Here is a 230686-nt window from a genome sequence, read left to right on the forward strand (position 1 = left end):
AGGCAATCAATGAATTTGCGGTGTTTGGCACGGTTGCGGTGGCTTCCCTGTCAGCCGGATCGATCTATGCGGGATCGGGTTGGGTGACGCTGCTATACAGTGCAGCAGTACCGGTGGGACTGGTGCTGGTGATTGTCGCCGGATATGCCATCCGGCGCAAAACCCAGACGGTGTGACGCACCGATCAATGACAAAAGGGCTGCGATTGCGGCCCTTTTTCGTGACGGGGTTTCTGCGACGAATTCGGTTGGGCTCAATGATGTCCGGTCAGAATTTCCAGCGCATGCGAGCGGAATTCGCGATTGTAAAGAACCAGCGTTACCCAGGTCGCACAAATGATGAAAGCAACCGGATGATAAAACCAGGCCAGGGCCGACAGGGCGAAAAAGTATGCGCGGATGCCACGGTTGAAATTGTGGGCAGACATCATGCTCATGCGTGATGCACGTGCGGCTGCACGCGCAGCATCCGGTTCGCTTGGGTCCGGGGCGGCACCAATCAGGATCGAACAATAGTTCGACAGTCGGAATGCCCAAGTGAACTTGAAAAAGGCATAGATGAAAATCACGATCAGCAACACCACCTTGCATTCCCAAACGCCAGGCGTGGTGATGGCGGCAAAGGGCAGGGCAGCGACCGTTTCGATCGCCTTGTCAGTATAGCCAAGCAACGCGACAAGACCGATCAGCACCAGAATGGTGGTTGATGAAAAGAAACTGATACCGGTAATCAGGTTGCCGGCGATCGATGTATCAACCATCCGGATATTGCGTTTAAGCATCTGTTCCATCCAGCGATGGCGATTGCGCGCCATATGGGCTGATATGGAATTGCGTCGACGCGGCCCGGCATCGGCAAAGATCGTGTAACCGATCCACCATGAAAGAGCCCAGCAAATTGCGACGATATCGATGACGTTGAATGCGGGCATTGAATGGTCCATGCGTGTTATGCCGAAGGTTCAAGCGGGTTTGGAATTGTTTTATATCCTACTGACATTGCGTTATTCTTCGCAATCCTCTTTCCATGGCCCTATATCGTCGAAATGTGGATCCTGCATAGCTGATCATCTTGTCGCCAGCGCGGGTTGAGTTTTCCATCAATCCAGAGTATCAGCAGCGCAAATTTTCATTGGAGACCGACATGAGCGATCTTGAAAACGATCTTGGCGAAGATATCGACTTCGAAGAATTCGAAGCCCACACCGAAAAATTGCTGGAAGAAGGTCGTACCAAAGACGATCTGTTCGAATTTGTTGGCTTCATGAATATCAATGAAGTCGGCACGCATATGATTGCGGCTGAAATGGTTCTGGACGAAGACGCCATCGACCAGATGAGCGAGAACCTGCGCAAGCTTGATATCGATCTGTCACCGCTGGGCGAGTTGACCGGCGGCCTTAAAGGCGGCGAAGACGTCAAACGTGCACTGGGTGCATTGTTCCTGGAACTGGTTGAGCTTTGCGAACTTGATGAAGATGACGAAGACGCCGGCGAGCTTTCCGAAGAAGCCCTTCTTCTGTTGAACTTCATCAAACGGTTCAATCCGCAGATGCGTCGCCTGACGGTTGCGCTGACCGATACCGACGATGATGATGTGTCGTGCGAGTATGAAGTGACCAACTGGTAAGCTGGTACTTGCCGATCAGGCAGATAATCATGTAGGCAAAAGGCGGGGAACCAACCCTGCCTTTTTCTTTTACGGAGCCATCATTGTGCCTGCCACCATGCCGATCAATGCGACCAAGCGATTGCAGACCTATCACGACCGTCATGCGCGCGGGCTTGAACCCTTTGAAGATGCCGCATTGTTGCGCGACTGGATTTCCGGTCATGGCGACCAGTTTCATTCTGTTGTGGAATGTGATCTGAAACGTTGCCCGAAGATCGTTTATGATTTTTCAGCAAACGGTGATGTGGTGATCGGCGGCACGAGCGACCCGGCACGTCAGACAGAAATCATGTGGCAACAACTGGCCGCGGCAGACGCGCCGGTCGGGATCGGCCGATATCGCGAAGACCGTGTCTGTTATCAATCCGAACAGTTCAAAAACGACGGTGAAGCCCGAAGCCAGCATCTGGGCATCGATCTGTTTGCAGCCGCCTATACGCCGGTATTTGCGCCCCTTGATGGCGTCGTGCACAGCTTTGCAGACAACAATTTGCATCTTGATTACGGGCCGACCATCATCTTGCAACATGAACCGGCGGGTGGCGTGCGCTTTTACACCCTGTATGGTCATCTGAGCAGACCGTCCCTTGAAGGACTTTATAAAGGCAAGGAAATCCGCGCCGGCGAGCTGTTTTGCCGGTTTGGCGATTTTCCGATCAATGGTGACTGGATTCCGCATCTGCATTTTCAGATCATTTTTGACATGCTGGGCCGGGAAGGGGACTATTTCGGGGCGGCAAAACCATCGGAATGGGATATCTGGACAAGCATTTGCCCGGACCCGAACCTGATGTTGCAGATGCCTGAAAATGTTGTCGCCAGCCGGGATGGCAAATAGATGCAGCCCCGTTTGAAAGCAGGACTTTGGGTTCGTGGCCAGATTGCCATTTGCCAGTCAAACCTGATCACGGCCATGGTGCTCCATAAGGGCAACGAGGATGCGGGGGCGGTTTTGTTGAAGCTGAATCGGTTCGATGCCGGGTGTTTCGTCTATTCCCGGGTTACGACACTGGACGGCGATCTTGGCTGGATGCTGGTTGCAGGCGGTCCAGATGGCGGGCGTGAAACCGAATTTGCCTGTGATACCTATTGGCGCAAGCAAATCGACTTTGACCGCGATGTCTGGGTTCTCGAAATCGAAGACCATAAAGGCCAATACGAACTTGATGCACCCGTCGTCGATTATTAGAGCGCGGATCGTCAGTTCCGGTAAAGGTGCGCCACAATACCGATTCACCAAAAGAAAAAGGCTGGCGCCAATGTGCCAGCCTTTGTTCTGATCGCAGCGCGGGATCAGGCGGTGCGCTGAAGCAGGTGGTAACCGAAATCGGTTTCAACCACGTCAGAGGTCGCACCGACATCCATGCTGAATGCAGCAGCATCGAATTCCGGAACCATCATGCCACGGCCAAAGAAGCCAAGATCGCCGCCCTGCTGGCCGGACGGGCAATCGGAATTAGCTTTTGCCAGTTCTGCAAAATCGGAACCGTTTGCGATCTGGTCTTTAAGGGCATTGATTTCGTTCAATGCTTCTTCTTTGGTGCGGGTGGCGGTCGAACGTGCCGAACCGGCATACATCAGAAGAATGTGCGACGCGCGAACTTGTTCACTCATAACTGGTCCTTTCTTCCGCCAAGGCTTGCGCCAGACGGATTTTCTGCAAGATTAGAAGTTTATGGATAAAGCCAAGGGTCCAAATCCATGCACAGTCGTATACACCTGTACATGGGCTTGGGCCCTAGACATTGTCCATGCCTTGTGGCTTGTTACGACAAATTGAACCGAGATGAAAGAGAAGAGGCAGATTGATGCTTGCTGTTGTGTCCCCGGCCAAGAAGCTGGATTTCGAAACGGACGTGCCGGAAATGGCCGTTTCCCAACCGGCGTTTCTCGATGACACGGAAGAATTGATTGAAGTTGCACGGAAAAAGAGCCGTGGCGATTTGATGAAGCTGATGGGGATCAGTGAAAACCTTGCGGATCTGAATTATCAGCGCTTCCAGCATTTTTCACGGCCTTTTGATCGCAGCAACGCAAAACCGGCGATCTTTGCCTTTCGTGGTGATACCTATGTCGGCCTTGATGCCGACACCATGAAGGATGCCGATATCGACTGGGCCGAGGACCATTTTCGGATGCTGTCGGGGCTTTATGGTCTGTTGAAGCCGCGTGATCTGATGCAGCCTTATCGCCTTGAAATGGGTACACGGCTTGAAAATCCGCGTGGCAAGGACCTTTATGCGTTTTGGGGTGACAAGATCGCCAAAGAGATCAACAAGCTTACCGAAGGTCACAAAGACCGCAGCCTGATCAATCTGGCATCCAACGAATATTTCAAGTCGGTCAAGACCAAGCTGCTTGATGGACCGGTCATCACACCGGTCTTTAAGGAAGTCAAAGGCGGTGCTGCCAAGGTTGTCGGCTTCTCAGCGAAGCGTGCGCGTGGCATGATGGCGCGTTACATGATCGACAATCGACTGGAAAACCCGCAAGACCTTAAGAAATTCAATGTTGACGGTTATTGCTACCAGGATGACCTGTCAAACGAGACGGAGTGGGTCTTTACCCGCGTCCATGACCAGTAACGACAATTTTTCGGTGAGTACGTATGACCGACGAGCATCTTGAACAGCTCGAGGAAGAAAATCATTTACCCGAATCTCATCCGTTTTCCGGGTATTTGAGAACGTTCTTTCGGGGGCCGGGCCGTTCACGCAGCCTGACGCGCGAAGAGGCATTTGATGCCTTTTCAATGATCCTGCGCGATGAGGTCGAGCCGATCCAGCTTGGCGCGTTTTTGCTTATGCTGCGCTATCGGGCGGAAACGCCGGAAGAACTCGCAGGCATGATCGAAGCCGTGCGCAAAGCCGCAAGGCTTGATGCGGATGATGGACAGGACGCCAACCCGGTGGGCCGCCCCATGCTTGATTGGCCGTCATATGCGGCGGGTCGAACACGTGGTCTTCCGTGGTTTGTATTGTCGGCACATTTGATATCGCAGAACGGTGTTCCGGTTCTGATGCACGGTTATAACTCGCATCTGGTCAATGGTCTTGGAACCGAGGCCGCAATCAAGGCGCTTAAGCTGCCGATCGCGATGTCGGCCGAAGAAGCCCGTTCGGATATTGCCGCAAAGGGGTTTGCTTATTTGCCGCTGCGCCATATGCATCCGAAATTGCAGGAACTGATCGGGCTGCGGTCGCTTTTGGGGCTGCGCAGCCCGGTGAATACCCTGTTGCGGTTGCTAAACCCGTTACAGGCACGGGCCGCGTTCCTGGGGGTGTTTCATCCGGCGTTTCTGGATGTGCATCGCGAAACCGGCAAGCTTCTTGAACTGCCGCGAATTGGTGTGATCAAGGGCGGGGGCGGCGAAGCAGAACGCACACCGTTCAAACATGTTGATCTTCGGATGCTTGATAACGGCGAGCTTTGTGACGTCCGGTGGCCGGCACTTTTGCCAAAAACCGAAAAAGAAATCGACGATCAAAGCCCGGTGACTCTCAAACACTTCCTTGCCGTTTGGCGCGGCGAGGTCGAGGATGCCCCGGCCGAAGCCAGGATCAAAGGCAGTGCAGCGATGGCGGCATTCCTTGCCGGTAAAGCCGATTATATGGACGAAGCCGAATCCCTGGTGCAGGGGTGGTGGGATAATCGCGATCGCGATATCGGTTGATATCGCGTTTTCGCATTGAATGATCTTATGAAAGCGGGACGGAATGCCGTCCCGTTTTTCGTTCTAGAATGACGAGCCGGGTTCTTTGAGAAACGCGATTTCTTCTGGCGTGGATGTCCGTCCAAGGATGTCATTGCGGTGCGGATAACGCCCGAACCGGTCGATGATTTTCTTGTGTTTGATTTCAAAGCCGTAATTGTGTTCAAGCCCGGGCTGATCAAACAGGGTCATGGCAATTTCATGGATCATTTCGGATTCTGAGTGCATGTAGGGCATGTACAGAAACGCCCGCTGTTCTGGTGATCCAAGTTCCTTGTCCTTACCCAACGATACGGCTTCCTGTGCGAGAACAAGCGCGATCGGATCGGCAGCAAATGATTGCGGTGTGTCGCGGTACATGTTGCGCGAAAACTGATCCAGAACGATGATTTCGGCAAGGCGCCCCGATGCGGTGTTGCGCCAGGTGAAAAGTTCACCGGCGAGGGCCGCGGCATGAATGTCGGAAAATCGTTCGGCAATGTGGGTATCAAGTGCAGTATCCTTGATAAACCATTGCTTTTGTTCGAGTTCCTTGAACCAGAAGTCCAGGACTGTTTCAGGAGCCATCATTTCCAACCCATTCCATGTAAGGCCAATCGCAAAAATGTGCGATGTGTTTGCTGATCTTTGCCGCGGGAAGGGCGAAGGTCAAGCAATGGCGCGAAAAGATAATCCGTTCGGATGCGGGCAAAGAGTTGACAGGTGTTTGCCGCCCATGGAATATGAACGCGTCTTGGGTGTTGATCCATTGGATCGGCTTAAAAGGGAACGTGGTGCGTTACGACAATGCCACGGCTGCCCCCGCAACTGTAAGTGGTCCGAGCATTACCTATGCCACTGGTGACAAACCGGGAAGGCGTAATGCTTTTGAAACCACGAGCCAGGAGACCTGCCTTTGACTGCCGGACACGGCTTGTCCGGTACTGAACTGTTGGACGCCGGGGTGAGCGTCAGGTTGCAGGGAAAAGGCGGTCTCGTCGTGAAACCGGTATCTTGCTTCCAGCCATCCTATCGTTCTTGATCCTAACTCTGTGCGTCGGGAAACTTTTCTGACGTGCATCGTTCGTGAAAAGAGACGATTACATGTTTAAAACTCTTGGCAAGCTTGCGATTGCAAGTGCCTGTTTCGCGTTCGCGTCACAAAGTGCGCACGCCCATTTTCAATTGGCCTATACACCGGAAGTCAATGTGACCGCCCCCGGCGAACTGCCGGTGAAACTGATATTCTGGCATCCGTTCGAAAACGGACATGTCATGGATATGAAAAAGCCGGTGGCGTTTTACGCAATCCATCGCGGTGATAAAATTGATTTATCTTCAACGCTTTCTGAGGTGACCTTCACAGGGAAGGAGAATACCGCCAAGGCGTATGACGGTACTTTGACCCTTAAGCGCAGTGGCGATTACGTGATGGTGGTGGTGCCCGAACCCTATTACGAAGAAAGCGAAGATATCTTCATTCAGCAGATCACCAAGTCCTATGTGAACCGCAACGAAATCCCGACCGACTGGATGGAGGCACAGGGACTTGTGACCGAAATTCTGCCGTTAAACCGGCCGACCAACATTGTCGCAGGTTCGACCTTTACCGGTCGTGTGCTGAGTAATGGTGAACCGGTATCCGGGGTCGAGGTTGAAATCGAATATATGGCAGCCGAACCCGATATGGACCGTAACGCGCCCAAGGAACCGACAGCAGGACCGATGCCCGGTGGGGCGATTGTCGCGATTACCGATGCCAACGGGTATTTTACGTTCGGGATCCCCAAGGCCGGATTTTGGGGTTTTGCGGCCCTTGGCAGTGGGCCGGACAAAGAATTTCAGGGAAAAGAGCTTTCACAGGATGCAGTCCTGTGGGTTCGCGCCTATGATGTGCAATAGGCTTGGGGACAAAATAGATGCATATTGTTGACGGGGCACTGGCCCCAGAGGTGCTGATTGGCGGTGGCGTGCTTGCAGTCGCGGGGCTTGGCCTTGGATTGCGCAAACTGCCAATCGATAAAATTCCGGCGACGGGGGTGTTGTCGGCGACGTTCTTCGTCGCCTCCCTGATCCACGTGCCGGTCGGTCCGTCGAGCGTGCATCTGATTATGAGTGGCCTGGCCGGGCTTGTGCTTGGCTGGACCGCATTCCCGGCACTTTTTGTCGGGCTTTTGTTGCAGGCCATCTTTTTCGGATTTGGCGGTTTGACTGTATTGGGGGTCAATACCGTCAATATTGCGTTTCCTGCGGTGATTGCCGGTTTCATGTTTCGCGGATTGGTGTCGCGAAGCAATCCAACCTTTGCGGCAATCTGGGGCGGGTGTGCCGGTGCGCTTTCAATTGCGCTGACCACCTTGTTCGTGGCCATTTCCCTTGGTCTGAGCGGGGAAGGGTTTGTACCGGCGGCCAAGCTTGTTTTCTTTGCTCATATTCCAATCATGGCGGTCGAAGGTCTGGTGTCTGCAGCAGCGGTTTATCTGATCATGAAGGTCAAGCCGGCCTTGCTGATGGCCGATGCCCGGATCAGCCGATATGACGCACAAAGCCCCGCGATCCTGGCCGAACAGGTGAACGAGGCCAACAATGGCTAAGCTTGCAACAGGAGTGTTTCTGGCAGGCCTTCTGTTCGGAATGCAGGCCGCCCAGGCCCATAAGGTGATTGCATCGGTTTTTCCGAGCGGCACAGCTGTCGAAGGGGAGATCGGGTTTTCCAATGGCGATATGGCTGCGGACACGCTGGTCGAAGTTTTCGACCGGCAGGGAAACAAGATCGATGAAATCAGAACGGATGCTGACGGTTTCTTTGTCTATACGCCAAGCCGGAAAGTTGACCTTGTCTTTCGGGCCGATCTGGGGGCAGGGCATGTTGCAGAAGCCAGTTTTGATATTGCCGACCTGACGGGAATTTCAGGGCCAGGCAGCATTGCCGCAGTTTCTTCGGATGATAGCGCTAACATCACTGTGGATGGGGCAGTTGTCGGGGATAATGCAACCAAAACTGCAATCACCCGCGAACAGGAAGAAGTCATTGCCGCGATCGTTCGTGATGAATTGCGGCCATTGCGTCGGGAAATTACCGCCTACAAGGAAAAGAACGATCTTCAATCGATTCTGGGCGGTATTGGTTATATATTCGGGTTCTTCGGGATTGCCTATTATCTGGCAGCAAGACGTTTGAGAGCCAAAGCAACCAAATCATGAGCCATCTTTTCGGGCATGACCAACCATTAAGCGTTCAGGGAGGCGGGCAACGACCGTCTTCCTTTGTCGGATCGTTTGATCCGCGTGTTCGGGTGGTGGCGGCCGGTCTGTTTTCGGTGATGGTCGTTTCCCTGCATCAGATCGAATTCGCGCTTGCTGCCTTTTTTGCGGCAGTGGCGACGATGTTCATGACTGATTTGCCATTGCGTCTGACCCTGAAACGTATGGCAGCAATGGACGGGTTCATCATCGTGATGCTGGTGATGTTGCCATTCACAACGCCGGGAACCGCCATGTTTACCGTCCTGGGTGCCGAGGCCAGCAAGGAAGGATTGCAACATGCGGTCCTGATCGGCATTCGCGCCAATGCGGTTGTTTTGATGATGCTTAGCCTGCTTGCCGGGTTAACGCCGGTGGGACTTGGGCATACATTATACCGGCTGCGTTGCCCAGCAGCCCTGGTGCATCTCATGATGTTTACGGTGCGCTATATTTCGGTTCTTCATGATGAATATCATCGACTGCGCATGGCCATGAAATTGCGTGGCTTCAAGGCGCGCAACAGCATTCATACCTATCGGTCGCTGGGGTATCTTTTCGGGATGTTGCTTGTCAGGTCCCTTGAACGTGCCGAACGGGTTCTTGAGGCCATGAAATGCCGCGGATTTAGTGGCCATTTCCCGATGATTGATCATCTTGTGTTCCGGCAACGTGATGCCCTTTTCGGGGTGGGGTTTCTGATGCTGGTTTCCGTGTTTGTTATTCTGGATCGTTTTTATGTCGTCGCTTATTGAACTAAACGATATTTCATACGGATACCGCGCCGGGCAAAATGTTCTGGACCGTGTCAGCCTGTCGCTTGAGGCCAATGAAAGATTGTTCATTACTGGTCCGAATGGGGCTGGCAAAAGCACGTTGTTGCGCATTCTGGTCGGTCTGATCAAACCGTTTGGCGGCGAAATCAGGGCGTTTGGAATACCGCGTGTAACGGACAAGGATTTCCATGATCTGCGCTGTCGGGTCGGGTTTATTGTCCAGGACCCCGATGATCAGCTGTTTTGTCCGACCGTGGTCGAAGATATCGCTTTTGGTCCGCTTAATCTTGGGGCCAGCCGCGAAGAGGCACTGGCGATTGTTGACGAGGTTCTTGATCAACTTCATCTCAGACATTTGCGCGAACGCATCACCCACGAGCTTTCAGGCGGGGAAAAGAGGCTGGTTTCTGTGGCGGCGGTTCTTGCCATGAAGCCCGATGTTCTTTTGCTTGATGAGCCGACGAACGCGCTGGACGAAGAAAACCTTCACCGGCTTGAGGAGATCTTGCTGGAACTGCCGCAAGCCATGATTCTGGTGTCGCATGACCCGCATTTCCGCCGGAAACTGGCTACCCGGACGCTGGAGTTGCGCGCCGGGAAAATGTCGCAGGCCAAGGAACTTGCACCAAAAAAATGTACCGCATCCGATCGCGCCCGGCAAAATGCCAAGGCCGATGATCATTCATTTGAAAGTCTTTGACGGTTTAAGATAGGGTGTAAGGCGACACACAGCCCGGATGCCCCAACATGTCGCCATTTTCCATTTCGGCCTTTCGACATCTTTTTGCTGCCCAGATCACGTCCCTGATCGGGACAGGATTAACCACGGTCGCCCTGTCACTTCTGGCGTTTGATCTGGCCGGGGCGGATGCGGGACGGGTATTGGGATCCATTCTGGTTTTGAAGATGGTCGCGTATCTGGTGATCGCCCCGATTGCCGGTGGGATGGCGCATTTGTTGCCGCGCCGGACATGGCTTGTCGGGCTTGATATCTTGCGTGCTGCAATTGTTCTGTGTTTGCCCTTTGTCGATCAGATCTGGCAGATTTTTGTTCTGGTCTTTGTTGTCAATGCCGCGTCAGCCGCGTTCACACCGGTCTTTCAGGCCATTATCCCGGAAATTCTCGAAGATGAGAAATCCTATACCAAGGGCCTTTCCTATGCCCGCTTGGCCTATGATCTGGAAAACCTGATCAGTCCGGCACTTGCAGCCGCCTTGTTGTTCGTCTGGTCGTTTGACAGTCTGTTTATCGTCAACAGCCTGACATTTGCACTTTCGGCCGCTCTGATTGTGACAACAACAGTGCCGCGCGCCGCCGCGACGGATCGCGAAGGCGGCATTTACGCCAATACGCGGTTTGGGGTGGTGGCATATCTTAAAACACCAAGGCTACGCGGACTTCTGGCCGTTCATTTTGCGGTTTCCTGCGTCGGGGCGATGATCATCGTCAATACGGTTGTTTTGACGCGGTCGATCCTTGGCGGGTCTGAAATCCTGACCACGGTGTTTCTTGCCTGTGCCGGTGGCGGATCAATGGTTGCGGCATTCGTCATGCCCAAGATCATTGATACAGTGGGTGAACGCCGATTGATGATGGCCGGAATTGTCGCCGCATCCCTGGCGATGGTGGCAGGTGCCGTGATCATGAGGGCGGGCATTCGCGATGTTGCCGCCTTTGCGCTGCTTTGGGTGTTTGCCGGGGCCGGAACCACATTTGCGCAGACGCCAGGTGGACGGTTGGTACAACGATCAGCCGGTGCAGGGGATCGTTCCGCATTCTTTGCCGCCAATTTTGCACTGTCGCATGGTGGATGGTTGATTGCATATGGGGTAATTGGATGGATTGGCAGTCTGGCCGATATTTCGGTAGCGTTCTGGGTGTCGGGCGGGCTTGCATTTTGCTGTGCTGTGATGGCGCGCGTTCTTTGGCCCAAACAAGACCAGCTTGAACTTCAGCACAGCCATCCCGGTTTCTGGCATGAACATCCCCACGATCATGCCGATGAACACCATGGACATGTCCATCCCGCCGAAGCAGCCGCGACGTCGTCGAACGATGCAAAGCATCATGATGACGGTCACCAGCACGCGGAAGAAGACCGGTCAAAGCACCGGCACCGCCATTATCATCCGCCGGTCAGCCACAAACATCGCTTCGTGATTGACAGTCACCATACCCGCTGGCCGGTGGAAAGTGGTGAAATGGTCTGATTGCGGTTGTTAGACAGATGTCTGTTTACGGGCGCGGACCCACGCCAAGATTCCGAAAATACCAATAATCACACCGATGCCGCCCATGATATCGGACATACGAACATCATTGCGATAGGCGTTTACTTCCTCGCGAAGCGGGCCGATCTGTCGTGCGACGGCATGATTGATCAAGCTGGTCAATTCGTCGCGCGTCAGGGCCTTTAGCCCGATTGGGGCGGTTGCCGATGATGACGGCGTGGTCATGGTCGGGGCGACCGCGGCATCGGGGGTGTTATCGGTCACAAAGCTTGCCGTGATGTCCGATGCATTTTTCGCGGGTGGAAGGTTTTCGGAAAACTCGTCCTCGGTCAGGGTGAATGTGGCGACATGACCATCGCCGGTATTGGCCTGAACGACATAGGGCGTCCGGTGGCTGACGCGGATAGCAAAGGCACCGTTTTGATCAGTGCGGGCCGCCGCCACTACCGCGCCATCATCGGCATGAAGTTCAATTTCAGCAGTACGGGCGCGCGTCCCGCCAGTGAAATAGACATATCCTTCAATAGTGTCGCCGGTGCTTATGGCAAAGACATTAAGGTTGTGGGCCTGTGCGGCAGAAACGCCAAAAGCACAGAAAAGCAAAATGAAAAGACCAAAGCTGCGCAAACGACTTGTCATGGGGGCAGGCCAATCGATTAAGGATGAATGCAATTTCAATAGCAGAACTTACGAACGGGTAAGTGGCCCGGACCACTTACCCGCTGGGTTCAGTTCATCTGATCGGTTTTGACCCACAGCACACCGCCGCGTTCGACCGGAACCTGGCTGCCGCTGTCAGGTGCGGTCATTGTGCCGTCTTCGATCAAGGCTGCAAACACCCACCAACCTTCCTTGGGCATTGCATAATGGAAGATGCCATTCGCATCAGCTTTGATGACCTGTGTGGCAAAAGTCGCATTGGGAAGGGTGATACTGCCGTCACTGGCATATTCAACTTCAACTTCGGCAAAGGGAACAGGATCGCCATTGTGGCGCACCATTCCGGAAAAGATATTGCCGGTCCAGATGCCGTACGGGCGCGTAAGGGGTTCTATTTCCACCGGGAATCCGACCATCTGGTCCCAGTCTTCACCGGAATCATAGGCATCAATGATGGTTTTGGTGTACTGGATAATGAACTTGCCTTCGGCCGGTTCAAAATACGGCACCGGTTCAAGATAGAAGGCATATCCACCCGGTGCCTTCAAGGTGACCTCGGCGTTGAAGGCCGATTTTCCATCCACTGTTTTGGCTTCAAGACTTTGGCGCAAATCGATCTTTTGGTCATTGTATTGCATGCCAAACTGAACTGGCGGTGCCATTTCCATTGCCGGACCATTGGTCATCGGATGGGTAAATGTCAGATCAAGCTTTACTGTGCGGCCGGTATTCTGATCGACCACATTGGTTGACGGAACCATCTTTTGGAAATGTGCCGATGCAGATGATGCGACGATTGATGTGAGAAGCAGTGACAATGATGCCTTTGAAAGCAACCGGGAGGCGAGGGACATTGCAAAGTCCTTTGTTGGAAAAATCAATATCGTCGTCAATCTGACGCATGGCGATGCACTGATTTAGAATATTTCATACGAAATTGCAAAAACGTATGACGTTTTATCTGCCACCTTCAGGCCTGCATCGCAGATCGCGGCCCCGAACCAGCGTCACGAACAGCCCTGTTCCCCGTCAATTCATCGATCCAAAACAGATACTTGGACAAATACGCTTTTAATGTATCGTTGAGCGACACAACAAAAAAACAGGGGCAAACGCATGGAAGTTATCTACGTATCGCACGATGGCGGGACGCACTGGATTGATGCAAAGCAGCGCGAAACCAAAACGCTTGAGGTCGCAATCAGTCAAAGTCAGCCCGGACATCTTATCCGGTTGATTGCCGGGACATACAATATAAGTCAGCCATTGCGTTTGCCGCGAAGTGGCACGGTCGATCAACCGATTGTTATTCGTGGCGATAGTGGTGTGGTCCTGGATGGCAACAGGGGCCCGGATGCGACCGTTTCGGCGACCAATCCGGGGGCGTCGCGGTTTGCAGTCTTCCAACTGATCGATGTTGATCATATCCGCATCGAAGAAATTGTGATCCGGCGTGCGTGGCCATCAGCTGTGTATATTGAAAACAGCTGTGACCTTTCATTTGCCGGACTTGATATTTCCGATGGGACCTATGCCTTTTATGCCAATGGTCCGCGCACCGAACGTATCCGTATCCGGGCCTGTCGATGGGTTCAGGATGTTGCGATCTGGCGCACCATTCGCTGGGACGAAATCCATGACGGCAAAGATGAAGACGGCAATGTGATCAAGGTGCCGTATCGGTATCTTAACGGCGCATTTTTCGGATCGGATGATATTGCAGGCGAAGTCGAGATTTCAAATAACGACATTCGCGACTGTTATAACGGCATCAGGATGGATGTGTCGGCGGACAATGTTGGTGCGCCAGTCGGCACGTTTAATCGCGATGTTCGCATTCTCGATAACCGGTTTAGCTATATACGTGATAATCCCGTGGAACCCGAAGCGATCGCCGTCGGGTGGTGGATTGGCCGAAACCGGTTCTTTAATTGCCACAAGCTGTTTTCCCAGGACGGGGTCAGGGGTGGTTTCTGGTATTACTTTGGCAATATTTGCTGGTTTGACAGCCGCCCGGGACCCGAGGGGGACGAATATAACGGCGGTGCAGTATTCAAGCTGGGCAAAGGTGGAAGCGTACCTCAGCCCGACTATGTTTCGGCCTGCTTGCACAACAGTTTCTTCCTGCGGCAGAAATACATCAAAAAGGGCACCACACGCGGCTTGATCAATGCGCGCAACGCGATTGACCATGCGGACCCAACCGCTTTGCCCGATCAGATGATGCCACTTGATCAGTCCTTTCTGGGCAAGCAGGAAGATATTCAATTGTCGGCAAGTCCACCATTGCCGGTGCGGTTCGAAGGTGATCTGGCCAACCATCCGACCTATCCAGCAGTATTCGATCCTTATGACGGGGTGCTTCATGATCCAAGACCAGCCGAAGGCCCGTTATTTGAAAACAGCTTGGCGGGGCAATTTGATTTGGCCGAATGTCATCGGGTTCCATATTCCTGCGGGTTGGAAATCCCGTTGCCGGATGGGACCACGTGGCATAGTCCGCGCGCGTATTGGCCCGGGGCGATTACAAACGGGCGTGTTATATTCGGGCCGGAATATGTGCCGGTGGATATTGAATATGTTCGATCCTTGCCGATCCCGGGATAACGCACGACGTCATCGTTATCATTGGAATGGCATGTTTCGAGTTTACGTATGCGTAAATATGTTGACTGGAATGTCGGAATGTTGCGATGTTGGCATATTGCAGTCAACAAACAAGAAAAACCATGAACGACAAGCTTTACAGCATTACAGAACTGGCCGAAGAGTTCGACATTACGCCACGCGCCATCCGGTTTTACGAAACCAAGAACCTGCTCGCACCGCAACGGGCCGGGGCGACGCGTGTCTATAATTATCGTGACCGGGCGCGGCTGATGCTTGTCCTTCGCGGCAAACGTCTTGGATTCTCGCTGGAAGATATCAAGGAATATATTGATCTCTATGATGCGGACCGCACCCGGACCGAGCAACTTGCACATTTGATGCTTGTCGGGCGGCGCAGGATTGCGGAACTCGAACAGCAACTTGAAGATGTTCAGACCACGCTTGCAGAGCTTCGCAAAATCGAAGGCGAGGCTGTCGAAAGCCTGCGTGAAAAGGGTATTGATCCGGAAAAGGCGGTCGCAGACATCAAGGCCAAACTGGTTGCCGAGGGCGCCTGACAAATCCAGTTATCGATGAAAAAAAAAGCCCGGCCATAAATGCCGGGCTTTTTTTGTTTGTGGTCAGATCATCATTCCGCATCACGCTGAAGTGGCAGGGTGACTTCAAATACATCCTCGTCAGGAATGTATTTTCGACTAAATCCAAGCTTTTCACAAAGTGTCAGCATGCGCCGGTTGCTTGGCAAAACCTGGCCGATAAAGGTTTCGGTTCCTTTGCGCCGGCAATAGGCGATCATTTGTTCCATCAGAACCCGCCCCAGTCCGCGACCCTTGATGTCGGAGCGGACCATGATGGCATATTCGGCATGTTCATTATTCGGATCGATCACGACCTGAACGATGCCATGTATTTGCCCCTGTTCAGGCCCGTCGGGCACCACAGCAAGGAAGGCCATGTCCCGGTCGTAATCAAGCTGGGTCTGACGGGCCATTTCGGAATGGGGAAGTTCACGCACAGAGCCAAAGAACCGGAAATGGATATCTTCAGGGGTCAGCCGTGACATGAACTCGTAGTGGGCCGGCTCGTCTTCGGGTTTGATCGGGCGCAGAAGATAGGTCGTGCCATCATCCATCACCAGTTCCTGTTTCAGGTGCCTTGGATAAGGATGAATGGCAAGGCGTTTGTCATCGCTGACGACTTTCGGGGTTACCTTGATACGGGCATCAAGGGCAATGACACCGTGCTGATCGGCAAGAAGCGGGTTCATATCAAGCTCAACCACTTCGCCAAGATGCACCACCAATTGCGATAGCCGCACCAGCGTCATGTAAAGGTCTTCCAGATTGACCGGCGGGACGTCCCGATAACCTTTTAGAAGCTTGTAGATGCGGGTGCCTTCGACCAATTCGCGGGCGAGCTTCATGTTCAGCGGGGGCAGGGCCATGGCACGGTCACGGACCACTTCGACCTCGACACCGCCATGACCAAACAGGATCACCGGACCGAAAATCGGATCGGTGGTCATGCCGACAATCAGTTCACGTGCCCCGGCACGGGTGACCATTTCCTGAATGGTAAAGCCGCGTAGTCGCGCCTTTGGGAACTTTTGGGCGATGGTGCGCTGCATCTTGGTCGCAGCGGCACGAACCTCGTCACTGCTGTCAAGATTAAGTACAACGCCGCCAACGTCTGACTTGTGGCTGATATCATCAGACAGAATCTTAAGAGCGATCGGATAACCTATATCATCGGCGGTACGAACGGCTTCTTCGACGTCACTTGCCGCAATCGTTTTGACCGTATTGATCCCATAGCATTCCAGAACGGCTTTTGCTTCCGGTTCGGTCAGCATGTCACGCCCGGCGTGAATGGCACTGTGAATGATGCTGCGTGCCTTGTCGGTTTGGGGCGTGTAATCGCGCGGAACGGATGGCGGCGTTTCCATCAGCAGGTCCTGCAATTTGCGATAATTGACCATATGCTGAAAAGCAGCGACCGCATTTTCCGGCGTGCGATAGGTTGGAATGCCTGCCGCATAGAACATGTTTCGGGCTTCTGCGACGGTGGCCTCGCCGACCCAGTTGGTCAGGATGTTCTTTTTGCTGTCCTTGATCTTGTCAATCACGCCGCGCGCGACTTCGACCGGATCGGTAATGGCGGTTGGTGCGTGCATGACAAGCAGACTGTCGATATTGCTGTCGGTCAGAACTGTTTCGATGGCCTTGGCATAACGTTCACCAGGGGCATCACCGATAATGTCCACGGGGTTGGCGCGTGACCATGTCGGGGGCAGGACCTTGTCGAGTTCGGCGATCGTGCTGTCGTCAAGTTGTGCCAGATGTCCCTGTCGTTCGATCAGGGCATCAACGGCAAGAACGCCGATACCGCCGCCATTGGTGACGATGCCAAGCTTGTCACCACGGAACGGACGCATGCGCGACAGGGTTTCCGCCGCCGAGAACATTTCACTGACGGTATAAACGCGCAGCACGCCAGCCCGTTTGATAGCGGCATCAAATACGTCATCGGCCCCGGCCAGCGCACCGGTATGCGATGCCGCAGCAGCCGCACCCTCGGCAAAGCGGCCGGACTTGATGCACAGGATCGGCTTGTTACGCGATGCTGCGCGGGCAGCCGAGATAAAGCTTCGGCGTTCATGGATGGATTCGATATAAAGCATGATCGCGCGGGTGTTGGGATCAGACCCGAGATAGTCGATCACATCCCCGAAATCGACATCATCACATTCGCCAAGCGATATAAAGTGCGAGAACCCGATTCCGCGTGCCGCAGCCCAATCGAGAACCGCCGTACATAACGCGCCGGATTGCGAGACAAAGGCAATTTTACCACTGCCGATATTCTGGTGGCTGAAACTGGCATTCAATCCGATGCCCGGCACCATCAACCCAAGACAGTTCGGTCCCAGAAGGCGCATCTTGCGTTGGGCGGCGATATCGAGCATCGCCTGTTTGACTGTGCGTTTGTCATCGTACTGTTCGGCACCAAGGCCCGCGGTCAGAACAATGGCCGCCAGGCAGCCTTTTTCCGCAAGGCATTCCATGACCGGGACAACTGCTTTGGGCGGAACGCAGATCACGGCCAGTTCGGGCACAACCGGAAGGCTGTTGACGTCAGGATAGGCAAGTACGCCGCCGATCGACTGGCTGCGCGGATTGACCGGCATGATCGGCCCGTCAAATCCCCCTGCAAGCAGGTTTCGCATCAGCACATGGCCAACCGAATGGGGTCGGTTGGATGCACCAATCACGGCGACCGATTTGGGTTTGAACAGATGATCCAGATTAATTGTGCTCATCGCCGGATTCCCGCGTTTTGATGTGGGCTTGTATGGTGGCAGCGTCATCGGTCCGCACATTGCCGTGCGGGCAGGGCAGTGAATAGCCACGCATGAAGTTGCGCGATGTTAAGTCAGCACTGATTATATTGATTTGCTGTGCATCAATAAAGCACTGAGGCCACGAAGTTTTTATGGCACGCGTGGCGCGCTTTTCCAGCATCGGTTCAAATTCGGGAAATCGGGGCCGGACGGGGCGTGATATTAATGAAGATGACCGTGGTGATCGTCATCGTCATAGCGTTCGGAATCTTCGATCCATTGTTCGACTTCGCCAGCCGATGTCATTGCCAGCGCAATTTCCAGATCATTCTGGACATGGGCGAGACTATCGAACATCGGGCACCAGCCAAATGCCTGAATGCGGGGGTCCGTGGTCGATGAAATGGTGAAAAGATCACCGTCAATCGGGTGCACCATACCGTGAATGACTTCATTTTCACCGGTGATCAGCCAGCCGCGTGTTTCGCCGGAAAGAGTGGCCAGCTTTACTTCGCGCAATTCAATTTTGACGGTTTTCATGATGCGGTGCCTCAATCTGCGACGTATCAAAAACAAAAGGGACCGAACATAATGTTCGGTCCCTTTTTAATTGGCTCCGGCAGCAGGACTCGAACCTGCGACCCAATGATTAACAGTCATTTGCTCTACCAACTGAGCTATGCCGGATCAGGCGTTGCGCTCCGTCCGAAGCGCGTGGAGGGTGTATAATCAAACGGCCCGAACGCCGCAAGACCTTTTTTACGAAAAAAAGACCAAAATTTCGTCTTTTTGGCATTGGAATGCCGTTGTGCGACTGTGGGTTAACCACCATGCGAAGTTAATCGCAAAAAGGTTGGTGCACGGTCACAAAAGGCGGTGACTGAATATGTGGAATTTCACATCAATACCGAGCAGGAAACCGCGTCCACCATCCATGGATAGTCAAACGGCGCTGGATGACCAAAGATCGTAATGGGCAGGTGGCGTGGTGCAGGAAGATCGGGAAGGGTACAAAGCAAAAACCCCCGGAACAGAGTTCCAGGGGTTTATGGCTCCGGCAGCAGGACTCGAACCTGCGACCCAATGATTAACAGTCATTTGCTCTACCAACTGAGCTATGCCGGATCAGTGGAGGCGCGAGCCGGAATCGAACCGGCGTGCAAGGATTTGCAGTCCTCTGCGTAACCACTCCGCCATCGCGCCTTCGCGTTGGCTGGAGCGGTGTATAGCCTCATAGAATACGACCCGTCAAGCACCCAATTTTACATTTTTTAAACAGCGGCTTGATTATCCGCCTGAAAGTAGACGAACCGCCCGAGAAATGATCCCGGGCGGTTTGATGTTCGTAAGCGACATACCTTGAAAGGGCACGTTATTCGGCGGTCTTCTTGCCAAATTTGCGTTCAATCCACGGGGCGATTTTTTCTTCGCGGATCTTGCTGGGCGCAAAATCAAGGTTGGCAATCGTATCAAGGACGTGTTCGACCTTGAACGGCAAGGTCGCATTCGGGCCTTCGATCATGATTTCACCGCTTGCACCTTCCGGGATCGGTTCTGCGAGCGATACTTTCACCCCGCCGACCGAAAGGTCGATGGTCTGTCCGCGGACCGATTTACCGCCGATTTTGACCGTGACAGCCAACTGGACATCATATCGCGGATCTTTGCGACGGTTGACTTCCGGGGTGGCTGTACGAACGATTCGAACAAGGCTGGCGCGGAGTTCGGCTATGCTTTCGTCGACTTCCTCGGCGATTTTGTTCATCTGTGCTGCACGTTCGAGGTTGTCTTGTGCCTCGGATGCGACATGGCCGATTTTTTCGGTCACCTCGTTTGAGGCCTCGGCTGTCTGAACGACGTTTCGGGCAATTTCCTGCGTTGCGTCATCCTGCTGGCGTACGTTGACGGCAACGTTGGACGCAACTTCGTCAACGCGGCGGATGCTTGCCGTCATTTGCTGAACTGTCGAGACGACAGAGCTGGTGACATTCTGGATTTCACCAAGCTGGCGCGAGATTTCCTCGGTCGATTTGGATGTCTGGTTTGCAAGGTTTTTGACTTCCTGTGCGACCACGGCAAAGCCTTTGCCTGCGTCACCGGCACGTGCGGCTTCGATCGTCGCGTTCAAAGCCAGCAGGTTGGTTTGGGCTGCGATGTCGCTGATAAGCTCGGCGACCTCGCCAATCTTGCTGACACTGTCCTGAAGCGAATTAACCGTGTGTTCGGCACTTTCACCGGCCTGGTTGGCTTCGGCGGTCAGTGTCGTGGCTTCTTCGATCTGACGGGTGATTTCGCGGATCGATGCGGCCAGTTCCTCGGATGCACCCGACACGGTTTCCGCGTTGGCCAGGGCCTCGTGTGCGGCTGCGGCCACACTTTCCGAGTTTTCGGAAACGCGTTCGGAGGATCCGGCCATCTCGCCGGCTGCCGAATTCAGGCGATGCGTCTGGTCAATGATGGACTGAACGACTTTCTGAAGTTCCTGTTCGACCGTTTCCGCCAATCCGCGCAGGGCGCCAACGCGTTGGGAATTCGCCTTTGCTTCGTTTTCTTCACGTTCGAGTTTCGCATAGCAGAGCCTTGCATGAAGGCCACGAAGCTGCTGAATCGCCGGTTTGAAGTCCGTCACCTTTGGCATGTTGATGACATAGCTGGTGTCGTTGGCTTCAATCGCGTTGAAATGGGTTTCCATCTGTTTAAGCGGTTGCGTCAGGCGACGTGTCATCCAGACGCCATAGGCAATGGTCAAGGCGACCGCGGCAATGAAAATGGCAATCTCGAAGATCACGGCCTTCAGGAAGGCGCCCTCGGCGCTGGCGATGCGTTGACTTGCGACTTCGTTCTGAACAACCGTCAGGGTGATGACCTGTTGCATCACCGGATCAAGATTTTGATAAAGCTCGTCGGTGACCAGTGCATCAAGTGCGGCCATGTCTTTGGCTACCATGGCCTGACGCAGGCGATCCATCACCCCGTTGGCAGCGGGGAGAAGTTTCTGGATTTCTTGCACAACCGGGGCCTCACGCGGGCCAAGCTCACGTTTTACATAGGTCTCAAGGTTTTCGTTGATTCGCGCTTTGGCTGTGTCGATGCTTTCAATGGCTTGCTGCCAGTCCATGCTGCCAGCGCGGACCTTGTGAGACGCATCAATCACCGACATGGAATAGTCTGATGAAATCTGTTTGAGCAAACGCAACGGTTTGACCCGGTTTTCATACAGGTTTTCCAGATTCTTTTCGGTCTGATATTCGGCGTACAATCCATACCCGCTAAGCAACATCATCAGCAGGATCATTGTCGCGAATGCCGCAGTCAGGCTGCCCCGGATGCTTGACATAAAGCCCGGTGTTTTTGCCTTGTGGGTGATCTCGCCATATTCAAGCGAGACATCCTTGGCCTTTCCGGCCCGCATATTGGTATAGACGCGCTCGGCTGTTTTCTTTTCTTCATCCGTCGGCTTTGTCCGGATAGAGATAAAACCGGCGATTTTGCCGTTTTCGACCGTTGGCGTGACATTGGCGCGTACCCAGTAATGGTCGCCGTTCTTTGCCCGGTTTTTGACAAGTCCCTGCCATGGCAAGCCGGCCTTGATCGTCTGCCACAGATTTGCAAAGGCCTCTTTGGGCATGTCGCTGTGACGGACAATATTATGGGGAGAGCCAAGCAGTTCTTCCTCGGTAAAGCCACTGATCTCGACGAAGGACTTGTTGGTAAAGGTAATTTTCCCGCCGGAATCGGTTTTTGAGACAAGGATATCCTTGTCCTTCATCAGAACTTCGCGGTTGGTTACCGGTCCATTGTCACGCATTGTATTCCCCTGGATGTCACAAGTAAGTTCAGTTGGGTCGTGTCCGACTGGAAATCGGGTTGCACTTGATCTGAGGGCAGGGGCAGCTCATCGGCGAAGTGGCGCTTTGAGGTTATCCTTGTCCCACTTTGGCATATGTTTACGTGCGATCTTTGCTTTTCAAGTAACGGTTGCGCATATTTTCGCGTAATTCGTACTGTAAAAATGCCGTGTAAATGTTTGAGATGCATCAAATAACAAGGTGACGCTTGCACTTTTGCCAGGTTTTGAACGGGCAAAATGCCGGTTTAAAATAGCGCCGGATTTTTGCATTTGACCGAACTGCGGGTGGATGACGGGTGGAAATGGTCAATCATTTAGCGCGGTCAATGCGTTAAAATCCAAGTCACACATTGATCCGATGTTGTCAGGTGCTTATGTGCTGACTATAAACAGGGCAATTACCGCAACCGTCTTTGGGGACAAAAAGGATTGTTGCGGTTTCTTTCTCGCGAGAATTTTCAGGTCAGATAATCATGGATTACCAAATCGCGCGCCATAACATGGTGGAAAATCAGGTTCGGACCAACAAGGTTACCGATCCGCTGGTCATCGCTGCGATGGAGGAAGTTCCGCGCGAACTGTTCCTGCCTGAAGGCAAACGCGGCATTGCATATGTTGATGAAGATATCCCGGTTGGCGATGGTCGCTTTGCCATGGAGCCGATGGTCATTGCCCGTTTGATGCAGAGCGCACAAATCGCGGAAACGGATGTGGCTCTCGTGATCGGGGCAGGTTTCGGATATGGCAGCGCACTGATTTCGCGCGTCGCAGAAACCGTGGTTGCCGTTGAAAGCAACAAGGAAATGTCCGCAGCAGCCGAAGCCGCGTTCCAGAAGGTCAACTATGACAACGTAATCGTCGTCGAAGGTGATCTTGCAGCAGGCTACGCCAAGCAGGCGCCGTATAACGTGATCATTTTCGATGGTGCTGTTAGCGAAGTGCCGGCAGGCATTCTTGACCAGGTTGCAGAAGGTGGTCGTCTTCTGGCGGTTGTCCGCGAAGCAGGCAAGGTCGGTGTCGCACGTCTGTATGAGCGCGAAAACGGCGTTATCGGTCATCGTGATCTGTTCGATGCAAACATTCCGTATCTTCCGGGCTTTGAGCCGGCGGAAAGCTTTGTATTCTGATTCTTGAAATTGCCCGGTTCATGCCGGGCATTTCTTTTTTTTAAGCACATAGAACATATCCAACTGATCAGGGTTTCATGGTTCAGGAGCTTTCATGCCGCGATTTGGCGGAACAACTCGATCAGAAGAAGCCAATTATACTTCTGGATGTGCGTGAAGACTGGGAAGTCGAAATCTGTATGATCGGGGACTCCTTGCATATTCCGTTGTCGGAATTGCCGGGGAGACGGGCGGAATTGCCTGATGATAAACCAATTGCGATCATCTGCCACCACGGGGTGCGCAGTCGCCATGCGGGAATTTTCCTTGAAGAATATGGATTTAAAGATGTTTTTAATGTTACTGGCGGTATAGATGTCTGGGCGCTTGAAATTGCGCCGGATATGACACGCTACGATTGATTGCCGTAACGACCGGAAAACGGGGCGAATACTTTTTTGGGTTCCAAATGCCTCTTTTCTTGGAAAATTTTGTTTCCGTCGTTACCATACGTGAAACTGCGCCGGGGTCGGGACTTGGTGTAGGATTTTACAAGGGTAGATAAATGATAAAACGGTTCTTGCTGACCTGCAGTATTCTGGCGACCGGCGGATTGGTCGCTGGTGGCGCATCTGCAGAAAGTCTTGAGGACGCTCTCATCAAGGCATATCAGAGCAACCCGACACTCGAAGCGGGTCGTGCGTCTTTGCGTTCGACCGACGAAGAGATTTCGGCAGCGCTGTCAAACTGGCGTCCGAGTGTTACGCTTTCTGGTGATGCCGGTTTCCGTGAATACAATACCGAAGTCAACGGATCGGAAACGGAAAACAGTCTGACACCCTATACTGTTGGTCTGAACGTTACCCAGCCGCTGTATCGTGGTGGTCGTACGACGGCCCAGACCGAACGCGCAGAAGCCCGTATCAAGGCAGCGCGTGCGGCACTTCGTTCTACCGAACAGGATGTGATGTTGCAGGTCGCGACAGCCTATTTCAACGTTCTGCGTGACACGGCCGTTGTCGAACTGAACCAGAACAACGTTCGCGTGCTTGAGCGTCAGCTTGAAGCAACCCGCGACCGTTTTGCTGTTGGTGAAGTAACCCGTACGGACGTCTCGCAGGCCGAGGCGCGCCTTGCCGGTGCGAAGGCCGATCTGATTTCAGCCCAGGGTGCACTTGCCAATACGCGTGCACAGTATGAGCGACTGGTCGGCAATCCGCCGACCGATCTTGAGATTCCGAACCCGCTTGCAGGTCTTCCGACCAGTGTGACCGATGTTCTGTCGATCGCACAGGGTCAGCATCCGGACGTATTGCAGGCACTTTATACCGAAGAAGCAGCCCAGTCGGACATACGTCTGAATGAAGGGTCGCTTTATCCGGAAGTAAACCTGTCGGCAGGTGTCGAACGTGCCCATGAAGGGTCGACCGAAGATTTCACTGCCGATAGCGCCGATATCATCGCATCGGTATCCGTGCCGCTTTATCAGAAGGGCGCTGTTTTCTCTGGCGTTCGTGCTGCCAAGCAGACCGCAGGTCAGGCGCGGATCCAGGTTGATGAAGCACGCCGTGCTGTGATTGAAAATGCAACCAGTGCCTGGGAAACCCTTGTGACGGCACGTGCAAGCATTGAGTCCCAGCAGGCGCAGGTATCTTCGGCGGAAGTCGCCCTGGACGGTGTTCAGCGTGAAGCATCTGTCGGTTCGCGTACTGTTCTTGATGTCCTTGATCAGGAACAGGAACTGTTGCAGGCACGTGTCGATCTTGTCGGGTCGCGCCGTGATGCGGCAGTCGCCGAATTCCAGGTCAAGGCCGCAATGGGCGCGCTTAATGCGCAGGTCCTCGGCCTGCCGGTCGAAGTTTACGACACTGAGTCCAACTACAATAAAGTCAAGGACCAGTGGTGGGGAACAGACTGACCTTTTGAATGTTCAGGGCAGGGTGGTCGTCATCCTGTCCTGAGCGCGCTTTCGGATCGGTCTGGTTAAATGACACTAGTGCGGAATTTTAATTATGAGTGACGGGCAACAAGAACCTTCAATGGAGGATATCCTCCAGTCCATCCGCAAGATTCTTGCAGATGAGGGGGACGAAGAAAAACAGGAAGCCGCTCCTGAACCCGAACCGACGCCAGAACCCGAGCCGGAACCTGAGCCCGAGCCAGAACCCGAGCCGGAACCGGAAGAAGAAATTGACGAACTCGTTCTTGACGATGAACCCGAAGAACTTGAGTTCGACGATGAACCGGAAGAGCTTGAACTCGACGAGCCTGAAGAAGAGCTCGAACTTGATGACATGCTCGATTTCGATGAGACTCCGCTTGAGGATGACCCGGAACCGTTAGAAGACGAATTCGACGAGCCGGAACCCGAACCCGAGCCTGAACCGGCGATGCCGGCACTTTATGACGATGATGATGACGAACCGCTGATTTCGAACATGACGGAATCCTCGGCGACCGGCACCATCTCGGAACTGGCGCAAGCTGTTGCAAAGAAACGCGCAGTTGCGCTTGGCATCAATGCAGGACATGCCACCCTTGAGGATCTGGTACGTGATATGTTGCGTCCGTTGCTTAAGGAATGGCTTGACGAAAACCTGCCCTATATGATCGAACGCCTTGTGAAGAAGGAAATCGAGCGGATTGTGAACCGCGCCGAAGACCTGTAGGCGAGCCGATAGTTGATTTGAAGCGGCGCGCCCGGGGTGCGCCGCTTTTTCTTTGTATGATTGATTAAACCCGCAGCGGATCAAAAGACCATGTTGGAGAAGACCTACAGCCCGGCCGAAGTGGAAGGCAGACTTTACGATAAATGGGAAAAATCGGGGGCCTTTGCCTGCGATACGGCGTCAAGCGCCAATCCCTATGTCATCATGATGCCGCCGCCCAACGTGACCGGCAGCCTCCATATGGGGCATGCGCTTACTTTCACGCTTCAGGATATCCTGATCCGGTACAACCGGATGAATGGCAAGGATACCCTTTGGCAGCCCGGCACCGACCATGCCGGTATCGCGACCCAGATGGTCGTTGAGCGCCAGTTGGGTGAACAGAATGTCACGCGCCATGACCTTGGCCGCGAAAAGTTCGTGGAAAAGGTGTGGGAGTGGAAAGAAAAGTCAGGCGGGACCATTACCAATCAGCTGCGTCGCCTTGGCGCATCCCCCGATTGGGACCGCGAACGGTTTACCATGGACGAAGGCCTTTCGGCAGCCGTACGCAAGGTGTTCGTTACCCTGCACAAGCAAGGTCTGATTTACCGTGACAAACGTCTGGTCAACTGGGACCCGAAACTGCTGACCGCAATTTCGGATCTTGAAGTTGTTCAGAAAGAGGTCAAAGGCCATTACTGGCACTTCAAATATCCGATCGAAGGCCGCGACGGCGAATTCATCACCGTTGCCACCACACGCCCGGAAACCATGCTTGGCGATACCGGTGTGGCAGTTCATCCCGATGATGAGCGTTACAAGGACCTGATCGGGCAGTATTGCATTCTGCCGATCGTCGGACGTCGCATCAAAATCGTGGCCGATGAATATGCCGATCCGGAAAAAGGGTCGGGTGCAGTGAAAATCACCCCGGCGCACGATTTCAATGACTTTGAAGTCGGTAAACGTGGTGGTCTTGATCAGATCAATATCATGGATGACCATGCGCGCATCAATGACAATGCGCCGGAAGAATACCGTGGTCTTGACCGGTTCGAAGCCCGCAAGCAGATCGTGGCCAAGATGGATGAACTGGGTCTTCTTGAGAAGATCGAAGATACCGTTCACATGGTTCCCTATGGTGATCGTTCCAACGTTGTGATCGAGCCGTATCTGACCGATCAATGGTTCGTGAATGCCGAAGTGCTGGCAAAACCGGCGACCGAGGCGGTCGAAGATGGCCGGATCCGCTTTGTTCCGAAAAACTGGGAAAACACCTATTTCGAGTGGATGCGCAACATCCAGCCATGGTGCATTTCCCGTCAGCTTTGGTGGGGGCATCGCATCCCGGCCTGGTTCGGTCCGGATGGCGAGATTTTCGTCGAGGAAACCGAAGAAGAAGCAATTGCCGCAGCCAAAGCACATTACGGCAAGGATGTTGAACTGACGCAGGAAACCGACGTTCTTGATACGTGGTTCTCATCTGCCTTGTGGCCGTTTTCGACCCTTGGATGGCCGGAAAAGACCCCGGAACTTGGCAAATATTATCCGGGTGATGTTCTGGTTACCGGGTTTGACATCATCTTCTTCTGGGTTGCCCGCATGATCATGATGGGCATGCATTTCATGGACGGTAAAATCCCGTTCAAGGATATTTATATCCATGCGCTGGTCCGTGATGAAAACGGGCAGAAGATGTCGAAATCCAAGGGCAATGTGATCGACCCGCTGGAAATCATCGACGAGTACGGCTGTGATGCGCTGCGCTTTACCCTGACCGCGCTTGCGGCACAGGGCCGTGACATCAAGCTTGCAGCATCACGCGTTGAAGGGTATCGCAACTTCGCGACCAAGCTTTGGAACGCGGCGCGCTTTGCGGAAATGAACGAATGCAAGCCGGTCGAAGGCTTTGACCCGGCATCGGTCAAATCCACCCTTGCGCGCTGGATTGTCGGAAAAACCGTCGAGGCCGCCAAGGCTGTCGGGACGGGGATCGAGACCTATCGCTTCAACGATGCGGCAAGCAGCGCCTACCAGTTCGTTTGGGGTTCATTCTGTGACTGGTATCTGGAACTGGCAAAGCCGGTTCTGATGGGACAGGACGAGGAAGCCAAAGCAGAAATCCGTGCCGTTACCGCATGGGTTCTTGATCAGATTCTTCTGATCTTGCATCCGGTAATGCCCTATATCACCGAGGAACTTTGGGAAAAGATTTCCGAGAACCGCAGCAAGATGCTGATTTCGGAAAGCTATCCGCAATTCGATGAATCCTTGATCGATCGTACGGCCGAAGCCGAGGTTGATCTTGCCATTCGTCTGATTGGTAACATTCGTGGTGTTCGTTCTGAAATGAATGTTCCGCCGGCCGCAGAAGTGCCGATCTATCTTGTTGATGCGACCGACGCGATGAAAGCGGCAGTCACCGCGCAGGAAGCACAGGTCAAACGTCTGGCACGTGTCGCCGATATTGCCTTTAAGGGGCAGGGCGATGTCGAAGCCATCGCCAAGGGCGCAATCCAGACCGTTGTCGACGGTGTTGCGGTCTTCGTTTCGGTTGCGGACTTTATCGATGTCGCGGCGGAAAAATCGCGTCTCGAAAAGGAAATGCAGGACAAAACGAAGTACATCAAGGCACAGGAAGGCAAACTGTCGAACGAGAAATTCGTCAGCCGCGCGCCGGAACATATCGTTGCGACCGAAAAGGCCAAACTTGAGGAAGCCCGCGATACTCTGGCAAAACTGACAGAGGCCTATGACCGGATTGCTTCGATGTAATCATGCGATTTTTTTGAATGTCAAAGGCCAGCCACAGCGGTTGGCCTTTTTCATTTTGACCCGCTGTTTAATCGAAGGTGACGCAAATTTTTCACCGGACGGGATGCGAATCGCGTAAATTTCCATTCCCTGCCGCGTGCCGGAATTGATGCCCGACCATTTGCCGGACATTGATCGTATTTCCCGAACGAATGCGTTTTGAATGCTGATTGAAGAATGCCCCTATATTGAGCCTGTCGATGCGTATGGTGCGTTTGCGCCTTATGCGGACAGTCATTTCCTTGATTCTGCCGATCGGGATCGCTTTTCCTATATCGTTGTGTCGCCGCTTCATAAGCTGACGGCGAAAAATGGTCAGGTCACCCTGGACGGGTTTCCGTTTCCCGGAAATCCGTTTGATGTGCTGGGGGATCTTCTGGCGCGTTATCCGCAAACCAGACGTGATGATTTGCCACCGTTTCAGGGTGGGGCCGTCGGATATTTTGGATATGAGCTGGCCCATCAGACCGAAACCCTGCCCAAGGCCGCCGATGACTGGCTGGGCATGCCTGATATGGCGATCGGAATCTATGATCTTGTGATTGCCTTTGATCAGGAAGATCGCAAGATGTGGCTGATTTCAACGGGTATGCCGGAACGTATCGGGGCGGCACGCGCGCAACGTGCAGAAGAACGCATGGGGTTGCTGCGCAAATATTTGCGTCTTGCCAGACCGCTACATGACAGCCCGGGTGTTCCGCATGCGCCAGCGATCCGGAAATGGACGTCAAATTTTGACCGCGCCGGGTTTGAAACCAGTGTGCAAAAGGTCATTGATTACATCTTTGCTGGCGACATTTTCCAGGCAAACCTGTCGCAAAGCATCCGGGCGGAATATCCGCGTGATGCCATCCCTGAACGGTTCGGGCTTTATCGGCGCCTGCGCGATATCAGTTCCGCGCCATTTGGGGCCTTTTTGAATTTTGGTGAATTTGCAGTTCTGTCGAACTCGCCGGAACGGTTCCTTAAAGTAGCCGAAGGACAGGTTGAAACCAAACCGATCAAGGGAACGCGACCACGCGGAGAAACCCCGCTCAGCGATGCGGAACTTGCACAGCAATTAATGCGATCCCCAAAGGACCGCGCAGAAAACATTATGATCGTTGATCTTTTGCGCAACGATCTGTCGAAGGTCTGCAAACCGCATTCCGTGCACACGCCAGCAATCTGTGCCTTGGAAAGTTATGCGAACGTGCATCACCTTGTTTCAACCGTCACCGGTGAATTGCGTGACGGCAAAACAGCAGTGGACCTTTTGAAGGCAAGTTTCCCGGGCGGCTCGATCACGGGTGCCCCGAAAATTCGGGCGATGGAAATTATCACCGAACTGGAACAGACAACGCGCGGGGCCTATTGCGGTGCGATCGGGTTTATCGGGTTTGATGGCAGCATGGATACAAATATCGCCATTCGTTCGCTATGTGTGAATGGCGGGCGCATGGCATTCAATGTTGGCGGCGGCATTGTTGCTGATAGTGATCCGGCGCTTGAATATGAAGAAACACTGGTCAAGGCGACCAAGATGTTCGAGCTGTTCGGGATCGATGGGCAGGATGTTGTGTCATGATCCTTCTGATTGATAATTACGATTCATTTGTTTTCAATCTGGCCCGCTATATCGAGGAACTCGGTCACAATGTCATTGTGGTTCGCAACGATGAAATTGGTCCAAACCAGGTCCGCAAACTGCATCCCGACGCCATCATCTTTTCGCCCGGTCCATGTGGGCCGGATGAAGCCGGTAACAGCCTGACACTGATTGATACCCTGAAATCGGAATATCCGATGTTGGGGGTTTGTCTTGGGCATCAGTCAATCGCCCAGGTTTTTGGCGGCAAGGTCAAACGTGCCAAGCGCCCCGTGCACGGAATGACATCTGAAATCCATCACAGTGGTACGGAATTGTTTTCGGGATTAAAGAATCCTTTGCAAGTAACGCGTTATCACTCCTTAATCGTTGAATTGCCTGAAGATGGAAGTCTGATTGAACTGGCCCGTGGCCCCGAAGGTGAAATCATGGCGTTTGCACATAAAGATTTTCCGTTGTTTGGTGTACAGTTCCATCCGGAAGCCGTATTGACCGAGCAAGGACATGATTTGTTGGCAAACTTCCTGAAGCGGGCTTCTTCATAAGGCACAAAAACAGAAGGGACGGCGTGATGCAGGTATGGATGAACGGGAGCTTTCGTGACCTTGACGAGGCATCTATCCCGGTAACGGATCGCGGATTTTTGCTGGGTGACGGCTTTTTTGAAACCATGCGTGCCCACGAAGGCAAGATCGCCTGGATCGATGCCCATATGGAGCGCCTGGACTATCACGCCGAACAAATCGAGTTTCCGGTTGATCTGTTGCCGGCAACCGATGAAGTGGCAAATGTGGTTTCCACCCTGTTTGAACAGATTCATCGCAAGGATGCGGTCGTGCGCCTGACGGTGTCGCGCGGTTCCGGGGAACGGGGGCTTTTGCCGCCAGCCGATCCGGATCCGACCATCCTGATTACCGTTTCACCGTTTGAACCCGTCGAACCGGCAGTCGGGATGAAGCTGTTTACATCCCAGAAAGTACGTCGGAACGCACATTCGGTTGCGGGCGGGATCAAAAGCATCAATTACCTTGATAACATTGCAGCCAAACAGGAAGCGCAATCATATGGCGGTGACGATGCCCTGATTTTGTCTTCGGACGGCAATGTTGCCGAGACCACGGTTGCCAATATTTTCGGGATCAAGGGTGAAACTCTTTGGACACCGGATGAGGATACCGGAATTCTGTGCGGGCTGGCGCGTGATTTCATTTTGGAATGGGCCGAAGAAACCGGCCGGGACGTTGAATTTGAAGCCAAAACACCCGATATGCTCAAAGAATTCGATGCTATTTTTACAGCGAATGCCCTTCAGGGATTGCGGGTTGTTGATATGGTGGACGGTCTTGTGATCGGTGTGCCGGCAATGACATTCTTTGCAGAACTTGCTCAAACGGTGGAAACATCGCTATGCGAAAGTATAGTTCTTTAGGGTAAATTAACCCTGCATCTGCATGATCATGGGCAATGACCTGTTACAGGATTGCCTATGACCGCCCAAACCACAAAACCCGCACTGACACTTAACCGGTTTATCGAAGGACTGCGCAAAAACGCGGCCAATGGTAAAACGCCGCATTTGGGTGTTCTGAACATCCCGCCAGACTTGCGTCTTGGGGCCGAAGATTATCAGGCAATCAGCCGTGATGCTTTTCATCACTTGCCCGAAAACACACAGATCCACCGTCTTGAAAACGGGATGGTGGCCTGTGTGCGCGGCACGAAATGGACCGAAGACGATTCCAGTTTTGTCGAGCATGTCCGCGAAACACTTGAAGAAGTGATCGAACGACAAGGCCTTGGCACGATTCCCAAAAATCTGTGGAGCCGTTTTCGTTGGCCCGAAGATGACGAACGACTTGGCCAGTTGCTTGGCATTCCGTTATCAGAACGGCTGATGGGGGATGGCTGGGCGCGTTTCGATATGTCAGAAATGCTGCGCGGCGCGATCACTATAGAAGCCGTGTTTGACTCCTGCCGACGTCAAGCGATCCTGAGTTTCGATGACACCCGTCGGCAGATCCTTGGTCATGAAATCTATTGTTCGCTTGATTATTTGCGCCAGCACCACCTTGCAAGCTTTTTGCTTGAAGGGCCGGGCGAACTTGAAATCCTGTCGCGGGTGCTTGACGAAAAAGTAATGGAAGTGACACGGACGATCGCGCCGTCGATCCTGCCCGACAAGCTGCATCTTAACATGCGGGTGCAAACTGTTTTGAGCGACACTTTTGCCGAATTCGTCAATCATGACGATGGCAAGCTGATCAAAAACATGGCGATCGAATTTTCGATGGAAAACGCCATTGCCAACTGGTGGGAATTTGAAGATGCCTGTGAGTTCCTGCATTCGTCGGGGATCGAAGTCGGTCTGGACCGGATCACATTGCCTGCGTTGGAGTTTCTTTCACCGCGCAAGATGAATGTCGATTTCATCAAGGTGATCTGGGATCAGAACATCATCGGATCGCGGCGTACAGAAGTCGCCGAACGTCTGCGTGAATTTGCGAGCCTGTTTGTCGAAAGAAGTCTTATTCTGACGCGATGTGATAGCCGGACGGCCTTGCGCATGGGACGAAGTCTTGGCGTTGAAGTGTTCCAGGGTAGCTATATTGATGCGATGCTGGGGTCCTATTTGCACCGGGAATGCAAATCAAAACGGCGGTCAACCGACAAACGTTGTGCGGTATGTCAGTGGGCGCCACGCGAGGCGCGCAAGAATGGCTGCAACTTCCATTTCCGAAGCGGAAAACGGCTAGCCGAGGTTTGAATCAACGATTTCCATCGCTTTTTAGATGTTTGACAACCGCGTGGCGCTTTCATAAAGTGCCCGCAGCTGATCAATCATGATTGGCTATGTCGTTAAAACACGGCGCTTATTCTCAGGGCAGGGTGTAAATCCCGACCGGCGGTAATCCAGATTTCTGGGAAGCCCGCGAGCGCCCGACGATCACACGATCTTCGGGGTCAGCAGATCCGGTGAAATTCCGGGGCCGACGGTAATAGTCCGGATGGGAGAGGATAAAGCGTGACGTACAAGGCAAGAACGCATTTGCGTGACTGTTTTGACGTCTGCCTGCGACCGCGATGTGGCAATTTGCCATAAAGCGGGCCTTTCTTTGTTGCCCTGGTTCGTAAGCCCCATCCGTAGAGGACGGTTATGAATCAGAGTATTGAACCACAATCAGGTCTTTCGATCTTTGGCGATCCGCATGAACGCATGGAACGTGCGCTTGCTGATTTGCGCGAAGGCAAGGGTGTTCTGGTTGTCGATGATGAAGATCGCGAAAATGAAGGCGATCTTATCTTTTCCGCAGAAAATCTGACCAACGAGCAGATGGCGATGCTTATTCGCGATTGCAGCGGCATTGTTTGCCTGTGCCTGACCGATGAAAAGGCAACGGCGCTTGATCTGCCACCGATGGTCGCGACCAATACATCAAGCATGGGAACGGGCTTCACCGTTACCATCGAAGCCAAAGTCGGGGTCACCACCGGTGTGTCTGCGGCTGATCGCGTGACCACGGTCAAGACCGCCATCGCCGATGATGCAAAGCCGTCTGATCTTGCGCGTCCGGGGCATGTTTTCCCGCTGCGTGCGCGTGCCGGTGGTGTTCTGGAACGGCGCGGCCATACCGAGGGAACGGTCGATCTGATGCGCCTGGCAGGTTTGAAGCCGGCCGGCGTTCTTTGCGAAGTCACCAATCCGGACGGCACCATGGCGCGTCTTCCTGAGCTGATCGAATATGCCCGGTCCCATGACCTGGTTGTGATCAGCATCGAAGACATTGTTGCCTATCGCGCCGCGATGCAGCAGGCCGCAGAATAAAACGACACAAAAGCCCGTTTTCGGGCTTAGAGCCAGATACAAAAAGGGCAGCGTGAAATACGCTGCCCTTTGATTTTTCGGGGGTATATTCCCTGCGATCAGTCATCAATCATGCACCAGACCGGGGTGTGGTCGGATGCCTTTTCCTTTCCGCGCGGGTCGCGATCAATATCGGACGCGCTCAGGCGATCAGCGGCAGCCGGGGTCAGCAACAGGTGGTCAATGCGAAGACCATTATCCTTGTTCCAGGCACCCGCACGGTAATCCCACCAGCTATATTGGTGTCCTTTCGGGTTGAATGTCCGGAAGGCGTCGGTAAAGCCCATATTCATCATCGTACGCAGCCGTTTGCGTTCAACAGTTGTGCACAGGACGGTTTCGCGCAATTTGATCGGATCGTAAACGTCGGCATCATCCGGTGCTATATTGTAGTCGCCCCCCATGACGGCGGCTTCGCCACTGGCGCGGATTTTTTCAAACCGCTTGATCAGTCGATCGAGGAAGTTGAGCTTGTAATCAAATTTCTCGTCCCCGACTGCGGTTCCCATCGGGACATAAATGGATGCCACCCGAACTGGGTGGGGCGCACAAACAGTGGCTTCGATATAGCGCGCCTGTTCGTCGTCATCATTGCCCGGAAGACCGCGTTCGACATCCTCGATCGGATATTTCGACAGAATGGCAACCCCGTTATAGGTCTTTTGGCCATGGATCGCGATGTTGTAACCAAGATCTTCGATCTCCATCGCCGGAAAGGCTTCATCAACTGTCTTGGTTTCCTGCAACAGAACAATGTCGGGTTTGGCGTCTTGCAACCACTCGATGATATTGGGCAAGCGAGCCTTGATTGAATTGACATTCCATGTGGCGATTTTCATGCGTGCCTCAGTTGTTTTTTTCTGCACCTTAAAGGCCCCGTTAACCGGGAGCCTTGAAGCATTTGGTCCAAACTATGTCAACCTTTGGCGACAATTCCTAGAACCGAATAGTCCCCATGACAGACGCATAACCGCTGATCTGGTCTTCAAAGTTGACGCGTGCCGTGCCTCCGTCTGCGCCGCTTGGTGTCCAGTAGCTGGCAACGCTGGAATCGTATTCAGCCCCGATATTAAAGTTTAAGGCCATCGAACCGGTATGAGCCGTTACGCCCAAGGCTATGCCGCTAAGCAGGGCAATCGTATGGTCTGAATCCGATACAGAGGTTCTCCAGCCTGAGCCGTCACAGACACCGAACAGGTCGGTCGAGAAACCATCGCCGCAATCAGAGGCGTTCAGTTTGGCCTTGCGATAGCTTGCCCCGACAAAACCGGAAAGTCCAAGGTCAAGCCAGGATGTTGCCGTGTAGTTAACGGCACTGCCTATGCGTGTTTTGAAGCCGTCAGTATCAAAATCAAAATTCTGGGTAACCAGATCGTTTCGCACAGGAATGAATTCCCGTGTATCGACTTCAGAGGAAGCATTTTCGTATCCGATAGCCAGCAGCGGCGTAATCGTAAGGCTTTCCGACAAAATGCGATCCGCCGCAACGATGATCTCGAAGGATCTGTCTTTCTGATCAACATCTATAAATGTATTGTGGATACGGTCTGCGAAGTTCTGATTGACGGCATTTGTGCCATTGACCGCAGATTGGCCTGTGTTGCCCGACGCAAAGGTCTTGCCAAATACGGTTTCAGAATCATCTCCGCTGAGATAATGTCCCTTGATCATGGCACGCGGATTTTGACCGATAATATCGGTAAGTCCGTTTTCGGGCAGATAAAATCCAGCCTCGATTTGTGGGCCGGTTAAAACCATCATCTCGTCATAGTCTATGTAATACTGGGAATCTGATGTCGGGCTGCTCTGTCCGGCAGACAGATTGGAATAGTTACCGTGATAATTTGGGGCGTTGTAAAACTTGCTGGTGGCTCCAACCGAACCGAAAAATAGTGAAGAGTTGTCGGGTTTTTGCAGAATGGATGAGCCGAGCAGGCTTGATTCCGCATAAGCGTGTGATGACAACGAAATAATTGCAGTTGCAACTGCAACGGTGACAGCGGGTTTCCAAGATTGCATTTTGACTGCTCATTAAAATCATAGCGTGTATGTATGGTGGCGGAAAGTTTGTAGTCGAGAAGCCAAAGTAATTGCAATTACAATACTTTGAAAATTTCTGACATTTTCTGTCATCGAAATAAAAAACGGGGCCTGCATGAAGCGGGCCCCGTCTAAGGGGTAAATTCAATCGCGGTTGAATCAAATCGAGAAACTTGATCCACACCCGCATGAAGAGGTTGCATTCGGATTGTTCACGCGAAAAGCCGAACCGACCATTTCACGCACGAAATCAATTTCCGCACCGCCCAGAAGGTCAAGCGATACTTCGTCAATTACCATTTTTGCACCGTAATTTTCGAAGATGCAGTCTTCGTCCGTGGTGTCAGAGTCCAGCGAGAACTCATACTGAAAACCACTGCAACCGCCGCCAGAAACCTGCAAGCGCAGCATGGTGTTTGCCGCACCTTCCGATGCGATCAGTTCCTGAATACGTTTCGCAGCACTTTCAGTCATTTGAACTTGCCGTGAAGCTTCGGTCATTCAACACTCCTTGGTCTTAGACCTGCCCGCAGACGGGCAGGAATAGTTCCGATCTTATGGCGTTATAATAGCACGGTCAGATCGCAGTATTTAAGTCACTATTTAGCGCGCATGGCTGAAATGTCAAAACCTGTAATCACTCTAATCAAGGGTGACTTGCGTTTTGGGGCGAAATGGCTCAAAACAGGCGCCAGTCAAAAGGCCCGCTGGGTCAAAACCAGAAAATGCAAAGTTCAAAGTCATGAATGTTTTCAGCCTGTTGAAAAGCGACATCGAGAACCAGCTTCTCGCCCTTGAAAAAGATGGTGTTCTTCCCGCCGGAAGCGACACTTCTCGTGTGACGGTGGAACCGCCGCGCGATGCGTCTCATGGGGATGCGGCCACCAATGCCGCCATGTTGCTGTCAAAGGCCGCTGGTATGAAACCGCGTGATCTTGCTGAAAAGCTTGCTGAAAAATTGCGCGAGATCGACCACATCGAAAATGTCGAAATCGCCGGGCCGGGCTTTATCAACCTGCGAATGGCGGACCGCTTCTGGCTGTCACAGGTTTCCAAGGTGCTCGAACTCGGGACCGCGTATGGTCAGAGTGATCTGGGCAAAGGTGAAAAGATCAATGTCGAATATGTTTCGGCAAACCCGACCGGGCCGATGCATGTTGGGCATTGCCGTGGCGCTGTTGTGGGTGACGTTCTGGCAAACCTGCTGGCCAAGGCCGGCTATGCAGTCACCAAGGAATATTACACCAACGATGCTGGCGCACAGGTTGACGTTCTTGCCCGGTCCCTGCATCTGCGTTACCGCGAGGCGCTTGGCGAAGATATCGGCGAAATCCCGCAAGGCCTGTATCCGGGCGACTACCTGGTTGAGCCGGGCCAGAAAATGGCAAAGCGTGACGGCGACAAGTGGGTAAATGCACCCGAAGAAGAATGGCTTGAGGAATTCCGTGCTTTTGCCATCGTCGAAATGATGGCCCTGATCAAGGAAGACCTGCGTCTTCTTGGCGTTTCTCATGACGTGTTCACATCCGAGGATGGGTTGGTTAAAGCCGGCAAGGTTCAAGCGGCTTTCGAACATCTTGAGAAAAAAGGCGACATCTATGTCGGTGTTCTTGAACCGCCGAAAGGCAAGAAACCCGACGATTGGGAACCGCGTCCGCAAACATTGTTCCGTGCGACCGATTTTGGGGATGATGTTGACCGTCCGCTTAAAAAGTCGGATGGCAGCTGGACCTATTTTGCATCTGACATTGCCTATCACTTTGACAAGTATGAGCGCGGCTTCAACCTGATGATCGACATTTTCGGTGCCGATCACGGTGGCTATGTCAAACGCATGAAGGCCGCAACCAAGGCGATCACCGGTGGCGGGGGCGACCTTGATGTCAAACTGTGTCAGTTGGTCAGTCTGTTTGACAATGGCGAGCCGGTAAAAATGTCAAAACGTGCCGGCACGTTTGTCACCCTGCGTGACGTTGTCGAACGCGTTGGCAAGGATGTCGTACGGTTCATCATGCTGACCCGTAAAAACGACGCTGCACTTGAGTTCGACTTTGCCAAGGTGACCGAGCAGTCAAAAGACAACCCGGTATTTTATGTGCAATATGCCCATGCGCGGGTGAATTCGGTGTTCCGTCAGGCTGCCGAAGCATTCCCGGATCAGGACTTCTCGCCGGAATCCTTGATCAATGCGGATCTTAGCCAGCTTTCGAGTGAAGAAGAAAAACTTCTGGTCCGTCGTATGGCGGAATGGCCGCGTATTGTTGAACAGGCTGCCGTCGCGCACGAGCCGCATCGAATTGCCTTTTTCCTGACAGAAATTGCAGCAGAATTCCATGCATTGTGGAACAAGGGACGTGACAACACGGCGCTGCGCTTCATCGTTGCGGATGATCTGGCAGCGACTCTGGCACGTCTTGCAATGATCCGTGCGGTTGCGACGGTGATCGCATCGGGTCTTGAGGTGCTTGGCGTTAAGCCTGTCGAGGAGATGTAAGATATGAACGAAGAACACGGCCGTGGCCTTCATGCAGAACGCGCAACCCACTATCGGGCTGAAAAGCCAGCGCGCAAAAGCATGCTAAAAGGGGCGATTACCGTGTTCTTCGGTCTGGCTGTGGTGGCAGGCGGGCTTGGCGGTGCAGGGTACTGGTTCTATCATCAGGGCCAGCCGATCCAGGATGATGGCAAATTGCCAATCCTTTTGCCTGACCCGTCGCCGATCAAAATCCGCCCCGATGATCCCGGGGGGATGGAAGTGCCACATCGCAACACCACGGTTTATGATCAACTCAATGACGTTGATCCCGATGCGAATGTGGTTTTGCAGGAACTTCCCGATATGCCGCGTGCACCCGAAGTCACGAGATCCCAGCCGGCGACCGCAGAGGCCGTTGAGGAGCCCGTCGCCGACAATGCGCAATCAGATGCGAGCGAGGGTGGCGATAGCCCGACTGTCGAAGGGAACGCAGTGTCTGCGTCCAAGGACGCAGCGCAAACAAATGATGCCCCCGCAGCAGAGCCAAGCGTAAGTGCGCCAGAAATTTCCGAGCCGGAATTGACAGATGCGCAAAAAGCAATCGCCGCAGCAACTGCGCGCGAAACCAAAGCAGCACCTGCCAAACCAGCGTCTGGCGACACGCCAGCATCGGCAAACGCGGTTTCGACGAATGATTTTCGCATTCAACTGGCTTCGGTGCGCGATGAAAATGGCGCGGCTGCCGAATGGAAAAGATTATCATCGAAAAACAAAGACTTGCTTGGTAGTCTTCAGATGTTCGTGCAGCGTACGGATCTTGGTGACAAGGGCGTATTCTATCGCTTGCAGGCAGGGCCATTGGCCGATGCAGCTGCGGCAGAAAAGCTGTGTGGTGATCTGAAACAACGCAATGTGGGGTGCCTCATTGTCCGGCCTTGAAGTCAAAAAACCGCGCGCCTGTATTCTGGGTGTTGCCGGGACCGAGTTAAGCAACTGGGAAAAGGGATTCTTCCGCGAAGCTGATCCCTATGGCTTTATTCTGTTTGCCCGCAATGTCGAAGATCGTAACCAGGTCCGTGCTTTGACGTCTGCATTGCGGGATACGGTTGGAAACAGCAATATTCCGATCTTTGTCGATCAGGAAGGCGGGCGCGTCATGCGTCTGAAACCGCCACATTGGCGCAAAATACCCGCGGCTGGCGTGTTTGGGGAACTGTTTGATCGAAACCCCGAAGACGCGCGCGAGGCGGCCTATATCAATGCACGTCTGATGGCAATGGATCTGCGTGAAGCGGGCTTTAACACAACCTGCGCACCGGTTCTTGATTTGCGGTTTCCTGGCATGAGTGACGTTGTCGGCGACCGTTCTTACGGCGCAGATGTCACAAAGGTGGTTACACTGGCCAGTGCGGTTGCGGCAGGCTTGCTTGACGGGGCAATCGCGCCCGTAATCAAACATATTCCCGGACATGGCCGGGCCGCTGTTGACAGCCACAAGGACCTGCCGGTCGTATCGGCATCGCACGACACCCTAAGCCAGCTTGATTTCGCGCCGTTCGTACAGATGAAAGATGTGTTGGCGGCCATGTCGGCGCATTTGCTGTTTACAGCGATCGACGATCAGCGACCGGGGACCGTTTCCCCGAAGGTCATCAATGATGTCATCAGAACCGAAATCGGGTTTGAAAATCTGTTGATCAGCGATGATTTGTCCATGGAGGCCCTTGGCGGGTCGATTGCCAGCCGCACCCATGAATGTCTGCATGCCGGATGTGATATTGCGCTTCATTGCAACGGCAAACGGACCGAGATGGAAGAAGTGGTTTCCATGGCACCGCTGCTGTCCGGTGCGGGATTGGTTCGCGCGCAAACATTTACCAACCAGATTGCCGCATTCAAACCCGACGTGCCGTCATCGACACAGGTGATGGATTGGCGGGTCCGGTTGGCGGACTTGCTTGCACCGGTTTGGCAGGCTGAGGACACAGCCAAGTGAACGACATTGTTGAATTGATTGTATCGGCATCTACTTGGGTCATTCCGGTTTTGCTGGCGGTGACGTTGCACGAGGCCGCACACGGGTTTGCCGCCAAGCTGTTCGGGGATGATACCGCGCAGCGGATGGGACGGCTTAGCCTGAACCCGATCCGCCATATTGATCCGGTCGGCACCATTTTGATCCCGGGGCTTTTGCTGATAACGGCCGCACCATTCCTGTTTGGCTATGCCAAGCCGGTTCCGGTGGCATTTCACCGCCTGCACCCACAACGGCTTGGCATCATTGGCGTGGCGGTTGCCGGTCCGGCAACGAATGTGTTGCTTGCCATTGTCTCGATCCTTCTTCTGGTGTGGTTGCCCGACTTTTCGCCATCAATCAATCAATGGCTTGGTACCACGCTTAACCAATCGATTTGGCTGAACTGCATTCTTGCGGTTTTTAATATGTTGCCGATCCCGCCGCTTGATGGCGGGCGGGTTCTGACGGCAATTTCCCCGATGCCGGTTGCACGGGTCTTGGCGCGTATGGAAAAAACCGGCATGATCATTTTGATCGGCTTGGTCTTTTTGCTGCCATACGTGACCAGCAAGCTTGGGATTGACCTGCCGATTTTTCAGTGGATGGTGCTTGAACCGGCCAATGCGCTGGTGCGGCTTCTGGCAAATATTTTCGCCTGATACAGGATCAGCGAAGGACAGGGGACAGTCAGGGACAGATGGCAGACCAATTCGAATTGGAAATCCCGGACGAGGTGTTTGACAAGAAGCCCGTCGATGAAGACGGGCCGAGCCTTGCCGAACGCCTGATCCTTGATCTTGATGGGTTTGAAGGCCCGCTTGATGTTCTGCTTGAACTTGCACGCGATCAGAAAGTCGACATCATCAAGATTTCGATCCTTGCGCTGGCCGAACAATATCTTGAATTTATCAGAACCGCACAGGGTTTGCGTCTTGAACTGGCGGCAGACTATCTGGTGATGGCGGCCTGGCTTGCCTATCTGAAATCGCGGTTGCTGCTGCCCAAGCAGGAAAATGATGACGAAGAGCTTAGTGCCGAAGAAATGGCAGAGCTCCTTGCCTTCCAGCTCAAACGGCTTGAGGCAATGAAGGCCGCGGGCGAAAAGTTGCTTGAACGTCCAAACCTTGGCCGTGACTTTTTCGCGCGCGGCGCCCCGGAAGAAGTGCGGGTCACCACGGCATCTGTCTATGACGCGTCGCTTTATGATCTGTTGAAGTCATATGCACGCATCATGCTGACATCCGAAAGCAAGACGCTGGAAATCGAGGCATTCGACCTTTATGCGATGGATGACGCCATTCAGCGCCTGCGTGATCTGTTTGGTCGACGCGTCGTGCCTACATGGACCAAATTGCTTGAATTCATGCCACGCGGCCTTGGATCGCCTTTGAAAGCGCGATCGGCACTGGCCGCGCATTTTGTCGCCAGCCTTGAAATGTGTCGCGATGGCGAACTTGAAATTTCACAAGAAGAAGTCTTCGGGCCGATTTTGTTGCGCTCGCCGCAAAAGCGCCGTGACGGGGATATGGACAGACCAATTGCGTCAGACGACGATTTGATTCGGGATTGAGGGGCAGGGATATTTGATGAGCAATGACGCACAGCTTGAAATCCAGGGTGTTGAAACAGCACCCGACATTGATTTCCAACATGTCCGTATTGTCGAGGCCGTCCTGTTTGCATCAGCCGACCCGGTCAGCGAACGCGTGATTGCCGCCCGACTGCCAGAAGGCACGGACGTATCGGCCATTCTGGCGACCTTGTCGGAAACCTATGCTGCGCGGGGGATTAACCTTAATCGTATCGGCGAAAAATGGGCATTCAGAACCGCCGTCGATCTTGCCGGTGACCTTCATATTGAAGTCGAAAAAGCCAAAAAAATGACGCGCGCGACACTCGAGACGCTGGCGATCATCGCCTATCACGAGCCGGTAACCCGTTCGGAAATCGAAGAAATTCGTGGCGTCGCCTTGTCCAAGGGCACGCTTGATATTTTGCTTGAAGCGCGCTGGATCCGTCCGCGGGGGCGTAAACGCGTGCCGGGCCGTCCGGTTCTGTGGGCGACAACTGATGATTTTCTTGATCATTTTGGTCTGGAAAGTCGCGATGATCTGCCGGGCCTTGCCGATCTCAAGGCTGCCGGATTGCTTGACAGTCGTCCGGGTATGGGACGTTACGGTGCAAGTTCAGATGACGATGTATTGCCAGATCTGGTCGATGATGGCGAAGTGACCGATGCGGTCGTTGAGGAGGCGCTTACGACGCGCAACCTCGAAGATCTTGATGAAACGATTTATTCCGACAATCCCAACCTGCTTGATGATGCGGAACGTTCAGCCACCAAGTCACCTGTTGATGATGTTGATTCGCCGGATGATGATCGGAATTGATCCATCTGCTTGCATCCTGCGGGCGGGGACCTTAAATTTCAGAAAGATTTCGCCAATCATTTGCATCTTTGGATGCATGGCCACTGCAACAAGAAGAGAATTTGAATGACCGACGGCCTTAAGATGTCGAACGTCTCGCACATGTTCGGGAAAAACCGGGTATTGCGGGATATCAGTTTCGATGTCGCCCCTGGGGAATTAGTCTGTCTGCTGGGACCGTCGGGCTGTGGGAAAACGACCGCACTTCGACTTGCCGCCGGACTTGAAAAATTACAGGTCGGCGAGATTTCGGTCAGTGATCAGGTGGTTGCACGCCCCGGTGAATATGTCGAACCCGAAAAGCGCGGGGTTGGCATGGTCTTTCAGGATTACGCCCTGTTTCCCCATTTGAATGTTGCGAAAAACATCGCCTTTGGTCTGCGTCATTTTTCCGAACAGGATCGGTCAACTGCTGTCAAAAGGGCGCTTGATCAGGTCGGTATGTCCGATTACGAACATGCCTTCCCGCATGAGTTGTCAGGCGGTCAACAGCAACGCATTGCGCTGGCGCGGGCATTGGCACCCACACCGCGTATCATGTTGCTTGATGAACCGTTTTCCGGACTCGACGTCGCGCGCCGTGCTGACTTGCGCGATACCACACTGCACGTTTTGAAAAATGCCGGCATTGCGACGGTGATGGTCACCCATGACCCGCAGGAAGCCATGTATATGGCGGACCGCATCATCATCATGAATGAAGGCCAGATCATGCAGGACGGAACGCCGGAAACCCTTTATTTCCGTCCTGAAAGCCGGTTTGTCGCGTCCTTCTTTGGTGAAGTGAACCATTTTCCGTCCGTTGTTGCCAATGGCAGTGTGAAAACCCCGGTCGGGGTGCTTGATGATGTCGGCCTTGCGGATGGCACGGATGTTGATGTGCTGATCCGGCCCGAAGGGCTTCATATCGGTGATGCGGTCAACGGTCATGACATTCTGGCCAATGTTGATGCCGTGCGCGCCCTGGGCGAGGTCAATCTGATGCACCTTACCCTTCATTCCGGCGGTCATATCCATGCTCGCGTGCCGCGGCGTTTTTCGACATTAAATCAGAAATCTGTCGCTATAACGCTTGATCCCGAGATGACCTTCGTGTTTCCTATGTCGTGATAAGACGAACTGCCGGGTTGACAAAAATCAAGGCAGGCTGTCGGATCAGGTATAATTAACAGGTGTATGTGATCACGGTTATTAACCCAACCGTCGCATTGCACAGTGGGGGGCTTTCTGCCATTATCCGAGCATATCGCCGGAAGGCAGAATGGATCTTTGGAGATTGAAGTTATGGGTATTGGCGTTTGGCAAATCGTTCTGATTCTTGCGATTGTCCTGATCATCTTCGGTGCTGGTAAATTGCCGAAAGTGATGGGTGACATGGGCAAAGGCATCAAGAGCTTCAAAGCGGGCATCAACGAAAAAGAAGAAGATGCAGCCGCATCGGCCAAGACCATTGAAAACACGACCTCTGCATCGGTTTCATCCGAGAGCAAAGACAAGGATTCCGTGAAATCCTGATCGTCTGTCGGATTTCCTTCAGATAGGCGTGTCAAATGTTTGATATCGGCTGGACCGAAATGGCTCTTGTGGCCGTCGTCGCGTTGTTCGTCGTCGGCCCCAAAGAGCTTCCTCATCTTCTTTACAAGTTGGCGGGCTACTGGAAAAAAGTGCGTGGCATGGCGCGCGAGTTCCAAAGTGGCATTGATGACATCATCCGCGAGGCCGAACTCGATGATCTGCGCAAGCAGGTCAGCAGTGCGCCGACCAGTGGATCCGACTTCCTGGAAAAAAGCATTGGCGCTCCCAAAGGCGACGAGAAGGCAAAAGACACCAAGGCAAAACCGGCCGATGCCAAGGCAGACACAAAGTCTGAACCCAAAGTGGAAGCCGAAAAGCCTGTTGCCAAATCTGCGGCTGGAGAGAGCAAAAAGAACGACCACCCGGAGAGCCAGGCGTGAACATGCAATCGCATGACAAACAGATGCCAATCATGGAGCATCTGATAGAGCTGCGGAACCGCCTGACCTGGGCGGTTCTGGCTTTGTTTATTACCTTTGCGGTTTGCTATTATTTCGTCGAGGACATTTATGGTTTCCTCGTCAGGCCACTGGCAAACGAGATGGGCCCGGATCGCCGCATGATCTATACGGCGCTGACAGAAGTGTTCTTCACCTATGTCAAAGTGTCCTTCTTTGCGGCCTGTTTTGTTTCTGCACCGGTATTTCTGGGGCAGTTGTGGGCCTTTGTCGCCCCGGGGCTTTATAAAAACGAACGGTCGGCATTTTTGCCGTTCCTGTTTGCGACCCCGGTTCTGTTCCTGATGGGCGGAGCGCTGGTTTATTACTTCATCATGCCGCTTGCCTGGAAATTCTTCCTGAGTTTCGAGCATGCGGGCGACGGATCGGGACTTGCCATTCAGCTTGAAGCCAAGGTGGGCGAGTATCTGTCGCTGGTCATGAAGCTGATTTTTGCGTTCGGACTTTGCTTTCAGTTGCCTGTTTTGCTTACGCTTATGGCACGCGCGGGCATTGTGACGGCCGACGGATTGGCACGGCGGCGCAAATATGCGGTTGTGATCGCGTTTGTGTTTGCGGCAATTTTGACGCCGCCTGATCTGATTTCCCAGGTTGGTCTCGGCATTCCGATCATTATTCTTTATGAAATTTCGATCGTCATGGCGCGGATTTCCGAGCGCAAGAAGCGTCAGGCGGCCGAAGATGACGACGACGATGAAGATGATTCGTCAGAAGATGAGACGTCCGAAAATGCGCAAGAAGGCACGGATGACAGTGTGGATGAGCAGGCGGCTGCCGCGGCATCTTATGATGACGGTCAGGCATCCTTGACAGACACGTCATCAGCAAAGCCTTCCTCCCAAATTGCGGGACCATCGCAACGTGATGATGGTGAAGACGATTTCAATAACGCGCGCTAGTTGGAATTGTGATCCCGAAACGTCTGATTTGGTGGGGTGGACCTTGTGTTCACCCCATCGTATAAAGCCACAAATATTTGACTGACAGGGTGCTGTTCAATGCACGACATTAAATGGATTCGGGAGAATCCCGAGGCTTTTGACGCAGCAATGGCTGCACGCAAACAGGAAATTACCGCGGAACGTCTGATGAATATCGACGTCGAGCGCCGCAAACTGATGACAGAACATCAGGAAATGCTGGCGCGCCGCAAGGCCATTTCCGGCGAGATCGGCATGCTTCGCAAGAAAGGCGAGAATGCTGACGACCTGATGGCCGAAATGGGCACGCTCAAAGACAAGATCAAGGAAGCCGAAGACGGGCAGGCCGCCCTGAACGAACAGCTTGATCTGTTGCTGTCATCTTTTGCCAATATTCTTGATCCGGGAGTGCCGGTTGGCGATGACGAAGATGACAATGTCGAAGTGAATCGCTGGGGCACACCGGCAGAATTCGATTTCAAGCCGCTTGAGCATTTCGAAATTGGCGAAAAGCTTGGCATGATGGACTTCGAAACCGCAGCAAAACTGTCGGGGTCGCGGTTTGTCATTTTGCGTGGCGGTCTGGCAAAGCTTGAACGTGCTTTGGCACAATTCATGATCGACCTTCACACCAGCGAACACGGTTACGAAGAAACCGTAACGCCGATGCTGGTGCGTGATGACGCCATGTTTGGCACCGGACAGTTGCCGAAATTCGCCGAGGATTCGTTTAAAACCACCAATGACTACTGGCTGATCCCGACATCGGAAGTCACCCTGACCAATCAGGTTGCCGGCGACATCATTGATCAGGCAAAATTGCCGCTGCGCTATACCGCGCTGACGCAATGCTTCCGTTCCGAAGCAGGGTCGGCTGGCCGTGATACGCGTGGCATGATCCGTCAGCATCAGTTCTCAAAGGTAGAAATGGTTTCGATCGTCGAGGCAGAAAAGTCTGACGAGGAACTGACCCGCAAGACACGCTGTGCGGAAACCGTCCTTGAACGCCTTGGTCTGCCGTACCGTACGGTTATCCTGTGCACCGGCGATATCGGGTTCTCGGCATGCAAGACCTATGACATCGAAGTCTGGTTGCCGGGGCAGGGACGTTATCGCGAAATTTCGTCATGTTCGAACACCCGTGACTTCCAGGCACGCCGCATGAATGCCCGCTACCGTGCCGCTGGTGACAAGAAAACCCAGTTTGTTCATACATTGAACGGTTCTGGGCTTGCGGTTGGACGTTGCCTGATTGCAGTGATGGAAAACTATCAGCAGGCAGACGGTTCGATCCGGGTTCCGGACGCGCTCAAGCCCTATATGGGCGGTCTCGAGGTTATTTCCCCGCGCTAAGGCAAAACCGGCATGATTGATCTGACCAACGCACGTATCCTGATCAGCAATGATGACGGCATTGATGCACCGGGGATCAAGCTGCTTGAACGTCTTGCGCGGGAATTCTCCGATGACGTCTGGGTCATCGCTCCGTCAATCGAACAAAGCGGCGCAGGTCATTCATTGACCCTGCGCCGTCCTTTGCGCATTCACAAGCGCGATGAACGCCATTTTGCCGTCGATGGCACGCCGACAGACTGCGTTCTTCTGGGCTTGCAGCAGGTAATGCGTGACAGCCCGCCAGACATTGTTCTTTCCGGTATTAACCGCGGCGGAAACCTTGGCGAAGACGTGACCTATTCCGGAACCGTCGCAGCCGCGATGGAAGCAACATTGCTGAATGTTCCGGCCATCGCATTTTCCCAGTATTTTTCCGGCGAGATGATCGACTGGACCATCGCGGAAAAATATCTGAAGGATGTTGCAGCAACACTGGTCAAAAATACCTGGCCCAAAGGTGTTCTGATCAACGTCAACTTCCCCGAGCACGAAGCACCCGGCGGTGCTTCTGTCAAGATTTCCAAGCAGGGACAGCGCAAGATCGGCGATCATATTGCCGAACGTCTTGATCCGCGTGGTGAACCATATTACTGGATCGGTGCCATCCGGTCGGAATTGCCTGAAGATCCGTCTGCTGATCTGCGCGTCATTGAACAGGGCAATATTTCGGTCACCCCGATCAGCCTTGATTTCACCCATTACGAGACTTTTGACAACCTGACGAAAGCTTTCCCGTGAACGAGCCGGTCATTACACGTGAATCAAAAATAGCCGATTTGCTTCAGACGCTTCGCCATGACGGCATTCATGACGAGGCAGTTTTGCGTGCATTGGCGGAAGTCCCGCGCGAGTCATTTGTTGCCGAGCCGTTTGTTGATCGTGCTTGGGAAAATGTTGCTCTTCCGATCAGCAAGGGCCAAACGATTTCGCAGCCCTATATCGTGGCACTGATGACCCAGGCGCTTGAGCTAAATGACCGTATGAAGGTTCTTGAGGTCGGCACCGGATCAGGATACCAGGCCGCCATTCTGGCCAAGCTGGCGCGCCGTGTTTATACGCTTGAACGGCACAAGCCGCTTTTGCGTCAGGCAGAAGAACAGTTCCGTGCGCTTGGCTTGCACACCATTTCTACCCTTCATGGTGACGGGGGACTTGGCTGGAAAAACCAGGCACCGTTTGATCGTATCATTGTCACGGCTGCGGCCCAGGATGTGCCGCCGGTATTGGTTGATCAGCTTGCAGTTGGCGGGATCATGGTGGTGCCGGTGGGCGAAGTGTCACATACGCAGCTGCTATTGCGTGTGTTGCGCACACCAAGCGGGGTTGAAGTCACCGAATTGATGCCGGTGCGCTTTGTTCCGATGTTGCCCGGCACAGAAGAATTCTAGAACAAATTCACCGAATATCGGGTCAAATCACAAGCTTGCTTACCGATTGTTAACGGCTGTTCGCAGACAATCGTTAACATGATGGAAAATTGTGTCAAATTTGCTGTTCATAGCGGAAAACGACTGCTGCTTGTCTGTGCGACAAGCGCGGCGCTGAGTGGCTGTTTGCTGAATTCCGTCCCTGTGCCGGTGGTTTATGGCGACGGGGCAAGCTACAGCCCCTATAGCATGCCCAAGCTCCAAAACGGAGAACGGGTGATTACTGTGGAACCCGGCGATACGGTATCCGAGCTGGCAACACGGTATCGTACGGACTTTACCCAGTTTGCTGCCCGCAACAACCTTAGAAAACCCTATGTCATTTATCCGGGCCAGCGGCTTGTATTGCCGCCATGGACGCCAGATTATGACAGTTCGCCGCCAACCAGCGTCGCAGCACGCACATCGACTTCGTCGCCGACGAAAACAGTAACGATTGGCGGTCAAAGACAGGTGGTCAGCATTCCGCTTGAAAAAGACACTTCGTCCTCAGCGTCACGATCGACTGTTCAAACACAGGTCGCCCGTGTCGCCCCGAGAGAAGGTGGAAATATTCCAACACCCGGGATCAAACCGCAAGACTTTGCCGCAGATGCACAGCGCGAAATCGCCTCCACACGCAGTTGGGTCACAGATACCCGACCGACACCGGTTGCCGGTGAAGGAAGCGACACCCGCAAGAATGTCGTGATTGCCGAGCCGGCCGATCGCAAAGGCTTCATCTGGCCGGTGCAAGGGAAGGTGGTCCTGAAATACGGGGCCGGTACGGGTGGCCTGTTTAATGACGGGATCAACATTCAGGCCAATCGCGGGACACCGATCCTTGCTGCCGAAAATGGTGTTGTAACCTATGTCGGGAACGAGTTGCGCGGTTTCGGGAACCTGATCCTGATCAAGCATGCTGACAATTTCGTCACGGCCTATGCCCATACCGAAAACCCGCTGGTGGCGCGCGGCGATGTTGTTGAACGTGGGCAGCGGATCTCAAGTGTCGGAACAACCGGCGCTGTGACATTCCCGCAGCTTCATTTTGAAGTCCGCAACGGGCGCAAGTCATCAGACCCGTTGAAATATCTGCCAAGTGTCATGGTTTCCAGATAGCAAAACACCCGGACAAAGATCCGGGTGTTTTTTTGATGTGGCACCAAAGCGCTTGTGCACCGGCTTAATCGAGCGACTTGCCAAGTTCACCGGCAATTTCCTGAATAAACTGCCAGGCCACGCGGCCCGAACGGCTGCCACGGGTAACGGTCCATTCCTTGGCCCGTGCGTGCAGTTCTTCAACCGGCATGTCGAGGTTGAATTCCTTTGCGTAGCCTTCGATGATTTCGAAATAGACGTCCTGGGAAATGTTGTGGAAGCCAAGCCACAGACCAAAGCGGTCCGACAGTGAAACCTTTTCCTCAACCGCTTCGGACGGGTTGATCGCGGTTGAACGTTCATTTTCAATCATGTCACGGGCCATAAGGTGACGGCGGTTTGACGTGGCATAGAAAATAACGTTCTTGGGACGGCCTTCAATTCCGCCTTCAAGCACTGCTTTCAGCGACTTGTAGCTTTCATCCTGCATATCGAATGACAGGTCATCACAAAACAGGATCGTGCGGCGGCCACTTTGTTCAAGAATGTGAAGCAAGTCGGGCAGGCTGGGAATGTCTTCACGGTGAATCTCCACCAGGGCCAAGGCGGCCGGACGTTCTGCGTTGATTTTAGCGTGCATCGCCTTGACGATGGAGCTTTTGCCCGTGCCGCGTGCGCCCCACAACAGGGCGTTGTTGGCTGGTAATCCGTCTGCAAAACGTTTCGTGTTGTTATACAGGATTTCCTTTTGCTGGCCGATGCCTTGCAGCAGCTCGATATCGATACGGTTGACGTTGCGCACCGGCTGCAAATAGCCGGTTTCGGCCTGCCATACAAAGGCGTCCGCCGCGCTCAGGTCATTTTCGGTTCGTGCTGGTGGGGCCATGCGTTCAAGTGCTGTTGCAATCCGTTCAAGCGTTGGCAGCAACTTATCGAAATCCGTACTCATCGAAGCCTCTTGGATGTTTGTTGTTTTTGGTGACATAAGGGACTGCGGAAAACCGGTTGCCGAAACGAATGACACGACACCAAGCCCGCACGTTATTTGGGCAGGTCGCACCATGGCCCGTTCAAAACGGGTGATCATTTCAGTCCTTGCATTAAATACAGACCCTGTTGGCGGGAAAACTAGCATACCGACTACCAAATGGAACAGCTTGTTACGGTCAGACCGGTTCGGGATCGAGGTGATCCAAACCACATGTTTTCCAATTTTCCGCCTTTATATCCGGTTCTTCCTTGCTTTGGCGTTGTACGCCGTTATATTCCGGCAGTTGATATTTTTTGTTCTGAGGAATTAGGAGTTCCTAATGTTTATTTCGACGGCTTACGCTCAGGCCGCTGGTGGTGCAGATGGTGCAGGCGCACTGATGCAGTTCGCACCGCTTATCCTGATTTTCGTTGTTTTCTATTTCCTGCTCATCCGTCCTCAGCAGAAAAAACAGAAAGAACATAAAGCAATGCTCGAGGCGATCCGCCGTGGCGACAAAATCGTCACCGCAGGTGGCCTGATCGGCACCGTTGCCAAAGTTGTTGGTGATGACGAGTTGTCCGTCGAGATTGCCGAAGGCGTAAAAGTCAAAGTGGCACGCGGCATGGTTTCGACAGTTCTGTCGAAAACCGAACCGGCCAAGAACGACGCCAAAGAAGAAGAAAAAGAAGAAGAGACCAAAAAAGACTGATCTCTTCGCGCTAAGTGAGGCGGGGCACATGGCTCCGCCTTCTTGCATTTTACCGGTGGCCTGAAGCGGTACAAAATACCCGTTGTTCCAAGAACCTTGGAACCAGACCAAGGTTGACCCAGACAGATCCGGTCAAAGAACACATGCTTTATTTTACCAAATGGAAAGCAGCACTGGTCCTTCTGGTGTGTGCTTTGGGCGTGATATACGCCGCGCCAAACTTCCTGCCGTCGGGAACATTCCCGACCGAGGCAAGCTATTTGCCCGGCAAGCAGATTAATCTTGGCCTCGACCTTCGTGGCGGCTCGCATATGCTGCTTGAAGTCGATACGGACAGTGTCCTGCGTGAACGTTATGACGCACTTGCCGATACGATCCGCACCGACCTGCGCCAGGAACAGATCCGCAACCGCCCGCGCGAAGCAACCGCGAACGGTGCCGAGATCACCATCCTCAAACCTGAAGATGTTGAAAAAGCCCGCGAGATCGCCCGCGCAGCAGAACCCAATACGGAGCTGAGCGGCGAGGGGAACAACATCCACGTTACCTATAACGCCGTTGCCCGCAAGGAATTGATCGACCGTGCCATTGCGCAGTCACTTGAAGTGGTGCGTCGCCGTGTTGACGAACTTGGCACGACGGAACCGTCGATCCAGCGTCAGGGCGAAAATCGCATTGTTGTTCAGGTGCCCGGTCTTGATGACCCGTCGCGTTTGCGTGCGATCCTTGGTCGTACCGCCAAGATGAACTTCCATCTTGTAAATAACGAGAAAACGGCCGCTGAAGCCCGTGCAACCGGTCTTCCGCCGGGAACCATGATCCTGCCGGCTGCTGATGCGTCGGACAAGGCTGCTGGCATCCGCGAATATCTGATTGATCGTCGTATTGTCGTATCCGGGGACAATCTTGTTGATTCCCAGCCGACCTTCAGTGACGGTCGTCCTGTTGTATCGTTCCGCTTTGATGCGGCCGGTGGCGCCCGTTTCGGCGATGTCACCAGCAAGAATGCCGGGCGTGGCCTGGCAATCGTTCTGGATGGTGAAGTGATTTCCGCGCCGCGGATCAATGAACCGATCCTGGGCGGCAACGGCATCATCACCGGACAATTCAGCGTGCAGGAAGCCAACGATCTTTCATTGCTGCTGCGCGCTGGTGCATTGCCGGCCCCAATGCAGATCCTTGAAGAACGTTCTGTCGGTCCAGGCCTTGGTCAGGATTCGGTTGAAGCTGGCGAAATCGCTGCTGTTCTTGGTCTGGTGTTTGTTATTGCCTTCATGGTGATCAGCTATGGACGTTTTGGCATCTATGCCGACATCGCCCTGATGATGAACCTGATCCTTGTTTTGGCGGTGATGTCTGTCTTGCAGGCAACACTGACGCTGCCGGGGATTGCAGGTATCGTTCTGACGGTCGGTATGGCTGTTGATGCCAACGTTCTGATCTTTGAACGCATTCGCGAAGAACGTCGTAACGGCCGAACGATCATCAATTCGATTGATGCGGGTTATCGCAGTGCCATGTCGACCATTCTTGATGCGAACATCACGACACTGATTGCGGCCCTGGTGCTGTTTAGCTTCGGCTCTGGCCCGATCAAGGGCTTTGCCGTGACGCTGGCCATCGGGATCATCACGTCGATGTTCTCGGCGATCTGGCTGACCCGTTTGATGATTTCCGTCTGGGTCAAGCGCAGCCGCCCGACGGAACTGGTACTTTGAGGAAGGGAACAGGGAAGATATGAAACCTTTGCATCTTATCCCGGATGACGTGAACATCCCGTTCCTCAAATTCCGGAAAATCTTTTACATCGTATCGATGGCGCTGGTTCTTGCATCGGCGGCACTGTTTGCGACCAAAGGCCTTAATTTCGGGATCGACTTCCGCGGGGGTATCCTTGTTGAGATCAAGACCGAAGGCCCGGCAGACATTAGCGGTTTGCGCGACAAGTTGGGCAGCCTTGGTCTTGGCGATGTCTCGATCCAGGAATTTGGGGCGGCTGACGATGTGTTGATCCAGCTCCAGCGTCAGGATGGTGACGAAAAGGCCCAGATGGCCGCATTGGCGAAAGTTACAGAAGCCCTTGGCGAAAATGTAACCATCCGTCGAAGCGAGCTCGTCGGCCCGAAAGTCGGTGATGAGCTCAAGGAAGCCGGATTCTATTCGGTTGTGATCTCGCTTCTGCTGATCATGATCTATATCTGGTTCCGGTTTGAATGGCAGTTTGCTGTGGCGTCCGTTGTTGCGCTTTTGCATGACGTCGTGATCACGGTTGGCTTCTTTGTGATCACTGGTGTGCAGTTTGATCTGGCAACGCTGGCAGCCGTTTTGACGGTTGCAGGTTATTCGATCAACGATACGGTCGTTGTGTTTGACCGCATCCGTGAATATCTGCGCAAGTTCCGCAAAATGGAAATCCCGGATCTGCTTGATCTTTCGATCAACTCGACACTGTCGCGTACGACCATGACGTCGTTCACGACCTTGTTGGCGCTGATTGCGTTGTTTGCCTTTGGCGGTGAGGCGATCCGCGGTTTCACCATGGCGCTGATCTTTGGCATCGTGATCGGGACCTATTCATCGATTTGTGTGGCATCGCCACTACTGATTGTGTTGCGTCTCAAACGGAAAATTCCGGAAGCCGAAGAAGGTCAGGAAGCAAAAGCCTGATCGCTGATCGGATGATCTAGAATTTGCAAGAAGGCCGGGGATGTGCGAAAACGCCCCGGCCTTTTTCTTTTGGCTTTCTGCCTGAACCGGGTGGAAAACTGCGCACCAGACCATATGAGGATTGCCATGTCACTTGAAGTCAGCCCACTTGTTGCCGAAGGTCGCAATCTGGTGTCGAGTTACGGTGACGGTCTGTTCCGCTTTGGCGAAGAAACCGTCAATGGATCGGTCCTGCTGTTTCCGGAATCGATCTATTCCTGGAATGTCAAATCCATGGACGATATCACGGTCGACTCATTCGCCCGGGTGATCGAAAAAGCAGACGAGATTGAAATTCTGCTGCTTGGTATGGGCAACCGCCTGATGCCGGTGCCATTGGCGTGGCGCCACGCATTGAAGGAACATGGCATTGTGATCGAACCGATGGATACCGGTGCGGCATGCCGGACCTACAACGTTCTTGTCGCCGAAGCACGCCGCGTCGCCGCAGCCTTGATTGCGGTTTGATAAGGCTAGCCGCGCAGATAGTGCTGCAACTGATGGCGGACCTGCTTTACGCTGGCAAAAATTGCAGCAGGGCCCGGTGCATAGCCGGCCGGGAATGATTCCCCGCACAGAAACAGGTTCTTCCACGGCAATCGCAAACGATCACGTAAAGCCGCATGGCCCGGGGTGAATTCCGGGAAGGGGGCCTCGGCATCAATGAAGCTGAATTTCGGATGGTCTATCCCGTCGGCATTGCGAGACCGTGCTTGCAGATCGACATTGAGATATTGATTGCATAACCAAAGACATCTCTGCCAGACCCGGGCAACAATCTGATCAGTGGTGCCGTCGGTCGGCATGTGAAAGCTGCTATTGAGGCTGACCTGCACGTGGCGGCGATGACAGTAGATTGCCCGGACAAGGTCGTCACTGACCAGAAGGCAACTTGGTTCGGCAAATGGCCGTCGCATTTCAAAGGCTACGGTCTGACGGCGGGCAGGGGCCGGTGGAATGCCGATATCAGGCACCGCATCGCAAAGCGGCCGTGGATGCAGCGCCAACACAACGGCGTCACCTGGCTTAAGAACCACCTGAATATCGTCATTAAACAGCAAGTCTGTTGCGAACTCCGATGTACTGTCAATGTCACCAAGTTTTGTGCGTGCCATCACTGTGCCACCCGCGGCAACAAATCGTTCGCGCAAGGTCGGAAGGGCAATGTCATTGAGGATGATCGGATCAATGGCCGAAAATACCGGTTCGTGTGACTTTGAAAACAATGCGGATATTTTCGGAACGAGAACACGTGCCAACAGGGCGCGCGAACACCGGTGTGCCGGGATAGAAAACAATGTTTCTGCCAACACCGCCAATGCATCGCGATGGTATGTGCCGGGCTGGTTGGCCTGTTCGTCACTATCGAAGTCACCCGAAGACAGAACGTTATCAACCCGGCTTTCTTCACTGGCAAAGCGTTGCCGCGACAAACCAAGGGCAGTATAGGCCCGCGCGACAAAGCCAAGTCGCCGGGCAACAAGCGCACGCGCGATACCGTGATCAAGTGAAATAACGGCTGGTTTGCGCCGGCCTCGTTTAAGTCCGATCACGCAATGGGCTGGTCGGATCAGCTTTTTGGGAATTTCCGGGAAACCGGCAAAATAATCGGCGACCAAGCCTTCGGGGTCATAGAAAATCTCGGGTTCAGCAGTTTTGTGGTTTTCAGGGGCGGTTTGCATGCCGCGCGTCCACCGGCTTTCAAACGGCTCGCCTTCGTCATAAAGGACGACTTCTGCACCATCTTCTGCCATCCGGGTTGCCAATGCCGCCCCGGCAAGGCCGCCGCCAACAACGTGAACTTTCCCAGACGTGAAGGATGCCATATGCCTGCGCCACTTTAATTGTTATACAAGGCCAGAATTAACTGGTTTGCACGTTATCGTGTCATTCGGTCTGACAAAATAACCTTAACAGCAGAACAGCTTACAAGCCATGGATGAAATTTCAAACGAACTGGACAGCCTGAACACCGAAGTCATCGACCAAATGAACAGTTGGGTCGATCTGCTTGGCGGCGGCGAAGTCGGACGGCTTGTTGGTGCGGTCTTGGTCCTGTTCGTATTCTTTGTGTTCAAGCGCGTTCTGGTGCGCGGGGTACTTGGCGTTTTGAGACGCATCGCGCATCAAACCGAACGCAGCATGATTGCAAATGTCCTTGATGCCTTTGCCTTGCCGCTTCAGGTGCTGGTGATGTTGCTGGGCGCGTATTTCGCCGTAGAGCTTCTGGACCTGCCGGTGGCGATTGATGCGCCCCTGATCGAGGCAATCCATATCGCAGCAATGTTTTGCGTGTTCTGGGCCCTGTTTCGGGCTGTCGAACCGGTTGCGGTGTCACTTAACAGCCTGATCGGGCGGTTTGGTGCCGGTCTTGGTGACGACTTGCGGCAATTCTTTATCCGCGGGGTCAAAACGCTGATCGTTGTGATCGGCTTTGTTATCTTCCTTGAAGGATGGGGAATTGATGTTTCGGCCTTTCTGGGTGGGCTTGGTCTTGCCGGGATGGCTGTGGCGCTGGCGGCCAAAGATTCGGTTGCCAACATCTTTGGCGGCCTGACGATCTTTGCGGACAATCTTTATAAGCGCGGTGACTGGATTGAAACGCCCCATTTCGAAGGAACGGTGGAGGAGGTGGGCCTGAGGGCGACCAAGGTCCGGACCTTTGCCAAGGCGCTTGTCACCATGCCGAATGCCCAGATTGTGGATTCACCCGTGATCAACTGGTCACGCATGACCCATCGTCGCATCAAGATGGTCATCGGACTGGAATACCGCACAACAGCCAAACAGATGGAACGGATTGTCGAAAAGCTGCGTGACTTTCTGAAAAATGACGACGACGTCGCACAGACGGATGTTGCGCAGATGGTTCATTTGTCCGATTTCGGTGCAAGCTCGATCAATATTGATCTGTATTACTTTACGAAGACCACCGACTGGGTTACATGGCGTGAAATTCGCAACCGCCACATCATCGCATTCAAGCGCATCGTCGAGGAAGAAGACGCTGCCTTTGCCTTCCCATCCCAATCGCTTTATGTCGAAAGCCTTCCTGATAACCTTGTCGACACCAAAAACGATCAGCGACCCGCACGTCAGATCGGATAAACAGAATGACTGATACGCCAAAATTATCACATTGCGCGGACTATACGCGCCGCCACGACCGCGACCGTTTTCTGTGTGCCCTGTTTGCGGCACCGGAAAAGCGCGAAGACCTATTCACCCTTTATGCCTTCAATCAGGAAGTTTCGAAAACCCGTGAAATGGTCAGTGAGATCATGCTGGGCCATATCCGCCTGCAATGGTGGCGCGATACGCTTTCGGAAATCGCCGAAGGCAAGGTCCGCCAGCATGAGGTCGTCGAACCACTGGCAGATCTGGTACAAACCGGGGCTTTGTCCGTCGACGATCTGGAAACGGTTGTGGCGGCACGTGAATTCGATCTAGAGGATCGCCAACCGGCAGATCAGGCGGAACTTGACAGATATATTGATCAAACATCGGGGCAGATGGCGGTTCTTGCAGCACGTATACTGGGTGTTACGGATGAAGCAGGTCAACAGGCCGTGCGCCTTGCCGGCAACGCATACGGCTTGGTCGGGATTATGCGCGCCATGGTGTTTCACGGGCGCGCCAAACGGCTTTATCTGCCCAAGGACCGGATGGAACACCACAATGTCGTACAAAGTGACATTTTCGAATTTCGAAAGAAGGATGAAGTTCGCAATCTGACCCGTGAACTGGCCGAACTTGCGCAAAGCCGCATCAAAGAAGCACGCAAACATCGCCGCGCTGTTCCGAAGGGCGCACATGCCGCAGTCCTGCCGATGGTGTTGGCCGATGGATATTTGCGCAAACTTGCCAAGGCGAAATTCGATCCGTTCTCGGCCGAATTTGGTTTGGCGCGCCCGGCCAGTGTCCGTCTGATGGTGAATGGTCTGTTGAAACGATATTAGGTTTCATCGGACAGACTGGATATTGCAAAAATATCATCTACATTAACGATAAAGGATAAGACAGGTTTGTTCTGTCCGTGCTAGCGTGATTAACGCGTTGATTTCGCGGCGTAACGTTCAGTAGCCACCCAGTATGAGGGCTCATATGGCATATCCGCATTCCAGACCCGGACGTGACTGGCTGACCAGGCTGATGCTGGCCGGGGTGATTTGCCTGATGGGATTTTTGCCATCAATGGGCCAGGCCGCCAGTATTGATCCGTTTGTCGGAGTCTATCACGGGGTGACCATTGAACATGCCGAAGGTGAGCTGCAGGCACGTGATCTTGACGTTACAATCGCCAAGACAGAACGCGGTTTCAACGTTGATTGGGCGACTGTCATCCACAAGGCCGATGGCCGTGAAAAGAACGTATCACTAAGCATCGAGTTTTATTCGACCGAACGTCCCGACATTTATGGCAGTGCCATGCGTTCGGGATTGTTCGGGAAACGCATTCCCAATGACCCGTTAAAGGGTGAGCCGTTCTTTTGGGCCCGTATCGTTGACAAGACCTTGACCATACACGCCCTTTATATCACGGACGAGGGCGGCTATGAGATGCAGGTCTATGAACGGAAACTTGACGAAGACGGCAATATGGATCTGATTTTCCGGCGGTTCCGCGATGGTGAGCAAATTCGCGATGTTACCGGAAAACTGACCCGTCAGAAGAAAAGCTACTAGTCGCGGATTGCACTGGTGCCAATGAAAAAGCCGCATCCGAAGATGCGGCTTTTGTCATATCAGGCGGCATTTATCGCACTTAGCCATTCATCAAACAGTGGAATGGCACGATCAGTATACAGCTTTTTGCGGTCGCGGCCCTTGACCCGTTTGGTCAGTTCCAGATCAGGGAACAGACCAAAATTGACATTCATCGGCTGGAAGGTGCTTTCATCAGCACCGCCGGTAATGTGGTTCAAAAGGGCGCCCATCGCGGTCGCCAGCGGCGGGGTGGGGATGGCAACACCGGCTTTTTCCGCAGCTGTGAACCGACCAACCATCAAACCGACCGCAGCACTTTCAACATAGCCTTCGCAACCGGTAATCTGACCGGCAAATCGCAGATCAGGACGGGCTTTAAGACGCAGTGTTGCATCAAGCAAACGCGGTGAATTCAGGAACGTATTGCGATGAATGCCGCCCAGTCGGGCAAACTCGGCATTTTCCAGCCCCGGAATGGTGCGGAAAACGTCGATCTGCGCACCGTATTTCAGTTTGGTCTGGAAACCGACCATATTGTAAAGCGTACCAAGGGCATTGTCCTGGCGAAGCTGAACAATCGCGCGTGGCTTTACAGTCGGGTTGTGCGGGTTGGTCAGTCCTACCGGCTTCATTGGCCCATGGCGCAAGGTTTCACGACCGCGTTCGGCCATGACTTCAATCGGAAGACAGCCGTCGAAATAGGGCGTGTCTTTTTCCCATTCCTTGAATTCGGTTTTCTCGCCTTCGATCAGGGCGTCGATAAAGCGGTTATATTCGTCCGCATCCATCGGGCAGTTGATGTAATCCTTGCCGTCGCCCTTGTCATATCGCGACTGGAACCAGGCCTTGTCGAAATCGATGCTTTCCTTATAGACAATCGGTGCAATCGCATCAAAGAAGGCCAGGCTTTCTTCGCCGGTAACCTTGCGGATGGCGTCGGCCAGCGCACCTGACGTCAAAGGACCGGTGGCAATGATGGTCTGTTCCCATTCCTCGGGGGGAAGACCATCAATCTCGCCGCGCTCCATTGTGATCAACGGATGGTTTTCTAGCGCTTCGGTGACCGCCTGCGAAAAACCTTCGCGATCAACGGCAAGGGCACCGCCAGCGGGGACTTTGTGCTGATCGGCACACCGCATGATGATCGAACCCGCACGGCGCATTTCGTCATGGATCAGGCCGACGGCATTATATTCCTTGTCATCGGACCGGAATGAGTTTGAACAGACGAGTTCGGCGCATTTGTCGGTATGGTGCGCGTCTGTCGGGCGAACCGGGCGCATTTCATGCAGAACCACCGGCACACCGGCCTCGGCCAGTTGCCAGGCGGCTTCACTGCCCGCCAGACCGGCGCCAATGATATGAACAGGTTTCACCGTATTCACGTGTGCGAACTCCTCGCGAAGAATGTGTTTGAATGCTTGGCACACACATAGCGGTGCATGGGGGAAGATTTCAAGTGATTTGCGCCATATTGCCCGTGGGCTTTGTGCATGCAGGCATGAATAATTCACAAAGCCACATCTTCCCCGTCATAAATGCCAGACCCGTTCTGTCAAACATATGTGAAACTGGGGCCAACATGAGCTACCCGCATCACCCATATGGATACGAACCCACACATTGCCCGGTTATCGGTCTGGTGCCACGGCGGCGCCCCGTCATCATTGATGACAAGGACAGATGCGACGCGCAGGACAATGAAAAGCCTGATAACAGTGAACGCAGGGTCGGTTTTCCATTCGGCGGCTTTAATGACGGCAATTTCACCGCCACCGACATCGAAAGCATGATCGAATATGTGGTTGCAACACGTCAGGGATGGCGCGCATCCCTTGTTACACGGGCGTTTTTGCGTTGGTGGCGCAATGAAGACGAAACCCTTGATGATCCCGGCCGGGAGCGCAAGCAGTCAGATGCGATTTTGATGCTTCTTGCACTTAACCAGGGCCGTGACGGGTTCGTTCATGGCTATTTGCATGATCTGCAGGACGAGGCCAAAGAACACCCGAAACCGTCATCACCGCAAACAACCCTGCGAACGGCATTCAACAAAAGTCTGCGTATTGCCGCACTGGCACTTGCCCTGTCGCCGATCGTATTGATTTTTGCGGTGCTGCTGTTTGTTCAGATTGACACCATCATCAGTACCGGAAACGGCAAGCTTTTCGGGTTCAGCTATGATCTTTTGTTCTTTGTTGGCAGCTTTGGCGCGATCGGGGCTCTGACCAGCATGATGATGCGGCTTGGCAAACAGACACCATGGGCCGAGATGGAGCCATCATCGGTCTTTTTCAATTTTCTGTTCCGTCCATGCATGGGATTTTGTTTCGCCCTGATTGTGCTTTTCGCGCTGCGGGCAGGGATGTTGCCCATTCCGCTTGACGATTTGCATAATCTTGACGACCTCGACCAGATCAGCAGTTCGTCACCGGCCGGACGGCAACTGTCAATCGTTCTGGTTTTTGCGTTTCTGTCCGGGTTTAGTGAACGACTAAGCACTGCACTTGTGCGGCGGGTCGAAAACCGGGTGGCAAGCAACAGTTAGGACAAAGATACCTGCTCATACAGGGTCCAAAAGAAAAGAGGCACGAACATCATAGAAAATGTTCGTGCCTCTCTTTGTATCGTGGCGGCTTTTGTAACGGCGGTTGGTGAAAGCAGCCCTTTGGTTATTCAAGCCCTAAATGCCGTTTAAGATAGCGCCCGGTATAGCTTCGCTCATTGGCCATGATGGCTTCGGGCGTGCCGGTGCCGACCAGTTGTCCACCACCGTCGCCCCCTTCGGGACCAATATCAATGATCCAGTCGGCAGTCTTGATGACATCAAGGTTGTGTTCGATCACAACGACGGTGTTGCCCTGGTCAACAAGGGTATGAAGGACCTCAAGCAATTTGCGGATATCATGGAAATGAAGACCGGTGGTCGGTTCATCCAGAATATAGATTGTCCGCCCGGTCGCCCGTTTTGACAGTTCCTTGGCAAGCTTCACGCGCTGCGCTTCACCGCCCGAAAGGGTTGTGGCCTGTTGGCCCAGATGGATATAGGACAGACCAACCTGTTTAAGGGTTTCCATCTTGTCACGGATCGATGGGACGGCCTTGAAGAAGTCCGCGCCTTCTTCCACCGTCATATCAAGAACATCAGATATCGATTTGCCTTTAAAAGATATTTCCAGCGTTTCGCGGTTGTATCTTTTGCCCTTGCACTGATCGCATGTGACATAAACGTCGGGCAGGAAGTGCATTTCGATTTTGATGACACCGTCACCCTGACAGGCTTCGCAACGACCACCTTTGACGTTGAATGAAAAACGTCCGGGCTTGTAACCGCGGGTCTTGGCTTCCGGCAGTTGGGCAAACCAGTCACGGATCGGGGTAAAGGCACCGGTATAGGTCACCGGGTTCGAACGCGGGGTTCGCCCGATCGGGCTTTGGTCGATATCAATGATCTTGTCGATCAGCTCGATCCCGGTAATTGCATCATGTGCCCCGGGATGATGGCGGGCATTATGCATCCGCTTTGCCAGCGCCTTATATAGCGTTTCGATGACAAGACTGGATTTCCCGCCACCTGACACGCCGGTAACACAGATGAACTTGCCCAGCGGGAAGTCGACATCAATGCCCTGAAGGTTGTTGGCTTTGGCCCCCTTGATCGTGATGGACTTGCCGTTGCCTTTGCGACGTTCCTTTGGAACGGCAATCTGTTCAACACCAACCAGATACTTGCCGGTCAGGCTTTCGGGGTTTTGCTGGATTTCTTCCGGGGTGCCCTGGGCAACGATGCGTCCGCCATGAATGCCGGCACCCGGGCCCATATCAATCACATAATCCGCCGCACGAATGGCGTCTTCATCATGTTCAACGACCAGAACCGTATTCCCGAGATCACGCAACCGCTTAAGGGTATCGAGCAGGCGATCGTTGTCGCGCTGATGCAGACCAATGGACGGTTCATCCAGTACATACAGAACACCGGTCAAACCCGAGCCGATTTGCGACGCCAGACGGATACGTTGGCTTTCACCGCCCGAAAGGGTGCCTGACGTGCGTGACATGGAAAGATAATCAAGCCCGACATCGCGCAGGAAGCGCAACCTGTCGTTAATTTCGCGCAGAATACGGCGCGCGATTTCGGTTTCCTTTTCGTTCAACTTGCCTTCAAGGGCGATGAACCAGTCACCGGCTTTGGCAATTGAAAGATCCGTCACCTGCGAGATGTCGCAACCATCGACTTTGACAGCCAGTGCTTCGGGCTTCAGGCGCTTGCCCGCACAGGTTGGGCAATGTGACACCATCTGATATTTGGCCAGTTCATCGCGGGCCCACTGACTGTCCGTCTCGCGCCAGCGCCGCGCCATGTTCGGAATGACACCTTCGAACGGGCGCGAAACCTTGTAACTGCGTGAACCATCGTCATAGGTGACAGTGACTTCTTCGTCACCGGACCCGTGCAGGATGATGTCCTGCGCCGTTTTGGGCAGCTTTTCCCAGGCAACATTGGTTTTAAAACCGAAATGCTTTGCGACTGATTTCAGGGTCTGCAGGTAATATTTCGACGTCGTGCTGGCCCATGGTGCGACCGCCCCATCTTCAAGCGTTTTGCTTTCATCAGGAACAACCAGCATCGGATCAAACTCCATCTGGGTTCCCAAACCGTCACAGGCCGGGCAGGCGCCAAACGGGTTGTTGAATGAAAACAGACGCGGTTCGATTTCCTCGATCGTGAAGCCGGAAACCGGGCAGGCGAACTTCGCCGAGAATACGGTTGTTTCGCCGGTTTTGGCATCTTCGGTAAGAACAATGCCGTCAGTCAGTTCAAGAGCGGTTTCAAAACTGTCGGCCAGGCGGGTTGCGATGCCGTCTTTCACGATCAACCGATCAACAACAACAGAAATGTCGTGCTTCAGCTTTTTGTTCAGTTCCGGCGCATCATCGATGTCATACATTTCGCCGTCAATTTTGACGCGCTGGAACCCGCGTGAGCGCAAATCACGCAGTTCTTTTTTGTATTCACCCTTACGACCACGGACGATCGGCGCCAAAAGATACAACCGTGTTCCTTCTTCCATTTCCATCACACGGTCGACCATCTGCGACACGGTCTGACTGACAATCGGAAGACCGGTCGCCGGCGAATACGGGATGCCGATACGCGCCCAAAGCAAGCGCATATAGTCATAAATCTCGGTCACGGTCCCCACGGTCGAACGCGGGTTACGCGACGTGGTTTTTTGTTCGATGGAAATGGCCGGCGACAGACCATCGATATATTCGACATCCGGCTTTTGCATCAGTTCAAGGAACTGACGGGCATATGCAGACAGGCTTTCGACATAGCGGCGCTGGCCTTCGGCATAGATCGTATCGAACGCAAGCGAACTTTTACCCGATCCCGACAGGCCGGTAATGACCACCAGTGAATCGCGGGGCAATTCAACATCAATGTTCTGAAGATTGTGTTCTTTCGCACCGCGAACCGAAATTTTCGTCAGCATGTCGGGCCTTTTGTTCCTGAATTGTTCGGAAAGTGTATAGAGGACGCAAACACTATACGCAAGCGCACCCCTGACAGTTCCTGTCAGTATTTGTCAGGAGACTGACATTACACAATCACTGCCCCCAAAAATGCATGAAAAAACCCGCCGAACAAGTCCGGCGGGTTTCATAAATCCTGTGACCCAACGGGTCAGACAAAGCAAAAGATGGCTTAGCCTTTGGTCACGGAACGACCGGTGGCACCGAGATCCTTGAAGGCTTCTTCGAGGCGCGCTGCCATCGACAGTTCAGCTTCGCGGATCCAGACACGCGGGTCGTAGTTTTTCTTGTAGGGTTTGTCCGTTTCCGGATCGACCTGGTATTTGAAAGCACGTGCATTTGCTTCAACATACTCACCGACCGGACGGGCATAGGCAAACTGGGTATCGGTGTCGATATTCATCTTGAAGACGCCATAGCCGACGGCTTCTTCGATTTTTTCTTTTTCCGAACCCGAACCGCCATGGAACACGAAGTCCAGCGGGCGGTCATCAAGACCATGCTTCTCGGCGACAAACTTCTGGCTTTCCAGAAGGATTTCCGGACGCAGTTTGACGTTGCCCGGCTTGTAGACGCCATGGACGTTGCCAAATGCAGCTGCGACCGAGAAATGGCCAAGCGGCGAAAGGCGACGATAGGCTTCTTCGACTTCTTCCGGACGGGTGTAAAGACGCGGGTCGATCTCGTCACTTGAAGTATCAAGTTCGTGACCGATGCCGTCTTCTTCGCCACCGGTTACACCCAGTTCGATTTCCAGGCTCATTTCGATGGCGGACATGCGTTTGAGGAAGGTCTCGCAAGTCGAAAGGTTGTCTTCAAGCGATTCTTCGGACAGATCAAGCATGTGGGAGCTGTAAAGCGCCTTGCCGGTTTCGGCATAGGCCTTTTCGCTCCATTTCAGCATTTCATCGACCCACGGAACGAACTTGCGGTTCGCGTGGTCGGTATGCATGACAACAGCAACACCATAATATTCAGCAAGAAGCTGCGCATGACGGGCAGCCGAAACTGCGCCCACGACACGGGCCGCATCGGCGTCCTTGATGCCCTTGCCAGCAAAGAACTGTGCGCCACCATTCGAAAGCTGAATGATGATGTCAGAACCGGCATTCGCAGCGGCTTCAAGGGCTGCGTTCATCGTGCTTGACGATGTAATATTCACAGCGGGAAGGGCGTAACCGTCCTGCTTGCAGGCAGCGACAAGGTCACGATAGGCAGCACCGGTAACAACACCGGGTTTAACGGAAGGCATGTGGGTACTCCTCCTGGGGGTCAGAGTAAAACAGGTGCCCCCGTGCGAACCGACTGATCCGCGGCAAGGGCAATCCGTAGAGAGCCCAATGCATCTTCCATATGCTGCGTCAGGTCAAGATTTTCTGTTATAGACTTTAGGAAAAATTGCTGTTCGCGCAGGCAAAGACCATCATGATCAGGTTCGTCATCGGTGCGGATAATCTCGTCTGTGCGGGTAAATTCACCGGCACTGTCTGTTTCCGCATGATGCAGGCGCAATGCATTTGTCTTGGTATGCGTATCGATGTCGGCCGATCCAGCACCTTTTTCTTCGACATCGGTGATTGATACGCTGCCTTTCGGGCCAATGACGTCCTTCACAAAGAAGGCGGTTTCGCTGATCATCGGGCCCCAGCCGGCTTCGTACCAGCCAACAGAACCGTCATCAAAGCGAACTTGCAACTGCCCGTAATTATACATGTCGGGCGCGACATCCTCAGACAGGCGAACACCGATTGCATTGACCGACACCGGTTTGGCCCCGGTCATCAGACACATGATATCGAGATAATGAACACCGCAATCGACTATGGGCGATACGCTGTTCAGAAGACGTTTGTGGGTTTCCCAGAATGCGCCACTGCTTTGCTGGTTAAGGTTCATGCGCATCACAAGCGGCTTGCCAAGGGTCTTGGCAATTTCAACAAACTTTTCCCAGGACGGATGATGGCGCAGGATATAGCCAATCACGAGCTTGCGGTCATGTTTGCGTGCGCTTGCCACAACCCGTTCGGCATCTTCGACAGTGGCTGCAAGCGGCTTTTCAATAAAGACATGCGCACCGGCTTCAAAGGCTGCAATCGCAAAGTCCGCATGGGTCTCGGTATAGGTATTTATCGAAACTGCATCCGGTTTCGTCTCGGCAAGGGCAGTGTGAAAATCGGTAAACTGAGGATAGTTAGCAAAGCCGTCCGGCAATTTATCGGCAGGAATGGGCGACCGGGCACAGATGCCGACAATCTCGTACCCGTCAAGGGCGTGATAGGCCTTTGCATGGGACATGCCCATATTGCCAAGCCCAATGACAAGAATGCGAACCGGCTTCATTTTGTGCCTCCTGAAATACCTGATAAATTATTGATTTTGCCTGTTACTCAGCACCATTGATCCAGCTTCTGGTCACTGTGTATTCGCCATCAAACAGGATCATGTCCGCCTGATAACCTGGGGCGATACGCCCCATTTTATGATCCAGTTTCAAGAACGCAGCCGGGTAAAGTGACCCCATGCGAAGGGCTTCGCCAAGGTCAATCCCGACCATTTCCACGCAATTTCGAACCGCGCCAATCATATCAAGATCGGAACCCGCCAGCGTCCCATCCGCAAGGGCGCACCGGCCATCCGTGGCAATGATTTCTTCCCCGCCAAGATTGAATCGCTTGTCCGCAGCCCCGACAGTCGGCATGGCATCAGTGACCAGCATGATCTTGCCGGTTGCCTTTGCGTTTACAGCAATCTTCACCGCGGCCGGATGAACGTGATAACCGTCAACAATCAGGCCACACCATGTTGCATCATCGGCCATCGCTGCCCCGGCAACACCGGGTTCACGATGGGTAAGGGGGCTCATGGCATTGAACAGATGCGTAAAGCCGCGCAAACCTTCGCTGATCGCCATTTGAATGTCGTCATAGGTACCTGCCGTGTGCCCGGCACAGACAAGAACTCCTTTGTCAGAAAGCTTTTTGATCGTCCCGCTAGTTGCCTTTTCCGGTGCCATCGTTACCAGGATGCGGCCATTTGGAAGATGGCTTAGAAGATCGATTGCGTCATCTTCCATCGGGCGGATGATGTCGGCTGAATGCACACCCTTGCGTTCTTTGTTCAGATACGGCCCTTCAAGATGAATGCCGACGATGCCTGGGACGTTTGCGTTAATCGCGTCTTCAACCGCCGCAATGGCTGCTTCCATCTTGTCACGATAGTCCGTGATCAAGGTCGGTAGCATCGCCGTGGTGCCAAATTTGCGATGGGCTGCCATGATGGCGCGAATGCCAGCGACATCCGGGTGATCATTCAAAAGAACACCGCCACCACCATTGACCTGAACATCAATCAGTCCGGGGGCAAGAACCTGTCCCTTGCCATCAACAACGTCCATCCCGTCGGGCAGGGCGCTATCCGGGCAAATGGCATCAATTTTGCCATCGCGTATAACAACCGCCATTCCGTCGAGAAATTCTGTCCCGTCGAAAATGCGGGCATTGGCAATGGCAAAACTGGTCATTAGTGCGTCTCCGTCACTTTCGATAGATGCGGCGGGGCATCCGGGTTACAGCCGCGCGCCAGCGCAACACTTTCAGCAAGTGTATAGAAGGTCTGGATCATCGTAATCGGGGCAAGTAACGGATGGATATCCTCGACCACCGGAAGGTGTCCCTTTACGTCCGCATATCCGGTTTCGGCAGCAAACAGATTGTCGGTCTTGGCACGCATTTCCGCCAGAAAGTCCTCGACACTGTCGCGCGATGCGTCTTGCTGTGAAAAGACCAACATCGGGAAGGTCGGCGTTACCAGCGCCATCGGGCCATGCTTTACTTCAGCCGCGCTGAAAGCTTCGGCATGCAGGCTACTGGTTTCTTTGAATTTAAGGGCGGCCTCCTGGGCGATAGCAAAGGCAGGTCCGCGGCCAATGACATAAAGCCCGTTTGATTTGGCGATGGTTTCCGATGCCCCCAGCCAATCCTTTTCAAGTGCCGTGCGCAGGGATTGCGGAAGATTGCCAAGACCCTTGTTGAATGCGTCGTCCTGTGTCCATGCACCGACGATCTGGGCAATCGCCGACAATGTGGCAATATAGGATTTGGTTGCCGCAACACTTGTTTCCGGACCAGCCATCAGGGGGATGACATGATCGACAGTTTCGGCAAGCGGGGAATCGACCACATTGACCAGTGCGACGGTTCGCGCGCCTGCGTCACGGGCCGCCTCGGCATTTTTGACAAGGTCGGGACTCTTGCCTGATTGGGAAACTGCAATGAACAGTGCATCCTTTGAGGCGATCGACCGGTTATAGATCGATACGATCGAGGGTGCGGCCGATACCACCGGAATGCCCAACTGACTTTCAATAAGGTACTTGGCATAAAGGGTCGCGTGGTCCGAGCTGCCACGACCACAGGTCACAACAAATTTCGGCGGATTGGCGCGCAGATCATCAGCAAGTTTGGCAATTGCGTCCTTGTTGCCGGCAAGCTGCGTTGCAACGACTTCCGGAGCCTCTGCCAATTCGCGGCCCATCTGTGTTTGCGGGCGCCAATTCGTTGTCATATGCCGTATTCCCTTGGTTTCCGGTGGATGCGTTGATCTGGTCAACGGGCGTCCACCTGCATTTCAGCAATAAAGTCGTAACTGTCACCGCGGTAATAGGACCGGGTGAACTCAACCGGGGTTCCATTTGCCAGGAAGGACCGCCGCTCGATATAGAGCGCGGCACTGCCTTCCGGAACGCCCAGAATTTTGGCGGTTTCGCCATCGAAAAGTTCTGCCCGAAGCCGCTGAAGGGCGCGTTCAGGCTTTTTGTTGTATTTCGCCAGCGCGTCATAAAGCGATTTGTCGACTTCATCCGGGCTGGGCAGGAAGGCGCGCGGAATTACCGCATATTCAAGTGCCATTGGCTTGTCATTGGCAGTACGCAAACGACGCAGCCTTGTAACTTCGGTACCCGGTGACAGATTAAGCGCCATGGCTTCTTCGGGTGAGGCATGACCAAGTGTTTTTTCGATCCAGATGGCCCCTGGATCCATGCCACGGGTGATCATGTCCTCGGTAAAGGATGTCAGGCGTGACAGGGCCTGCTCGACACGCGGCGCAACGAACGTGCCGGCACCGTGGCGTTGAACCAGAACACCTTCCTCGACAAGGGCGCGCATCGCATTGCGAACCGTTACGCGTGAAATGCCAAGTTCGGTTGCCAGATCGCGCTCGCTGGGCAGGGCATCTTCGACCTGCAAAATTCCATCATCAATCACAGCCTTCAACGCCGATTGCAGCCGACGGTACAAAGGACCATTTCCGTTATTTTCGATGTCGCGGGTTCTTAGATTGGCAATGACGTCCGACGTTGCGATCATGCGGCGGCTCTTTCATGTTGCTTGGCCATCAAGATAGCCCCATGCATGGCGTCAAATTTCGCGGGCACCAGCAATTCGGCAATTTCGGGTGGCATGCGCTGGGCCATCTGTTCTGCCAGTCCGCCCATAAGGGTCAGTCGCGGCGCACCGAAATCAACCAGCCTGCGCAAGATTGCCAGATTGGCGTCGACGGCAATCTTGATCAGTTCAGTCGCCACACTGTCACCAGCCGCTTCGGCATCAAACACCATCGGGCAGAGTTTTCCATAGTCGGACGGCTTTGCTGTTTCCGCAAATATGACGATATTTTCGGGGTCATTATCAAATCGGGCCATGACCGCTGCGGTCAGATCGGTTTTCTTTGCCAGACCATCATGGGCGAGCAGGGCGGTTTCAATGGCATTGCGTCCAATTCTTGCGCCGCTTCCAAGATCGGAAACCTCGAACCCCCAACCGGCAACAGACAACTGGCGATCCCCGATGATTGCCTGACCACATGTTCCGGTCCCGACAATCAGGATGGCGCCATTCTGGCCATCATGCGCACCCAGACATGCTGTGTAGGCATCAGTCGCAAAGCAGATGTCGGCGAACGGGTGATTATAGGACTGCACAAGCTGACGATCACGCGTTAGCGGAAGCCCCGCAAGCCCAAGGCCCGCATGCAAATCGCCAAGGTATTTTTCATCAAGTCCGGCATTGGAAAGGGCCATTTTCGCCGCTGCGATGATTTCGCCAAATACGTAATCGACTCCAAGTCGCGTATTCGCACCACCACGCACAGCTTCACCAAGGATCCGTCCGGATGCATCTGCAATCCGAACGCGGCACTGCGTTCCGCCGCCATCAACACCAAGATAAAGCTGTTCGTTTTTCATCTCAAAGCAACTGCCTTCTCATTCATAGGGAGAGCATAGCAGAGTGGTATCTTAAAAAGCAATACCAATATAACGCCACTAAAACTGTTACTGGTCTGAGTTTGGAGTCCGTACATATACGCAGAAGCTTTTGCGCAAAATTGATATCCTTATATAATACGTTGTTTTAACTAGAGATATCTCCCGATATCCGAGCTGTGGCACAAATTATTCATCAAGCAGCTTGCGTTGCTGGTATCACAATGGTATTTAATTTGCAGAGGGAGACGGAAAAATGGCATCACGCACAGAAGATTTTGATTCGCGATTTGCCGGGTTGGATCAATGGTCCGACGCCGATTTCCTTATGGCCTTGTGGGAAGGCCAGATGCGCGCTGTGGCCTCGGTTGGTCCGATCCTGGGGGATTTGGCGACAGCCGCCAACGGGATAGCACGCCGCCTGGGGGGCGGCGGGCGTCTCGTTTACGTCGGAGCCGGAACATCAGGCACTGTCGCCTGGCAAGATGCCAAGGAACTTGGCGGCACCTTTGGCTGGCCTGAAAGCCATACCATCGTGATGCTGGCTGGCGGGGTTCAAAGTGCGCCGAACGAATTCAATGGTGCCGAGGATGATACCAGCCTTGCCGAACGTGAAATTTCCCAGAACAACATTTCAGAAAATGATGCGGTAATCGCGATCGCTGCCAGCGGCGCGACCCCTTACACGGTGCGCGCGCTCGAACTTGCCCGTGATCGCGGGGCCTTCACGGTGGGCATCTGTAACAACCCGGATGGCAAAATTCTTGGCGTCGCAGAAACAGGTATCTTTCTTGATAGCGCGCCGGAAGTGGTTGCCGGATCCACCCGCATGGGGGCGGGTACCGCGCAAAAAGCAGCCCTGAACATTCTGTCGACCCTTGTGATGAACAAGTTGGGCCGATTGTTCGACAACCTGATGGTTGGCATGCGCGCCGAGAACATCAAACTTCGGGGCCGGGCGGTTCGGATCGTGTCTCATATTGCATCTTGCGACGCCGAACTTGCTTCAGACGCCCTGGAAAAATCCGATTTCGATATCCGCGTGGCGGTGCTGGTGACCACGGGCCACAGCCCCGACCGGGCAAAAGAAATTCTTGCGCTGTCTAATGGAAATCTCCGGGCGGCACTTGAGTACAGGAACTGACATCAACACGGTGCCAGTCCGCCGACATTGATCAGAGGAGGCATAAATGTCGAATAAAGTCTTAGCAAAAGGCCTGGCCGGGGCCCTGGCGGCAAGTGTCGCCCTGGTTCCGTTGATGGCGTCTGCTGGCGAACTCGTAATTGAAAGCTGGCGCAATGACGATATTGATATCTGGAATGAAAAAATCATTCCGGCATTCAATGAAGTTCACCCTGACATCAAGGTGTCGTTCAAGCCGACCCCGCCGACCGAATATAACGCATCGGTAAACGCAAAACTGGCTGGTGGTACCGCGGGCGACCTGATCACGTGCCGTCCGTTTGATGCATCGCTTGAACTTTACAAGCAGGGCAATCTTGCCGCTCTTGATGACCTTAAAGGCATGGACAACTTCTCGGATGTTGCCAAATCTGCCTGGCAGACCGACGATGGCGCAGTCACTTTCTGCTTGCCGATGGCATCGGTCATTCATGGCTTTATCTATAACAAGGAAGCCTTTGAAGAAGTTGGCGTTGAAGTCCCGAAAACCCGCGAAGAGTTTTATGCTGCCCTTGATAAAATCAAGGAAGATGGCAGCTACATCCCGATGGCGATGGGCACCGCGGACCAGTGGGAAGCAGCCACCATGGGCTTCCAGAATATCGGTCCCAACTACTGGAACGGTGAAGCAGGCCGCAAGGCATTGATCGATGGCAGCGCAAAATTCACCGATGCCGCCTATGTCGATACCTTCAAGGAACTGGCAAGCTGGAAAAACTACCTTCCGGACGGGTATGAAGCCATTTCCTATCCGGATGCACAGAACCTGTTCTCGCTTGGCCGTGCCGCCGTTTATCCGGCCGGTTCCTGGGATATTTCGCTGTTTAACAACCAGGCCGATTTCGAGTTCGGAGCATTCCCGCCGCCCGCAGCAGCCGGTGCAGACACCTGCTATATCAGTGACCACACCGATATTGCACTTGGTCTGAATGCGGATTCCAAAAACGCAGCCGAAGCAAAGCTGTTTCTTGAATGGATGACCGGTTCGGAATTTGCCGAGCTTTATTCCAACGCGCTGCCGGGTTTCTTCTCCTTGTCGAACCACACGGTCGAAGTAACCGATCCGGTTGCCAGCGAGTTTGTAAGCTGGCGCCAGAAGTGCGAGTCCACCATTCGTAACTCATACCAGATCCTTTCGCGTGGCACGCCGAACCTTGAAAACGACCTGTGGAACCTTTCCGCTCAGGTTATCAACGGTACGCTGACCCCGGAAGAAGCAGCCGGCGCTGCGGAAGCTGGTCTGGCGAAATGGTACGCACCGCACCAGTAAAGAACTGAAAGGATGGCGGGAACGACCGGTTTCTGCCATCCTTCATTCATCGTTGATGTTTGCCGTGCCATTGCAGGCATGCAGCCCGACCGCCGGGCGAAACTGCGGTTCACTGATTACAGAAGACCCAAGCAGGTCTTCATTCTTTTAAATCTTGGATAACAGGACAGGGTATGGCGCATTCCGGCCCCATGACCGATTGGCGCAAGGCAAAACTGCCTGTGATTGCCTTTCTGGCCCCAGCAACGATCATTTACACACTGTTTATGATCTATCCGCTGCTTGATTCCATCCGGTTAAGCTTCTACGCAACGCCAAGCGGCGGTGAGGCGGCTTTTGTCGGCCTTGACAATTACCGCACGATTTTGGCGGATCCGGACTGGTCTGCGACCTTCTGGAACAGTTTCTGGAACAATATGAAGTTCTTTGCGGTTCATATGCTGATCCAGAACCCGATCGGTATCGCGCTGGCCGGTATTCTGAGCCTGCCGCAATTGCGGTTCCGCAACACATATCGCACAATGATGATCATGCCGACCATGTTATCAGTCGTGATTGTCGGCTTTATCTGGCAGTTGATCCTGAGCCCGGTTTGGGGAGTTGGCGCGGACCTGCTTGATATTGTTGGCCTAAAGTCGCTGTTTGGGCCATGGCTTGGCAAGGAAGGCAGCGCGCTGATTACGCTTTCCTTCATTTCGGTCTGGCAGTGGGTCGGCATTCCTTTGATGCTGATCTATGCGGCCTTGCTGGCCATTCCCGACGATCTGGTGGATGCGGCGATTGTTGATGGCGCGACCCATTTCGAAGTCTTCATTCACATCAAACTGCCATTGGTTTTGCCGACTGTCGCGATGGTGTCGATTTTGACTTTTGTCGGTAATTTCAATGCGTTCGATCTGATATATGCGGTAAAGGGTGCGTTGGCCGGCCCTAACTTCTCGACCGACATTATGGGTACCTTGTTCTATCGCACATTCTTTGGTTATCAGTTGCAGCTGGGCGATCCGCATTTGGGCGCCACCGTTGCATCCTTGATGTTCCTGATCATTCTGGCAGGCGTTCTGTTCTATCTGTTCGCCATTCAGCGCCGACTGGCGCGCTATCAGCTGTAGTCGGGGGGCGAATATGAGTTTTGCAAACATCCGCAGAGAAGACGCCAGCCGCGCAGTCATCGTGCACGCGATCTTGCTGACCTATACCCTGGTTGCGCTTTATCCGATTTTTCTTGTGGTTATCAACGCCTTCAAGACGCGCAAAGGGATCTTTCGCGATCCGATGGGCTTGCCGAATGCGGAGACCTTCAGTCTTGAAGGATTCACCAAGGTTCTGGCGAAATCCAATTTCGAGCTGTTTTTCTATAACAGCTTTACCGTGACCATCGTGACCATTGTTATTGTTCTGCTGTTGGCAGCAATGACGGCATGGGCACTGTCGGAATACAAGTTCCCGGGCAACACCGCATTGGCCTTGTATCTTGCGATTGGCATCATGGTGCCGATCCGTCTGGGGTCGGTATCGATCTTGAACCTGATTGTTGATATGGGATTGGTCAACACCCTGACGGCACTGGTACTGGTCTATGTCGCGCAAGGATTGCCCTTGGCGATCTTTATCCTGACCGAATTCATGCATCAAATTCCCAAGGATTTGAAAGAAGCCGCAAGATGCGACGGGGTCGGGGAGTTCAAGATTTTCTTTGCGATCATTTTGCCTTTGATCCGGCCCGCTGTTGCGACGGTTGCTGTATTTACAATGATCCCGATCTGGAATGATCTGTGGTTCCCGCTGATCCTTGCACCCGGTGACGGCAAGCAGACCATCACCCTTGGTGTGCAGCAATTCATTGGCCAGTATGTGACAGACTGGAATGCGGTTCTGGCGTCACTGAGCCTTGCGATCATTCCGATCCTTATCCTTTATCTGATTTTCTCCCGACAACTCATTCGCGGCCTGACATCCGGCGCGGTGAAGTAACTGTTGGCTGATAGGAGCTTTGAATAAATGGCTGACTTGAAACTTGACCAGATCCGCAAAAGCTATGGCGCTGTGGATGTGCTGCACGGCATTGATCTGGATGTCAAAGACGGTGAATTCGTCGTGTTCGTTGGGCCGTCGGGCTGCGGCAAATCAACCTTGTTGCGAATTATTGCAGGCCTTGAAGACATCACGGGCGGCGATCTGATGATCGATGGAGAGGTGGTAAACACCAAAAGCCCGCGTGATCGCGGCATTGCCATGGTGTTTCAGTCCTATGCGCTTTATCCGCATATGACAGTTTACAAAAACATGGCCTTCGGGCTTAAGCTCGACAAACAGGACAAGGCGGCAATCGATGCCCGGGTACGCGAAGCCGCCCGTATCCTGCAACTTGATCAGCTTCTTGACCGACGTCCGTCCGAGCTTTCGGGTGGTCAGCGCCAGCGCGTTGCGATTGGCCGTGCGATCGTGCGCCAACCCAAGGTCTTCCTGTTTGACGAACCGTTGTCCAACCTTGATGCCGCATTGCGTGTTCAGACCCGCATTGAAATTGCCAAACTGCATCAGGACCTTAAATCGACAATCATCTATGTCACGCACGATCAGGTCGAAGCCATGACACTGGCGGACAAGATCGTCGTGATGAATGGCGGGAATGTGGAGCAGGTGGGATCGCCGATGCAGCTTTATCATCATCCGGAAACCCGCTTTGTTGCCGGTTTTATCGGGTCACCGGCCATGAACTTCACCAACGTCACGATTGATGCCGTCGGGCAGGGGCAGGCCACAGTTTCCGTCCCCGGGGGTATGAAATCCGTGCTGCCGTTCAATGTTGATCAGGCGGATATCGGCAAACAGGTTGAGCTTGGCATTCGCCCCGAACATCTTGGACTTGGCGACGAAGGCGCGCTTACTGTCAGTGGCTTGGTCGATGTGGTCGAGAAGCTGGGCGACTCTACCTATTTGTATTTGAAGCTTGCCAATGGTGATCGGGTCACAGTTCGCGCGCCGGGACATAGCCGTGTCAAAATCGGTGAAACCGTTACAGCGTCCGCACCAGCCGGTGCCGCGCATCTTTTCAATGACAAGGGCAAAGCGTACCAGAAAGTCGATTGTCCGGCTGAATTCAGCGCGGAAGAATAGATTTCACAAAGCTTCCAATCACAGGACTTCGGATCAAAAGGCGCCACAACCGGCGCCTTTTGGCGTTTGGGGGCGCACCGACCGTCAAGGTCGATTAATTGTTGCAGAACTTTAACTTGCCCTGATGCGGGTGTCGGCGCAAAAATGAACGTGATTTGTTCAAAAGAAAGAAAAAATGACCTTTTTTCTTTCGTATCAACAACAATGTTTGCGATATTGCTCCGTGCCGGAACGAAACAAAAGCCAAATGGCATGCGCGGTCCGGCTACAGGGAAATGCCATCACGTTTATTACGAGGGTTCAAAATGTCAAAAAAACACGGCGCATTGCGTGGTTCCTTGCTCAGCCTTACAGCACTTGCAGGAATGGTTTCGCTTGTTTCGGCTGCTCAGGCTGAAGAACTTCGTCTGCTGACCTGGGGCGGCTATGCCCCTGACGAAGTTGTCGAGATGTTCGAAAAAGAAACCGGCATTGATGTTGAAGTGACGCTGTCGAACAACGAAGACATGATCTCGAAATTGCGCGCTACTGGCGGCGGCGGTTTCGATCTTGCTCAGCCGTCCCAGGACCGGATTGCAGGTGCACAGCTTGAGTATGGCATCTACAAGCCGATTGATCTTGGCAAAATTGACAACGACAAATTCATTCCGTCGATGCTCGACGCAACCAAATCAAACACCACCGTTGACGGCGAAGTGTACGGTGTTCCCCACGTATGGGGTACGAGCGGCCTGATCGTTGACACTTCCAAAGCCGCGGCTGTCAAAGACTATACCGACCTTTGCGCACCGGAAGTGGCCGGCAAGGTTTCCTATCGTCTGAAACGCCCGACGCTGATCGGTTTTGCCTATGCAATGGGTATGGATCCGTTTGCCGCTTATGGTGACGAAGCCAAGTATCAGGAAATCCTTGATGCCGTCGAAGCCAAGCTGATCGAATGCAAAGCCAACGTGAAAACCTATTGGGAAGGCGGCGATGCGCTGCTTAACCTGGTGCGTTCGGGTGAAGTTGTTGCCGCAATGGCGTGGGATACCGGCGGCTGGAAACTCAATAACGACAATGCCGACATCACCTTTGTTGCACCGAAGTCTGGTGCGCTTGGCTGGATCGATACCTTTGCCTTGCCGCGCAAGACCAAAAACGAAGATGCCGCCTATAAGTGGATCAACTTTGTGATGCAGCCGGAAATCGCTGCCAAAATCACGGCAAGTGCGGGTAACTTCACCGCGTCCAAAGGTGCCGACGAGTTTGCAGATGACAAGCTGAAAGCTCAGTTCCAGGGCAGTTTCCCGCCGGCTGATCTTGACAACATCAAGTGGTATCCGACGGTTCCGGCTGGTCTGGAAGTGCTCGAAGGCAAGACCCTTGACCGTGTGAAAGCAGCACAGTCGAACTAACGGAACACGTTTCCAAACACCTTTGTCCCCGGCATATTTATGTGCCGGGGATATCGTGCTTTCAGGAACGGCAATAACCGTTCAACAGGCTCCACCAACAAAAATAACGTGAACAGGGCTCCTATGGCTGACCAATTTGACCTTGAATGCCGCAATGTGGTCAAAACCTTTGACGACTTTACCGCCGTCAATGACATTTCCCTTGCGATCCCGAAGGGTTCTTTTTTCTCGATCCTGGGTCCAAGCGGATGTGGCAAGACGACGCTTCTTCGGATGCTGGCAGGGTTTCAGGCGCCGACATCCGGCGACATCCTGATCAAGGGATCATCGGTGCTGGGCGTTCCGCCAAACCGCCGACCGGTCAATATGGTGTTTCAGCATTTGGCCCTGTTTCCGATGATGAATGTCGCGGAAAACGTTGCCTATGGTCTGAAGCGGCGCGGCATTGACAAACAAACGATTGCCAAAAAGGTCAACGAAACCTTGGCCCGTGTCGGGTTGCCCGATGCCGGGCCCAAACAGGTCAATCAGCTTTCCGGCGGTCAGAAACAGCGTATCGCCATTGCCCGCTGCCTTGTGCTTGACCCGGCTGTGCTTCTTCTCGACGAGCCATTGGGCGCGCTTGATCTTAAGTTACGCGAACATATGAAAGTCGAACTCAAACAGCTTCAGCACGAGATCGGCACTACCTTTGTCTATATCACCCATGACCAGTCCGAAGCGCTGGTGATGTCGGATCAGGTTGCCGTCATGAATGCCGGCCGTTTTGAGCAGGTGGGCGCACCACAAGATCTTTATTACAACCCGAAAACAGCATTCGTTGCCGGCTTCGTTGGAGAAAGCAACCGGTGGACCGGAACAATCGGTAGTGGTGATGACAATAAGGTCGAAGTCATCCTTCCGACTGGCGGCAAGGTGTTGGCCAAACGCGATGCGCATATGCCCTTGGTCGAAGGTCAGAATGTCGAAATCTTTGTCCGCCCCGAAGCCATCGCAATTGACGGGGCCAGTGGTGCTGAAAACACCATTTCCGCCAAGGTGGAGAACGTTCTGTTTAATGGTGCGGCAAGCAGCCTGCAGGTTCGTGATGTTGCAACCGGTCAAGAGATGACGGTGGCACTACCGCAAACCGGTGCGTATGCGTCGGTGAGGGCCGGTGACGAAATCACACTTGGCTGGACCGTTGAAAATACCCGATGCTTTGCTGCGAACCAAAGCGGAGCAGGGGCATGAACAAATCCGCGTCCATAACCACGGGCGGCACTTTCCGCTTCGGCTTGCTGCTTTTGGCAATGCCGTTGCTGCTGTGGCTGTTTCTGCTGGTTATTCTTCCGCATGTTGATCTTTTTCTGGTGTCGATGCGTGAACGTATTTCGTACGGGAAATATGAATTCAGCTTGATCAACTATATCGAATTCTTTGCTGAACCCCTGTATTGGAACACCTATGTCCGCACTGCGGTCATGTCTATTTTCGCAACGGCCTTGACCCTGATTATCGGTTTTCCGGTTTCCTATTACATCGCCAAAGTGATGCGAGGCAAAGGCAAGAACGTTCTGTTCCTGATGTGCCTTATCCCGTTCTGGGTGTCAGAGCTTGTGCGGACCTTCGGCTGGATGATCCTTTTGCGTGAAAGCGGTGTCATCAGCAACTTCCTGCAATGGGCTGGCCTTGCGGATGGTCCGGTTGAAATGCTTTATAACGATGCGGCTATCATGGTTGGCCTTGTTTACACATCCATGTTGTTCATGGTTGTCCCCCTTGTGTCGGTTCTCGACAGTTTGGATGACAGCCTGATTGAGGCCGGTTATGACCTAGGCGGGAATACATTTACCGTGACCCGCGATATCGTTATCCCGCATGCAATGCCCGGTATTGCGTCCGGTTGTATCGTGGTCTTCATGCTGACGCTGGGCAATTATTTGACCCCAAATCTTTTGGGCGGGAAAGACAGCCTGTGGTTCACAGAACAAATCTATACCCAGTTCATCACACGCTTTAACTGGGAATCCGGCTCGGCTTTTGGGTTCCTGTTGCTGATATTGTCGTCCGTAATTGTCTGGGTTGGCCTGAAACTCAGCAAACAGACGCTTTCGGAAACCGTGGGCTAGGGGGAAGACATGATACCAAGCATTCCACAGCCCAAATTCTACAAGGGCTTGTATTCGACCTATATCGCGTTGTTCTTTGTCTATCTGAGCGCACCGCTGATTGTCGTTGGCGTATTTGCCTTCAATGACAGTCTGTTTCCGTCAATGCCGTGGGAAGGCGGCACGTTGGCGTGGTTTTTCGGGAATGAAGATCCCTATATCGGCATCTTCAATGACACCAAGCTTCTTGAAAGTGTCGGCGTTTCGGCGTTTGTTGCCTTCTGGGTTACGGTTCTGTCCGTAACAGTCGGAACATGTAACGCGTTTCTGTTCGAACGCAGCAAGTTTCCCGGCAAGAACCTGCTTTATATTGTTTCGTTATCGCCTTTGGTCATCCCCGGGGTTATTCTGGGGATATCCATTCTGGTGTTCTCGAACGCGATTGCCAATGGCATCGAAGAAGCGATTGGCTGGGACCTCGAATTTCTGCGTCCGGGGCTGTTTTTGGTGATTATTGGCCAGTTCGCCTTTGTCACGACCATCACGACGCTTGTGATATCCGCACGCCTTCGCAAATTCGACGTCAGTCTTGAAGAAGCCGCCTTGAACCTTGGGGCGACACGGCGGGCCGCACTGTGGACGATCACCATTCCCTTCCTGAAGCCGGCATTGATCGGCGCCGGGATCGTCGCGTTTCTGATGTCATTTGAAAACTTCAATACGACCTTGATGCTGGTCGGTTCCGACGCGCCGCTGACCATTGCCATGTTTGACCGCTTGAAACAGGGGTCAACACCTGTTCTGAATGCGTTGTCACTGCTTCTGATGGTTGTTTCCGGCGGGTTGGCGTTGCTGTCGGTCTTTGTCCAGCGCGACAGCAAAAACTGATCGGGCACATGTCCGTTCAGTTGCGAACAAAATGAAAGGGCGGCAGAAATGCCGCCCTTTGTTTTGTTGTGGTCGTTTTTTAGTCCCAAGTCTTGATCATCGCCGCTTTAACAATTGTCATTAAATCGCAATAAAAGATTAACATTTAAGGCAGTATCGAACTTGGTTTCGCAATGAAGCGAGCCCCCACACGCCGAAAAATGGCCGTGCCCTTCACCATTATCTACTGTTCATGTGAACATAACCATGCATCATTTTGCGAGTTTTTAGACGGCATCGCGGCGCTATATTGATCATTTGCGCGTTCAAAAAGTAAATTTCCGAAAACTGTCACTTGAGGAAACAGGTCTCCCGACAGAAAACAAATACGTTGTGGCGAACCGGGCAACAGGCGGTTTGACGCAGATGTCTTTTTAATTGGGAGCTAACAGATCATGTTTCGCAAGACGCTTATGGCAGCGGCTGCCGTGTTTGCACTTGGCAACACCGCAGAAGCAGCAACGGAGATCACCTGGTGGCATGCCATGGACGGCGCGCTTGGCGGTGTGGTTGATCAGATCACCGCAGATTTCAATGCGAGCCAGTCCGACTACCACCTTGTAGCCGTAAACAAGGGTGGCTACGAAGACACCATGACCGCCGGTATCGCGGCATTCCGCGCGAAAAACCAGCCGAACATCATCCAGATCTTCGACGCTGGTGCGGCAACGATCATTAACGCAAAAGGCGCTGTTAAGCCGGTTCAGGACCTGCTTGAAGAAAACAACGTCAAATTTGACATCAATGATTACATCCCGGGTGTTCGTTATTTCTATGCCGATTCTGACGGCAAGATGATCGGAATGCCGTTCAACAGCTCGACCCCACTTCTGTATTACAACAAGGAAGCCCTTGCCAAAGCCGGTGTTGATGTACCGAAGACCTGGCAGGAGTTCGAAGAAGCAGCTCCGAAGCTTAAAGAAGCTGGCTATATCGCGCTTGCCCAGTCGCACAGCCCGTGGATCTTCTTTGAAAACTTCATGTCCCGTCACAACCTGCAGATGGCCACTGCCAATAACGGTTATGACAGCACTGACGTTGAAATCCTTTATAACAACGAGGCGCTGAAAGATCATTGGCAGCACGTCAAGGATTGGAAAGACGCCGGATATTATGGCTATTACGGCCGCGCATGGGGTGCGAACCAGGACGCCTTCGTTCAGCAGCAGGTTGCCATGTGGATCGGTTCGTCCGGCTCCTTCGGTGGCCTTCGCAAGTCGGCCCAGTTTGACTTTGGCACGTCGACCCTTCCGTACTGGAAAGGCGTTGGTGATGCCCCGAAATCAACCTTCATCGGTGGTGCTTCGCTGTTTGCTTTCTCGGGTCATAGCGCAGAAGAAGATGCAGGCGTTGCTGCATTCTTCCAATTCCTGACCAAGCCGGAAACCCAGTATTACTGGCACAAGGAAACCGGTTATGTGCCGATCACCAATGCGGCATATGAACTGGCGAAAAAAGACGGCTATTACAAAGAAAGCCCGGATGCAGAAGTCGGCATTCAGCAGCTGTCTGAAGAAGGTGGCGACTGGACCAAAGGGTACCGTCTTGGTTTCTATGTCCAGATCCGCGAAGTCATCTATCGTGAAGTCGACAAAATCATGAACGGCGAAGAAACCGTTGATGCGGCCTTCAACACGATCGAAGAAGAAGCCAACGGCCTTCTGAAGCGCTTCAACGACACCTATTCCAACTAAACAGCCTTACGCAAATGCGGGGCGGCCCATTGCTGGTCGCCCTGTTTTGCATTTTCCGGACGTGATTAATGGTGGCGTGAGCGATGAAGCGCGTACAATTTGAACATAGCGCGGTGCCGTATCTTTTTATTGCACCCCAGATTTTGATTATTTCGATATTTTTCCTGTGGCCTGCCGCACAGGCGGTTTACCAGTCCTTCCTGCTTGAAGACGCTTTTGGCATGTCGTCGCAGTTCGTCTGGTTCCGCAATTTCGAGGATGTACTGTCAAGCGCGTCCTGGAGCCGGTCTGCGATCTTTACAGTGATCTTTTCGGTACTGGTTGCGGTTATTTCGATCGCAATTTCACTTTTCCTGGCCGTTCGTGCAGACGAGGTCATTCGCGGGGCAAAATCCTATCGGACACTTCTGATGTGGGGATATGCGATTGCGCCGCCGGTGGCCGGATTGCTGGGCAATATGATGTTTAACCCGTTGATGGGCGATCTTTACAAGGCCTTCAACAGTTTCGGCTTTGAATTCAATCATATCCAGAATGCCAATGATGCGGCTTTTGTCGTCATTCTGATTGCGGTCTGGAAGCAGGTCAGCGTCAATTTCATTTTCTTCCTGTCCGGCCTTCAGGGAATTCCGAAATCGGTTCAGGAAGCAGCCACACTTGATTGCAAAAGTGCTGAACGGCGTTTCTGGACGATTACATTCCCGCTTTTGGCACCAACGACATTCTTCCTGCTGGTGATCAACCTGACCTACGCGTTCTTTGAAACCTTTGGCATCATTGACGTATCGACCAAAGGTTCGCCGGGCGGGGCCACGGCGACCCTTGTTTACAAGGTCTATGTCGATGGGTTCATCGGTGCGGATCTTGGCGGCAGTTCGGCCCAGTCGGTGCTTCTGATGATCATGGTCAGCGTACTGACGGTGTTCCAGTTCCGGTTCATCGAACGCAAAGTGCATTACTAGGAGGCCCCAGATGTATCAGTCGAAATGGCGAATTTTTACCAACCACACAATTCTGATTTTGGGCGCGCTCTTTATGATCATGCCGGTCTGGATTGCCTTTGCGTCATCGACGCATACCCGTGAATTCATTTTCCAGAACGGTCTGCAATTCTGGCCGGGTGGACATATGATCGATAATTACGGGGCAATCCTGTTTGATCCGTCGGCTACAAAGGGCAGGGTCACCGCTCTTGAAATGCTGTTTAACAGCATGGTGCTGGGGCTTGGCTTTGCAATTGGCAAAGTCATTATCTCGATGATGGCGGCCTATGCGATTGTCTATTTCCGATTCAAACTGGCGGTGCCGCTTTTCTGGGTGATCTTTTCGACCCTGTTGCTTCCCCTTGAGGTACGTATTGTGCCCTCATACGAGGTGGTGGCAAACCTTGGCATGTTAAACACCTATACCGGGTTGATCCTGCCGCTGATTGCATCGGCGACCGGGACTTTCTTTTTCCGGCAGTTTTACCGCTCGGTCCCGGATGAACTACTTGAAGCCGCCCGTTTGGACGGGGCAGGGCCCATTCGGTTCTTTATCGATATTCTTGTGCCGCTTTCGGTCACCATGATTGCTGCGATCTTTATCATCATGTTTGTCGTTGGCTGGAACCAGTATCTCTGGCCGCTTCTGATGACCACCGATGATCAGCTTTATACCATCGTGATCGGCATCAAGCAGGTCTATAACTCGCTATATGAAGGCGGACAAATCCCGCAGTTCCCCAAGGCATTTGCCCTGACAATCATGGCTACCATTCCGCCGGTTCTGGTGGTGGTCATCTTCCAGCGCATGTTCATCAAGGGTCTGGTCGAGACAGAGAAATAATTCTGTCTCCCGACACTTGCTGAGCTGACAACAACTGATCCGAATACAGGATACCACGATGGCAACAGTTACCCTTAATCAGGCTGAAAAGACCTATCCGAACGGCTTCAAGGCCATTCATGGCATTGATCTTGCCATTGAAGATGGCGAGTTTACCGTCCTTGTCGGACCGTCCGGATGCGGAAAATCAACCTTGCTGCGCATGATCGCCGGCCTTGAAAGCATTTCAAGCGGTGAAATCAGCATCGATGGCAAGGTCGTCAACAAAGTGGCACCGGCTGATCGCGATATTGCGATGGTGTTTCAGAACTATGCGCTTTATCCGCACATGAACAATTTTGACAATATGGCTTATGGCCTTCGCAATCGCGGCTATAGCAAGGCCGATATCGAAAGCAAGGTTCGCGAAGCAGCCCGAATTCTTCAGCTTGAAGATCACCTTGATCGCAAACCTCGTCAGCTTTCCGGTGGGCAGCGTCAACGCGTAGCCATGGGCCGCGCGATTGTTCGCCAACCCAAAGTCTTCCTGTTTGACGAGCCGCTTTCTAACCTTGATGCCAAGCTGCGCGTTGATATGCGCCTGGAAATCAAGAACCTTCAACAGCGTCTTGGCATTACATCTGTGTATGTCACCCATGACCAGGTCGAAGCCATGACCCTTGCCGATCGTCTGATTGTCATGAACGGCGGCATTGCCGAACAGATCGGAACGCCGATTGACATCTATGAAAAGCCGGCAACCCGGTTCGTGGCAGGGTTCATCGGATCCCCGGCGATGAACTTCCTCGATGGTGTTATTTCCGACGATGGTAAACATGTGACTGTCGGCGACGGAGTGATGCTTGATATCGACCATAACATTGCTGGTGGACGGGCTGTTGTCGCGGGCATTCGCCCGGAACATCTCAGCATCGCGCAAGCCGGGCAGGGAACGATCAATGCAACGGTCCGCATGGTGGAATCCCTTGGGGCAGAAACCCTTGTTTATCTGGATTTCGGAAGCAAAGCCGACAATGTCACGCTTCGCCTACAAGGGACGCACAACTTTTCCAAAAATGATGCCCTTGGTCTAACAGTGCCGGCCGACAAAATTCATCTGTTCGATACGGAAAGTGGCAAGCGTCTTTAATTGCTGTTTACAAGCTGATTTCAGATACCTCCGGCATATATCCTGTGCTGGGGGTATTTTTGTTTCGTCTATCGGTCAATTTGCCCTTGTCTCGCAGGGGGCGAACGGGGTAGTTCGTATCGTCAAAGAACATGGAGATCACCGTGCAGCCAGACACTAAAAAATCCCTGTATGCCGAAGCAGAAAAAGAACTGATCAGCATCACAGAGGGCGAAACGAACGTCACCGCATTGATGGCGACAGTATCGTGCATCCTGTCGGAGAAGTTTGATTATTACTTCTGGACCGGCTTTTACGTGGTTGATCCCAAAAAGGAAAATGAACTGGTCGTCGGCCCGTATCAGGGCACGCTGGGCTGCTTGCGCATTCCATTCGGTCGTGGCGTTTGCGGCACAGCTGCTGCCACCCGCGAGACCCAGCTTGTTGCCGATGTCCACGCATTTCCGGGGCATATCGCGTGCGACAGCCGTTCCAATTCCGAAATCGTCGTTCCGGTCATCAATCGTGATGGACAGTTGATTGCGGTGCTTGACGTCGATAGTGTCGAGTATGGCTCGTTTGATGAAACGGATCGCGTTTCACTTGAAACTTTAATGCAGCGCATTTTTGCGCAATGATAATTCACAAGTCCTGATCATTCGGGACAGCGGACAACACAAACTTGGAAGATAACCCATGGCTGGTAGTGTCAATAAAGTCATTCTCGTCGGGAACCTCGGGCGCGATCCTGAAATCCGGTTCACCCAGGCCGGTAAGAAAATCGCCAATTTCAGCATTGCGACCTCCGAACAGTGGCGCGACCGTCAGTCTGGAGAGCGCCGCGAGCGTACCGAATGGCATCGCATCGTAGTCTTCAACGAAGGCCTTGCAGACGTTGTCGAGCGCTTCGTCAAAAAAGGCAGCAAGCTTTATATCGAAGGCCAGCTGCGTACCCGCAAATGGCAGGGACAGGACGGCAAGGACAACTATACGACCGAAGTCGTGCTTGAAGGCTTTAACTCCAACCTGACCATGCTTGATAACCGCGGCGAAGGTGGCGGCGGCATGGGTGGCGGTTCATCATCCGGCGGCGGTTATGGCGGTTCTGACAATGGCGGCTTCGGCGGCGGTTCTGACGCGGGCTGGGGTAACGGCGGATCGTCGAGCGGCGGTTCCGCACCGGCCGGCGCACCGGACCTGGATGACGAAATTCCGTTCTAAGAATTCATCACTGACATGATCTTCAAAACACCCCGGAACAAAGCTGTTTCGGGGTGTTTTCATAAAGCAGTAAGTTCAGTCCGTACGCTGTCTCTATTGACGGTCCTTTTTGTGACATGATCGATAGTGACTTTCGTGCAAAGATGAATTTAATCAGGCAACCAGACCTGTGTGGCAGGTTTGGAAACTCAATGGTTCATGTGTTCCTACGCGTTGCCAAGCATTGCTTGATCGTGCTATCGCGTTAAAAATAAAATAGAAACCCGGATATTTGCTGGCAACGGCAATCATTTCAGAAGGCAAGTAGATCCGATTTGGTAGGCCCAGTTTTTGGAACCCCGCGCATGGGGCAAAGCTATGTTGTTCAGGACTGCTCCTATGCCGTTATTCGAAATGGCGAGGGCAAGGTTGCTGTTGCGCGCACACCCAAGGGGATCGTCCTTCTGGGGGGCGGGGTTGAGCCGGGTGAAAGCGAACAGGATGCCCTTTATCGCGAAGCCTATGAAGAGTCCGGATATCGCATCCGGATTATTTCCCGTCTGGGATTTGCATCACAATATGTGAACAATTTCGCCAAAGGCAGATACCGCCTTAAACGCGGCACCTTTTTTGAATGCGAATTGACAGAAAAACTCGGCCCGCCGCTTGAAGACGACCACGAACTGATCTGGATGCCGTATCAGAAAGCCCATGAAAGTCTAATCAGACCATTTCATCGCTGGGCACTGGAATTTGTCAGCTCTGCTAGCCGCAGCACTTCTTGAACTTTTTCCCCGATCCGCACGGGCAGGGATCATTACGGCCGGCTTTGCCGCCTTTACCGGTGGCAACTGCACTTGTGCCCTGGGTGGCAATAGCTGCCGACTGGTTTTCTGATGGAAAGACGCCGTCAACATAGAACCACTTGCCGTCACGTCGGACGAAATTTGACCGTTCATGCAACTGATATATTTGTCCGTTTTCAATGAAGCTTGCGACAAATTCGACTATCCCCGTCTGATCGAGGAGGCCGCCCTTTGCGCGGTCGATGATTTCAAGTCCGGTCCACTGGGTTTGATCATCCCTGATCCCATCGGCATCGAAATCCGCCCGTTTTTCCGGGGCAAGGGTTGCCGCAAGGTAGTCACCATTGCGAACCACAAATGCACTATAACGTGATCGCATCAGCTTTTCGGCTGTTTCCGGCATGCTGTCGCCCGCATGGAACCGGCCACAACAATCGCCATAGGTTTCCCGATTGCCGCAGGGGCACGGATTTGTCGATGGAAAAGCAGACATACGATATTCCCGGTAATCAAGCATGGTGCGCGACCCTATATCAGGCGGTTCGCGGATACCAGTTCCTTTGATTTCGACGGTTACCTTTTGGTCACCTTGGAACCGTGTATTTGGCTAAGGGTCATCAGTGACACCGAATTTGGACAGCTTGCCTTTGTTTCGCCTCATATCGATTTTACCGTGAATTATTGGCATTCCGAGTACCCGACAGGGTTTGTCGGCTATCGATCGTAAAATGCTGATATTGGATGATTAATATAACTGAAATACTGGTCAGAAGTTCTTGACTGATTTGGTCAGGTTTAGATATATTAAGAATTGCGGGTGGGGGCCCAAAGGCACCGCCGGATCAAAGTCCGGCCTATTGGCGGACATGTAACTTGTCGATTTGCTTCATGTAAGGATGAGACACCATGAATGAACTTCTTATTAGCGTCTGCTGTCCTCTTCCATAGGCACCTATGGAATGAAATTGCGACCGGACTTGCGATATCTCCCATTAAACTCCGGTCGTCCAAGTGAATAAATTCACAACCGACAGTGTTTGCGCGTCATCTAATCTTTGACGGACTCCGTATTCAATACAGATGTCGACGCGTAAACCTCTCAGGAGGACATAGAATGAGCGCCATTAAATTACCAGCCGTTCCCCAGGATGAGGGATTTTCGGGTTATCTCCGCGAAGTTTGGAAGTTTCCGATGCTTACCGCGGACGAAGAATACATGCTGGCCCATCGTTATCAGGATCATGATGACACCGCGGCCGCCCACAAACTTGTGACCAGCCACTTGCGTCTTGTTGCCAAAATTGCGTTCGGGTATCGCGGCTATGGCTTGCCGATGGCCGACCTGGTTGCCGAAGGCAATACCGGCCTGATGCGTGCCGTCCAGAAATTTGATCCGGAACGCGGTTTCCGTCTGTCGACCTATGCGATGTGGTGGATCCGTGCTGCGGTAACCGAATATATTCTGCAAAGCTGGTCCATGGTCAAACTCGGCACCATGGCCGCGCAGAAGAAACTGTTCTTCAGCCTGCGCAAGGCAAAACGTCAGCTCAATATCTATGACAATGGCGAATTGTCCCCCGATGAGGCTGATCAGGTTGCCGAAAAGCTTGGCGTAACCGGCCGTGAAGCACTTGAAATGAACCGTCGCCTAGCGGCACGTGATTTCTCGCTGAATACGCCGATGCCAAAAGACGAGGGGATGGAATATCTCGATACCCTGTCATCGGATGCACCAAGCCCGGAAGCAATCGTTGCCGATGCCGAGGAACGTGTTCTTCATAACGGCATGCTGAAAAACGCACTTGGTGAATTGCCTGAACGCGAACAGGAAATCATCAAGGCCCGTTTCCTGAGCGATGATCCGATAACGCTTGAGAAACTTGGTGAACGTTTTGGGGTCAGCCGCGAACGTGTCCGTCAGTTGGAAGCCCGTGCTTTCAAAAAGCTGCAGGAAAGCGTTCTGATGCAGCATGCACAAGCCTGATCGGGCGGGAAGCAAACAATCAAAAGGCGGCACCTTGATGTGCCGCCTTTTTTGTATCTGCCAGCAGCCCCGTTTCGGGACTTGGGGACTTGGGGACCTGGGGTCTCGGGAACTTTGGCAGTTAACGGCCTTCAAGGACCGCACGGGATTTCGCGATCACGTCGACGGTTTTGCTCCACAAACCGTATTTCGTGACATCGCCAACCTTGACCCATTTTGCATCGGCCGCATCCCCCCCCAGACTGATGTCGGGGTTAAGGGCAACCGCAACGAAATCAATCAGGGTATAGTGATATTCCACCTTGTCGTCTTCGGTTCGTGAAATCAGATCAACCGTATCGACCAGGATCGGACTTGAAATTTTAACACCGGTTTCTTCCATGACCTCGCGGCATACTGCGTCGCGAACGGTTTCGCCGATCTCTTGCGCGCCGCCGGGAATGCTCCAGCTGCCGATATTGGGTTCCTTGCCACGCTGAATAAGCAGGACATGATCCTGATGCCAGACAACCGCACCAACACCGATCATCGGCCGCGGTAAAAACGTTCTTTCGTCAAGCTCGGAAATCGTCATCATCTTCTTCCAAATCATCGTCCGGATCAGGGACTTCGTGAACTACCTGACCGGTCATTTCGCGCGCACGAATGCCGGTTGTACCGAGAAACTGGTCTTCGGATTCCGGATGCAAAGACATCACGAAATCCAGCGCAGGCGCGTCGCCAAGGGCGAATTGCCGTGCGGTTTCATAATCCGGGGCCCGGACCTTGGCCGTTTTCACCCCGACCGAGCCATCATTGTCGTAAATATATTCGACTATCCAGACCTTCAAAACGTCTCCACCACGGTTCTGTTTGCCTATTTGCGGTTTGTTTGGTTGCGCCGCAAACTTGAATACTGCTATCACTTCAAGGAACGGGGAAACCCGATCCGATGTCGCAGCAATGCCATATTCTTACTTACAAATACTAAATACCAAAGGCTATTCTTACCAATAGCTGTCTGGTTGCGGCACTTCAGCACAGGTGATCAATGAACGCCAAGCGCGACGACACAAATGATACGGAAAATCAGGGTTCCGGTCATGTTCTTCCCAGCCCGGGCTTTTTCGCCCGGATGCGGGCATATTTTCTGACAGGTATTCTTGTAAGCGCGCCGCTTGCAATCACGTTCGGTCTGGCCTGGTGGTTTATCGAGTTTGTCGATAGCAAAGTCATCCCACTAATCCCGTCACACTACAATCCCGAAACATATCTGCCGGCGGGCTATCAGGATTACGGCATTCCCGGCCTCGGACTTCTGGTCGTTCTGGTCTTCATTACCATTGTCGGCTGGTTTACGACCAACTTTGCCGGCCGCGCACTGATCAAGCTTTACGAGCGCATTCTCGGCCGCATTCCGGCCGTGCGCAGCATCTATAGCGCGGTAAAACAGATTCTTGAAACCGTGTTGGCCAACCAGTCCAATGCGTTCCGGCAGGCGGTGTTGCTGGAATATCCGCGTCGCGGGATGTGGGCGATCGGCTTTATTACCGGCCAGACCAAGGGCGAGGTGCAAAACCTTACCGAAGACACGGTCATCAACATTTTCTTGCCGACGACCCCGAACCCGACATCGGGCTTTTTGTTGTTCGTGCCGCGTCGCGATATCATCATTCTCGACATGACGGTGGAAGAGGCGATCAAAATGGTCATGTCCGGGGGTATCGTTACCCCGCCGGACCGCCGTCCGCCCGAAGAACAAAGCCAGCCAAAGGTCGCGGCAAAGACCTATGAAGATGTGGATGTGCTTCGTGAAAAGGAAAATGTACCGATTTTGGTTTCGCGCGATATTCCCGCGCGCATCGATCCGGATGCGGATACATCCCCAAAGGATGGTAAAACACGCGAAGACGCATAGCCTGTTAAAGCTTGCAGCACAAATCAAAGGGCGCCAGATATCGGGCGCCCTTTGTCATTTCTAGCCCGACCGGAAATAGCGTACGGCCTCGTCACGTTCAAACAGATACAGCAACAAGCGCAACGCTTCGCCGCGCGCCTTTTGCAAATCCGGATCGCGATCAACAATCAGCCTTGCATCATCGCGTGCAATCGCCAGCAAATCCCCATGAAGCTCCAGATTTGCCAGGCGGTATTCCTGAAGACCGCTTTGCCGCGTCCCCAGAACCTCGCCGGCGCCGCGTAATTTCAAATCTTCCTCGGCAATTACAAAGCCGTCTTCGGTTTCGCGCATGATTTTAAGGCGTGATTTCGACACCTGACCAAGCGGACTGCCATATAGCAGCAAACAGGTGGATGCTGCATCACCACGCCCGATGCGGCCACGCAGCTGATGGAGCTGTGCCAGACCAAAACGTTCTGAATGCTCGATCACCATGATGGTTGCCTCGGGGACGTTCACCCCGACTTCGATAACCGTTGTCGCAACCAGGATGGACGTCTCGCCATGGGCAAAACGCTCCATGACCTCGTCCTTTTCCTTGCCCTTCATCTTGCCATGAACAAGGCCGACACGGCTTTCACCAAAAAGCTCCACCAACACACGATAGCGTTCTTCCGCTGCTTGCAGATCCAGCACTTCTGAATCCTCCACCAGCGGACACACCCAATAGATCTTTGTGCCGGTACGGATCGCGCGCCCAATGCCGGACATCACATCATCGACCTTGTCGATCGGAAGCACGCGTGTATCCACCGGCTTGCGACCGGGTGGTTTTTCGTCTAGACGCGAAACTTCCATATCGCCGAACGCGGTCAGGGTCAGTGTCCTTGGGATCGGGGTTGCCGTCATCACCAGCACATCCACGGCCTGACCTTTGCCCGCCAGCATCAATCGTTGATGCACACCAAACCGGTGCTGTTCGTCGACCACGGCAAAGGCAAGGTCCCTGAACACCACGTCATCCTGAAACAGTGCATGTGTTCCGACCGCAATCTGGACTTCGCCACTTGCGAAACCTTCCAGCGATGCCTTGCGGGATTTTCCCTTGTCCCGTCCGGTCAGGATTGCGCAACTGACCCCGATCTTTTCAAGCAAGGGGGCAATCGTTTCAAAATGTTGCCGGGCCAGAATTTCAGTCGGGGCCATCAATGCTGCCTGACGCCCGCATTCGACCGCATTCAGCATCGCCATCAGGGCAACCACTGTCTTGCCCGAACCAACATCCCCCTGCAAAAGACGCAACATGCGACCTTCGCTTGCCATATCGGCATAGATGTCCGTTAACGCGCGTTGCTGCGCGCCTGTCATGGCAAAGGGCAGGTGGCCCGCCAACGCATCACGAAGCCCGCCATCCCCCTTGGTCACACGTCCGCCAAGCTTGCGCATCTTGGCGCGAATAAGTGCAAGGGCCAGCTGATTTGCCAGCAATTCATCATAGGCCAGTCGTTTGCGCGCCGGATGATCGGGCGACAGATCTGTGTCATCTTGCGGATTATGAACAATATTCAGGGCCGTTTTAAGGTCCGGCCATTTATGGCGCGCAACAAGTGCCGGATCATGCCATTCCGGCAATTCGGGCAGGGTGCCAAGTGCTGCGCGTGCGGCTTTTGTCAATGTTTTGCCGGTAACGCCAGCAGACATCGGATAGACCGGCTCAACCGTTTGAATTTCGTCACGTTCGGCCTCTGTCCCGATCCGGTCGGGATGCGTGATCTGATATTCGCCGCGATAATGATCAATCTTTCCCGACACAATACGTTTTTCGCCCACTGGCAAAACGTCATTCAGGTATTTTGCGCGTGCATTGAAAAACGCCAGAACAAGCGTGCCGCTTTGAGTTTTGCAAATCACACGGTAAGGACGGCGGCGGTTGGGCGAAGGATCATGTCGCTCGACCCAGACATCCATTGTTACGACCGACCCGTCAATTGTTTCGCTTAACGGCGGGGACAAGCGGCGATCAATGATCCCGGATGGCAAGTGCCATAGTAGATCGGCTACATGTTCTCCGCCAATCAACCGGGCAACAAGCGGCTTTAACCGTGGACCAATGCCCGGCAGGGTGTCGATTTCAGCAAAAAGCGGGAACAGAATTTCCGGGCGCATGACGGTTTTGGTTGCAACTTTTGATGAGAACGTTAATAGAACAATTGCGTTTATGGCACGGGTATACAACAAAATTATCGCGGGACAACCGGCAAGTCACCAATTGATGCAAAATCAGGTGATCGGCACCATGGACCCGGATCGTATTTTACCGTAAAAGCCATGCCACAGAATTGCAGACAGCCGGCCCTCCCGCCGGGCGGCTATCAAAGAGTTAAATCAGGAGATCGACCATGACTGACAACATTTCGGAACTCGAAATGCGTCGCAAGAAACTGTTGTTCCGGGGTGGCCATCGCGGCACCAAGGAAAACGATATCCTGATGGGGCGTTTCATGGAAAAACACCTGAGCACCCTGACCGAAGAACAGCTTGATACGTTCGAGGCACTGATCAACGAAGTACCGGATGCAGATTTCTTCAAATGGGCAACCGGCAAGGAACAAGCGCCAGCCCAATATGACACGGATGTTCTGCGGATGATCCGGGAACTTAGCAACGCCTGATAAAGCATTGAGTAAAATCAAAGAAATCATATCGACCAAAGGTCGGAAACGTGTTGGTGGTGTCCCGGAAGGGGCCGACGCCCTGATCCTGCGTGAGTTGCTTGACGCTGCCGGAACCAACCAGACGGTTCTTCATATTGCGCGCGATGACAAACGCATGTCGCAATTGGCAGAGGCGCTTCGGTTTTTTGCCGGCGAAGTAGACACATTGACGCTTCCGGCCTGGGATTGCCTTCCCTATGACCGGGTATCCCCGATCGCGGAAGTAACCGCACGGCGTATCGAGACCCTGACCACCCTGGCAGAGGGCACAAAGCCGGCCGCCGGGCAGGGTCGCATTGTGCTTACAACCGCGGCCGCCGCCATCCAGCGTGTCCCGCGGCTTGAAGTAATGCGCAAGGGTAAACTCGCCTTCAAGGCCGGATCGGAATATGACCGGTCTGAACTGACCGCCTATTTCGAACGCATGGGATATAACCGCGCCGAGCAGGTGATGGAACCGGGCGACTATGCCGTGCGCGGCGACATTGTCGATATCTTTGCACCGGGCATGAAAGAACCTGTGCGCCTTGATTTCTTTGGGGATGAAATTGAAAGCATCCGCCGCTTTGACGTTGAAACACAGCGCACCGTTGGCAAGGTCAAGGAAATCGCCCTGTTGCCGGTGGGCGAGGTATTCCTTGATCCCGACAGCATTTCACGGTTCCGAAGCGGTTATCGCGAATTGTTCGGCGCGGTTTCGCAAACCGATCCGCTATACGAGTCAATTTCAAACGGCCTGAAATATGGTGGCATGGAACACTGGTTGCCACTGTTCCATGACGGGCTTGATACGATCTTTGCCTATCTGCCAGACACCATCGTCACACTGGATTACCAGTATGGCGAGGTCATCGAGAACCGCCTTGAAATGATTGACGATTATTATCAGGCACGTCTGAATATCAAAGGCGGCGGTCTTTCGGGTGATAATGTCTATAAGCCGGTTCCAACCGAACGGCTTTATCTTGATCAGGCCGAATTTGACCGCATGCTGGCAGATCGCGTCGTTCTTGAATATTCGCCATATTATGACGATGAAAACCCGGAGCGCGGCATCTTTGACCTTGGTGCACGGGCGGGGCGTGATTTTGGTGACGTGCGTGCGCGTGCTGATACCAACCTTTATGACGAACTACGCGATTTCATCACGACCCAGCGCGGCAAGGAAAATCAGGTTGTCATTGCGGCCTATTCCGACGGATCACGTGATCGGATGGTATCGCTTCTGCGCGAACATGGGGTTGGCAAGGTTGTCACATGTGAATGCTGGGAAGATATCACTGTTGATTTGACCCATGAACATGTTGCGGTCGTCATCCTTGATATTGAACGCGGTTTCCGTCGTCAGGGCCTGTGGTTTGTAACCGAACAGGATATCCTCGGGGATCGAATGAGCCGTCCGGGCGGTCGTCGCCGCAAGGCGGACAACTTCCTGCGCGAAGCATCCGAAATCTCCGAAGGCGATCTTGTTGTTCACCTTGAACACGGTATCGGGCGTTATCTTGGCCTTAAAACCGTGACAGCGGGTGGCGCACCGCATGATTGTCTTGAGCTTGAATATGATGGCGGCGACAAGCTGTTTGTCCCGGTCGAGAATATAGAAGTCCTGTCGCGTTACGGCTCGGACGAAGGCATATCAATCCTTGATAAACTGGGCGGTGTTGCCTGGCAGGCCCGCAAGGCCAAACTGCGCGAACGTATCCGCGACATGGCCGGCAAGCTGATCAAGGTTGCCGCCGAACGGCATCTGCGCAAAGGTGCGCAATTGCAGGCACCCGAAGGAAGTTACGACGAATTCTGCGCAAGCTTCCCGTTCGCCGAAACCGAAGACCAGGCACGTGCCATCCGCGATACACTTGATGACCTTGCCGCTGGCAAGCCGATGGACCGCCTTGTCTGTGGCGATGTCGGATTTGGCAAAACCGAGGTTGCCATGCGTGCTGCCTTTGCCGCGGTGATGTCTGGTAAACAGGTCGCCATTGTCGCACCGACCACCTTGTTGTGCCGCCAGCATTACCTGAATTTCAAGCAACGCTTTGACGGGCTTCCGGTTCGGGTCGAACAGCTTTCGCGCCTGGTCACCGGCAAGAATGCCAAACTGGTCAAAGACAACCTTGAAAGCGGCCATGTTGATATCGTCTGTGGCACCCACGCGTTGTTGGGCAATGGCGTGCATTTCAAGGATCTGGGCCTTCTGATCATTGATGAAGAACAGCATTTCGGTGTGAAACACAAGGAACGCCTGAAAGAACTGAAATCAGACGTGCATGTTCTGACCCTTACCGCGACACCGATCCCGCGGACGCTGCAATTGGCGCTGACCGGGGTCAAAGAACTGTCGATTATCGCCACGCCGCCGGTCGACCGCCTGGCGGTTCGTACATACATTACGCCCTATGACCCGGTGGTTGTTCGCGAGGCCATCCTTCGCGAACGTCATCGTGGTGGTCAGATTTTCTATGTCTGTCCGCGCGTGAACGAACTTGGCCGGGTAGCCAAGGAACTCGAAAACCTGGTGCCGGAAATCAAGTTCGATGTTGCCCACGGTCAGATGGGCGCCCGCGATCTTGAACAGGTGATGACTGATTTCACCGATCGCAAATTTGATCTTTTGCTTGCGACCAACATCATTGAATCGGGTATCGACGTTCCCAACGCCAATACCATGATCATCCATCGTGCGGATATGTTTGGTCTGGCACAGCTTTATCAGTTGCGCGGGCGGATTGGCCGTTCAAAACAGCGTGCCTATGCCTATCTCACGCTTCCGAACGGCAAGAAGCTGACAGCAACGGCGCTAAAACGTCTTGAAGTCATGCAAACGCTCGACAGCCTTGGCGCCGGGTTCAACCTTGCCAGCCATGACCTTGACATTCGCGGGGCAGGGAACCTGCTTGGCGAAGAACAATCCGGTCATATCAAGGAAGTCGGGATCGAGCTGTATCAGCAAATGATCGAAGAAGCCGTGGCCGAGGCCAAGGGCGAAATTGATGCTTCCGAAGATGCAAGCTTTGTCCCGCAGATCAATATCGGTATGCCGGTTCTGATCCCGGATCGCTACGTGCCTGATCTTGGCGTGCGATTGGGTCTTTATCGCCGGATTTCCGAATTGCGATCACGCGAAGAAGTCGACCAGTTCGCGGCCGAGATGATCGACCGGTTTGGCAAATTGCCCAAAGAAGTCGAGAACCTTCTGGATGTTGTCACGATCAAGCAATGGTGCCGTGTCGCCAATATCGAAAAGCTTGATGCGGGCCCCAAAGGCGCACTAATCACGTTGCGCAATAACGAATTCCCCAACCCGGCCGGATTGATCGGCTTTATCCAGCAGCAGGTCGGCGTTGCCCGCCTGCGTCCTGACCACAAGATTGTCTATTCAGCTGGCTGGGATGGACCGACAGATCGACTGGAAGGCCTTAAAAGGCTGATGAAGCGGCTTTCCGATATTGCAGTCGCAACTTAAAGAAAAGGCGGGTAACAAACTGTTATCCCGCCTTTTTTTGATTTCTCACTTGCTGATCAGGCCGGTATTTCTTCCTGTCGAGCAAGACGGATCATCCGTTGCAAAATGTCGGGTTCCTGTGCCCCCGACAAAGCATGACGGCTGTTAAACAGGAAACAGGGCACACCGGTCACACCCATTTGATGGGCCACACGATTTTCCTGTCCGACAAATTCCCGATCCATATCACCGGCAAGATATTCAAGAATTTCATTTCGGTCTTCGCCATGGCGAACCGCGATATCGGCTAAAAGTTCATGATCGCCAATGTCCTGGCCTTCCAGGAAATAGGCGACAAACAGATCTTCGACCAGCGCATTGCCAACAGCCGGGCGTTCCGCGCACATCTTGTAAATCAGGCGATGGGAATCTGTTGAATCGGGTGTGACCTTGATCTGGTCAAATTTGAAGTCAATGCCGACAGCTGCCCCGGCATCTTCGATTGCCTTATAGACCCGTGCAGCACTTTCTGATCCGCCGAACTTTGCCGACAAATACAGTTTGCGGTCGATGCCGCCACTGGGCATGTCCGGGTTCAGAAGGAAAGGGCGCCACGTGATCATCAACTGATCAAGCTTTTCGCGTGCCAGCGCCTTTTCCAGTCGTTTTTTACCGATGTAACACCATGGGCAAATCGTATCGACAATGGCCTCGATCCGGATCGGTGCCGTTGTTGTTTCACTTTGTCCGATTTGCCAGTTCATGATGCTATCCATTCAAAAACGATGTTCCCGCCGCAAGTGGCGCAATACCAAGGTGATCGGCAACCGTTTGTCCGATATCGGCAAACGTTTCCCGCAAACCGAATGGCCCCGGTGCGATCGCCGGACCAAAGGCCATGATCGGCACAAATTCGCGGGTATGATCATTCCCGCGCCACGTGGGGTCACATCCATGATCGGCGGTGATAATCACCAAATCACCGGGTTTGAGGGCTGCGCGCAATTCAGGAATTCGTTTATCGAACTCCTCAAGCGCGTTGGCATAGCCCGCAACATCGCGACGGTGACCGAATTCCATATCGAAGTCCACCAGGTTGGTGAACACAATGCTGTTATCAGGTGCGTCGGCTATTTCGGTCATCATGGCGTCAAACAGGGCCATATTGCCCGATGCCTTGACCTTCTTGGCAATACCGCGATGGGCATAGATATCGGCGATCTTGCCAACTGAAATGACTTTGCCACCGGCATCGCTGAACCGGTCAAGAAGGGTTGGTTTGTGCGGGGGAACCGCAAGATCACGGCGGTTTGCAGTCCGTTTGAAATCAGCCGGGCTTTCGCCGACAAACGGACGGGCAATCACGCGACCGATATTATACGGCTCGACCAGTTTGAAGGCGATTTCGCAAACTTCATAAAGTCGTTCAAGCCCAAAATGTTCTTCATGTGCGGCAATCTGAAACACACTATCGGCCGAGGTATAGCAAATCGGCTTTCCGGTCCTGATGTGTTCTTCGCCCAGTTCGGCAATGATCGTCGTACCAGATGCGTGACAATTGCCCAAAATCCCCGGCAGATTGGCCTGTTCAATCAGGGCATCGGTCAATTCCGCCGGGAAGGTCGGAACCGTCATCGGAAAATAACCCCAGTCAAAATCGACCGGCACACCTGCAATTTCCCAGTGACCGCTTGGCGTATCTTTGCCGCGCGACAGTTCCTTGGCATGGCCAAACGCACCAATCATCGCCCCGCCATGATCAAGTCCCGGCGGCACACGACCGGTTGCATCGCGTGCAGCTTCGCCAAGGCCAAGAGCAACCATGTTCGGGATATTGAGCGGACCGCTGCGCTGATCGTTATCAGCCAAGCCCTTGGCACAATGTTCGGCAATATGTCCGAGCGTATCAGATCCCTGATCCCCGAACTTCGATGCATCCGGTGCAGAACCGATACCGAAACTGTCCGCTACGATGATGATGGCACGTGCCATGGATATTTTCCTTCAAACCAGAAGCTGCGAAAACCTGTGTCGCAGATAGTCAGTCGTCTTAGTAATTGCCAGTCGCCGCGGGCGCATCCGACGGTTTCGACCCGCAGGTTTCAAGCAGGGCGGTCAAAACCCCGCTGGCACCAAAACGGAACGTTTCGGGTTTTGCCCATCCGTCCCCCATGATGTGGTCGGCGATTGCGATATACAGTGCGGCGTCATCGGTGGTCTTGACCCCGCCCGATGCCTTGAAACCGGCGTCAATGCCGTCTTCTTCTTTGGCATCCCGGATGGCCGTCAGCATTGCCACAGCCGCTTCTGGCGTGGCACCGACGGGAACCTTCCCGGTTGAGGTCTTGACGAAATTGGCCCCGTGCCGGATCGCAAGGCGGGCGGCATCATAGACCTTGGCAAGGTCGTCAAACTCGCCGCTTTCAAGAATGACCTTCATGGTGGTCATCGTGCCGCACGCCATCCGGGTCGCATCAACAACATCGGCGGCAATCGCGACATCCCCGCTAATAAAGGCCTTATAGGGGAAAACAAGATCGACTTCATCCGCACCCTTGGCAACGCAATCGGCTGTTTCATCGCCAACGCGCTGGGCATTGGTGCCACCTTCGGGGAAGTTCACAACAGTCGCCGTCTTGACCCCGGACTGTCCCAGCGCCCGCCAGGACGTTTCGATAAAGGGCGCATAGACACAAACCGCGGCGGTATTGCCCTCGGGTGTTTGGGCGCGCTTGCACAGGGCTTCGATGACCTCTGGCGTGTCATCATCATTCAGACTGGTCAGGTCAAGAACGGAAATGGCACGACGTGCAGTATCGGCGTCAGCTACTGCTTTTTTGCGGGCAGCGGCAATCACGTCGGAAGCAGTTTTCGGGTCGAACATCGGAATATCCTTGCAACGCGCATCGCGCGACTTGTCGGTTTTAGGTGTGCACACCAGACAATCTGGCATCGAATGGTGGCAAAAGTCGGTTCACTTAATGCATCTGGCATTAAAGATAAAGACGGATCGTCCAATCGCCAAGAAGGTATCCAACCTTACCCCGGCAATCAATCGATCCGTCCAAAACACAGTTTCAATCAAAACAGCAGAACTGCCTGACAACTGCCGTCCAAAATCCTATTTCGACAGCAGCAATTGTCCTTCGCGGCCGGGTAGTGGTTTTTCACCGGCGACCGAACACAAATAGCCCCCCGGCACGACAAGCCGGATACCAAGACGGGAATAAAGGATTCCGTCCGTGCGGCTTGAAAACGGCGTTTTCTGACCGGTTTCACAATCCAGCACATAACCCAGTTCCTGACCGGCCTTAACCTGTGCACCGGCTTCGACAGAAAAGACAACCATGCCACCATGAACCGCAGCAACACGATCAACACCGGAAAGCGGCGTCGCATCACATTTCGGTTCGGGCAGGGGGCCCGGATCCCCGGCAACAAGACCGCGGCGCTGCAGGAACTTGAACATGTTCAGGGCATCGGGGATAGCATATTCATCATAAACATCCCGGTCACCGCGCAATTCGATTGTTGTTGCCAGGGTCGCCATCGGGATCGGGAACTTGTCGCCATAGGCACGGCGTAGCTCGACCCACGGGCGGCTGAATGCTTCATCAAACGGGTTGTCACCGCTGATCTCGGCAATCAGGGAACATTCCGATCCGATCTGTGCGGAAAGGTCGGCGGCATCGGGCCAGTTATGGTCACTGATATAAAGATGCATCGGCGCTTCCCAGTCGCAATGCAAATCCAGGACATAGTCCGCATCGATCGCCAGTTCGGCAAGTGTAAGGCGCAAATCCTGCAAATCGGTCAGCGGACTTACATCTTTGCGGTGTTGCGCAATCAGTTTGCGAAGTTCGGCCCGGATCAGTTTGACGTTCGCGTCGGCATCCTGACCGAGTTTGCCGTCAACGGCGGCAATCAGCGCAGGGCTAAGATCCGGGTAATGGCGATTGAAATTCTGGCCGCTGCGCAGTTCAAACCGGCCAAGCGGCTTCATATCGACATATTGGGTAAGACCGATCGGGTTGGCAAACGGAACAACAACAATCTCACCGGTGATTTCACCCTTGGCATCGGCTTCTTTCAGCAATGCTTCAAGATGATGAAGGGTGATGACACCGGGCAACTCGTCTGCATGCAATGCTGCCTGAAAATAGGCTTTCGGACCGGCTCCGGCCTTGCCATAGCGGCGCACGGTAAGGGCGCGTGACGTGCCCATTTGCGGGCGAACGAGTTCAATGCGTTCTTCTTGCATTTTGGTTTCCTGAAAAATGGTGGCGTGGGGCAAAACAGCCCGGACGGAAACAGATCATCACCAAAGTTCTGGCATATGATTGTTACCGGCTTCCGGGCCGTTTGAGTATTCAAATTCAGTCAAGGTCAGGTAGGTAGCGCCTTGGTATTTGCTGAATGCTTGTCTTTTCGGCGTTCGTTCCGGCGCAGGTATCGCTCCATGCCCTTGAAGCCGAAAGTCAGCGTATAAACAATGATCAGATAAATCACGCCAGCCGAAATAAACGCCTCATAGGGAAGGGCGGTTCGCGCAACGATTTTACGCGCGGCACCGGTAAGCTCCATCATGGTCACGGTAGATGCCAGTGACGTCGCCTTAAGGGTAAAGATCACGTCATTGGTGTAAGCCGGCCAGATCATTTGCCACATCCGCGGGAAGATAATCCGGCGATAGGTGGTCCAGGGTGTCATTCCGCATGCACGCGCAGCTTCGAGTTCACCACTTGGGACGTTCTGAATGCCACCGCGCATGATTTCAGCAACATAGGCCGATGTATTGAGCACAAAGGTCAGCAGGCAGTACCAATAGGGATTGCGAAGATAGACCCAGCTCCAATGATCCTGGATGCCGTCAATGTTCGAAATCAGCTGTCCGACGCCATAATACATCATGAACAGCTGCCCGATCAGGGGCGTTCCGCGAAACACATAGATGAAGGCAAAAGGAACGGCCTGGACCCAGACTTTTTTGGACACGCGCGCCACCGCAAGCGGAATGGCCAAAATCGTTCCAAAGGTAACCGAGATTACCAGCAGCTCCATCGTCAGCAAAAAGCCACGCCAAAGCCAGGTATCATATTTGCCAAGAACGTAAATCAGATCTTCAAACATATCTTAGGCCCTCGCGATACCGCGGGCAGCCCGCTTTTCAAGATAGTTGAAGGCAATAAGCGAAACTGTTGTAAATGAAAGAAACATCAGCATCGCCACAAGATAGAATGTAAAGGGGGCCTTGTCCGTTCCAGCCCCGATGGCCGCCTTGCGCATGATTTCTTCGACACCAACAACCGAAATAAGGGCGGTGTCCTTGATCAGCACCTGGAACAGGTTGTTAAGCCCCGGAAGCGCAAAACGCCAAAGCTGCGGCAACTTGATGCGCATAAAGATTTGCCGTGGTGTCATGCCACATGCCGTGGCAGCCTCAATCTGGCCAACCGGAATGGATTGCATGGCAGCACGAAAAACTTCGGATGCGAATGCGCCCTGTACCAGTGCAAGGGCGGCGACACCGGACCAGAATGCCGGAATATCGACACGGGTTTCTTCGCCGGAAATCAGCTCGGCAATGTTCTGAACAGCAATCGTGCCGCCAAAATAGATCAATAAAATAACAAGAAGTTCAGGGATACCGCGAATAAGAACGGTGTAGCTTTCCCCGATAATGCGCAACGAGCGATAGCGTGAAAGTTTCGCCGATGCGCCCAGCAGACCAATAATGATCATGAATGGCAAAACGGTAAGGCAAAGCTGAACTGTAACCAGTCCCCCTTCAAGCATCTGCCAGCCGCGGCCGTATAAATCGAGCATGGTGTCTCCAGCTTTCCTTGATGTCGCAGGCGTTTCAATCCCCTAAAAAGAAACACCAGACAACAATAAGGGCGGGGCGGCACAGTAATGCCGCCCCGGAAAAATCAACAGATCAATTCGGGTGCAGATTGATCGTCGGGAAATACTTTTTGTTCAGCTCGGCATAGGAGCCGTTTTCAAGCATTTCAGCCAGTGCCTTGTTGAAGATCTCTTTGAGATCCTGGTCTTCCTTGCGGATACCGATACCAGCGCCATCGCCGAACCATTCGCTCGGTGCGAACTGGTTGGAAACAAAGCCGTAGCCTTTGCCTTCGTCGGATTTCAGCCAGTCTTCAAGCGTACCGGAGTCAGCCAGGGTGGCATCAACACGACCGGCAGTCAGGTCAAGAAGTGCTTCGTCCTGGGTGCCGTACATACGGATTTCGACAGACGGGAAGTTGTCTTCCAGGAAGTTTGCGTGGGTCGTCGAACGCTGTACGCCAACGACAAGACCGTCAAGTGCGTCTTCGACGACTTCACCATCTTTGTACGCTTCGATGCTCATGCCGTCTTTACCAACGAAAACAGCCGGAGTGTTGCTGTAATAGTCGGAGAAGTCGATAGAGCGTTTGCGCTCTTCGGTGATCGACATCTGAGCAATGATCGCGTCATATTTTTTCGCCAGAAGACCCGGGATCATGCCATCCCAGTCCTGGGCAACGATTTCGCATTCGATTTTTGCGGTTTCGCAAAGCTTGTTGGCGAAATCAACGTCAAAACCGATGAGTTTACCGTTCTCGTCAACCATGTTGAACGGAGGGTAGGCACCTTCGGTTGCAATCACAACCTTTTCCCACGCCGCATTTGCTGCAGATGCGCTCAGTGCAATACCAATAGCGGCAGCCGAAGCAACCTTGATCCAGTTTTTCATTCAAATTCTCCCTTGTAAATTGGAATGGCGCACAACCTCTTGCACCCATTCACGCGACCGCCCCCAACAGAGGCAGCCTGCCCATATCAGAAATCGCGTTGAAGGAATTGCTTCATACGTTCCGATTTGGGGTTCTCGAACACATCAGTCGGGTTTCCGAATTCTTCAACCCGGCCCTGATGCAAATACATCACATGGCTGGATACCCCTTTAGCGAAGCCCATTTCATGGGTCACCACCAGCATCGTGCGGCCTTCTTCGGCCAAATCTGTCATTACCTTAAGCACTTCCCCGACCAGTTCGGGATCAAGTGCGGAAGTCGGTTCGTCAAACAGCAGGACTTCAGGCTCGATCGCAAGGGCGCGGGCAATCGCCGCACGCTGTTGCTGACCACCTGAAACATGCCCCGGGTAATAATCGCGCCGCTCATACATGCCGACTTTCTGAAGCAGCGCGTCTGCGCGCTCGATCGCTTCCTTTTTCGGCACCCCCAAAACATGCACCGGTGCTTCGATAACATTTTCAAGAATGGTCAAATGGCTCCAGAGATTGAAGCTCTGAAACACCATTGCCAGTTTGGTACGGATGCGCTGAAGTTGTTTTTTGTCCGCGGCTTCCTGCGAACCGTCCTTCAATGTCTTCATGCGAATAAGTTCGCCATGGACATGGACTTTACCCGCATTCGGGGTTTCAAGCAGATTGATGCACCGCAGGAACGTACTTTTGCCCGAGCCAGAGGAACCGATAATCGAAATCACGTCCCCAGTATGCGCCGTCAGGTCAATTCCCTTGAGGACTTCGTGATCCCCAAAGCTTTTGATCATCCCTTCGACCTGCAGGGCGGGTATGTTTTTGCTCATAGCGAGTGAAAAGTTTCCCTGTTGAGAGTCTGAATTTTGTTCGTCTTAGCATCATCGAAACGATGCTCCCCCACAAGACACGCCATAAATGCGCCTCTCATCGCGACAATAATTGCCTATCGACGCTGCGTATTTCCACTGATTTTTTGCAGTTTTATGAATAAAGGCAATATTTCAAACGCTTAGCCATTCCAATTGGACAAACACCCGCAAACATCGTGCGCCGCACCCGCATTTCACGCAACAAAACACCACGTCCGATTTTGCCATTTGTGCACCTGCACCAGACTCTTGGGATATATCCCGACAAAATCCCAAGGAACGGCAACCGGATCACACAAAAAACGCCATCGTTCGGGATCATGAACAATGGCGTCAATTTGATACTCGTGCAGGGGACTTCTGTCCGGATCCTATTTGTTTTCCCGAACAGATTTCAGGAAGCCAAGGACCTCCTCGCGAAGCCGCTGGGCCAGTTCACGCATCTCGCGCGATGATGTCAGAAGGGAGTTGGCCTCTGTGCTGACCATATTGGACGCATCCGATACTGCTGAAACGTTTTGCGAAACTTCCTGTGTACCCGATGCCGCCCGCTGGACACTGTCGGCGATTTCACGGGTTGCGGCACCTTGCTGCTCAACAGCGGCTGCAATGGCATTGCAGAACTCGTTAATCCGTTCAATCGTCGTGGAAATTGACCCGATTTCTGTCACCGAGCGGTTAGACGATCCCTGAATGCCGTCAATCTGAGTTTGAATGTCACCCGTTGCCTTGTCTGTCTGGTTGGCCAGTGACTTGACCTCGCCGGCGACCACGGCAAAGCCTTTGCCCGCGTCACCAGCACGTGCGGCTTCGATTGTTGCGTTCAGAGCAAGAAGGTTGGTTTGTCCGGCAATGTCCTGAATAAGCCCGACGACCTGACCGATGCGTTCGGCGGCCTCGGCCAGTTCTGTTACGGTTGCCGTGGTATTGTTGATGCCATTCACGGCCTCGGTTGCAACATCAATCGATTGGGTCACCTGCGCGCCGATTTCACGAATGGCTGCTGACAGTTCCTCGGTGGCAGAGGCAACGGCCTGAACGTTTTCGGTCGTGATATTGGCCGCATTTGAAACCGCGGCAGCACGACTGGTGGATTCTTCGGCATTGGCTGAAAGCTGGGTCGCAACCGACTGGGTTCGTTCAGCCGCATCGGCAACCGTTTCAACGATCGAAAGCACGCTTTTTTCGAAATTGTCGGCCATCTGATCAAGTGCACGTTTGCGCTCCATTGCAGCCCGCTGTGTGGCCTGTTCGTTTTCATGTGCAAGGCGTTCGACCTCGGCCGCATTGTTTTTAAACACAAGGACCGCGGCTGCCATCGCCCCGATTTCATCTTTCAGCTCCGTTCCGGGTACATCAACATCCTTTTCCCCCTTGGCCAGGCGGGTCATGGCCGATGTCATGCTCAGCACCGGACGCGAAACCCAGGTGCGTACCAGAACCCCCATCAACCCCATGATCGCCAGCACGGCAATGATCGCCGTGATGATGGCGGTATAGCGAAACTCGGTCAGTGATGCATATGCCGCATCCCGATCAAGGGCAAAGCCAAGATACCAGTTCACAGAAGGCAACCCGTCGACCTTGAAGAAGGTAAACAATTGCGGACCACTTCCTTCAAGAACGCTTTGCATGCCTTCTTCGACGGTCGGGGTGTTTTCCGGGAAAACTTCGGCAATCGGTTTAAGCGTGAAATCTGCATTGGGGTGGATCAGGACGGTGCCCTGATCATTGACAAGGAACCCGTATCCGATCCCGCCCAGATCGATGCTGCGAACCAGTTCGCCAAGAATGGAGATGTTGATATCACCACCCACCACGCCAAGAAGTTTCGACCCGTCAAACACCGGGGTTGTTGCCGTTACAATAAGCTGCCCGGTAGAGGCATCGGTGTAGGGTTCGGTAAGGGTACTGTCACCGATGGCCACCGCATCACCATACCATGGGCGTTTGCGCGGATCGTAATCGGGCGGCAGCTCGTCTGGCGGGTTCATCGTCATTACGCCATCGGCGCTGCCGAAATAGGCATAAATAAACGACTCAGCAAGCGCCTGGCCGCTGGCGACTTCACGTACGGCTTCGGGCGAGCTGTCCCGTGCGATGTTGTTGGCAAGGCTTTCGACCAGAAGACGACGGCCATCAAGCCAGTTGGCAATCCCAGCCGTCGCAAGCGATCCGCTTTCGGTCAATTTTGACTGCAACGCGCTCTGGATCGACGTTCGCTGCTGGTAATCAAAATACAGGATAAAGGCAACAAACGTCGCAACAACAATCATCGCCGCTGCAAGCAAGATTCTACTGCCGATATTCAATGACACTGCGCCGCCCTCCGAGACACCATGGTTTCTAGAGACGTTGTAACGTCTTCATGCCATTACAAGCGTTTGTAGCGCGGTCTTTAAATTTAAATCAGAGTAACGTGTTTTAGTGGCGTCAAATGCACGCAATAGAACCATTCAACGAAAGTCGCATAAGTTCTGAGACCAACATCACTTTCCAAGTGCCTTGTTTTAGTTATTGATTATAGATCACATTGCCTTCAACCTTTGGTTTCCCCATATGTGGAACTGTCTTGGGGGCAACGTCACATAAGTACCGATAAACGGAGGAAATAGATGAAACGCGCATTAATTGCAGGGATGGCGGTCGCGTTTGCGTTTGGGAGCACTGCTGCTGTCGCGCAGGATCGCACCGGTTGGCCTGATAGCTTCACCGTTGGCACCGCTTCTCAGGGCGGCACATACTTTGCCTATGGTTCGGGCTGGGCAAACCTTGTCGCTGACGAACTCGGCATTTCCGGTGGTGGTGAAGTCACCGGTGGTCCGATGCAGAACATGGCACTGGTCCATACTGGTGAAGCCGCATTTGGCATGACCACGATGGGACCGGCTGCAGAATCGCTGGCCGGGACCAACCCGATTGCACCGGGCGTCCAGATGACCAACGCCTGCGCAATGTTCCCGATGTATCAGACGCCGTTCTCGATCACCGCATTGGCATCGTCGGGCATCGCATCGGTTGCCGACATTCCGGAAGGTGCAAAAATCGGTTTCGGCCCGGCGGGGTCGACGTCCGATACCTATTTCCCGCGGATGCTTGAAGAACTCGGCGTGAAATTCGAACGCCGTAACGGCGGCTGGTCTGATCTTGGTGGTCAGCTTCAGGATGGCCTGCTTGACGTTATCGCATTCGCCGCCGGCGTTCCGGTTCCGGCTGTCAGCCAGCTGGAAGTCCAGACCAAAGTGAACATCATCGAGTTCACCGAAGCAGAACAGAAACAGATCATGGATGCCTTCCCGGTATCCGAGTTCGACATCGCAGCTGATACCTACACCACTTTGACCGCACCGGCACGTTCGGTTTCGATGTGGAACTTTGCGATTGCCAACTGCGATCTTCCTGAAAGCTTCGTCTATGCCGCAACCGACGTTGTGATGTCGGACAACGCCCGCATGGTTTCGATCCACCGTGCGGCCCGTTCGACGGTTCCGGAAAACTGGAACAAGAACAAAGTCATGAAATGGCACCCGGGTGCAGCCAAATGGTTCAATGAACATGGCGCATCCATCCCGGCTGACATGATCCACTAAGTCAGCCCGATCTGATATCGCAAGGCGGGTCATCGCAATGGTGACCCGCCTTTGCTCAATCGCCGTAAAGAAGCTTGCCAAAAACAAATGACCAAAGAGTGCGGGGAAACCTTATGACCGAACCCAACAAACCTGATGACGACCATCTCATCGCCGATGGCGTTGACGAGGAACCGGTTGAACAAAACCGACGCCTTTTTGAAGGGCGCGGCCTTACTTTCATTACGATTGCTGCTGCGATTTATGCCGCGTTTCACATGCTGGCACTTAATGGCGTGTCGCTGTCGGGCATGACCGGTGGTTTGGTTAATCTTGCGTTTCTGCCTGATTTTCCGCTCGAAACCTGGAACTTCCGAATTGTTCACGTTGCCGGTGCGCTGGCACTTGGTTTCCTTTGGTATTCGGCCAACAAATTTGCGGATGCCCCGACCGGCCAGACGCCGCTTTTGGGTTATCTGTCCTATATTCTGCTGGTTCCGGCCTTTGTTGCCGTGGGAACCGCAATCAGTTTCGCCTTTGAAATCAACAATGGCGTGATGTGGAACGGCATTGACGCGCGCATCAAGTTCAATGAAACTTGGGTCTTTGGCGCACCGCTTATGGCTGCGACAGTCGGCGGTATCGTTTTGTCCTGGTTCCACAAAACCACCAGAAACCGTTATTCGCCGCCGGACTTTGTCCTTACGGTATGCGGGCTTGCAGTCGCCATCTATCTGATTACGATTTATGGCACCTTGATGCGCAACTCGACCGGAACGCCGTTTGCGCCAATCGGAATTTCGATTGCTGCGATTTCCGGAACATTGCTGATTATGGAATTGACCCGTCGTGTCGCCGGGCTTGCGCTTGTGATCATCGCAACGATCTTCCTCGTGTACGTCTTTGTCGGTGAATTCCTGCCGGGCTTCCTGCAATCACCGGCCATCACCTGGCAGCGCTTCTTCAGCCAGGTCTATACCGATGCCGGTATTCTCGGACCGACGACGGCCGTTTCTTCGACTTACATCATCCTGTTCATCATCTTCGCAGCCTTTCTTCAGGCATCCAAAGTTGGCGACTATTTTGTGAACTTTGCCTTTTCGGTCGCCGGACGGGCGCGGGGTGGCCCGGCCAAGGTCGCGATTTTTGCGTCCGGTTTGATGGGCATGATTAATGGCACATCGGCCGGTAACGTTGTGGCAACCGGTTCCTTGACCATCCCGTTGATGAAAAAGGTCGGCTATCACAAGAAAACCGCCGGTGCGATTGAGGCCGCAGCATCGACTGGTGGCCAGATCATGCCTCCCATCATGGGGGCGGGCGCCTTCATCATGGCCGAGATTACCGGCATTCCATATACCGACATTGCGATTGCCGCGGTTATTCCTGCGATCCTTTATTTTGTATCGATCTATTTCATGGTCGATTTCGAAGCCGCAAAACTCGGCATGCGCGGCATGAAGGAAGAAGAACTGCCGCGCTTCAACACGATGGTCAAACAGGTCTACCTGTTCCTGCCGATCATCATATTGATCATTGCGTTGTTCCTTGGATATTCGGTTATCCGTGCAGGTACGCTGGCGACGGTTGCGGCCGTCGTGGTCAGTTGGCTGACGCCAAACCGGGTCGGTGTTCGCGCCGTTGCCAAGGCCTTTGAGCTGGCCGGTGGCATGTCAATTCAGATCATTGCTGTTTGTGCCTGTGCCGGGATCATTGTTGGCGTTATCGCCTTGACCGGTGTTGGTGCGCGGTTCTCGAACCTGTTACTTGGTCTGGCAGAAGCATCCCAGCTTCTGGCACTGGTATTTGCCATGCTGATTGCCATTCTTCTTGGCATGGGCATGCCAACAACTGCTGCCTATGCCGTGGCGGCATCCGTTGTTGCGCCTGGCCTGATTGAGCTTGGAATTGAACCACTTACCGCTCATTTCTTCGTGTTCTACTTTGCTGTGGTTTCGGCAATCACGCCGCCAGTTGCGTTGGCATCTTATGCCGCGGCCGGGATTTCAGGAGCCAATCCGATGGAAACATCGGTTGCGTCATTCAAGATCGGCATCGCCGCCTTTATCGTGCCGTTCATGTTCTTCTATAACGCTGCAATCCTGATGGAGGGCACATACCTTCAGATCGGGCAGGCGCTGATTACGGCCGTTGTCGGTGTATTCCTGCTGTCTGCGGGTGTTCAGGGCTGGTTCCTTGGCCGCAACGCAGTCTGGTTCTTGCGTATTGCTCTGATTATTGCAGCGTTGTTCATGATTTCCGGCGGTCTTGTCACCGATCTTATCGGTGTCGGGATGGCTGCGGTGATCTGGTTTGTTCAGCGCGTGATCAAACCAAAAGCCGGCGCGACTTTCCGTACCGGAAGTGCGGACTAAGCACCGCCCAACATCATATTGAAACGACAAAAGCGCACCGGAAACGGTGCGCTTTTTCTTGTCTGAAATACAGGACTTGGGAAATCAGTCAGATACCTTTTTCACAAATTCGGATTTCAGTCCCATCTGACCAATCCCGGGGATTTTGCAATCAATATCGTGATCACCGTCGACCAGGCGAATGCCTTTGACCTTGGTGCCAACCTTGACAACGGCCGATGACCCTTTGACTTTCAGGTCCTTGATAACGCTTACCGTATCACCATCAGAAAGCGGCGTTCCGTTGGCATCCCTGACAGCTGTCTCGGATGAAGTATCGGCAGATGCAAACCATTCATGTGCACATTCCGGACAAATCAGGAGCTCGCCATCCTCATAGGCATAGGGCGATTGGCATTTGGGGCAGGGCGGTAACGCGCTCATTGGCGGACTTTCATTACGACGGTTTCAAAATCTTGCGAAAGGAGGCTACAGTTCGCAGAACAGTGACGACCGCGTCAAGATAAACAATATCCGTGCAGTCAGCATCCCATGGCTTAAAACCCCGAAATCCCGGCGAAATCGACAATTGTCATTTACCGGCGCGTATTTGGATATAAGTTGCCGCGGCAGTCGCAGGCGTCCGTATCCGCAAGGTACCCGCCTTATGGGCCAATGCAATTCCCACCCGCTGATACATGTCTGCGTTGCAGAATAGGAAGTGTGCGTTTGGTCAAAACACGGCCATAACGCACACAGCTGATGCAGATATGAGTGAATAAAATGGATTGGGTCCCAATAATCTTCGGCACATTCAAGATTGTCGCGCTATGCACCGCCATGTTCTTTTCCATCAAATGGCATTACGACCAGGGAGAAAAGGGCGAGACCCGCGCCCTGATACGCTCTGGCGCCAAGATGGTCGCTATTTTCGTGGTTGCATTGATCGCAGTCGGACTTGTCGCCATATTGCTGAGCCGGATGCTCGGCCTGGAATTAAATTACTGATCACGACAACCTAAATGCATCACACCGTATGGGATGCCTGCCATGCCGTCATTATGGTAAATGGCCCAGAAAGCAAACGGATGCCGGGCGGATAAAACAATGTCCGCGACCGCGCGAGGAAGATATGCACAAGCCAAGCTGAATGCTAAATCGGAAACCAGTTTTGGTTCACAATTCGCAATAATCAGCGGCAATTCACAACGTAATCAACGACTTGGGAAATGGCGGAGAGGGTGGGATTCGAACCCACGGTACCCGTAAAGGCACGACGGTTTTCAAGACCGTTGCATTCAACCACTCTGCCACCTCTCCGCAAAAATGGTTGGAGCATCTCGCTCTGGGCGCTTTCAATAAATTGGGTGCGCTGCCCTGTCAATAGGTCAATCCGATATTGCATCGAATGCTGACGAAATAATTTGTTTTCAGTAAGGTACCAGCAACCACAGGGCGAACAACCAGTCGGATTGAATTCACGTGTTCTATTTTCTGTCTAAAACAGTGGGCTATATCGTCAATATCGGGCTGGTCCATGGGCTTGTCTTGTTGGCGCTGACCGCATTGATTTTCCTGCGCCGAACGCGGCGCTTTGCTCTTGCCGGCCTGGTTGTCGTGACCGTTTTATCACTGTTGATTACGGTATTTCCGCTCGGTGCGTTTCTGTCCCGGACACTCGAAACGCGGTTCGAAAAGCCTGATCTGGACAAAACCGAATTTGCAGGCGTCATCACATTGTCAGGCAGTATCGATGCAAACGGCTTCCTTCAGCGTGGCGACGTGCAGTTTCTCAGTGCCCCGGACCGGGTCTTTACGATGCTGCGCGTTGCAAACAAATACCCCGATAAACCCGTAATATTCACCGGGGGCGATGGTGTTTTGAACGATCGGGGTTTCAGCGAGGCCAATGTTCTTCGCGACTGGCTTTACGATTCGAAACTTCTGACGCCGAACATGCATTTTGAGACCGAAGCACGCAACACATATGAGAATGCGCTAAACTCCCACAAGGTTGTGTACGGCAACTGGCCTGAACTGGCACAAAAACCTTGGCTTTTAATCACTTCGGCCGATCATATGCCGCGCGCGGTTGGTGTTTTTCGACAGGTTGGATGGACTGTAATTCCCTATCCGGTCGGCAGATTGACCTCAGACGACATCCATTTAGCAAGTCTTAACGTCTCAGGCGGTATCAAATCTCTAAGCCGTGGTTTGCGTGAATGGGTCGGTTTGACCGCTTATTACCTGACCGGGCGAACGAATGAGTGGTTCCCCGGCCCGGTGCCGGTCGCCCCTGACAACTAAAATCCTGGATGAGGCCTTTTGATGAAATTCTGGAAATTGCTGACTGCCGCCTCGGTGTTGACTGTTTTGGCTGCGCATTCACCTGCCTTCGCACAGACCGATGAAAAACTTCCAGAATTTACCACAGAGGGGTTTGATGAATGGCTTGTTGACTTCAAAAAAGAAGCAGCAGCCAAAGGCATTTCACAGCCGACACTCGATGTCGCCTTTGCCAATACCAAGCCGATCCCCAAAGTCATCGAATATGATCGCAGCCAGCCGGAATTCAAACTGACGTTTGAACAATATATCCAGCGTGTGGTGCCGCAGTCCCGTATTGATGAAGGACGCCGGAAATACGCCGAAAACCGCGCCGTGATTGATGCCGCGGCAAAGAAATATGGTGTACCCGGTCAGTATCTTACGGCTTTTTGGGGAATCGAGACCGGATTTGGCCGCCATACTGGCGGGTATTCCGTGGTTGATTCACTTGCGACCCTTGCCTTTGAGGGCCGTCGGGCGGAATATTTCCGCAAGGAATTGATGAATGCCCTGACCATTATTGATGCCGGGCATATCGCACCTGAAAACATGTCAGGATCCTGGGCCGGTGCAATGGGGCAGGCGCAATTCATGCCTTCCACATTCCTGAACTATGCACGTGATGGAAATGGCGACGGCAAGATTGATTTGTGGGGGGCAAAGGAAGATGTCTTTGCGTCGGCTGCAAACTATCTTTCGACCGTTGGCTGGAAGGGTGACGAGCGTTGGGGACGCAAGGTCAGCATCCCGAAAGATTTTGACAAGTCACTGGTTGGCCGCGACATTCGCAAACCAATCGCCGAATGGCAGAAAGCCGGTGTACGCATGCCTAATGGTGCGGATCTGCCAAAGGCTGACATGGATGCATCAATTGTTACCGTAAATGACGGTGAAGGTCCGGCATATATGGTTTATAACAATTTCCACACCATCATGCATTGGAACCGTTCGACCTATTTCGCGATTGCTGTCGGTACGTTGGCAGACGCGATTGCAGGGCAGTAACCATTGAATGTCCAGGTGACGGGCAAGTCCCGTCACCGACAGATACAGAGCATCTTTAAGCGGGGACACCTTGATGCCATCACCAAGAAAAAGTGCATTCGCACGCCTGCGGACAAATGGCCGCCTCGGACTGTCCGTGGTTGCACTTGGTATGTTACTGGCAGGTTGTGCCGAAACCCAGTTGGCCGTTCACGGTGTCAAACGTCTGGGTGGCGGACAAACACAACCGGTTCAGGTCGGAAGCTACAAGATCGGCAATCCCTATGAAATTGCTGGTCAGTGGTATTACCCCGCCGTTGATTACGAATATAGCGAAACCGGTATCGCATCCTGGTACGGCCCCAAATTCCACGGCAAACGGACAGCCAATGGAGAAGTTTTTGATCAGTACGAAATATCGGCGGCCCACCGTACCTTGCCACTGCCAAGCATTGTTCGTGTAACCAACCTTGAAAACGGCAAATCGCTTAAGGTTCGCATCAATGACCGCGGGCCGTTTGCACATGGCCGCATCATTGATATGTCGCGCCGCGCGGCCCAGTTACTCGGTTTCGAGAAAAAGGGCACGGCCAAGGTGATGGTCGAGGTGATCGAAAGCGAAAGTCGGCAGATCGCCGCAATCGCGCAGGGCAAAGCAGCACCGGCGGTCACCGTTGCCGAACAGAATACCGTATCGGCCGCACCGCGTGATGTTGTCGAAACCGTACGTCTTGATGATGGTCCGATTACCGACAGCGGACAGCCTACAACGTCCCGAATCAAACTGACGCCGCCATCGTCCGAACCAAGCGTATCGTCGTCCCCGCTGGAAGGAACGGTTGAAGAGGCCGCAGTTGTCAATGTTGCACCTGTTGCCAATTCGTCAATCTATGTTCAGGCTGGTGCATTTTCAGTTTATGACAATGCCTTGAACCTTCGGAACCGTCTTTATGATCTTGCACCAAGCAAGATTGAACCGATTGAAGTCAAAGGCACGACCTTTTACCGGGTACGTCTTGGACCGTTAAACACGGTGCCCGAAGCTGACATTTTACTCGAACGGGTGATTGCAACCGGCCAGAACGGCGCCAAAGTGGTCGTTGAATGCGCTGACGGTGGGGCAGCCAAGTCGGGATGTTGATTGCAGAAATCCGCTGTGCCACCGCTTTGATTGCTGTCATGCGCACGGTTTTCTGATGAAGTCTTTTGTTTTATGAGCATACCGGCTTGCTGTTGCACAATTTTGCCGGATTTGCGACATAAGCAACAGAATGAACACGCCGAAAGACCGGCGGGAACAGATTTTATTATACAGGGTTAGGACGCTATGACTTTGATGCCGCCAATTCCGTTCAAAAACAGTCTGAACCGGGTAGTGGCCGGGGCCGCAATATTGGGGTCCGTCATGGCAATGTCGATGACCAGCGCACAGGCGATCGAGACCAGCGCGCGTGAAGCCTATATTATGGATTTCGACACCGGTGCTGTCCTTCTGAACAAGGAAGGGGACACGCTGACCGAACCGGCATCCATGACCAAGATGATGACTGTCCATATGCTGTTCAAGCATATCAAGGACGGCAGCGTATCGATGGATGACACCTTCCATGTCAGTGAAAAGGCATGGCGCAAGGGCGGATCCAAAATGTTCGTCGAGGTCAATTCCGACGTTTCTGTTTCCGACCTTCTGCACGGAATTATCGTTCAATCCGGCAATGATGCCGCGATTGTGGTAGCCGAAGGTCTGGCCGGCACCGAAGAAGCCTTTGCCGAGGAAATGACCCAGGAAGCACGCAATATCGGCATGACCAAATCGGTGTTCAAGAATGCCACCGGTTGGCCTGCCGAAGGGCATCTTGTCACTGTACATGATCTTGCGATCCTGGCCCGCGATACCATTCGCAATTTCCCTGATCTTTATGAACTCTATTCCGTCAAGGAATTCACCTATAACGGCATCCGTCAGCCCAACCGCAACCCGCTTTTGGGGACCAGCGCAGGTGTCGACGGCCTTAAAACCGGGCATACGGAGTCTGCCGGTTATGGCCTTACCGCGTCGGCCGAACGTGATGGCCGTCGCTTGATCATTGTTGTCAATGGCCTGAACTCGGTCCGGGAACGCCGTACGGAATCACAGAAACTTCTCGATTGGGGTTTCCGCGAATTCGACAATTACGACCTGTTTTCCAAGGATGAAACGGTCAGTTCCGCCAATGTCTGGCTTGGCGCCGAAACAAAGGTTGATCTGGTCGCAGATCAGGACATTCTCCTGACACTCCCGCGCAGCGCCAGCCGTGATATGAAAGTGTCTGTCGTCTATGACGGTCCGATTCCGGCCCCGATTGCCAAAGGCGATCAGATCGCGACCCTGAAGGTTGAAGTTCCTGATCAGGAAGCCAAAGAATTCCCGCTTTATGCGGCCCATGATGTCGAGCGCCTCGGCTTTGTCGGCCGTATCGGTGCCGCCATCAAATATCTTCTGTGGGGGGCAAACGGGTGAGTGTGAAGCCCGGCTTGTTCATCAGCTTTGAAGGCGGGGAAGGCAGCGGAAAATCGACACAGATCAGATGCCTTGAGAAATGGTTCCGCAACCAGGGCCGTGATGTCGTTGTCACCCGCGAACCAGGCGGCTCGCCTGGCGCAGAGGAAATCCGAACGCTTCTGTTGACGGGCGATCCGGGGCGCTGGGATGCGGTCACCGAAGCACTTTTGATGTTTGCATCGCGCCGGGACCATGTCGAACGCACGATCCGTCCGGCCCTTGCCGAAGGCAAGGTTGTGCTTTGCGACCGCTTTGCCGACTCATCCGTTGCCTATCAGGGATATGGCCACGGGCTCGGGGCTGATTACATCAGAAATCTTTGGCAACTTGCCATCGATGGTTTCAAACCCGATATCACCCTGATTTTTGATCTTCCAATCGAAATAGGACTTGAACGCGCTGGTGCACGTTTTGCCAATGTCAGCGCCGCCGAAGACCGGTTTGAACGGATGGGGCTGGAATTTCATCAGCGTCTGCGTGACGGTTTCCGTGAAATCGCGGCCGCAGAACCGGAACGTTGCTGCGTTGTTGATGCCCTGGGTGATATTGATGACGTGACCGCACGTGTCATTGAAACGGTCAAGAACCGAATTGTCGGGCAGGGGGCATAAGCCGGATGGCCCGTAACGACGACCTTCAAGAAGACAACAATCCGTTTGAACCGCGCCGTAATGAGGCGCTTCTTGGCCACGAAGAGGCCGAGAAAACAATTCTTGATGCCTGGAACAGCAAACGGATGCATCACGCGTGGCTATTGTGTGGTCCGCGTGGCGTCGGCAAGGCAACGCTGGCCTATCGCATGGCGCGCTTTATCCTGTCTGGTGGCGGGACCGGCGGGGCAGGCCTGTTTGGTGATCAGCCGGATGGACTTTACGTTGATCCCGAAGATCCGGTCGCCCGACGGATTGCGGGTGGCGGACATGGTGACCTTAAGGTCATCGAGCGCCAGTATGACGAGAAGAAAAAACGGCTTCAGGGCGAAATTACCGTTGCCAATGTGCGTACTGTTGGCAATTTCATGTCCAAAACCTCGGCCGAGGGTGGCTGGCGGATCGTGATCGTCGATGCGGCTGACGAGTTGAACCGTAACGCAGCAAACGCCATTCTGAAGGTTCTCGAAGAACCGCCGGCAAATGCGATGATGATCCTTATTGCCCATCATCCGGGCCGTTTGCTGCCAACCATCCGTTCACGTTGCCGTCGATTGAACCTTGGCGCGCTTGAGGACCATCAGGTTGTCGATCTTTTGGGACGCTATTGTCCTGAAATGGATCTTGGCGATCGTGATGCGCTTTCGGGTCTGGCCGAAGGCAGCATTGGCCGCGCCCTTCAACTGCATGAAGTCGGCGGGCTTGAGCTATATACCGAGATGGTCAATCTGATCGCATCTTTGCCAAATGCCGATGTTGCGGCCCAGCACAAATTTGCCGAACGCTTTTCCCCGGCAGACAAGGACGCGGCCTTTGCCACCGTGACCGAACTTCTGCATTGGTGGCTGGCCCGAATGATCCGGTTTGCCGCAACCGGACAGCCGCCACGCGAAGTGGTCGAAGGCGAATTGCCAGCCATGCAACGCATGGCCGCTGCGCAACCGCTTGATCAATGGCTGGAGGTATGGGAAAAGATCAACGAATTGATGGGCGCGACCCGCGGTTTGCATCTTGATCGCAAGCAGGCCTTGCTGAATGCATTCTTCATGCTTGAAGAAACCATGCGAACCTGACATCACTGCCCTGTAACCGAAATTTTGACCATCACGGCCCATTTCGGGCCGTTTTGTTTCACGACTTGCGCGAAGGATTTGCGACCATGACCGGGCACAAACAGCCCTATTACATCACGACCCCGATCTATTACGTCAATGACAAGCCCCATATTGGCCATGCCTATACGACGCTTGCCTGTGACGTTCTGGCACGCTTCAAGCGCCTGGACGGGTATGACGTGATGTTCCTGACGGGCACGGACGAACATGGTCAGAAAGTCGACAAGTCGGCCGCGGCCAAGGGTATTGACCCGCAAACCTTTACCGACCAGGTATCGCAGAACTTCCGCGATCTGGCCGTGCATATGAACTATTCGAATGATGATTTCATTCGGACGACCGAAGAACGCCACAAAAAGGCCTGTCAGGCGCTTTGGAATACGTTGCTTGAAAAGGGCGAGATTTATCTTGGCTCCTATGATGGCTGGTATTCGGTTCGCGACGAGGCGTTTTATGCTGAAAAAGAACTGATCACCAAGGATGGCGAGAAACTGGCACCGACCGGGGCCCCGGTCGAATGGGTGTCTGAACCCAGCTATTTCTTCAAGCTGTCGGCATGGGGGGATCGTCTGCTTGAGTTCTATGAACAGAACCCGGATTTCATCGCGCCGCAGTCACGCCGCAACGAAGTCATCAGCTTTGTCAAAGGCGGCATGCACGACCTTTCGGTATCGCGCACCAGCTTCAAATGGGGCGTGCCGGTTCCGGGTGACGAAGACCATGTCATGTATGTGTGGCTTGACGCGCTGACCAACTATCTGACGGCGATCGGTTATCCCGATGCAGACCCGGCCAAACTTGAAAAATACTGGCCGGCGGACCTCCACATGGTTGGCAAGGATATTCTGCGCTTCCATGCCGTTTACTGGCCGGCCTTCCTGCTTGCCGCTGGTATCACGCCGCCCAAGCGCGTCTTTGCCCATGGCTGGTGGACCAATGAAGGCCAGAAGATTTCCAAATCGATCGGCAATGTCATTGATCCCTATGACCTTACCGAAAAATATGGTTTGGATCAGACTCGCTATTTCCTGATGCGCGAAGTTCCGTTCGGCAATGATGGTGACTTTGCCCATCGCGCCATGGTCAATCGCATGAACAGCGAATTGGCAAACGATCTTGGCAATATGTGCCAGCGCGTTCTGTCGATGATCCACAAAAACTGCAACGCCGCGATCCCGACACCGGGCGCGCTCACCAATGCGGATAATGAAATCCTCGGCAAAGCACACGGGATGCTGGACACCGTTCGGCCGCTGTTTGATGAGCAGGCATTCAACAAGGGCCTTGAAGCAATCTGGAGCCTTGTGGGCGATGCCAACCGTTATGTCGATGAAATGGCGCCCTGGGGCCTGAAAAAGACCGATCCGGCACGTATGGAAACGGTTCTTTATGTTCTGGCCGAAGTCATTCGCCATGTTGGCATTCTGGTTCAGCCGATCATGCCGGATTCCGCATCGAAAATTCTCGATTTGCTGGTGCTGGCCGATGCTCAGCGCGGGTTCGAGAATCTTGGCCCGCATCATGCCCTTGTACCGGGAACGGAAATCCCGAAACCGGCTGGAGTATTCCCGCGCTATGTAGAAGAAGACGAAGGAGAGAAGGCATGAATGTCTCCCTGGTCGACAGCCACTGCCATCTGGATTATCCGCAGTTTTCCGAAGATTTTTCGGGCACCATCGCGCGCGCGAAAAATGCCGGCGTTGGCATGATGGTCAGCATCGGCGTGAAACTGACGACCTTTGATCAGGTTCGCGCCATTGCCGAAAAATCCGATCATATCTATTGCACGATTGGCGTGCATCCGCACGAAGCAGGCGAGGAGGGGCTTTCAAGCCCCGAACCGTTGCTGGCCAAGGCATCCGATCCCAAAATTATTGGCATCGGCGAAAGTGGCCTTGACTATTTTTACGACAATGCACCGCGCGAAGCCCAGCAACAAAGCTTTCGCGCCCACATTGCCGCATGCCGTGAAACCGGTTTGCCTTTGATCGTTCACACCCGTGATGCGGATGATGACACGATGGATATTCTCGAAGAAGAATATGAAAAAGGGCCCTTTACCGGGGTGATCCATTGCTTTTCAAGTTCGGCAACACTGGCGCAGCGGGCCTTGAAAATCGGGTTTTATATCTCTTGCTCGGGCATTATTACCTTTAATTCCGCCAAGGAAATCCGTGCGGCTCTTGAAGATGTGCCATTGGACCGGTTGCTTGTGGAAACAGACGCGCCGTATCTGGCACCTGTGCCCAAACGCGGCAAACCGAACGAGCCAAGCTATGTCGCCCACACAGCGGCAAAGCTCGCCGAAATCAAGGGTGTAAGCCTCGAAGAAATCACCCGGATCACCACCGACAACTTCTTTAAGCTCTTCACCAAGGCCGATCGCAAAAATCTTCTTCTGCCAGGAGAAGCGGCACAGTGACCAAAATAACCATTCTTGGCTGCGGATCATCAAATGGCGTGCCATCCGTTGGCCTTGGATGGGGAAAGTGCGACCCGAACAATCCGAAAAACCGCCGTTTACGCAGTTCTATCCTGATCGAAGAAGCCGGGAAAAAGATCCTTGTCGATGTCACCCCGGACTTCCGTGAACAGGCGATCCGCCATAACATTGACCATCTTGACGCGATCCTGTTCACGCATTCACATGCCGATCACGTGCACGGGATTGATGATGTTCGCTGGCTCAATGTGGCGATGAACCGGCCGATAGATATCTATGCCTCGGCCGAGACGATCTCTGATATCGACCATCGCTTCAATTATGTCTTTACGCCGTTGCCTGACGGGGTTGAGTTCTATTTCAAACCGGTCCTGATACCGCACGTCATCACAGGGCCGTTGGTCGCAGCAGGGGTCCCGATAACCGTTTTCTCGCAGGATCACGGCTATGGCGAAACCCTTGGCTTCAAGATCGGGAAATTTGCCTATTCGACGGATGTCGTGAATTTCCCCGAGCAATCCAAACAGCATCTTTATGATCTTGATGTGTGGGTCGTCGATTGTTTGCGCCACCGACCACACAACACGCATGCGCACCTTGAAAAGCTGCTGGGCTGGGTTGAAGAATTCAAACCCAAAAAGGTCTACATGACCCATATGGGTATTCAGTTCGATTACGCACAGGCGATGGCCGACACACCGAACCATGTTGAACCGGCTTATGACGGCTTATCCATTACAGTAAATGAGAAATATTAGTGCTGATAGTGGAGCATGGGAATGTATGGAATTACAATTACATAATTTCAATACGGAAAAAGTTAAGTTAACATATCGATTTTTTTATCGAATACCACGCATCATATCAATGAGACTAAATGTGAAAAAGTCCCCACAAGAGCATAATTACTTTCACATATATAGCAGGCGCAGGCTTGCTATTCGTGACATCATGATATTATCTGATGGTGTATTGTTTTTGCTATCAGCTTTAACATCATATTACTTACGGTTTGGGGAAATCGGAAGTTCATTTTCGATGTATTCATATATTATTCCAATATGGATGCTATATTTTTTGTTTATGCTATCTTCACGGGCGTACACTAGATTAGATTTGAGTATTCTTCGGTTTGGCATTGTGCGACTAACCGCAGCTACAATATTTTCGTTCTCAGTATTTTTTTCTGTAGCTTATTTCACCAAATCATCGGCTGAAATCTCTCGATTATGGATGGGATACAACATTGCGATTTGTTTAACCCTGCTAACAACATATCGATTTATTTTTGGTTATGCCCTTTATAGAACGGGATTATTGGACAAGATAAAGCCTGCATTTGCAGTAGTTTACAGCAAGTCCTATTCTAATTTCTTAAAATTTGTCGATTCACAAGCAATTTCCCATCGAATTAATATTGTTAAAAAAATTGAAACTCCATTTGATCGAAAACACCCGACTGAACTGCGAAAGTTTGAGGAACAAATATATCAGTTAAGGCGGTCAGTTCCTGATGTCTTGATATTTGCGCTTTCAGATCAGGACAGAGAGCAATTTTCTGATCACATTGTAACGCTGTCGGCCATGCCTTCGGAGATATTGGAGTTTTCAACTCTATCCGCAGATGCATCTAACTTGGACTTCTGCAGCACGAACAGCAACTCCAATAAGTTTCGGGAATGGGTGATAGTTGCCGGGCTACCATTTGTTCGCATTGCAGTGAAACCTCTTTCGGCCAGAGCTTGGTGGATAAAACGCTTAGAAGATATTGTTTTAGGCACAATCCTGTTGATTTTGTTGTCGCCCGTAATGATGGTTATAGCGCTGTGCATTAAAGCAACAAGCCCTGGACCTGTTTTATTCCGGCAACTACGGCACGGGTTTAACGGCGACGAAATCCAAATTCTCAAATTCCGCTCAATGTATGCGCGCAGTTGTGACACAGACGTATCTGGGCAAATTGTGCAGGCACGGAGAAATGATCCTCGCGTCACAAAATTTGGGTCTTTCATCAGACGAACAAGCCTCGACGAATTGCCTCAGCTGATAAATGTCCTCAAAGGAGAGATGTCTCTCGTCGGCCCTAGGCCACACGCGACAGCCCAATATGAACTCTACCAGGGAAAAGTTGACACCTATTTTTCAAGGCACCGGGTACGCCCCGGCATCACTGGATGGGCGCAAGTAAATGGATGGAGAGGTGAAACTGATACCGACGAAAAAATCCAGCAGCGGATTGCATGCGATCTGTATTATATTCGCCACTGGTCAATTTGGTTCGATTTGCGCATTCTGTTTTTGACTATGTTGTCAGTTCTCTCAAACAAGAACGCCTTTTGATTTTTTCCTCCCCCGATAATTTACTACGTAAATTGTTCAGGGGAGGTTGTGTTTCTTTTTTCTTCTGACAATCAAGAAAACTGCGAGAGAGTCTTTCTTAAAATCTGCGCCTGTTCCTCTGCGTCATCCCAGTTCCAGTAATTGGTTTTAAATTGGAAGAGTTTTGGCTGAACCATCTCTGCATTTGGACATAATCCTGGACCAAACTTCTGATATATACCTTTGTACGCGGGGTGGGTTAACGGGCATCCATTGGCAAACATCGGCTCCATATAGCTAAGTTTCCAGGCTGCATAGACGCCATCTCCGCCATTTGCCAAAAAGGCATCACGGAATTCATGCCAGCTGACATCGGGATGCTCAAGTTTGGCGACGAACGTCCAGTAGCTGTTGGTGCAATTAGAAGGAGTCTTTTGAGAAACAAACCATTGGTATTGTGCTGTAACCTCATTAAACAGGTTGCCAACATCTATGCGTCGCTGCACCAATTCATCAATGCGCTCTAACTGAGCCAACGCTACTGCCGCACACAATTCTGGCATGCGGTAATTGAACCCGGTCGACACGTGACGGGAGTAGGCGGGATCCTGAATATCGGTTTTGGTGATTTTACCTTTACGCGAACCCACACCGGCATACCCTAAACTATTGAAGCGGCGAATGCTGTTTGCAAGTGCTTCGTCGTTGGTGAGGATCATTCCTCCTTCACCAGCAGTAAGATGCTTGGAACTCTGAAAGCTGAAACTTGAGACATGCCCTACTGTTCCAATTTTGCGACCTTTGTAAGTATTGGTAATAGCCTCCGCATCATCCTCAATAACAATGAGATCATGCTCTTTCGCAATTTGCATGATGGCATCCATGTCCGGCGATAATCCGTACAGTGCAACGGGAATAATTGCTTTGGTGCGCTCAGTGACCCGTTCACGAATACTCATCGGGTCAATCTGAAATGTATCCGGGTCCACATCCGCAAAAACCGGAACCGCATGGGCTTGAAGGACGACAAAGGTAGTTGAGGACATAGTCAGTGGTGGCACAATGACTTCGTCTCCGGGCCCGACACCTGCCGCCTCAAGCGCTGCGTGCATGGTGCAAGTGCCATTCATGAATGAAATGGCAAACTCCATTCCATGATAGTCCGCAAAAGCTCTTTCTAAGCGTGTGCAAAACTCTGAGCCTTTGGAAGTTTCAAAGCCATAATCCAGACATTGCATTACATAACGGCGCTCAAGATCGGTAACACGTGAGATAACGCGCTTCTTTGGGGCGGGGTAGGAGAACATCAACTATTACCTGTGTCTGAAAGATAAAGGGAGGAGCGGACAACGTTTGAATTTAAGGCTCTGATCTCCGGTTTCTGTTCTAACAGGTCTAAAATTTCTTGCATTCGGGGCATTGAATTATCCGAAAAATGTGAAAACACTTCCGTAAAGAAGTCCATGTCTTTCTCTGTATCCAAGGTCCAGCGATTACCTGACAAATCTGGCGTACCGTGCAGGCTATGGCAGCGAAACTCGTGAGAGTTATGATAGAAGTACGGGGTTACATGTTCACGCTCATACGGGCTGATCGACAGCTCATCAGCACGCAACAATGCTTGAATTGAGACGATTTCACTATCTTGTCCCTCTGGCAACCAAGGTGGCTGATTGTTACATACGTAATCCCAGGTGCCCGGAAGTTTTATGAACTCTTTAATGACAGCACCCATAACTGACGGGTCTTTTACGGGATCATCGGCGGTTAACCGTACAACCGCACCAGAATCCCACTCTTCTTCTGGTATCAAAGCTCTAGTCGCACCGGCAAATCGGCTCAAAACATCGGCCTCAGAACCGCGATAAACCAACACGCCCTGGCTGTTTAAAAAGTTTTCAAGCACATCGTCTTCTGCAGAATTCGAGATTGCCACAATAATTCTATCGATTAGATCCACGGCTCTGACTCGATCTATCAAATGCAGAACAACTGGCTTCCCTGCGAGTTGCATAAGCGTTTTCCCCGGCAGGCGGGTAGACCTCATGCGCGCCTGAATGATTGCTGTAATATTATTGCTCATAAAATTTCTTTATAATAAACAACAATTGCACCTACTTTATCGGTGATTGTAATGGAGGATATTAATTGAATAATTATATATGATATTTTTTATCATATCTTTGATTATGAATACGTAATTTTTCTTCCGCAACCTCCAAGTCTTCCATGGTATCGATGTCTATAACATTATTTCTATTCAACAACTTCATTCGAACGTGTGAATTGGTAAGAATCTTCCCTTTTCTGACCGCGCCTGCTCGACTAATCGAGAATTGACCGGCATCATGCTTTGATTCTACAAGATCCTGAGAACGTGAATGAAAATATTGCGGTTGGAACATCTCTGCATACCCATCAGCATTTTCAAAAACGGCACGCTGAACTGGATACGGAAATGTGCACGCAGAAAGAACTGAGTCGCAGAGCTTGTCACGTCGGAGCATCTCAAAAGCATCCAAAATGTCATCGATTAGCAGCATTACAGCAGTTGGATAAACTGCAAGTACATAGTCCACACGCTTGACATTTTTCTCAAACCATTCAAGCGCATGTGTTATGACAGGAACTGTGCCTGTATGATCATCCGACAAGTGCACCGGCCGACGCAAGGGGACGCGCAATCCCAGCTCTTCAACCGCCTCAGCAATTTCATCTGAATCGGTGGAAACCAGAATTTCCTCTGGAGTAAAAATTTTGCGCAATTCCATTATTGGCCAATAAATCATTGGCTGCCCTAATATGGGATGAATATTCTTTTTAGGTATGCGCTTGCTGTTGCCCCGGGCTGGCAATACTACCAAAATATTTTCAATATTTTTCATTTGACTTTGTCTTCATATAGTCCCGTGTTTTGATCGGAAAGCAACTAATCCCGCATGTGCGGCAAATATGAAATCGCCTAAACGAGGGAAAGCCGCAGGATCTACAAGCATGACTTCGCTGGTTGGATTACTTTAAAATCACCTTACAATTATCGAGAACTCACGCCTTTGAGGTATGTTTTTCAACTAAGACCTTCAAACATTGTAATGGCGTAGGAAGGGCATTCGAAGAAGAAGGTCGCTCAATATCTATATGCTGCTCCAGACGCATATTTCGAAGTTCAGCAAACGATTTCACAACAGAAATTGCAGGGAAAACTCCCATTTCATCTCCACCCTCCACACCAAAAATATCCAGGCTCACGACTGGACAACCTTCTAAGCGACTAGCCCATATCAGAACGCTTGAAACATCACCAACGACCAGTGCCGCTGACACCATCATTTCTTCTGCACCCATTTTCCCTGTTTTAGAGACAAATCCCGGAATCCTAGCTTGTAGTCTATCAGTTAATCCCATCATCGTTGGGTCATCGACAAACCCCGGATGTAACTTCCACCAGATATCCAACCCTCCCGACTTTTGCTTCAAAATCTCCAAGGCAGGGCCCCAAGCTGCTTCTAGACGGTTGATCTGCTCTTCAACTGTGTCCGAGTTTCCGTATTCGAGACACGATGAGGGCAAAGCTACAATAACTTTCTTGCAATGTTTTGCTGGAAACAACGCCTCCACCGCAGCGGGTGATAGACTCATCGGGTGTTGCACAAGATAAATCTTATCGCTTTCGTGCATTTCCATCAAATATCCCTGTTGCTCGGACTGCGTGTAGCACAAAACAGCATCGAACAAATCCGCTGTATTCTTCGTGCGAAGCTTTCCAAGCCATGGATTATGTGTTTCGGTCAAAGGGCGCTGACCATTTAGCATAGGGAAAAGGAAAAAGTCTCGGATACCGATCCAGCGTCCCCATAATTCATATGTCACGTTTGCAATTAGCGCGGGAACCCAAAACCAGCGTGCCCGCCATTTGCATAGACTTGCCTCTCTAAGACGATAATCAGTAGTTTCAAAGTCGGTGATAGGAACGTGAACGCTAAGGCAAATCACAATTATAGTATTAGGCAGCAAGCGACGAACAGATCGTGAAATATATTTTTGATGAAATGCGTGCCAATTATTCATCAAGACAATAGACGGTTTAACTTCCTGCAAGACGTGCGGAAACGTAGAACAAAACCAACGATGTACTGCAAAGCGGCGGCTCCGCGATGGCAACACGACAAGCCTTTTGATACACCCTGAATCCAAAAGTATTTTGATAGAGCTGGAGTTTTTATCTTTTTCTTCGACCATAACAACAAGGTCATAGATTTTAGATAAGTACCAACAATAAAAATACCCTGCATTTAGGAAAGAATGAAATGAAAATGTATCAAGAAGAATAGCCTGACGAGAAGATGACTCAGTGGAGCACATGATCTAGACCCAAAAAATTATAGATATCAAAGTAATATGATTTTTTGTAAATTTGTGTTTTTCAATCCACTACAATTCATTTTGACGACTTTTCGGGGGGCATTCATCAATTTCCTTGCTGCGCTGGAAGCTGGAAAACACTAGCTCCAAGTCGGCTTTGGAGAGCCCACCGGCAAAGAACAAGGCTATGAAATATACGACAGCACCAAGCGCAACTTTCGAAGCTAAGAAAAGTTCACTTTCTAGTTTAATGCCCCCAGGGCTGTACCCGGCAAACCAAAGCGTAATTGCCATAACGAACGAAGCAAAAAAAACGCAAAATATGGTTGAAACGTCAAACGTAAACACAAATGTAGCTCGGACAGCCGAAAGCGCATAAGCAAACGCTACACCGTATGACGCAATAGAAATAGCGGCGGGCACGCTAACGTTTGGATACACTTGCAGGAAAACGAGGTTGAGCAGGATATTAACTGTTACGGCAACAATGTTGGCATAAATAATAATTTTTGTATGTCGGATGACAAATGCAGCACTAGAAATCAGGATAACAAATCCGTAGAAAAATATTCCCACTGAAATCAAGGCTACTGCCCATCTTCCAGATTCTGCTATTGATGGAGTTGTCAGCACAGCAATAAGAGACGGACCAACCAATAGAGTGCCGACAACAAACGGTACTCCAATAATTATGTAAAAACGGACCGCCTGAAAAAACAACTGCTCCGCCGCATAAATGTTTTTAGTGTCCCAGAGCTTGCAGAGGGCAGGGGTGAGAACAGTTGAAATTACCTTTGGAAAAAAAGTCAGCAAACCTGCAAGTGCATAAGCTGCCTGATATTGTCCGACAGCTGAAACGGTGAGGAAAAGACCTATAAGATAACGATCTCCAAATGCAACCAAGAAGTCGACGAGAAACTCACCATTAATTGGTAAGCCAAGCTTTGCTCCTGCCCAAAATTTCTTCCAATCGGTGCTTGGCCACGAAACTCCAGTCTCACGGATTACACCCCAAACAAATGCGGGCACAGAAAATACAATGAGGGTTATCGCTTGTAGTGCAATCAGTTGATCCAAACTCAAACTGTTCCACCAAAAACTCAGCCCAACGATTGCAGCAATGTGTAAGTAAATTTGCCCAACCATAAGAAGGTTATACACGCCGAACCGAGATGTATATCGGTAGTAGTCAGTGACAATTTCTTGAATCGTCATCCCTAGGAGCCATAATGCTAAAAGACCTGGAGAAAATGGCACGTCTTGATTCAAGAAAGCAAAAATTTCTGGCGTTATGACAATTATGATTAAAGAAAATATTGCAGTAGTTAGAGCACGAAATGAAATCGACGACATAAGTAGTTCTCGTCGATCGTCATAGGTATTTGCCGCCGGCAAATCTCTGCGAAAATTATAATTTGTTCCAAATGACGATGTTCCCAAAAGCAAAATGATGATTGATGATATGAGCACATACGACCCAAACACGGAATCACCGGCAGATTTGATGATTAATGGCATAATAATCAAACCGCGAAACCCTATAAGAATCTGTGTTATTGCCCCCAACAATATCTGTTTTGCTATGGACCGACCAACCGACACGACAACTCCTGGATTTTTTCTTAAAAATATCAGATGTCGAAGATATGACATGCTAAATGCACAATTCGACAGTACGAGTATCCGAATGTTTCACCGCATCCCCGTAGTCACGACTGAGGAAATAATACATTTCCTATGCATTAATTAACTTTTCCTCATAACAAAATCTGAATTTAAACAAACAATAACTCAGATAGAAATTCCGGCACGCATAACATATTAGACAAACACAAAAGAAAGCCGTCAATTTAAGGTTTATTTTTCATAATTCAATTTGAACAGAAAAGACATGAACCGATTTTAACAAATACCTGATTGATTGCTATTTGCGTTTCTCGCCTATGATGTGCTAATTGTCCACCACTTCGTGCCGATATCCTGAATAATTTACTGAGCAGAGCCACTTACCTGTACATTCACGCCGATGAATTGATTGACCCAACCTGTAAGATTCGTGCGCACTCTCACCGGGTAAAATGGAAGAAATTTTACACGTTGAATCGACGTCAATGAACCATACAGTACCTATATCTCACCAAGCTAATTTTGGCGCCAGTGATGCAGCCGTTAGATAACCCGATTTCTATGGTGGACATCACGAACAAAGATAAAATACACCAAGTAATATGTGATTATTGATATATCGAGATTGGACGATTCACCAGAATCATAAAGTTTATAAATTACATGCACCCAAATTGGCACCTGACATCGATGGCACGCTGTATTTCAATCACGTCAGTCCTCGTTCAGACGTGATTATATCTTTAAAGACGGCTATCAGTGTAGTTGGACTGCTTGATGAAAATGGTCAAAATGGTACTGCCCGAACATAACGCACAATTAGCTGGTCCCGTAATAATAACAGGTGCAGCAGGAGCTCTTGGTTACTACTTTTGTTCCGCTTGGGCACAAAATGGCTTAGCAGGTACACATCTTGTACCTTCAGCCCGCAGGCAGAAATATCGGCTTGGCGGCTTAACGACAAAAGGCCAATTCCTTGGGGCAATGGAAGAAGTAGACCTTGCCGACCAGCAAGCGACGGAAAACATGATTGAACGCCATAGGCCCAGCGTAGTGATTCACTGTGCGGCCTTGAGTGATGTTGATCTGTGTGAAAGCAATCGGAACATAGCATTTCGGGATAATGTTGAGGCGACGCGATCAGTTGTTGCTGCCTTAAAGCGGCATACCCCCAAATGCCATCTGATTCATATTTCAACAGATCAAGTATATTGCGACGGCGGAGGCCAAAGAGGGAAAATTGGTCCGGTCAATCTATATGGATGGACAAAATTGTGGAGTGAAGATATTGCAAAACAACATAACCATACGACCATCCTCCGCCTTAATTATGTCGGACGAGGAACTCCTGACCGCCCGGGATTGGTTAGCTGGCTAATCAACAGTCTTCGTGCAGAAGCACCAGTTACATTGTTCCAAGACGTTCTGTTTAATCCGTGCCACGGGACGGTCGTAGCTAAAGTAACGGAAGCGATAATTGCGCAAAAAATTTATGGGACCTTTAACCTAGGTGCTCATGACACCCCAATTTCGAAAGCAGAATTCTTACTAAGACTGGCAAATCTACTTCGCTTGCCAACAGAAACGGCGCAGCTTGGGTTCTTGAATGACTTTCCGCTGAAGGCTCCCCGGTGCCTCGACATGAGTATGAGTGTCTCCGAGATCGAATTACTGTTGGGAATCAAGATGCCCTCAATTCAAGATACCTTGCTTGCCCTCGTTAAGGAGTGGCAGGGAAAGGAGGGGCCTGATGAACAGTAACGACAGGGTTCTAGTAATCGCAGCCCATCCTGATGACGAGGTACTTGGTTGCGGGGGTACCATAGCCCGATACCGGGCCGAAGGATGCGATGTGAGAGTCGTTTTCATGGCTGAAGGGATTACTGCTCGCTTTTCTCCGAGCGAATTTGACACTGATGCAGTCAAAGAAAAGTCGGCCAAACGCAATGCGGATGCTTTGGAGGCGATGACGGTTTTAGGAGTGAATACAGATCAAGTTTTTTTGTCAGAGCGCCATTGTTGTCGACTTGATCAAGTTCCATTGATTGAACTGACAAAGCAAATTGAAGACCACATTCGAGAGTTTTCTCCAACACACATGTTCACTCACGCCCCCGATGACCCAAACATTGATCATGTAACGGTTCATAAAGCTGTGTTGCCTGCTATTCGTCCAATCAAAGGTCAGCATCTAAGAGGTGTTTTCGCGTTCGAGGTCTTATCAAGCACCGAATGGAACCCCTTGAAACCCTACGCTCCAACTGTATTCCAGGATATTACGGATAGCATCACGCAAAAGATCGCTGCGATGCAAAAGTACGAAAGTGAAATCCATCCTCCTCCACATCCTAGATCTCCGGAGGTTTTGCAGGCACTGGCTAGGTTTAGAGGTGCGCAAGCTGGACTGGACTATGCTGAAGGTTTTGTATTGATTCGCGGAATAAATTTGTGAAGGCGTGGCCATCGATTCTTATTCGATGTGATGCAGGACGAGACCACGGGCTCGGGCACCTGATGCGCTGCTTGACGCTTGCCGAATCCCTGAGGGCACAGGGAGCTATGAACATAAAATTCATGGTTCAGGCTTCATCCAGAATCTTACAGCGTATCTATGACTCCGGCTTTTCTGTGCTGGACGCTCGGTTCGTGACTGGTACCAAGGAAAGCTGTGCCGAGATTTTGGACTGGAACCACCAGAATTGCCAGAATGATCCGATACGTCCGTGGATTGTAATTGATGGAAAATACGCCAGCCCAAGCTCTGTTGAGCCGTTGTCACATATAGCAAATGTTATTTGCTTTGATGATTTTCCTTATCGAGATTTTCCAGTCCCCGTGATTGTCAACGCACAGCCGTGGACGACAGAGCTGGACTATCCTCAACATGCCGACAGGCAAATACTTTCAGGCGGGCGCTTTAACTCCATTCATCCTCGGTATTTTGAAGCTGCAAAAATTGAAAACCGGCAAGCTATTCTCATCACAATGGGCGGAGAAGATCCTCAAAATGACACAGCATGGATAGCCAACTCTTTGGGCGACATGCTAACCGGCTATCCCGTTATTGTAGCCATTGGTCCATCCCATCCCGACCAACTTGAAGCAGTTAACGCGATAAACCAGCATATTCCGCAAGCAGAGATTCTGTATGCCCCTTCATCTCTTACATTAGCAGCAGAGCGTTCGTTTTTGGCTATATCAGCTGGTGGAACCAGTTGCTACGAGCTACAAGCGGCAGGTATCGCAGTTGCCGCATTGGCAGTTGAACACCACCAGCTAGAATTCATAAATGCGCTAGAGAGGTTGGGGGGAATTGTTTCAATAGGGGGTCCGCAAAAGTCTTCCGACGAACGCGATAGCGGGCCTGCTCGACGCATTGTGCAACGCTTTCTTTATCATTCCGCCTGGAGAGAAGAACGCATCGAGCGTGGAAAAGCAATGTTTCCCGCTCCTGGCGGGCCATATCTGGCACAACGTTTAGCGGACATTTTGCTAAAATGACTATCGGCACGCATCGCCTTGTTTTAGGAACGGCGCAGTTGGGAATGCAGTATGGAATTGCGAACGCAACCGGCATTCCTGACAGGAATGCCGCTGTGGATATAGTTCTTGCCGCCTTACGGGCGGGAGTAAACACGCTGGATACAGCTCATTGCTATGGCGATGCAGAATCCATCTTGAGGGATGCTTTGGCATTGGCTGTGCAGGAAGGTCTTCCTATCCCACGAGTCATTACAAAACTGGATACACCACTTGCTGAAGAAGCTGAACAATTAAGTGATAAGGAAACAATACAGTTTGTAAAACAAGGCGTGATTTCATCTTGTCGCGCTCTTGGTCTTGAGCAACTTCCTGTATTGTTGATACGTGAATCTTGGCCTCTGATGAGGCCAACGATGTTCTGGGAAACTTTGTTAACCTTACGCGAACAGGGTTTAATTCACACCTTGGGTTTGTCAGCACAATCCCCCGCTGAGGTACAATTAGCCCTAAAATTTCCCGATATTAGGCACCTACAAGTTCCAATTAATATTTTGGATCATCGTTGGCGAAATAGTGATGTGTTCGCCCAAATTAGTGTCCGCGGCGATCTGACAGTACATGCTCGATCTGTCTTTTTGCAGGGGCTCTTGTTGGCCGGAAACAATTCACTGTGGCCGGATGTATCGCAAGGGTGCGGACCTGATGTTATCCATGCTATGCTCAAAGCTAAACAGATGCTGAACCGCAGCTCTTTGGCTGATCTATGCACAGCCTATGTATTGAGCTATCCGCAAATATCTGGTGTCGTTCTTGGCTTGGAAACCGCCGAACAACTCGAAGAAAATCTGCGTCTCGTCACGACGCCAGCTCTCAGTAATGCTGAAAGAAAATTTGTAGATGACATAATTCCCTATGTTCCTTCTGCATTATTAAACCCCAGCTCCTGGTAATTAATTCCTCTAATCAAGTGGTGGTCAGCTTTGAGGCACAGTGTTATGTTCCGCCTCAAATTTGACGGCGTTCCGGCGAGATATGCCGGAATGAGCTAACACATTAATTTGACAGAAAGGGCAGGGCGCATGGCCGCGCAGATGAAAATCGGTGAACGGTTAATTGGCGACAATTCTCCAGTGTTCGTGATGGCTGAAGCCGGCGCGAACCACAATGGCGAACTGGAAATGGCCAAGAAGTTGATAGATGTTGCCAAAAATGCCGGCGCTGATTGTGTGAAGTTCCAAACATTTACGGCCGCCGAATTTTGCGCTGACGCGACGAAGACCTTCACCTATTTCAGTCAAGGAAAGCAGGTCACAGAAAGTGAGTACGAAATGTTCCGTCGCCTGGAGTTCACTCGGAACGAATGGGCAGAAATTATTTCATATTGTGACCAACAGAAAATTATGTTCCTGACGACAGTTCAGGATCCAGTAAATCTCGAAATGATGCAGGAATTGGGACTGCAAGCCATTAAAGTCGGTTCAGATGACTTCGATCATCTACCAAACCTGAGGTTTTTTGCCAGCAGCGGCTTACCTTTGATTATCTCCAAGGGGATGGCAGACTGCGATGAAGTCGATAAAGTCGTAAACGACCTGAAAGCGCGGTGCGAGAACTTTGGCGTTCTGCATTGTGTATCCCTTTACCCGTCAGATCCGGAACACCTTAATCTTGCGCAAATTCCTGTACTGAAAACCCGTCATCCTGACGTTGTGTGGGGTTTTTCTGATCATAGTCGCTCCACGATTGCGCCAGCACTCGCGGTAACATTGGGAGCTCGCATTATCGAAAAACACTTCACACTTGATCACGATCTCCCAGGGCCCGACCATTGGTTTTCTATGAACCCGCAAGAATTGACCGAAATGGTTTCTCACATTCGTTTTGCAGAAGCGGCACTTGGAAGCAATGCGATCAAACCACACACTGACGAAGAAAAAAGCCGAAAAATCATGCGGCGGCGGATTATTGCAAGCAACGCCCTTCAGGCAGGTACAGTGTTGAGCGATCTTTCAGTATCGTTCAAGCGTGCCGATTATGGCGCCTATGTTGGAGAATGGGATAACATATGTGGCCGAACGTTGCTGACCGATAAGGCTGCCGGAGAGGGCATTTCCATTGATGATCTGGAGCCATTGGGTGCGTAATGATCGTCTCCATTCACCAGCCTGCCTATCTGCCGTGGCTCGGATATTTCGACAAGATTCAGAAGTCAGATTTGTTTTTGTATCTTGATACCGTGCAATTTCAGAAAGGTAGCTTTCAAAACCGCAACAAATTGCGCACCAAAGGCGGATGGGTTTGGCAAACCGTCCCAGTTCAGACTAAGGGAATTCTGTACGAACATTCAATTTCGGAAATAGAAATTGATAACCGTCAACCTTGGCAAGCCAAGCACTGGGCAACGATCAAGCAGAATTACAGCAAGGCACCGTTTTCTTCCGAATGGCTCACACTGTTAGAACCATTTTATCATACTTCATATGACTGCTTCAGTGACCTGTGCTGGGACATGCTGCTCATGTTTAATAAGGCATTGGGGATATCCACGCCAATGCAGAAGACATCCGAGATGACTCCTGTTGATGGGGCCAAAAGCGACCTTATTCTAAACTTGTGTCGCCAGAGCAACGCAAGAACATATTTATCGGGAAGTCAGGGCCGCGGATATCTTGATGAAGATACCTTTGCAAAGTTCGATATTGCAGTTGTTTACCAAGATTTTAGCCACCCTATCTATACGCAATGCCATGGTGGTTTTGAACCCAATATGGGGATCATCGACCTTCTGATGAATGCTCCAGATCCCTCCGGTTTACTAAAGGTATAGTTCGATGTCATTTTCATCTGAGTGGGAAGATATTTACGCAGCAGGGGCCCATCACAGTGTATGGCCCTGGAGTGAATTAATCTCATTAATTATGAGACATGCAGCGCCCTACAAAAGCCAAACACCTTGTCGTGTTCTGGAAATTGGTTGTGGAGTGGGCGCCAACATCCCCCTTGTGCACTGGTTTGGTGGTGAGTTCTGGGGCATTGATAACAGCTCTTCAGCACTAGAAAGCATCAAGAGCCGCTTCGGAAAGAAGGTGAAACTTGCGCAAGCAGATTTTTGTGCAGAAATTCCGTTTGCTGGACCTTTCGACCTTGTTATCGATCGCGCATCGTTAACACATAACCCGACACTTGGTATTCAGCATAGCCTTGAAATGATCGAGGAGCGCCTTGCTCCCGGTGGAATATTCGTTGGAGTTCACTGGTTCTCGAAGGACTCAGATGATTTTACAAGGGGCATTCCATCAGAATATCCCGACGTACGGAAGGGCTATAAAGATGGCCCGTTTGCAGAAGTCGGCCTCGTTCATTTCTTTGATCGGGATAAAATTGAAAGTCTTTTTTCTAACTTTACTATCGAAGTTCTGGATCACGTGGTCAGTGAATCATATACCCCAAAACCAGAGCGACTTGCCTGGTGGAACATTGTTGCAAAGAAGAAGTAAGCAGTCGTTTTTTTAAAATATCAAAGCCGGCTTAATAATATATTGAAATTTAAAATTGTATGCCGCATTCCGTAATGGTGCCCGATGAAGCGCGCTCTCAATACTGATAAAATTGATCAATTTAAAAAACTGTTTCTATGCGCAAACACGCCTATCATAATAACCTACGCATTGTTCATTACTTATAGAATACATGCATTTACCTATTACATGATGATAGGTGATTTCATCACATATGCATGTTTTGTCTTTATCTCATCTCAGGTTTTATGTGTAATTATATCTGCACTATCGCTCCTTGGCGTGTGTTTAGCCGAGAAATTTGGTCACACAGATCGTGCATTCGAAATAGCCCTGACGATAATTTTATATAGTGGATATTCTGTCAGTCTTTTTGCTTTTGCATTCTCGATGGAACGCGTTTTCATTGATCAATCAGTGCTTGATGGTATTGGTATAACTCCGGTCGTGCGTGCCGCCGGCGAAATGCTAATTGGTGTAACAATATTTGTACTAATGCTAATTCGTGGCGCTACTTCATACCGAGCGCAAGCTGTTAACAAAACAACAACAACCGATCTGGATGCGGACGTAGCTGAAAAGCGTTTGAATCGCCGTATTTTTCTTGCCTCATCAGCTTCAGCACTTGCTACAGCAACAGTAGGTTCTCGTCTTGTTGCTGGAAATCAATTTGAGATGCCGATTCAAGGCAGGCGCGACGGACTCAAAAATATTCTGCTCATCACGTTTGATGCATTATCTGCAACTGACATGTCGTGCTACGGGTACGGCTTGAACACGACACCCAACATTGATTTGTTTGCTAACTCTGCGGATGTATATCGAAACTTCTACGCGTGCTCGACATACACGACCCCGGCAATTGCGACCATACTGACTGGACGATACCCTTCGAGCTCGGGAATTTATCATTTGGCCGGAATGCTCCATGATCAAAACATTTACCGCACATTGCCCGCTCTATTAAAAAGCGCAGGTTACGAAACGACCGCCGTATTCGGTAACCCGTATGCAATGCCGTTAATGGGCTCTACTCACGGAGCATTCGATCATCTATGTGCTGCACCTAGGGCAGGGTGGACTGGTATTGCGCCTTCCGAACTCCAAGAGCTTCCTGGGATGATGGACATGATTGATCTGGGCACACGAGTAGGAACAGTTTCAGGGCTTGTCGTACCTGCTTTCCGGCAAATGTTCTCGGAGACACCACCACACGAAACCTTTGAGGCTGCCAAAACCCTTGTCTCTAAGGCAGACGGCCCGTTCTTTTTGTGGATCCATGTAATGGCACCACATGCGCCATACTTGCCTTCCGAGGAGTTCAGGTATCGCTTTCTTCCGCAAGGGGTACTTGAAACTCGGCAAGATATGCTTCATCCTCGCATTGTAAACAAAACCAAAAGCAAGTCTCAAATCCAAGCAGATATTGAAAACGTGCGATTGCGTTACAACGAATGGATTTCTGAAGCTGATGACGCTTTCGGGAAGTTCATGAGCTTCATGGATAAATCCGGACGCATGGGCGAGACCATGACGATGGTCTCCGCAGATCACGGTGAGTTCTTTGCGCCGAATACATATGGTCATTCGGGTGGCACCTTCCACAAGTCCCTGATAAATGTTCCAATGATTATAAAAGAGGCCGGACAACATACCGGTCGCCAGCTTGCAACTGTTGCTGATCAAACTGCTATTGCACCAACTATCCTTAAAGCCGCAGGCATAGAGCAGCCTATCTGGATGCAAGGGTCTCCACTCCGCAGCGCACAGACAATTATCGGAGAACCTTTTGAATCTGCGAATCTTGCAGTGACCCAATACTTTGTTAGGAACAGCAAATTCGAGCCCATCACGAAGGGGACAATTGGAGCTGTCAGTTCGGACTATCAGTATGTGAGAAACATTTCTACCGGAGAAGAGAAGCTCTTTTCTCTGCGCGAAGTTTCGTCCGGAAATGAGCTGGAAGGTGCTCGCACAGATGTAAAGAACGATATCCCTTACGAGCTGCATCATCTAAGACATGCGCTTACTGCAAAATTTCCGGAAGTAATGTTAACCGGAGCCAAGAATGGGTGAAGCTGACGCCTATCTAAATTTGAACAAGGCAGCCTGGGGTCATATTTCGGATTATGGCGAACTCGATCGGCGCATCCGTTTAATCAGAAAGCATATCTTGGGGACGTTGTTTTCTGCTGCCGGCCGGCTTCAATTCGCCCTTCTTAACAATGAAATAGACCAGTCTCAGTCTCAACCCCACATTTTCATAACTGGCCATTGGCGTTCGGGAACAACATACCTTCACAATCTGATGTGTCTTGATCCGAACTACACGTTCCCAACAACATCAGATTGCATGAACCCTCATTCATTGCTTCTTGAGAATTCAAGAAAGACTGCTAGAGGAAAGACAGCAAGGAGACCAATGGACAATCTCATGGTGTCCGCTCAGTCACCACAGGAGGACGAATTTGCGCTACTGAATTTAGGTGCTCGGTCCCCATATGAATGCCTTCTCTTTCCGCAAAAACTTCATGAGGCCTTGTCGATTGCGGATCCTGAGAGTATGGAGCTTCAGGACAGACAAAACTGGGAGAGAACATTTCGCACATTTGTTCACTTGATATCGTTTGTTGGAAATGATCGCCCTGTTATGTTTAAATCACCAACACATAGCTACCGCGTAAATTCAATTGCAACTGCGTTCCCAAATGCAAAGTTCATCTCGATAAGAAGAAACCCCTTAGAGGTATTTGAATCCACTTTCCGAATGTGGAAATCACTTTTTGAACTTTACGCAATTGGTCCTTCAATCAATGATGATGACCTAAGGGAAACAATACTGAAGAATGGAACTACTTTAGAAAGAAAAATGTCAGATGCACTGGGGAAATTGACCAAGGGTAGGGTGGCATTTCTGGACTATGAAAACCTTGTCCACGCGCCCACATCAGAATTGCAAAAAATATATGAAACCCTGAATTTGGATAGCAGCCACTTGATCTCCACTCAAAGCATGCAGGCGATCAAAAAACACAAAGCTTATAAAGCACTAAACGAAATGCCTCCACCAGAATGGCGAACACGTGTCCTTTCCGAATGGAATAACTTCACTAGTTACAGATGATTGTTAGAGCTATACAATCGGATTTTTATTTTTAAAAAAAATTATTTTCCAGCTAACTTTTTTACAAGTTTCCGCACGCCGATTACAAGAAACTTCCAGGAAAATGCAACTATACCAATTATTGGAGTCAATATTTGAACAATAAGGCTTCCCGTATTTGGATCGATATAGGCCATCGCCGGAGTTGACACAGAGGACGCCAGGATCAACGCTAAAGATATTAATTTAATTTCCGGTAAGAACTTCATGCACATCTTCTGTCGATCACGAATTAATCCCGATAAGCCATGACTGAACTTTATCAAGGATGGTCGGACATGAAAATAGCTATTGAACAAGCTAATGTCCGCGAATAACTTGAATCCTGCCTTTTAAAAAATCATATCATATCTCTACAAGCCACCCAAATAAACAAAAGTAATCACCACTGAAAATCATCATTATGAAACATAAATTAACATACATCTCTTTATTATACTTATTTTTTATAAATTTTATTTTCATTATAATATCAAATTATATATTAATTGATAGGGCGCTTATAAACATTGACTATGCTTTATACATTGTGATTTCTGTGCTAATTAGACCATGCATCGCATGCGCATCGATAATTATATTTTTAATATTCGATGCAATAATGTCAGCAAAATCGATATTTTATTTTGATGCGAAATCTATTGCTCTTTCTTTCCCCAAATTACAAGCAATTGAACTATTAAACAATGATCTCTTTGTGTTAACATTATTCGGATTTATTCTTCTAGCCTCCATGTCGTATACATTGTCGAGATTTGTGTACCGCAAGTATGAGATATTAAAAAGCTCGACATTGATTATACTTATAGTTTTGGGGGCAGACGCAATCAATGGAACCAGTGGCGTAATATCCAATGTAATGCCAGAAACCTTCAATTCGGTAACTCTACCCACAAATATCGGAACGTCCCAGACTGGAAAATTTACATATGACCTTTTTCGCAGCCGCAAAGCACTAAAATCCGCCGCTGTAGAAAGCGCCTCTGAAGCACGCCTTGTTCCTGTTCAGGACCAAACTACATCTGATCATCAAATGCTGGTTGTTGTTGAGTCCTGGGGACAGTCGACGGATCCGGCCTACAACGAAATTCCACTACTCCGCCTGCTGACGCCAGATCTTTTTCAAAGATATAAAGTGCACAGGGGAACAGTTCCTTTCAATGGGGCAACAACGAGCGGAGAAATGCGCGAGTTTTGCGGCATCCTTGCAAGCTTTATAAATGCAGGCGAACTGGGCAATCAGAATTGTATTCCCGGCCGCTTCGCCGCCAATGGATATGAAACCTATGCATTCCATGGGTTCACCGAAACATTCTTTAACCGCCAACAATGGTTTCCTGTCGTCGGATTTAAGCATCTTGAATTCGGAAAAGACAATATTTCGAGAAAATGCGGAATATTCTTCCGCGGGCAATGTGATACAGACATTTTATTAAAAATTGCAGAGCTTATGCGACGTTCAAAGGAAGAGAAGACCTTCGTTTACTTTCTGACTCTTAATACGCACCTGCCCAATGATGCTGCATTAGCCGACGGCTCACCGGCCGTATGCCCGGGTACTGCCACGGATAAAGTTTGCACATTGCTTAAGGCTCACGAGAACTTCTTTGCAAGCCTGGCGGGCCTATTGAAGGACCCAACACTTCCCCCTATACATATCGTTCTTGTTGGCGATCATGCTCCCCCTTTTGCAGACTTGAAGAGCCGCCAGAAGTTTTCAGATAAAGTCGTCCCTTTCTTAGAGATTGTACCGAAATGAAATCCTGGCATTTGGTTACATTGTTCGGTTTTGTAACTTTGTTATTGATGGTAACGAACGTAAGCAGCGAAATCACCAAAGAAACTTTGATTGATTTTGACGCTAAATGGCTTAATGGCGCGCTTCGCCGAGTATACCATCAGCAGAATCTCCCGAATCTGCCGGCTTCACTTCCTGATCCTGACATTAATGCCTATCTGTGGCTGGAACATAAACAAAGCAGAGTTATCAGGCACGCCATGGGCGAGACATCTGCTTTCCCCCGGAATTCTCTCAAGGCATTAATGAACAGTATTGCTAACGGGGACATGATCATAGAGGGAGACATACGGCTAACGACCGAAGGTGATCTTATCTGCTTCCATGGAGATGAGACGAAATCAGTTTCGACGGTAGAATACCTAGCATTGAAAAAAAGTTTGGGCGAAACACCATGTTTCTTCTTGGATGTAGTTCAAACGTTACGTTCTCACCCCAATGTGTATTTCATTGTTGATGCCAAAGATAATTTTGTCGAAACTTACTCTAAAATTGAAAAAATAGCAGAAGACGTTCTTAATCAAATAATTCCCCAAATCTATGACTTTGAACAAATTATTTGGGTTCGGAATCATAAATTTTCCGGTGCTGTATTTACGTCCTACAAAAGCGCGCTTACCAACGAGCAAATATTACATTATGCTAACGTAGCAAAAATCCAAGCCGTTACTTTAACAAAAGAACGAACTCGGAAGCTGGAAACAATTCCCCAAACTCCGTTTGTATTTACACACACAATTGACGCAGCATCAGAGGCCGAGGTCTTTTTTAAACTCGGCATTAAAGGGGTGTATAGCAATTCACTACCGACGTTTTTCTCATCCCAGAAATAAGATATTTTTTTAAGTAACTTAAATATAGCCGAAAGTACTCATCGTTTCTCCAGCCACCTTTTCTATAAAATCAATATCTTCTTTAGAAATTGTTGTTTTATAAGAACTTCCTCCTTCACGAACGAATTTGAAATCCTCCGGAAGAGTAGGATTGTTTTCCGAGCAAAACGCTTCATTTTCTTTCATGGCTGAAAATGAAGCGAGATCGACGGCTCTGCCGATAATCTCGTCCTCGATTGAATATCCCAACAAGCTGTATATGCGCTTCAATACGCCGCCTGCATCCGCCCGAAGATCTTCATATCGTATCACATTGAACGAAACGCTCGGTTTTGTTTCGTCCAACCAGCTATTTGCATGGGCAACCCATGCTTTAATACCAAATTGTGGGTCTTTGATCATGTCATGGAGGGATCCGTTGTACCACCCCAACTTTCTTGCGAAAGCGTAGTAAGACACCATGACGTCCCTCGGGTCGCGAACCAGATAAATCACCTTACTGTACAAGGGATTGTAGCCAGCATGACTTTTAATGAAACGCATATCGGGAAATGGCAAGGGAGGCGGTAAATGCCTCGATACATGTATATCAGGGACCAAATCATTGATGGCAAAGAATGTGGGCTGTCGCTCTAGTCCACTTTTTTGAAGATTCACGGATGCAATCAAAAAGGTTAGCCAAGTGATTCCACTTTTCGGAAATTCCACCAGAAATGTATCGTCAATTCTAGGCGAAGAGGGAAGGGTAGACAGGTGCGGCTGATTACGCAGGTTGTGGCGTAAACCGATCATATACGCACGGCCTGCATCCATGACTTTTCGAAAATTAGACCCCATGAAAAACCTTTAATTCCCGCAAGAAAATCCAAAACAATAAAAAGTTCCGAGCAAAGCCAACAAACCAAACACACCAAAGCCAATAGGCATCGCGGCAATTGGATGATATTAACGAAGTTTATTAAGGCACCATTCCATATTATTGCGAACAAACATTTTTGCCCGCGCCACCAAATAGCTAATGCCCGCTTGCACAGCAGTTATGCCCAGATTACGGCGGCGAACAAATTGCGCTTCTTTAAGGGCAAGTACTTGTTGGCTGACTCCGCCAGCACGAACGCGAACAAGGGGAGTTTCGATGAAGGACGCCCTGATCTGATCCCCGGCACGAAGCAGGAAATCATAGTCCGAAGCGCTCTGCAAAGTGGTGTCAAATTTACCAAACCTATCGAATAGTATGCGGTGATGAAGTGTGCCGGGATGACCGATCACCATCCATTTCTTCATCTTTTCCCAGTCCCAGGGAGAGGCAACGCTGCGCAGAACACGGGTGTTCTCTTCATTAACTCTATCAACGCTTGCCACGATCAGATTAACATCGTTTGAAACACTTTTCGTCGCACGGAGAGATAGTTCAAGCCCATTTGGTAAATAGTAATCATCGGCGCCGACAAAGGCTATCCAAGTGCCTCTAGCCGCAGCTATGCCCTTATTCCAAGCATCATAAATACCACGATCTGGTTCAACTATCAGTACATTGACGACATCGTGCGCATTTTTGGCTAAAGTAACTGTTTGATCTGTTGATCCACCATCGACAACAATCCATTCAATTTCTGCATTTTGTTGACTGCGAATACTGTCAATCAAGCCTCCAAAATGCGTTTCCGCATTGAATGTCGACGTAATTATGGAAATAAGTGGCTTTTCACAATCGTACACTTGACTTGCGATCATACCGGTCTGCCCTTCCAGTCTTCAACATTCCAACCGGTAAGTGTCTCAACTTTAGACAGATCATCCAATAACTGGCCTACAATAAAAAGCCGCTCATCTTCACGCAAAGTCGCCCGCACCAAAGAACGATCCAACGTAGATCGTACCGTTCTCCGAACAGGTGCCGGAACTATTGCACGAGCAAGCCCGGCCAATTTCTCAATGTTTTTGAACGCCAGTGCACTTACCTTGCTGTTGGGCACCCCCGAGATATTTACCTGTCGTTTAGGTTCTAACTGGCGATGTGCGAAATCGGGATCGACATCAAGAAATTTATAGATCGTCCTCAATGTTACCTCACGATCTTGGGTGTAGTGTTCGTGCCGAGCAACCAGGACATTTTCACGACCGAATATAGTGAAATAACGCTTTAGAACCGGCGCGTAATGGCTTTGCCCCAGATAGGACCAAAACTCTCCCCATTTTTTTGCGGCACGCTCAGGCTCTAAAGAAACGGCTTTTAAAAATGATGGTTCAGGTTCGCACCCGATTAATCGGGCGTGGATAAACTGTGAAAATGCGCGCTCGGCCGGGTTCCGTAACATAATAAGGATTTTTATTGGCCCCAAAAATTGATGGATATGTTCTGCCGTATGCTCACCTGCGAAATATGATGGACAGACCTCTCCGATGGCCGTTTCGCCTGCAACACCGCGAAACAACGCTTTATATCGTTCAGGGGTATTAATCCTCATTGAGGGCGCTGTCCCCGGACCATTCCAAGTTAAGCCGTCAAAAGCCAGGCGAAAGAAATGAGTTTCTTTCAACTCCGGCAAGAATATCTCAGGATGCTCAAGCAAATCGGCATACAACGCTGTGGTTCCACACTTTGGTGCCCCGACACAAATAAAGTTCGGCAGATTTGCATTATCAATCATTCAGGAATTCCAAAGACGTCGTTTATAGGCATAAGCATCAAAGATATGTTGCAGACTTTTCCGGGTAGCGTCTTCATTCAGTGATGATGAAAGCTTAAGGCCTTCACTCTTTAGTATTTCAACGGTGGCCTGATCCTCAAGAATCAGACGCATTTGCTCGGCCAAACTTTTGGGATCCGACAGATCGCAGTAAAGTGCAGCACTGCCCATTTGAGACCGAAAACTTCTCGTATCTGAATAAATTACAGGGCAGCCCAAGAGTGCTGCTTCAATAGGGGGTAAATTTGTCGGCCCAAAATAGGTGGGCATAACAAGTGCTTTTGCCCCGTCATACAATGCAGGGATATCCTCGTTATTGACGAAGCCAAGAAAAAATACTTGATCGGCAAGCCCAAGCTTTTCGGCACAATTTCGTAAGTAACGCAGATTACCCTTGTCACCGCCACTAACTACAAGCGCAGGTGCAAGAGAAAATCTCGCCTTCAGTTCTGCCAGCCCCTCGAACAAATACAAATGGTTTTTATGGGGCCACATCTGCGCAGGATAGAAAAAATAATCTTCGGGTAGTTTATATTTTTGGCGCACAGAACTTACTGAAGACAAGCACGTCCCATTTGCATACGAACGTACTCCTACCGAGGGCAAAAAAGGAACTATATGCACCCGTGATCTATCGACACCGTACCATTGAGAAATTTTGTCGGCACCGATTTCTGAGTCAGCAATCACGGCGACAGCTTTTGGTAGGACAGCATTCAAAACTTGTTCGCGACGTTCAAATTCTCTGTTTGCGGAGACTTCGGGAAATTCCGGGTGATCTCGATGACACAGGTCCCAAACAGTGAAAACATAAGAATGACGGGACAGCCGTATTGGCGTGGCCGAACGTGCATTAAAGAAAGCCAAATCAATTGAAAGATGATCGAGACGACAATCGAGGTTTTGTCCAAATCGTCTAAAACCAATCCGTTGTACCAAATGCAATACCTTTTGGCATCGAGGCATTAGGCCGCCGATCGTATCTATAAAACGCGTCCACGCGCCGTCGTTGTAAAGATGCGCTTCTATTTCGTGCTTGCGAAGCTGGGCAATGTTGTCGGCGATAGGGGTCAACACAACCACTTCATGCCCGGGGAGGGACTGAATAGCCTGGACCATTGTCAAAGTTTGCTGAAACGTCCCACCGGCCTCAAGGGCGTTTTCTACAAATACTGCAATCCGCATAAGGGGGGTCCTAGGCAAAACTGATGGTTAAAACAATTGGATCACGGATGCGCATGGAAAACCCGACAGAAAGCACGCAACCAAACGATTTCATTCAAACTGCAATTGCGACAACATAGGCACCTAATGCCCCTGGCTGCGGAGCCCCTTCAGACAGCCACTCGCCGTGTTTAACTGCCTTGAAGCCGGTTCGTGACAATGTTTCTTCAAGAAACGAAGGCTCAAAGTAGCGCATGGGATGCTCTTCATGCCAACTGTGAGTAACGTCGGTTTTCTTTTCTACTGCAGTGACATGAAAGTTCACGCGCACCAAATCTTGTTCCGGATCCCAGAAAGGATCAGTAACGCGGTGCACATGCCATTTGTCGTTTTCCGCTTCACGTTCACGGTGACTTACGCCATCTCTAAGGATGGCCCCCGCATACCAGTAATCAAACAGGAATGGGGCGCCGACATTCAGATGCTTTCGGACCTGGCGTAAAGCAGTTTCGATATCCGCCAGTTGAGTCAAATAGCTGAACACATGAAAAAGTGCCACAGCAGCGTCAAACGTTTCCGGAAGTTCGAAGCTTCTCACATCACCTTGACAAAACCGAACCAGAGACGATGTTTTGCAGCTATCATTTCGATGGATCGCCAGTGCAATCATTTCTTCGGAAATATCAACACCTTGAACATTTATGCCATGATCCGCAAAACAATGCGCGTGGGTCCCTGTGCCACATCCTATGTCAAGCAAGGCATTCAACGAACCGGAACAAACGTCTTTTAGCCGGGCTAGCACGAAGTCCGCTTCTTTCCGGTAATGTTTGTCACCATAAAGCAGGTCATAAACCGCTACATATTCTTCAGAAAACGCACGACTCATCTCAGTACCTTATGCATTACTGCCGCAACTCGCTGCATCTGCAAAGTGGTTAGTGCAAGCCCAGAAGGTATATAGAAACCACGTTTTGCAATCCGTTCTGCCACCGGGCAAGAGATATCGGCAAAAAGGCCCATCTTCTTAAAGACCGGCTGCATATGCATGGGCCAGAAAAATGGCCTTGTTCCGATTTTTTGTTCTGCCAACGCAGCCATTGCGGCCTTAGCATCCATCTCCATCTCGTCATCCAAAATGACCGAAAAAACCCAGTACAAACCCTCTGCATAGTCGGTACGGTTTACCGGCAACTTGACACCAGATAACGAGCATAGCAATTCAGAATATTGCTTGCCAATTTCACGCTTTCTAGCCACGGTCTCGTCAAGTTGTTCGACTTGGGCCAGTCCAATGGCTGCCTGCATATTGGTAAGGCGGTAGTTCCAGCCCAGCTCTTCATGTACGAAACGCTGTCTGGGATCAAAACATAGGTTGCGAAGACTGCGACAATTTTCTGCGAGCACCGGGTCGTTCGTCACGACCATTCCACCTTCACCAGATGTTACCAGTTTATTTGGATAAAAACTAAAGGTGCTGATTGTTCCAAAGCTCCCGCAAGGCCGACCTTTATAAGTCTGCCCATGCATTTGAGCAGCGTCTTCGATCACCGCCAAGCCATGTTTTTCCGCCAAGGCCAAGATTGGGTCCATATCAGCGGGAAGGCCATAAATATGGACAATCATCAAAGCTTTGGTGCGCGAAGTAATGGCATCGGAATAATGTTGTGCAGTGCTGTTGAATGTCAAAGGATCGCAGTCAACCACCACCGGAGTAGCACCACTTCTGACAACTGCAGCAGCACACGAAATGATTGTAAAAGAAGGCAAAATCACCTCGTCACCCGGTTGAATCCGCAGCGACGCAATTGCAATATCAAGAGCAGCCGACCCGTTTGCAACACCAACTCCGTAACTACGGTCAACCCTTGCTGCCATTGCGGCTTCAAAACGCTCGACATACGGGCCTTCCGACGAAATCCAGCCAGTTTCAATGCAATCGTTTAAATACCGCTGCTCATTTCCATTGAGCAATGGCTGGTTGACCGGGATCGCGCCAACTGCTTTGTAGGACAAACTGCCGTCAAGGACATCGGAGATGCCGGAAGATTTCATTCTTTTGCTTCTTTCGCGGATATACCTGAAAATCTTGTTTTGTCCTGATCGCCGGCATAGGGGCCTTGTTTGATCTCGAACATTTCTACTTCTTCAATTACTTCAAACCCGTGTCCGCCCTTTATCAGCAAAATAACGTCACCGGCATTCAATGTTCGGCTATACAAGTAGACCTGTCTCTCGTCGTAGAAATCTACCCTCAAGGTTCCTTTCCGAAGCACGAGAACCTCTTGAGTTAAATGTACTTCACGTGCAACGGGAAGATGTACATGTGGCTCAATCAATTTACCGCTTGGATGCTGCATATAACCGATTTGTTGCGAAAGCGAGTTCTCAGTAAAGAATGTGATGCCCGGCCGAGAAAACGACGCGCGTATTATGAGCGCAAGAAGCTCACCATCATGTTCAATGTGTTCTATCATTTATCTTACTCAGGCTTCGGGCCAATAGATTGAGTGTGCTGACTGCGTGTTATCGATTTGTCTGAGCATTGGGCAGAGCAGGGTGCTTATCAGGCAATTGATGATAACAATTCACCAAGTTATTGATATATTGTTCCAATGTGGGTGGGTTGCGCCAAAAATGCTGATAGGCCGACGTCCCCATTCGTTCGACCATTTTGTTATCTTTTATACGATCAAGCGCATTCTTCAAATCCTGCGTACTTCCACCGGCAAATAGAATCCCTGTCTTCTCGTGCACCACAATTTCTTTAGCAGCACAATTATCTGAAACAATCGCAGGTACACCGCGTGCTGCGCATTCAAGAACAACAAGACCGAGAGTTTCATACCATAAGGATGGAAACACCAGTGATCTGGTTTTATCAACAAGTGTCAGAACATCGGAAAAAGACAACCAGCCTGTAAAATGATGCTCAGGGTAGGCGCCTTCCAGGCTTTCTCTCAGTTCGCCGTCACCGACGAATGTTACTTCCAATTGCGCTTCACGTGCTGCCGCTGCCAGTAAATCCGGGCCCTTTTCCTTGGAGAGGCGTCCGATAAAAAGCACGCCATCTCTTTCCGCAGGCTTGGCTGGCGGTATTTTGGAGCATTCGATGGGATTGTTAATGCGATGGACAGATGCATCTTCAGGAAGATACGGCCGCAAAACATCATAGCTAAGGTCGGAAACAGCAATAAATGCATCAACCGCCTGAGGAAGTTTCCCGAGACCAAGCTGAATAACTTGACGAGCAACTCGCCATATCTTGTGCGAAGCAGCTCGTGCATCACAATTTCTTGTCAGACAAGCAACTCCCAGAGGCCTTAAATCGCAAATTTGATTTGTATTGTAATCAAAAAAACCACCGTTTGGACAAGCTGAAAAATAGTCATGTAGCGTCAAAACAAGAGGAAATCGTGCATGCTTTATGACGGGGATGACCGATGACGAAAGACATTTGGTCCAGCTATGCAAATGAACAACTGTGTTCGCAGGATCAAGATTAGACAGGACGTTCTTCAACTGCTTTGCTGCAGCAATATTCCACAAGCCCGTAAAGGTCGTTTTTACACGATTGGCTGGATCGGAAATTGTGTGAAGACCAAGACAGACGACCTCTACATTGGCTGTTTTCAAATCACTGCCAACATCCGCGGTTTCCCCGCTGATGAATATCACCCTGTATCCTGCATTACTGAGGCCCACTGCACTCATTTGAGCGACTTTTGCAGCACCTCCGTCACTGCGGACAGAGTCCGATAACACGACGACTGTCGACACCTGCATACGTTGCATTTCCCAAATGAAAGCATAAGCCGGGCACGGAATGCGCCAATCTTCCGAGAAGGTCATATCACTGACTGCATTTGATTTTCCAGTCTAGTTTCAAGTTTTCCGGCGTGGTAAAGCTGCCCCAATCTCCTTGGATCTTTCGACAAGCAAAACAGGACCTGAATGACAGCCTCAGCTCCACAATCAACAAATGAACAATCACGCCGAGCCAATTCATCTAAAAAAGAAACTGGCGATCTTCTCGATGTTGTTATCGTAAATTACAATACATACGATGACACATGTAAATGCGTGCAACATTTACTTGAGCAAGGTGAAGTAAGCCCGGAAAACATCTATGTCGTAGACAATTGTTCTCCCGATGGCTCCGGGGAGATTCTCATGAAAACATACTCCTCGGGAGTGAACGTGATTCTCATGCAAGAAAATCGAGGATTTGGCGCTGGCGTCAATGTCGGATCGCGCGCAGGCAGAGCCGCCAATATTCTCATTCTGAATCCCGACTGCTATCCGGAAAAAGCAAACATCCATCTCGTGCTGGATCACATCAATCAAAATCCAGATGTTGGCATAGTAGGGGCAGAACTGGTCAATCCAGATGGTTCCTTGCAATATTCCGCTCGCACGTTTTATTCATGCCTGGATGTTCTCGTTCGGCGCTCATTTCTCAAAAACGTTTTCCCCTTCAGCCTTCTAAACCGTTCCCACCTAATGCAGGCGCACCCGAGAAACTCCGCGTTTGATGTTGACTGGGTAATGGGAACAGGGCTTTTTGTTCGGCGCGAACTGTTTTGCCAGGTCGGCAAAATGGATGAGGGCTATTTTCTGTATATGGATGATGTAGATCTATGTGCCAGAGTTCATCGCGCCGGATTTAGAGTTCAGCTTATGCCTGCGGTAAAGTTCATTCACGACCATCGGCGCCAAAGCGGCCAAATATGGAAATGGACACGGGCCCATTCACTGCATTTCCAAAGCTTGAAACTGTTCGCAAAACGGCATGGACTACCAGTTTTCCGGCGCCTTAAACTTTGACATGGTCCCAGTTAGATAAATTGCGCCTCATTCCGGAATACAGCTTGCCTCTTGGGGCAAAACCTGTTGCCGCAATCAGTGTTAAAATGTCGCGACTTAGCTTACTATGTTTAAGTTAAGGGCACACAATCCGCGCATACAGCACATCGAGGAATGCGACCATTGACAGTACAGAAGTTATCAGTGTTTCTTTTACGCGATCCGGTACGATGCGCAACGTGGCTTCCAGCCTTTATTTTAGTAGCTGGTACATTATCCACCCTCGCAGCACTACCTTTCTTCAGATTTGGCGTATGGCGCGACAGTGAGCCTACCGTAATCACGGTGTTCGCTATTGGCGCGATGTCATGGAGTTGGGTCGGGTATCTGTTTTATCGAAAAGAAATAAAACAGATACCTCACGCAATTGCTGCCTGTTTATTCTTGGCATTGTGGTGCAGCCTGGCCAGTATTTTTTCTCCCTTTCCGTTACTTTCATTTCTGGGCAGCCCGCAGCTGGGTGAGGGACCCGCACTGTTCCTGTGCTGGTCAGGGTTAAGTTTGCTTGCATGGAAAACAGCTCGAAACAAGCTTGCTATGCGGTCAGCGTTGATAGCAGGCATTTTCATGGTGCTATACACTTCCGCAGCTTCGCATGTTGGCGAAGAGTACAGCTTCGAACTTTTCGGGTTTACTGATTTTGTTGGCGTTTTCGCAGTGTTGCTGCCGATCTTGGTCCATTGTCTCTGCCAACAATACGGTCTGAGCACAAAGATACGAATTGCCATTGTGATTGTCGGCTTTTCGATTGCGATGTTGATATCACTTGATGCCAACAGCAAAGGGGCCGTACTCGCGCTGACTTTCAGTTTTTTGGTGTGGGCTGGCAGTGCAATGCTTTTCGGAAAGGAATGGCCGGTACTCCAGCGAAGAGCAGTCTATTTGTCAATCGCCACCACCTTCGCCTTGCCGCTCACAGTCATGGCCATGCTTTATTTCGTCGGCCAGACCGTCGACATTTATCAGCAGGATAGTGCGCCTGATCTGCCCACGGGCCTGTATTCCATGATCTCTCGCGGCTTAATGTTGAATTTAAGTAGTCATGCATTCGACGATAACGGTGCCATATCATACCTGTTCGGCAACGGATTTGGTCATTCCCTGTTCTATATTCAGAACTATCTGAGTTTTTCCGGACAAAGCTTTCTCTACCCAAATTGGGATGTCTTTTATCGTGATTTTGTGCACACGCACTCAATCCCTTATGAAGTCCTGTTATCAGGTGGCATCGTTGCACTAACACTATACATCTCGGTGTTTGCATTGTGGATCCATCAAGCTGCACCCGAGCATAAAGCAATCGTCATAGCGACAGCACTGGGTTACCTGGCTGTGGTCTCAATCTGGTTCGAGTTTTCCACCGTGATCCCGCTCTTGGCCTTGGTTATGGGCGCTACACTTTCAAAGAAAAAAAACAACAGGCCCTTGAGGGGCTTTATAAAATCTCAGCGCATCGGTCTAATCCTTAGCCTTACTGTAATTGTTGCATTAAGCAGCAGTGCAGGGTGGCTGTACTGGCTGAATAAAGGCCTAGATCGCGAACGGTTCTTGGACTTGCCGGTGGAACAACTATCTATCCAAATCCCTGATGACGGCGCGCGCGGCAATATTTCTCTTCAACGTGCATTTTTAAATGGTTGCAGAGACTTGGCAGGCCACGACAACACGCAAAACGTATCTGAGCGGAAGATGGAGTGGTGTGAAAATTTAATCCGCCACGTATATAATCAAGTAAGCACGGAACCGACAAGCAGTCTGGTACTAGCGTATCTCGTTATCACTGCAGATTTTTCCAATTTACCTGCAGATGCACCAGCTCCATTTCAGGATCTCAAAAATCGGCTTGTTCAGAACTGGGGAAATGTCGCTGCGCAGCTGATAAACGTAGCCCCGCTTCGCATTGATACACTGATACCATACTTTTCTTATCTTTCAGATACCGATGCGGTTGGGATTTCCCGCCACCAAGGTGATCAGATTTTGGACGACTTTGCGCAGCGATATCCATCGAACCCGATTGTTTTGTGGTTCGATGGTCAGCGGAAAATAAATTCAACCAGTCGTCAGACGGTTCTTGAAGGTCTCTCAGACATGATTGATGCCATACAGAACTACAATTTGGAGCGCTATATCGCTTTATCGGATGATATTTTGGACAAACTCCATAACGCACGCGACAAAATCAGCGGCAAATGAGCCAAGCCTCCCTAAACCCACAATAACTTCGACATTTAATGTTGGCGCCAACACCACTGTGCAATTAAAGCTCATAACGAAGCTGGCTACCGTACTCCTTTAATTTGCATTTAAACAAATGCGCAAAAGAGATGTGGCCCAAATACCACACACGCCCCAAGATACTGTCAATATTGGCAAAATATTGGTGAATTTCGGTCAATTGTGTTTTTTTTCGGTTGCATCGATTGCCCGTATGCCTCATACGTCGAAGAAGGGAATAAAGATTTGCGACTCAGGAGGCCTACCGTGAATTCAAGGTTTGGTTGCGTTGTTATCGGCGCAATTTTTGCACTAACTTCGTTTCAAGCATCTGCCGTAACCTATGCAAGCGGCGAAAATGCTGCTGGCGCAACCGTTGTCACCCCAACAATCGGAAGAACGGTTGCATCATCAAATGTCAGCAACATTTCCACTCACCTTGATGCTCTGGTTGGCAATCTTGGCGGCGGCGGATTTGGCGGCGGCGGATTTGGCGGCGGTACGATTTCATCTGGTCTTGATGGCGGAGAAGACAAACAGAGCTTCTCTTTGTTCGACAGCAAGCTGCAAAACGGTTTGGCCGCTGGTGAAGACGAAAAAACTTACAGCATCTGGGCAAACGCCAACTATACCTATGTCGACAACGACAAAGCCGACACCCAGTTCGACGGTGATGTAAAAACTCTCAATATCGGTGCCGACAAGAGATTCACAGATAACTTCTTGGCTGGTCTCTCGGTTGGCTACTCGAAGACCGACATTGACACCACCTACAATAACGGTACCTACGAAGAAGATGCCTACACCTTGTCAGGTTACGCACTTTATGAATTTACCGACTACCTGAACTTGTCCGGCATGCTTGGCCGTGCATGGTCCAGCATCGATCAGGATCGCCAGAACGGTGCGACCACCTCGAACCTTGATGCTGATACGACCTTTGCCGCTACGACCCTGACCACCTCGAAGAAGTTCGACAAGGTTGGAGTGTCGGCTCACTTGGGTTACCTCTGGGCGGATCGCGACACCGATGGCTACATCGAAAGTAACGCCAACGTTGTCACAGCAACCTCAGCCAAGACTGACCAGGGCCGCATCGGTGGTGTAGCATCGTATGATTTCGCAGCCTCTTCTGTAATGTTTACACCGTTCGTAAGCGTCGATTACCTTCATGACTTCTCTGACGAAATCAACGAAGACGCCAACGCCTTTGACACCGGTTTGGGCCTGAAGGTCTCATCACAAGACGGCGTTCTGGAAGGATTTTTCCAGATCAAGACGCAGTTGGGCCGTGATGACTACAGCCAGACCAGCGGGACCGCCATGGTGCGCGTAAACTTCTAATCGATCCAGCCGGATTGTGACGATGAGATATATTTTCAAAAAGGCCAGACACATCTGTCTGGCCTTTTTGTGTTTTAGCACATTGCCTTCCTGCCAGTCACTAACCGCATCTGGCGCATATCGGAATGCAGACAGTCTGGCACTATCATCCCGTTGGGAAGGGCAATTTTTAGAAACACCACATTTTACGTTGAAATCCTACCTGGCTCCTCAGCGTAATGCCGATGGCCCTATGGTGATTTATATAGAGGGTGACGGGTATGCTTGGGTTAAGCAGAACTGGGCATCTCCAGATCCAACGCCACGCAAACCCTTTATGCTTGATGTCGCCCTGCAAGATAGATTTTATAACGCAGCATATTTGGCAAGACCCTGTCAGTACGTAATAGAGGCAGGCCTTGGCGTAAACTGCCGTACGGCATTGTGGACCGATGCCCGCTTTCATCGTGTCGTTGTAGCCGATATGAACAACGCCATCGATAAACTGCTCGCACAGCGCAGTCACCGCGGCCTCATTCTTGTAGGTGGTTCTGGAGGGGGGACGATAGCGATGCTCCTTGCCGCACAGCGAAGTGATATTTCGGCGATCATAACCCTGTCCGGGTTAATCAATCACCAGAGCTGGACCCGTTATCACGATATTTCCCCTCTCGGCCAATCGATGAATCCCGCAGCGTTGTATGCTAAGATTGCCCTAACCAAACAACTTCATCTACTTGCAAGCGAAGATGATGTTATCCCGCCTGAACTATCGAAATATGAACTAAAGAGATTAAGAGATCTATCACCAGCTACTGTTGACTGGCAGGAAGTCTCCGGATTAGATCACAATTGTTGTTGGAGCAATTACTGGGCAGAGCACTATCAGGATATAATCGGCAGACTTGCGTCAAGATGATTTGATGCACTTGGCGCCCCTATATCCCGATTATTTATGAGCAGAAGTCAATGCTGCTCAGACAGTGGATTTGCCGGTCACTTTCAATTCCTGAAACATCGACTAACATAACCCCCAAGAGATGATTTCCTAATATGTCGTTCAGCACGTCACGTATATATTCAATAATAAGTGCTATAGTAGTATCCTCTACTATTTTCCTATGGCCAATTGAATTTGGACCGAACAATTATGACGTTGGCATTAATGTATACATTTCCATTGCATCATTTATCATATTTTTACCATACATTTATCGTAATATTGACCCATTTCCGATTATCATATCTGCAATACTACTAACACAACACGTTCTATTTTCTCTATATAATGGAATAGATTACCGATCGACAATTATGATTGTGGTATTTATTTTGTATTTTGTGGCCGTGTACTACTCATTGCGATTTTGTTTGCAAGACAATTTTCATACTCTTCGATATGCGATACTTACAATGCTCATCGCACAATTATCTTTTCAAGTCTTGGACATATTGGACATCTACCATTTGTATGATTTCAATACCGTTCGGATGTATATATTTGGATCCATCGGAAGTACAGGGTTGTATGGCGAAGGATCACATGTTGCACTTTGTTTGGTGCCTCTGGTCTTCTTAAAAAACCGATATGGCCACCATCTGAATGCAATCAGTATACTAACATCAGTCTCGATAGCATTGGCTGTTTCTGCAACCGCCTTTATTGGTATTGTATTGCTGACAGTACTATTGATCGTAAAAGTTAACACTTGGCCGCGTCAGGTTGCAGCGCTCGGTTTGGTTGTCGGCTCCATATCTTTGGTCCTTGTCGGCTGGTACATATTTGGGCTGGAGTTCCTTTCACCTATCGCACGGCGCTTCTATGGTGTCTTCGAAGTTATGACAGGCACAATCGAACCCGGCGTCAACTTGTCTGCAATGGTGTATGCCAATGGTGTTCATATGGCATTGGCTGGCCTCATGGATATTGTGGGATCCGGCATTGGTAATTTCAGCATTTACTTTGACGGGGCTGTTGCAAGCTCTGCAATTGAGAGAATATCTCACGGACAGCTCAACAAAGATGACGGTAGCTGCGTCCTACTCAAGTTGATCGGCGAAACCGGTATATTTGGATTAGCGCTTGTTACCTACTTTGGTCTGAGCTGTCTGGCTATCATCAATAAATTTGGAAATTGCACGATCTCAGTAATTGCATGTTTTCTGGTGATGGCAGCGATCAGGAGTGCCGGATACTTCCATGGTCCCTTCGTCCTGTCATTCGCACTGGTTGGAGTTCTATGGCAAATGGGTGAAATATGGCCAAGAACATTTCTCAATCGAAGAACTCCCCTGATTTCCGTTCCAGAACTTCCAGATCCCCACCCGAACACAATACAAAACGGATAGAACAGGGCGGCATTTTGCGCATACACAATTCCAAAAAGGGAATACTTATGCGAATTCACGCCACGTATATTTACGTAACTGGTGTTTTTAACTTAAATTTTTAGGGAATCAATGAGGATTATTGTAACGGGTGGCGCCGGATTTATAGGTTCTGCTGTTTGCCGGCTCCTCATCAGAAAAGGCAATTGTAAGGTGTTGAATCTCGACAAACTTACTTACGCCGCAGACTTACGCTCGCTAAACAGCATCTCGGAAAATCCGAACTATTCATTCACAAAGGAAGATATTTGCAACGGCCCGCAGATCGCGAAATTATTTGAGACTTTCCAACCAACAGCGGTAATACATTTGGCAGCCGAGAGCCATGTAGATCGCTCAATTGATGGACCTGCGGAGTTTATGAAGACGAACATCTTCGGCACATTTAGCCTGCTCGAAGCTGCTCGTGCGTACTTTTACGGCCTGAATGCCGTCGAGCGATCACAATTTAGGTTCGTACACGTTTCTACAGACGAAGTCTTTGGCACACTTGGCAGCACAGACCTGTTTAAAGAGAACACACCATATGCACCGAATTCTCCGTATGCGGCCAGTAAGGCTAGTTCGGACCATTTGGTACGCGCATGGCACCATACCTATGAATTGCCGGTCATCATCTGCAATTGTACAAACAACTACGGACCATTCCAGTTCCCAGAAAAGCTTATCCCGCTAATGATCATAAATTCCCTGTTGGGAAAAAAACTGCCTATATACGGAACCGGCCAGAATGTAAGAGACTGGCTGCACGTTGAAGACCACGCCCTTGCTTTGTTTACCATTTTGGCCAAAGGCGTTGTCGGCGAAAGTTATAACATCGGCAGTCGTAATGAACGCTCCAATCTGGATGTCGCCCGAAGAATCTTTGGTTTAGTTCAAGACCGATTTCCGATATCAGGGTTTAGCAATTTTGAAGAGGCTTCAGAGTTTATTGCCGACCGCCCTGGTCACGACTGGCGCTACGCAATTGACCCAAGCAAACTTGCCAAAACTCTGGACTGGCAACCAGTATACGACTTTGAGACCGGTCTTATGAGCACTGTAAACTGGTATATCGAAAATCGAGACTGGTGGGAGCCAATCGTCGAAACAAAATATCCCGGCAATCGACTGGGCACGGGGAAGGGCGATGACTGAAACTTTGGTATTCGGAAGAAACGGCCAACTCGGTCAAAGCATGGCGGCTTGCAGCCACCACTACCCTGAGCTGCAACTAAAGTTTGCGAGTCGGAACGAATGCGATTTCACAGATCTCGATAGTATTCTTAGAATAATCGACAACGAAGAGCCTGATGCAATTGTCAACACTGCTGCTTATACTGCAGTCGACCTTGCAGAAACCAACAGTGATATAGCAAAACTCGTCAATTGCGAGGCTGTTCGAACCATCGCTCTAGCTGCAGCTAAACGTTCACTGCCAGTGGTCCATATCTCAACAGACTATGTTTTTGACGGGCAGGGGGCTTTTCCCTATCGGGAAACTGATAAGGTCGGGCCACTTGGCATATACGGACAAACAAAGTTAGCTGGAGAAATTGCTCTTAGCTCTGTCACCGACGCACACCTTATTTTCCGAACTGCATGGGGTTACAGCCCATATGGTGACAACTTCCTGAAAACAATCATGCGATTGCTAAGTACAAAAAACGAAATCGCAGTGGTTGATGACCAAACAGGCTGTCCAACATCTTTCCTCGATCTAGCTGCAGCCATTTTAAACATACTCCCAGCCATAACCCGTCCGGGATTTGACAAGTTTGGGACCTATCATTTGTGCTCCGATGCCCCAATGACCTGGTATCAGTTTTCCATGAAAATCCAAGCGGAAGCATCCAGAATATTGGGGGACAGTTGGTCTGGCACAGAGTGTAAAATCAAACCGGTTACCAGCGAGAGCTTTCAACAACCGGCCAGCCGTCCCGTGAATTCAGTGATGGCAACAGACAAATTCAAAGCATGTTTCGGGTTTGGTTTACCTGCATTTCGTCAGAGCCTGATCACAACGCTGACAAAACTTTCAGAAGGTCAAGATCATGCGTAAAGGCATCATCCTCGCTGGTGGAATAGGAAGCAGGCTATACCCATCAACCTTGGTTACGTCAAAGCAGCTGCAACCTGTCTATGACAAGCCTATGATCTATTATCCGCTGACAACGCTCATGCTCGCAGGGATACGGGAAATATTGATCATAAGCACGCCAAGAGATGTGCCACTATTTCGTGAGCTTTTGGGCGACGGCAACAAATGGGGTATCCGGCTGGAATATGCAGTCCAGCATTCGCCGAAAGGGCTGGCGGATGCATTTATTGTTGGCTCTGAATTTATTGGAAGTGATCCATGCTGCCTGATTTTAGGCGACAATATCTATTTCGGCCACGGTTTGACCGATTTGCTCACGAACGCCGCGCGACAATCAAGTGGTGCAACTGTGTTTGCCTATTTTGTACAAAATCCGGAGCGCTATGGGGTTGTAGAGTTTGACGGCGATGGTAAAGCGATCGATATAATTGAGAAGCCAACCAAGCCGCGGTCAAACTTTGCAGTCACCGGGTTGTATTTTTACGACCCCGAGGTGGTCGAGATCGCACGCTCTATTAAGCCGTCGGGAAGAGGGGAGCTTGAAATCACGGATGTGAACAAAGCATATCTAAAAAACGGCAATTTGGCTGTCCAGAAGTTAGGACGCGGATATGCGTGGCTTGATGCTGGCACACATGACACCATGCTCGACGCTGCCAACTTTGTTCGAACTATTGAGAGCCGTCAAAGTCTTAAAATTGCTTGCCCGGAAGAAATTGCTCTAAGGACCGGAATGATTACCGTTTCTAAATTTGAGAAACTTGCAAATGAATTCGGCGCAGGATCATACAAAGACTATCTGAATTTGGTGTTGCACACTTACGAACATGGGTGAGGTGTCATCAAAAATCCGGACACTGGCAATATGCAGCAAAACTCATCGGTTGCATGTCTTTATCTGAGAGAGTTACTGCGCCTTCAGAAATCCGCCACTCGATTTTAAGTGCGGGGTCATTCCAGGCGATAGATTTCTCTAACTCAGGAGCATATCGCGCTGAAACTTTGTAGTTCACTTCCGTGTTTTCTTCCAACGTTACAAACCCATGCGCAAAGCCTTTGGGAATGTATATCTGGTTCCACGCCTGCGCACTTATTTCTGCCGACACCCATCGCCCAAACGTTTCTGAATTTTTTCGGATATCGACGGCAACATCAAGGATTGTTCCCCTGACAACACGTACAAGTTTGGCTTGTGCAAACGGACTGCATTGATAATGCAGACCTCGGATGACGCCGACCGCTCTAGAAAGAGAGTGGTTATCCTGAACGAACTCTTCCTGTATTCCAATTTTTTCGTAGGTGGACTTGTTATAGATCTCAGAGAAGAACCCTCGATCATCATCAAATTTGGCAGGATAGAGAACTTTAACGTCTGGAATTTCAAGCGCCTTAATCTTCATCAACTTTCTCTTCAACAGGTAAACCAGTAACTACCAACTCTGTATTCCTAGTACATTTCTTGACGGCATTGAACAAGGCTGTCCGCTGGCAAGGGGTACCTCACTTAGTTCTATAATATATATTATGACAAATATTTATAAATAGCATTTATGGAGAAATATATAATCTCTTCAATTCACTGCATTCTATTATCTCACGCAATGCATTGAGTTTGATGCCTGCGCACAGATGCTCCCGCTGCTATGAACTGCGTTTGAATGAAATGCTGAACACACACCCGCTGTTGCGTTCGGGCTGTGTTAATTTCACTTTGGTGTCGTGACGTGCAGCAATTTCTTTGACGATCGACAGGCCAAGGCCGCAACCCTCTTCCTGACCGGATTCACTCATCCGATAGAACCGTTTGAAAACATCCTTGTGATGTTCAATCGGAATGCCCGGGCCATTGTCCTCGACGCTTAGCCGCACGAACCCCGGTTTTCGATCATTTTCAAGACGCACCGTCACCGCACTGCCATCCGGGCAATAGATCAGCGCGTTATGCACCAGGTTTTTAAGAAGTTCTTCAATCAGGGTTGCGTCACCCATAATCAATACCGGCTCTGTCAGGCCCTCGTACCCAAGATCAATGCCGTTTTCGATCGCAGCTGGAACCTTTGCACTGGTCACCGCACGTGTGATGGCACAGAGATCGATTTTTTCAAACGGACGTCCGGCCAGGCCTTCGGGTGCTGCACGCGCAGACGCCAATAACTGATTGGCCAGATGTGAGGTTTGTCGGGTTGAAGACGCGATGGTTTCCATGATTTGGCGCATTTTTTCCGGATCATCTTCCCGCTGGCCAAGTTCTGCCTGGGTTCGCAATGCCGCCAAGGGAGTCCGCAGCTGGTGGGCTGCATCCGCTGTAAAGCGCTGCATGGTCTTGAGGCTGTTTTCAAGGCGTCCGAACAGCTGATTGATCGCTCCTACAAGATGTCGCACTTCGGTCGGAACGTCATGCAAGATGGGTCGCAAATCGGTTGGCGAGCGACGGTTCAAGGCTTCTTCAAGCCGTGTTAGCGGCTTAAGACCCTGACCGATCCCGAACCAGACAATGATTGCGGCAAGCATGATCAGCACAATCTGACGTGCAGCAGCACTGGCCAGAATATCCTCGCTCAGACTGGTTCTGGTACCCATTGTTTCCGCCACAAGAACCTGAAAACGCGTTGCTTTTCGAACACTTGCAACATATCGCGACAATGCACCAATGCGCACCGGTTCACCATTATAGACCGCATCATAAAATACCGGTTCTTCGCGCAGCGGCAGCAAACGGTCCGGCACCGGGGGCAAGTCTTCGTATCCGGTGATGAATTCGCCCTGCCCGGTACTTACCTGATAAAATACCCGGTCTTCGGCCGCACTTGTCAGCATCTCAAGCGCGACATAGGGAACATCAACCTCGATCTTCCCGCCGATCATGACCACGCGATCTGCAATGGCCAATGCAGAACTTAAAAGTGCCCTGTCAAATGCCTGGTTTGTCGACCTAACAGCGTTGCTGCGCACTTCAAGCAACATCAATGAACTGATCACCAAAAGCGGTATCAGCAGCCAGATGACAAGCCTGCGTCTAAGAGATCCGTTACGCCATTTCATGTCTTTTTCAACAAATATCCAAGCCCGCGAACCGTCTGGATTTTGACGTCGGCTGTTTCGACACGCTTGCGCAGCCGGCTGATATAAAGTTCGACCGCATTTGCACTGATATCGTCTTCAAATCCGGCCAACTGGTCTGCAATTTGTTCCTTGCTCAGAACATGACCGACCCGCAACAGCAAGATTTCAAGGATATTGAGCTCGCGGCGTGGAATATCGACGTCATTGCCGTCAATCATGACGCGGCGGGCAACCGTATCGAAAGTCACTTGGCCGCATTTGATCTGGGTGTTGTGCGTACCCGCATGACGGCGCATCAGCGCCCTCACCCGTGCTTCAAGCTCGACAAGCTCAAACGGTTTGGCCAGATAATCGTCGGCGCCAAGATCAAGTCCCTTCACCCGGTCTTCGATATCGCCACGCGCCGTCAGGATCAAAACGGCACTTTCCGCCCCCCGATGACGCAACCGCCGCAGGATTTCAAGCCCGTCGAGCTTCGGAAGGTTGAGATCAAGCACCACAAGCCCGTATTCCTGCGTCCGCAGGATATCGTCGGCTTCCTCGCCATCGGCAATGATATCAACCGCATAACCCGATTGCCTTAAAGACTGTGCAATCCCGTCAGCCAGTGCGGCGTGATCTTCGACGACAAGGACTCTCATTGTTTGTGTTACTCTTCCCTGATAAACCGTTCTACGGCGTTGTTATGCTTTGCCGTTCTTGGTATTGGCTTTGATATGGCCGTTTATGTTGAAACGCTTTGCCCGTATCCAGCCAGTCGTCTCTGGCCGACCGTGACATAGAGTATCCGAAATGACCCTGGGCCGTACCATTATTCGTTTATGTGCCATCGTGGTTGCGATGCAAGCATCTTCTGCATTGGCGGAAGTCTTTACCTTTGCCCCGCTGCGAACATCCCAGATTTCCGACCCGGAACAGTCACTTTTATCACCCGATACCCCGTCCGCGGTTATTTACGGTTCTGCCGATATTGGCGCATTTTCCCCGGTCATCGAAGCGTTTCAGCAAGAAAACCCATATGTTGGTGTCGAATATCATCAGCTTCAAACCCTTGAAATGTATGACATGACACTGGCACAGCGTGCCAATGACGAACCAAATGCCGATCTGATCATCAGTTCGTCCATGGACTTGCAGATGAAACTGGCCAATGACGGCTATGCCATTTCACATCAAAGCAGCCAGACGCGCGCCTTGCCACATTGGGCGCGCTGGCGCAACGAAGCCTTTGCCGTAACGCAGGAACCCGCCGTCATTGCCTACAACCGGGCATTTTTTCGCGAACACAATCTTGAACCGCCCAGAACCCGCGATGCCTTCATCGAACTCCTGACCAAACATGATGATCTGTTCAGTGAGAAGGTTACCACCTATGACATTGAACGAAGCGGGGTTGGTTTTCTGTTTCTGGCCCGCGATGAACGCTTCTTTCCGGGTATCTGGGATTTCGTGCGCACACTTGGCCAGTCGAAGGTGAAGCTTTATTCCAACACGTCACCAATGCTGGAAAAAATCGCCGATGGGCAGGTGGTGCTTGGGTACAATCTTCTTGGCTCCTATGCTGAGACGTTCAGCCATCGCAACCCGAACCTTGGCGTTATCCTGCCCGACGACTTTATTGTCGTGTATTCGCGGATTGCCATCATTCCGCGCGACGCACAGAACCCCGACCTTGGTGCCCGTTTCCTCGACTTCATGTTATCGATCAAGGGCCAAAGCGTTCTGCAAAGCGAGGGCAATTTCAACCCGGTCCGCGCCGATGTCCCGCAAAGCCCGTTCTCGTCGCTGATTTTTGACCGTTACGGCGAACGGGTACGTTCTTTTCCAGTCGGTCCGGGTCTTCTGGTCTATCTTGATCAGGCCAAGCGCCAGCGCTTTATTCGCCGTTGGCAGGATTCCTTGCTAAACCGTCGCTAAGGCACCCTGCCCGGCATTCATTCCGTCATCAGGCCTTGTTGCATTCCGTTTTTGCACCTTCGGGAACCGGTCGGCGTTCAGGCCCCGTATAGCTCCAGATCATGCGACGCGGGATCGGGCCCTTGTTGCGGCCACCCTGACTGGTCTGCTCCCAGGCATGGGCAAGGATACCGACAGAACGGGACAGGCAAAACAAACCGCGCGCCAATTCCGGTGCAAAGCCGAGTTCGGCATAGATCACCGCTGTGGCACCATCGATATTCATCGGAATGCGTTTGCCTTTGCGTTTGAGCAATTCATCCTCGATACCGCTTGCGATCCGTCCAAACCGGCCTGAAACATGCCCGTCCTCAGCGGCGACCTTGACCAGTTCAAGCAGCCGGGGCGCCCGCGGATCAACCGGATGGAACCGGTGACCGAAACCCGGAACATGTTTGCCATGTTCTGCAATCTGATGATCCAGTCCGTCAGACACCGCTTCCTCAAACACCACACCGCGATCGATGCGGTTTGCGATATCATGATAAAGGCTGACGGCCTGCTCGCCCGCACCGCCATGAACATCGCCCAGAACGTTCACGGCACTTGCCATGGCATTGTTAAGCCCGACCCCGCATGTCGCAGCCATCCGGGCAATGGCAATGCTTGGCGCTTGCGGGCCATGATCAACGGCGGAAACCAGGGCTGCTTCGAGTAATCGCGCCTGACCAGTTGTCGGCAGTTCGCCGCGCGTCATCAGCCAGATCATCGTCGGGAAACTGACATTTCCGATAAGTTCTTCGATTGCATAGCCGCCGTAATGGATTTTTCCGGGCTCCATATCGATGATACCGGTATGCCACCAGTCGCGAACTTCCTGTTCGATTTCGGTTGCTGTCTTCTCGCTCATAATACGCCCTCATTGGCCAATGTTGAAATTTCGTCCGCCGACAGACCAAGCCCGGTCAGAATATCGGTATTGTCCTGACCAAGTTCCGGGGGCGGCATATCGACCGACGGCGCATCCCCGTCCATCTTGATCCCGGTCTTGAGAATGCGGATATCGCGCCCGGCTCCCGGGACATTTTCAAAGGACGCCAACATTCCCCGATCGGCAATTTGTGGCAGTGCCAGCACCTGCGGAACGGTCAGAACCGCACCGGCCGGCACCCCAACCGCGTTGAAACGTTCAACCCAATGATCCGTGGCATCCGTCCTCAGCACATTTTCAAGAAGACCGGTCAAGACTTCCCTGTTTTCAAGCCGTTCCTTGCGCGACGTAAAGCGGTCGTCACCAATCAGCTCTTCCAGCCCAAGCACACCGCATAATGCCTCGAACTGTTCCTGTTTGTTTGCAGCGATATTGATTTGGCCGTCTGCGGTGCGGAACGTTCCCGATGGCGACGATGTGAAATTGTCATTGCCATTGGCGGTCGGTTCCTTGCCCGCAACCAGATAGTTTGAAACCACCCAGCCCATGGTCGCAATGACAGATTCCAGCATCGAGATATCGATAAAGCAGCCCTTGCCGTCCTTGTTGCCAAGCGCACGTCCGGCCAGCGCCGAGCTGATCGCAAAAGCAGCCGTCATGCCGCCAATCGTATCCGCTACCGGATAACCAACGCGATAGGTACCCTTACCCTGCTCGCCGGTAATCGTCATGATGCCCGAAAGACCCTGAACAATCTGATCATAGGCCGGAAGCTTTTTCATCGGGCCGGTTTGCCCGAACCCGGAAATCGCGCAATAGACAAGCTTCGGGTTCACCTGTGACAGGATGTCATACCCAAGCCCGAGACGGTCCATGACGCCCGGGCGAAAATTCTCGACCAGCACATCGGCGCGTTCGACCAGTTTCTTGAGAATCTCTTTGCCGCGCGGATCCTTGAGATTAAGGGTGATCGACTTCTTTCCGGCATTTTGCGCCATGAACGAGACGCCCATAAGTTTTTCATTCAGGGCCATGTCCGCACCCAGCTGCCGCGCAAGATCCCCGCGCCCCGGTGCTTCGACCTTGATCACGTCCGCGCCAAGATGGGCAAGCTGATGACAACAAAACGGCCCGGCCAGAACATTGGTAAGGTCCAGCACCGTGATACCGGAAAGCGATTTTGATCCGTTCATGGAATTTCCTTAAATTCTGTCTAGTAGAATTATGTTCTATTATATAGAATTTTGGACCATCGCGAAATCCAAACAGCACGTCATTGCCGATCACCCGCCTGGAACAGGACGATTTTCCATGTCAGACCAAAACGTTACCGCCGTTGAACGCGCCCTTAAAATTCTGGATGTCTTTACCGATCAGGACGGCGACTTGTCGCTTAAGGAACTGGCTGAACGCACCGGAATGTATAAAAGCACCCTGTCGCGACTGGCGGGTACACTGGAGTCCCACGGGTTTCTGATGTTGTCGGGACGTGGTCGCTATCGGTTGGGTCCGGCCTTGTGGCGACTGGGTTCGATCTATCGGCGCTCTTATCGCATGGATGACGTGGTGCGCCCCCATCTGTCGGCACTGGTCAAAGAAAGCGGGGAAACGGCCTCGTTTTACGTTCCGGAAGGATCAAGTCGTCTTTGTCTGTTTCGTGAAAACTCGTCGCGCAGTTTGCGCCACCATCTTGAAGAAGGTGCTCTTTTGCCCTGCGATCGTGGGGCGGCCGGTCATGTTATCCGTGCCTGGGGCGATGGTGTCGATGATCGCGCCATCGAGGTGCTTGATGACAGGTTTGCCGAAAGCGAAGGCGAACGTGACCCGGACATATCGGCGATCGCGGTGCCCGTTCTGGCCCGTCAGGGGCATCTTTTGGGTGCCTTGGCACTATCCGGCCCAAGCAGCCGCTTCACACGCGAGAAACGCCATAACATTCTGCAAACATTGCAAAACCATGCCACAGAATGTGGCGACCGACTGTCTGGCTGACCGCGTATTTCCACCCACCTTTTCCATTGCCGCAAAAATGATGTGAAAAATTTTCACGCAATTATCCGCAATGACAGGTTGATGACAGGTTCTACTGCTAACGTCCTCCAACTGCCGATCCGGGTGCGTCTTGAACGTGCCTGGAACAAACAAAAAGAATATCGGCAAGGGAGGTCATTTTTAGCGGTCGTATGCTGATGGGGAAACTGTATCGGCATTGCGACATCAAACATCTTCCTTGTCGAAGTTTTGTTCCTTTCGATCGGTCGACCGCCAAACGGGTGGTCTGGGAAAATGCTTTAGTGTCTGGAGGAGACCCTGATGAATAAGCTGACGATGTTCTCGCGTCGCGGATTTATTGCCGCAGCAACCGCTGTTGCTGTTTCGACTGCTGCATTTGGCGCCATGGATGCCAAAGCCGCAGAAATCAATGAAATTCACTTCGTCATTCCAGGTGGCGCTGGCGGCGGCTGGGACGGTACGGCACGTGGTACCGGTGAAGCCCTGACCAAATCCGGTCTGGTTGGTACCGCATCCTACGAAAACATGTCTGGCGGCGGCGGCGGTAAAGCCATTGCCTACATGATCGAAGCGGCTGACCGTCTTGACAACACCCTTATGGTCAACTCCACCCCGATCATCGTTCGTTCGCTGACCGGTGTGTTCCCGCAGTCCTTCCGTGACCTGACCCCGATTGCTGCTGTTGTTGCTGAATATGCTGCATTCGCAGTTCCGGCAGACAGCAAATTCCAGTCCTTTACCGATGTAGTTGACGCGGTCAAAGCGGATCCGAACTCGGTCAAGTTCGGCGGCGGCTCGGTTCGTGGCGGTATGGACCACATTGTTGCTGCCTATGCTGTCCAGAAAGCTGGCGGCGATGCGAAACAGGTAAAATACATCCCCTACGATGCTGGCGGCAAAGCAATTGCTGGCCTTCTGTCGGGTGAAACCGAAGTTCTGTCGACCGGTCTTGGTGAACTGCTTGAACTGGCCAAAGCTGGCCAGATCCGCATCCTTGCCGTGACCTCGAAAGAACGCGTTGAAGCGGCTCCGGACGTAGCGTCGCTCGGTGAACTCGGCATTGATGCCGAATTCGTCAACTGGCGCGGCTATTTCGGCTCCCCGGCACTTTCGGCTGAAAAAGCGGATGCCTATGCAGCGGTCCTGAAAGACGTTCAGGCAACCCCGGAATGGGAAACCGTTCGCAAGCGCAATGGCTGGGAAAAAATCTACAAGCCGCGTGCTGAATTTTCCGCCTTCATGGAAAACCAGGAAAAGGTCGTTGGCGACCTGATGCGCGAACTCGGCTTCCTGAAATAAGCCACTAGAACACAAGTAAAAAGACCTCCGAAGGAAACCACGCCATGTCCATCAATCGCGACAAATTCGGCGCATTGCTATTCCTATGCCTTGCGCTGATTTATGGCTTTTATGTCGGTGATATCCCGCTGCTGTTTGGCGACGAGGATGCCCCGTTTAACGCCAGAACCCTCCCTAACGCACTTGCCTGGATCCTGGGCGTGGTTTCCTTTATCCAACTGATCCTGCCGGCCAACCAGGAGGCCGGCAACCTTGCGGATGCCTTCCGCGGCCTCAAATGGCGCCGCGTTGTCATCCTTGCGGGTCTGATGGTGTTTTACGGCCTGACGATCCGCCAGCTTGGCTTCCCGATTTCGACCTCCCTCTTCCTGATGGGTGGTTTCTATACCCTTGGCGAACGACGTCCCCTGGTTCTGGTTTTGACGGCTGTTCTTGTCACACTCGCATTCTGGGGCCTGCTTTATCTGATGGGTATTTACCTGACCCCTGGCGATTTCTTCTACTATCTCGGTTGGATGTCGAACGATGCTTGATGGAATTTTCGCCGGTCTTTCGACCGCTGTCATGCCGATCAACCTTTTGATGGTTGCTGTTGGCTGTTTCGCAGGCACCTTTATCGGGATGCTCCCCGGTCTTGGCCCGATTACCGCCATTGCGCTGATGATCCCGATCACCTACGGGTTTGATCCGTCGACCGGCCTGATTTTGATGGCTGGTGTGTATTATGGGGCGATTTTCGGTGGGTCGACCTCTTCTATTCTGATCAACGCACCGGGTGTTGCCGGCACGGTTGCAACCGCCTTTGACGGCTATCCGATGGCCCAGAAAGGCCAGGCTGGCAAGGCGCTGGCAATTGCGGCCTATGCGTCGTTCTCGGGTGGTACGATCGCTGCGATCTTCCTGCTGGTGGCGGCACCTGCCTTGGCCTCTGTTTCGCTGTCTTTCCAGTCTGGCGATTATTTCGCACTGATGGTTCTGGGTCTTACGGCCGTATCGGCCTTTGCCGGCAAGGGCCAGGTTCTCAAGGCCATCACCATGACGCTGTTTGGCATCATGCTGTCGACCATCGGCACCGATCCGGCAGCCGGTGTTGCACGCTTTACCTTTGGTAGCATGGACCTTATCGACGGTATCAGCTTCCTGTTGCTGGCGATGTCGACCTTTGCCCTGTCCGAGGCATTGCTGTCGATCCTGCGTCCGACCAAGGACACACGTAGCGACGAGGAAAAAGCACTTAAAAGCCTGGGCTCGATGAAGCTTTCCAAGGATGAAGTCAAAACCATGGTTCCGGTCATTGGCCGTTCGTCGATCCTTGGTTTCTTCACTGGTGTTCTTCCGGGTGCGGGTGCGACCATTGCCTCGTTCCTGGCCTATGGCATGGAACGCAACCTTGCTTCGGCCAAGGAAAAGCTTCAGTTCGGCAAAGGTTCGATCCGTGGTCTGGCGGCACCGGAAACTGCAAACAATGCCGCGTGTTCTGGTTCATTCGTACCGCTTCTGACCCTTGGTATCCCGGGGTCGGGTACGACGGCTGTCATGATGGGCGCGCTGATTTCCTATGGCGTTCAGCCCGGCCCGCGCCTGTTTGTTGAACAGCCTGCTGTGTTCTGGTCTGTCATCATTTCGATGTATATCGGGAATGTGGTGCTGCTGATCCTGAACCTGCCGCTGATCCCGTATATTTCCCGTCTGCTTGCCCTGCCCCAGCAGCTTCTGGTGCCGTTCGTTCTGTTCTTCTCGCTGGTCGGTGTTTACCTGGTGACCTTTAACACCATGGACATCCACATGATGGTGATTGCAGCGGCAATCGCGATCGGCCTGCGCTTGCTGAACTATCCGATGGCGCCGATGCTTCTTGGCTTCATTCTGGGCAAGATGATGGAAGAAAACCTGCGTCGTGCCCTGGCAATCAGTGACGGGTCGATCTCGTTCCTTTGGGAACGCCCGATTACGCTCGTCATTCTGCTGATCAGCATTCTGTTCCTGTCTGCTCCGCTGATCGGGAACCTTCGGGAATGGATGCGTAATCGCAAAACAGTTCCCAATGACGGTGAACTCTAAAAACCGACGTTAATCGGCGCGAAGGAAACTGGTGAATGCGTTTTATTGATAATCTGTCGATCGGCCCCAAGACCCTTTTGGTTCCGGTCTTCCTTATGATCGTCATCATCGCCATGGGGATTGCCACGGTCGCAACCCTTCAAAGCGAAAAAGCCACTCTCACCAGCCTTCGCGTCGAAGCCTATGAACGGCGATCCGATGCCCTGACGCTCAGCAGTGCGTTAAATGAGGCACACGGATCGCTGTTTCGTATTCTGACCTGGGATTCCAATGGCATTAATGCCGCTGTTGTCCCCGACCTGCGTGAAAAAGTCAGCAAGCTGTCCACAGAACTGGCACCACTTGCCGATCGTCTGGCCGCTGTTGGCGGTGACGAATTCCGCAGCAACTACGCAAAATACATGGAACAGGTTGACCAGTTCCTTGTCGAAAGCGAAATGAACATTTATGGCGCGCTGGAAGTCATCGCCCAGGCCGATGAAACATTCCAGGCCCTGCAAGCGCCGCTTAATGAAATTCTTGTGCAATCCCACGACATCGCGACAACGTCCTTTGCCGACGCAACATCGCAGGCAGAAGCCCTTCAGCAGGTCTTTGTTGTTGTTGCCATTGTTGTGGTCCTGATTGCCGGGTCGGTATCGATTTTTGTATCGCGCCGCATTTCACGGCCAATGACCGACCTTGCCCATTTGATCGAACAGATTTCCAATGGTGATCTGGATATCGAGGTCCGTGGCGTTCAGCGCCGTGATGAAATCGGCACTGTTGCCCGGTCTGTCACCGTCTTGCGCGACCAGTCACGCGAAGCCGAAAACCTGCGCAAGGAACGCGAACGCGTGCGCGGCCTTGAACGTCAGCGCCAGCAAAACCTGATCGAGGCGACCGAACATTTCCAGCGCACCGTACAAGAAGCCCTTTCCGGCTTTGACCGTGAATTCGGATCTCTGAACGGTTCGGCCAGCGATATGGAACAAATCGCCACCCATGCCAGCGCCCGTTCTGCCGATGCCAATCAACATTCCGAGCAGGTTCTCCATCACATCGAGGCGGTATCGCAAACGACTGCCAGCCTGTCCGAAGCCATCGCCGAAATCGGTCAGCAGGCCCAGAATTCAGCAACTGTCGCCGGACGCGCCCGCGAGGAAAGCGAACATTCACGTGCCCTGTTTGAACAGCTGACATCTGCCACCCAGCGCATTGGTGATATCGTCAGCCTGATCGAAGACATTGCCAGCCAGACCAACCTTCTGGCCCTGAATGCCACGATCGAAGCCGCACGTGCTGGCGATGCCGGCAAAGGCTTTGCCGTGGTTGCCGGCGAGGTCAAAAACCTTGCCTCGCAAACCGCGCGCGCGACCGAAGATATCGCAAGCCAGGTCGAAGAAATTCGCGGTCTGACCGACAATGTGGTCAATGCGCTTCATTCTGTTGCCGATGTGATTGGCGAAGTCGATCAATCGGCGGCGGCAATCGCGGCGGCTGTCGAAGAACAGCAGGCCTCCACAGCCGGCATTTCCGACAGCATCCAGGATGCCAATGGCGGCATGCGTACCGTTGCCGAAGCCGTCGGCGCGCTTGATAACGAAACCGCGCGGGTCCATAACGGCTCGGAAAATGTGACACGGGCGACCAACACCCTGAATACCGAAGCATCGCGCTTGCGTGATGCCATTGACGGCTTCCTCGAACAAATCGAAAAAAACAAGGCTGACGCGTAATGACCAAAACACAGGACGATCCATCACAAGACAGTTGGATCACACGATTTTCCAGTGTTTTGACACCGCGCTTTCTTAAAAAACTGGCCATTGGCCTTGGGATCGGACTTGTTGGCGGGCTCATCGCCCATTCCATCAATATGCCACTGGCATGGATGATGGGGCCGATGCTCGCAACCTTTGTTGCAAGCCTTCTGCGCGTGCCGATGGGCATTCCCATGCAGTTCCGGTCTGTGATTTTGGGCGTGATCGGGATTTTTCTTGGCGCTTCCTTTACGCCCGATACCTTTGATCAGGCGGCCCGCTGGCCCATCAGCATGATTGCTGTTTTGCTTTATGTCCCGGTGATTACCGTGATCATCACCTGGTTTTACAGCAAGGTCGCCCGTCTTGATCCGGCAACCGCCCTGTTTTCGGCAACACCGGGCGGACTGACCCCCATGGTGGTTCTCGGGGCTGCGGCCGGCGGGAATGAGCAGGAAATTGCACTGACACAAGGGTTGCGGGTGCTGCTTCTGGTGATGTCTGCCCCGCTGATTGTTTTGCTGATTACGGGTGTTGTCGCCAATGGACACGGCGACAGCGAAGCCATCCACATGAGCTTGGGCGAAGGCGCACTTACCGCGATTTGCGCCCTTGTCACCATCCTGATTTTCCGCAAAATCGGTGTGCCGGCCTCCTATATGACCGGCGCGATGGCAGCAAGCATGGTTCTGCATGTCACCGGCATCGTCGAAGGCAACCTGCCCGACTGGCTTCTTGCCGGCAGTCTGTTGATCCTTGGATCTGCCATCGGCAGCCGCTTTTCTGGTGTGAAGCTTGCTGTTCTGGGACGGCTGGCGATTTATTCGGTTCTGGCAACCTTGGTTGTGCTGGCCTTTACCGGCGGTGTTGCGTGGTTCGTGTCGCAATGGCTCGATCTTGACTTCATTGCGGTTCTGCTGGCCTTTGCGCCGGGTGGCGTGGCCGAGATGTCGCTGATTGCACTAGCCCTGAATGTCGAACCAAGCTTTGTTGCCTTTCACCATATCGTGCGGATTTTCGAAATCGTGCTTCTGGCACCAATCATGGCGAAATGGTTCGAACGCCATTTCAACCGCAAAAACGGCGCAATCAAATAAAAAAATTTTGATTTACAGTGCATTATGGAAGCTACCTGATGCACTTGATCAGAACGCATAGCCCTTGATATGCCGATGGATCAGTCACGTTTTTCAACGATCACGTCGTGATCAAGAACCGGTGCGACATCAATGTCACTGGCATCCATCATCCCCGAAACACGCTGCAAGGCGGCAATCAGGAAGGTTTGCTCCCATTCTTCCAGACTGTTGAAATTGTCTGAAAAACGGTCGTGCAATGCCATCGGCGCACGATCAAGGATGGATCGCCCCTGCTCTGTCAGACGGACAAAGACTTTGCGTTTGTCGGTATCCCCGCGTTCACGCGACACAAACCCCATCGCCTGAAGCTTGTCGACCAATGATGTCGTTGATGCCTGGGCAAGATTGACCTTCGCGGCAATCTGCCCGACCGTCATCTCGCCGAATTCTTCAAGTGACTGCAAAACAAGCAATTGGGACGTTTTCAGCCCGGTAATCTTGCCAAGTTTTTTGGCGTGAATATCACTCGCCCGTAAAATTCGACGGATCGAGATCAGTGCTTCGTGCAATTTATCCATGATGAATATCCGGGCGTTGATTTTGTCCTGCTGCAAAACCTGTTTTAGCCCCGAAAACCGCAATTCGCAACGGTATATGGCATTATTCCATCGACTTTCGATATTTAATTGCATCGATATTCGTTATTTTAAGGAAAGATTATTTCATCATTTCCCCGCAATGATTATCGACCGTCGATCCATTATAGTTTCGTTTATTTTCAATACTTTATTGTATTTCACAGGATTTTAACAGTCGCCCCCTTGATCATTTTCCATCGATATTCTATACATCTATCGCGACATGAATGATCGCATATCGAAATAACAGAACAGGCAGACCGATGAAAATTGCCACCACAAAGGGCAATACCGGCCAGAAAGCCAACCTGATTATCCGAAAACCCAAGGCCACTGACGGCGCGACGGTGAACAACCTGATTGCCGAATGTAAGCCCCTGGACGAAAATTCCGTGTATTGCAATCTGCTGCAATGCTCGCACTTCGCAGACACCTGCGCGATCGCAGAACTTGATGGCGAAGCCGTCGGCTTCGTCTCGGGCTATCTTGTCCCGAACAAACCGGACCAGCTTTTCATCTGGCAGGTCGCCGTTTCGCCCAAGGCGCGCGGATTGCGCCTGGCAAAACGTCTGATCCTTGACATTCTTGATCGTCCGGCATGCCACAACGTGACGGAACTGAACACGACGATCACGTCAACGAATGCCCCGTCACAGGGCGTATTCCGTTCAGTCGCACGTGAGCTTGGCGCTGACGTCAAACGCAAAGTCCAGTTCGAACGCGAAACCCATTTCGATGGGGCCGCTGCCAGCGAAATCCTGTGGCAGATCGGACCGTTTGAACGCAAGGACGTTGAACGCGTCGCGGCCTGATCCGACCCAACCGATATTCACCCAACGCATGCAACAAACGGATCGCACCGTTTTTGGAACAACCGGCCTGCCGGAACGTTTGGCATGACAAGTGGAATTGATTTTCCCAATCTGAAAGAGGGAACCATGACTGTATTTGATCGTCTTGAATCGGAAGTTCAGAGCTACGCACGCTCCTTCCCGGTAACTTTTGAAACGGCCGAAGGCGCCTGGCTGACCGATGAAAACGGAAATCGCTATCTTGATTTCCTTGCCGGTGCCGGCAGCCTGAATTACGGCCACAACCATCCGGTCCTGCAGGAAAAGCTGATTGATTACATCAAATCAAACGGCGTTACCCACGGCCTGGACATGCATACCAAGGCCAAGGCCGCATTCCTTGAGGCACTTGAAACCAAAATCCTCAAGCCGCGCGATATGGAATACAAGGTCCAGTTTACCGGCCCGACCGGCACCAATGCGGTCGAAGCTGCCCTTAAACTGGCGCGCCGCGTCAAAGGCCGTGAAACCGTGATCTCGTTTACCAATGGCTTCCATGGCTGCACCCTTGGTTCGCTCGCCATTACCGGTAACGAACATCACCGGGGTGCTGCCGGCGTCTCGCTTGACAATGCTGTTGCTGTTCCGTTTGACGGCTACATGGGTGATGGTGCTGATACCACCGAATATCTTGATCGTGTCCTGTCGGACAATTCAAGTGGCGTCGCCCTGCCCGCTGCTGTCATCGTCGAGACGCTTCAGGGTGAAGGTGGCCTGAATGCAGCTGATTTCGGCTGGCTGAAAAACCTCGAAGCTGTGTGCCGCAAGCACGACATCCTTCTGATTGTCGATGACATTCAGGCTGGCTGTGGTCGTACCGGTACTTTCTTCAGCTTTGAACCGGCCGGCATCAAACCGGATATGATCACTCTGTCGAAATCGCTTTCGGCTTATGGTCTTCCGCTGGCTGTTGTCCTGATCAAACCGGAATTCGATATCTGGCATCCGGGCGAACATAACGGCACCTTCCGCGGCAACAACCACGCGTTTGTTACGGCCGCCGCCGCTCTGGACCATTTCTGGTCGGATGACAAATTCGCAGCCGATGTCCGCGACAAGGCCGAATTTCTTGGCAACCGCCTTGAAGAAATTGCGCAGCGCTATGGCGATGGCAAATTGTACCGCAAGGGCCGCGGCCTGATGCAGGGCATCTGCTTTGAAAGCGGTGAAATGGCATCGAAAGTCACCAAGGAATGCTTCAAGCATAACCTGGTCATCGAAACCAGTGGACCGGAAGACGAAGTGGTGAAATGCCTTGTGCCGCTGATCATCTCCAAGCAGGATTTGGCGCATGGTCTTGATATTCTTGAAATGGCAACCGCCAAAGCCATGGGCAAGGATGTCGCACCGGCCAAAGCAGCAGCTGAATAATAGCCAGGTCGGGCGACATCCCCGGGTGTCGCCCGCGCCCCACAACTTCATAAAATCAAAGAGTTAAAAATGATTGTTCGCACACTGAAAGAATGTGAAGCATCCGGCCGTCGCGTGGTTTCGGACAACTGGGAAAGCACCCGCCTGTCGCTTGCCGATGATGGCATGGGGTTCTCGTTCCACATCACCACCATCTATGCCGGCACCGAAACCGAAATCTGCTATGCCAACCATTTCGAGACGGTTTATTGCATTTCGGGCAATGGCGAAGTCGAAACCATCGAAGATGGCAAGAAATACAAGATCGAGCCGGGCACGGTTTACATCCTCAACAAACATGACCGTCACTATCTGCGTGGCGGCACCGAGGACATGGTTGTCGCATGCGCGTTCAACCCGCCTTTGAACGGCCGAGAAGTCCATGACGAAAACGGCGTCTACCCGCTCGATGGTGATGCGCTCGCCAGCTAAGACTCTTGTTTGAGGCGGCCGGCAACGACCGCCTCAAACTTTCTTAAGCCAATAAACTTTCAAGGAAACGCCCCCAAAGGAGGCAACATGCTTTCAGCCCAGAAAAAATCGGACGCTGGGCATAGCGTTCACAAGATCGGTGGTACGTCGATGACCCAGGTTGATGCGGTCATGGACAACATTCTGGTCGGCAATCGTAAAGAAGACGAACTCTATAACCGGGTCTTTGTCGTTTCGGCATATGGCGGTTTTACCGATCTTTTGCTGGAAAACAAGAAAACCGGTGAGCCGGGTGTCTATCAGCTTTATGCCGGCTCGGAAACCGATTGGGCCTGGGGTGATGCCCTGACCGGCGTTTCCGAAAAGATGTGCGAAATTAACGAGCAGATCTTTGGTGACGCACCGGAACTGAAACTGGCCAATGCGTTTGTTCAGGAACGTATTGAAGGGACACGAAGCTGTCTGATGGATCTTCATCGCCTCTGCAGCTTTGGCCATTTCAAACTTGAAAAGCATCTTTTGACCGTTCGCGAAATGCTTTCGGCCATTGGCGAAGCACATAGTGCCCATAACACGATGCTTCTGCTGCGTGCCAAGGGCGTCAATGCTGTGTTCGCAGACCTTTCGGGCTGGCGCGAGCCAGAGGCCTCTACCCTTGATGGCCGGATCGAAAAGGTTTTCGAAGATATCGACATTTCAAGCCAGCTTGCGATTGCAACCGGCTATGCCCAGTGCAGCGAAGGTCTGATGAGCATCTATGGCCGCGGCTATAGCGAGGTGACTTTCTCGCGGATTGCCTGCCTGACCCAGGCGCAGGAAGCCATCATTCATAAGGAATTCCACCTTTCAAGCGCCGATCCGCGCATTGTTGGTGAAGATGCCGTTCGCCCGATTGGCCGTACCAGTTATGATGTTGCCGATCAGCTTTCCAATATGGGTATGGAAGCCATTCATCCACGCGCGGCCAAAGGTCTGCGCCAGAATGATATTCCGCTGCGTATTGCCAACACGTTTGAACCCGAACATCCGGGCACAGTGATTGATGACCACTGGAATCCGGAAAGCAGCCGCGTTGAAATCGTTACCGGCGTTCCGACCGCGTTCGAGATCGAAGTTTTCAATCAGGACATGGTTGGCGTTCCTGGTGGTGAGGAATCCATTCTTAGCGTTCTGAAACGCTATAAGGTTCCGACCGTCACCAAGAACCTTAATGCCAATACGATCACCCATTACGTGTCGGCACCGCTCAAACAGATCCGTCGTTGTGTTGACGAGATCGAAGCCAAGCACCCCGAAGCAACGGTTCAGACCCGTAAAGTCGCCATCGTATCGGTGATCGGTGCCAATATCGCCCAGCCGGGCCTGTTTGCCCGTGCCGTGTCGGTTCTTGATGATGCCGGTGTTGAACTGGTGGCGTCGCACTATCCGAGCCGCCGGGTGGATCTTCAGTTCGTGGTTGCCGAAGGCGACTTCAACAAGGCCGTCATCGCCCTTCATCGCGGCCTGGTCGAAGGCAAAGCCAAAGCCGACAACACCGCGGATGATAGCGCTAACAAGCAGGCAAAGCTTAAAGCTGCCTGATCCTGGTCGCGTCCCGACCAAGACCAGAACCCGCAAGTGCACCTGTTGCCTTGCGGGTTTTGTTTTGACCGCATCCCATACTTGCCAGCCATGATGCAGCGCGATAGGACTAAAACATTGTTCTGTTCCGGCTTAAAAGGACCCCGTCATGAGCACCCATAACAGCAAAGCCATCAACGAGTTGCTTGACGTCATGGCAAAGCTCCGCGATCCGGATGGCGGATGCCCCTGGGATCTCGAACAGGACTTTTCCACCATTGCCCCCTACACGATCGAAGAAGCCTATGAAGTGGCCGATGCGATTGCCGATAATGACATGCCCGAACTGTGCAACGAATTGGGTGATTTGCTGCTTCAGGTCGTTTTTCATGCCCAAATGGCCAAAGAAGCCGGTCATTTCGACTTCGAAGACGTCGCACAAAGCATCGTTGCAAAGATGATCAGCCGTCATCCACATGTTTTTGGCGATGGTGATGCCACCACCACCGAGGGCGTCAATCAGACCTGGGAAAAGATCAAGGCTGCCGAACGCGCCCAAAAGGCCGAAACCAAGGGACATGAACGTCACAGCGCCCTTGACGGGGTTGCAAGCGCCCTGCCTGCATTGATGCGCGCAGAAAAATTGACCAAACGCGCCGCCCGTGTCGGGTTTGATTGGCCCAGCACTGACGAAGTGTTTGACAAGCTTCACGAAGAAATCGACGAACTCAAAGCCGAGATGACCGAAACCCCCGATCCCGCACGCTTGCAGGATGAACTGGGTGACATGCTTTTTGTGATGGCCAATCTGGCCCGCAAAATCGGTGTGGATCCCGAAGTTGCCTTGCGCGGCGCCAATCACAAATTCACCAAGCGCTTTCATTTCATCGAAGACGAACTTGCCCGCGACGGACGCACCGCCGCACAATCAGATCTGGATGAAATGGATGCGCTCTGGAACCTCGCCAAAAAAGTCGAGCGGGGTCAGGCATAGTTACCCAAGACCGCTCTGAATGCGATCTTGGGCCAACCGATTGGTTTTCCTGCCGCATATAGAGTTCGATCAGAAGTCCAATTGGTGAAACGTCACGCGGGCTGTTCAGACATCCTCGGAACACGGACCGTCGCGAGCTTCTTCACCGGATGGCGGCAACGATTGGCTCACACCCACAAATAGGCCGCGTGAAGTTACGAGAACAGCGGCAACAGAATCTCGTTTATTTCGTGCCACAGTTCTTCCGAACTTGCGCACAGAAGTCCCGGTGCTGTGGCATTGGCGTTATATTCATTGTCCTTGTCGGTCATGATATAACGTGCAAAGCCGCCGGCCTCCCGCACAAGTAACGTACCCGGTGCGTGATCCCACGGTTTCAACGTGCGATAAGCACAAAAGTCGTATGCACCGCGGGCCGTTTCTTCATATTCCGCGCCACAGCAGGAATAATGTGCGACCTCGTCAAAGAAATCGAGATGCCCGTAATGTTTCCGGATGCGGTCGCGGGCATAGGAAATCAGGAAACCCTTCGCATCGCGCGCATTCTTGATGTTGGATCGAACCGAAACCGGCTGATCCTGATAACGGGTTCCAGATCCCTTTTCGGCAACGGTTGCATGCCCTTCGATCGGATCAATAATCCAGGCTGCTACCGTCTCGCCACCGTGATAAAGCCCGACCATGCATCGAAATGGCTGACGATGATGGGCAAAGTTCTTGGTGCCATCGACCGGATCAATGATCCAGAACGGATCAGAACCGGCAAAGACCCGGTCCTGCAACTTGGCATCGGCATGGGCAGCCTCTTCGCCAAGTGCCAGACTTCCGGGCAGCAAATCGGTCAGGCGCGCGGTCAAGACACGTTCGGCTTCGGTATCTGCGATGGTCACCAGATCAAGGGCGTGGGATTTGGTGTCAATATCTGCGTCGTCAAGCTGGCCGAAGCGCGGGGCGATTTCAGTTGCCGATACCTCGCGGATAATTTCGGTAACCTTATCCATATCGACTGTTATCGCCACGCTACTTCTCCCATCGGGTAAACTTGATTACGCACTAAACCACATGAATTTGAAGCCCGGCCTTTGCGCACCAGTCCTCAAACCGCCCGACACGTGTGGTGTCCACACGTACCTGGATTGATATTCCGTCGGCACCTTCGCTGCGCTGAAGCACTTCGCCCTGTTCATAAAGACGGGCCAGTGACTTGCCATCCGAATAAGGCACGCACAGTTCGAAAACCGGCATATCTTCGGTCAGACGGCTTTCAATCAGCTCAAGCAACGCATCACAATTCCGACCCTTAACCGCTGAAATTGCGATGGTATTGTCGTGCCTGCTTGCATATTCCGTCACCGCCTGAAGATCATCACCTTCAAGCAGATCGATTTTATTCAGGGCCTCGACCAGTTCTTCGCCATCGATTGCCTTTTGCAGTCCCAGCGCCTTGAGAACTTCAAGCACGTCAAGCTTTTGGGCTTCGGTTTCCGGAGATGATGCGTCGCGGACATGTACGATCAAATCCGCTTCAAGAACTTCTTCAAGCGTGGCCCGGAACGCCGCAACAAGATCGTGCGGCAAATCGGAAACAAACCCCACCGTATCAGACAGAATGACCTTGCGCCCGCTTGGCAGGATCAAACCACGCATGGTCGGATCTAGCGTTGCGAACAACATGTCTTCGGCAAAGACTTCCGATACCGTCAACTGGTTGAACAACGTCGATTTCCCGGCGTTGGTATAGCCGACAAGCGCAACGATCGGGTATGGAACCCGTCGGCGTGCTTCGCGGTGAAGTTCACGGGTCCGTTTGACTTCTTCAAGTTCACGACGAAGCTTGGCCAGCTTGTCGCCAATCAAGCGCCGGTCAATTTCGATCTGACGTTCACCCGGACCGGCCAGGAAGCCGCGCCCGCCGCGCTGACGTTCAAGGTGCGTCCAGGTCCGGACAAGGCGGGATCGCTGATAGCTCAGCAACGCCAACTGGACCTGCAAGCGCCCCTCACGGGTGCGCGCGCGATCGGCAAAGATTTCAAGGATCAAGCCGGTGCGGTCAATAACCTTGCACTTCCATTCGCGTTCCAGGTTACGTTGCTGGATCGGGGAAAGCTGGCCGTTGATCATCACGATATCGGCTTCTTCGGCCTTGATCTGCAGACCAAGCCGTTCAACAACACCGGTCCCGAACAGGGTTGCCGGACGTGTTTTAGCAATGGGCACGATATCCGCGCCCACCACATCAAATTCAAGTGCGCCAGTCAAACTGACAGCTTCATCCAGTCGCGAAGATGCATCGCGCCAAGACGCTGTCTGGTCGGCGCGTTTTAGTTCTGGATGGAAAACCAGGACCCGGGGGGCGTCTGGCGTCGTGCCTCCCCCCGAAGTCAGAGACTCGTCAGCTATTTTCTTCTTCCGTCGCTGGCTGGCTCGGATCAAACAGTTTAATCGGTGTCGTCGGCATTACCGTCGAAATCGCGTGTTTGTACACGAGCTGGGTGTGAGCATCGCGCCGCAGCAAAACAGAGAAATTGTCAAACCAGGTAATGATGCCCTGCAATTTGACTCCGTTGACCAGAAACACGGTAACCGGCGTTTTGTTTTTACGGCAATAATTCAGGAATACGTCCTGAACATTCTGTGATTTTTCCGCCATTGGTTAGACCTAGCCTTCTTTTATGAGCGTTTTTTTGGTTTCGGGCGGTCAAGGAAAATGTGGAGCCGTCGACGTTAAGGTCCGTCACGACCCCTGCCCCATTTTTAATGACCAGTCTGAACTATAAGACTTTCGAGAAGCCTTTTACAACCCTTACAAGCGCCTCGCAATCAGCGAAATGCCAATCAGGGCTAAGAGTCGCAGAATTCTGCGTCTCACTGTGACCGGTTAATTCATCACCAATCAGGATTGCCGTGGCCCCGACATTGCGCGCGCATTGAATATCGACCACACTATCCCCAACAAACCAGAGATTCTCATATTGCGACGCCGAAGAGTCGCCCATTGCCATATGGACCGGATCGGGTGCCGGTTTGTCGTTTGGCGCATCGGTTGCCCCGACGATCTTTCCGAAAAACGGCGTCCATTCAAGATGCTCGGCTTCTTTACGAAGAAAATCACCGTTCTTGTTGCTGACAACACCGATATAGGTGCCGTTGTCACGCAGCGCACACAACAAATCATATGCCCCGGCCAATGGCGTCAGCGTTTCAAGATGGATTGATCTGAAATGGGCATAAAAGCTGTCTTTGGCTGCTTCCCAGCGATCTTCGCCAAACAGCACCGGAAAACTGTCACGCAACGAGCGTGCAACGCGCTGCTTTGTTTCATCAAGCGTCCAGCGATCCTTGCCGAAATCGTCAAAGGTCATATTCAGGGCTGCCTGAATGGTTCCCCAGCTATCAACAAGGGTGTTATCCCAGTCAAAAATGACGGCCTTTGGCGGATGGGGCAATTTGTCAGACATTTGGTCTTCCGGTGATATGAGGGGCGTTTATTGGTATGAGGAATAATTTTCCCCGCCGTCGATCAGAAATATTCCAGTCGAACAGCAAACATTTTCTCGACCTTTTTGATCTGCTCGGAACCGGCAAACACGACAATCCGGTCGTTGGCTTCAATCACCGTATTGGCGCGCGGCATCACAACTTCGCCATCACGCAAAATGGCGCCGAACACCACACTGGCCGGCATCGCGATATCCTTGATCGCCTTGCCAACGATCGGCGCGGTTTCGAGTGCCTCTGCCTCAAGCACTTCGCCAAAGCCCTCTGAAAGGCTGTGTACCGCGCGAATACGCCCGCGGCGGACATGATGCAGGATCGTTGACACCGTCGTCATACGTGGGCTGATCACGACATCAACGCCAAGTTCGGAAACCAGCGAGTTATAAGTGCTTTTGTTAATCAGCGTCAGGGCGCGCGGGCAGCCATACCGTTTGGCCAGCAGGGATGCGAGAATATTGGTCTCGTCATCATTGGTCAGTGCAACAACGGCCTCGGCATTGCCGACATTTGCCTCTTCGAGCAGCTCCGGATCAAGCACATCGCCGCGCAGGACAACGCTTTTCTTCGGGAGCTTCTGGGCGACATAACGCGCACGTTCCGGATCGGCTTCAACCAGGCGGGTGGTAACACCCGGGAAGTTCTTGTTGATTTCTTCGGCCAGGAACAGCGCAATGTTGCCGCCGCCAAAGATGACAATGCGGCGTGCTTCGGGGTCTTCATGCCCGAATGCCGACATCGCACGGGATACCTGATCGCTTGAAACAGCCAGATAGACAAGATCCCCGGCCAGCATCTGATCATCGCCCTTGGGATAGACCGGCTTATCATCGCGGATCATGCCCAGGATCGAAATATTCAGATCCGGGAACAGCTGATGCAATTGACGCAGCGGCGTGTTGATCACCGGGCAATCTTCGTTACACCGCAGGCCAAGGATTTTGACCTTGTCATCGGCAAACGGGATCATGTCAAACGCGCCGGGCGCCTGCAGACGACGCGCGACCGCACGGGCGACTTCCATTTCCGGTGAAATCACCACATCAATCGGAAGCTTTTCGCGCCCGAACAGGCTTGCCCATTCCGGCTGCAGATAAGTCTGGCTTCGGATACGGGCAATTTTGGTCGGCACGTTAAACAGTGAATGGGCGACCTGACAGGCCGTCATATTGACTTCATCGGCAAAGGTAACAGCGATCAGCATGTCGGCCTCGTCCGCACCCGCCTGCTGCAACACATCGGGATGCGATCCGAACCCGATAATGCCCTTAACTTCCAGGGTGTCTGAAATCTTGCGAACCAGTTCTTCCGACTGGTCGATCACGGTGACATCATTGTTTTCCGCAGCCAGATATTTGGCAATGTGGAACCCCACCTGCCCGGCGCCGCAAATGATGACCTTCATCTTGTTATCTCCCGTTCACAACAGTCCAAGATGGGAATGGCCCGATCAGCTGTTCACACCAAGGCTTTTCAGCTTGCGATGCAACGCTGAACGTTCCATGCCGACAAAACTCGCCGTCTTGGAAATATTTCCCCCAAACCGGTCAATCTGGGTTTGGAGATATTCTTTTTCAAACATCTCGCGTGCTTCTCGCAGCGGCAATGCCATGATTTCACTGGTCTTGTCAAAACTTAGCGACGTCGGCACATCAGAAAACAGTTCAGATGGCAGCATTTTACCGCTGATCAGATCCGTTTTGTCGTCATCCGGCGCCATGATCATCAATCTTTCGATGACATTGCGCAACTGACGAACATTGCCCGGCCAGTCATAGGCATGAAGGGTTGCCATGGCTTCGGGTGACAATTTGCGTTTCGGAAGCCCGGTTGCATCCGCATACCGTTCAAGGAAACGTTCCGCCAATTCGGGAATATCGTCGCGACGCTGCTGCAAGGACGGCACTTCGAGCGGCACGACATTAAGCCGATAATAAAGATCCTGACGGAATGTCTGTTCGGCAATCCGTTGTTCAAGATCACGCGCCGTTGTTGCAATCACCCGGACATCGACACTGACCGGAACCGATCCGCCGACACGTTCAAATGTCTGATCCTGAAGCACCCGAACGATTTTCCCCTGGGTCTCAAGGGGCATATCAGCCACTTCATCAAGCAGCAAAGTCCCGCCATGCGCCAGTTCAAGCACACCGGTCCGTGCTTCGCGATCCGCAGTTGCAACCGCCCCAAACAGGGATTCTTCCATGGTTTCCGGTGAAATATTCGCGCAATTCAGAACCACAAACGGGGCTTCGGCCCGGGCGGATTTCTGATGAATCAGCCGTGCGACTACTTCCTTGCCCGAACCGGCCGGGCCATGGATCAGAATACGACTGCCTGTTCGCGCAACACGGTCAACAGACTGGCGTAAATTATTGATGACCGACGATTTTCCCAGCAGTTCTGTATCGCCACCGGCCCGCAGCGTCAGTTCGCGGTTTTCGCGGCGCAGACGCGCATCATCAATTGCGCGTTCCACAACCATCAAAAGACGGTCGGTATTGAACGGCTTTTCAATGAAATCATAGGCCCCGATACGGGATGCTTCGAGCGCGGTTTCAATGTTGCCATGACCTGAAATCATGACAACGGGAACTTCGCTATGCTCGCGTTTGATCAGTTTAAGCGTCTCGATCCCGTCGTGATCGCTTTCATCCATCCAGATATCGAGCACCACCAGACTTGGGCGACGTGCGGACACCTCGGCCAGGGCTTCCTGGCTCGAACCGGCTTGTCGGGTCGTGTAGCCTTCGTCTTCCAGAATACCGGAAATCAACGCTCGAATGTCTTGTTCATCATCGACAATCAGAATGTCGTGCGCCATGTCGGAACCAAATCAATCTTATTATTGTTGCGATTTTGGCAATTTATCAATTGCCCGAGGAAGAAGCGCCCTGCGCCCCTGTTTCAATTTCGGCATCAGTAGGTTGCGGGAAAGATAGTGTCACGGTCGCCCCACTTTCAACGCCGTCGGAGAGTATAAGCTCTCCGCCATGGTCTTCCATGATTTTCTTGACGATCGCAAGACCAAGCCCCGTTCCCTTTGACCGCGTCGTGACATACGGCTCGGTCAAACGTTCGCGATGCTCGGCCGGAAGTCCTTTACCGTTATCAGAAACAGCCACAAAGACATGTTGATTGTTTGGTGACACGGCAATCGAAATTTCAATGCGTCCACGCGGCAATTCGCCGTCTTCGGGTTTTTCCCGCCCTTCGATGGCCTCGGCTGCGTTTTTAAGCGTGTTGATCAGACATTGGTTAACCTGATGGGCGTCACACGAAATCTGCAAATCCTCGATCCCGGACCGGTCAAAGTCATAGGTAATGTTGCTATGCGCCTGCTTCTGCAAAAAGACCGCACTTTTTACCAGTTCACTAAGGTTTTCCATTCGCATTTTCGGGGACGGCATCCGGGCAAAACTGGAAAACTCGTCCACCATACGTCCGATATCTGAAACCTGGCGAATGATCGTGTCAGTACAGGTCTGGAACACATCCTTGTCATCTTCGATCTGTTTCAGATAGCGCCGTTTAAGGCGCTCTGCCGAAAGCTGGATCGGGGTCAGCGGGTTCTTGATTTCATGGGCGATACGGCGTGCGACATCGGCCCAGGCCGCCATGCGCTGTGCGGTTTGCAGTTCGGTCACATCATCAAAGGTCACAACATACCCGAACACCGTGCCATCATCGGCCCACTCGGCGGTGACCCGGGCAAGCAATGTCAGATTGACACCATCGCGACGAATTTCGATCTGGCGCGGCTTGCTGCGATCACCATCACGGCTGAAATCATCAAATAACGGGGAAAATTCCGGGATGACTTCCGTAAGTTCCTGCCCAAGATGCCCCTCAAGGTCGATAGCCAACAGATCAGATGCACTTCGGTTGGGCAGATCGATCTTGCGATCCGGATCAAGGCCGATCACGCCCGCGGTAACACCGCCCAGAATGGCCTCGGTAAAGCGCCGGCGTTCGTCATTAAGACGGTTGGCGGCAATCAGCTCATTGCGCTGGGTTTCAAGCTGGGCGGTCATACGGTTGAACGCGCGGCTTAGTGCTTCAAGTTCATCCCCCTGCCCGTCAAGCGGCACACGGAAAGACAAGTCGCCATCGCGCACCCGTTCGGCACCGGTGATCAGTTGCGATACCGGTTGAACAAGTCTTGTTGCCACCATAAGGCCAAGCGTGACAGCCGCCAGCAGCAAAACCACAGAAATCAGCACAAAGATCATGACAAAGGTAATCACGATCCCGGATCGTTCACCTTCAAGGCTTTCATAGGCGTCAACGGCCCGCCGTGCCTTGTCGATACGATCAAGCACATTGGGATCGACAAACCGCCCGACCAGCAAAAACGCATCGATGAAGCTTGGAATTTTGGCCAGCGCCCGAATGCGGTTGTCGCTGTTCCCAATCATCAGAACCACGTCTTTTTCGCGTGCTTCGTCATAGACTTCGGCGGGAATGGACGCCTGATCGGTATCATAGGAAAAGCTGTATTCCGACTGGGCGATGATTTGGCCCGAACCGTCAATCATCATGACTTCGGGCAAACCACGCGCGAGTGCCTGATCGGTCAAAAGATCGGAAATCCGTTCAGGACTGGTGGAAAAATTCACCCCGAACCGCTGCAAATCGGCCGTGGTTGCCAGAACATCGGCACGGATAAGTTCCTGATGCTCCTTAAGATAGGCATCGGCAATGACCATGCTTTCTTCGACAGCTGTTCGAATGCGGTCACTGAACCAGCCCTGAATACCGAAATGCAGGAAGAGCGCTGAAAATACGGCAACAACAATCGCGGGCGTCACAGCCACCAGCGAAAACATCAACACCATGCGGGTGTGAAGCTTTGCCCCGGCAACACCGCGCCTGCGTTCAACCCAGATCTGAACCAGCTTGCGGGCCACAAGGGTAGCCAGCAACAACACCAGCACCAGATCGATATTCAGCAAAAGCAAAATCAGGCGCGGGTCAGGACGGAACGGCGCCGTCCCCGTCATCGCAAGATAGGTGGCCGTTACCGAAACCAGTGCAGCAGCAACCAGACCGAACGCGAACCGTCGCGATTGGCCCAGACGCCCCAGAAACCTTACGAAGCCCGATCTCAATATCCGGTTGGAGATCGAACTTTCCGCATTGTTCATTTCGTGCCCCTGACGACTTCCAGCCCAAGATCACGGATCTTTTTGCGGAGCGTATTGCGGTTCAGACCAAGTACTTCGGCGGCTTTGACCTGGTTGCCGCGGGTTGCTTCAAGCGTCACATTCAAAAGCGGGCGTTCCATTTCGCGCAGGATGCGATCGTAAAGCCCGTTTGACGGCAGGTCTTCTTCATGTGCATCGAAATATTCACGGACGTGACGTTCAATGGATTCCGACAAGGATTGCGGCTCGGCACTGGGTGCTGCTTCGCTGACATTGTTTTCCGAAAATTCGGTTTCAATGACATCAACGCCAATCACATCATGGGAATAAAGCGCCGTCAGACGCCGCACCATATTTTCCAGTTCACGAATATTGCCCGGCCAGCGATGCGCCTTGAGACGCGCCATGGCTTCTGCCGACAAGGTCTTGCGCGGCAATCCTTCTTCGCTGGCCTGCATCAGGAAATGATTGACCAGTTCAGGAATATCTTCAAGACGTTCACGCAGCGATGGCAAACGGATCGGCACGACATTCAGGCGATAGAACAAATCTTCGCGGAATGTGCCTTCGCGGATCAGTTTGCGAAGATCACGGTGGGTTGCGGCAACAATACGCACATTGACCCGGATCGGCGTGCGACCACCGACACGGGTATATTCGCCTTCCTGAAGAACACGCAGCAAACGGGTTTGTGCCTCAAGCGGCATATCGCCAATTTCATCAAGAAACAGCGTGCCGCCTTCGGCCTGTTCGAACCGGCCGACCTTACGTTCGTTCGCGCCGGTGAAGGCACCTTTTTCGTGACCGAACAGTTCGCTTTCAATCAGTTCGCGCGGAATTGCCGCCATATTGATCGCAACAAACGGTCCGTGGCGACGCCCGCCATATTCGTGCAGGGCGCGCGCAACCAGTTCCTTACCGGTTCCACTTTCACCGGTCACCATAACGGTCAGATCGGTATTCATCAGGCGCGCCAAGGCACGATAGATTTCCTGCATGGCTGCCGAACGTCCAATCAGCGGAAGGCGATCATCACCCTCTTCATCTGCTGACTTGCCAGACTGGCTTTCCTGCGGGGTTTCAAGTGCCCGATCAACAATGCCCATCAACTCATTAAGATCAAAGGGCTTTGGCAGATATTCGAATGCCCCGCGCTGCGCGGCCTTGACCGCCGTCATCAGCGTGTTTTGCGCGCTCATGACAATGACGCGCAGATCCGGGCGCAATTTTCGAATACGCGGCACCATGTCCAGACCGTTTTCGTCGGGCATCATGACATCGGTAATCACCAGATCACCGTCCCCATCGGCGATCCAGTCCCAAAGCGTGCGGCCGTGACCGGTGCTGCGGACTTCGTGACCCTGACGCGACAATGCCTGCGTCAATACGGTACGGATGGCCCGGTCATCGTCAGCGACCAGAATTCTTGCAGGGCTCGTGCTCATGCGGTGTGTTCCCTGTTATCGATTATTATCGGTTGTTCACTGGCCCCCTCGGCCAGCGCACGATTATAAATCGGCAGCATGATCTGGAATTCTGCGCCGCCCCCCGGCACATCCTTCACTTCGATCACACCACCATGGTCATTGATGATTTTCGCAACAAGCGCCAGACCAAGCCCGGAACCGGTCGGTTTCGTCGTGACAAACGGATCAAACAGGCTTTCGCGCATGTCTTGCGGAATGCCCGGACCATTGTCACGGACCGATACCACCAACGGCAAATGCACACGCGCATCACCCCCGGCAACTGCCAGCCGGATGCCATGCTGGTAGCGGGTTGATATGATGATTTTGCCATCTTGCGGATCAACGGCTTCGCCGGCGTTCTTCACAAGATTAAGAAACACCTGGATCAACTGATCGCGGTTGCCAAATACCGGCGGCAAGGACGGATCGTAGATTTCCTCAAACGCAAGATTCTTGGCAAAACCGTTTTCGGCCAGACGGCGCACATGTTCAAGAACCGTATGAATGTTGACAGCCCCGCGTTCCATCGGCTTGTCGGAGAAAATCTCCATCCGGTCGACAAGTTCGACAATACGGTCAGCCTCGTCACAAATCAGCCGGGTCAGAACGCGGTCGTCCTCATTACTGGTTTGCTCAAGCAACTGGGCCGCCCCGCGAATGCCCGATAGCGGGTTTTTGATTTCATGGGCCAGAATGGCGGCCATCGCACTGACAGAACGGGCAGAATTGCGGCTTAGAAGCTGGTTATCGATTTTCTGGGCAATCGAGCGCGGCTCGAATGTCAGAACCGCGCAGTCGCTGTCATCGGGCATCGAACCAACGGTAAGGTTCACGGTATGCTTGCCGATTTTCGGGCTTTCAATCAGCAGATTGTGATCGGCAACCAGCGTCGCCTCGTCAATTGCCTGCTTGATCAGCGAAAAAACCGGACTGTCTGACGGTATAAAGTCGCTCAGATCGCTGCGGCACAGAACGCTGGCGCTGGTGTTAAACAGCTGTTCGGTGGCCTGATTGACAAACCGGATCTTCCCATCCCGGTTGGCGACGACAACTGCGCTTGCAATTGCGTTCAGCACCCCGGTCGGGTCAACCCCGTTGCCTTTTCCAAATCCCAGTCTCATTCAATTCTTCCCCGACGACGTTAGTTTTATATCGCCATATTATTGTTATCGAGCAGTCAGGCTGCTTCCTGACTGTATTTGACTTCGTTTTCGATCAGCGGTTCATAAAACGCGCGAATTTCACCTTTTACCTGATCAGGATTATCCAACACGTTGACAACACGCCGAAATTCCGTGGCATTGCGCAAACTGTTGCAGTACCAGGCCAGATGTTTGCGTGCGATGCGCACACCCTGACGGCCATGATGGTCAATCATTGCATCGTAATGGCGCAAGATCGTTTGCAATTGCACCTCAAGGCTCGGTGCTGCCAGCTTTTCCCCGGTTTTAAGATAGTGCGATACTTGCGCCAAAAACCACGGTCGGCCCTGTGCCCCGCGCCCGACCATGACACCATCTGCACCGGATCGACGCAGTAATTCTTCGGCGTCTTCTTCGCTGGTAACGTCACCATTGCCGATCACCGGTATGGAAACAGCATCCTTGACCAGTGCAATGGCATCCCAGTCCGCGTCCCCCTTATAGAACTGGCAGCGGGTTCGACCATGGATGGTCAGCATCTTGATGCCAAGATCCTCGGCAATTTTCGCAAGGGACGGCGCATTGCGGTTGTCGTCATCCCAGCCCAGCCGCATTTTCAGCGTTACCGGCACAGAAACAGCATCAACCGTTGCCTTGATGATATCCGCAGCAAGTTTTTCGTCGCGCATCAGTGCTGATCCGGCATAGCCCTTTGTAACTTTTTTGGCCGGGCAGCCCATATTGATGTCAATGATCATTGCCCCGCGCGCTTCGTTCATGCGGGCGGCCTCGGCCATTTCTTCGGGCTCGGTTCCGGCAAGCTGAACAGAAAGCGGGCTTTCGGCTGCGCAATCACCGTGCATCTTGCGCACTTCTTTTTCATGTCGCTGGATGCGGGTCATGGCATCTGACGCAATCATTTCAGACACAACAAGATGTCCGCCAAACTGGCGGACCTGCTGACGAAATGGAAGGTCAGTCACACCTGACATTGGTGCCAGAATAACATTCTCTGGCACATGCACAGAACCGATCTGCAATGACATGAAGGTAATCCGATTGCCTAAAACTTGGGCAGATTAATAAAACTGGCTACGAGTTGCAACAACTCTAAGCGTCTTGCGGAAATTATCGTTGCCTGACGCGGGTCCATCACATGCAAAGACCACAGTTCAGACGATAACAGACACCCCATCGACCCTGATGCCGACAGTGCCTCAATCCATTATCGGTCATGATATTGGCTTTATGGTTTCGGGGTCTAGCCGACAATATATCCGGTAACAAGCCGCACACCCGGAAAGGCCAGCGTCAAAAGCAGCCATGCACCAAGGACAAACCGAACAGCCATGCGCCCGCGCAGCGTTGATTTTTCATGGATGAAGATCAAAACGCAGATCGTGGCAAATCCAAGCAAGGTCAAAAGCATCTTGTGATCAATTGCCCAAAGGCTGCTGCCTTCGACATAACGCAGCGCAAAGCCTGATACGATCCCGATAATCAGAACCCAGGCGGACCATTTCAAAAACCCCACCAGCATATATTCGCTGTCGCGAAGTGGCGGCAACCGGCGGCTCCAGCGTGTTGGTTTACGGTGCTTAAGGGCATGTTCCTGCACGATATAGGCCATCGCGGCAATCGCCGCCAATGTTACCAGCGCATAGGTCACAAGCGAACTTCCGATATGCGCCCAAAGCCAGCCGGAATAAAGCGCAGGCCCGGTTACAGTCGGCGGCACATGTTTGCCAAACAGATTGAAGATCGCAGCAAGCAACGCAAACAGAAGCAGGTAACCGCCAATATATCCGGCAAGCCGCCAGACCTGATGGGGGCCTTTGCAAATGACAAGCCCGCCAAAAATCATGATGACAGACAGTTCGGACCAATGCAGGGCCGCTGCGAACCCGCGCGACTGGACTTCCTCACCGCTCAGACCAAGTACGACCATCGTTCCGATCGCCGCCAGGCAAATCGATCCATACAGCCATATATCACGCTTGGGTTCGGCCCGCATGATCTGGGCTGTCAGCGGCAGCAAGGCCAGAATATGAATATAGGCAGCAAGCATGTGTTGGTCCGTTTCTGTCACAAGACTTCGATAAGACTTGAAAAACCAAATGGCGACTTGGCAAAGGCTTCGCAGAAAGATAGCCTGCGGCGCAATTCAGACAAGCCATGGCATCACGTTTATGACCAAAAAAATCGGGGTTGTCATCGTTGCAGCTGGCAGCGGTAACAGATTTGGCGACCCAATACCAAAACAATATCACACGCTTGGCGGCAAAACACTGCTTGGCCATTGTATCGAATGTTTTGCCCGCCATACATCCCCTGAACTTGTGCAAGTGGTGTATAACCCCGCACATCAGAACTGGTATGATGGCGCGATTGCAGCACTCGGGGCTGATATCACCACCCTGCCCGCACCGATTGGCGGCGGCGTGACGCGCCAGCAATCGGTCCTGAATGGCCTGCGCGCGCTGTCAGCACGAAAGCCCGATATTGTTCTGATCCATGATGCGGCACGACCGGGTATTTCCGATGACGTGATTACCCGCGTGATCAAGGCGCTGGAAACCCATGCCGGCGCCATTCCCACTTTGCCGGTCGCCGATACCATCAAACAGACATCCCGCGATGGCGTGATCACGAAAACCATCCCGCGCGACACATTGCAACGTGCACAAACGCCACAAGGCTTTGTCTTTGAAACCATTCTGGCCGCGCATGAACAATTCGAAGGCCAGGAATTCACAGATGATGCAGCACTGCTTGAGGAACTTGGACTTGACGTGATGTGCGTCGAAGGCACATCGGCAAATGACAAGATCACAAAACGCGATGATTTTGACCGCGCCCACGACTGGATCGACAGCACCAACAAGGATAATGCATCTATGCAGCAGGAAGAATACCGTGCCGGTACCGGCTTTGACGTTCACCGTTTTGCCCCCGGTGACCATTGCATCCTGTGCGGTGTCAAAGTGCCGCATACCGCACGTCTTGACGGCCATTCCGACGCGGATGTTGGCTTGCACACCCTGACCGATGCCATTCTCGGGGCCATAGGGGCCGGTGATATCGGCCAGCACTTTCCGCCCAGCGACATGCAATGGAAAGGTGCCGCATCTGATATTTTCCTCAAACATGCAGCCGATCTTGTCCGCAAGCGCGGTGGCCGCATCGTGAATGTCGATCTTACGCTGATTTGTGAACGTCCCAAGATCGGCCCCCACACCAAAGCCATGCGCGAAAAGGTGGCCGAAATTCTCGAAATCGATGTCAATCGCGTCAATGTCAAAGCCACCACGACCGAACGCCTTGGCTTTCCCGGACGCGAAGAAGGCATTGCCGCCCAGGCCGCGGCAAGCATTGCCCTGCCGATCGGCTGATCATTCACCTGAGATAAATCTGATAGATACAGCAAAGGGCAGGATTATGATCCTGCCCTTTGTATTTGAACATCAGTTGGCCGACGTTTTTACGAGGCCGCGGAACCGCCTTCTTCTTCCGGCAATTGATGTTTCATCAGAACCGGTACCTGCGCCATGCCAAAGACCATGGTGATCGGCATAATTCCCCAGACCTTGAAGGCCACCCAGGTATCGGTCGAAAAATTGCGCCAGACGAATTCATTCACCACGGCAAGAAACACAAAAAAGAACGCCCAGCGCCAGGTAAGAATGCGCCACCCTTCGTCGGTTGCCTTGAACGCACTTTCAAGAACCAGTTTCAAAAACAGCTTCCGCGCCATCAAACCACCAAACAGGATGGCCGCGAACAACAGGTTCACAATTGTCGGCTTGATCTTGATGAACAGATCGTCATCGAGATACAGCGTCAATCCGCCAAAGACGATCACAAAAACCCCGCCGATCAACGGCATAACCGGAATGGTTCGGGCAATCACATAGGACGTAATCAGCGCAACAACCGTTGCTGCCACAAATACGGCCGTTGCCGTCATCAGATTGGTCGTCGCATTGACCCCGAAGAAAAGGATCAACGGCCCCATTTCCAGGGCCATTTTGGTAAGCTGGTTCATTAAAAGCACTTCACTTCATGAATTGAATTTGTGCCATCCTAGGGGGCCAAGACAATCGATGCAATCACATCAACCGTGATCCGGCTCCCAATTGTCCCTGTAGCCATGAAACGTAGTCGTGATTGCCACGCCCCAATGGAATTTCAAGAATGCAGGGCACCTCATAGGGATGATGTTCTTCAACCCATTTGGCCAGAAACTGGGCCTTGTTTCGTGATGTTTTCAGAAGCACGACCAGTTCGCTTTCTTCTTCAACATCGCCATTCCATTCATAAATCGCCGTCATCTGGGGCAAAACATTCGCACAAGCAGCAAGCTTTTCACGGATCGCACCCCCGGCGATGACGCGTGCGATTTCCATGTCCGGTACAGTGACATAAAGAAACGACATTTCACTGTCCTGAAATCCGGCTTCTGTCATTGCGATTGCTCCATGGTTGATAATCCGTCACACTGGATAACAGACGATGTTTATGACACCAATCATATCATAACGGTGCGGGGAGTACCGATGACGGGGAAAAAACATTCGAAACCCACCGACTTACAACTTGAATGGCTTCGCCGTGGCTTAAGCCAACCTGGTGGTAAATTGCCGCTATTTGATGGCAACGGCAAACAAATCAGCGAAAAAACTGTCCGCAGCTGCATTGAACATGGCTGGGCGGCCCCATGGTTTGACAACCCTGTCAAACCCGATTGGCTGATTTGCAAACTGACCGATGAAGGACGCCGGGTCGCAAGCGCCATCAGCGACAATTAAACCGACCACGGTCATTTGCATCCCATCACCAAAGCATACTGATCCGATCATCCTGGCACGGGGTATCAATATATACCCCGTTCACAACATGCATGTTCGTCATGACCTTGCTCAGAACTCTGCCGGTTTTCCTGACCATCCTGATATGTTGCGCCCTGCCCAGCCCGTTACAGGCAAATGAGGCTGATGACGCCGACCCGTGGCAAATCTGGAAGCGGGATGGTGTGCACGCCCTGATGCGCCATGCGGTCGCCCCGGGAACCGGTGATCCGGTCGATTTCCACATTGGCGATTGCAGCACACAACGAAACCTTGATCAAACCGGTCGCGATCAGGCCCGCGAAACCGGCCGTAAAATCAGGGAAATGGGGATCAGGATTGATTTGGTGCTAAGCAGTGAATGGTGCCGATGTGTCGATACGGCGACATTGCTGGACCTGGGCCCGGTCAGCAAGAAGCCATCACTGAATTCATTCTTCCGCGATCGCAGCACAGAAAGCGTGCAAACCCGCCAAATAACCGATTTGTTGTCGGAACTGCCGCCGGGCACCAAAACACTGTTGGTAACACATCAGGTCAACATCACGGCCCTGACCGGAATATATCCCCGATCAGGTGAAATCATTCTGATCAGGCCGACGGAAAACGGCAAAATAGAAACACTTGCCCGTCTGATGCCATAACCGGATCAAGCGACCATTTGTGATCAAATTTCTGTTGGGAAGATATTGGTCGGAGCGAGAGGATTCGAACCTCCGACCCCCTGCACCCCATGCAGGTGCGCTACCAGGCTGCGCCACGCTCCGACCGTATAGATGCGCTCTGTGGCGCGGCTCGATAAATAGCGGCGCCACGCCAAAGACGCAAATGATTTTTACGGATTTTTTTTGACTTCCTGCAGGCTCGCCCGAAGGATGCCTTGCAGCTCTTGCAATTCACCCAGAACGCTTTGCAGTGCCGATTTATCAATCGATGCGTCAGCAGTACCAGACGCCACACCGCGAGCAACATGGGCGGATGTGCTTTGCTGTTCGGCTTCGGAAGCACTGACCGTAATTTCAGACGGCAACTTACCTTTGTTCTGATCAAGAAGCTTCTGGACACCTTTGATGGTGAAACCCTGATCATGAAGCAGCGAGCGGATATTTGCCAGAAAGTCGATATCTTCCGGACGGTAATAACGACGCCCACCAGCACGTTTCATCGGCTGGATCTGTGGAAACTTGGATTCCCAGAATCTCAGCACGTGCTGTTGAAGACCAAGCTCCTTCGCGGCCTCGCTAATTGTGCGAAAAGCAGAGTCAGACTTTGCTGAACGGCGGGTTGATCCCGCCGCAGCCCCCAAGTTCGTTTTCATGAGTTCTTTTTCTTAAGCGTTAATTCTGGCTTTCAGAACCTGTGACGGCCGGAAAACAAGCACCTTCCGCGGAAGGATCGGTACTTCTTCGCCCGTTTTCGGGTTCCGACCGATACGCTGTCCTTTCTGACGAACAGAGAAGCTCCCGAACGAGGAAATCTTCACTACTTCGTCTTTGATCAGCGCCGTCGAAATTTCATCAAGAACGGTTTCGAGTAGCTGGGCGGACTCGTTCCGCGACAGACCTACTTCTTGGTAAACGGCTTCTGCGAGATCCGCACGGGTAATCGTTGTTTCCGACATATCAGGCCGCCTCCTTATTACGGGACTTTATACACAAGGCTATATCTGGTGGCGAAATCAGTCAATATCAACAGGATACACTGCTTTGCGGCGGAATGTTGTGATTTTTGCGGAAATGCCGTGTTTTTCCGCCCCAAAGCTGCAATCCGATCGCGGGGTTTTACCAGCGGACCAGCGAAGCACCCCAGGTAAATCCGCCGCCCATTGCTTCAAGGATCACGATGTCGCCGCGTTGGATGCGACCGTCATGGACAGCCTCGGACAGCGCTAGCGGGATCGATGCCGCCGATGTATTGGCATGCCGGTCAACGGTGACAACAACCTTGTCAGGCGAAATACCGAATTTTTTGGCCGTACTGTCAAGAATACGACGGTTGGCCTGATGGGGAACCAGCCAGTCAATTTCAGATGCATCAATTCCGGTATCAGCAAGAACTTCGCGAATAACACCGGCAAGATTGGTCACCGCATGACGGAAGACTTCCTTGCCTTCCATGCGCAGATGCCCGACGGTCTGCGTCGCAGACGGACCGCCATCGACATACAGCAATTCGTATTTGCTGCCATCGGAATGCAGACGGCTGGCAAGGATCCCCTGGTCATTGATGGTCCCCGCCCCTTCGACAGCCTGGACAACGACAGCACCGGCACCATCACCGAACAACACACAGGTCCGGCGGTCTTCCCAGTCAAGGATGCGCGAAAAGGTTTCTGCACCGATGACAAGCGCGGTTTTGGCCTGTCCGTTGCGGATATACATATCCGCCGTCGTCAAACCATAGACAAAGCCCGAACATACTGCCTGCACGTCAAAGGCAAAGCCCGTAACGCCAAGACGGTTCTGAACCTTGGTCGCGGTTGCCGGAAATGTGTTGTCCGGGGTCGCCGTCGCGACAATGATCAGGTCGATGTCTTCGGCGGTTACACCGGCATGATCCATCGCCTTGACGGCAGCTTCATAGGCAAGATCGCTGGTGGTTTCGCCGTCGGCTGCAATGTGGCGCTGACGAATGCCGGTACGCGCCACAATCCATTCATCAGACGTATCGACGCGCTTTGCCAGATCATCATTGGTTACAACATTTGCAGGAAGGTATGAGCCGCAACCAATAATGCGAGAACGAACTGTCATGATTTGGGGACCGCCAGTTATCTTGATGTGTTGGTGAGTTTATCAGTCGGCTTGACCAGCCGGAACTGCGACTTCCTGCTCGACGTTTTCCAGTCCGGTCATCGCCTGTTCAAAAGCTGCAAGTTCATCTTTGATGCTGTCATTGAGTTTGTTGACGATAAGGTCATGACAAACGCCAATGGCATTGGAAAAGCCGAGTGCATCGGTGCCGCCATGACTTTTCACAGCAATACCGTTAAGCCCAAGCAGCATCGCGCCGTTATAACGTCGCGGATCCATACGGTCGCGGAAACGCTGCAATGAGCGGCGGGCCAACAAATAGCCGACCTTCGCAAAGAAGGAGCTTTTGAATGTTTCACGCAGGAAATGTACCAGAAGACGGGCGGTACCTTCGGCGGTTTTAAGCGCCACGTTACCGGTAAAGCCATCGGTGACAATCACATCAACCGTGCCCTTGGCAAGGTCATCGCCTTCGACAAAGCCTTCGAAACGGATTGGCAGATCGATATCGCGCAGGATCGCGGCAGCCTTTTTGACAGACTCGTTACCCTTAAGTTCTTCGATCCCGACATTGAGCAAACCGACCGACGGTTTTTCAAGGCCGAACAAAATGCGGGTAAACACTTCGCCCATCAGTGCAAATTGCACGAGGTTGTTTTCGTCGCATTCAATATTGGCACCCAGATCCAGCATGACGGTCTCGCCACGCTGGGTCGGCATGTATGTCGCGATTGCCGGGCGGTCGATGCCGCGGACGGTTTTCAGCACAAACTTGGCCATGGCCATCAGGGCACCGGTGTTTCCGGCAGACACGACACCTTGCGCGTCCCCTTCTTTCACGGCGTTGATGGCAAGACGCATACTGGAATCACGGCGCTGGCGCAGGGCGACAGAAGGCTTCTCTTCCATCGAGACTTCCTGCGATGCGTGGCGAACCTCGCTTACGGCTTCCAATGCAGGATATTTCGCAAGCATCGGCTTGAGCCGTGCTTCATCACCAAACATCAGAAACTTGAGATGGGGCAGCCGTTTAAGTGCGATTTCAGCACCTGCTATGACCATCTCTGGCGCGTGGTCTCCTCCCATCGCGTCAAGTGATATGCAAACCTGTTCAGGCAACGTATTCTCTTATGGTTGTTCTAAAATTTCTGAACCGGATATCCGGCAGGTCAGCCATATGGCTAAGCACGGTCAACTGGTGGCCGGAACGCCCGTAATTACCGGAATTCTCGACCAGATACAAGGTAAAGCCGAGCCAGTTATACAGACCATCCCCTCTTTGCGCACCGCCATAGTGCCGGCCAAAAGTGAAATGCCGGTAAATACCGGCATATTCAAGCACCCTAATTCTCAGGCTTTTGGCCGTTTGCAGCCGTCAATTTTTCTTTTCAAGCTTGTCTTTAAGACCGGCAAGCTGTGCAAACGGGTTCGGACGTTTTTCTTCGTCAGCTTCTTCTTCGGTTTTGACCGCTGCTGGCAGTTCCGCACCTTCCTTGCGCGGATACGGGTTCATGGCAACGGCCAGAAACTGTGCCACGACCTCGCCCAAATCGATTTTGCCATCGACCAACGGTTCCGGCTGATCAAGCAACGCCATTAGTTCTTCTTCTGACAGGTCTTCCAGATCATCCGGATCAGACGGCAAGTCGTCTTCGGATACATGCGGTGAAAACAGAACTTCAATGGTGTCTTCGACCAGTTCAGGAACCGGTTCGAGCGTCGCAACGCAATTCTGTACGATTTCGGCCGTCATCGGTCCGCGCACAGTGACTTCGCCATTCGACGCGGTACTGATCGTCAATTCCGCCTTCAGGCTGTCAATGGACACAAGCTCGAAACGCTTGGCCAGTGCGGCGCGTTCCTTTTCATTGGCTTCGATCGCCAGCTTTTCTTTCGCGCTTACCTGTTCGTCCGTTTTGACGATACGCGAAAATTCGGGTGCGAAGGTATCAGGCATCAGGTCTTTCTTTCTATTACGGGGCAGTCACGGCAAGTTTGGGCGCATCGGGAAAATGCACAACACCGCGCTGCAAATCTAAAATAGGCTGTTTGGCAAGGGACGCCAGTGCATCATGCACATAGCCGACCATCGCCATAAGCTGTTCATCGGACACCTCTGTGTCCGCATAAAGGTTGCGGTTCAATGCGGCGGCGAGTTCAGCCGCGCCGGATTGAACTCCTTCCTCATAGGCAACGATCCGACCATGATAGGATTCTGACATCTTGCGGATCCTTTTGAGGATTCCGACATCGCCAATGCCCATCTCGCGCATGTTCTGATCAAGATCGGCAAACATCACATCAAAGATGTTCTGTGCCAGATCCTTGTCCCCTTCGTCGGCTTTCAAACGACGAAACAGAACAAATGCATGGACCAGAATCAGGTCAAACCGTCCCTCCATCGTGTCGGGAACGCCCAGCTTTGCATAAAAGTCCGGCTGGCGTGCCTGGGTTACCATTGCGGTGTAAAGTTCAAAGGCAGCAGTTTGCTTGCGGTCTTTTTTCTTAAGCCATCCAAACAACAGTAACACTCCTTCGTTGACATTCCTGTCATGGCACGCAGAATGCCGTAAATCTTTTTCGGGTCATCTCTGCCCCGATCATTGCCCGGCAATATCATGCGCCTAGCGCAGAAACTCAAGGCAATTCCGGTTAGGTTTCAACAAGAGGGTCGCTCTGGTGAGCTTCATGCATAACAAAATTACCCGCTTTCCCCTGATCATGCTGGCAGGATTGGCTGTTGTCTATGTCTCGGCATGCAGCCCGCGGATCGCCACACGCGGCAACGCACCGGACCCAGAACTGCTTGAACAGATCTCGGTGGGAGAATCGACCAAGGGTGATGTCACCGATATTCTTGGCTCTCCGTCCACGATTGCCGCCTTTGACGAAAATGTCTGGCTTTATATTTCCAGAACCACCGAAACAGTTGCCTTTTTCGAGCCGGAAACCGTCGAACAGAAAGTGATCCTGATCAGCTTTGACGCCGCCAACCGTGTCGAAATCCTGAGCCAGTATGACCTTGAAGACGGCAAGCCTGTCATCCCGACCGATCGGGTAACACCAACTGCCGGTCGTGAAATAACGATCCTTCAGCAGCTGTTTGGCAACCTTGGCCGGTTCAGCGAAAACAAGTAAAAGCTGATCAGCAACGTTTCATCGTTGCCACCTTATTTGAAATGGTCGAACCCGCCCGGTGCGAGTTCGGCCATTTTGCCATCCAGCCCCCGCACAAGAACCTCGCCGACCTGATCGGTCACCGACCCGATCACCGTGACCTGATCCCCCAGGGCCGCGATGTCATTTGCCGCCCCGGTAATCAGCAATTCATAGTCGTCACCGCCCCCGAGAATTTGGTTCCAGCGTGACGGATCGGATGCCACAACAGCGCGTGCCGCATCCGAAAGCGGAATATCTTTCAGCTCAAAGACCATACCGACCTTTGACGGGCCGCAAATCTTGCGGCAATCACCGGCAAGCCCGTCAGACAGGTCCATGGCGGCAATACGGGTTTCAAGGCCCAGACAGGCCTTTGCCACATCCAGTCGCGGCCGAGGCACCCAGTAACGGTCCTTAAGGAAATCTTCCATAGCTAGGCCAACGCCCGTCAAATCACCGCTTAAGATCGACAATCCCAGTGCGGCATCGCCAAGTGTTCCGGACACGGCGATCACATCGCCCAGGCGCGCCTGATCGCGGCGAAGCGCCCGGCCCGTTGGAACATAGCCAAATGCGGTTAAACTGAAAAATGTCGGGCCGGGTGTGCCAACGGTATCACCGCCAAGCAACGACACGTCATAAGACGCGCAATCCTGGCCAAAACTTTTGGCAAACCGCGAAATCCAGTCTTCGGAAAGGTCGCGATTATATCCGGTGGTCAAAACAACCCCGCCGGGTCGCGCCCCCATCGCGGCAAGGTCAGACAGGTTCACACGCAATACCTTTTGCGCGATCGTTTCCGGGGTATCGATGGTTCGGAAATGGACATCGGCCACCAGTGCGTCAGTCGTCACAACGACTTCGTGCCCGGCTGGCGGCGAAAAAACGGCCGCATCGTCCAAAAGCGACAATGCGGCCGGGTCCCGTTGCGCAATAGGCGCAAAGTGCCGCGCGATCAGATCAAATTCGCCAGATCGCGCAGCCATATCAATTCTGCCCGGCTTCACCTGGGCGCAGGTTCTTGCCAATACGGTCAAGCACAGCATTCACGAGCTTGGGTTCGTTTTCGTCAAAGAACGAATGTGCCGCATCGACATATTCGGTGATCACCACCCGCATCGGAACGTCCTCACGCGCCATCAGCTCATAGGTGCCCGCACGCAGAATGCTGCGCAGGACGGTTTCAAGGCGCTTGGTGGTCCAGCCTTTTTCAAGCGCACCGTCAATCAGCGCGTCAATATCGATCATCCGCGCAGCCACACCCTGCACGAGATCGGCAAAGAAACCGCGATCCGGATCGATCAGGTCTTCATTGCTGACATCAAGGTCGCGTCCGCCGTCACCATCAAGGCGGAAGTCGGAATATTCGCGCACGATGTCGATGGCCGAAAGTTGGGACAATTCGGCCTGATAAAGCGCCTGAATTGCGGCGAAACGCGCTGCGCTGCGCCGCTGGGCGGCTGATGCCTTTGGTTTATCGGTCATTACTTGTGATGTATTCCAAAATGGTTTTGAACTTCGATCTGGCGCAGAACAGCATTGGCAGCTTCGCCGCCCTTGTTCTTTTCGTCCGCCTTGGCCCGTGCCAGCGCCTGTGCCTCATTTTCAACGGTCAGAATACCGTTGCCAATTGCAAGATTGTAATCAAGGCAAAGCTGCATCAGTGCACGGTTGGCTTCTTCGCAGATGTGATCATAGTGTGTCGTCTCGCCGCGGATAACGCAACCAAGAGCAAGATACCCGTCATAGCGCGGCCCGGTTGCCAATTCTTCCATCGACTGGACGGCATAGCGGATCGCAATCGGCACCTCGAACGCACCAGACACCGAAATACGGTCCCACGTAGCACCACCGGCTTCCAGAGTCGCAGCAGCCCCTTTGACAAGGTCTTCAACGATATGCGTGTAATATGGCGCATCCACAATCAGAATGTGGGGGGCATTGGTCATGGTTTTATTCCTCCGAGACGACAAGCGGACGCTGATCAACCAGATTTAGGCCGAAGCCGTCAAGTCCTACAATGTGGCGTTTGGTATTTGAAAGCAGAATCATGTCGCGAATGCCCAGATCATGCAAGATTTGCGCACCAACACCATAATCACGCAAATCCGCATCACCGGTTGCCTCGGCAAGTTCCTGACGCAGGGATTCGCCATCACCGCCATTAAGCTCGATCAGTTTGGCAATCGATGATGACAGCGTGTTTGGCCGCGGTTCACGGATCAGAACAACAACACCGCGCCCCTCCTCGCCAATCTGGCGCATGGCAGCGGCCAGTTGCCCATGATGCCCGGTCTGGGTATCGCCAAGAACATCTTCAAGAACATTTAGTGCATGCACACGGGTCAAAACGGGGGCCGGATCGCTGATGTCGCCCTTGACCAGCGCGATATGTTCCGCATAGGTGACGTTGTTGACATAAAGATGCATGTCAAATTCGCCGCCATTCACACTTTGGATTTTGGTGGTCGCCTTGCGCTGAACAACTTTTTCATGTTTGCGGCGATAGCGGATCAGATCGGCAATCTGCGCGATTTTAAGACCATGCTTCTTGGCGAATTCCACCAGTTCCGGCAAACGTGCCATTTCGCCATTTTCGCTCATGATTTCGCAAATCACACCAGACGGGTTCAACCCGGCAAGACGCGCGATATCAACCGATGCCTCGGTATGGCCAGCGCGAACCAGAACACCGCCCGGACGCGCACGCAGCGGGAATACATGCCCCGGCGTCACGATATCATGGCGCCCGGCATTCGGATCGATGGCAACTGCAACCGTCCGCGCACGATCGGGTGCCGAAATGCCGGTGGTAACCCCGGTCTTTGCTTCGATCGAGACGGTAAATGCGGTTTCATGGCGGGTACCGTTATGGGCACTCATCATGGTCAGGCCAAGCTCGTCACACCGTTCAGATTCCAAGGTCAGACAAATCAGACCGCGCCCATGGGTCGCCATGAAATTGATGGCATCGGGTGTTGCCATTTGTGCCGGAATGACAAGATCGCCTTCATTTTCACGATCTTCGTCATCGACCAGAATGAACATCCGGCCATTGCGGGCTTCTTCAATGACTTCTTCAATTGGCGAAAGATATTGATGCGACATGTATGATCAATCCTTACCCAGCATGCGCGCAACATAGCGTGCAAGCATATCGATTTCGAAATTGATCCGGTCACCCGGCTGTTTCGAACCTAGGGTCGTATGCGTTTGCGTATGTGGTATCAGATTGATACCAAATGTGTTTCCGTCAACCTCATTGACGGTCAAAGAAACACCTTCAAGGGTCACAGAGCCCTTGGACGCGATATATTTTGAAAATTCTTCGGGCACCTCAAAGGTCAGACGCAAAGAATCGCCTTCCGGAATGCGTTTGGTCAGGGTTGCGACACCGTCCACATGCCCCGAGACGATATGACCGCCAAGTTCATCACCAACACGGGTCGCCTGTTCAAGGTTCACCTTTGCTCCGACCATCAGGTCCCCCAACGTAGTGCGGTCAAGGCTTTCGGCCGATGCCTCGATCGCGAACCAGTCATCACCGGTTTCAATCACGGTCATGCACGCACCGTTACATGCGATCGACGCCCCAAGCACAATCTTCGACGTATCAAAAGATGTCGTGAATTCAAACCGGGTATCACCGGTTTTCTTGATTGCGCGCACCGTCGCGATATCGGTAATGATGCCAGTAAACATGCAATTATCCCGTTTTATAATCGTAAGTTACCGCGATATCTTCACCCAGAACACAAACAGATGTACGGGTAAAGCGCGGCATATCAACAAGCCGTTCAACACCAAGTTCGGCGATCATTGCCTTGCCATCATCCCCCAACAGGGCTGGTGCAACGAAATGCACAATACGATCAACGCAGTGCGCATTGATCAGCCCTGCGGCCAAGGCCCCGCCACTTTCGACAAGCACCCGGGTCAGTCCGGCATCGCCAAGCTTTTGCATGACGTCATGTAGGTCCAAATGATCGCCATCGCATCCGGCTTCGATCACTTTTACCGAAGTTTTTTCAAACTTTTCCGATAGTTCGGCAAATTTTGCGCCGGATGTCACGACCCAGGTGGCAACCTCGGATGCCGTCCGGATCAGTTTCCCTGTTTCGGGGACCTCGCCCCAGCGGTCCAGAATAACCCGTACCGGTGATTGATGGGCGCGCCCCGGCAACCGACAGGTCAGCGTCGGGTCATCTGCAATAACCGTTTTCGCCCCAACCAGAATGGCATCGTGATTGGCCCGTAACAGGTGTCCGTGTTCGCGTGCCGCGTCGCCGGTGATCCATTGACTTTCACCGGACCGGGTGGCCGATCGTGCATCCATGGTGGCGGCAAGCTTCAAGGTCACAAATGGCCTTTTGCGCTCCACCCGCGACAGGAAACCTTCATTGATTTTTCTGGCTTGGTCGCAAAACAGACCGACATCCACGAAAATACCCGCGTCGCGCAGCATCGCATGCCCCCGCCCCGAAACACGATCATCCGGATCGGTCAGTGCACTGACGACACGGGTAACACCGGCTTCAATCAGGCCGGCCGCACAGGGGGGAGATTTTCCGAAATGGCTACAGGGTTCAAGCGTGACATAGGCCGTCGCCCCGCGGGCCAGATCACCGGCCATATCCAGGGCAACGCGTTCTGCATGGGGTCGACCACCGGGCTTGGTATGGCCACGGCCGACAATCACGCCGTCTGCTGAAACAAGGACGCAACCGACGGACGGGTTCGGCCAGACATTTCCCAAACCGCGTTTTGACAGGCTCAATGCGACCCGCATGAAATGCCGGTCGTCTTCGCTAAACGCGGGGGGTGCCATTACTCTGCGTCCGCCTCTTCTTCCCCGTCATTCATCTTTTCCACGAATTGTTCGAAGTCGCGTGCTTCGCGGAAATTCTTGTAGACCGAAGCGTAACGTACATAGGCAACCTGATCGAGGGCATTCAACGCCTCCATCACCATTTCACCAATGGTATCGGTTGAAATGTCACTTTCTCCGCTGCTTTCAAGGCGTCGCTGAATACCATTCAAGGCCTTCTCGACGCGCTCGTCTTCAATCGGACGCTTGCGGCAGGCAAGAAAGATCGACCGCGCCAGTTTGTCGCGGTCGAACAATTCGCGTTGCCCGTCCGTTTTGACCACCATCAATTCACGCAACTGCACACGCTCAAACGTTGTGAAGCGCGATCCGCAAGCCGGGCAGAACCGACGACGACGAATGGCGTGATGCTCTTCTGTCGGGCGGGAATCCTTGACCTGGGTATCAGTATGTCCGCAAAACGGGCAACGCATTATCTATACTCGGCTCTTGCGATCAGGAATAGATCGGGAAGCGTTTGCAAAGGTCTTCGACCTTCGCACGAACAGCGGCTTCGACCTCGGAATTGCCTTCCGGGTTGTCAACCATGGCATCAAGAACGTCACCGATCAGCTCACCGATCTGTTTGAATTCTTCAACACCAAAGCCACGGGTCGTACCAGCCGGCGTGCCAAGACGAATACCCGAGGTAACGGTCGGCTTTTCGGTATCGAACGGAATGCCGTTCTTGTTGCAGGTGATGCCCGCACGCTCAAGTGCGACTTCTGCGGTGTTGCCCTTAAGCCCCTTGGGACGCAGGTCAACCAGCATCAGATGGGTATCGGTGCCACCGGTCACGATGTCAAAGCCGCGCTTGACCAGAACTTCGGCCAGTGCCTTGGCATTGTCGACGACCTGCTGGGCGTATGCCTTGAATTCCGGACGCAGTGCTTCGCCAAAGGCAACCGCCTTGGCTGCAATCACATGCATCAGCGGACCACCCTGCAAGCCCGGGAAGACCGCAGAATTGATCTTTTTACCAATGTCGAGATTGTTCGACAGGATCATGCCGCCACGCGGACCACGAAGGGTTTTGTGCGTGGTGGTGGTGACGACGTCAGCATAGGGAAGCGGGCTCGGATGAACGCCACCGGCAACCAGACCGGCAAAGTGCGCCATATCAACCATCAGAAGCGCGCCAACCTTATCTGCGATTTCACGGAACCGTTTGAAATCGATCTGGCGCGGAATGGCAGAACCACCTGCAATGATCAGGGTCGGCTTGTGTTCAAGGGCCAATGCTTCAACCTGATCGTAATCAAGGGTCAGGTCGTCTTCACGCACGCCATACTGGATCGCATTGAACCATTTGCCCGACAGTGCCGGACGCGCACCATGCGTCAGGTGACCACCGGCATCCAGCGACATGCCCAGAATGGTATCGCCCGGCTTGCAAAGTGCCAGCATGACCGCACCGTTTGCCTGTGCACCGGAATGCGGCTGAACGTTGACATATTCACAGCCAAAGATTTCCTTGGCGCGTTCGATCGCCAGGGCCTCGGCAACGTCAACATATTCGCAACCGCCATAATAACGACGCGACGGGTAACCTTCGGCGTATTTGTTGGTCAGGACAGTACCCTGTGCTTCGATAACGGCTTTGGAAACGATGTTTTCCGAAGCGATCATTTCGATCTGGTTCTGCTGACGGGCAAGTTCGTCGGTGACGGATTTGAACAATGCCGGATCGGCGTCGGACAAGCTGGTAGAGAAAAAGCCTTTGAACGACATGCTGGGGCCTCTTTCGATGCAAGGTTACAGGGCAAGGTCACAGGACGGGCAACAATCAAACGCACCCTGCCCGGTCTGGTTAATGCCAGATGGCGGTGAAATATGTTTGCTCAGGACATCTTTGCAATACGGCCTTCATGACGACCGCCTTCGAATTCGGTCGAAATGAATGCATCAACACAATCAAGTGCCGTCGCTTCGCCAAGCAGGCGTGCGCCAAGGCACAGAACATTTGCGTTATTATGCTGGCGGCAAAGTTCGGCCGAAAGACGGTCATGAACAAGGGCAGCACGGACCTGCGGGAACCGGTTGGCCGCGATGCTCATGCCAATACCCGAACCGCAAACCAGAATGCCGGCCTCGGCTGAACCGTCAATGATCGATTTGGCAACGGCCTGTGCAAAGTCCGGATAATCCACCGATGCAGACCCATTGGTACCAAGATCGGAAACCTCGACGCCACGGTCTTTCAGAAGCTCGATAATGGCTGATTTCAGTTCAACGCCGCCATGGTCGGACGCAATGGCAAGGGTTTTGACGGTCATCTGCGCGCCTTTATTCAAAAGTCAAAGAGTAAAATTGAGCGCCTTGTAGCATATAGCGGTGTCCCTGCCAACGCAGAGCTCGGCCAGAATGGCAAGTTTTGCGAAACCCAGATATGCGCATTGATGGACGCATATATATTGTCACCTGCCCGGCCCCGGGATTTGACACGCAATAGTATTAAGCGAAATCCAGAAACACCACAAAGTAGCGTCCCTTTACTGTCCCGGCAAAGAATTAGAGATTTAATCACGAAGACAATATTAACCAATTGGTCAAAATATCTGCCCTCACTGCATAACTATGCGCGTAAAAGTACTAATTACGATAACCTTATACGCACCCCTATATACTTGTCTGATGATAACATCAGATAAATGACCCTTGTTATTTTCTGTTGTTTGACTATCTGTTTGAAATAGTGCATTAGTTTTAATGTGAATTTTCAAATGAAGGGTTACTTCAATCATGGCCGAAACTGAGAACAGCGTGCTTGACCGCGACGAACTCTTGCAGATGACCGTTGATATTGTTTCTGCATATGTCAGCAACAATGCACTTGCTGCTGCGCAGATTCCTGAACTGATTTCTACTGTCTTTTCTTCGCTTGACGACATTCGTGAAGTTGAAAAAGAACCTGAACAAGAACCGCTCAAACCCGCTGTTCCTGTGCGTAAATCGATTGGCGATGACTACATCATCTGCCTTGAAGACGGCAAAAAGCTCAAGATGCTCAAACGCCACCTGCGCACGACCTACAACCTGACGCCGGAAGAATACCGTGCGAAATGGGGCCTGCCGGCCGACTACCCGATGGTCGCACCGAACTACGCCAAACAGCGTTCGCAGTTTGCCAAAAAGATCGGTCTTGGTCGCAAGGCGAAGTAACCTTTCAGATTGTCCAGAAATACCGGCAGTCTTGCTAACAAGAAAACGCCGTTCCCGAAAACGAACGGCGTTTTCTTATGCCGGTCATAAAAAAAGCCCGGCATGTGCCGGGCTTTTTCCAAATCGGATGATTTGATTAGTTTGCGTAGTCGTAGGAACCGTTGTCCCACTCGTAGAATACGTAACCCGGAGCCGCAACATCACCCTTGGCGTCGAACGAGATCGAACCAAGAACGGTGTCGAAGGTTGCACCGCTGTGCAGAGCTTCGATAACAGCTTCGGAATCAGTGGTGCCGGCTTTGGCAACTGCCTGTGCCCAAGCCTGGATCGCACCATAGGTGTAAAGGGTGTAACCTTCCGGCTTGTAACCCTGACCTTCGAAGTATTTGACGAGTTCAGCGTTGCGCGGATCTTTTTCAAGAGCCGGACCAGCGGTGAACAGCGTGCCTTTACCAGCGTCGCCAGTGATCGACCAGTATTCGAGCGAGTTCAGAGCATCACCCGAAATGGCAAGGGTATCCATACCCTGAGCGCGCATCTGACGAACGATCAGGCCAAGCTCGGTGTGGTAACCACCATAATACAGAACGTCGATGCCTTCTGATTTCAGCTTGGTCACCAGTGCCGAGTAATCTTTCTCGGCCGGGGTGATTGCTTCGTACATGGCTTCGGTAACGCCGGCAGCATTCAGGTTTTTCTTGGTCTCGTCAGCCAGACCTTTGGAATAAGCCTGTTTGTCGTGAACGATGGCGATTTTCTTGTCGCCATAGTTTTCCGCCAGGTATTTACCTGCGACTTCACCCTGCTGGTCATCACGACCGCAAACACGGAACACGTTGTCCATGTCACGCTCGGTCAGCTGCGGGTTGGTCGAAGCCGGGGAAATCTGAACGATGCCTTCTTCGAAATACACTTCCGATGCCGGGATCGAGGAACCCGAGCAGAAGTGACCAGCGACGAGAGCAACGTTTTTGCTGACGAGCTGGTTGGCAACTGCAACTGCCTGTTTCGGATCGCAAGCGTCATCGCCGATCTCGAGAACGACTTTTTCGCCATTCACACCGCCAGCAGCGTTGAGGTCAGCAACCGCTTTCTCTGCGCCCTTGGTCATCTGTTCGCCGAACGCCGCATAAGGACCGGTCATCGGACCAACGGTCGCGATCACGATGTCAGCCTTGGCAGCACCCATTGAAAGAACAAGCGCGGAAGCAGTGGCAAGAAGGCCGAGCTTGGTTTTCGACATTAGAGAAGTCTCCCTGTTCCAAAGGTTGGTTCCATCACCATGACAGAACCATCTTTTCGGACCCGAAACCGGCTCATATTCTTCGCCGATTACCGGTTTCAGCTCCCTAGTACTTTAACACCCCTGAATTGGTGTGCAATAGTACAAACTGGTGTATTGCCAATTATTTAGCAATGGTGTGGTGGCGCGAAACGCCACCACAAAAATCAGCGCACATCGGCCCCTTCGCGGGCACGATATGCAAACGGACCAACGCGTTCATAAAGCCACGGATATTGAGACAGCATCTTGTTCACCTGGGTCAGCCGGAAGGCCCCCAGCATGATTGCAAACAAGATTACCGTGTCAAAAATATAGCCTGAAAGCGAAAGAAGTTCGCCTTCGAACAGCGCATAGACCATGAAACGATCAACAAGACCGAGCAACAGCGCATACGGCAAAAGCTGGTATGACGGCCGCCAGGTATTGGCGATGGCCTGCCCGGTCATAAAGGCACAGAACCCCATCAGAATGATGGTCATGCCAATGGTGACACCAATGCTGGTCCCCGTAATGGTTTCCATATCAGACCTCCTTAGTGGCCGCCTTCGAGATAGGCTGCACGAACTTCCGGGTTTGCCAGAAGTTCCGCACCCGTCCCCGAGAGCGTAATATTGCCATTGACCATCACATAACCGCGATGAGCGAGCTTGAGCGCATGGAATGCGTTCTGCTCGACAAGGAAGACAGTTACCTTGTTTTCGCGGTTAATCTTTTCAACGGTCTCGAAAATCTGCTTCACCACAAGCGGTGCCAGACCAAGTGACGGCTCATCCAGCAGCAAAAGACGAGGACGTCCCATAAGGGCACGGCCGATCGCAAGCATCTGCTGCTCGCCACCGGACATGGTCCCTGCACGCTGGCTGATGCGTTCCTTCAGGCGCGGGAACAGATCAAACACCATTTCAAGATCCGAATCGAAATGTTTCGGGTCCTGGGTAATTGCCCCCATCTGAAGGTTTTCATAAACCGACATCCGCGGGAAGATGCGACGACCTTCCGGCGATTGCTGAATGCCAAGATTGCAGATCTCATGCATCGGCATGCGACTGATATCCTGACCTTCGAACAAAATCCGGCCTTTGCTTGCCTGCGGCGATCCGCAGCAAGTCATCAGCAACGTGGTCTTACCGGCACCATTGGCGCCGATAAGGGTAACGATTTCACCTTCGTTGACTTCCATATCAATGCCCTTGAGGGCTTCGATATTGCCATAGAAGGTATGAACACCTTCGATTTTAAGCATGGACATATCGATGAACTCCCTCAGTGCGCATTCGGATCAACATTAAGGTCGGCGGCAACTTCCGGCGGAAGCTCGTCATCCTCTTCTTCGCCAAGATAGGCGCGGATAACGGCCGGATCATTCTTGACGGCATCGGGATTGCCATCGGCAATCTTTCGTCCGTAATCGAGAACGATCACATGGTCGGAAATCTGCATCACGACGCTCATGTCATGTTCGATCAGAAGGCAACCAACGCCCTGATCATCACGGATGCTTTGCAACAGGATATTCAGTTCTGCCGACTCACGCGGGTTAAGGCCCGCTGCCGGCTCATCCAGACAAAGAAGTGACGGATCAGTACACATTGCACGTGCGATTTCCAGACGACGCTGGGAACCATATGGCAGGTTACCGGCATTCCAGTCAGCCTGATCATACAGACCAACCTTGTTCAGCCAGAACTTCGCCTTTTCGATCGCTTCCTTTTCCGCCTTTGCATAGCGGCCAAGGTTGAACAGCCCGGCAATGGAAAATGCAGATGCTTCCATCAGTCGGTTATGCTGCGCAACGATCAGGTTTTCCAGAACCGTCATCCCGGTAAACAGGCGAATGTTCTGGAATGTACGTGCAACACCGTTATTGCGCGGAATACGGAACCCTTCGGTCCGTTCCAGCAAACGGGGGCCATCATTGGCATGCAGGGTCAAACGCCCCTCGGTCGGGACATAGAACCCGGTCAGGCAGTTAAACACCGTGGTTTTGCCAGCACCGTTCGGGCCGATGATTGCTGTGATTTCACTTTTATTAGCCGTGAAAGACAGGTCATCAATCGCGACCAGACCGCCAAAGCGCATGGTCAGGTGTTCGACTTCGAGCAGTTTGTTGTCGGTCATTTCAACTCTCCGGCAACTTTTTCTTTCTGGCTCATATTGAGCAGAATGGTCGGGTCACGGAAGGACAACAGACCGCGCGGACGCCACAACATGATGGCAACAATACCGGCACCAAAGATCAGCATGCGGTATTCGGCAAGTTCACGGAACATTTCCGGGAAACCGATCATCACGATGGCGGCCAAAACCACACCGATCTGACTGCCCATGCCGCCCAGAACCACGATCGCAAGAATCACGGCAGATTCAAGGAAGGTGAAGCTTTCCGGGCTGATAAAGCCCTGACGGGTGGCAAAGAAGGCCCCGGCAAATCCACCGAACATCGCACCAATCGCAAAAGCTGAAAGCTTGGTGTTGGTCGGGTTGATGCCAAGCGAACGGCACGCGATTTCGTCTTCACGCAGCGCTTCCCATGCACGACCGATCGGCAGTTTGCGCAGGCGCATGGTGACAAAGTTGGTCACAAGTGCCAGTGCAAGGATCAGGTAGTACAGGAAGATCAGGCGATGCATGGACGAATAGTCCATCCCGAACAGGTCGCTAAAGGCAACGGAGCCCTCAGGCACACGGCGGGAGAAATCGGCAAGACCAAAGAAGCTCGGACGTTCGATCGAAGAAATGCCATCCGGGCCGCCGGTCAGATCATACCAGTTGATCAGAACAACACGGATGATTTCACCAAAGCCCAGCGTCACGATGGCCAGATAGTCACCACGCAAACGCAGAACCGGGAAGCCGAGAATGATGCCAAAGCTGGCTGCAAAGATCCCGGCAAGCGGCAGGCAGAGCCAGAAGCTCAGATCGAAGTTCTGTGACAGCAATGCATAGGAATAGGCCCCGACTGCATAAAATGCCACATAACCAAGATCAAGAAGACCAGCCAGGCCAACCACGATATTAAGCCCCCACCCCAGCATGATGTAAATCATCACGAGGGTCGCAAGATCGATCGCGGAACGGTTTTCCCCGAACAGGAACGGGAAGATGATGAAGAAGATAATCCCCACCAGACCGATCTTTTTGGTGTTTGAGCGATAAACCAGCTGGATCTTGGACGACAGCTTTGCGCTTTCATCGACTTCAACCGCGCCTTTTTCCTTCATCGAGAAATAGGCGATGGCAAAAACGATGGCGACAAAGGCGATGGCGACAACGGTGCTAAGCACACTGCCAAATGCCATATCCAGAACCACCGGCGATGCCCAGCGATCATCCATGTCACGAAAACGGACAAACATTTCGAACACGGCAACCGCAGTCACCGTAATCAGCAATGCCTGGACAATTCGGGACATGCCTTCGCGGCGCATGATAAGGGCAAAACGCCCGACCACGGTTGATCCGATGGCAATCAGAACAAGATCCCAGCGAACGGCCAGTTCCAGACCGGTCGGACGGTCAACCGTTTCAACACCAAGGATCATGACCGACATCAGCAGCGCGACAACTGCAAAGAACGCGAGTTCCTTAACAACTTCCGAGCCGTTGGTACGAGTTGATGCAAATGCAGATGACATCAGACTTTCTCAACCTCCGGCTTGCCAAGCAGACCCCACGGGCGGAAGATCAGCACGAGAACCAGAATGCCGAACGTTGCAACGTCCTTGTATTCAATCGTGAGATATCCCGACCAGAATGCTTCGATCAGACCAATCAGCAACCCACCAAGCATGGCGCCCGGCAGCGACCCAATACCGCCAAGAACGGCAGCGGTGAAAGCTTTCACACCGGCCAGGAAGCCGATATAGAAGTCGATCACACCGTAATACAGGGTCACCATCATCCCGGCGACAGATGCCAGTGCGGCCCCCATGACAAAGGTGGTCGAAATGGTGCGGTCCACATTCACGCCCAGAAGGCCCGCCATGGTGCGGTCCTGTTCACAAGCGCGCTGTGCACGGCCAAGCGAGGTTTTCGCGATCAGCAGCGAGAAGACAACCATCAGCACAAAGGTCAGAACGATGATCACGATCTGCATGTAGCTGAGCTGGACGTCGAAATTCGCGCTTTCCATAAGGGTGATGCCGCCCTCAACAAGCGGCTGCATCGGCTTAACGCGTGCGCCCTGCGAAATCTGAACAAAGTTCTGCAGGAAGATCGACATACCGATGGCAGAAATCAGGGCTGCCAGTCGGAAGGATCCGCGCAAGGGCCGATATGCTACACGTTCCACGCCCCAACCGTAAATCGAGGTCAGAACCATTGAAACGAACAGCATCAAAAGAAGTGTGAGCGGAAGAATACCGCTGATCCCTGCCGCCTGACAGATCAGGAAGGTAATCAGGGAATGAAACGCACCGAGCATATAAATCTCGCCGTGCGCAAAGTTGATCATGCCGATGATGCCGTACACCATCGTGTAACCGATGGCGATCAAACCATAAATGGCTCCCAGCGTCAGACCGTTGATCAATTGTTGTAGGAAATAAGCCCAATCCATTGCACAACCTTAGATTTGGCACAGACAAACAAGGTCCTCGCCAGCTCGGCAGAAGGCATCAAGCCACATATATATGTATTGATTGGATGAGACATAGTCTCCCCATTGCCCCCTTGCAAACCCGCGAAGCCTCCGTCTTATTGTTATCGGGTATGACCCGGTTTTAGCCTTCGGAGCCGACCATTCTGTTTGTGGTTCTTACTTCCGAAAGCGCGATTAGAGCGTGAACCTTAGACACATGTGTTCAAAGGCTGCAAGCGGCTTTGAGATTTTAGTGAAAATCACCAAATCAGGAATTGATATTGGAATAAAACACTGATCCGATAAGCCACCCGCTCTTTATATTGTATACATTATCCCTTTTTCAGGACGTATTCAAGTTTTTGTGCGGCGACCCTTTTCAACTGTTCAGGATTCCGACTCACAGGTCCCGCAACGGTTACCTCCACCCCGGTTTTGCCATCAATCGCCGTACAACGCAGATAGGTTCCCACCTGACGAAGTTCAAAGTAAATCTCATTTGACGTATTGTGTCGCGTGGTCATTGTAATGCTGATGATCCTTGGGAATGTAACCGCCCCCTATTGTGCGCCCATTCTCGGACAACGCAATAGATAACAAAAACGGGCCCGGAAATCCGGACCCGCTTTGATACAGAATCTGAGAACGAGATCACTTTTCCCCGTCCAGCATTTTTACAATGGCCGAGAAATCCATGCCCCCATGGCCGCTATTGGAATAAAGCGCATAAAGGCTTTCAGCCAGCGCCCCCATCGGCGTTGTTGCCCCCGATGCCGCCGAAGCCTGCTGGGCCAGTTTCAGGTCCTTAAGCATCATATCAACCGCAAATCCTGCTTGATAATCGCGGTTTGCCGGCGATGTCGGCACCGGCCCCGGAACCGGACAATAGCTGGTCAGCGACCAGCACTGCCCAGATGCCTTTGACGAGATATCAAAAAGCTTCTGGGCATCAAGGCCAAGACGCTTGGCCAGCATGAAGGCCTCGGAAACAGCAATCATGCTGACACCCAGCACCATGTTGTTGCAAATCTTTGCCGCCTGCCCGGCACCACTGTCACCAGCATGGATGATGTTGCTGCCCATTCCTTCGAGGATCGGCTTTGCGCGGGCGAAATCCGCATCCGAACCACCAACCATGAAGGTCAGGGTCCCGGCCGCGGCCCCGGCGGTTCCGCCAGAAATCGGCGCATCCACCGCGCCAAGTCCCGCCGCACGTGCAAGCTCAGATGCCTTGCGCGCGGCATCGACCTCGATCGTGGAACTGTCAATCAGAACTGTACCTGCCTTGGCATTGGCAATCACACCGTCCGGGCCGTCATATACCGAAAGAACATGTTTTCCGGCCGGAAGCACGGTTACAACAAATTCAACATTGCTTGCTGCTTCGGCCACTGTTGCGGCCTTGCCCGCACCGCCATCAACTGCCTTGGCCACCGCATCCGCAGACAGATCGAATACCTTGACGTCGTGCCCTGCCTTGACAAGGTTTGCCGCCATCGGGCCGCCCATATTGCCAAGACCGATAAAACCGATAGTCGCCATTTGAAGTCTCCTCTGACATCCCGTTCGGGACTTTTGTTTTGATTTTTCAGGACCATAGAATGGTCCGGATCATTTTAAAGATTAAGTTCCTTTTCCGCCGGAAGCGGCTCGAAATACTCGGCAATTTCACGCGGATCGACCTGGCCGATATCGCCATGCTGCCATTTCGGGTCATGATCCTTATCAACGATCACGGCCCGCACCCCTTCAAACAGGTCGGGCTTGCGCACCATTCGTTGTGACATCCGGTATTCCATATTCAGAACCGAAGCCAGCGTCATCTCACGCCCCTGACGGATCTGGTCAAAGCTGACGCACAGTGCCGTCGGTGACTTTGCCGCCAGAACATCAAGGGTCTCCTTGCCAAACGCGGTTTCTTCACGTTCAAGCGCCTCAAAGATTGCAACAACACTGTCACCGGCAAACGTCCGGTCAATATCATCGCGAATGGTCGCAAGCGGCGCATCACCAAAAGCCGTTTCATAGCGCTTGAGAATATCTGCAACCACCGCCTTTGCATCACCCTCATAGGACGCCGCCGCAAGATCGGCTTTAAGACTGTCAAGCTTGTCGGTTGCAACGCCGTGGGTTGCAAGACCTGCATAAAGGCAGTCCGCGGCCTTTATCCGCGCACCGGTCAGGCCAAGATACATGCCGATCTGCCCCGGGCATCGTGGCAGGAAATAGCCACCGCCAACATCGGGGAAAAACCCAATTCCGGTTTCAGGCATTGCAAACAGGGTCCGCTCAGTCGCCACCCGGAACATGCCGTGTATCGAAACACCGACCCCGCCGCCCATCGTGATGCCATCCATCAATGCGACATAGGGTTTGGGATAATTGGCGATGTAATGATTAAGGTGATATTCGTGCCGGTAAAAGGCATCAAGCAGATCTTCGTCATCATTCTTGCGCGCATCATAAAGACCGCGAATATCGCCGCCGGCACAAAAGGCCTTTTCACCGGCACCTTCGATCACAACGGCCTTGATCGACGGATCGGTTTCCCATGATTTGAGTTGCCCCATCATCATATCGACCATCACAAGATCAAGCGCATTAAGCGCACGCGGGCGATTAAGAACGATCTGCCCGATTGCACCTTGTTGGGAAAAAAGCACGGGCGCGTCGGCAACAGTGGCTTGGGTATCAGACGTGTTATTCATGACCTAGTCTTTCAAAGCGGCACGGGAAATGATCAGCCGCATGATTTCGTTGGTTCCTTCAAGGATCTGGTGAACACGAAGGTCGCGCAACAGCCGTTCGATCGGATATTCGCGAATATAGCCATACCCGCCATGCAATTGCAGCGCCTGGTTACAGACTTCGAACCCGATATCGGTGGCAAAACGTTTTGCCATGGCACAGAACTGTGTTGCATCATCGGCCTTGTGATCAAGCTTCCATGCACCCTTGTGCAGCATAAGGCGCGCTGCTTCGAGCTCAGTTACCATATCGGCGAACTTGAATTGCAACGCCTGAAACTGATCAAGGCTTTTGCCAAACTGCTTGCGGACTTTCATGTGATCGCGGGCATGTTCCATTGCAGCACGGGCGCCGCCAATCGAACAGGCCGCAATATTCAGCCGCCCGCCATCCAGCCCCTTCATGGCAAATTTGAAACCTTCGCCCTCTTCGCCCAGACGGTTTTCGACCGGCACCTTGCAATTGCTGAAGATAACGGCGGATGTCGGCTGACTGTTCCAGCCCATCTTTTCTTCAAGCTTGCCAAATGAAAGCCCGTCAGTGTCCTTGGGAATGATAAAGGTCGAAATGCCATTCGGGCCGTCATCGCCGGTACGCGCCATAACAACATATATATCGCTGCGTGATCCGCCGGAAATGAACGCCTTTTCACCATTAAGGACATAATGATCGCCATCACGAACCGCCCTGGTCCGAAGCGATCCGGCATCTGACCCCGCGCCCGGCTCCGTCAGGCAGTAACTTGCGAAATGTTCCATCGACACAAGCTTGGGCAGATATGTTTTGCGCTGCGCGTCCGATCCGAAACTATCGATCATCCAGCACGCCATATTATGGATCGAGATATAAGCCGCAGTAGACGGGCACGCCGCCGCAAGTTCTTCAAAGATGACAGCCGCATCCAGACGGCCAAGCCCGGTTCCGCCGAACTCTTCACGCGTATAGATCGCGGCAAAGCCGAGCTCTGCTGCCTTGCGCAGGGTTTCTTCGGGGAAAATGTGCTTTGCGTCCCATTCACCCGCATGAGGTGCCATTTCGTTCTGGGCAAAATCACGCGCAGCCTGGGCAAATGCCTGCTGATCGTCAGACAGGTTGAATTCCATTGGATCGCCGCCTCTGAAGTTTATCTGTTTTCCCTTTACGTAAACGTGAAAACACCCTCTTGTCAATTCATTCGGTATAACAGTACCGAATTATCACAATATTAAAAAATCACACCGTTTACGTGCATTCCCGTAGTTGTTTTCACCAAATGTTTCTTGCTGATGATGGTGCTGTCGGCTTACCTTCTCCGCGTCAGGAACCACAATAAATCAGGGAAACACATCATGTCGTCCACGAAACCGGAAACCATTGTTCTTCATGCAGGCTATCGCGCCGACCCGACCACCGGGTCTGTTGCGGTTCCGCTGTATCAGACCACCAGTTATCAGTTCCGCGACACCCAGCATGCCGCCGACCTTTTCGCGCTTAAGGAACTTGGCAATATCTATACGCGCCTGATGAACCCGACCAATGATGTGCTTGAACAGCGCATTGCCGCCCTTGAAGGCGGCGCTGCTGCGGTTGCACTTGGTTCGGGTCAGGCGGCATCGACTTTTGCCGTGCTGAATATCGCACAGGCCGGCGACAATATTGTCAGCTCGACAGATTTGTATGGCGGGACCTGGAACCTGTTTGCCAATACATTCAAGCAAATGGGCATCGAAGTGCGCTTTGCAGATCCGGCTGACCCGGAAAGCTTCCGCAAACTCGCCGATGACAAGACCCGTGCCTTTTATGCAGAAACCCTGCCGAACCCGAAATTGCAGGTCTTCCCGATCCGCGAAGTTGCCACCATCGGTGACGCGCTTGGCATTCCGCTGATTGTCGATAACACGGCTGCCCCGGTCATCTGCAAACCGATCGAACATGGCGCAAGCATCGTAATGTATTCGACCACCAAATTCATTGCTGGTCATGGCACGTCGGTTGGTGGTGTTGTGGTCGATTCCGGCAAATTTGACTGGGAAAAACATGCCAAACGCTTCCCGCTTTTGAACGAACCTGATCCCAGCTATCACGGTGCGGTCTGGACGCAGGCAGTCAAACCGATTGGCCCGGTTGCCTATGCGATCAAATTGCGCTGCACGCTGTTGCGTGACATCGGTGCCGCTGCATCCCCGTTCAATTCATTCCAGACCATCCAGGGCATGGAAACACTGCCGCTGCGCATGGAACGTCATTGCGAGAATGCCAACAAGGTTGCCGACTTCCTGGCATCACACCCGAAAGTCACCAAGGTCATCCATCCCAGCAAACAGGACGGTGAAAGCCGCCGTCGTGCAGACAGCTATCTTAAAGGTGGGTACGGGTCACTGATGGGCTTTGAACTGGCGGGTGGCAAAGACGCCGGTGAGAAATTCATCAACGCGCTTGAGCTGTTCTATCACGTCGCCAATATCGGTGATACGCGATCACTTGCCATCCATCCGGCTACGACGACTCACAGCCAGCTGTCGGAACAGGATCGTCTGTCATCAGGCGTGACTGACGGTTATGTCCGGCTGTCCATCGGCATTGAACATATTGACGATATTCTGGCCGATTTGACACAGGCCCTTGATAAAGCCTGATCTTGCTAAACTTTGCGACGTCATCTGCAACCGGTCGAACCAACGTTCGACCGGTTTTTCATTGACCAAATTCACAAACAGGCCTAGATGAAATCGGCAAAACATGCACAACATGCAAAACAGGCACCAAAATGTCGAGCGTCATCACCCGTCAGGATGAAATCCTGAAACTGCTGCGAAACATGGGAACAGTTCATATTCATGATCTGGCTGCCCTGTTTCATGCATCCCTTGATACCATCCGCCGCGATTTGCGCCAGCTTGAAGACGAAGGACAGCTACGCCGCATCCATGGTGGCGCGGTGCTTCCCAACAAGCCAAGCGAAACCTATGAAGAACGCGCACGTGATCTTCAGCCCGAACGCACGGCTATTGCCCAGAAAACCGCCCGCGATTTGATCCCGGATGACGCCGTGGTATTTTTTGACAGTGGCACCACCATTTGCGAAGTGGCACGGCACCTCAAACCGTCCTTTCGCGGCACGGTTATTACCGTCAACCCGATGATTGCCGTCGAGCTGGCCGCCCACCCGAACGCCCGGGTTATCATGCTGGGCGGTACGCTTCTGAAAAATGACATGGTCGTCTGTGGACCGACCACAATTGATGAAATCCGCAAATATAATGCAGATCTGGCATTGCTCGGGACCTGTGCCCTGCATCCTGAGTCGGGACTGTCCACCAGCCACCCCGATGAACGCGCATCAAAGGCCGCAATGATCAGCCAATCCGCCGAAATCATCGCTGTCACCACAGCCGACAAACTTGAAACCAGCCTGCCATTCCGGGTGTGTGATATTGATGCGATATCCCACCTTGTAACAGGTCGCAAACTTTCGGCCGGATATCTCAAAAACTATGCCAAGCGCGGAATGAACGTTGTTCAGGCCTGATTGCCCAAACGCCCAGTGACCGGAGCCACCAAAGATGCAAAATTATTCCCAGCCCCATAACCGGGTACGCACCATCTTCTTTTTGCATGGCGCTGCCTTTTCAAGCTGGGTGCCGCATATCCCCCTGGTGCAGGAACGGCTTGGCCTTGGTCATGACGAACTGGGTGGTATTCTGCTGGCTGCTGCCATTGGGGTGCTTGCCGTGATGCCGATCGCCGGCCGCCTTTCCGATCGCATCGGAAGCGAGCTGGTCGTGCGCTATTCCGGGCTGGCCTATTTCATCGCGGTTGGCATTCCGGTTTTCATGCAATCTTATGTCAGTATCTCTGTTGCGATGTTTGCCCTTGGATTTTCCGGTGCGTTTCTTGATGTGGCAATGAATGCCAATGGCCTGAATGTCGAACGGGTCAAAGGACGCAGCATCATGTCAGGCCTTCATGGCTGCTGGAGCCTTGGCGGCTTTGCCGGTGCCGGGATTGCCGCAGCATGGTTCGCCCTGCCCTTTGATAACAGCTACCACCTGCCCGTCATTCTTTCGGTCTTTCTGATCGCCCATATCATTGCCCAAACCAAACTTTTGCCCGACCGGGATGCAATCGCCATCTTGCAGGACAATCAGGAAACGGCAGACCATGCTGCTACCGGCAATGCGGGAATGTCCGGCGCGCAAAAGGACCGCCCCATGTTCCTCATGCTGCTTCCGTTCGGTGTTTGTGCCTTTATCGGGCAATTCGGCGAAGGCGTCATTACCGATTGGGCAACAGTCTTTATGAATAGCGAACTGTCATCGGGTGCGACCATGGCCGCTGTCGGCTTTGCCATTTATTCCTGCGCAATGGCTGCAACCCGGTTGTCGGGCGATGCACTGGTGATGAAATTCGGCCGTGCACCGGTTCTTTTGACAAGCTCGGTTCTGGCATCCCTTGGCACCTTTATCATCGCCCTGTCACCACATTATATCGTGGCCTGGATCGGGTGCGGCATTGCCGGCACCGGGCTTGCGGTTATTCTTCCGCTTTTGCTGTCGGCAGCATCAAAGGCCACGGGCAAAGGTGGCGGTGCGGTGGTGTCGATCATCGCGGCCACCGGTTATTCGGCAATCATGGCTGGGCCGCCGATTATTGGCGCAATCGGCCAGGTGGCCGGACTGGTCACAGCATTTGCCATCACCGCCAGCTTCCTTGCCCTGATCATCCCGGTTTACCTTCTGACCATGCGTGCACGGCTGCAATTCGCCAGCAATGGTTGATTGCGCATGAAATCTGCCCCATAAATTGGCCTGTCCACTCCACGGGCAGGATCCAAGGTTCGCCCCGCCTCACAGAACAGAGTACAGATCATGGCCAACAAATTCGCCTATGGCACATTTCCCAGCACCCGGCAGCGTCGTAACCGCATGTCCGATTGGTCCCGTCGCATGGTCGCGGAAAGCCGCTTGACCGCACATGATCTGATTTTGCCGGTCTTTGTGATTGATGGCACAAACCAGCGAACCCCGATCCCGTCCATGCCCGGCGTTGAACGCCAGTCTGTCGATGTATTGGTCGAAACCGCCAAACATGCAGAAAAACTTGGCATCCCTGCCCTGGCACTGTTTCCCTATATCGAAGCGAACCTTAAAACCAAGGACGCGCGCGAAGCCTATAACCCCGACAATGTCGTGTGCCGTGCGACCAAGGCGATCAAGGATGCCTGCCCCAATATCGGCATCATCACCGATGTCGCCCTTGATCCGTTTAATTCCGACGGTCAGGACGGGATCGTCGTCGATGGTCAGATTTTGAATGACGAAACCACCGAAGCATTGGTCCGTCAGGCTCTTGTCCAGGCCCAGGCAGGTTGTGACGTTGTCGCGCCATCCGACATGATGGATGGCCGCATCGGTGCGATCCGCAAAACACTTGAAGGCGAAAGTCTCAAGAACGTTCAGATCATGGCCTATTCCGCGAAATATGCGTCCTCTTTCTATGGACCGTTCCGTGACGCCATCGGTTCTGCAAGCGCGCTGGGCAAGGCAGACAAGAAAACCTATCAGCTTGACCCTGCAAATAGCGACGAAGCGATGCGTGAAGTTGCCTATGACCTCGAAGAAGGCGCAGACTCGGTCATCGTCAAACCGGGCCTTCCGTATCTCGATGTTCTCTATCGCGTGCGTCAGGAATTTGGCGTACCGGTCTTTGCCTATCAGGTATCGGGGGAATATGCTATGTTGCGGGCTGCGGGCCAGAATGGCTGGCTGGATTATATCGGCTGCGCGATTGAAACACTTTCATGCTTCAAACGTGCGGGCGCATCCGGGGTTCTGACCTATAGCGCCATTGAAGTCGCCGAGGCGCTTGAAGGATAAACCACGGCACGCAATCCCGATCCAGAACACAAAAAAGGGCCTCAACCGAGGCCCTTTTGCATTTCCCGAGATCATAAAGTCAGATGATCAGGCACAACAGACAGCTTCGCTGACCGGATCGGCGATACCATGGCCGATTGCACGCGCGCAGAAATGTGGCCGCAGACCGGATTTGGCAAAGACATTTTCGATATCCTGACCATCAAGGAATCCCCCCTGATGCACCAGAAGCGTCTTGATCCCCGATGCGAGACCGCCCAGGACATCCGTATGCACCGTATCGCCAACCATCAGAACGCGATCACGGCTGACATCCGGGTGGCGACGCAGAACTTCTTCAAACACGTGATGATACGGTTTACCGACACATTGGGGCATCACCCCGCATGCATCCGCCGCCAGATGGGCGAAATAGCCCGATTCCACGGACAGGAAGTCCCCCATTGGTGCACAGATATCCGGATTACCGACCAAAATTGGCCGCGGATTGGCCGCAAGGCTTTGTTCCAGCATTTCCTGCTGCTGATCTGACCAGTTTTCCGAATCAATCAACAGAAAACCATCAACACGGTCATAGAGTGCGCGGTCTGCACCAAGCGGCTCGACAGTGTCGGGCAATACATGAAACGGCCAGTCCGCCGGGGCCATTGCCCCCCAATGGGTAATGTCGGCATGTTCATGCATCAGGGGTGCAATGAATTGCTGGCTGCTGATCAGGTTGCTGTTGTCAAAATCAAATCCGCGCTTGCGATGGCGGGCAAGGATGGCCTCTGCCGAACTGGACGCATCGTTGGTGACAACGGCAATCTTCTTGCCCACTTCCTGAAGCGTGGCGATGGTTTTTACAGCACCGGGGATGGCCGTCGGGCCGCTATTGAGAACGCCGAACGCGTCAAACACAATCAGATCAAACTGATCGGCAATCGCCAGAAGATTTTCGACATAGTCGGTTTTCGCCGGAACAGCATCAGCCTGCACTTGCGGCAATCGCGGCGCATATTGCAAATATGCGTCGATTGCCTGCGTAAAATTCAAACGCGGCCGATTGATGCTCATGGTCAGTTCTCCTGTTCGTGCATTTGGTCGCGCAAGTTACGGTCTTTTCCGGCTGATTGCGACCCCAAATACATCCCAATTCCTGTTAAATGCGCGCAACTGCCAAAATCAACCGATACGCGTCACGCAATTTCATTAGCCATGCACCATTAGCATAGCAATTAAAATTGCAAAAGAAGCCTCATGTAACCGTATTATCGCCAATTCATTGCAATTTGGTGACTTTCTGCGCTTTCCAAGCCGCTGCCATGCAAAAAACGCATTGGATTAACACAACAATCAGACGTAGATTGCCTTCACCAAATGAATAGGACGTATCGACTGGTAAATGCGCCATCAAGCAGATGATCATTCGATACATTGTAAACAAACCGACACGTCAAACCAGTTAACTATTCCTTCGCGGAATACCTTCGGTGAGAACATGCCGGTTATCTGAATAGACGCCGTGTTAAACGGCCGGTTTGAAATAGGTGATGAAATGATCGTAACTAAAATCTTCGCTTTCCTTCGCGCTCTTCGCGTTCAGTACCAGACCCAGGTTGCGCTGCGTAAACTTGATACGCGCGAACTGGCTGACATCGGTCTGAACCGCGACATGATCGACGATGTAGCACACCGTGTTGCTTTCGGTCGCTAAGCCACGACCGTAGCGTCCTTGAGAAAAACCCCGGCAGATCATCTGCCGGGGTTTTTCTTTGTCCGCATTTCAGGATCGTCAGTATCCAGCCACGTCCGCACTCATGCGGCCTCAACATCGTGGCTGTGCAACGGCCTAGTTGGCAAACAGGCCCTTATAGTCATCGCGCAGGACATTCTTCTGGACTTTGCCCATCGCATTGCGCGGCAGTTCTTCGACAAAGAACACCCGCTTGGGCACCTTGAAGTTCGCAAGCTGCGATTTGATGGCGCTAATTACCCCATCTTCTGACAGGGCGTCCTTTCGGGTCGGAACGATTATGGCGACAACCGCCTCGCCAAAGTCGGGATGCTGAACACCGATCACGGCACTTTCAACAACCCCTTCCATTTTATCGATCAGGGTTTCGATTTCTTTAGGATACACGTTAAAGCCACCAGAAATCACAAGATCCTTGGCCCGTCCGACAATATGGACATAGCCCTTGTCGTCGATCTTGGCGATATCGCCGGTAATGAAAAAGCCGTCCTTGCGAAACTCTTCTGCTGTTTTTTCCGGCATCTGCCAGTAACCGGCAAAAACATTCGGTCCGCGCGCTTCAAGAACGCCGATCTCGTCGGTTCCCAGAACGTTACCGTCCCCATCACAAACGCGGACTTCAACATCGGGAAGTGCCGGGCCAACAGTATGAACAATACGCTCCCCGTCCAGCGGGTTCGACGTCGCCATCCCCATTTCCGTCATGCCATAACGTTCCAGCAAAGCCTTGCCTGTGCGCTGCTTGAACGCAGTGAAAGTTTCTGGCAACAACGGGGCGGATCCCGATATAAACAAGCGCATGTTAGCGGTAACATCCGCATCAAAGTCATCTTCTGCCAGCAATCGCACATAGAATGTTGGAACACCCATCATCACCGTACTGCGCGGCAAAAGCGCCATGACCTCGTCACGGTCAAATTTCGGCAGGAAGAACATCTTTGAGCCCGACAACATCACACAGTGACAGGCGATGAAAAGCCCGTGGGTGTGGAAAATCGGCAAGGCATGCAAAAGGGTATCATCCCCGGTAAAGCCCCACAGCTTTTCAAGCGTTGCCGCATTGGACCACAGGTTCATCTGGGTCATCATTGCGCCTTTGGGTTTTCCCGTGGTGCCCGACGTATAAAGGATCGCGGCCAGATCATCATCGGCACAGGCCACAGGCGCGAACTGCCCGGATTGTCCGGCGGCACCATCCATCAGACTGCCATCACCTGTGGTACCAAGTGTCAGAACATGGGTCACCCCCTGCTCCTTGGCGATTGCGGTGACTTCTTCCAATCGCTGGGGCTGACAAACAAACACCACCGGTGATGCATTGCCCATGAAATATGAAAGTTCCCCGGCCTGGTAGGCGGTGTTCAGCGGCAAGTAAACCAGGCCAGCCCGGATGCACCCCAGATACAGGAACAGTGCCTCGGGCGATTTATCGACCTGAACAGCCACCCGATCCCCTTTGCGCGCACCAAGTGACGTCAACAAACCGGCAATCCGCGCCGATGCCGAATCCGCGTCGGCATAGCTGTATGTCTTGCCGGTCGGTGTTTCGATCAGAACCGACGAAAGGTCTTTTGGAAACCGGTCACGGATACGCATGAAAAGGCTGTTGGTCACTGTATTGCTTCCCCGAAGATTGGTCTTTTGGCCGACAGGTCACCTGCCGGTTCCGAATGCGGGCAACATAGTGCAATCAATCATTATCGGTAAACAAGTACCTTTTTACCGATAATGATATTTTCCAAACACGACACGACAAAAAAAACGGGTAAGCAGAGAAACTGCTTACCCGCACGGTAATCAATTAACCGTCGCAACTTGGTGCGCGGTCAGGCCACATAGGGGAATTCGCCATCCACGAACGGGAATGCTTCGCCAACCGTGACCTGCATTTCCGGGAAGAACCCGTTGAAATGGGTCGCAAGTGCGTTGCTATAGGCCCCGATATGGCCAAATTCGATCCAGTCCCCTTCGCGGATGTCCGCCGGCAGGGAAACAGCCGCTGGCAACACATCCATATTATCGCAGGTCGGGCCATAAATAGTGAAATCAAGCGTTTCATCTTCGATGAATTCACCATTGATCCGCATGGGCCGCACCGGATAGCGAAGCTGCCCCGTCACGGTTTCAGACAGGCTTCCATACACACCGTCATTGATAAACAGGGTATCTTCCTTACGCAGGTGAACCTGGGTAATCAAGGAAATGCCACTTGAAACAAGTGCCCGACCCGGTTCGCACATAAAGGTCGTTTCGGGCATATCAAGCCAGCGAATGCAATCCTTGATCTCGTCCATGAATTCTTCAAGGCTGGCACCGCGCTGGTTCATATACTGGCCCGGGAAACCGCCACCGACGTCGATATGTTTGACCTGAACACCGGAGAAATCGACAACCTGGCGGATCAGCTCAACCGCGATCCGATAGCCGTTCGGCGTGGTGCATTGCGACCCGACATGGAAGCAAAGACCGGCTTCATATCCGTATTCATCAACCTTTTTAAGAAGCTCTGCTGCGACCATCGGACGCGCGCCAAACTTTGCCGACAGGTTATAGGTCGCCCCGGCCGGGGGCGTTGCCAGGCGCACATGAATGACAAGGTTCTTGTCGCCTTCGGTTTCTTCGCGGATTTTCTCGAGCTCTTCGATCGTGTCGATGACATAGTGATCAATGCCATACACACGATGCGCATTCCGGATGGCATCGCGGCTTTTGACCGGATGCATAAAATAGGCCTTCATGCCCGGAAACTGGCGACGTACCAGCGAAATTTCTTCTGGCGATGCCGTGTCGAAATGTCGAACACCCCCTTCATGGAGATAGCGCATCACTTCGGGATGCGGATTACATTTCACGGCATAAAGGACGTCGCCCGGGAACATTTCGACAAAGCGCTGCGCTGTTTCTCGAAGAATATTGGGTCTGAGACAATAAACCGGATAGGAAGGCTTGAGTTCCTTAACAACATCGAACGTCGTATCGAAATGACGTGGCATAAATACTCCATCGTTTGCGAAATGCTGGCGCCCAGACACGTACCGCCGCCGGGCTGGCCTTTTTGCACGACAAGGTTATCAGCCCTTTGCGAAACTGTCATGCCTGTAAACACGAATTGATCTTGATATTGCGGCATCCTGTCGATAATTTGGTAAACCAATACCGAATAACCAATATCGTGTGCCCCACGCAAAAAAGCGCAACCACACACAACCCACAGGGAGCCTGAAATGCCTTTCGAACCGAACCTTGATCCGATGTCTTTGGCGACGGAACTCTCCGGCCACCACCTGATTGATGGCAAACTTGTTGCACCCAAAAACGGCAAGACTTTTGACGTCATCAACCCGGCCACCGGCAAGGTTATCGGTCAGGCAGCCGACGGCGATGCCGACGATGTGGCAATTGCAGTTGATATTGCCAAGAAAGCTCAGAAAGACTGGGCAGAACGCCCTGCTCGTGAACGTGGCAAGCTAGTTGCCGAATGCGGTCGCGTCCTGATGGCCCATACAGAGGAACTCGGACGACTGGTCGCCCTTGAATCGGGTAAGGCGCTGCGCACTGAAAGCCGTGTCGAAGCATCGGTTCTGGCCGACATGTTTGTCTTCTTTGGCGGGCTTGCCTCGGAACTCAAAGGTGAAACCGTTCCCTTTAACCCCAACATGATGACCCTGACCACCCGCGAAGCCGTTGGTGTGGTCGGCGCCATCATTCCCTGGAACGTCCCGCTGCTTCTGATGGCGATCAAGGTTGCCCCGGCGCTGGTTGCCGGTAACACGGTTGTCGTGAAATCCGCCGAAGACACGCCGCTTACCGTGCTGCGCGTCTGCCAGATCATGCAGGAAATTCTTCCGGCTGGCGTTTTGAACATCCTGTCGGGCTTTGGCCCGTCTTGCGGTGGTCCGCTTGTGGAACACAAGGATGTCAAAAAGGTTTCGTTCACCGGATCGGTTGAAACCGGTCGCACGGTGTATAAGGCCGCTGCCGAAAAGCTGATCCCGGTCACCCTTGAACTTGGCGGCAAGTCACCGATGATCGTGATGGATGACGCCGATCTCGACAAGGCGGTTGCCGGCGCAATCGGCGGCATGCGCTTCACCCGTCAGGGTCAGAGCTGCACCGCATCGTCACGCATGCTGGTTCACGAAAAACTTCATGATGAGTTCGTCAAGCGACTGATTGACAAGGTTAATACCCTGAAAATGGGCAACCCGCTTGATGAAGAAACCGATATCGGCACCATCATCAACCGCAAACAGTTCGACAAGGTATGCGGCTATATCGATATCGGGGAAAACGAAGGTGCAACCAAGCACGAGCTCAGCGCCCTTCCCGCGGACGCCGAACTTTCCGACGGTCTTTTTGTCCGTCCGGTAATTTTCACCAATGTTAACCCGAATGCCCGGATCGCCCGCGAAGAAATCTTTGGCCCGGTTGCCTGTGTCTTCAAATTCAAGACCTTTGAAGAAGCCCTTGAACTGGCCAATGACAGCGACTTTGGCCTTGCGGCGACGGTCTGGACCACGGATCTGAAAACCGCCCTTGTCGCCACCAAGCGCCTTGAAGCGGGCTTTGTTCAGGTCAACCAGAACCTTGTTGTTCAGCCGAACCTGTCCTATGGCGGCATCAAGTTGTCGGGGCTTGGCAAGGAAGCATCGCTTGAAAGCATGCTTGAACATTTCACCTACAAGAAAACCGTCATTCTGAATATGGAATAACGCCCGATCCCCAAACCAGGCGTTCCACTTGGCCGGGTTGCGGTACACGCAACCCGGTTTTTCTATTGCGGCACTTGACCTTGGGCGACTTATCCGCAAAGCTGCCGCTTGAAAACACATCTTTAACCCAGAAAGAACATGGCTATGTCTGCATATACTGACATCCTTTCATCGCATTCCCGTCCGACGCTTCGTGCCGGTGCGATGGCCATGATTATGGGGATTTCCGACCTGCGAATGTGATCCCTGTCATCTGCGGATGACAGGTCCGGTTAACTACCGTTATTCACCCACCACATGATATTATTGCCACCACATCACACCGATGGTGGCCGCAGGAGCATGGAAATTATGACTGTTTCCTATCACGATATTGTACGCGCATCCGGCTTGCTTGATGGCATTGTCGCCAAAACACCACTGGTAAAATCACTTACGCTTTCAAGCATTTGTCAGGCAGAAGTTTATCTTAAACTTGAAAACCAGCAATATACCGCCTCGTTCAAGGAACGTGGCGCCTATGTCAAACTTGCCAGCCTGACGCCCGAAGAACGCGAAAACGGCGTTATCGCCGTTTCGGCCGGAAACCATGCCCAGGGTGTTGCCTATAACGCCAAGCGGCTTGGCATTCCGGCAACCATCGTCATGCCCAAAAACACCCCCTTTACAAAGGTCCACCATACGCGATCCCACGGGGCGGAAGTTGTCCTGACCGGAAATGTATTCGCCGAAAGCCTTGAGGCCGCCGGACGCATTCAGAAAGAGCGCGGCCTGACCTTTGTCCACCCGTTTGACGATGCCCATATCATTGCCGGCCAAGGTACGGTCGGGCTCGAAATACTGAACGAAAATGTCGATA

At 52.2% G+C, this 230686-nt stretch carries 218 protein-coding genes, 5 tRNA genes and 2 riboswitches (2 of these 225 only partly in view); of the genes, 122 read left to right on the top strand and 101 right to left on the bottom strand.

Features of this window, described 5'->3' with window-relative positions:
- Nucleotides 1-176, top strand: partial view of an MFS transporter gene (locus tag CU041_RS06125; protein ID WP_101246149.1) — the 3' portion only. It extends 1012 nt beyond the left edge of the window; only the last 176 of its 1188 coding nucleotides appear in the window; the start codon falls outside the window, past its left edge; its stop codon occupies nt 174-176.
- A 77-nt stretch (nt 177-253) separates the two neighbouring features.
- On the opposite strand, the gene CU041_RS06130 is transcribed toward CU041_RS06125, so the two are convergent.
- Complete coding sequence (locus tag CU041_RS06130) at nt 254-931, bottom strand: DUF599 domain-containing protein (RefSeq protein WP_228195396.1); 678 nt, start codon at nt 929-931, stop codon at nt 254-256.
- 212 nt (nt 932-1143) lie between these two features.
- Between CU041_RS06130 and CU041_RS06135 the strand changes: the two genes are divergently transcribed.
- From CU041_RS06135 to CU041_RS06145, 3 genes are all read left to right on the top strand, one after another.
- Nucleotides 1144-1629, top strand: coding sequence for a hypothetical protein (locus CU041_RS06135; protein ID WP_068519161.1), 486 nt, complete (start codon nt 1144-1146; stop codon nt 1627-1629).
- 85 nt (nt 1630-1714) lie between these two features.
- Nucleotides 1715-2509, top strand: a complete 795-nt coding sequence (locus CU041_RS06140) for a peptidoglycan DD-metalloendopeptidase family protein (RefSeq protein ID WP_233433025.1) — start codon at nt 1715-1717, stop codon at nt 2507-2509.
- Complete coding sequence (locus tag CU041_RS06145) at nt 2510-2860, top strand: DUF1491 family protein (protein WP_068519159.1); 351 nt, start codon at nt 2510-2512, stop codon at nt 2858-2860.
- A gap of 104 nt (nt 2861-2964) precedes the next feature.
- Here the strand turns inward: CU041_RS06145 and CU041_RS06150 are convergent, their stop codons facing one another.
- Complete coding sequence (locus CU041_RS06150; protein WP_068519158.1) at nt 2965-3285, bottom strand: peptidylprolyl isomerase; 321 nt, start codon at nt 3283-3285, stop codon at nt 2965-2967.
- 194 nt (nt 3286-3479) lie between these two features.
- Here CU041_RS06150 and yaaA point away from each other — a divergent pair, with 194 nt between their 5' ends.
- Nucleotides 3480-4256, top strand: coding sequence for a peroxide stress protein YaaA (gene yaaA / locus CU041_RS06155; RefSeq protein ID WP_101246152.1), 777 nt, complete (start codon nt 3480-3482; stop codon nt 4254-4256).
- Between the two features lie 23 nt (nt 4257-4279).
- A complete protein-coding gene (locus tag CU041_RS06160; protein ID WP_101246153.1) occupies nt 4280-5344 on the top strand; it encodes a glycosyl transferase family protein in 1065 nt (354 codons plus the stop codon).
- A gap of 63 nt (nt 5345-5407) precedes the next feature.
- Here the strand turns inward: CU041_RS06160 and CU041_RS06165 are convergent, their stop codons facing one another.
- The gene (locus CU041_RS06165; RefSeq protein WP_233433026.1) at nt 5408-5953 is read right to left on the bottom strand and encodes a DUF924 family protein; all 546 of its coding nucleotides are present in this window, start codon (nt 5951-5953) and stop codon (nt 5408-5410) included.
- A gap of 148 nt (nt 5954-6101) precedes the next feature.
- Nucleotides 6102-6294, top strand: a riboswitch (cobalamin riboswitch).
- 172 nt (nt 6295-6466) lie between these two features.
- Here CU041_RS06165 and CU041_RS06170 point away from each other — a divergent pair.
- The 6 genes from CU041_RS06170 to CU041_RS06195 are packed head-to-tail and all read left to right on the top strand — an operon-like array spanning nt 6467 to nt 11592.
- A complete protein-coding gene (locus tag CU041_RS06170) occupies nt 6467-7264 on the top strand; it encodes a DUF4198 domain-containing protein (protein WP_101246154.1) in 798 nt (265 codons plus the stop codon).
- A gap of 17 nt (nt 7265-7281) precedes the next feature.
- A complete protein-coding gene (gene cbiM, locus CU041_RS06175; RefSeq protein WP_101246155.1) occupies nt 7282-7956 on the top strand; it encodes a cobalt transporter CbiM in 675 nt (224 codons plus the stop codon).
- Nucleotides 7949-8566, top strand: a complete 618-nt coding sequence (locus tag CU041_RS06180) for a cobalt ABC transporter permease (RefSeq protein WP_101246156.1) — start codon at nt 7949-7951, stop codon at nt 8564-8566. The genes cbiM and CU041_RS06180 overlap by 8 nt, the downstream gene beginning before the upstream one ends.
- Entirely contained in the window at nt 8563-9360 is a 798-nt protein-coding gene (cbiQ, locus tag CU041_RS06185) for a cobalt ECF transporter T component CbiQ (protein ID WP_101246157.1), read from the top strand. Before CU041_RS06180 ends, cbiQ begins: the two co-directional genes overlap by 4 nt.
- Nucleotides 9344-10081, top strand: a complete 738-nt coding sequence (locus tag CU041_RS06190) for an energy-coupling factor ABC transporter ATP-binding protein (protein WP_101246158.1) — start codon at nt 9344-9346, stop codon at nt 10079-10081. Before cbiQ ends, CU041_RS06190 begins: the two co-directional genes overlap by 17 nt.
- 47 nt (nt 10082-10128) lie before the next feature.
- On the top strand, nt 10129-11592 hold the full coding sequence (locus CU041_RS06195; protein ID WP_101246159.1) for an MFS transporter: 1464 nt from the start codon (nt 10129-10131) through the stop codon (nt 11590-11592).
- Between the two features lie 9 nt (nt 11593-11601).
- Here the strand turns inward: CU041_RS06195 and CU041_RS06200 are convergent, their stop codons facing one another.
- Nucleotides 11602-12252, bottom strand: a complete 651-nt coding sequence (locus CU041_RS06200) for a hypothetical protein (protein ID WP_101246160.1) — start codon at nt 12250-12252, stop codon at nt 11602-11604.
- Nucleotides 12253-12341: 89 nt separating this feature from the next.
- Entirely contained in the window at nt 12342-13127 is a 786-nt protein-coding gene (locus CU041_RS06205) for a DUF4198 domain-containing protein (RefSeq protein ID WP_101246161.1), read from the bottom strand.
- A 262-nt stretch (nt 13128-13389) separates the two neighbouring features.
- On the opposite strand from CU041_RS06205, the gene CU041_RS06210 reads away from it, so the two are divergent.
- Nucleotides 13390-14880: a right-handed parallel beta-helix repeat-containing protein gene (locus CU041_RS06210; RefSeq protein ID WP_101246162.1), complete on the top strand. Its 1491-nt coding sequence runs from the start codon at nt 13390-13392 to the stop codon at nt 14878-14880.
- Nucleotides 14881-15002: 122 nt separating this feature from the next.
- Nucleotides 15003-15440 (top strand): MerR family transcriptional regulator, encoded by a 438-nt coding sequence (locus CU041_RS06215; RefSeq protein ID WP_068519147.1) that lies wholly within the window; start codon nt 15003-15005, stop codon nt 15438-15440.
- A 71-nt stretch (nt 15441-15511) separates the two neighbouring features.
- Here CU041_RS06215 and CU041_RS06220 read toward each other — a convergent pair whose 3' ends face one another.
- The 6 genes from CU041_RS06220 to CU041_RS06250 form a co-directional block, all read right to left on the bottom strand.
- The gene (locus CU041_RS06220; protein WP_101246163.1) at nt 15512-18202 is read right to left on the bottom strand and encodes a bifunctional acetate--CoA ligase family protein/GNAT family N-acetyltransferase; all 2691 of its coding nucleotides are present in this window, start codon (nt 18200-18202) and stop codon (nt 15512-15514) included.
- Nucleotides 18203-18445: 243 nt separating this feature from the next.
- Nucleotides 18446-18763 (bottom strand): hypothetical protein, encoded by a 318-nt coding sequence (locus tag CU041_RS06230; protein WP_068519144.1) that lies wholly within the window; start codon nt 18761-18763, stop codon nt 18446-18448.
- A gap of 71 nt (nt 18764-18834) precedes the next feature.
- Nucleotides 18835-18910, bottom strand: a tRNA-Asn gene (locus CU041_RS06235).
- Nucleotides 18911-19272: 362 nt separating this feature from the next.
- Nucleotides 19273-19348: transfer RNA gene (locus CU041_RS06240), tRNA-Asn, on the bottom strand.
- 4 nt (nt 19349-19352) lie between these two features.
- Nucleotides 19353-19426: transfer RNA gene (locus CU041_RS06245), tRNA-Cys, on the bottom strand.
- A gap of 169 nt (nt 19427-19595) precedes the next feature.
- Complete coding sequence (locus CU041_RS06250) at nt 19596-22031, bottom strand: methyl-accepting chemotaxis protein (protein ID WP_101246165.1); 2436 nt, start codon at nt 22029-22031, stop codon at nt 19596-19598.
- Nucleotides 22032-22546: 515 nt separating this feature from the next.
- Here CU041_RS06250 and CU041_RS06255 point away from each other — a divergent pair.
- The 10 genes from CU041_RS06255 to ribB (CU041_RS06300) all read left to right on the top strand — a co-directional run bounded on the left by CU041_RS06255 (nt 22547) and on the right by ribB (CU041_RS06300) (nt 34055).
- On the top strand, nt 22547-23200 hold the full coding sequence (locus CU041_RS06255) for a protein-L-isoaspartate O-methyltransferase family protein (protein WP_068519142.1): 654 nt from the start codon (nt 22547-22549) through the stop codon (nt 23198-23200).
- 77 nt (nt 23201-23277) lie between these two features.
- Nucleotides 23278-23601 (top strand): rhodanese-like domain-containing protein, encoded by a 324-nt coding sequence (locus tag CU041_RS06260; RefSeq protein ID WP_068519141.1) that lies wholly within the window; start codon nt 23278-23280, stop codon nt 23599-23601.
- A 143-nt stretch (nt 23602-23744) separates the two neighbouring features.
- Nucleotides 23745-25097, top strand: coding sequence for a TolC family outer membrane protein (locus CU041_RS06265; RefSeq protein ID WP_068519140.1), 1353 nt, complete (start codon nt 23745-23747; stop codon nt 25095-25097).
- 121 nt (nt 25098-25218) lie between these two features.
- Complete coding sequence (locus tag CU041_RS06270; RefSeq protein ID WP_068519139.1) at nt 25219-25848, top strand: DUF2497 domain-containing protein; 630 nt, start codon at nt 25219-25221, stop codon at nt 25846-25848.
- A 90-nt stretch (nt 25849-25938) separates the two neighbouring features.
- Nucleotides 25939-28605, top strand: a complete 2667-nt coding sequence (locus tag CU041_RS06275; protein WP_101246166.1) for a valine--tRNA ligase — start codon at nt 25939-25941, stop codon at nt 28603-28605.
- A gap of 202 nt (nt 28606-28807) precedes the next feature.
- On the top strand, nt 28808-30211 hold the full coding sequence (pabB, locus tag CU041_RS06280) for an aminodeoxychorismate synthase component I (protein ID WP_101246167.1): 1404 nt from the start codon (nt 28808-28810) through the stop codon (nt 30209-30211).
- Nucleotides 30208-30777, top strand: coding sequence for an anthranilate synthase component II (locus CU041_RS06285; protein ID WP_068519136.1), 570 nt, complete (start codon nt 30208-30210; stop codon nt 30775-30777). Before pabB ends, CU041_RS06285 begins: the two co-directional genes overlap by 4 nt.
- Nucleotides 30778-30815: 38 nt before the next feature.
- On the top strand, nt 30816-31661 hold the full coding sequence (locus tag CU041_RS06290; protein ID WP_233433027.1) for an aminotransferase class IV: 846 nt from the start codon (nt 30816-30818) through the stop codon (nt 31659-31661).
- A 57-nt stretch (nt 31662-31718) separates the two neighbouring features.
- Nucleotides 31719-32996: an EAL domain-containing protein gene (locus CU041_RS06295; protein WP_101246169.1), complete on the top strand. Its 1278-nt coding sequence runs from the start codon at nt 31719-31721 to the stop codon at nt 32994-32996.
- A 104-nt stretch (nt 32997-33100) separates the two neighbouring features.
- Nucleotides 33101-33253: riboswitch (FMN riboswitch) on the top strand.
- A gap of 133 nt (nt 33254-33386) precedes the next feature.
- Nucleotides 33387-34055: a 3,4-dihydroxy-2-butanone-4-phosphate synthase gene (ribB, locus tag CU041_RS06300; protein ID WP_101246170.1), complete on the top strand. Its 669-nt coding sequence runs from the start codon at nt 33387-33389 to the stop codon at nt 34053-34055.
- Nucleotides 34056-34153: 98 nt separating this feature from the next.
- Here ribB (CU041_RS06300) and xth read toward each other — a convergent pair whose 3' ends face one another.
- From xth to erpA, 3 genes are all read right to left on the bottom strand, one after another.
- A complete protein-coding gene (gene xth / locus CU041_RS06305) occupies nt 34154-34933 on the bottom strand; it encodes an exodeoxyribonuclease III (RefSeq protein WP_101246171.1) in 780 nt (259 codons plus the stop codon).
- A gap of 97 nt (nt 34934-35030) precedes the next feature.
- Nucleotides 35031-36113 carry a hypothetical protein gene (locus CU041_RS06310; protein ID WP_170310153.1) on the bottom strand — a complete coding sequence of 361 codons (1083 nt, stop codon included), beginning with the start codon at nt 36111-36113 and terminating at the stop codon, nt 35031-35033.
- A 180-nt stretch (nt 36114-36293) separates the two neighbouring features.
- Entirely contained in the window at nt 36294-36635 is a 342-nt protein-coding gene (gene erpA, locus CU041_RS06315) for an iron-sulfur cluster insertion protein ErpA (protein ID WP_068519131.1), read from the bottom strand.
- A gap of 241 nt (nt 36636-36876) precedes the next feature.
- On the opposite strand from erpA, the gene argS reads away from it, so the two are divergent.
- The 14 genes from argS to CU041_RS06385 all read left to right on the top strand — a co-directional run bounded on the left by argS (nt 36877) and on the right by CU041_RS06385 (nt 49932).
- Complete coding sequence (gene argS, locus CU041_RS06320) at nt 36877-38628, top strand: arginine--tRNA ligase (protein WP_101246173.1); 1752 nt, start codon at nt 36877-36879, stop codon at nt 38626-38628.
- Between the two features lie 3 nt (nt 38629-38631).
- Nucleotides 38632-39549, top strand: coding sequence for an SPOR domain-containing protein (locus CU041_RS06325; RefSeq protein WP_101246174.1), 918 nt, complete (start codon nt 38632-38634; stop codon nt 39547-39549).
- Nucleotides 39521-40606, top strand: a complete 1086-nt coding sequence (gene nagZ, locus CU041_RS06330) for a beta-N-acetylhexosaminidase (protein ID WP_101246175.1) — start codon at nt 39521-39523, stop codon at nt 40604-40606. The genes CU041_RS06325 and nagZ overlap by 29 nt, the downstream gene beginning before the upstream one ends.
- Nucleotides 40603-41286 carry a site-2 protease family protein gene (locus CU041_RS06335; RefSeq protein WP_101246176.1) on the top strand — a complete coding sequence of 228 codons (684 nt, stop codon included), beginning with the start codon at nt 40603-40605 and terminating at the stop codon, nt 41284-41286. The genes nagZ and CU041_RS06335 overlap by 4 nt, the downstream gene beginning before the upstream one ends.
- 38 nt (nt 41287-41324) lie before the next feature.
- Entirely contained in the window at nt 41325-42197 is an 873-nt protein-coding gene (locus tag CU041_RS06340; protein WP_068519126.1) for a segregation and condensation protein A, read from the top strand.
- Between the two features lie 16 nt (nt 42198-42213).
- Nucleotides 42214-43017: an SMC-Scp complex subunit ScpB gene (gene scpB, locus CU041_RS06345; protein ID WP_101246177.1), complete on the top strand. Its 804-nt coding sequence runs from the start codon at nt 42214-42216 to the stop codon at nt 43015-43017.
- A gap of 105 nt (nt 43018-43122) precedes the next feature.
- Nucleotides 43123-44166: an ABC transporter ATP-binding protein gene (locus CU041_RS06350; protein WP_068519124.1), complete on the top strand. Its 1044-nt coding sequence runs from the start codon at nt 43123-43125 to the stop codon at nt 44164-44166.
- Between the two features lie 105 nt (nt 44167-44271).
- Entirely contained in the window at nt 44272-44571 is a 300-nt protein-coding gene (tatA, locus tag CU041_RS06355; protein ID WP_318271661.1) for a twin-arginine translocase TatA/TatE family subunit, read from the top strand.
- 35 nt (nt 44572-44606) lie between these two features.
- A complete protein-coding gene (tatB, locus tag CU041_RS06360; protein ID WP_101246178.1) occupies nt 44607-45011 on the top strand; it encodes a Sec-independent protein translocase protein TatB in 405 nt (134 codons plus the stop codon).
- A 2-nt stretch (nt 45012-45013) separates the two neighbouring features.
- Nucleotides 45014-45988 (top strand): twin-arginine translocase subunit TatC, encoded by a 975-nt coding sequence (tatC, locus tag CU041_RS06365; protein WP_101246179.1) that lies wholly within the window; start codon nt 45014-45016, stop codon nt 45986-45988.
- Between the two features lie 99 nt (nt 45989-46087).
- Nucleotides 46088-47362, top strand: a complete 1275-nt coding sequence (serS, locus tag CU041_RS06370; protein ID WP_101246180.1) for a serine--tRNA ligase — start codon at nt 46088-46090, stop codon at nt 47360-47362.
- 12 nt (nt 47363-47374) lie between these two features.
- Nucleotides 47375-48142: a 5'/3'-nucleotidase SurE gene (surE, locus tag CU041_RS06375; RefSeq protein WP_068519119.1), complete on the top strand. Its 768-nt coding sequence runs from the start codon at nt 47375-47377 to the stop codon at nt 48140-48142.
- A gap of 11 nt (nt 48143-48153) precedes the next feature.
- Nucleotides 48154-48792, top strand: coding sequence for a protein-L-isoaspartate(D-aspartate) O-methyltransferase (locus CU041_RS06380; RefSeq protein WP_371833729.1), 639 nt, complete (start codon nt 48154-48156; stop codon nt 48790-48792).
- Nucleotides 48793-48870: 78 nt separating this feature from the next.
- The gene (locus CU041_RS06385) at nt 48871-49932 is read left to right on the top strand and encodes a peptidoglycan DD-metalloendopeptidase family protein (RefSeq protein WP_233433028.1); all 1062 of its coding nucleotides are present in this window, start codon (nt 48871-48873) and stop codon (nt 49930-49932) included.
- Between the two features lie 64 nt (nt 49933-49996).
- On the opposite strand, the gene CU041_RS06390 is transcribed toward CU041_RS06385, so the two are convergent.
- Nucleotides 49997-50860: an ATP-binding protein gene (locus CU041_RS06390; protein ID WP_068519117.1), complete on the bottom strand. Its 864-nt coding sequence runs from the start codon at nt 50858-50860 to the stop codon at nt 49997-49999.
- A gap of 361 nt (nt 50861-51221) precedes the next feature.
- Between CU041_RS06390 and yajC the strand changes: the two genes are divergently transcribed.
- The 4 genes from yajC (at nt 51222) to CU041_RS06410 (ending at nt 54767) form a co-directional block, all read left to right on the top strand.
- Complete coding sequence (gene yajC, locus CU041_RS06395) at nt 51222-51593, top strand: preprotein translocase subunit YajC (protein ID WP_068519115.1); 372 nt, start codon at nt 51222-51224, stop codon at nt 51591-51593.
- 143 nt (nt 51594-51736) lie between these two features.
- Nucleotides 51737-53311 carry a protein translocase subunit SecD gene (gene secD, locus CU041_RS06400; protein ID WP_068519114.1) on the top strand — a complete coding sequence of 525 codons (1575 nt, stop codon included), beginning with the start codon at nt 51737-51739 and terminating at the stop codon, nt 53309-53311.
- A gap of 19 nt (nt 53312-53330) precedes the next feature.
- Nucleotides 53331-54260: a protein translocase subunit SecF gene (gene secF / locus CU041_RS06405; RefSeq protein WP_068519113.1), complete on the top strand. Its 930-nt coding sequence runs from the start codon at nt 53331-53333 to the stop codon at nt 54258-54260.
- Between the two features lie 126 nt (nt 54261-54386).
- Complete coding sequence (locus CU041_RS06410; RefSeq protein ID WP_101246182.1) at nt 54387-54767, top strand: Mth938-like domain-containing protein; 381 nt, start codon at nt 54387-54389, stop codon at nt 54765-54767.
- Nucleotides 54768-54772: 5 nt separating this feature from the next.
- On the opposite strand, the gene CU041_RS06415 is transcribed toward CU041_RS06410, so the two are convergent.
- On the bottom strand, nt 54773-56125 hold the full coding sequence (locus CU041_RS06415; RefSeq protein WP_101246183.1) for an NAD(P)-binding protein: 1353 nt from the start codon (nt 56123-56125) through the stop codon (nt 54773-54775).
- 109 nt (nt 56126-56234) lie between these two features.
- Between CU041_RS06415 and CU041_RS06420 the strand changes: the two genes are divergently transcribed.
- The 3 genes from CU041_RS06420 (at nt 56235) to CU041_RS06430 (ending at nt 58985) form a co-directional block, all read left to right on the top strand.
- Nucleotides 56235-57407, top strand: a complete 1173-nt coding sequence (locus tag CU041_RS06420) for a mechanosensitive ion channel family protein (RefSeq protein WP_101246184.1) — start codon at nt 56235-56237, stop codon at nt 57405-57407.
- A 5-nt stretch (nt 57408-57412) separates the two neighbouring features.
- Complete coding sequence (locus CU041_RS06425) at nt 57413-58258, top strand: phytoene/squalene synthase family protein (protein ID WP_101246185.1); 846 nt, start codon at nt 57413-57415, stop codon at nt 58256-58258.
- Nucleotides 58259-58403: 145 nt separating this feature from the next.
- A complete protein-coding gene (locus CU041_RS06430) occupies nt 58404-58985 on the top strand; it encodes a hypothetical protein (RefSeq protein ID WP_101246186.1) in 582 nt (193 codons plus the stop codon).
- 59 nt (nt 58986-59044) lie between these two features.
- On the opposite strand, the gene trmFO is transcribed toward CU041_RS06430, so the two are convergent.
- Nucleotides 59045-60391 (bottom strand): methylenetetrahydrofolate--tRNA-(uracil(54)-C(5))-methyltransferase (FADH(2)-oxidizing) TrmFO, encoded by a 1347-nt coding sequence (gene trmFO, locus CU041_RS06435; RefSeq protein ID WP_101246187.1) that lies wholly within the window; start codon nt 60389-60391, stop codon nt 59045-59047.
- Nucleotides 60392-60588: 197 nt separating this feature from the next.
- On the opposite strand from trmFO, the gene CU041_RS06440 reads away from it, so the two are divergent.
- Nucleotides 60589-61554: a hypothetical protein gene (locus tag CU041_RS06440; protein WP_101246188.1), complete on the top strand. Its 966-nt coding sequence runs from the start codon at nt 60589-60591 to the stop codon at nt 61552-61554.
- A gap of 124 nt (nt 61555-61678) precedes the next feature.
- Here the strand turns inward: CU041_RS06440 and uvrA are convergent, their stop codons facing one another.
- The 7 genes from uvrA to CU041_RS06475 all read right to left on the bottom strand — a co-directional run bounded on the left by uvrA (nt 61679) and on the right by CU041_RS06475 (nt 70791).
- On the bottom strand, nt 61679-64507 hold the full coding sequence (gene uvrA, locus CU041_RS06445) for an excinuclease ABC subunit UvrA (protein ID WP_101246189.1): 2829 nt from the start codon (nt 64505-64507) through the stop codon (nt 61679-61681).
- Between the two features lie 212 nt (nt 64508-64719).
- Entirely contained in the window at nt 64720-65799 is a 1080-nt protein-coding gene (fbaA, locus tag CU041_RS06450) for a class II fructose-bisphosphate aldolase (protein WP_068519106.1), read from the bottom strand.
- 20 nt (nt 65800-65819) lie between these two features.
- On the bottom strand, nt 65820-66887 hold the full coding sequence (locus tag CU041_RS06455) for a Gfo/Idh/MocA family protein (protein WP_101246190.1): 1068 nt from the start codon (nt 66885-66887) through the stop codon (nt 65820-65822).
- Between the two features lie 43 nt (nt 66888-66930).
- Nucleotides 66931-68067 carry an N-acetylglucosamine-6-phosphate deacetylase gene (gene nagA / locus CU041_RS06460; RefSeq protein ID WP_101246191.1) on the bottom strand — a complete coding sequence of 379 codons (1137 nt, stop codon included), beginning with the start codon at nt 68065-68067 and terminating at the stop codon, nt 66931-66933.
- Nucleotides 68067-69110 (bottom strand): SIS domain-containing protein, encoded by a 1044-nt coding sequence (locus CU041_RS06465; RefSeq protein WP_068519103.1) that lies wholly within the window; start codon nt 69108-69110, stop codon nt 68067-68069. Before CU041_RS06465 ends, nagA begins: the two co-directional genes overlap by 1 nt.
- Before the next feature lie 41 nt (nt 69111-69151).
- Nucleotides 69152-69913: a GntR family transcriptional regulator gene (locus CU041_RS06470; RefSeq protein WP_068519102.1), complete on the bottom strand. Its 762-nt coding sequence runs from the start codon at nt 69911-69913 to the stop codon at nt 69152-69154.
- Nucleotides 69910-70791, bottom strand: a complete 882-nt coding sequence (locus tag CU041_RS06475) for a BadF/BadG/BcrA/BcrD ATPase family protein (protein ID WP_101246192.1) — start codon at nt 70789-70791, stop codon at nt 69910-69912. The genes CU041_RS06470 and CU041_RS06475 overlap by 4 nt, the downstream gene beginning before the upstream one ends.
- 274 nt (nt 70792-71065) lie before the next feature.
- Here CU041_RS06475 and CU041_RS06480 point away from each other — a divergent pair, with 274 nt between their 5' ends.
- The 16 genes from CU041_RS06480 to CU041_RS06555 all read left to right on the top strand — a co-directional run bounded on the left by CU041_RS06480 (nt 71066) and on the right by CU041_RS06555 (nt 87410).
- A complete protein-coding gene (locus CU041_RS06480) occupies nt 71066-71953 on the top strand; it encodes an N-acetylmuramic acid 6-phosphate etherase (RefSeq protein ID WP_101246193.1) in 888 nt (295 codons plus the stop codon).
- Nucleotides 71954-71999: 46 nt separating this feature from the next.
- The gene (locus tag CU041_RS06485; protein WP_101246194.1) at nt 72000-73262 is read left to right on the top strand and encodes an ABC transporter substrate-binding protein; all 1263 of its coding nucleotides are present in this window, start codon (nt 72000-72002) and stop codon (nt 73260-73262) included.
- A 173-nt stretch (nt 73263-73435) separates the two neighbouring features.
- Nucleotides 73436-74374: a carbohydrate ABC transporter permease gene (locus CU041_RS06490; RefSeq protein ID WP_068519098.1), complete on the top strand. Its 939-nt coding sequence runs from the start codon at nt 73436-73438 to the stop codon at nt 74372-74374.
- A 13-nt stretch (nt 74375-74387) separates the two neighbouring features.
- Nucleotides 74388-75236 carry a carbohydrate ABC transporter permease gene (locus CU041_RS06495; RefSeq protein ID WP_101246195.1) on the top strand — a complete coding sequence of 283 codons (849 nt, stop codon included), beginning with the start codon at nt 74388-74390 and terminating at the stop codon, nt 75234-75236.
- Between the two features lie 27 nt (nt 75237-75263).
- Nucleotides 75264-76382, top strand: coding sequence for an ABC transporter ATP-binding protein (locus CU041_RS06500; RefSeq protein ID WP_101246196.1), 1119 nt, complete (start codon nt 75264-75266; stop codon nt 76380-76382).
- 305 nt (nt 76383-76687) lie between these two features.
- Nucleotides 76688-77779: an extracellular solute-binding protein gene (locus tag CU041_RS06505; RefSeq protein WP_212733773.1), complete on the top strand. Its 1092-nt coding sequence runs from the start codon at nt 76688-76690 to the stop codon at nt 77777-77779.
- A gap of 123 nt (nt 77780-77902) precedes the next feature.
- On the top strand, nt 77903-79012 hold the full coding sequence (locus CU041_RS06510; protein ID WP_101246197.1) for an ABC transporter ATP-binding protein: 1110 nt from the start codon (nt 77903-77905) through the stop codon (nt 79010-79012).
- Nucleotides 79009-79890, top strand: a complete 882-nt coding sequence (locus CU041_RS06515) for an ABC transporter permease (protein WP_101246198.1) — start codon at nt 79009-79011, stop codon at nt 79888-79890. The genes CU041_RS06510 and CU041_RS06515 overlap by 4 nt, the downstream gene beginning before the upstream one ends.
- Nucleotides 79891-79899: 9 nt before the next feature.
- Complete coding sequence (locus CU041_RS06520; RefSeq protein ID WP_101246199.1) at nt 79900-80757, top strand: ABC transporter permease; 858 nt, start codon at nt 79900-79902, stop codon at nt 80755-80757.
- A 434-nt stretch (nt 80758-81191) separates the two neighbouring features.
- The gene (locus CU041_RS06525; protein ID WP_101246200.1) at nt 81192-82490 is read left to right on the top strand and encodes an extracellular solute-binding protein; all 1299 of its coding nucleotides are present in this window, start codon (nt 81192-81194) and stop codon (nt 82488-82490) included.
- An 83-nt stretch (nt 82491-82573) separates the two neighbouring features.
- On the top strand, nt 82574-83452 hold the full coding sequence (locus tag CU041_RS06530; RefSeq protein WP_068519089.1) for an ABC transporter permease subunit: 879 nt from the start codon (nt 82574-82576) through the stop codon (nt 83450-83452).
- A 10-nt stretch (nt 83453-83462) separates the two neighbouring features.
- Entirely contained in the window at nt 83463-84317 is an 855-nt protein-coding gene (gene ugpE, locus CU041_RS06535; RefSeq protein WP_101246201.1) for a sn-glycerol-3-phosphate ABC transporter permease UgpE, read from the top strand.
- 58 nt (nt 84318-84375) lie between these two features.
- Complete coding sequence (locus CU041_RS06540; protein ID WP_101246202.1) at nt 84376-85446, top strand: sn-glycerol-3-phosphate import ATP-binding protein UgpC; 1071 nt, start codon at nt 84376-84378, stop codon at nt 85444-85446.
- A 143-nt stretch (nt 85447-85589) separates the two neighbouring features.
- Nucleotides 85590-86063: a GAF domain-containing protein gene (locus CU041_RS06545; RefSeq protein WP_101246450.1), complete on the top strand. Its 474-nt coding sequence runs from the start codon at nt 85590-85592 to the stop codon at nt 86061-86063.
- Nucleotides 86064-86121: 58 nt separating this feature from the next.
- Entirely contained in the window at nt 86122-86646 is a 525-nt protein-coding gene (gene ssb / locus CU041_RS06550) for a single-stranded DNA-binding protein (RefSeq protein WP_101246203.1), read from the top strand.
- A gap of 344 nt (nt 86647-86990) precedes the next feature.
- Nucleotides 86991-87410: an NUDIX domain-containing protein gene (locus tag CU041_RS06555; protein ID WP_228195463.1), complete on the top strand. Its 420-nt coding sequence runs from the start codon at nt 86991-86993 to the stop codon at nt 87408-87410.
- Here CU041_RS06555 and CU041_RS06560 read toward each other — a convergent pair.
- Nucleotides 87391-87924 carry a YchJ family protein gene (locus CU041_RS06560; protein WP_101246451.1) on the bottom strand — a complete coding sequence of 178 codons (534 nt, stop codon included), beginning with the start codon at nt 87922-87924 and terminating at the stop codon, nt 87391-87393. The genes CU041_RS06555 and CU041_RS06560 overlap by 20 nt on opposite strands.
- A gap of 621 nt (nt 87925-88545) precedes the next feature.
- Here CU041_RS06560 and rpoH point away from each other — a divergent pair.
- Entirely contained in the window at nt 88546-89415 is an 870-nt protein-coding gene (gene rpoH, locus CU041_RS06565; protein WP_068519083.1) for an RNA polymerase sigma factor RpoH, read from the top strand.
- A 121-nt stretch (nt 89416-89536) separates the two neighbouring features.
- On the opposite strand, the gene CU041_RS06570 is transcribed toward rpoH, so the two are convergent.
- Both CU041_RS06570 and CU041_RS06575 read right to left on the bottom strand, forming a co-directional pair.
- Nucleotides 89537-89989, bottom strand: coding sequence for an NUDIX hydrolase (locus CU041_RS06570; protein WP_068519082.1), 453 nt, complete (start codon nt 89987-89989; stop codon nt 89537-89539).
- Nucleotides 89970-90245 (bottom strand): hypothetical protein, encoded by a 276-nt coding sequence (locus CU041_RS06575; RefSeq protein WP_101246452.1) that lies wholly within the window; start codon nt 90243-90245, stop codon nt 89970-89972. Before CU041_RS06575 ends, CU041_RS06570 begins: the two co-directional genes overlap by 20 nt.
- Before the next feature lie 200 nt (nt 90246-90445).
- Here CU041_RS06575 and CU041_RS06580 point away from each other — a divergent pair, with 200 nt between their 5' ends.
- On the top strand, nt 90446-91312 hold the full coding sequence (locus CU041_RS06580) for a DUF502 domain-containing protein (RefSeq protein ID WP_068519080.1): 867 nt from the start codon (nt 90446-90448) through the stop codon (nt 91310-91312).
- A gap of 60 nt (nt 91313-91372) precedes the next feature.
- On the opposite strand, the gene recG is transcribed toward CU041_RS06580, so the two are convergent.
- Nucleotides 91373-93460, bottom strand: a complete 2088-nt coding sequence (gene recG, locus CU041_RS06585) for an ATP-dependent DNA helicase RecG (protein WP_101246205.1) — start codon at nt 93458-93460, stop codon at nt 91373-91375.
- A gap of 233 nt (nt 93461-93693) precedes the next feature.
- Here recG and CU041_RS06590 point away from each other — a divergent pair, with 233 nt between their 5' ends.
- A complete protein-coding gene (locus CU041_RS06590) occupies nt 93694-93966 on the top strand; it encodes an FAD assembly factor SdhE (protein WP_068519078.1) in 273 nt (90 codons plus the stop codon).
- A 7-nt stretch (nt 93967-93973) separates the two neighbouring features.
- On the top strand, nt 93974-97471 hold the full coding sequence (gene mfd / locus CU041_RS06595) for a transcription-repair coupling factor (protein ID WP_101246206.1): 3498 nt from the start codon (nt 93974-93976) through the stop codon (nt 97469-97471).
- Between the two features lie 56 nt (nt 97472-97527).
- Here mfd and CU041_RS06600 read toward each other — a convergent pair whose 3' ends face one another.
- The 9 genes from CU041_RS06600 to CU041_RS06640 form a co-directional block, all read right to left on the bottom strand.
- Nucleotides 97528-98226, bottom strand: a complete 699-nt coding sequence (locus CU041_RS06600; protein WP_228195470.1) for a DsbA family oxidoreductase — start codon at nt 98224-98226, stop codon at nt 97528-97530.
- Nucleotides 98219-99442, bottom strand: coding sequence for a phosphopentomutase (locus tag CU041_RS06605; RefSeq protein ID WP_101246207.1), 1224 nt, complete (start codon nt 99440-99442; stop codon nt 98219-98221). Before CU041_RS06605 ends, CU041_RS06600 begins: the two co-directional genes overlap by 8 nt.
- A 58-nt stretch (nt 99443-99500) precedes the next feature.
- On the bottom strand, nt 99501-100334 hold the full coding sequence (gene deoC / locus CU041_RS06610) for a deoxyribose-phosphate aldolase (protein WP_101246453.1): 834 nt from the start codon (nt 100332-100334) through the stop codon (nt 99501-99503).
- 237 nt (nt 100335-100571) lie between these two features.
- The gene (locus CU041_RS06615; RefSeq protein ID WP_101246454.1) at nt 100572-101711 is read right to left on the bottom strand and encodes a succinylglutamate desuccinylase/aspartoacylase family protein; all 1140 of its coding nucleotides are present in this window, start codon (nt 101709-101711) and stop codon (nt 100572-100574) included.
- 125 nt (nt 101712-101836) lie between these two features.
- On the bottom strand, nt 101837-102580 hold the full coding sequence (locus CU041_RS06620; protein WP_101246208.1) for an ABC transporter permease: 744 nt from the start codon (nt 102578-102580) through the stop codon (nt 101837-101839).
- 3 nt (nt 102581-102583) lie between these two features.
- Nucleotides 102584-103276, bottom strand: a complete 693-nt coding sequence (locus CU041_RS06625) for an ABC transporter permease (protein WP_068519073.1) — start codon at nt 103274-103276, stop codon at nt 102584-102586.
- Nucleotides 103277-103388: 112 nt separating this feature from the next.
- Nucleotides 103389-104186: a lysine/arginine/ornithine ABC transporter substrate-binding protein gene (locus CU041_RS06630; RefSeq protein ID WP_068519072.1), complete on the bottom strand. Its 798-nt coding sequence runs from the start codon at nt 104184-104186 to the stop codon at nt 103389-103391.
- Between the two features lie 86 nt (nt 104187-104272).
- Complete coding sequence (locus CU041_RS06635) at nt 104273-105046, bottom strand: ABC transporter ATP-binding protein (protein ID WP_068519071.1); 774 nt, start codon at nt 105044-105046, stop codon at nt 104273-104275.
- Between the two features lie 413 nt (nt 105047-105459).
- A complete protein-coding gene (locus CU041_RS06640; RefSeq protein WP_101246209.1) occupies nt 105460-107406 on the bottom strand; it encodes a methyl-accepting chemotaxis protein in 1947 nt (648 codons plus the stop codon).
- 297 nt (nt 107407-107703) lie between these two features.
- Between CU041_RS06640 and CU041_RS06645 the strand changes: the two genes are divergently transcribed.
- Entirely contained in the window at nt 107704-108678 is a 975-nt protein-coding gene (locus CU041_RS06645; RefSeq protein WP_101246210.1) for a TAXI family TRAP transporter solute-binding subunit, read from the top strand.
- Nucleotides 108679-108791: 113 nt separating this feature from the next.
- The gene (locus tag CU041_RS06650) at nt 108792-111032 is read left to right on the top strand and encodes a TRAP transporter permease (protein WP_101246211.1); all 2241 of its coding nucleotides are present in this window, start codon (nt 108792-108794) and stop codon (nt 111030-111032) included.
- A gap of 84 nt (nt 111033-111116) precedes the next feature.
- Here the strand turns inward: CU041_RS06650 and CU041_RS06655 are convergent, their stop codons facing one another.
- A complete protein-coding gene (locus tag CU041_RS06655) occupies nt 111117-111455 on the bottom strand; it encodes a zinc ribbon domain-containing protein YjdM (RefSeq protein WP_101246212.1) in 339 nt (112 codons plus the stop codon).
- A gap of 339 nt (nt 111456-111794) precedes the next feature.
- Between CU041_RS06655 and CU041_RS06660 the strand changes: the two genes are divergently transcribed.
- Complete coding sequence (locus CU041_RS06660) at nt 111795-112019, top strand: hypothetical protein (RefSeq protein WP_101246213.1); 225 nt, start codon at nt 111795-111797, stop codon at nt 112017-112019.
- 222 nt (nt 112020-112241) lie between these two features.
- Here CU041_RS06660 and CU041_RS06665 read toward each other — a convergent pair.
- Nucleotides 112242-112331, bottom strand: a tRNA-Ser gene (locus CU041_RS06665).
- Nucleotides 112332-112493: 162 nt separating this feature from the next.
- On the opposite strand from CU041_RS06665, the gene CU041_RS06670 reads away from it, so the two are divergent.
- The 10 genes from CU041_RS06670 (at nt 112494) to CU041_RS06715 (ending at nt 123413) form a co-directional block, all read left to right on the top strand.
- Complete coding sequence (locus tag CU041_RS06670; protein ID WP_170310155.1) at nt 112494-113318, top strand: YdcF family protein; 825 nt, start codon at nt 112494-112496, stop codon at nt 113316-113318.
- 21 nt (nt 113319-113339) lie between these two features.
- On the top strand, nt 113340-114344 hold the full coding sequence (locus CU041_RS06675) for a lytic murein transglycosylase (protein WP_068519064.1): 1005 nt from the start codon (nt 113340-113342) through the stop codon (nt 114342-114344).
- 73 nt (nt 114345-114417) lie between these two features.
- Nucleotides 114418-115464, top strand: coding sequence for a septal ring lytic transglycosylase RlpA family protein (locus CU041_RS06680; protein WP_101246215.1), 1047 nt, complete (start codon nt 114418-114420; stop codon nt 115462-115464).
- Between the two features lie 264 nt (nt 115465-115728).
- On the top strand, nt 115729-116823 hold the full coding sequence (locus CU041_RS06685) for a D-alanyl-D-alanine carboxypeptidase family protein (RefSeq protein ID WP_233433029.1): 1095 nt from the start codon (nt 115729-115731) through the stop codon (nt 116821-116823).
- A complete protein-coding gene (gene tmk, locus CU041_RS06690) occupies nt 116820-117476 on the top strand; it encodes a dTMP kinase (protein ID WP_101246217.1) in 657 nt (218 codons plus the stop codon). The genes CU041_RS06685 and tmk overlap by 4 nt, the downstream gene beginning before the upstream one ends.
- Before the next feature lie 5 nt (nt 117477-117481).
- On the top strand, nt 117482-118588 hold the full coding sequence (locus CU041_RS06695) for a DNA polymerase III subunit delta' (RefSeq protein WP_101246218.1): 1107 nt from the start codon (nt 117482-117484) through the stop codon (nt 118586-118588).
- 86 nt (nt 118589-118674) lie between these two features.
- Nucleotides 118675-120237, top strand: a complete 1563-nt coding sequence (gene metG / locus CU041_RS06700; protein WP_101246455.1) for a methionine--tRNA ligase — start codon at nt 118675-118677, stop codon at nt 120235-120237.
- Nucleotides 120234-121052 (top strand): TatD family hydrolase, encoded by an 819-nt coding sequence (locus tag CU041_RS06705; RefSeq protein WP_101246219.1) that lies wholly within the window; start codon nt 120234-120236, stop codon nt 121050-121052. The genes metG and CU041_RS06705 overlap by 4 nt, the downstream gene beginning before the upstream one ends.
- Nucleotides 121049-121831, top strand: coding sequence for an MBL fold metallo-hydrolase (locus CU041_RS06710; protein ID WP_101246220.1), 783 nt, complete (start codon nt 121049-121051; stop codon nt 121829-121831). Before CU041_RS06705 ends, CU041_RS06710 begins: the two co-directional genes overlap by 4 nt.
- Nucleotides 121832-122024: 193 nt before the next feature.
- Nucleotides 122025-123413, top strand: coding sequence for an exopolysaccharide biosynthesis polyprenyl glycosylphosphotransferase (locus CU041_RS06715; protein WP_233433049.1), 1389 nt, complete (start codon nt 122025-122027; stop codon nt 123411-123413).
- Nucleotides 123414-123484: 71 nt separating this feature from the next.
- Here the strand turns inward: CU041_RS06715 and CU041_RS06720 are convergent, their stop codons facing one another.
- From CU041_RS06720 to CU041_RS06740, 5 genes are all read right to left on the bottom strand, one after another.
- Nucleotides 123485-124699 carry a DegT/DnrJ/EryC1/StrS family aminotransferase gene (locus CU041_RS06720; RefSeq protein ID WP_206927603.1) on the bottom strand — a complete coding sequence of 405 codons (1215 nt, stop codon included), beginning with the start codon at nt 124697-124699 and terminating at the stop codon, nt 123485-123487.
- A complete protein-coding gene (locus CU041_RS06725) occupies nt 124699-125475 on the bottom strand; it encodes a cytidylyltransferase domain-containing protein (RefSeq protein ID WP_101246222.1) in 777 nt (258 codons plus the stop codon). The genes CU041_RS06720 and CU041_RS06725 overlap by 1 nt, the downstream gene beginning before the upstream one ends.
- A 73-nt stretch (nt 125476-125548) precedes the next feature.
- Nucleotides 125549-126277 (bottom strand): acylneuraminate cytidylyltransferase family protein, encoded by a 729-nt coding sequence (locus tag CU041_RS06730; protein ID WP_101246223.1) that lies wholly within the window; start codon nt 126275-126277, stop codon nt 125549-125551.
- Between the two features lie 160 nt (nt 126278-126437).
- The gene (locus CU041_RS20580) at nt 126438-127754 is read right to left on the bottom strand and encodes a hypothetical protein (RefSeq protein ID WP_170310157.1); all 1317 of its coding nucleotides are present in this window, start codon (nt 127752-127754) and stop codon (nt 126438-126440) included.
- A 69-nt stretch (nt 127755-127823) separates the two neighbouring features.
- A complete protein-coding gene (locus CU041_RS06740) occupies nt 127824-129356 on the bottom strand; it encodes an MATE family efflux transporter (protein ID WP_170310158.1) in 1533 nt (510 codons plus the stop codon).
- An 801-nt stretch (nt 129357-130157) separates the two neighbouring features.
- Between CU041_RS06740 and CU041_RS06745 the strand changes: the two genes are divergently transcribed.
- From CU041_RS06745 to CU041_RS06800, 11 genes are all read left to right on the top strand, one after another.
- Nucleotides 130158-131141, top strand: a complete 984-nt coding sequence (locus tag CU041_RS06745) for an SDR family oxidoreductase (RefSeq protein WP_101246226.1) — start codon at nt 130158-130160, stop codon at nt 131139-131141.
- Nucleotides 131131-131832 carry a PIG-L deacetylase family protein gene (locus CU041_RS06750; protein ID WP_101246227.1) on the top strand — a complete coding sequence of 234 codons (702 nt, stop codon included), beginning with the start codon at nt 131131-131133 and terminating at the stop codon, nt 131830-131832. The genes CU041_RS06745 and CU041_RS06750 overlap by 11 nt, the downstream gene beginning before the upstream one ends.
- Before the next feature lie 107 nt (nt 131833-131939).
- On the top strand, nt 131940-132881 hold the full coding sequence (locus CU041_RS06755; protein WP_170310159.1) for a hypothetical protein: 942 nt from the start codon (nt 131940-131942) through the stop codon (nt 132879-132881).
- Nucleotides 132878-133813, top strand: coding sequence for an aldo/keto reductase (locus CU041_RS06760; protein WP_101246229.1), 936 nt, complete (start codon nt 132878-132880; stop codon nt 133811-133813). The genes CU041_RS06755 and CU041_RS06760 overlap by 4 nt, the downstream gene beginning before the upstream one ends.
- Before the next feature lie 129 nt (nt 133814-133942).
- Complete coding sequence (locus CU041_RS06765; RefSeq protein WP_101246230.1) at nt 133943-135007, top strand: N-acetylneuraminate synthase family protein; 1065 nt, start codon at nt 133943-133945, stop codon at nt 135005-135007.
- Nucleotides 135007-135690 (top strand): WbqC family protein, encoded by a 684-nt coding sequence (locus CU041_RS06770; protein ID WP_101246231.1) that lies wholly within the window; start codon nt 135007-135009, stop codon nt 135688-135690. The genes CU041_RS06765 and CU041_RS06770 overlap by 1 nt, the downstream gene beginning before the upstream one ends.
- 4 nt (nt 135691-135694) lie before the next feature.
- A complete protein-coding gene (locus CU041_RS06775; RefSeq protein ID WP_101246232.1) occupies nt 135695-136360 on the top strand; it encodes a class I SAM-dependent methyltransferase in 666 nt (221 codons plus the stop codon).
- Between the two features lie 84 nt (nt 136361-136444).
- Nucleotides 136445-138457 carry a sulfatase gene (locus CU041_RS06780; protein ID WP_101246233.1) on the top strand — a complete coding sequence of 671 codons (2013 nt, stop codon included), beginning with the start codon at nt 136445-136447 and terminating at the stop codon, nt 138455-138457.
- The gene (locus tag CU041_RS06785) at nt 138450-139505 is read left to right on the top strand and encodes a sulfotransferase family protein (RefSeq protein WP_101246234.1); all 1056 of its coding nucleotides are present in this window, start codon (nt 138450-138452) and stop codon (nt 139503-139505) included. The genes CU041_RS06780 and CU041_RS06785 overlap by 8 nt, the downstream gene beginning before the upstream one ends.
- 640 nt (nt 139506-140145) lie before the next feature.
- The gene (locus tag CU041_RS06795) at nt 140146-141303 is read left to right on the top strand and encodes a sulfatase-like hydrolase/transferase (RefSeq protein WP_170310160.1); all 1158 of its coding nucleotides are present in this window, start codon (nt 140146-140148) and stop codon (nt 141301-141303) included.
- Nucleotides 141300-142175 carry a glycerophosphodiester phosphodiesterase family protein gene (locus CU041_RS06800; protein WP_101246237.1) on the top strand — a complete coding sequence of 292 codons (876 nt, stop codon included), beginning with the start codon at nt 141300-141302 and terminating at the stop codon, nt 142173-142175. Before CU041_RS06795 ends, CU041_RS06800 begins: the two co-directional genes overlap by 4 nt.
- An 18-nt stretch (nt 142176-142193) precedes the next feature.
- On the opposite strand, the gene CU041_RS06805 is transcribed toward CU041_RS06800, so the two are convergent.
- The 8 genes from CU041_RS06805 to CU041_RS06840 form a co-directional block, all read right to left on the bottom strand.
- On the bottom strand, nt 142194-143012 hold the full coding sequence (locus CU041_RS06805) for a sulfotransferase domain-containing protein (RefSeq protein WP_101246238.1): 819 nt from the start codon (nt 143010-143012) through the stop codon (nt 142194-142196).
- Between the two features lie 108 nt (nt 143013-143120).
- Nucleotides 143121-143909, bottom strand: a complete 789-nt coding sequence (locus CU041_RS06810; protein ID WP_101246239.1) for a glycosyltransferase family 2 protein — start codon at nt 143907-143909, stop codon at nt 143121-143123.
- Nucleotides 143906-144826: a sulfotransferase family protein gene (locus tag CU041_RS06815; RefSeq protein ID WP_101246240.1), complete on the bottom strand. Its 921-nt coding sequence runs from the start codon at nt 144824-144826 to the stop codon at nt 143906-143908. Before CU041_RS06815 ends, CU041_RS06810 begins: the two co-directional genes overlap by 4 nt.
- Entirely contained in the window at nt 144827-146050 is a 1224-nt protein-coding gene (locus CU041_RS06820) for a glycosyltransferase family 4 protein (RefSeq protein WP_101246241.1), read from the bottom strand.
- A 94-nt stretch (nt 146051-146144) separates the two neighbouring features.
- Nucleotides 146145-146918, bottom strand: a complete 774-nt coding sequence (locus CU041_RS06825) for a class I SAM-dependent DNA methyltransferase (RefSeq protein ID WP_101246242.1) — start codon at nt 146916-146918, stop codon at nt 146145-146147.
- The gene (locus CU041_RS06830; RefSeq protein ID WP_101246243.1) at nt 146915-148084 is read right to left on the bottom strand and encodes a DegT/DnrJ/EryC1/StrS family aminotransferase; all 1170 of its coding nucleotides are present in this window, start codon (nt 148082-148084) and stop codon (nt 146915-146917) included. The genes CU041_RS06825 and CU041_RS06830 overlap by 4 nt, the downstream gene beginning before the upstream one ends.
- A complete protein-coding gene (locus CU041_RS06835) occupies nt 148081-148506 on the bottom strand; it encodes a cupin domain-containing protein (RefSeq protein WP_101246244.1) in 426 nt (141 codons plus the stop codon). Before CU041_RS06835 ends, CU041_RS06830 begins: the two co-directional genes overlap by 4 nt.
- Before the next feature lie 49 nt (nt 148507-148555).
- The gene (locus tag CU041_RS06840) at nt 148556-149881 is read right to left on the bottom strand and encodes a glycosyltransferase family 4 protein (protein WP_101246245.1); all 1326 of its coding nucleotides are present in this window, start codon (nt 149879-149881) and stop codon (nt 148556-148558) included.
- 102 nt (nt 149882-149983) lie between these two features.
- Between CU041_RS06840 and CU041_RS06845 the strand changes: the two genes are divergently transcribed.
- The 8 genes from CU041_RS06845 to rfbA all read left to right on the top strand — a co-directional run bounded on the left by CU041_RS06845 (nt 149984) and on the right by rfbA (nt 159738).
- Complete coding sequence (locus CU041_RS06845; protein ID WP_101246246.1) at nt 149984-150856, top strand: glycosyltransferase family 2 protein; 873 nt, start codon at nt 149984-149986, stop codon at nt 150854-150856.
- 162 nt (nt 150857-151018) lie between these two features.
- Nucleotides 151019-153091 (top strand): hypothetical protein, encoded by a 2073-nt coding sequence (locus CU041_RS06850; RefSeq protein ID WP_170310162.1) that lies wholly within the window; start codon nt 151019-151021, stop codon nt 153089-153091.
- Nucleotides 153092-153379: 288 nt separating this feature from the next.
- Nucleotides 153380-154456 (top strand): autotransporter outer membrane beta-barrel domain-containing protein, encoded by a 1077-nt coding sequence (locus CU041_RS06855; protein ID WP_170310163.1) that lies wholly within the window; start codon nt 153380-153382, stop codon nt 154454-154456.
- Nucleotides 154457-154478: 22 nt separating this feature from the next.
- Complete coding sequence (locus CU041_RS06860; RefSeq protein ID WP_170310164.1) at nt 154479-155354, top strand: alpha/beta hydrolase; 876 nt, start codon at nt 154479-154481, stop codon at nt 155352-155354.
- Nucleotides 155355-155848: 494 nt separating this feature from the next.
- Entirely contained in the window at nt 155849-156784 is a 936-nt protein-coding gene (locus tag CU041_RS06865) for a hypothetical protein (RefSeq protein WP_170310165.1), read from the top strand.
- 111 nt (nt 156785-156895) lie between these two features.
- Entirely contained in the window at nt 156896-157960 is a 1065-nt protein-coding gene (rfbB, locus tag CU041_RS06870; protein WP_101246251.1) for a dTDP-glucose 4,6-dehydratase, read from the top strand.
- Entirely contained in the window at nt 157953-158864 is a 912-nt protein-coding gene (gene rfbD / locus CU041_RS06875; RefSeq protein WP_101246252.1) for a dTDP-4-dehydrorhamnose reductase, read from the top strand. Before rfbB ends, rfbD begins: the two co-directional genes overlap by 8 nt.
- Nucleotides 158857-159738, top strand: coding sequence for a glucose-1-phosphate thymidylyltransferase RfbA (gene rfbA / locus CU041_RS06880; RefSeq protein ID WP_101246253.1), 882 nt, complete (start codon nt 158857-158859; stop codon nt 159736-159738). The genes rfbD and rfbA overlap by 8 nt, the downstream gene beginning before the upstream one ends.
- Before the next feature lie 7 nt (nt 159739-159745).
- On the opposite strand, the gene rfbC is transcribed toward rfbA, so the two are convergent.
- The 3 genes from rfbC to CU041_RS06895 all read right to left on the bottom strand — a co-directional run bounded on the left by rfbC (nt 159746) and on the right by CU041_RS06895 (nt 162607).
- Nucleotides 159746-160303 carry a dTDP-4-dehydrorhamnose 3,5-epimerase gene (gene rfbC / locus CU041_RS06885; protein ID WP_101246254.1) on the bottom strand — a complete coding sequence of 186 codons (558 nt, stop codon included), beginning with the start codon at nt 160301-160303 and terminating at the stop codon, nt 159746-159748.
- A gap of 241 nt (nt 160304-160544) precedes the next feature.
- Nucleotides 160545-161945, bottom strand: a complete 1401-nt coding sequence (locus CU041_RS06890; protein ID WP_101246255.1) for a sensor histidine kinase — start codon at nt 161943-161945, stop codon at nt 160545-160547.
- Complete coding sequence (locus CU041_RS06895; protein ID WP_101246256.1) at nt 161942-162607, bottom strand: response regulator transcription factor; 666 nt, start codon at nt 162605-162607, stop codon at nt 161942-161944. Before CU041_RS06895 ends, CU041_RS06890 begins: the two co-directional genes overlap by 4 nt.
- A gap of 151 nt (nt 162608-162758) precedes the next feature.
- Between CU041_RS06895 and CU041_RS06900 the strand changes: the two genes are divergently transcribed.
- Nucleotides 162759-163883 carry an ABC transporter substrate-binding protein gene (locus CU041_RS06900; protein WP_068519055.1) on the top strand — a complete coding sequence of 375 codons (1125 nt, stop codon included), beginning with the start codon at nt 162759-162761 and terminating at the stop codon, nt 163881-163883.
- A gap of 28 nt (nt 163884-163911) precedes the next feature.
- Here CU041_RS06900 and CU041_RS06905 read toward each other — a convergent pair whose 3' ends face one another.
- Together CU041_RS06905 and CU041_RS06910 are read right to left on the bottom strand one after the other, a co-directional pair.
- Nucleotides 163912-164772, bottom strand: coding sequence for a citryl-CoA lyase (locus CU041_RS06905; protein ID WP_101246257.1), 861 nt, complete (start codon nt 164770-164772; stop codon nt 163912-163914).
- Nucleotides 164769-165986, bottom strand: a complete 1218-nt coding sequence (locus CU041_RS06910; RefSeq protein ID WP_101246258.1) for a CaiB/BaiF CoA transferase family protein — start codon at nt 165984-165986, stop codon at nt 164769-164771. The genes CU041_RS06905 and CU041_RS06910 overlap by 4 nt, the downstream gene beginning before the upstream one ends.
- Before the next feature lie 118 nt (nt 165987-166104).
- Here CU041_RS06910 and CU041_RS06915 point away from each other — a divergent pair, with 118 nt between their 5' ends.
- The 6 genes from CU041_RS06915 to CU041_RS06940 all read left to right on the top strand — a co-directional run bounded on the left by CU041_RS06915 (nt 166105) and on the right by CU041_RS06940 (nt 173005).
- Nucleotides 166105-166785 (top strand): IclR family transcriptional regulator, encoded by a 681-nt coding sequence (locus CU041_RS06915; protein WP_101246457.1) that lies wholly within the window; start codon nt 166105-166107, stop codon nt 166783-166785.
- A 321-nt stretch (nt 166786-167106) separates the two neighbouring features.
- On the top strand, nt 167107-168105 hold the full coding sequence (locus CU041_RS06920; RefSeq protein WP_068519052.1) for a tripartite tricarboxylate transporter substrate binding protein: 999 nt from the start codon (nt 167107-167109) through the stop codon (nt 168103-168105).
- A gap of 44 nt (nt 168106-168149) precedes the next feature.
- Entirely contained in the window at nt 168150-168638 is a 489-nt protein-coding gene (locus tag CU041_RS06925) for a tripartite tricarboxylate transporter TctB family protein (protein ID WP_101246259.1), read from the top strand.
- Complete coding sequence (locus tag CU041_RS06930) at nt 168631-170166, top strand: tripartite tricarboxylate transporter permease (protein WP_068519050.1); 1536 nt, start codon at nt 168631-168633, stop codon at nt 170164-170166. Before CU041_RS06925 ends, CU041_RS06930 begins: the two co-directional genes overlap by 8 nt.
- Nucleotides 170167-170201: 35 nt before the next feature.
- A complete protein-coding gene (locus CU041_RS06935; RefSeq protein ID WP_068519049.1) occupies nt 170202-171884 on the top strand; it encodes a methyl-accepting chemotaxis protein in 1683 nt (560 codons plus the stop codon).
- Complete coding sequence (locus CU041_RS06940; RefSeq protein ID WP_101246260.1) at nt 171884-173005, top strand: AbrB family transcriptional regulator; 1122 nt, start codon at nt 171884-171886, stop codon at nt 173003-173005. The genes CU041_RS06935 and CU041_RS06940 overlap by 1 nt, the downstream gene beginning before the upstream one ends.
- Before the next feature lie 80 nt (nt 173006-173085).
- On the opposite strand, the gene CU041_RS06945 is transcribed toward CU041_RS06940, so the two are convergent.
- The gene (locus CU041_RS06945; protein ID WP_068519209.1) at nt 173086-173565 is read right to left on the bottom strand and encodes a MarR family winged helix-turn-helix transcriptional regulator; all 480 of its coding nucleotides are present in this window, start codon (nt 173563-173565) and stop codon (nt 173086-173088) included.
- A 323-nt stretch (nt 173566-173888) separates the two neighbouring features.
- Between CU041_RS06945 and ectA the strand changes: the two genes are divergently transcribed.
- The 5 genes from ectA to mazG all read left to right on the top strand — a co-directional run bounded on the left by ectA (nt 173889) and on the right by mazG (nt 178872).
- The gene (ectA, locus tag CU041_RS06950) at nt 173889-174437 is read left to right on the top strand and encodes a diaminobutyrate acetyltransferase (protein WP_068519047.1); all 549 of its coding nucleotides are present in this window, start codon (nt 173889-173891) and stop codon (nt 174435-174437) included.
- A gap of 84 nt (nt 174438-174521) precedes the next feature.
- A complete protein-coding gene (ectB, locus tag CU041_RS06955) occupies nt 174522-175847 on the top strand; it encodes a diaminobutyrate--2-oxoglutarate transaminase (protein WP_233433030.1) in 1326 nt (441 codons plus the stop codon).
- 69 nt (nt 175848-175916) lie between these two features.
- The gene (locus tag CU041_RS06960) at nt 175917-176318 is read left to right on the top strand and encodes an ectoine synthase (protein WP_068519046.1); all 402 of its coding nucleotides are present in this window, start codon (nt 175917-175919) and stop codon (nt 176316-176318) included.
- An 87-nt stretch (nt 176319-176405) separates the two neighbouring features.
- Nucleotides 176406-177899, top strand: coding sequence for an aspartate kinase (locus tag CU041_RS06965; RefSeq protein ID WP_101246261.1), 1494 nt, complete (start codon nt 176406-176408; stop codon nt 177897-177899).
- Nucleotides 177900-178047: 148 nt separating this feature from the next.
- The gene (gene mazG / locus CU041_RS06970; RefSeq protein WP_101246262.1) at nt 178048-178872 is read left to right on the top strand and encodes a nucleoside triphosphate pyrophosphohydrolase; all 825 of its coding nucleotides are present in this window, start codon (nt 178048-178050) and stop codon (nt 178870-178872) included.
- Nucleotides 178873-179066: 194 nt separating this feature from the next.
- Here the strand turns inward: mazG and CU041_RS06975 are convergent, their stop codons facing one another.
- The 11 genes from CU041_RS06975 to ccsA form a co-directional block, all read right to left on the bottom strand.
- A complete protein-coding gene (locus CU041_RS06975) occupies nt 179067-179891 on the bottom strand; it encodes an inositol monophosphatase family protein (RefSeq protein ID WP_228195524.1) in 825 nt (274 codons plus the stop codon).
- Nucleotides 179892-179925: 34 nt separating this feature from the next.
- Nucleotides 179926-181257, bottom strand: coding sequence for a GTPase HflX (gene hflX, locus CU041_RS06980; RefSeq protein WP_371833739.1), 1332 nt, complete (start codon nt 181255-181257; stop codon nt 179926-179928).
- Between the two features lie 7 nt (nt 181258-181264).
- On the bottom strand, nt 181265-181522 hold the full coding sequence (gene hfq / locus CU041_RS06985; protein WP_008891082.1) for an RNA chaperone Hfq: 258 nt from the start codon (nt 181520-181522) through the stop codon (nt 181265-181267).
- 121 nt (nt 181523-181643) lie between these two features.
- Entirely contained in the window at nt 181644-182330 is a 687-nt protein-coding gene (locus tag CU041_RS06990; RefSeq protein ID WP_101246265.1) for an HAD family hydrolase, read from the bottom strand.
- A gap of 62 nt (nt 182331-182392) precedes the next feature.
- A complete protein-coding gene (gene trkA, locus CU041_RS06995) occupies nt 182393-183772 on the bottom strand; it encodes a Trk system potassium transporter TrkA (protein WP_068519041.1) in 1380 nt (459 codons plus the stop codon).
- 45 nt (nt 183773-183817) lie between these two features.
- The gene (gene ntrX / locus CU041_RS07000; protein WP_068519040.1) at nt 183818-185191 is read right to left on the bottom strand and encodes a nitrogen assimilation response regulator NtrX; all 1374 of its coding nucleotides are present in this window, start codon (nt 185189-185191) and stop codon (nt 183818-183820) included.
- Between the two features lie 46 nt (nt 185192-185237).
- Nucleotides 185238-187514 carry a sensor histidine kinase NtrY-like gene (locus tag CU041_RS07005; protein WP_101246266.1) on the bottom strand — a complete coding sequence of 759 codons (2277 nt, stop codon included), beginning with the start codon at nt 187512-187514 and terminating at the stop codon, nt 185238-185240.
- A complete protein-coding gene (gene ntrC / locus CU041_RS07010; RefSeq protein WP_068519038.1) occupies nt 187511-188959 on the bottom strand; it encodes a nitrogen regulation protein NR(I) in 1449 nt (482 codons plus the stop codon). The genes CU041_RS07005 and ntrC overlap by 4 nt, the downstream gene beginning before the upstream one ends.
- Nucleotides 188956-190104, bottom strand: coding sequence for a two-component system sensor histidine kinase NtrB (locus CU041_RS07015; RefSeq protein ID WP_068519037.1), 1149 nt, complete (start codon nt 190102-190104; stop codon nt 188956-188958). Before CU041_RS07015 ends, ntrC begins: the two co-directional genes overlap by 4 nt.
- Before the next feature lie 56 nt (nt 190105-190160).
- Entirely contained in the window at nt 190161-191171 is a 1011-nt protein-coding gene (gene dusB / locus CU041_RS07020) for a tRNA dihydrouridine synthase DusB (RefSeq protein WP_101246267.1), read from the bottom strand.
- Between the two features lie 215 nt (nt 191172-191386).
- The gene (gene ccsA / locus CU041_RS07025) at nt 191387-192193 is read right to left on the bottom strand and encodes a cytochrome c biogenesis protein CcsA (RefSeq protein WP_068519035.1); all 807 of its coding nucleotides are present in this window, start codon (nt 192191-192193) and stop codon (nt 191387-191389) included.
- A gap of 121 nt (nt 192194-192314) precedes the next feature.
- On the opposite strand from ccsA, the gene CU041_RS07030 reads away from it, so the two are divergent.
- Nucleotides 192315-193517, top strand: coding sequence for a bifunctional 2-C-methyl-D-erythritol 4-phosphate cytidylyltransferase/2-C-methyl-D-erythritol 2,4-cyclodiphosphate synthase (locus tag CU041_RS07030; RefSeq protein WP_101246268.1), 1203 nt, complete (start codon nt 192315-192317; stop codon nt 193515-193517).
- An 89-nt stretch (nt 193518-193606) separates the two neighbouring features.
- Here CU041_RS07030 and CU041_RS07035 read toward each other — a convergent pair whose 3' ends face one another.
- Both CU041_RS07035 and cutA read right to left on the bottom strand, forming a co-directional pair.
- The gene (locus CU041_RS07035) at nt 193607-194170 is read right to left on the bottom strand and encodes a septation protein A (RefSeq protein ID WP_068519033.1); all 564 of its coding nucleotides are present in this window, start codon (nt 194168-194170) and stop codon (nt 193607-193609) included.
- Nucleotides 194171-194234: 64 nt separating this feature from the next.
- On the bottom strand, nt 194235-194591 hold the full coding sequence (gene cutA, locus CU041_RS07040) for a divalent-cation tolerance protein CutA (RefSeq protein ID WP_101246269.1): 357 nt from the start codon (nt 194589-194591) through the stop codon (nt 194235-194237).
- Nucleotides 194592-194603: 12 nt separating this feature from the next.
- Between cutA and CU041_RS07045 the strand changes: the two genes are divergently transcribed.
- Entirely contained in the window at nt 194604-194933 is a 330-nt protein-coding gene (locus CU041_RS07045) for a hypothetical protein (RefSeq protein WP_324788885.1), read from the top strand.
- A gap of 101 nt (nt 194934-195034) precedes the next feature.
- The gene (locus CU041_RS07050; RefSeq protein WP_233433031.1) at nt 195035-195616 is read left to right on the top strand and encodes a histidine phosphatase family protein; all 582 of its coding nucleotides are present in this window, start codon (nt 195035-195037) and stop codon (nt 195614-195616) included.
- A gap of 46 nt (nt 195617-195662) precedes the next feature.
- Here the strand turns inward: CU041_RS07050 and CU041_RS07055 are convergent.
- The 8 genes from CU041_RS07055 to CU041_RS07085 all read right to left on the bottom strand — a co-directional run bounded on the left by CU041_RS07055 (nt 195663) and on the right by CU041_RS07085 (nt 200247).
- Nucleotides 195663-195739: transfer RNA gene (locus tag CU041_RS07055), tRNA-Pro, on the bottom strand.
- Between the two features lie 68 nt (nt 195740-195807).
- Nucleotides 195808-196290 (bottom strand): MerR family transcriptional regulator, encoded by a 483-nt coding sequence (locus CU041_RS07060; protein WP_101246271.1) that lies wholly within the window; start codon nt 196288-196290, stop codon nt 195808-195810.
- A 12-nt stretch (nt 196291-196302) separates the two neighbouring features.
- Entirely contained in the window at nt 196303-196593 is a 291-nt protein-coding gene (locus tag CU041_RS07065; protein ID WP_033069712.1) for an integration host factor subunit alpha, read from the bottom strand.
- 160 nt (nt 196594-196753) lie between these two features.
- Nucleotides 196754-197725 carry a beta-ketoacyl-ACP synthase III gene (locus CU041_RS07070; RefSeq protein WP_101246272.1) on the bottom strand — a complete coding sequence of 324 codons (972 nt, stop codon included), beginning with the start codon at nt 197723-197725 and terminating at the stop codon, nt 196754-196756.
- 42 nt (nt 197726-197767) lie between these two features.
- Nucleotides 197768-198844, bottom strand: a complete 1077-nt coding sequence (plsX, locus tag CU041_RS07075) for a phosphate acyltransferase PlsX (protein WP_212733775.1) — start codon at nt 198842-198844, stop codon at nt 197768-197770.
- A complete protein-coding gene (locus CU041_RS20585) occupies nt 198837-199067 on the bottom strand; it encodes a hypothetical protein (protein ID WP_147250622.1) in 231 nt (76 codons plus the stop codon). Before CU041_RS20585 ends, plsX begins: the two co-directional genes overlap by 8 nt.
- Nucleotides 199068-199100: 33 nt before the next feature.
- Nucleotides 199101-199682 carry a YceD family protein gene (locus CU041_RS07080; protein ID WP_068519028.1) on the bottom strand — a complete coding sequence of 194 codons (582 nt, stop codon included), beginning with the start codon at nt 199680-199682 and terminating at the stop codon, nt 199101-199103.
- A 16-nt stretch (nt 199683-199698) separates the two neighbouring features.
- The gene (locus CU041_RS07085; protein ID WP_101246460.1) at nt 199699-200247 is read right to left on the bottom strand and encodes a ubiquinol-cytochrome C chaperone family protein; all 549 of its coding nucleotides are present in this window, start codon (nt 200245-200247) and stop codon (nt 199699-199701) included.
- A 166-nt stretch (nt 200248-200413) separates the two neighbouring features.
- Between CU041_RS07085 and CU041_RS07090 the strand changes: the two genes are divergently transcribed.
- Nucleotides 200414-200863: an outer membrane protein assembly factor BamE gene (locus CU041_RS07090; RefSeq protein WP_068519026.1), complete on the top strand. Its 450-nt coding sequence runs from the start codon at nt 200414-200416 to the stop codon at nt 200861-200863.
- 32 nt (nt 200864-200895) lie between these two features.
- On the opposite strand, the gene thiL is transcribed toward CU041_RS07090, so the two are convergent.
- The 9 genes from thiL to rpiB form a co-directional block, all read right to left on the bottom strand.
- Nucleotides 200896-201870 carry a thiamine-phosphate kinase gene (thiL, locus tag CU041_RS07095; RefSeq protein ID WP_101246274.1) on the bottom strand — a complete coding sequence of 325 codons (975 nt, stop codon included), beginning with the start codon at nt 201868-201870 and terminating at the stop codon, nt 200896-200898.
- Nucleotide 201871: 1 nt separating this feature from the next.
- Nucleotides 201872-202369: a transcription antitermination factor NusB gene (gene nusB, locus CU041_RS07100; protein ID WP_068519024.1), complete on the bottom strand. Its 498-nt coding sequence runs from the start codon at nt 202367-202369 to the stop codon at nt 201872-201874.
- A complete protein-coding gene (ribH, locus tag CU041_RS07105) occupies nt 202369-202833 on the bottom strand; it encodes a 6,7-dimethyl-8-ribityllumazine synthase (RefSeq protein ID WP_068519023.1) in 465 nt (154 codons plus the stop codon). The genes nusB and ribH overlap by 1 nt, the downstream gene beginning before the upstream one ends.
- Nucleotides 202834-202837: 4 nt before the next feature.
- The gene (gene ribB, locus CU041_RS07110; protein ID WP_068519022.1) at nt 202838-203992 is read right to left on the bottom strand and encodes a 3,4-dihydroxy-2-butanone-4-phosphate synthase; all 1155 of its coding nucleotides are present in this window, start codon (nt 203990-203992) and stop codon (nt 202838-202840) included.
- Nucleotides 203993-203998: 6 nt separating this feature from the next.
- Nucleotides 203999-204586, bottom strand: coding sequence for a riboflavin synthase (locus CU041_RS07115; protein WP_101246275.1), 588 nt, complete (start codon nt 204584-204586; stop codon nt 203999-204001).
- 4 nt (nt 204587-204590) lie between these two features.
- Entirely contained in the window at nt 204591-205712 is a 1122-nt protein-coding gene (ribD, locus tag CU041_RS07120; protein ID WP_101246276.1) for a bifunctional diaminohydroxyphosphoribosylaminopyrimidine deaminase/5-amino-6-(5-phosphoribosylamino)uracil reductase RibD, read from the bottom strand.
- Nucleotides 205712-206185, bottom strand: coding sequence for a transcriptional regulator NrdR (nrdR, locus tag CU041_RS07125; protein ID WP_068519019.1), 474 nt, complete (start codon nt 206183-206185; stop codon nt 205712-205714). The genes ribD and nrdR overlap by 1 nt, the downstream gene beginning before the upstream one ends.
- 22 nt (nt 206186-206207) lie before the next feature.
- Entirely contained in the window at nt 206208-207482 is a 1275-nt protein-coding gene (gene glyA, locus CU041_RS07130) for a serine hydroxymethyltransferase (RefSeq protein ID WP_101246277.1), read from the bottom strand.
- Nucleotides 207483-207592: 110 nt separating this feature from the next.
- A complete protein-coding gene (gene rpiB, locus CU041_RS07135; protein ID WP_101246278.1) occupies nt 207593-208027 on the bottom strand; it encodes a ribose 5-phosphate isomerase B in 435 nt (144 codons plus the stop codon).
- 466 nt (nt 208028-208493) lie between these two features.
- On the opposite strand from rpiB, the gene CU041_RS07145 reads away from it, so the two are divergent.
- Nucleotides 208494-208913, top strand: coding sequence for a MucR family transcriptional regulator (locus tag CU041_RS07145; protein WP_068519016.1), 420 nt, complete (start codon nt 208494-208496; stop codon nt 208911-208913).
- Nucleotides 208914-209049: 136 nt separating this feature from the next.
- Here CU041_RS07145 and CU041_RS07150 read toward each other — a convergent pair whose 3' ends face one another.
- The 10 genes from CU041_RS07150 to CU041_RS07195 form a co-directional block, all read right to left on the bottom strand.
- Nucleotides 209050-210156 (bottom strand): branched-chain amino acid ABC transporter substrate-binding protein, encoded by a 1107-nt coding sequence (locus CU041_RS07150; protein WP_068519015.1) that lies wholly within the window; start codon nt 210154-210156, stop codon nt 209050-209052.
- A 206-nt stretch (nt 210157-210362) separates the two neighbouring features.
- Entirely contained in the window at nt 210363-210719 is a 357-nt protein-coding gene (locus CU041_RS07155; protein ID WP_101246280.1) for a DUF6867 family protein, read from the bottom strand.
- A gap of 11 nt (nt 210720-210730) precedes the next feature.
- A complete protein-coding gene (locus CU041_RS07160) occupies nt 210731-211441 on the bottom strand; it encodes an ABC transporter ATP-binding protein (RefSeq protein WP_068519204.1) in 711 nt (236 codons plus the stop codon).
- Nucleotides 211442-211461: 20 nt separating this feature from the next.
- Complete coding sequence (locus CU041_RS07165) at nt 211462-212316, bottom strand: ABC transporter ATP-binding protein (RefSeq protein ID WP_068519013.1); 855 nt, start codon at nt 212314-212316, stop codon at nt 211462-211464.
- Complete coding sequence (gene livM / locus CU041_RS07170; protein ID WP_170310166.1) at nt 212313-213833, bottom strand: high-affinity branched-chain amino acid ABC transporter permease LivM; 1521 nt, start codon at nt 213831-213833, stop codon at nt 212313-212315. The genes CU041_RS07165 and livM overlap by 4 nt, the downstream gene beginning before the upstream one ends.
- Nucleotides 213833-214756: an ABC transporter permease subunit gene (locus CU041_RS07175; protein ID WP_068519011.1), complete on the bottom strand. Its 924-nt coding sequence runs from the start codon at nt 214754-214756 to the stop codon at nt 213833-213835. Before CU041_RS07175 ends, livM begins: the two co-directional genes overlap by 1 nt.
- A 353-nt stretch (nt 214757-215109) precedes the next feature.
- Nucleotides 215110-215301, bottom strand: a complete 192-nt coding sequence (locus CU041_RS21065) for a DUF6898 family protein (protein ID WP_101246281.1) — start codon at nt 215299-215301, stop codon at nt 215110-215112.
- A 127-nt stretch (nt 215302-215428) separates the two neighbouring features.
- Nucleotides 215429-216319 carry a 3-hydroxyisobutyrate dehydrogenase gene (gene mmsB / locus CU041_RS07185; RefSeq protein WP_068519010.1) on the bottom strand — a complete coding sequence of 297 codons (891 nt, stop codon included), beginning with the start codon at nt 216317-216319 and terminating at the stop codon, nt 215429-215431.
- 74 nt (nt 216320-216393) lie between these two features.
- Nucleotides 216394-217485: an enoyl-CoA hydratase/isomerase family protein gene (locus CU041_RS07190; RefSeq protein WP_101246282.1), complete on the bottom strand. Its 1092-nt coding sequence runs from the start codon at nt 217483-217485 to the stop codon at nt 216394-216396.
- Between the two features lie 3 nt (nt 217486-217488).
- The gene (locus CU041_RS07195; protein ID WP_101246283.1) at nt 217489-218628 is read right to left on the bottom strand and encodes an acyl-CoA dehydrogenase family protein; all 1140 of its coding nucleotides are present in this window, start codon (nt 218626-218628) and stop codon (nt 217489-217491) included.
- Between the two features lie 225 nt (nt 218629-218853).
- On the opposite strand from CU041_RS07195, the gene CU041_RS07200 reads away from it, so the two are divergent.
- The 4 genes from CU041_RS07200 to hemB all read left to right on the top strand — a co-directional run bounded on the left by CU041_RS07200 (nt 218854) and on the right by hemB (nt 223380).
- Entirely contained in the window at nt 218854-220140 is a 1287-nt protein-coding gene (locus CU041_RS07200) for an O-acetylhomoserine aminocarboxypropyltransferase/cysteine synthase family protein (protein WP_101246284.1), read from the top strand.
- Nucleotides 220141-220271: 131 nt separating this feature from the next.
- Nucleotides 220272-221033, top strand: coding sequence for a DeoR/GlpR family DNA-binding transcription regulator (locus CU041_RS07205; RefSeq protein ID WP_101246285.1), 762 nt, complete (start codon nt 220272-220274; stop codon nt 221031-221033).
- A gap of 34 nt (nt 221034-221067) precedes the next feature.
- On the top strand, nt 221068-222282 hold the full coding sequence (locus CU041_RS07210; protein ID WP_101246286.1) for an MFS transporter: 1215 nt from the start codon (nt 221068-221070) through the stop codon (nt 222280-222282).
- Between the two features lie 90 nt (nt 222283-222372).
- Nucleotides 222373-223380: a porphobilinogen synthase gene (gene hemB / locus CU041_RS07215; RefSeq protein WP_068519004.1), complete on the top strand. Its 1008-nt coding sequence runs from the start codon at nt 222373-222375 to the stop codon at nt 223378-223380.
- An 87-nt stretch (nt 223381-223467) separates the two neighbouring features.
- On the opposite strand, the gene CU041_RS07220 is transcribed toward hemB, so the two are convergent.
- On the bottom strand, nt 223468-224436 hold the full coding sequence (locus CU041_RS07220; protein WP_101246287.1) for an HAD-IIA family hydrolase: 969 nt from the start codon (nt 224434-224436) through the stop codon (nt 223468-223470).
- Between the two features lie 481 nt (nt 224437-224917).
- Between CU041_RS07220 and CU041_RS07225 the strand changes: the two genes are divergently transcribed.
- Entirely contained in the window at nt 224918-225076 is a 159-nt protein-coding gene (locus CU041_RS07225) for a DUF1127 domain-containing protein (RefSeq protein WP_082817820.1), read from the top strand.
- Nucleotides 225077-225211: 135 nt separating this feature from the next.
- Here the strand turns inward: CU041_RS07225 and CU041_RS07230 are convergent, their stop codons facing one another.
- Together CU041_RS07230 and CU041_RS07235 are read right to left on the bottom strand one after the other, a co-directional pair.
- Nucleotides 225212-226729, bottom strand: coding sequence for a malonate--CoA ligase (locus tag CU041_RS07230; RefSeq protein WP_101246288.1), 1518 nt, complete (start codon nt 226727-226729; stop codon nt 225212-225214).
- Between the two features lie 212 nt (nt 226730-226941).
- A complete protein-coding gene (locus CU041_RS07235; RefSeq protein ID WP_068519001.1) occupies nt 226942-228108 on the bottom strand; it encodes a type III PLP-dependent enzyme in 1167 nt (388 codons plus the stop codon).
- Nucleotides 228109-228339: 231 nt separating this feature from the next.
- Between CU041_RS07235 and CU041_RS07240 the strand changes: the two genes are divergently transcribed.
- Nucleotides 228340-229827, top strand: coding sequence for an aldehyde dehydrogenase family protein (locus CU041_RS07240; RefSeq protein WP_101246289.1), 1488 nt, complete (start codon nt 228340-228342; stop codon nt 229825-229827).
- A 351-nt stretch (nt 229828-230178) separates the two neighbouring features.
- Nucleotides 230179-230686 carry the 5' end (the start) of a threonine ammonia-lyase gene (locus tag CU041_RS07245; protein WP_101246461.1) on the top strand. It continues 713 nt past the right edge of the window, so the window shows 508 of its 1221 coding nt (coding positions 1-508); it begins with the start codon at nt 230179-230181; the stop codon falls past the right edge of the window.

The organism is Thalassospira povalilytica (assembly GCF_002844235.1).
GTDB classification, from domain to species: domain Bacteria; phylum Pseudomonadota; class Alphaproteobacteria; order Rhodospirillales; family Thalassospiraceae; genus Thalassospira; species Thalassospira povalilytica.

Coding starts and splice junctions, on each gene's coding strand:
- trkA (WP_068519041.1), bottom strand. CDS start 183,772: ATGAAGGTCATCATTTGCGGCGCCGGGCAGGTGGGGTTCCACATTGCC.
- CU041_RS06620 (WP_101246208.1), bottom strand. CDS start 102,580: ATGTTTGAAGATCTGATTTACGTTCTTGGCAAATATGATACCTGGCTT.
- CU041_RS06725 (WP_101246222.1), bottom strand. CDS start 125,475: ATGAGCAATAATATTACAGCAATCATTCAGGCGCGCATGAGGTCTACC.
- CU041_RS06210 (WP_101246162.1), top strand. CDS start 13,390: ATGGAAGTTATCTACGTATCGCACGATGGCGGGACGCACTGGATTGAT.
- CU041_RS06200 (WP_101246160.1), bottom strand. CDS start 12,252: ATGACAAGTCGTTTGCGCAGCTTTGGTCTTTTCATTTTGCTTTTCTGT.
- CU041_RS06220 (WP_101246163.1), bottom strand. CDS start 18,202: ATGAGCACAATTAATCTGGATCATCTGTTCAAACCCAAATCGGTCGCC.
- ectA (WP_068519047.1), top strand. CDS start 173,889: ATGAAAATTGCCACCACAAAGGGCAATACCGGCCAGAAAGCCAACCTG.
- mmsB (WP_068519010.1), bottom strand. CDS start 216,319: ATGGCGACTATCGGTTTTATCGGTCTTGGCAATATGGGCGGCCCGATG.
- CU041_RS06180 (WP_101246156.1), top strand. CDS start 7,949: ATGGCTAAGCTTGCAACAGGAGTGTTTCTGGCAGGCCTTCTGTTCGGA.
- CU041_RS07115 (WP_101246275.1), bottom strand. CDS start 204,586: ATGTTTACTGGCATCATTACCGATATCGCGACGGTGCGCGCAATCAAG.
- CU041_RS06465 (WP_068519103.1), bottom strand. CDS start 69,110: ATGACAACGAATTGGCGCCCGCAAACACAGATGGGCCGCGAATTGGCA.
- nagA (WP_101246191.1), bottom strand. CDS start 68,067: ATGACCAGTTTTGCCATTGCCAATGCCCGCATTTTCGACGGGACAGAA.
- CU041_RS06935 (WP_068519049.1), top strand. CDS start 170,202: ATGCGTTTTATTGATAATCTGTCGATCGGCCCCAAGACCCTTTTGGTT.
- xth (WP_101246171.1), bottom strand. CDS start 34,933: ATGAAAATCGCCACATGGAATGTCAATTCAATCAAGGCTCGCTTGCCC.
- CU041_RS06645 (WP_101246210.1), top strand. CDS start 107,704: ATGAAACGCGCATTAATTGCAGGGATGGCGGTCGCGTTTGCGTTTGGG.
- ccsA (WP_068519035.1), bottom strand. CDS start 192,193: ATGCTTGCTGCCTATATTCATATTCTGGCCTTGCTGCCGCTGACAGCC.
- CU041_RS06555 (WP_228195463.1), top strand. CDS start 86,991: ATGGGGCAAAGCTATGTTGTTCAGGACTGCTCCTATGCCGTTATTCGA.
- CU041_RS06905 (WP_101246257.1), bottom strand. CDS start 164,772: ATGAGCGAGAAGACAGCAACCGAAATCGAACAGGAAGTTCGCGACTGG.
- CU041_RS06890 (WP_101246255.1), bottom strand. CDS start 161,945: ATGAAATGGCGTAACGGATCTCTTAGACGCAGGCTTGTCATCTGGCTG.
- CU041_RS06520 (WP_101246199.1), top strand. CDS start 79,900: ATGATACCAAGCATTCCACAGCCCAAATTCTACAAGGGCTTGTATTCG.
- CU041_RS06325 (WP_101246174.1), top strand. CDS start 38,632: ATGAACGAAGAACACGGCCGTGGCCTTCATGCAGAACGCGCAACCCAC.
- tatC (WP_101246179.1), top strand. CDS start 45,014: ATGCAATCGCATGACAAACAGATGCCAATCATGGAGCATCTGATAGAG.
- CU041_RS06130 (WP_228195396.1), bottom strand. CDS start 931: ATGCCCGCATTCAACGTCATCGATATCGTCGCAATTTGCTGGGCTCTT.
- CU041_RS07145 (WP_068519016.1), top strand. CDS start 208,494: ATGGCCGAAACTGAGAACAGCGTGCTTGACCGCGACGAACTCTTGCAG.
- CU041_RS06540 (WP_101246202.1), top strand. CDS start 84,376: ATGGCAACAGTTACCCTTAATCAGGCTGAAAAGACCTATCCGAACGGC.
- mazG (WP_101246262.1), top strand. CDS start 178,048: ATGAGCACCCATAACAGCAAAGCCATCAACGAGTTGCTTGACGTCATG.
- CU041_RS06195 (WP_101246159.1), top strand. CDS start 10,129: ATGTCGCCATTTTCCATTTCGGCCTTTCGACATCTTTTTGCTGCCCAG.
- CU041_RS21065 (WP_101246281.1), bottom strand. CDS start 215,301: ATGACCACGCGACACAATACGTCAAATGAGATTTACTTTGAACTTCGT.
- CU041_RS06500 (WP_101246196.1), top strand. CDS start 75,264: ATGGCTGACTTGAAACTTGACCAGATCCGCAAAAGCTATGGCGCTGTG.
- CU041_RS06840 (WP_101246245.1), bottom strand. CDS start 149,881: ATGACCTTCTCGGAAGATTGGCGCATTCCGTGCCCGGCTTATGCTTTC.
- CU041_RS06440 (WP_101246188.1), top strand. CDS start 60,589: ATGAGCTACCCGCATCACCCATATGGATACGAACCCACACATTGCCCG.
- CU041_RS06385 (WP_233433028.1), top strand. CDS start 48,871: ATGATGGAAAATTGTGTCAAATTTGCTGTTCATAGCGGAAAACGACTG.
- CU041_RS06505 (WP_212733773.1), top strand. CDS start 76,688: ATGTCAAAAAAACACGGCGCATTGCGTGGTTCCTTGCTCAGCCTTACA.
- CU041_RS06965 (WP_101246261.1), top strand. CDS start 176,406: ATGCTTTCAGCCCAGAAAAAATCGGACGCTGGGCATAGCGTTCACAAG.
- secF (WP_068519113.1), top strand. CDS start 53,331: ATGAAACCTTTGCATCTTATCCCGGATGACGTGAACATCCCGTTCCTC.
- CU041_RS06835 (WP_101246244.1), bottom strand. CDS start 148,506: ATGATAGAACACATTGAACATGATGGTGAGCTTCTTGCGCTCATAATA.
- CU041_RS07200 (WP_101246284.1), top strand. CDS start 218,854: ATGTCGTCCACGAAACCGGAAACCATTGTTCTTCATGCAGGCTATCGC.
- CU041_RS06745 (WP_101246226.1), top strand. CDS start 130,158: ATGAAAATGGTCAAAATGGTACTGCCCGAACATAACGCACAATTAGCT.
- CU041_RS06515 (WP_101246198.1), top strand. CDS start 79,009: ATGAACAAATCCGCGTCCATAACCACGGGCGGCACTTTCCGCTTCGGC.
- CU041_RS07225 (WP_082817820.1), top strand. CDS start 224,918: ATGATCGTAACTAAAATCTTCGCTTTCCTTCGCGCTCTTCGCGTTCAG.
- rfbD (WP_101246252.1), top strand. CDS start 157,953: ATGACTGAAACTTTGGTATTCGGAAGAAACGGCCAACTCGGTCAAAGC.
- CU041_RS06865 (WP_170310165.1), top strand. CDS start 155,849: ATGCTCATCGCACAATTATCTTTTCAAGTCTTGGACATATTGGACATC.
- CU041_RS06750 (WP_101246227.1), top strand. CDS start 131,131: ATGAACAGTAACGACAGGGTTCTAGTAATCGCAGCCCATCCTGATGAC.
- CU041_RS06800 (WP_101246237.1), top strand. CDS start 141,300: ATGAAATCCTGGCATTTGGTTACATTGTTCGGTTTTGTAACTTTGTTA.
- CU041_RS06425 (WP_101246185.1), top strand. CDS start 57,413: ATGACTGATACGCCAAAATTATCACATTGCGCGGACTATACGCGCCGC.
- CU041_RS06650 (WP_101246211.1), top strand. CDS start 108,792: ATGACCGAACCCAACAAACCTGATGACGACCATCTCATCGCCGATGGC.
- ribH (WP_068519023.1), bottom strand. CDS start 202,833: ATGACCAATGCCCCCCACATTCTGATTGTGGATGCGCCATATTACACG.
- rfbA (WP_101246253.1), top strand. CDS start 158,857: ATGCGTAAAGGCATCATCCTCGCTGGTGGAATAGGAAGCAGGCTATAC.
- ntrC (WP_068519038.1), bottom strand. CDS start 188,959: ATGAGCACGAGCCCTGCAAGAATTCTGGTCGCTGACGATGACCGGGCC.
- recG (WP_101246205.1), bottom strand. CDS start 93,460: ATGCGCCCGGAAATTCTGTTCCCGCTTTTTGCTGAAATCGACACCCTG.
- CU041_RS06625 (WP_068519073.1), bottom strand. CDS start 103,276: ATGCTCGATTTATACGGCCGCGGCTGGCAGATGCTTGAAGGGGGACTG.
- CU041_RS06720 (WP_206927603.1), bottom strand. CDS start 124,699: ATGTTCTCCTACCCCGCCCCAAAGAAGCGCGTTATCTCACGTGTTACC.
- CU041_RS07065 (WP_033069712.1), bottom strand. CDS start 196,593: ATGTCGGAAACAACGATTACCCGTGCGGATCTCGCAGAAGCCGTTTAC.
- CU041_RS06470 (WP_068519102.1), bottom strand. CDS start 69,913: ATGATCGCAACGTCGGACGTCATTGCCAATCTAAGAACCCGCGACATC.
- CU041_RS06255 (WP_068519142.1), top strand. CDS start 22,547: ATGGATTACCAAATCGCGCGCCATAACATGGTGGAAAATCAGGTTCGG.
- CU041_RS06275 (WP_101246166.1), top strand. CDS start 25,939: ATGTTGGAGAAGACCTACAGCCCGGCCGAAGTGGAAGGCAGACTTTAC.
- ribD (WP_101246276.1), bottom strand. CDS start 205,712: ATGGCACCCCCCGCGTTTAGCGAAGACGACCGGCATTTCATGCGGGTC.
- CU041_RS06815 (WP_101246240.1), bottom strand. CDS start 144,826: ATGATTGATAATGCAAATCTGCCGAACTTTATTTGTGTCGGGGCACCA.
- CU041_RS06675 (WP_068519064.1), top strand. CDS start 113,340: ATGAAATTCTGGAAATTGCTGACTGCCGCCTCGGTGTTGACTGTTTTG.
- CU041_RS06160 (WP_101246153.1), top strand. CDS start 4,280: ATGACCGACGAGCATCTTGAACAGCTCGAGGAAGAAAATCATTTACCC.
- CU041_RS07210 (WP_101246286.1), top strand. CDS start 221,068: ATGCAAAATTATTCCCAGCCCCATAACCGGGTACGCACCATCTTCTTT.
- CU041_RS06945 (WP_068519209.1), bottom strand. CDS start 173,565: ATGGATAAATTGCACGAAGCACTGATCTCGATCCGTCGAATTTTACGG.
- CU041_RS07005 (WP_101246266.1), bottom strand. CDS start 187,514: ATGAACAATGCGGAAAGTTCGATCTCCAACCGGATATTGAGATCGGGC.
- CU041_RS06285 (WP_068519136.1), top strand. CDS start 30,208: ATGATCCTTCTGATTGATAATTACGATTCATTTGTTTTCAATCTGGCC.
- CU041_RS06475 (WP_101246192.1), bottom strand. CDS start 70,791: ATGAAAAACGAACAGCTTTATCTTGGTGTTGATGGCGGCGGAACGCAG.
- CU041_RS06960 (WP_068519046.1), top strand. CDS start 175,917: ATGATTGTTCGCACACTGAAAGAATGTGAAGCATCCGGCCGTCGCGTG.
- thiL (WP_101246274.1), bottom strand. CDS start 201,870: ATGGCTGCGCGATCTGGCGAATTTGATCTGATCGCGCGGCACTTTGCG.
- CU041_RS20580 (WP_170310157.1), bottom strand. CDS start 127,754: ATGTGCTCCACTGAGTCATCTTCTCGTCAGGCTATTCTTCTTGATACA.
- CU041_RS06310 (WP_170310153.1), bottom strand. CDS start 36,113: ATGCAATCTTGGAAACCCGCTGTCACCGTTGCAGTTGCAACTGCAATT.
- CU041_RS06145 (WP_068519159.1), top strand. CDS start 2,510: ATGCAGCCCCGTTTGAAAGCAGGACTTTGGGTTCGTGGCCAGATTGCC.
- CU041_RS06915 (WP_101246457.1), top strand. CDS start 166,105: ATGTCAGACCAAAACGTTACCGCCGTTGAACGCGCCCTTAAAATTCTG.
- CU041_RS06215 (WP_068519147.1), top strand. CDS start 15,003: ATGAACGACAAGCTTTACAGCATTACAGAACTGGCCGAAGAGTTCGAC.
- CU041_RS06205 (WP_101246161.1), bottom strand. CDS start 13,127: ATGTCCCTCGCCTCCCGGTTGCTTTCAAAGGCATCATTGTCACTGCTT.
- CU041_RS06920 (WP_068519052.1), top strand. CDS start 167,107: ATGAATAAGCTGACGATGTTCTCGCGTCGCGGATTTATTGCCGCAGCA.
- CU041_RS07160 (WP_068519204.1), bottom strand. CDS start 211,441: ATGCTTAAAATCGAAGGTGTTCATACCTTCTATGGCAATATCGAAGCC.
- glyA (WP_101246277.1), bottom strand. CDS start 207,482: ATGTCGTTCAAAGGCTTTTTCTCTACCAGCTTGTCCGACGCCGATCCG.
- CU041_RS06415 (WP_101246183.1), bottom strand. CDS start 56,125: ATGGCATCCTTCACGTCTGGGAAAGTTCACGTTGTTGGCGGCGGCCTT.
- serS (WP_101246180.1), top strand. CDS start 46,088: ATGCACGACATTAAATGGATTCGGGAGAATCCCGAGGCTTTTGACGCA.
- yaaA (WP_101246152.1), top strand. CDS start 3,480: ATGCTTGCTGTTGTGTCCCCGGCCAAGAAGCTGGATTTCGAAACGGAC.
- CU041_RS06230 (WP_068519144.1), bottom strand. CDS start 18,763: ATGAAAACCGTCAAAATTGAATTGCGCGAAGTAAAGCTGGCCACTCTT.
- nusB (WP_068519024.1), bottom strand. CDS start 202,369: ATGACCGATAAACCAAAGGCATCAGCCGCCCAGCGGCGCAGCGCAGCG.
- ectB (WP_233433030.1), top strand. CDS start 174,522: ATGACAAGTGGAATTGATTTTCCCAATCTGAAAGAGGGAACCATGACT.
- ribB (WP_068519022.1), bottom strand. CDS start 203,992: ATGTCGCATCAATATCTTTCGCCAATTGAAGAAGTCATTGAAGAAGCC.
- fbaA (WP_068519106.1), bottom strand. CDS start 65,799: ATGCCTTCCGTTAAACCCGGTGTTGTTACCGGTGCTGCCTATCGTGAC.
- CU041_RS06350 (WP_068519124.1), top strand. CDS start 43,123: ATGACCGACGGCCTTAAGATGTCGAACGTCTCGCACATGTTCGGGAAA.
- CU041_RS06910 (WP_101246258.1), bottom strand. CDS start 165,986: ATGAACGGATCAAAATCGCTTTCCGGTATCACGGTGCTGGACCTTACC.
- CU041_RS06810 (WP_101246239.1), bottom strand. CDS start 143,909: ATGATCGCAAGTCAAGTGTACGATTGTGAAAAGCCACTTATTTCCATA.
- CU041_RS06600 (WP_228195470.1), bottom strand. CDS start 98,226: ATGGATAGCATCATGAACTGGCAAATCGGACAAAGTGAAACAACAACG.
- CU041_RS06805 (WP_101246238.1), bottom strand. CDS start 143,012: ATGGGGTCTAATTTTCGAAAAGTCATGGATGCAGGCCGTGCGTATATG.
- CU041_RS07060 (WP_101246271.1), bottom strand. CDS start 196,290: ATGAAAACGAACTTGGGGGCTGCGGCGGGATCAACCCGCCGTTCAGCA.
- CU041_RS06940 (WP_101246260.1), top strand. CDS start 171,884: ATGACCAAAACACAGGACGATCCATCACAAGACAGTTGGATCACACGA.
- cutA (WP_101246269.1), bottom strand. CDS start 194,591: ATGACAGAAGCCGGATTTCAGGACAGTGAAATGTCGTTTCTTTATGTC.
- dusB (WP_101246267.1), bottom strand. CDS start 191,171: ATGTCATTGCAGATCGGTTCTGTGCATGTGCCAGAGAATGTTATTCTG.
- CU041_RS07190 (WP_101246282.1), bottom strand. CDS start 217,485: ATGAATAACACGTCTGATACCCAAGCCACTGTTGCCGACGCGCCCGTG.
- CU041_RS06845 (WP_101246246.1), top strand. CDS start 149,984: ATGACAGCCTCAGCTCCACAATCAACAAATGAACAATCACGCCGAGCC.
- CU041_RS07045 (WP_324788885.1), top strand. CDS start 194,604: ATGGTTGATAATCCGTCACACTGGATAACAGACGATGTTTATGACACC.
- CU041_RS07165 (WP_068519013.1), bottom strand. CDS start 212,316: ATGACCGACAACAAACTGCTCGAAGTCGAACACCTGACCATGCGCTTT.
- CU041_RS06250 (WP_101246165.1), bottom strand. CDS start 22,031: ATGCGTGACAATGGACCGGTAACCAACCGCGAAGTTCTGATGAAGGAC.
- CU041_RS06760 (WP_101246229.1), top strand. CDS start 132,878: ATGACTATCGGCACGCATCGCCTTGTTTTAGGAACGGCGCAGTTGGGA.
- secD (WP_068519114.1), top strand. CDS start 51,737: ATGCTTTATTTTACCAAATGGAAAGCAGCACTGGTCCTTCTGGTGTGT.
- CU041_RS06715 (WP_233433049.1), top strand. CDS start 122,025: ATGATATTATCTGATGGTGTATTGTTTTTGCTATCAGCTTTAACATCA.
- rpiB (WP_101246278.1), bottom strand. CDS start 208,027: ATGACCGTCAAAACCCTTGCCATTGCGTCCGACCATGGCGGCGTTGAA.
- uvrA (WP_101246189.1), bottom strand. CDS start 64,507: ATGCTGACGAAAATTTCGGTTCGCGGTGCGAAAGAACACAATCTTCAG.
- ribB (WP_101246170.1), top strand. CDS start 33,387: ATGAATCAGAGTATTGAACCACAATCAGGTCTTTCGATCTTTGGCGAT.
- CU041_RS06990 (WP_101246265.1), bottom strand. CDS start 182,330: ATGTCTGACAAATTGCCCCATCCGCCAAAGGCCGTCATTTTTGACTGG.
- CU041_RS06635 (WP_068519071.1), bottom strand. CDS start 105,046: ATGAGCAAAAACATACCCGCCCTGCAGGTCGAAGGGATGATCAAAAGC.
- CU041_RS06660 (WP_101246213.1), top strand. CDS start 111,795: ATGGATTGGGTCCCAATAATCTTCGGCACATTCAAGATTGTCGCGCTA.
- deoC (WP_101246453.1), bottom strand. CDS start 100,334: ATGTTCGACCCGAAAACTGCTTCCGACGTGATTGCCGCTGCCCGCAAA.
- cbiM (WP_101246155.1), top strand. CDS start 7,282: ATGCATATTGTTGACGGGGCACTGGCCCCAGAGGTGCTGATTGGCGGT.
- CU041_RS07070 (WP_101246272.1), bottom strand. CDS start 197,725: ATGACAGTTCGTTCTCGCATTATTGGTTGCGGCTCATACCTTCCTGCA.
- argS (WP_101246173.1), top strand. CDS start 36,877: ATGAATGTTTTCAGCCTGTTGAAAAGCGACATCGAGAACCAGCTTCTC.
- CU041_RS06630 (WP_068519072.1), bottom strand. CDS start 104,186: ATGAAAAACTGGATCAAGGTTGCTTCGGCTGCCGCTATTGGTATTGCA.
- CU041_RS06900 (WP_068519055.1), top strand. CDS start 162,759: ATGACCCTGGGCCGTACCATTATTCGTTTATGTGCCATCGTGGTTGCG.
- CU041_RS06295 (WP_101246169.1), top strand. CDS start 31,719: ATGACCGCCCAAACCACAAAACCCGCACTGACACTTAACCGGTTTATC.
- CU041_RS06705 (WP_101246219.1), top strand. CDS start 120,234: ATGAATGTCTCCCTGGTCGACAGCCACTGCCATCTGGATTATCCGCAG.
- ssb (WP_101246203.1), top strand. CDS start 86,122: ATGGCTGGTAGTGTCAATAAAGTCATTCTCGTCGGGAACCTCGGGCGC.
- CU041_RS06775 (WP_101246232.1), top strand. CDS start 135,695: ATGTCATTTTCATCTGAGTGGGAAGATATTTACGCAGCAGGGGCCCAT.
- CU041_RS06860 (WP_170310164.1), top strand. CDS start 154,479: ATGAGATATATTTTCAAAAAGGCCAGACACATCTGTCTGGCCTTTTTG.
- CU041_RS07035 (WP_068519033.1), bottom strand. CDS start 194,170: ATGAACCAGCTTACCAAAATGGCCCTGGAAATGGGGCCGTTGATCCTT.
- CU041_RS06410 (WP_101246182.1), top strand. CDS start 54,387: ATGTCACTTGAAGTCAGCCCACTTGTTGCCGAAGGTCGCAATCTGGTG.
- CU041_RS07220 (WP_101246287.1), bottom strand. CDS start 224,436: ATGAGCATCAATCGGCCGCGTTTGAATTTTACGCAGGCAATCGACGCA.
- CU041_RS06615 (WP_101246454.1), bottom strand. CDS start 101,711: ATGCAAGAAGAACGCATTGAACTCGTTCGCCCGCAAATGGGCACGTCA.
- CU041_RS06390 (WP_068519117.1), bottom strand. CDS start 50,860: ATGAGTACGGATTTCGATAAGTTGCTGCCAACGCTTGAACGGATTGCA.
- CU041_RS06560 (WP_101246451.1), bottom strand. CDS start 87,924: ATGTCTGCTTTTCCATCGACAAATCCGTGCCCCTGCGGCAATCGGGAA.
- pabB (WP_101246167.1), top strand. CDS start 28,808: ATGCTGATTGAAGAATGCCCCTATATTGAGCCTGTCGATGCGTATGGT.
- CU041_RS06730 (WP_101246223.1), bottom strand. CDS start 126,277: ATGAAAAATATTGAAAATATTTTGGTAGTATTGCCAGCCCGGGGCAAC.
- rpoH (WP_068519083.1), top strand. CDS start 88,546: ATGAGCGCCATTAAATTACCAGCCGTTCCCCAGGATGAGGGATTTTCG.
- CU041_RS07015 (WP_068519037.1), bottom strand. CDS start 190,104: ATGAGACTGGGATTTGGAAAAGGCAACGGGGTTGACCCGACCGGGGTG.
- CU041_RS06895 (WP_101246256.1), bottom strand. CDS start 162,607: ATGAGAGTCCTTGTCGTCGAAGATCACGCCGCACTGGCTGACGGGATT.
- CU041_RS06510 (WP_101246197.1), top strand. CDS start 77,903: ATGGCTGACCAATTTGACCTTGAATGCCGCAATGTGGTCAAAACCTTT.
- CU041_RS06580 (WP_068519080.1), top strand. CDS start 90,446: ATGAACGCCAAGCGCGACGACACAAATGATACGGAAAATCAGGGTTCC.
- CU041_RS07080 (WP_068519028.1), bottom strand. CDS start 199,682: ATGCCTGATACCTTCGCACCCGAATTTTCGCGTATCGTCAAAACGGAC.
- hemB (WP_068519004.1), top strand. CDS start 222,373: ATGGCCAACAAATTCGCCTATGGCACATTTCCCAGCACCCGGCAGCGT.
- CU041_RS06795 (WP_170310160.1), top strand. CDS start 140,146: ATGTCAGCAAAATCGATATTTTATTTTGATGCGAAATCTATTGCTCTT.
- scpB (WP_101246177.1), top strand. CDS start 42,214: ATGAGCAATGACGCACAGCTTGAAATCCAGGGTGTTGAAACAGCACCC.
- CU041_RS06290 (WP_233433027.1), top strand. CDS start 30,816: ATGAACGGGAGCTTTCGTGACCTTGACGAGGCATCTATCCCGGTAACG.
- CU041_RS07090 (WP_068519026.1), top strand. CDS start 200,414: ATGCATAACAAAATTACCCGCTTTCCCCTGATCATGCTGGCAGGATTG.
- CU041_RS06770 (WP_101246231.1), top strand. CDS start 135,007: ATGATCGTCTCCATTCACCAGCCTGCCTATCTGCCGTGGCTCGGATAT.
- CU041_RS07240 (WP_101246289.1), top strand. CDS start 228,340: ATGCCTTTCGAACCGAACCTTGATCCGATGTCTTTGGCGACGGAACTC.
- nrdR (WP_068519019.1), bottom strand. CDS start 206,185: ATGCGTTGCCCGTTTTGCGGACATACTGATACCCAGGTCAAGGATTCC.
- CU041_RS06695 (WP_101246218.1), top strand. CDS start 117,482: ATGGCCCGTAACGACGACCTTCAAGAAGACAACAATCCGTTTGAACCG.
- CU041_RS06780 (WP_101246233.1), top strand. CDS start 136,445: ATGAAGCGCGCTCTCAATACTGATAAAATTGATCAATTTAAAAAACTG.
- CU041_RS06685 (WP_233433029.1), top strand. CDS start 115,729: ATGGCAATGTCGATGACCAGCGCACAGGCGATCGAGACCAGCGCGCGT.
- CU041_RS06495 (WP_101246195.1), top strand. CDS start 74,388: ATGAGTTTTGCAAACATCCGCAGAGAAGACGCCAGCCGCGCAGTCATC.
- CU041_RS06340 (WP_068519126.1), top strand. CDS start 41,325: ATGGCAGACCAATTCGAATTGGAAATCCCGGACGAGGTGTTTGACAAG.
- CU041_RS06190 (WP_101246158.1), top strand. CDS start 9,344: ATGTCGTCGCTTATTGAACTAAACGATATTTCATACGGATACCGCGCC.
- CU041_RS06135 (WP_068519161.1), top strand. CDS start 1,144: ATGAGCGATCTTGAAAACGATCTTGGCGAAGATATCGACTTCGAAGAA.
- CU041_RS07150 (WP_068519015.1), bottom strand. CDS start 210,156: ATGTCGAAAACCAAGCTCGGCCTTCTTGCCACTGCTTCCGCGCTTGTT.
- CU041_RS06455 (WP_101246190.1), bottom strand. CDS start 66,887: ATGAAGCCGGTTCGCATTCTTGTCATTGGGCTTGGCAATATGGGCATG.
- CU041_RS07205 (WP_101246285.1), top strand. CDS start 220,272: ATGTCGAGCGTCATCACCCGTCAGGATGAAATCCTGAAACTGCTGCGA.
- livM (WP_170310166.1), bottom strand. CDS start 213,833: ATGTCATCTGCATTTGCATCAACTCGTACCAACGGCTCGGAAGTTGTT.
- CU041_RS06680 (WP_101246215.1), top strand. CDS start 114,418: ATGCCATCACCAAGAAAAAGTGCATTCGCACGCCTGCGGACAAATGGC.
- CU041_RS06485 (WP_101246194.1), top strand. CDS start 72,000: ATGTCGAATAAAGTCTTAGCAAAAGGCCTGGCCGGGGCCCTGGCGGCA.
- metG (WP_101246455.1), top strand. CDS start 118,675: ATGACCGGGCACAAACAGCCCTATTACATCACGACCCCGATCTATTAC.
- ugpE (WP_101246201.1), top strand. CDS start 83,463: ATGTATCAGTCGAAATGGCGAATTTTTACCAACCACACAATTCTGATT.
- CU041_RS06765 (WP_101246230.1), top strand. CDS start 133,943: ATGGCCGCGCAGATGAAAATCGGTGAACGGTTAATTGGCGACAATTCT.
- CU041_RS07050 (WP_233433031.1), top strand. CDS start 195,035: ATGACCTTGCTCAGAACTCTGCCGGTTTTCCTGACCATCCTGATATGT.
- CU041_RS06480 (WP_101246193.1), top strand. CDS start 71,066: ATGGCATCACGCACAGAAGATTTTGATTCGCGATTTGCCGGGTTGGAT.
- CU041_RS06525 (WP_101246200.1), top strand. CDS start 81,192: ATGTTTCGCAAGACGCTTATGGCAGCGGCTGCCGTGTTTGCACTTGGC.
- CU041_RS06785 (WP_101246234.1), top strand. CDS start 138,450: ATGGGTGAAGCTGACGCCTATCTAAATTTGAACAAGGCAGCCTGGGGT.
- CU041_RS06150 (WP_068519158.1), bottom strand. CDS start 3,285: ATGAGTGAACAAGTTCGCGCGTCGCACATTCTTCTGATGTATGCCGGT.
- CU041_RS07235 (WP_068519001.1), bottom strand. CDS start 228,108: ATGCCACGTCATTTCGATACGACGTTCGATGTTGTTAAGGAACTCAAG.
- surE (WP_068519119.1), top strand. CDS start 47,375: ATGATTGATCTGACCAACGCACGTATCCTGATCAGCAATGATGACGGC.
- CU041_RS06490 (WP_068519098.1), top strand. CDS start 73,436: ATGGCGCATTCCGGCCCCATGACCGATTGGCGCAAGGCAAAACTGCCT.
- rfbB (WP_101246251.1), top strand. CDS start 156,896: ATGAGGATTATTGTAACGGGTGGCGCCGGATTTATAGGTTCTGCTGTT.
- yajC (WP_068519115.1), top strand. CDS start 51,222: ATGTTTATTTCGACGGCTTACGCTCAGGCCGCTGGTGGTGCAGATGGT.
- CU041_RS06830 (WP_101246243.1), bottom strand. CDS start 148,084: ATGAAATCTTCCGGCATCTCCGATGTCCTTGACGGCAGTTTGTCCTAC.
- CU041_RS06420 (WP_101246184.1), top strand. CDS start 56,235: ATGGATGAAATTTCAAACGAACTGGACAGCCTGAACACCGAAGTCATC.
- rfbC (WP_101246254.1), bottom strand. CDS start 160,303: ATGAAGATTAAGGCGCTTGAAATTCCAGACGTTAAAGTTCTCTATCCT.
- hfq (WP_008891082.1), bottom strand. CDS start 181,522: ATGGCGGAAAAATCACAGAATGTTCAGGACGTATTCCTGAATTATTGC.
- nagZ (WP_101246175.1), top strand. CDS start 39,521: ATGTGGGGTGCCTCATTGTCCGGCCTTGAAGTCAAAAAACCGCGCGCC.
- CU041_RS07175 (WP_068519011.1), bottom strand. CDS start 214,756: ATGGATTGGGCTTATTTCCTACAACAATTGATCAACGGTCTGACGCTG.
- CU041_RS07030 (WP_101246268.1), top strand. CDS start 192,315: ATGACCAAAAAAATCGGGGTTGTCATCGTTGCAGCTGGCAGCGGTAAC.
- erpA (WP_068519131.1), bottom strand. CDS start 36,635: ATGACCGAAGCTTCACGGCAAGTTCAAATGACTGAAAGTGCTGCGAAA.
- CU041_RS06590 (WP_068519078.1), top strand. CDS start 93,694: ATGACTGACAACATTTCGGAACTCGAAATGCGTCGCAAGAAACTGTTG.
- ntrX (WP_068519040.1), bottom strand. CDS start 185,191: ATGGCGCACGACATTCTGATTGTCGATGATGAACAAGACATTCGAGCG.
- CU041_RS06530 (WP_068519089.1), top strand. CDS start 82,574: ATGAAGCGCGTACAATTTGAACATAGCGCGGTGCCGTATCTTTTTATT.
- CU041_RS06655 (WP_101246212.1), bottom strand. CDS start 111,455: ATGAGCGCGTTACCGCCCTGCCCCAAATGCCAATCGCCCTATGCCTAT.
- CU041_RS06570 (WP_068519082.1), bottom strand. CDS start 89,989: ATGACGATTTCCGAGCTTGACGAAAGAACGTTTTTACCGCGGCCGATG.
- CU041_RS06820 (WP_101246241.1), bottom strand. CDS start 146,050: ATGCGGATTGCAGTATTTGTAGAAAACGCCCTTGAGGCCGGTGGGACG.
- cbiQ (WP_101246157.1), top strand. CDS start 8,563: ATGAGCCATCTTTTCGGGCATGACCAACCATTAAGCGTTCAGGGAGGC.
- CU041_RS06925 (WP_101246259.1), top strand. CDS start 168,150: ATGTCCATCAATCGCGACAAATTCGGCGCATTGCTATTCCTATGCCTT.
- CU041_RS06930 (WP_068519050.1), top strand. CDS start 168,631: ATGCTTGATGGAATTTTCGCCGGTCTTTCGACCGCTGTCATGCCGATC.
- CU041_RS06260 (WP_068519141.1), top strand. CDS start 23,278: ATGGTTCAGGAGCTTTCATGCCGCGATTTGGCGGAACAACTCGATCAG.
- CU041_RS06755 (WP_170310159.1), top strand. CDS start 131,940: ATGAACATAAAATTCATGGTTCAGGCTTCATCCAGAATCTTACAGCGT.
- CU041_RS06170 (WP_101246154.1), top strand. CDS start 6,467: ATGTTTAAAACTCTTGGCAAGCTTGCGATTGCAAGTGCCTGTTTCGCG.
- CU041_RS07195 (WP_101246283.1), bottom strand. CDS start 218,628: ATGGAATTCAACCTGTCTGACGATCAGCAGGCATTTGCCCAGGCTGCG.
- CU041_RS06430 (WP_101246186.1), top strand. CDS start 58,404: ATGGCATATCCGCATTCCAGACCCGGACGTGACTGGCTGACCAGGCTG.
- CU041_RS06265 (WP_068519140.1), top strand. CDS start 23,745: ATGATAAAACGGTTCTTGCTGACCTGCAGTATTCTGGCGACCGGCGGA.
- CU041_RS06825 (WP_101246242.1), bottom strand. CDS start 146,918: ATGAGTCGTGCGTTTTCTGAAGAATATGTAGCGGTTTATGACCTGCTT.
- tatB (WP_101246178.1), top strand. CDS start 44,607: ATGTTTGATATCGGCTGGACCGAAATGGCTCTTGTGGCCGTCGTCGCG.
- CU041_RS06270 (WP_068519139.1), top strand. CDS start 25,219: ATGGAGGATATCCTCCAGTCCATCCGCAAGATTCTTGCAGATGAGGGG.
- CU041_RS06605 (WP_101246207.1), bottom strand. CDS start 99,442: ATGGCACGTGCCATCATCATCGTAGCGGACAGTTTCGGTATCGGTTCT.
- CU041_RS06165 (WP_233433026.1), bottom strand. CDS start 5,953: ATGATGGCTCCTGAAACAGTCCTGGACTTCTGGTTCAAGGAACTCGAA.
- CU041_RS07155 (WP_101246280.1), bottom strand. CDS start 210,719: ATGGAAACCATTACGGGGACCAGCATTGGTGTCACCATTGGCATGACC.